Raw genomic sequence first — 211,379 nt, forward strand, 5'->3', positions numbered from 1 at the left:
ACTCGTCCGGTTCCGAATATGCCGGAAGCAAAAGCCAGCCGCAAATGTGACGCCGCAGAGACCGGACTATCGCTAACCGGCGCGGCGAAGCTGAACAGCGTGATGCCCGGCGCGGGCGGCAACTCCTGCCTTGAACGTTATGAATACGCGAAACACGGCGTCTGCTTTGGTTTTGATCCCGACGCTTACTTCGGCACCATGGTGCGCATGAACCAGGAAGTGAAGCACAGCGCGGCAGGAAAATTTCTGGCGGAAAATTATGGCAAAACCGTCCGCCGCAGCGACTTCGATGCAGCCGTGGCCAAAAGCTGGGGGAAACAGAGCGTAAAAGCGTTCAAGCTTACCTGCCACGGCAATCCGGCTTATCTGACCGAGATGCAGATCTCGCTGAACGCCAGCACCATCAACAACCCGCTCTCTGCCGGCTCCTTTGCGCCACAGCCGCATCCGGGCAACTGCGGCAAACAGTTTGTCATTGATAAAGCCGGTTACTGATGCTGCGCCGGGCACCTTTTTGCCCGGTTTTTCATTGATTTCCGTGATATGACGATTAACCTCACACTTCCGCTCACACGCATCATTTTTCCAGCAAAAGCATTATTAATCCGGTAAACATCACTGAAACCTCCCCGCCATAATCATGGCGTTATCTACAGGAGGAATTTCACATGGCTAAAAAACTGATTGCACTGTGCGCCTGCCCGATGGGCCTGGCACATACCTTCATGGCAGCCCAGGCGCTGGAAGACGCAGCGACGGAAGCCGGTTATGAGGTAAAAATTGAAACCCAGGGCGCGGACGGGATCCAGAATCGCCTGACCCCACAGGATATTGCCGACGCTGACATTATTATCCACGCCATCGCGATCACCCCGGAAGACAATGAGCGCTTCGAAACGCGCGACGTGTATGAGATTACGCTTCAGGACGCCATTAAAAACGCGGCAGGCACCCTGAAAGAGATCGAAGAGATGATTGCAGCAGAACAATAATAATCCTCACACCCAGGGGTTTTCGTCATGGCTATTAAAAAACGCAGCGCGGTTCGCCCGGACAGTCACGAGGGTGACACACTTGCCATCAAATCCGCACCGGTTGCCGCCAGTGCGTCTTTCTGGAAAGAGCTTCCACAGCACATTATGTCGGGGATATCCCGCATGGTGCCAACGCTTATCATGGGCGGGGTTATCCTCGCCATTTCACAGCTCATCGCCTACGTCTGGCTGGAGATCCCGCCTGACACCGGTATTCTCGACGCGCTTAACTCAGGCAAATTCACCGGTTTCAATCTCTCGGTATTGAAATTTGGCTATCTGACCGAATCGTTCGGCGGGCTGCTGTTCAGCTTCGCCATCCCGATGTTTGCCGCCTTTGTTGCCAACTCTATCGGCGGAAAGCTGGCCTTCCCGGCCGGGTTTATCGGTGGCCTTGTCGCCACGCAGCCGACGCTGGTGCTGAACTTTGATGCGGAAAAACTGACCTGGCTTGCCACCAAACCCGTGCCCTCCACGTTTATTGGCGCGCTGATTATCGCCATAGCCGCAGGCTATCTGGTCAAATGGCTGAATAGCCGTATTAACGTACCGCAGTATCTGCTGGCCTTTAAAAGCACCTTTCTGATCCCAATCCTCTCGGCGCTGTTTGTGATGCTGGCGATGTATTACATCATCACGCCGATTGGCGGCTGGCTGAATGCAGGTATGCGGACCGTACTGCTGGCGGCGGGTCAGGCGGGCTCCATGATGTACGCCATCGGGATGGCGGCGGCCACGGCGATCGATCTCGGCGGCCCCATTAACAAAGCGGCGGGATTTGTTGGCCTGGGGCTGACAACCGATCATGTCCTGCCCATCACCTCCCGCGCCGTGGCGATTGTTATTCCGCCCATTGGTCTGGGGCTGGCCACGCTGATTGACCATCGTCTGACCGGCAAACGCCTGTTTAGTCCGCAGCTTTATCCGCAAGGCAAAACGGCCATGTTCCTCGCCTTTATGGGCATCAGTGAAGGGGCCATCCCGTTCCTGCTGGAAAATCCGCTTGCGACGCTGCCGGCGTATATGGCGGGTGCGATCGCGGGTGCGATGACCGCCACCGCGCTCGGTGCCGTGCAGTGGTTCCCTGAATCGGCGATCTGGGCGTGGCCGCTGGTCACCAATCTGGGGGCGTACATGCTCAGTATTGTGGTCGGGGCGGCGATCACCGCGCTGTTGGTCGTGATTATTCGTAACAGTCTGCACAAGCGCGGAAAACTCGCTATCGACACGCTGTAACGGGGTGAACCATGGAATTACTGAGAAGGCTTCATGCCTGGCTGGCTGCGGAAAAACTGGACGGCGTGCTCATCTCTTCGCGCCAGAATAAACAGCCGCACCTGGGCATTTCAACCGGTTCGGGATATGTGCTGGTGACACAAACCGCGGCACATATCCTGGTGGATTTCCGTTACTACAGCGATATCGCTTCACGAGCGGCGGGCTATGAGATGCACCTGCTTAACACGGAGAACCCGTTTGCGCAGGCGGTGAACCAGATTATTGCGAAGGAAGATCTTACCCGTCTTGGCTTTGAGGGTGAATACGTGAGCTGGCAAACAGGCGTGCTGTGGCGCGATACGCTGAATACTACCCTTTGCAGCACCTCGCTCGACGCGCTGCGGCAGATAAAAAGCGCTGACGAAATCGACCGTATCCGTGCAGCATGCGGCATTGCCGACCGCGCCGCACGACACATCCGGCGTTTCATTCAGCCCGGTATGCGCGAGCGTGAAGTCGCTGCCGAGCTGGAGTGGTTTATGAAGCAGGAGGGTGCGGACAAGCCCTCTTTCGACACCATTGTCGCCAGCGGGCCGCGCGGTGCGCTGCCCCACGGCAAAGCCTCTGACAAAGTGATTATGCCTGGCGAGATGATCACCCTTGATTTCGGCGCCCAACACCAGGGGTATTGCTCGGATATGACAAGGACCTTTCTTGTCGCCGGGCAAAACACGCCGCCGGAGGAGCACCCTCTCTATGCGGTGTACCAGATCGTTCTGGCGGCACAACAGGCGGCCATTGATGCCATCCGCCCCGGCGTTTCCTGTCATCAGATCGATAGCGCCGCACGTTCCGTGATTGAACGTGCAGGTTACGGCCCGCAGTTCGGGCATAACACCGGCCATGCCATTGGTATTGATGTCCATGAAAATCCACGTTTTTCCCCCACCGATCGCACCCTGTTACAGCCCGGCATGGTGCTGACCGTTGAGCCGGGGATCTACCTTGAACACCTGGGCGGGGTACGAATTGAAGATGTGGTGCTGGTGACGGAAACGGGCGCCGAGGTGCTTTATACCCTCGACAAACGGCTATTGCTGACGGGAGAACAAGAGTGGACAGAGATTTACTGCGCGCCCTGAGCGAAGCAGACGCCATTGCGGCCTCAGAGCAAGAGGTACGCGACATCCTGCTCAGTGAGGCGCAAAAATACCATAAAGAGGTTCAGTTTGATGGGCTGGGTTCCGTGCTTATCCGCGTCAACCAAAGCCGGGGCCCGAAGGTGATGGTCTGCGCCCATATGGATGAAGTCGGTTTTATGGTGCGTAGCGTCTCGCGCGAAGGGGCCATTGATGTCCTGCCCATCGGCAACGTGCGCATGATGGCCCGTACCCTTCAGCCGGTGCGCATCACCACGCGTAACGGGGAAAAAATACCGGGCCTGCTGGATGGAGATCTGAAAGGAGAAAACGTTGACAATTTGCGTGTCGACATTGGCGCGACGTCGGCGAAGGAGGTGTTCGCCGCCGGTATCGACGCAGGCGACCGCGTGACGTTCGATACACCCTTTCAGACCCTTCCCCACAATCGGGTGATGGGTAAAGCCTTCGACGATCGTCTCGGCTGTTACCTGCTGATTGCGCTGCTGCGCGAGCTGCACCAGACGCCGCTCGACTGCGAGCTTTGGCTGGTGGCCAGCTCAAGTGAAGAGGTCGGCCTGCGCGGCGGCCAGACCGCCACGCGCGCCATTCATCCTGATATCGCGCTGGTGCTGGATACCGCCTGCTGGTCAAAAAATTTCGATTATGGCAGCGCCAACCATCGCCAGATCGGTGCGGGCCCGATGCTGGTGCTGTACGACAAAACGCTCATCGCCCCAGCCAAACTGATTGCGCTGGCTGAGACGATCGCGCGCTCGCAAGGGATCCCGCTGCAAAAAGACATGTTCAGCAACGGCGGAACGGACGGCGGGGCGATCCATCTCTCCGGCACTGGCGTGCCGACTCTTGTGCTTGGTCCCCCGACCCGACACGGGCACTGCGCGGCATCCATTGCCGACGAAAAAGACATTCATCACACCCAACAACTGCTTGTCGCGCTTGTGGCATGCATGAACCGTGAGACCGTGGATCATCTGACGGACTTCAGATGCTGATCTCACGCGGCCAGGAGGAAGTATGCTTTCAATTGAATTTTTCTGCCCACTGCCCAACGGCCTGCATGCGCGTCCGGCCTGGGCGTTAAAAGAGCAGTGCAGCGCATGGCGCAGCGACATCCGTTTTATCAACAGACGGCTTAACACTCACGCGGATGCCAAAAGCTCGCTGGCGCTGATCAGTACCGGTACGCTGTTTAATGACAGCTGCGTGCTGGAAATTAACGGCAGCGACGAGGAGCAGGCCCGACGCGTGCTGGAGGCGTATCTCACCGGCGCGTTTATCGACAGCGACAGTATTCCCTCCGGCGACGCGCCGCACGTTGCGCATCCCCTGCCCCGTTCGCTTGTAAGGCTTGCTCCCCACCTTCAGCACGGCATTACGCTCGCCAGTGGCATCGGGGCTGGCACTCTGCGAGGCTGGCAGAGCGATAACCTCAAACGTTATTGTCAGATCCCCGCCTCGCCGGAAGATATTACCCGCCTGGAACACAGCCTGGCGACGCTGGCTGAACAGCTCAACCACCGTCTGCGCGGGCTGGACGGCGAGAGTAAAACCATTCTCAGCGCGCATCTTTCGCTGATCCAGGATGAGGAGTTTGGCGGCACCATACGCCGACTGATCGCCGAGGAGCGGCTAAGCCTTGCGGAGGCGATCATTCGTAATATGGAGCTGATCTGCGACAAGCTGTCGCTCTCCGCCAGCGACTACCTGCGTGAACGCGTCAGCGATATTCGAGACATCAGCGAGCAGCTTCTTAACATTACCTGGCCGGAGTTGCAGCAAACCTCCGCATTCACCCTCAGCGCCCCCACTATTCTGGTGGCGGAAGATCTGACGCCCAGCCAGTTTCTCAGCCTCGACACGCAGTACCTGAAAGGCATGGTGCTTGAAAAAACAGGCCGGACGTCGCATACGCTGATCCTGGCACGCGCGGCCTCCGTGCCTGTGCTGAGTGGTTTAACGGTCGCCTCGCTGGCGCCGTTGATGGGAAAAGAGGTCATTCTGGACGGCATCTGTAGCGTGCTGGTCGTTGAACCCAACGACGCGGTGAATGATTACTATAGCGTGGCGCAGCGCCTTGCCGACCGACGCCACCAGCAGCAGATCAAAGATGCGGGTCTTCCAGCACTCACCCGCGACAACGTACCGGTAGAGATTGCCGCCAACATCGGCAGCGCGCTGGAAGCGCCCGGGGCGTTTACCTGCGGCGCGCAGGGTATCGGGCTGTTTCGCACTGAAATGCTGTATATGGACAGAGACTCCGCGCCGGACGAGCAGGAGCAATTCGAAGCCTATCAGCAGGTGCTGCTCTCCGCGCAGGGCAAGCCGGTCATCTTTCGCACAATGGACATCGGCGGCGATAAGCAGATCCCTTACCTGAACATTCCCCAGGAAGAAAACCCGTTCCTCGGCTATCGCGCCGTTCGCATTTATCCCGAATTTGCCGATCTCTTCCGCACCCAACTGCGCGCGATCTTACGCGCAGGCGCGAGCGGCAATGCGCTGTTGATGATCCCGATGGTGCACAGTCTCGATCAGATTTTATGGATCAAACAGGAGCTGCAAAACGTTCGTGACGCCCTGGCCTCACAGGGGTTACGTCACACCGCGCACCTGCCGCTGGGGATCATGGTTGAAGTGCCTTCAGTCTGCTTTATCATCGATCACTTCTGCGAAGAGGTGGATTTCTTCAGTATCGGCTCGAACGATATGACTCAGTATCTCTACGCTGTCGATCGCAACAACCCGCGCGTTTCGGCGCTGTATAACCCCATCACACCATCTTTTTTACGCATGGTTCGCCAGATAGTCACCGCAGCGCATCGTCACGGGAAATGGGTCGGCATTTGCGGGGAACTTGGCGGAGAGCAGCGCTACCTCCCTCTTCTGCTTGGTCTGGGCTTAGATGAGTTCAGCATGAGCGGGCCGCGCATCCCTGCGGTAAAAACCCAGCTGCGTCAGCTGGACATGGCGGCCTGCCGGGCGCTGGCAGATAAGGCCTGCGACAGCCGCAGCGCAGAGGAAATTGAAGCCCTGCTGGCGGATTTCACACCGGAAGCGCCGCCGCGTCCCTTGCTGGCGCTGGAGACTATCGTGGTCAATGAGCCGCTGACCTCAAAAGAGCAGGTGCTTCAGTTCTTATGCGGAAATCTTGCGATTCATGGCAGGACCGAAAACCCGCTCGAACTTGAAGAAGATCTCTGGCAGCGCGAAGAGATTGTCACCACCGCCGTCGGGTTTGGCGTGGCGATCCCTCACACCAAATCGCAATGGATACGCCACTCCAGCATCAGCATTGCACGCCTGGACAGGGCGATTGACTGGGAGTCGGATTTGGGCGACGTCGAGCTGGTGATCATGCTGACGCTCGGCGCTCAGGAAGGGATTAATCACGTGAAGGTCTTTTCCCAGCTGGCGCGGAAGCTGGTCAATAAAACGTTTCGCGAGTCGCTGTTTGCAGCAACGACGCCGCAAAGTATCCTGGATCTGCTGAACGCTGAAATCACGTTCTGACTGTCACTGAAAGCGTGCGCGATACTCCCCCGGCGTCAGGCCAAACTGGCGCCGGAACAGACGGCTAAAATAGTCGCTATCGGCATAGCCGCAGCGCTTCGCCACTTCCCCCACCGGCAGGTGGTATTTTTGCAGGATGGTTCTCGCCTTCGCCATACGCACCCAACGAACGTAATCCACAAAACTCATCGTCCCCTGTTGGGAGAACAGGCGTGACAGATGGTTAGCCGAAATATTAAACAGCGCGGCGACGCTGTCCCGCGACAGGGATTCAGCATAGTTTTCCTGCACCCAGTTACAAATGCTCTGATAGAGGAAATCCCCGCGCGACAGTCCCGGTTCAGGCAGCGACGACACCACTTTCCGGCACCAATGCAGCAGGCTCAGCACCAGCGGTTGAATAATGGCCTGATCCTGCGGGGAAGCGCTCAGGTGCGTCAGGGCCATCAGCATCGCAGCACATTCGCCTCGTTCAGGATGAGGAAGCTCAACGTGTCGCTGCGCAGGCACGGAGCGCCCATGACGGGTATCATGAAACACCAGCCCCAGCCACGACGGCGCAAAAAGAATGCTCAGCAGCATGACCGGTCGTTCAAACACCGGGACGCTGGCGGCCTGGGCGGGAAGAAACAGCATTTCCCCCTGGCAGAGGGTCTGGTGCCCGGTAACCAGTCTGTTGCCATATTCCCCGCGAAGAACGACATCAAGCCGTGGCCAGTCGCGGCTCACGCTTCCGACAGCGTCAGACGCGCCACGTTGAGCAAACCAGACTCGCCCCAGCTGCTGTGGGTTGAGCACCAGGCCGCTCAACAGATCGGCAAAAAACTGCTGATCGGCGGGCAACAGGGTTGCGTGCATATCACCCCCTGCGCGCATCCGGGCGTACCAGATCGAAGCGATGGCTGTCACTGATGGCGTAGTAGGCCGTCGGTCCACCCGCACGCAGAATGGGCTGCGCTTTCGCGGTCTGGTAAATCCCCTCTTCCAGCAAACTCTCGGCGATATGGACGCCCACGACTTCGCCGAGCACCAGCCAGGTATCAATCGGTGTCCCATCCGCGCCGGTAAGCTGAATGCACTGTGACAATCGACACTCGAAATTCACCGGGCTTTCCGCCACGCGCGGCGAGCTCACAAGCTGGCTGGCTACGGGCGTCAGGCCTGCAAAGGTAAATTCATCCTCGCCATGAGGGAGCGTGGCGGAGGTTTCATTCATCGCCTCGGCCAGATCGCGCGTTGCGAGGTTCCAGACAAACTCCCCCGTTTCGGTAATATTCCGCACGCTATCCTTCCAGCCGTTGCTGGAAAAACCAATGATCGGTGGGCGATAGTTAAAGCAGTTAAAGAAGCTGTACGGGGCAAGGTTCAGTTGACCGGCCTTATCACAGGATGAGATCCAGCCAATCGGACGTGGACCGATAATGGCGTTCAGCGGGTCGTGCGGCAGGCCGTGCCCCTGAGACGGTTGGTAAAAGTACATATCGCTCTCTCTACGCTGGGGCTGCAACGCGCATTGCCCGGGTTCAGTCTTTCCAGCGTAACGAAATTTCCGTTCAGCGTGAATCGGGACGCCGGGTTTATTGCCAAAAATTCATATGGCGCATGATTGTGACCTTCATCACTTCAAACTTACGGTTTCAGACAGTATCATCAGATAAGTTAAACCCTCGCTGCCAGACGGCGAGGGTTTTCTTTTGGATTGGTTTCTGCGTTACACGCAGCATTAACGACATGGAGTAAAAATGTCCAGACCTACGATTATCATCAATGAACTCGACGCAGAACGTATTGACCGACTGTTGGAGAAACCAGAATTCGCCTCGCTGCCGGTAGCCGATGCGCTGAACGAAGAGCTCGACCGGGCGCAGATGTGTACGCCTGAGACCATGCCGCATGATGTGGTCACCATGAACAGCCAGGTGAAGTTCCGCAACCTGACCACCGGAGAGGAGCTCACTCGTACGCTGGTCTATCCGGCGCAGATGACCGACAGCAGCACGCAACTGTCGGTGCTGGCACCCGTGGGCGCAGCGCTGCTTGGACTGCGCACGGGCGATACCATCCACTGGGAACTCCCGGGCGGCGCCTCAGCTCACCTGGAAGTGCTTGAGCTGCTCTACCAGCCCGAAGCCGCTGGCGATTACCTGCGTTAATCCCTTCTGAACAAGCGACCCCGCTTTGCACAGAGGATGCACCCGCATCCTCTTTCCGCAAATTCACCCTATTGTGCTATACCGGACAAAAACCGCTTAATCCACGCTTAGTCTGTTGTAGTGCCGTGGGGACGGTCATGGGTGAGATACTTGTTATCACACTGGTTTTTCTCATCATCCTGGCGATCCTCGTCGTGGCGGTGCTGTATCTTGAGCGCCACTGGTGAGTGAGGAGCCTCACACAACGCCGCCGGGGAAGGCATTCACCAGTCCCTTCACTTTCTGCTGCGCTGCCTCCGGGGTGTCTGCGCCAGGCACCAGGATCACCTTGCGGCACTCCTCCTCCCGTTTTTCGAAGATCTTATAGGCGCGTTCCGCATCAGCCAGCGGAAGATAGTGGGTCACAATATCTTCTGGGGTAAGCAGCCCCTTTTCGATGAGCGGCAGCAGCTCTCCCAGCCAGGCATGGACGTGGGTCTGCCCCATCTTAAAGCTCAGCCCTTTATCGAAGGCATCGCCAAACAGGAAGCCGTGAATAAAACCGGCGTACACGCCCGGCACGCTGACCACGCCGCCGCGTCGCACCGCAGCAATGCACTGGCGCAGGGCTTTGCCGCTGCTGCCTTCAATTTTCAGGTTACTGAGGATCGTTTCCGTGGTGCTGCCTTTGGCCTCAAACCCGACGGCATCAATCACCGCATCCACTCCGCGCTGTCCGGCCGTTTGCTCAATGATTTTCTCCGCCGCGTCGTTATCGTCATCAAAGTTAATCGGGATCGCGCCGTAGCGCTCCTGGGCAAACCGCAGTCGATAGGGATGATGGTCAACCACGAAAATCTGCTCTGCGCCGAGAAGCCGCGCGCAGGCAATGGTCAGTAACCCCACCGGCCCGGCCCCGAATACGGCGACGCTGGAGCCTTTCTGGATCTGCGCATTTTTTACCGCCTGCCAGGCGGTAGGCAGAATATCTGACAGGAAAAGCGCTTTGTCGTCAGACAGCAGCTGGGGCACTTTAAACGGCCCCACGTTGCCTTTCGGGACGCGCACATACTCCGCCTGTCCGCCCGGCACGCCGCCGTAAAGATGGCTGTAGCCAAACAGCGCGGCAGGGGCGGGAATTTGCTTTTTGTTCAGCGCCGCGCCCTGCCCGCGATTCGTGTTTTCGCAGGCCGCGTACTGTTGCATCTGGCAAAAGAAGCAGTCACCGCAGGCAATCACAAACGGGATCACCACCCGGTCACCTTTCTGCACGTTTTTCACTTCGCTCCCGCACTCCACCACCTCGCCCATAAATTCATGACCAAAGATATCGCCGTGCTGGACCTTGGGAATTTTTCCGCGATAAAGATGCAAATCAGAACCACAGATCGCCGTGGCCGTTACGCGCAGGATGATATCGTCAGGCTGTTCGATGCCCGGATCGGGGACATTATCGACCCGAACATGATGTGGACCGTGATAGGTGAGAGCTTTCATGCAACCTCCGAAAGGGTGTGGGTAAGCTTATAAAAGGGTAGCTACCTCTCGGGATCTGCCCCGGAATCCGGCTGTTTTGAGATTTATCCTGGCGAGATAAAAAAGTGCTGTCGGGATTACAGAAACCTTTTATATTTTGTGGTTGAATGATTTCAGCGTTTATAAACAAGGAGAAACGGTTATGTATCAAACAATCATTATGCCGGTTGATGTTTTCGAAATGGAACTGAGTGATAAGGCTGTACGTCACGCGGAATTTCTCGCGCAGCAGGACGGAGTTATTCATCTTCTGCATGTTTTACCGGGCTCTGCCAGCCTGAGCCTGCATCGTTTCGCTGCTGATGTGCGTCGTTTTGAAGAGCATTTACAGCATGAAGCCGAGACACGCCTGCAAACCATGGTCGGGCACTTCAGCATCGATCCTTCCCGCATCAAAACCCACGTCCGGTTCGGTAGCGTGCGCGACGCCGTTAATGAGCTGGCGGGGGAATTAAATGCCGACGTGGTAGTGATTGGTTCACGTAACCCTTCCATCACCACTCACCTGCTGGGGTCGAACGCCTCCAGCGTGATCCGCCACACCCACATTCCGGTGATGGTCGTGAGATAAAAAAAGAGGCCACCTTTTGGTGGCCTCTGGCATTGCAGGTGTCGTCTTGCTTTCTTTTATTATGCGGTTTTGGTGCGGATCAGATAATCAAACGAGCTCAGCGACGCTTTCGCACCTTCGCCAGTGGCGATGATGATCTGTTTGTACGGCACGGTGGTGCAGTCGCCCGCCGCAAATACGCCCTTCACGCTGGTTTCGCATTTCGCATCAATGATGATCTCGCCCATGCGGTTGCGCTCAATCGCGCCTTCCAGCCAGGTGGTGTTTGGCAGCAGGCCAATCTGAACAAAGATCCCTGCCAGCGCCACGCTGTGGATATCGCCACTCACGCGGTCACGGTATTCCAGACCGGTCACTTTGCTGCCGTCGCCTTTCACTTCTGTCGTCTGGGCATTGAGCACAATATCGACGTTATTCAGGCTACGTACTTTATCCTGCAACACCTGGTCCGCTTTCATCTCAGGGGCGAACTCCAGCAGGGTAACGTGTTCAACAATTCCCGCCAGATCGATAGCCGCTTCCACGCCGGAGTTACCGCCGCCGATCACCGCGACGCGTTTACCTTTGAACAGCGGGCCGTCACAGTGCGGGCAATAGGTCACGCCTTTGGTGCGATACTGATCTTCGCCCGGGACGTTCATGTTGCGCCATTTCGCGCCGGTGGCAATGATCACGCTGCGCGCCTTCAGCACCGCGCCGGACGCTGTTTCAATCTGGTGCAAACCACCCTCGACCGCCGCCGGAACCAGTTTGCTGGCGCTCTGGCTGTCAATGACATCCACGTCGTAGTCGCTGACGTGCGCTTTCAACGCCCCGGCCAGCTTCTGGCCTTCGGTTTTCGGCACGGAAATGTAGTTTTCAATGTCAACGGTATCCAGAACCTGACCACCGAAACGCTCCCCCATCAGACCGGTACGGATCCCTTTACGTGCGGAGTAGACCGCTGCCGCCGCGCCCGCCGGGCCGGAGCCAACAATCAGTACGTCGTACGCATCGCGTTGGTTCAACTCTTCCGCCGCACGTTTTTCTGCGCCGGTATCCACTTTGGCGACGATTTCGGTCAAGGTCATACGCCCCTGGCCGAACTCCTGACCATTCAGGTAAACCGCCGGAACGCCCATCACGTTGCGCTCGGTGATTTCGTTCTGGAACGTACCGCCGTCAATCGCCGTGTGCTTAATGCGTGGGTTGAGGACTGACATCAGGTTCAGCGCCTGCACCACGTCCGGACAGTTATGGCAGGAGAGTGAGTAATAGGTTTCAAACTCAAAATCACCGTCGATATCGCGGATCTGCTCCAGCAGCGCCTGCGCTTCTTTTGACGGATGACCACCGGTCCACAGCAGCGCCAGCACCAGCGAGGTAAATTCATGCCCCAGCGGAGAGCCCGCGAAACGCGGCCCCTGGTCAGACCCTGGGTTAGCGATCAGGAAAGAAGGCTTACGGACTGCCAGCGTGTTGTCTTCTTTGAAGGTCACTTTCGGCGACAGCTCAGCAATCTCTGTCAGCAGCGCTTTGATTTCTGCCGATTTCGCGCTGTCGTCCAGCGTGGCAATCAGCTCAACAGGTTTGGTCAGTTTCTCAAGGTAGGCCTTGAGCTGGGTTTTCATGTTAGCGTCGAGCATTATTCTTCCCTCTCTTAAAACGTCATCATGCAAGACGCCTTATACGGGCTGCCTGAATGCAACTTGCATCATGGTGCTGGAATGAAATGGGCGCGGGGAGCGCCCATTGATTGCCGGGTGGCACTTCGTTTACCCGGCCTACGATACTGTAGGCCTGTGCAAGAGTAGCGCCGCCAGGCTTTACAGACTTAGATCTTGCCGACCAGGTCCAGAGATGGAGCCAGCGTCGCTTCGCCTTCTTTCCATTTCGCCGGGCACACTTCGCCTGGGTGAGAAGCAACGTACTGAGCCGCTTTCACTTTGCGCAGCAGGTCAGATGCATCACGGCCGATACCTTCAGCGGTAACTTCGATAGCCTGGATAATGCCCTGCGGGTCAACAACGAAGGTCGCGCGGTCAGCCAGGCCTTCATCTTCACGCATGTTGTCGAAGTTACGGGTCAGGGCGCCAGTCGGGTCGCCGATCATCGCGTATTTGATTTTCGCGATAGTTTCAGAGCTGCTGTGCCACGCTTTGTGGGTGAAGTGGGTATCGGTAGAAACAGAGTAAACGTCTACGCCCAGCTTTTGCAGTTCTTCGTAGTGGTCTGCCACGTCACCCAGTTCGGTCGGGCAAACGAAGGTGAAGTCAGCCGGATAGAAGAAGAACACGCTCCAGCGGCCCTCGGTATCTTTCTCAGTAACTTCGATGAACTCACCGTTTTTGAACGCCTGGTTTTTGAAAGGTTTAATTTTGGTGTTAATCAAGGACATCTGTACTTCCTCCGTGTTTTCGTTGAGATGTAAGGTAACCAACTTTGTTCATCGGGGCTAATGCGTATGCTTTATCAAATCAATCAGCCAAACCTTACAACAGCAACAAGACAGCAAGGTGAACCTTTTACAGGAAAGCCTGAAAGTAAAAAGGCCGCCTCAACGGGCGGCCCTGATACCTGAATTCCCCGCAGGTACATTCAGTGCCAGCCGAAGCTGGCGTTGCGTTGCGCTCTACATACCTTGTATCAAGGCCGTAACAGCGGTTTGATTACAGCATCCGTGCGCGCATTGAGCAATGCATAAGAGGGATAGTCCTGCCTATGGTTGTGATAGGCAGAATCGAACAGGCCTCAGAAACGTTATAAATTTAATTTCATTATAAATTTCGCGCTATATATAAATGCCAGTTGTCATTCAAATAATTCAATCACACTTTAAAGATAAAATTATCTTAATAAATCTTGAAGTTGTGTTTCAATAATCCAAAGCCGTGATATATTAAGATCACTTAATTTTTAAATTAAGCGAGTTACCCCCACGGATTGTTAAAGGTAACTTCCCTCTGTCGTACTCCATGATGTGATAACGACAGCAAACACAGCACACTCAGGACGAAACATGGCCAACCTCTACGACCTAAAAAAATTCGATCTCAATCTGTTAGTCATCTTCGAATGCATTTACCAACATCTCAGTATCAGTAAGGCTGCCGAGACACTTTATATCACGCCATCCGCCGTGAGCCAGTCGCTGCAACGTCTGCGTGGCCAGCTCAATGACCCCCTGTTCATCCGCTCAGGTAAGGGAATTACGCCGACCACGGTGGGCACCAACCTGCATCATCATCTTGAACAGAATCTCAACCAAATTGAGCAGACGATCAACATGATGCATCACTCGGACATCAAGAAAAAGTTCGTTATCTATTGCTCTCAAATGATGTCGCCCGGCTATATGCTCGAACCAATGAAGCTGCTAATGTCAGAGGAAAATTACGAGATAGAACAACGAGATATGCTTATCTCTCCGGAATCCGCAGAGGACCTGCTCGCCTACCGTAAAGCCGACCTGATCTTTACTATTGCCCCAATTAAGAATCGCTCTGTGGTGTGTTCTCACTTTGCCACGGTGCCAATAGCGTTAATCTGCCGAGAAAACCACCCAAGACTCGCCGATACGGTCAGTCTTGAAGCGTTATACCGGGAAAAATTCACCTTTTACCAGAGTGCGCACCCGGGCGTTAAAGAGTTCCAGAATCGCGCCAATGACCTTTTCCCGGAAAGAGATATTGCTTTTCGCACGGACTCCATCAGCTCGCTTATCTCCATGGTCAGTTCATCTGATCTGTTAGGCTTTATACCCGTATCAATCTATGAAGCCTATAAAGAGACGTTAAAAATAAAACGGATCGCCGCCCCATTTGAATTGCCCGAAATACATGTCTATATGCTTTACAGCCGTTCATCGCTGAACAGCAGCGTTTTTTCAACGTTCATTGAGAAAATGCATAAACTCTGTCTTTCCGCTCCATCTGCGTAAAATCATTTATATGATGAATATAAAAATCGCAAACTGAAAAAATGATCCCGTGAAAATAATGAAAAATGATTTCATAATATCGTCTTAATTTTTTCCAGACATTTAACACGCAGGATGCGATTAACCATGTCTATCTATAAAATCCCTTTACAGGAAAATGTTTTAGACGCTTCAGCGGAACGCATAGACTGGACGCTAAACAATTTCTCCAGGGTATGCGTTTCCTTTTCCGGTGGAAAAGATTCTACCGTGATGCTGCATCTCGTTGCCCAGCAAGCACGGCAATTAAAGCGAAAAATAGATGTCATCTTTCTGGACTGGGAAGCGCAATTCTCCTCAACCATTCAGCATGTTGACACGATGAGAACGCTGTATCGGGATGTTATCCATCAGTTCTGGTGGGTAGCGCTTCCGCTCACGACCCAGAACGCCCTGTCACAGTTTCAACCTGAATGGCAGTGCTGGGAACCCGGGACAAACTGGGTTCGCCAGCCACCGGAAGATGCCATTACCGATTATCACTATTTCGATTTTTATCAGCAGGGAATGACGTTTGAAGTCTTCGTGCGAGAGTTTGCCGAATGGTATGCGCAAAAACGTCCTGCCGCCGTCATGGTGGGGATCCGCGCCGATGAATCCTACAACCGCTTTCTGGCTATCGCGTCGGCACGTAAGCAGCGCTTTTCTGACGATAAACCCTGGACGACCGTCGCACCGGGCGGGCACACCTGGTATATCTACCCTCTGTACGACTGGAAAACCGCCGACATCTGGACGTGGTTCGCGAAATCGAAATGTTGCTATAACCCGTTATACGACCTGATGTACAAGGCGGGGGTGCCGCCGCGTTATATGCGCATCTGCGAACCGTTTGGCCCGGAACAGCGTCAGGGCTTGTGGCTCTATCATGTCATTGAACCCGAACGCTGGGCGGCGATGTGTGAGCGTGCCTGCGGGGTGCGCAGCGGCGGTATTTATGCCGGGCACGATAACCATTTTTATGGCCACCGGAAGATCCTGAAACCAGACCATCTTGGCTGGCGCGAATACGCCATGCTGCTACTCGACAGCATGCCGCAAAATACGGCGGAACATTACCGCAATAAAATCGCGGTTTATCTCCACTGGTATCAAAAGCGAGGCATGAACGATATTCCCGATACGCAGGAGGGTGACATTGGTGCAAAAGATATCCCCTCCTGGCGACGCATTTGTAAGGTTTTACTCAACAATGACTATTGGTGCCGGGCACTTTCGTTTAGCCCAAATAAGCCCAAACACTATCAGCGCTACAGCGACAGAGTGAAAGCAAAACGCAAGGAATGGGGGATTTTATGCAACAACGAATAATCACCGAAATGGAAACGTACCTTCAGGCACTTTCTGAGGAAGAGCGAATAGCCGCTATTAATGCGTTTCGTCAGGCATTACATGAAATCAGCCCTTTTCGCGATCAGCCCGTCGATTGCGTATTGTGGATAAAAAAGACAAACATCAGCGCTAACGATTACAACCCAAATAACGTCGCGCCACCGGAAAAGCGGCTGCTCAGCAAGTCACTGGAGCTGGATGGATTCACACAGCCTATCGTGGTGACGGAAAATGCGCCACAGCACTACGAAATTGTCGATGGTTTTCACCGCCATGATATCGGCAGTAACCGGGCGCCCCTGAAGCGCCAGCTTAAGGGTTACCTTCCTGTCACCTGCCTGCGTAAAGCGCGGCAGGAAAAGTTCGACCGCATGGCTGCGACCATTCGCCACAACCGCGCGCGCGGACGCCACCAGATCAACGCCATGTCAGAAATCGTGCGCGAGCTGGTGCTTATGGGCTGGAGTGAGCAGAAAATTGGCCAGGAGTTGGGTATGGATAGCGACGAAGTGCTGCGCCTCAAACAAATCAACGGTCTGCTCGAACTCTTCGCAGACCGTCGTTTTTCTGAAGCCTGGACGGTGAAATAGTCAGAGCGCGTTTAACCGCGCAGCCGCTGCCAGCAGCGTCGATTCCTGCTTCGCAAAGCAAAGCCGGATCAGCTTATGCGGGAAGGGATCGGCGCAGAACACCGACAGCGGGATGGCCGCCACACCCACCTCTTTCGTCAGCCACTGGCAGAAACTCACGTCGTCCAGATCGGAAATCGCGCTGTAGTCGGCCAGCAGGAAGTAAGTACCTTCACAGGGTAAAATCTCCAGCCGACTCTGGCTCAACGCAGCCACAAACCGATCCCGACGCGCACGGTAAAAATCCGGCAGCTCGCGGTAGTGTCCGGGTTCGCTGCGCAACATGTCCGCCAGCGCCAGCTGAGCGGGTGTGTTCACCGCAAACGTCAGATACTGGTGCACTTTACGCAGCTCAGCGCTGATGGCGGCGGGCGCCACGCAGTACCCGACCTTCCAGCCGGTCATATGGTAGGTTTTGCCAAATGACGATACCGCGATTGCACGCTCACGAAGCTGCGGATGCGCCAGCACGCTGGCATGCCCCTCTTCGGCGAAGCAGATATGCTCATACACCTCGTCGCTCAGAACATAGATTTCACGTTCGGCGATGGCCTGCCACAGGGCGGCAAAATCGCTCTTCTGCCACACCGTCGCCGATGGGTTGTGCGGCGTATTCAGGATCACCAGCCGGGTTTTATCGCTCAGCAGCGCGGCAAACGCCTGCCAGTCCGGACGAAAATGCGGCGGCTGGAGCGCCACGCGTTTCACTACGCCGCCGGCCAGTTCAATCGCCGGGGCGTAGCTATCGTAGCTTGGGTCAAAACAAATAACCTCATCGCCCGTACGCACCAGGGCGGTTATCGCCGCATACAGCGCTTCGGTCGCCCCTGCGGTTACCGTGATATCGCTGTTCGCATCAGGTTTATAGCCATACAGCTCAGCCGTTTTATCCGCAATGGCTTCACGCAACGCCTGCACGCCGGTCATCGGCGCGTACTGGTTTGCCCCCTGCGCCACGTGGTACGCCAGACGCTCCTGCAAATAGCGCGGGCCGTCAAAATCCGGGAACCCCTGCGAGAGGTTAATGGCGTTATGCTGCTGCGCCAGAGCGCTCATCCGGGTAAAAATTGTCGTGCCGAGATTTGGAAGTTTACTATGCGGGATCAACGGGTTATTGCTCATTGTAGTGTGCCTGCCTGTAATACTTATGTTGCTGACACTATAACACGATGTTAGTCTTTGGCAATCAAGACGCTTAGACGTCTAAACGATATAAATATTCCTGACCGAGAGGGTAAAAGGAAATGACAGACAACCTGCAACTCACACACCTGGTCGAGGCCTGCCGCTGGATTGGCGCAAAAGGCTGGGCGCCCGCTACCGGCGGCAATATGTCCGTGCGTCAGGATGAACACCTGTGCTGGCTGAGCGAATCCGGAAAAGACAAAGGCAGCCTGACCACCGCCGATTTTCTACAGGTTGAAATCGCCACCAACCGTGCGCCGTCTGGCCGTAAACCGTCGGCAGAGACCGGGCTGCATACCCTCATCTATCGCCTGTTTCCCGAGGCTAACGCCGTCCTGCACGTTCACACTGTCAATGCCACGGTGCTGTCGCGTCTGGTCAACGAGGCCGAGCTGAAGATCACCGGTTTCGAGATGCAAAAATCCCTTACCGGGCAGACCACGCACCAGGATACGGTGGCCATCCCGGTGTTTGATAACGACCAGGACATCGACGCCCTCGCCTCGCGCATCGCCCATTACGCGCAGGAACGCCCGCTTAATTATGGTTTTCTTCTGCGCGGTCATGGCTTAACCTGCTGGGGACGCGACGTGGCCGAAGCCCGCCGTCATCTGGAAGGGTTAGAATTCTTATTTGAATGCGAAATGCGTTTACGACAATGGGAGAGAGTATGATTCGCGCGATTGTGACGGATATTGAAGGGACCACCAGCGATATCCGTTTTGTCCATGATGTTTTGTTCCCCTACGCGCGTGAGCGGCTGGCGGCCTTCGTGACCGCGCAGCAGTACGCCGAGCCGGTCAAATCGATTCTGGACAACCTGCGCGATGAAATCAGCGCTCCGCAAGCCAGCGTCAGCGATCTCATCAACGTACTGTTTACCTTTATGGATGAAGACCGCAAATCGACGGCGCTCAAAGCCCTGCAAGGCATCATCTGGCAGGACGGTTACGTCAACGGTGACTTTACCGGACACCTCTATCCTGACGTACTGCCCGCGCTGGAAAAATGGAAGGCGCAAGGGATTGATCTCTATGTTTATTCCTCTGGCTCTGTCGCCGCGCAGAAACTGTTATTTGGCTACAGCGACGAAGGTGATATTACTCATCTGTTCAGCGGCTATTTTGATACCCGCATTGGCGCCAAGCGCGAGGTGCAGTCTTATCAAAATATTGCGGCGCAAACGGGCATTGCCCCGTCGCAGATCCTGTTTCTGTCGGATATTCATCAGGAGCTGGACGCAGCTGAGCAGGCGGGTTTTCGCACCCTGCAACTGATTCGCGGTGAAGATGACGGCGCAAGCCATCATCATCAGATCCACCAGTTTGACGAGATTAATCCGGAGCAAATCCCTTCATGAGCGCATTGACCATTTATTCCGATAAAGACGCCAGTCAGCACCAGTGGCACAGCGCCGACGCCGCCGAGATTGCCCAACAGCTCAACGCCAAAGGCGTGCGGTTTGAACGCTGGGCGGCGGATCGCGATTTAGGGCACGATCCCGCGCCTGAAGCCGTGATCGCGGCCTATCAGCATGCGATCGACAAGCTGGTGGCAGAGAAAGGTTACCAGAGCTGGGATGTGATCAGCCTGCGCGCCGACAATCCGCAGAAAGAGGCGCTGCGCGCGAAGTTTCTGAACGAACACACTCACGGTGAAGACGAAGTGCGCTTTTTCGTGGAAGGGGCGGGATTGTTCTGCCTGCACATCGGCGATGAAGTGTATCAGGTGCTGTGCGAGAAAAACGACCTGATTTCCGTTCCCGCGGGCACGCCGCACTGGTTTGATATGGGCTCAGAGCCGAACTTTACGGCGATTCGTATTTTCGATAACCCGGAGGGTTGGGTGGCGCAGTTTACCGGGGATGCGATTGCGGATGCGTATCCACGCCTGGCATAGTCTGAACAGGCACGGTTAGCCCCCTCTCCCTGTGGGAGAGGGTTGGGGTGAGGGCACCCGCGCGCACTACGCGTTAAGCCCCTTAACATACCCCACCAGATGATCCAGCACCACGCCCCATGCTTCGTGGAAGCCCATCTGCTCATGTTGCTCGCGGATCTCCTTCGTCGGATGACGCGCAATCGCCGAGGTCGCGCGGTGCATCCACCACGCGCTCCAGTTTTAAGTCTGTGTCAGGATCGAGCGTCACGATGTTGTCCTCTCAGGGAACGCCCTTAAAGGATAGCCGGACTCAGGCAAATTTCCCTTTCGCTACCTCGTCCGGTGTGACCACGCCTGTATCCAGCACCCAGCCGCTAATCAGCGAGGCGGGGGTGACGTCAAACGCCGGGTTATAGACCTGCGCCTCTTGCGGCGCCCACTGCACCGCGCCAAAGCTCCCCGCCACGCCCGTCACTTCACTGGCCGCGCGCTGCTCAATCGGGATTGCGTCACCGTTCGGGCAGTCCGGGTCGAGGGTCGTTTGCGGGGCAGCGACGTAGAACGGAATGCCGTGAAACTTCGCCAGCACCGCCAGGGAATAGGTGCCGATTTTGTTCGCCACGTCGCCGTTGGCGGCAATGCGGTCTGCACCCACCCACACGGCGTCCACCTGCCCTTTTGCCATCAGGCTGGCGGCCATGGAGTCGGTAATCAGCTGATACGGTACGCCCAGCTCGCCGAGTTCCCACGCGGTCAGCCTGCCGCCCTGCAATAGCGGACGGGTTTCATCCACCCAGACGTTGCTTACCTTGCCTTCCTGATGCGCGCGGGCAATCACCCCCAGCGCGGTACCGACGCCCGCCGTCGCCAGCCCGCCGGTGTTGCAGTGGGTCAGCAGACGGCTGCCGCGCTTCACCAGCGCGCTGCCCGCACTGGCAATAGCGTCACAGAGCCGTTTGTCTTCGTCAATCAGCCGCAGCGCTTCAGCCACCAGCGCCGGAACATAATCTTCCTGCCACAGCGCATTCTTCATGCGATCGAGGTTATTCATCAGGTTCACCGCCGTCGGGCGGGAGGCGCGCAGGGTTTCCAGCGCCACCGCCAGCTCGTCGCGGCTTTTGCCGCTTTCCGCTAACAGCGCCAGCAACAGGCTTGCAGAGAGACCAATCAGCGGCGCGCCGCGCACCCGCAGGGCGTGGATGTGCCCGACCAGCGCCTCGACCGTCGAGGCATCCAGCCAGCGTTTCTCCTGTGGAAGCGCCTGCTGGTCGAGAATAAAGAGCTGATTATCCGCCACCCGCAGGCTGGTCGTCTGTAATGTCTGCATGTCGTTAATTCCCTGTTGCGTTGTTGTAGCACATTGTGTCAGGATGAAATCCAGATGTATAGACGTCTACATGTCTTAATTAGCAAAACTGAGGAGCAGGCCATGTCGCAATACCGTACCTTTACCGCTCAGGACGCCGTGGAGTATGCCAGGCAGTTTGGCGGACTTGACGATCCTTCATCGCTGGTAGAGGCGCAGGAAATCGGCGACGGCAACCTCAACCTGGTCTTTAAAATTTTCGACCGCGCGGGCGTGAGCCGCATCGTCGTTAAGCAGGCGCTGCCCTATGTACGCTGCGTCGGCGAATCCTGGCCGCTGACGCTGGATCGTGCCCGTCTTGAAGCGCAAACCCTGGTCGAGCATTACCAGCACAGCCCGCAGCACACGGTAAAAATCCACCACTTTGACCCGGAACTGGCGGTGATGGTGATGGAAGATCTCTCCAGTCATCGCATCTGGCGCGGCGAGCAGATTAACAACATTTACTACCCCCAGGCGGCGCGTCAGCTGGGGGAATATCTGGCTCATACCCTGTTTCACACCAGCGATTTTTATCTGCATCCGCACGATAAAAAAGCGCAGGTAGCGAAATTCATCAACCCGGAGATGTGCGAGATCACCGAAGATCTGTTCTTTAACGATCCGTACCAGATCCACGCGCGCAACAGCTACCCGGCCGAGCTGGAAAACGACGTTGCCGCCCTGCGCGACGACGCCCAGCTTAAAATCGCCGTGGCCTCCCTCAAGCACCGCTTTTTCTCGCACGCCGAAGCCCTGCTGCACGGAGACATTCACAGCGGTTCGATTTTTGTGGCCGACGGCAGCCTGAAGGCCATCGACGCTGAGTTCGGCTATTTTGGGCCGATTGGCTTTGACGTTGGCACCGCCATCGGCAACCTGCTGCTGAACTTCTGCGGCCTGCCTGGGCACCTCGGCATTCGCGATGCCGCCGCCGCGCGCGAGCAGCGCCTGACCGATATTCAGGAACTGTGGAACACCTTCGCGGAGCGCTTCCAGGCGCTGGCAAACGAGAAAGCCCGCGACGCCGCACTCAGCGCGCCGGGCTATGCCTCCGCGTTCCTGAAAAAGGTCTGGCATGACGCCATCGGGTTCTGCGGCACCGAGCTGATTCGCCGCAGCGTCGGGCTTTCACACGTGGCGGATATCGACACCATCCAGGATGAAGCCATGCGCCACGAATGCCTCCGCCATGCAATATCCCTCGGTAAAGCGCTGATTGTCATTGCCGACCGCATCGACAGCGCGGAAGAGCTGGTGGCGCGGGTGCGGCAGTACAGTTGAGAACGTTTGCCCGGTGGCACTGCGCTTACCGGGCCTACGGGTGCAAAATGTAGGCCGGGTAAGGCGAAGCCGCCACCCGGCAAAAACTCACCCCAGATACTCAATCACCGACATCCCGCCGTTATAGTCCGTGCTGTAAATAATCCCCTGCGCATCCACAAACACGTCGCACGACTGGATCACCTGCGGGCGGTTGGGCCGCGTATCCATCATCCTCTCCGGCGCCGCGGGCACCAGCGCTCCCGTTTCCACCGGGCGATACGGATTGGAAATATCGTACGCGCGCACGCCCGCGTTCTGATACGTCGCAAAAATTAGCGTTGAGCTGACGAAGCTTCCCGGCCGGTTCTCGTGCAGGTTGTGCGGGCCGAAATGCGCCCCTTTCGCCACGTAGTCAGTTTCATCCGGCTGCGGGAAGGTGGCAATACTTACCGGATTCGACGGCTCGCGGATATCAAACAGCCAGATCAGCTTTTCGCCGTCCTGCTGGTTATCCAGCACCGCCTCGTCCAGTACCACCAGCAGGTCGCGGTCCGGCAGCGGCAGCGCGGTGTGCGTTCCGCCGCCAAACGGCGGGCTCCAGTTGCGATGGCTAATCAGCTTCGGCTGCGCGCGGTCCTTCACGTCCAGCAGCGTCAGGCCGCCGTCGCGCCAGCTGCCGTAGGCGGTGTCGCCGGCAATAATCGCATGGTGCAGGGCGTAACGTTTTCCTTCCGGCCAGTCCGGCTTCTCACCTTCGGCCTGGTTCATCCCGGGCAGCCACCAGCGCCCCGCGACTTCAGGCTTACGCGGGTCCGCCAGATCGATAGTCAGGAAAATGTAATCGGTAAAGCCGTCGATCAGCGCTGAAACGTAGGCCCAGCGGCCACCGACGTACCAGATGCGGTGAATGCCGATGCCGCTCAGCGACAGAAAGCCGATTTCGCGTGGCCTGTCCGGCGTGGAGATATCAAAGACGCGAAGCCCGGCGCTCCAGCCTTTATCCTGCACGTCGCTGACGGTCTCCCCCACCTGGCGGGTGTAGTAGACCTTCTCATCGGCAAAACGCGCATCGGCAAACAGATCCCGGGCGTTAATCACCAGCAGAAAATCGTCGTGCGCCTGGAGGTGTACGTTCCAGGTACCCGGCGGCGCGGGCACGTAACCTGCGGCTTTTGGTTTTTTCGGATCGCGCACGTCGACAATGGAAAAGCCCTGCGACACCATATGACCGATATAGGCGAAACCACGGTGCACCATCAGCTGTACACCGTCCGGACGACCGCCCTGGTCGCTATGGCCAATCAGCCGCATATTGCGGCTGTATTCGGGAGGGGGTAATTGAGACACCTTATGCTCCTTACGCCCGGTGGCGCTACGCTTACCGGGCCTACGGGTGCGAAATGTAGGCCGGGTAAGGCGCAGCCGCCACCCGGCTTGGTTTACTTGTTTTTAGCGGCAAGCGTCGCAAACCACGGCGCGATAAAATCTTCCGTCTGGCCCCAGCCCGGAATGATTTTCCCCAGAGACGCCACGTTCACCGCGCCCGGCTGGGCGGTCAGCAGCGCCTGCGGAATAGCCGCCGCCTTGAAATCGTAGGTGGCAGGCGTCGCTTCTCCGGCAATCTTATTGGCGATCAGGCGTACGTTGGTCGCGCCAATCAGCTTCGGATCTACCGCCACGCTCACCTTCCACGGGCTACCCGGCTCGCGCATCAGCTGGAGATCCTGGTTGGAGATGTCGATGCTGTAGAGCTTGATCTCGGTGCGGCCGTTCTCTTTCAGCGCCTTATACGCGCCCTGACTGAAGGCATCCCAGGTCCCCCAGATGGCGTCGATTTTACCTTTCGGGTATTTCGCGAGGATCGCCCCCACCTTGTTGGCGGTGTCGCCCTGCACGTCAGAGGAGACCGCGCCGATGGACTCCAGCTCTTTAATCTCCGGATACTGCTTTTGCAGTTCTTTATACGCCGCCTGACGGCGCTCCATCGGCGGGAAGCCCGCGACCCACAGCTTGACGATATTGGCCTTGCCGTTGAAATCTTTCGCCAGTTGACCAAAAGAGAGGTTGGTCAGGGAGGCATCGTCCTGCTGGGTAACGGTTACGCCCGGGATCTCGCCGTTCACGGCGGTATCAAACACCGAAACTTTAATCCCGGCATCCACCGCCTTCTTTACCAGCGCGGTGGAGTACGGATCGCGCCCCTGAGAGAGAATAATCCCGTCGTATTTCTGGCTGATGGCCTGGTTCACGAAATCCTGGAATCTGGCGTCGTCCCCGTTACTTAAAAACGTGCTGACCTTAAAGCCGAGCTTTTTCCCTTCCTGAATCGCCCCGGCAACAAACTGCGTGGTGTTGTCGTCCGAGCCCAGGTTGCGGATCACCGCAATGCGAATGGGGCCGTCATGGCTGGCAATGGCGGCCGGAACCGGCGCGGGGGTAGCCGCCAGGCCCGGCAAAGAAGTGAGTAATCCAAGAGCTACCAAAGAGAGCGCAATCTTTTTCATTTATTATCCCGTTGTGTTGTCAGCGTTTTTGTATGTAAGTAATCGCCAGTGCCACCGCGAGCACCAGCCCTTTTATAATGTCCATGGCGTAATACGGCACGGAGAGCATCACCAGCCCGTTCGACAGCACGCCGAGGATCACCGCCCCCACCAGCGTGCCCAGCGCGTTCGGCTTGCCGGACCCGGCCAGCGAGAACCCGATCCACGCCGCCGCCACCGCATCCATCAGGTAGCCGCCCCCCGCATTCACCTGCGATGAACCGATACGCGAAGCCAGCAAAATTCCACCCAGTCCCGCCAGCAGCGAGGCGATCACGTAGGCCGCCACCTTGTAGCGCGTGGTGCGAATACCGGAGAGACGCGCGGCTTCCGGGTTGCCGCCAATGGCGTACATCCGGCGTCCGTGGGTGGTCAGCGACAGGCCAAGCTGCGCCAGAATCGTCACCACCAGCATGACGATCACAATGGTCGGCACCTGCCCCAGCAGGCTGAACGCCGCCGGAATGGTCCCTTCCGCCATGTCGCCGCTCGGCAGCACCATGTTCTCGGTAATCGACCCGCCGTAGCTGTAGGTCATCGCCACGCCCTGGATGACAAACAGGCTGGCAAGGGTCGCGAGCATGTCCGGAATGCGCAGGATGACGATCAGAAAGGCGTTAAACAGGCCGACCAGCGTGCAGAGCGCAAGGGTCAGCAGAATCGACTCGGTGGTGCCGAAGCCGTGCCAGACGAAAAGCGAAATCACCAGCGCGTTCGCCAGCGACGCGGTTGACCCCACCGAGAGATCGAACCCGCCGACGGTCAGCGAAATCGAGACGCCGATGGCAATCACCGTCACGATGGCAATCGAGCGCAGAATGTTGATGATGTTGTTCGGATCGAGGAAGCTGTCCGACGCCAGGCCAAACACCGCCACCAGCGCGACGACGGTCAGCAGCATGCCCCACCTGTAGAGAAAATCGAAAATCTGCTGACGGCCAGACGCCGCCGCATTCACTGAAAGGGCCTTGCTCACGACGCCGTTCCTCCGGTTGAATAATAAAGTAGTGTCTCTTCCCGGGCCTCGGCTCCGGCGATTTCCGCCACGATGCGTCCGTCCCACAGCACGCAGATGCGGTCGCACAGCCCGACCAGCTCGGCGAACTCGCCCGAGGCGTAAATGACACCTTTGCCCTCGCGCGCCAGGCCGTCGATCAGCTGAAACAGATCGGTTTTGGCCTTCACGTCCACGCCTTTGGTCGGCTCGTCGAATATCAGCACGCTGGCGTCATTGCGCAGCCATTTGCCGATGGCGACCTTCTGCTGGTTACCGCCGGATAAGCGTCGCAGCACCTGCCCCGGCCCGCGCGTGCGCACGCCGACGCGGGCAATCACCTCTTCTGCCCAGCGCCACGCCTGACGATGACCAAACAGGCTCCAGCGCGAGAAGCTGTTATCGGCGCACACGGCAAGGTTCATGCTCACCGGCTCGTCGATAAAAATGCCCTCTTTGCGCCGCTCCTCCGGCACCAGCGCCAGACCGCGCAGTACCGAGTCTGCCGGATCGCGCGGTTTCCAGGCCTGATGGTTCAGCTCGCCGCGCGCGACGCGGCTTTTGCTGGCGCCAAACAGCGCCTTGCAGAGTTCCGTTTTCCCCGCCCCCGCCAGCCCGGCAATGCCGAGGATTTCACCTTTGCGCAGGTGCAGGGAGATATCTTTCAGCAGCGCATCGTCGTGCAGCCCTTCCACCCGCAGCAGCGTCTCCTCACCGTGCGGCGGGCGCGGGGGCGGATAGATATCGCTCAGCTCGTGGCCGAGCATCTTCTCAGCAATCGCTTCGCCGCTCAGATCCGCCATCGGGCCGGACTCAATCAGCCTGCCGTCGCGAAGCACCGTCAGGGTGTCGCAGATGGCCTTCAGCTCGTGAATGCGGTGAGAGATAAACACCACGCCGATACCCTGCTGTTGCAGACGTCTTACTACCGCAAACAGACGCTCACTCTCGTGCGCGTCCAGCGGCGCGGTGGGCTCATCAAGAATGAGAAAACGGCAGTGGTGCGAGAGCGCCCGCGCAAGCAAAATCTGCTGTTTTTCAGCCAGCGTGCAACTGTCGATGGAGCGGCGTACGTCGAGCGAAACATCCAGCTGCGCCAGCGCCTGCCGCGCCTGCTGACGAACCGCGCGCCAGCTGTAGCGGTGCCCCGGATGCGCCAACTGGTCGAGCATGATGTTTTCGGCAATGCTTAACCCGGGGATGAGCGCCACATCCACCTCCTGCTGCACAAGGTGGATACCCAGCCGTTTGGCGTCCAGCGGCTCGCGGATACTTACCGGCTGGTTGTTAATGCAGATTTCGCCTTCATAACGATCGTGCGTCCCGCACAGCACCGCCATCAGCGTCGATTTCCCCGCGCCGTTGGCGCCGGTCAGCGCATGCACCGACCCGCCGTTCAGGGTGAAATCCACGCGCGACAGGGCCTGAAAGCCGGAAAAGGCCAGGCTGATACCGCGCATCTCAAGGCGACTGGAAACCATCCGCGTAAATCCTTCATTACTCTTCTGATTTAGCGAATTTTTCACAGCTCTTGTTGACTGACAACGACGTAAAAGGCATAAGTTAAAGCAAAATATTATTAGCCATCCGGATGTCCAGACATAACATCGGGTTAGCGCTTGCTAAAAAAGGACAACTTCATGAGCAACACCGATATCCGCGTCGTGCCCGGCCCGGCGAACTACTTCTCTCATCCGGGAAGCCTTGCCCACCTGGATGATTTCTTTACTCCGGAACAGCTTTCCCGCGCGGTGTGGATCTACGGCGAGCGGGCAATCGAGGGCGCACGCCCTTATCTGCCGCAGAGTTTTAACGCGACGGGGGCAAAACATCTGCTGTTTAAGGGCCATTGCAGCGAGCGTGACGTCACCCATCTGGTGAACGAGTCTGGTAGTGAAACCAGCGTGGTGATTGGCGTGGGCGGCGGTGCGGTAATGGATACCGTCAAGGCCGTGGCGCGTCGTCTGGGCGTGCCGTTCGTAGGCATTCCCACTATCGCCGCCACCTGCGCGGCGTGGACCCCGCTCTCCGTCTGGTACAACGATGCCGGTCAGGCGCTACAGTTTGAGATTTTTGACGACGCCAACTTTCTGGTGCTGGTGGAGCCGCAGATCATCCTTAACGCCCCGGCGGAATATCTGCTGGCGGGCATCGGCGATACGCTGGCGAAGTGGTACGAAGCGGCGGTGCTCGCCCCTCAACCTGATAGTCTGCCGCTGACCGTGCGTCTTGGCCTGAACGGTGCGCTGGCGATCCGTGACGTGCTGCTGGAACGCAGCGAAGAGGCGCTTGCGGATCAGCAGCGCGGCGAACAGACGCAGGCGTTCCGGGACGTGGTGGATGCGATTATTGCCGGAGGCGGAATGGTCGGCGGTCTGGGTGAGCGCTATACCCGCGTGGCGGCGGCGCACGCGGTGCACAACGGCTTAACCGTGCTGCCGCAGACGGAAAAATACCTGCACGGCACCAAGGTGGCCTACGGCATTCTGGTGCAGAGCGCCCTGCTCGGTCAGGACGACGTGCTGGCGCAGCTGGTGGCGGCGTACCAGCGCTTCAATCTGCCGACCACGCTTCGCGAGCTGGACGTCGATATTCACAACCGCGACGAGCTGGATAAGGTCATTGCCCACACCCTGCGCCCGGTGGAGTCGATTCATCTTCTGCCGGTTACGTTAACGCCTGAGGTTCTGCGCGCCGCGTTTGAGAAGGTGGAATCCTTCAGCCGTTAATCGCGCCGACGGACTATACCTAATGATGATTCTCTCCACTCTCGTAACGAGGTCATCATGCAGATCGATTTAACAGGTAAAAAGGCGCTGGTTACCGGCGCCAGTCGTGGGCTGGGTCGGGCGATTGCGCTGTCGCTGGCACGCGCCGGTGCCGATGTGGTTATCACCTACGAAAAATCCGTCGATAAAGCCCAGCAGGTTGTCGATGAGATCAACGCGCTGGGGCGACACGGCGAGGCGATTCAGGCCGACAGCGCCAGCGCGCAGGCGATTCAGGATGCGGTCACGCAGGCGGCGCGCTCCCTCGGCGGGCTGGATATTCTGGTCAATAACGCCGGGATTGCGCGCGGCGGCCCGCTGGAGTCCATGACCCTGGCGGACATCGACGCTCTGATGAACGTCAACATCCGCGGCGTGGTGATCGCCATTCAGGAAGCGCTGGTGCACATGTCTGACGGCGGTCGCATCATCAACATCGGTAGCTGTCTGGCGAACCGCGTGGCACAGCCGGGGATCGCCGTCTACTCGATGACCAAGTCTGCCCTTAATTCCCTCACCCGAGGTCTGGCCCGCGATTTAGGCCCGCGCGGCATTACCGTCAACCTGGTGCACCCCGGCCCGACCAACAGCGATATGAACCCGGAAGACGGCGAACAGGCTGACTCTCAGCGTCAGCTTATTGCCCTGGGCCATTACGGCCAGCCGGAGGATATCGCAGCGGCGGTCACCTTCCTCGCCAGCCCGGCTGCGGGGCAAATTTCCGGCACCGGTCTGGATGTCGACGGCGGTCTGAACGCCTGATCGCAAATTTACTGTATGCCTCTGTCGCCCGGCAGAGGCCTGTTCGAGCCGCCTCGACGATTCGCGTTTTGCCGCTTTCTCGCGGTTTTTCTCCGCTCTACAGTACCCCATAAGAAATTCGGAATTTATCTAATAGTCTTATTATTTCCTTATAATTTGTGTGGGCGTACAGTGGAGGTACGGATGAAGATTGTCTGGTCAAAGAATGCAAAGAAAGAGTTTTCCAAAATCGATGGCCGATATCAGCGAAGAATCAAAGCAAAACTTGCTGAGCTGGACGATCGCTCAGCTCCCCGGCCCGATATCAAAAAAATATCGGCAACAGAAAATCATTTCCGGCTACGCGTTGGCGATTACCGCATTCTGATTACACTTCGGGACGATCCCGATAACCATTGTTATGTTTTGGCCGTCAAGCGCAGAACATCAACGACCTACCTTCACGAGGAGAAAGCCCCCTATGGCTGTTCAGCTAATTAAGGACGATGACGGAAAAGCGCAGTACGTCGTTATTCCCTATGATGAATACTTTCGTATGTGCTTACAGATGGCAGAAATTGACGACGAAACCGATGATGATCTAGAGGATATTGAAGTCGAACACGATTGTTATGATGACGTAGGATTACCTGGTGAAGTATGCGACATCATGCATAACGAGAACGTCAGCCTACAGGCCGCCTGGCGCATTTTACGCGGCATGTCCCAGCAGGAGGTGGCGGAGAAGCTTGGCATCAGCCAGTCCGCCGTGTCACAGCTGGAAGCGCTGGACTCCCGACCGCAAAAGCGCACCCGCGAAAAGCTGGCGGCAATTTACGGCTGTAAACAGGAGCAGATCAGCCTCTATTTACCAAAAGAGGGTTAACAGCACTTCGCCCCGCCCTTGCCGCCGTAGCGGGCGTCCTGACGGTCGCGGAAAAATTCTTCGTAGGTCATGGGCGTCTGGTCCGGGTGGTTGACGCGCATATGCTCGACGTAGTTGTCGTAATCCGGCACGCCAATCATCATTTTAGCGGCCTGGCCCAGGTATTTACCTGCTTTGGAAAGGGTGTCGAACATAGTTCTGATCTCACAGGAAATGTAGGCCGGGTAAGGCGAAGCCGCCACCCGGCACACGGGTTAATGCGCCCCTTTCGCCTGGGTGACAATCTCGTCCAGGTTCTCAGGCATTGGCTCATACGGCGTCTCTTTCGCCGTCGGTGTGTCGACTTTCAGCGCCGCCAGCGCGGTTTTCAGAGAATACAACGCCAGCACCACAACCACCACCATAAAGAAGATGGTCAGCCCGGCGTCCAGACGGTTGTTAAACACCAGCTGCGACAGCTGCGACTCGGTGTACTGCGCCGGGATCTTACCGCTGTCGATCATCGCCTGGAACTTGTTGGCGATCGCCAGGAAGCCCACCTTGTTGTCCGGGCTGAAGGCTTTCTGCCAGCCCGCGGTCAGGGTACAGATCAGCAGCCACGCCGTTGGCACCAGCGCCACCCATGCGTAACGCTGGCGCTTCATCTTGAACAGGACTACGGCACAGAGCATCAGGGCCATGCCCGCCAGCATCTGGTTGGCGATACCGAACAGCGGCCACAGGGTGTTAATCCCGCCGAGCGGATCGACCACGCCCTGATGCAGGAAGTAGCCCCACGCCAGCACGCACAGCGCCGTCGCCAGCAGGTTAGCCGGGAGTGAATCGGTACGCTTCAGGTTCGGGGAGATCACCCCCAGCAGATCCTGCAACATAAAGCGCGCCGCACGCGTACCGGCATCCACCGCCGTCAGAATAAACAGCGCCTCGAACAGAATGGCGAAGTGATACCAGAACGAGACATCCATCAGCCCGCCCAGCGCGCCGTGCAGAATGTAGGCCATGCCCACCGCCAGCGTTGGCGCCCCGCCTGCGCGGGAGATAATTGACTGCTCGCCGACCTCATTAGCGATATGCGTCAACGTTTCAGGGGTAATCGCAAAGCCCCAGCCGCTGACCACCTGCGCGGCAGAGGCAACCACGTCAACGGTGCCGGCCGGGGCCAGTACCGCCATTGGGCTGTTCATCGCAAAGTAAACGCCCGGGTCAATAATACAGGCCGAAACCAGCGCCATAATCGCCACGAAGGATTCCATCAGCATGCCGCCGTAGCCAATCAGGCAGGCCTGATTTTCATTCGCCAGCATCTTCGGCGTGGTTCCGGAGGCGATCAGCGCGTGGAAGCCCGACACCGCGCCGCAGGCGATGGTGATAAACAGGAACGGGAACAGGTTGCCGGTCCAGACCGGGCCGGTGCCGTCAATAAATTTGGTCAGCGCAGGCATGGTCAGGGTCGGGCGCATAATCAGAATGCCGATCGCCAGCCCGACGATGGTGCCGATTTTCAGGAAGGTGGAGAGGTAGTCACGCGGGGCCAGCAGCAGCCATACCGGCAGCACCGCCGCCACGAAGCCATAGCCCACCAGCATCCAGGTCAGTTGCACGCCGGTGAAGTCGAAGAACGGCGCCCAGGTCGGGCTTTCCGCTACCCAGCCGCCGGAGATAATGGCAAACACCAGGAACACCAGGCCAATAACTGAAACTTCACCAATGCGCCCCGGACGCAGATAGCGGATATAGATCCCCATAAACAGCGCCAGCGGAATGGTGAAGGCGACGGTATAGGTTCCCCACGGGCTGTGGGTCAAGGCTTTCACCACGATCATCGCCAGCACCGCGAGGATGATCACCATGATCATAAAGGTCGCCACCAGCGCAATCACCCCGGCGGTTGCGCCCATCTCCTCTTTCACCAGCTCACCCAGCGAACGACCGTCGCGGCGGGTGGAGACGAACAGCACCATGAAGTCCTGCACCGCGCCCGCCAGCACCACCCCCGCGAGGATCCAGATCATCCCTGGCAGGTAGCCCATCTGCGCGGCCAGTACCGGCCCCACCAGCGGGCCTGCCCCGGCAATCGCCGCGAAATGGTGACCGAACAGCACTTTTTTATCGGTCGGCACGTAGTCCAGACCGTCGTTATGACGCACGGCCGGCGTCATGCGCGTGCCGTCTACGCCCAGTACCGTCTTAGCGATATAGCGGCCATAAAAACGGTATGCGATCAGATAAATGCAGACGGAGGCGACGACGATCCACAGCGCGTTGATCTGCTCCCCCCGGTTGAGGGCGATATAGCCCAGGGCAAAGGCTCCCACCACGGAGAGCACCGCCCACGTAAGGTATTTCCCTGAGTTGTTCATAGTTGTTGTCCGTTGTTGTGAAACAGTGAGATGTTACATTTTGTTTCTAGAACAACGGATAAAATTTAACAACTTTGAAACGCAATAATGCGTGGTCAAACCAGAGATTTACACCACAGTGTTAAGCCGATCACTTTCAGCTGAATGACTTACCCCAACACCATCGTACTCAACCGACAGGTACAGCACCGCCGCCCCTGCTCGTCGAACACCACGATCTCCCAGCTCTGGCTGGAACGGCCCAGATGCAGCGGCTGACACACGCCGCGTACCTTACCGTGAGAGACCGCGCGGTGGTGCGTGGCATTCAGTTCCGTGCCCACCACGTTCTGCCCGTCACGGGTCATCAGAAAACCGGCCATTGAGCCCAGCGTTTCCGCCAGCGCCGCCGAGGCGCCGCCATGCAGCAGGCCAAACGGCTGGTGGGTGCGGGCATCCACCGGCATCTCCGCTTCCAGCGTATCGTCCCCGAGGCGGGTATAGACGATGCCAAGGTGCCCCACCATCGTATTCAGGCTGGTGGCGTTCAGCTCCTCGAGCGTTAAATGACGTTTCCAGATCATTACGCCCCCAGCGTGGAGCCGCCGTCCACCACGATATCCTGCAAGGTGATATGGCTGGCGGCATCGGATGCCAGGAACAGCACGGTCGCAGCAATCTCCTGTGGACGGGCAATTTTACCGAGCGGAATGCCGAGCTTGAACTGCTCGCCAAAGCCGCGAATGCGCCGCTGTTCCGCATCATCGCTGGTCCACAGGGTGCGCTGCATGTCGGTATCCGTTGAACCCGGCGACACCAGGTTACAGCGTACGCCGCTGCCCGCCAGTTCCAGCCCGACGGTCAGCGCCAGGCTTTTCAGCGCCGCTTTCGACGCGCCGTAGGCGCTCATGCCGATGCGCGGCGTGTGCGCCGCGTCAGAGGCCACCGTCACAATCGCCCCCCCCTGCTGATGACGGAACTGGCCCATCGTCTGCTGGAACAGGTTGAACGCGCCGCCGACGTTGACCGCAAAGGTCTGCTGCCAGTCCTCCTGCGAGAGCTGATCCGTCGCGCCCATACGCAGAATGCCCGCCGCGTTAACCAGCACATCGAGCCGCTCAAGGCTGCTGAGCAAACGCCCGCAGACGTCACTCGCCTGCGCCGCATCCGCCACGTCCAGCGTTTCGGTGGCAAACGGATATTCGCCGTGAGGGAAAGCCAGATCGAACCCGGTCACCTGCGCCCCGGCCTCCACAAATGCCAGCGCGGTCGCATAACCAATGCCCTTACCCGCGCCCGTCACCCAGACCGTTTTACCGGTGAAATCAAAAGCCATCACTTCACCTCGCGGGAGAGCAGCGCCCACCAGGCATCGAGGGTCGGATTTTTTGCCAGCATCACGAAATCAATGTCGCCGTGCACTTTGCGCCAGCGGGCGGCCAGCGCCATCATCCTCACTGAATCCAGACCGTAGTCGATCAGGTTTTCGTCATCCATCGGCTCGTCGGACTCGTCCAGCAGCGGCAGGATCAGCTCACGCAGAGCGGCTTTCGTTGTCGGAACGGACGGCAGCAGTTCGTCGGTCATCACCACGCGGCCCGAACGTCCTGCCACGTATTTCAGCGACATCAGGTGCTCGTCGCGGGTGAAATCCGCCAGCGCGTCGGCGATAAAGAACGGTTTGATGTCGCGCATAAAGGCGTCGGTGGCGGTGGTCATGCAGCCGATGTGGGCGTACACGCCGGTGATCAAAAGCTGGTTGCGCCCGGTCTCTTTAAGCATCTGCTCCAGCGGCGAGCGGTGAAACGCGCTGTAGCGCCACTTCACCAGCACGGTGTCCGCTTCGTCCGGGGTCAGCTCAGCGACGATGCGCTGCTGCTCCGGCGAGCGAGTCAGGCCCGGCCCCCACATATCGTTCAGCAGGGCGCGGTCTTCGTCGCTCTGATCTTTCGGCTGCGCGGTGTAGTACACCGGAATATTGTGCTCTTTGCAGTACGCGCGCAGTTTAGCGATGTTCGCCACTACCTGCTGCATCATGTCGCTATTTTCGCCCCAGAAGTTCAGGAAGTACTCCTGCATATCGTGGATCAGCAGCGCGGCGCGCTCCGGTTCAAACGCCCAGTTCACTTTACTGGTCGGCAGTTCGGCGGCGGTTGGCAGCGCGTATGCGGTTAATTTTGGAATGGCCATTCTCTGTTCCTCAGCCCCGGGCGCGTTCAGCAAGCCACAGGCGCAACTGTTTCTTATCAACTTTGCCGACCGGCGTGAGCGGAAGCGCATCCACGCTCTCCACGCGGTCCGGCAGCTTAAATTCGGCGACGCCCTGCTCGCGCAGGAAGCGGCGCACCTCCACCGCGCGCAGGGGCTGTTTCACCACCAGGTACGCGCAGCTTTTTTCGCCCAGCAGGCTGTCCTCCATGCTCACCAGCGCGGCGTGGATCACCGCGTCGTGGCGCAGCAGCAGGTTTTCGATCTCTTCGGCGGCGATCTTCTCGCCACCGCGGTTGATCTGATCTTTCTCGCGCCCCTGCACGGTGATGTAACCTTGCTCATCGATGGCGATCAGATCGCCCGAGCAGTAGAAACCGTTGGCATCAAAGGCGCTGGCGTTGTGTTCCGGGCTATTGAAATAGCCGCGGAAGGTGTAAGGGCCGCGCGTCATCAGACGCCCGACTTCCCCGCGCGGCAGCGGGTTGCCGTCCTCGTCCGCCACCCACACTTCATCGTCCGGGCACATCGGGCGGCCCTGGGTATTGATGATGCGCTCCGGCGCATCGTCGAGGGCGGTGTAGTTCACCAGCCCTTCCGCCATGCCAAACACCTGCTGAAGCTGGCAGCCAATTTCCGCCGGAATACGTGCCGCAAGCGTGGCGGAGAGACGTGCGCCGCCTACCTGGAGCAGTTCGAGGGATTTCAGCTGGGCGTTCCCCGCGCCGTCGGCAATCGCCTGCAACCACAGGCTGACCGCGGGCGGCACCAGTGAGGTGACGTTTATCTGATGCTGCTCAATCAGCGGGAAGCAGAGCGTGGCGCTCGGATCGTTAGCCAGCACCACGCAGCCGCCCGCCGTGAAAACGCCTAACGATCCCGGCGAGCTCATGGCGTAGTTATGCGCCGCAGGAAGCGCGTTCAGATAGCGGGTGTGCGCAGTGATACCGCAGATTTCGTTGCTGCGGCGAATGCTGTAGTCGTAGTCGTTGTGCGTACGCGGGATCAGCTTCGGCGTGCCGGTGCTGCCGCCGGAGAGCTGGAAGAACGCCACTTCGTCGGCGGGCGTCGGGTTCGGGATGAAATTGTCCGCCGGGCGTGCAATCGCCGCCTCCAGCGCGTGTTCGCCCTTATCGCCGCGTAGCAGCACAACGCGTACCGAGCGATGCGCATCCACAAAGGTATTGAGAAAATCATCACCCGCGAACAGCGTGTGGTCGCGGTCGGCAATCAGCACGGCGGGTTTGATCTGCTCCGCGTAGGCGTTGAGTTCGCTGCGCTGATGGCTAAAGAGCGCGTTGACCGGTGCGACGCCGATTTGCAGCAGCGCGAAGAAGGTGATGTAGAACTCGGCCACGTTGCCGAGCTGCACCAGCGCTGTCTCGCCGCGATGCAGCCCCTGCGCCTGAAGGACAGACGCCAGATTCGTCACCGCCTGATTAAACGCGCGGTAGGTGATGCGGCGATCGCCGTCAATTATCGCGACCGCATCGTTGTCCGCATGGTCCGTCAGGATGTGGGTCAGCGGCAGATCCTGCCAGTAGCCTTTTTCACGGTAGCGGCGGGCAAAATCCTCAGGCCAGCGGGTAAAAGGGATGGTCATGAGTATTCCTTAGTGCAAACCAAACACGTTGAGCATGGTGGAGAGCTTCACGCCCGTCTCGCGCCACTCGCCCACCGGGGAGGAAGCAGGCACAATGCCCGCGCCGGCAAACAGGCGAACGGTATTTTGATGCAGCCGCGCGCAGCGGATAGTTACCACCCACTCGCCGTTACCTTCGCTGTCGCACCAGCCGACGATGCCGCCGAACAGCTCACGATCGAACGGCTCCAGCTCGGCAATCAGCTCTTTTGCCGCCTGATGCGGGAAGCCGCTTAGCGCTGGCGTCGGGTGCAGCAGACAGGCCAGCGTCAGGGCGTTCTCGTTTTCACGCGCGTCACCTTCTACCGGCGTCGCCAGATGCCACAGCGTCGGGGTGGTGATGAGCTACGGGGAAGCCGGCATGGTCAGATGATGGCTGCGCGGTTCCAGAATGGTTTTCATCGCCTGCGTTACCAGGTCGTGCTCGTGACGGTCTTTTTCGGAGGCCAGCAGCTTAGTGCCCGCTTCGCGATCCAGCACATCGTCCGGCTGACGGCGCGCAGAGCCCGCCAGCGGCAGCGAGCTAAAGTGCGCGCCCTCTTTACGCAGCAGCAGTTCCGGGCTGGCGCCCAGCAGCACGCCGCCGTCTTCCAGCGGTACGTGGAAGTTAAAGCTCGCCGGGTTCTGGGCGATAAGACGCTCCATCAGCGCGCTGCTATCAATCTGTTTGTCGGTGGCGATATCAATCAGGCGCGACAGTACCACCTTATTCACCTGCGGCGTGGCGGTGAGCGACGCGGCGCGGGCGACCATCTCCTCGAAAACCGGCTGCGGCGGGATCTCGGTGCGTTGTTGCACGTTCAGCGTCTGCGCGCCGGAGGCGTAGCGTGCGGACTGCTGACGCGCCGGGCGGGAGAAGGTTTGCCAGCGTTGCGGAATAAACAGCGATGACAGTTTGCGGGTATCGAAGGGGATCGCCCCTACCATCACCGGATGGGCAATGCCGCTATTTTTCGCATTCTGGAAAGCCTGAGCTAATTTCTGCTGAAAGGGGCCCGCCGGATCGTCACCGCCGACGGCGGGTTCAGAAAAACGGGCAAAACAGCCTGACGTGGTAAAACTGCGATAGGGCGACATAAAGAAAAAGCTGTCTGATTGCAGCGTGGTCGCGGTGTGCTGAAGGTCCTCAGCCAATGACGTATCCATATCATCCTCCTAAAATGATAAAAGCAGTAATAATGATTATCATTTATATTTTCGTCGGCTAACCTAATCCCACATCGCCCTGGTGTCAACCGCAGAGCAAACAACTTGTGCGACTAACGCTTGCATCCCTTCCCCGCAATCATGAAAATGAGAAGCATTAACTTCAACAAAAACAGGATGCCGCTCTGTGAAACTCCCTGCCGTTTGCCGTAATGCCTTTCTTTTAACAGGACTTTTTGTTTTAGGACTAACCTCAGCGACGGCCGCCGACTGGCCGCGTCAGGTCACAGACAGCCGCGGCGTTCATACGCTTGAGAGCAAACCGACGCGCATTGTCTCCACCAGCGTGACCCTAACCGGCTCCCTGCTGGCCATTGACGCCCCGGTTATTGCCAGCGGAGCCACCACGCCAAACAACCGCGTGGCGGATGCACAGGGCTTTTTACGTCAGTGGGGCGATATCGCGAAACAGCGTAAGGTTGCCCGGCTGTACATCGGCGAGCCGAGCGCCGAAGCGGTCGCGGCCCAGATGCCGGACCTGATTTTGATCAGCGCCACCGGCGGGGATTCCGCGCTGGCACTCTACGATCAGCTTTCCGCCATAGCCCCGACGCTTATCATTAACTACGACGACAAAAGCTGGCAGGAACTGCTGACCCAGCTGGGGACGATCACCGGGCAGGAAACACAGGCCGCAGAGCGCATCGCTGCCTTCGATGAACAGCTCGCCCAGGTGAAGCAGCAGATGAAGCTGCCGCCGCAGCCGGTGAACGCCATCGTCTACACCGCCGCGGCGCACACGGCGAACCTGTGGACGACAGACTCGGCTCAGGGCAAGCTGCTGCACCAGCTGGGCTTCACGCTGGCAGCGTTACCTGATGGATTGCACACCTCGCAAAGCCAGGGCAAGCGTCACGACATTATTCAGCTGGGCGGGGAAAACCTGGCGACGGGGCTGAACGGCGAAGGGCTGTTCGTGTTTGCCGGCGACCAGAAAGACGTGGACGCGATTTACGCCAATCCGCTGCTGGCGCATCTGCCGTCGGTCAAGAACAAGCGTGTCTGGGCGCTGGGAACGGAGACGTTCCGCCTGGATTATTACAGCGCGTTGTTGGTGTTGCAGCGTTTGAATTCAATTTTTAAATAAGTGGCACGTTTCCCTTAGGCCCGGTAAGCGCAGCGCCACCGGGCGTTTTGTCGGGTGGCGGCTACGCCTTACCCGACCTACAGGTTCTGCCTGAACCGACGCAACTCCACCAAAACCGCCAATAAAATTACGCCAACCACGGCTAACACAAACCCGCTGCTGCTCGCCGACGCCACCGGGGTCATTATCGCCCCCAGCCCGCCGAGGATCGCTGCGCCAATCGCATCGCCCGTGACGTTCTGCGCCGTCCACAGGCCGTTAATGCGCCCGAGCATCCCTTCCGGCGTCTGGGTCTGGATCAGGGTGTACTGTAAAAGAGAGCTGACCGCGCTCAGCCAGCCAAAAATCACCAGACACATCACCCCCAGCGCCCACACCGGCATCAGGCTGAAGAAACCAATCGCGATAAACGAGGCCAGCGTCGCCACCAGCATGATTAACCCCGGTCTCGCGCTCTGCGCCAGGTTTCCGCTGGTCAGCGCCCCGCACGCGGCGCCGAGCGGAATGGCGGCGTACAGCACGCCAATCTCTGAGGCGCTCATCTGCCACTCGCCCGCCAGCGCCGGGTACAACACGCGTACGGCGCTCGCCATCGTCAGCAGGCCGCCGAGCAGCGCAATGCCGCCAATCAGCGGGTTGCTGAACAGAAAACGAATCGCGGCCATCAGGGACTTCAGCGGATGCTCGCGCGGCTGCGGCGGCGGTGGCAGGAGCGGCAGACGCAGCAGCGTCAGTGTGGTGATAAAGGTTCCCGCCGCGGCAAGGCCGTAGTTCCACGCCACGTTGCCGGTCGCCAGCAGCAGGCCGCCGACCATCGGCGAAATCACCGATCCCAGACGCACGGTGAGCATGGTGATCGCCCCCGCCTGCATCAGGTTCTCGCGCCCGACCAGCGCGGGCGTGGCCGCCAGCAGCGCCGTCACGCCTAACGAGGCAAAAAAGCCGTCCCACAGGCCCAGGGCATAAATCGCCATCAGCGACGGCTCCGGCAGCATTGCGTTCAGACACAGCCCGACAAAGCCCACCCCGCAGGTGCCGCGCGCCAGCAGGATCAGTTTTTTACGCTCGTAGCGGTCCGCCAGCACGCCGCCCACCATCAGGCCGATAAACATCGCCCCGCCGGTTAAGGTGACGGATAACCCCACCAGCCAGCTGGAGTGGGTCATGGTCTGGATCTGTACCGGCACGGCGACCCCGAGCAGGCCGAGGGATAAAATGGAGATAAAGCGGGCGATAAAAACCGCTCGAAACGCCGGGTGCGTTTTCAGCAGGCTGAGGTTGAGCAGCCAGGATTTTTGATTCATGACAAGGCCTTGAGGTATCGGTCTACCATTTCCATGGGCGCACATGCTAACATAGCCAAATAAGATAGATAACGATAATTACTATCATTATCACATCATGGACGTTGCTATGTCGTTTTCCTCTTCCGCGGTGCGCGCCGTAGCCGTGCCCGTTTTATTGCTGCTGTTGATCCTTGCGATTGCACTCAGTTTGCTGGTTGGCGCGAAGCCGCTGCCCGCGTCCGTTATTGTCGATGCGCTCTCCGGTACCTGCCAGAGCGCCGACTGCATTATCGTGCTCGACGCCCGCCTGCCCCGCACCCTTGCCGGCCTGCTGGCCGGTGGCGCACTCGGGCTTGCCGGTGCCCTGATGCAAACCCTCACCCGCAACCCGCTGGCGGACCCTGGCATTCTCGGCGTGAACTCTGGTGCCAGTTTCGCCATTGTGCTCGGCGCGGCGCTGTTTGGTTTCACCTCTCCGTCTGAACAGCTGGTGATGGCCTTCTGCGGCGCGCTGGCCGCCTCGCTGGTGGTGGCCTTTACCGGCAGCCAGGGCGGCGGACAGCTCAGCCCGGTACGTCTGACACTGGCGGGCGTGGCGCTCGCGGCGGTGCTGGAAGGCTTATCGAACGGCATCGCCCTGCTCAACCCGGACGTGTATGACCAGCTGCGCTTCTGGCAGGCCGGTTCGCTGGATATCCGTACCCTTGATACCCTGAAAGTGGTGGCATTCCCGGTGTTTATCTCTGCCGCCGTAGCGCTGTGTTTAAGCCGGGCGCTCAACAGCCTGAGCCTCGGCAGCGACACCGCGACCGCCCTCGGCAACCGCGTGGCGCGCACGCAGCTGACGGGCCTGCTTGTCATCACCGTGCTGTGCGGCAGCGCGACCGCCGTCGTCGGGCCGATTGCCTTCATCGGCCTGATGATGCCGCACATGGCGCGCTGGCTGGTGGGGGCGGATCACCGCTGGTCGCTGCCGGTCACGCTGCTGGCGACCCCTGCCCTGCTGCTGTTTGCCGACGTACTGGGCCGCCTGCTGGTGCCGGGTGAATTGCGCGTCTCGGTGGTCAGCGCCTTTATCGGCGCGCCGGTGCTGATCTTCCTGGTACGACGCAGACGCGGGGGTGGCGCATGATGGCCCCGTCCCGTAGATTACTCACCAGCGTCGTCCTGCTGGTCGTCGCCAGTCTGCTGCTGGCGGTCTGGAGCCTGCAAAGCGGTGCCGTAACGCTTGATTTCGCGCAGGTCTTTCACGCTCTCACCGGCAGCGCGCCGCGTAACATCACCATGGTGGTCACCGAATGGCGACTTCCGCGCGTGGCGATGGCGATCCTGGTTGGCGCGGCGCTTGGCGTCAGCGGCGCAATATTCCAGTCGCTGATGCGTAACCCCCTCGGCAGCCCGGACGTGATGGGCCTGAATACCGGCGCGTGGAGCGGCGTGCTGGTGGCGATGGTGCTGTTCGGGCAGCATCTCATGGCCATTACCTTTACGGCGATGGCGGGCGGCATTCTCACCTCCCTGCTTATCTGGGCCCTGGCCTGGCGCAACGGCATCGACACCTTCCGCCTGATCATCATCGGGATCGGCATCCGCGCGATGCTGATGGCGTTTAACACCTGGCTTCTGCTACAGGCGTCGCTGGAAACCGCACTCTCCGCCGGGCTGTGGTACGCCGGTTCCCTCAACGGTCTGACGTGGGGAAAAACCTGGCCCGCCGCGCCGCTGATTATCCTGATGTTTATTGGCGCGTTGCTGCTGGTCAGGCGCATGCGCCTGCTGGAGATGGGCGACGACAGCGCCTGCGCGCTGGGCGTGAGAGTAGAGCGCTCGCGCCTGATGCTGATGCTGGTGGCGGTCTTGCTGACCGCAGCGTCTACCGCCATCGCCGGGCCGATCTCGTTTATTGCCCTTGTCGCGCCGCATATCGCGCGGCGACTTAGCGGCACCGCGCGCTGGGGATTAACCCAGGCAGCGCTGTGCGGCGCAGTATTACTGCTGGCCGCCGATCTCTGCGCTCAGCGGCTGTTTACGCCTTATCAACTGCCGGTGGGCGTGGTGACCGTCAGCCTCGGCGGGATTTACCTCATCGTCTTGCTCGTTCAGGAGTCACGCAAGAAATGACAGATTCAACACCCCGCTTGCGCGGCGAAAACTTGACCCTCGGCTACGGTAAAAAAATCATTGCCCGGGACTTATCCGTTGCCATTCCGGACGGCCACTTCACCGCCATTATCGGGCCAAACGGCTGCGGCAAATCGACATTGCTGCGCACGCTGAGCCGCCTGATGTCGCCGGTTGAGGGTAGCGTGTTCCTCGACGGGGAGCAGATCCAGCGCTTCGCCAGCAAAGAGGTGGCGCGCCGAATTGGGCTGCTGGCGCAAAACGCCACCACGCCGGGGGATATTACCGTGCAGGAGCTGGTCTCCCGCGGGCGCTATCCGCACCAGCCGCTGTTTACCCGCTGGCGTAAAGAGGATGACGAGGCGGTGAACCGAGCGATGCAGGCGACGGGTATTACCGATCTGGCCCAGCAGAGCGTGGACACCCTTTCCGGCGGACAGCGCCAGCGCGCGTGGATTGCGATGGTGCTGGCGCAGGAGACCTCCATCATGCTGCTGGACGAGCCGACGACCTGGCTCGACATCAGCCATCAGATTGACCTGCTGGAGCTGCTGAGCGAACTGAACCGTACGCAGGGGTACACCCTGGCGGCAGTGCTGCACGACTTAAACCAGGCGTGCCGCTACGCGACGCATCTGATTGCGCTGCGCGACGGCGAGATTGTGGCGCAGGGCGCGCCGAAAGAGATTGTGACGCCGGATCTGATCGCGCGGATCTACGGCATGCGCTGCATGATTATTGAGGATCCGGTGGCGGGTACGCCGTTGGTGGTGCCGTTGGGCAAGCGTGCGGTCTGATGCCCTCACCCCGGCCCTCTCCCACAGGGAGAGGGAGCAAACCATCCCCTCTCCCCGTGGGAGAGGGTTAGGGTGAGGGGCTTTAAACGTTACCCCAAAATTTCCTTCAGTACCGGCCCAATCTTTTCAAACGCCTGCGGTGAAATGATATCCACGTGGGCGCAGTCCTGGCTGTACACCTCCTGCTCACCCACCCACGGTGCCCACGCGGCCTGCGGATCCAGGGTTCGCGTTCGCTCGGCGACAAACAGCGTCGCTTTACCGTCAAACCGCGCGCTGTGCGCCGTGGTGAGCAGCCGCACCGCGTCCGCATAGTTGCCTTCAATGGCGTTAAACAACTCGCTGGAGCCCTGCCCCTGCTGGGCAGCGATAAACGCCTGGCGTTCGCGCTCAATTTCCGCCAGCACCTCCGGATCGAGGCCGTTGGCCTCTTTCTCCGCCCAGTTCTGGGTTTCCGGCGGCCAGGTATCCAGCAGGCCGAGGAACGCTACGTCTTCACCCTGCTCGCGCAGACGCGCCGCAATGCCCTGCGCCAGCGTGCCGCCGAGGGAATAGCCGAACAGATAATACGGCCCCTGCGGCTGTTGCTTACGCAACGTGTTCAGATGATGTTCGATCACCGCATCAAGATCCGCACACTGCTGCATCGGCCCCTCAGGCCGGGGAGACTGAATGCCGACGATTGACCAGCGCGGGCTGAGGTAGCGCGCCAGGACGCTAAACTGCCATGCAAAGCCGGACGCCGGATGGAAGCAGAACAGCGTGGGGCCGTTGCTTTCACGCAGCGGGAGAACGGTTTCATACCCCAGACGCTGCGCCTGCTCGTCGCTCATCTGCGAGTCCAGCAGGGCGCTAAGCTTGCTCACCGTCGAGGCGACCATAATCTGCCCCGGCGTGACCTTGCGGCTGAACGCACGGCTGAGCTGAGCCGCAAGGCGCATCGCCAGCAGCGAGTGGCCGCCGAGGGCAAAGAAATCGGCCTCGATATCGTTCACCGCGCAGCCCAGCAGGGCAGAAAACGCCTGCGCCACGGTGACTTCAGTTTGCGTCTCGGGCGCGCGACCGGAAGTTTTGCTGGTCAGCTCCGGCAGCGGCAGCGCCTTGCGATCCAGTTTGCCGTTGGCGCTTAACGGCAGCGCGCTGATTTGCAGCAGCACCACCGGCACCATATGCGGCGGCAGCTGGGCTTTGAGTGATGCAAGCAGCGCGTCGCGATCCAGCGGTAAGCCGGATTCAGAGACAACGTATCCCACCAGCTGGCGGGCATCGCCGCCCGTAGCAGCCGCCTGGTTGAACACGCAGGCGTGCGCCACCGCCTGGGCCACATCCGGCAGCGCGAGCATCGCCCGGTCGATTTCGCCCAGCTCGATGCGCTGGCCGCGGATTTTCAGCTGATCGTCGCTGCGGCCCAGATATTCCACCGCGCCGTTGTCCAGCCAGCGGGCAACGTCCCCGGTGCGGTACATTCGCTCGCCGGGGGCAAACGGATCGGCGATAAAGCGGCTGGCGGTAAGGTCGGGGCGTCCCAGATACCCCTGCGCCAGCTGGATGCCGGTGAGATAGAGATCCCCCGCCACGCCGAACGGCACCGGGCGCATCATCGCGTCCAGAATGCGCAGCCCCGTATTCCACACCGGGAAGCCAATTGGCACGCTGTTGCCCTCCACCGCCGCCAGCTCGGGGCCAAACGCCGGATACCAGCTGACGTCCACCGCCGCTTCGGTCGGGCCATAGAGGTTGTGCAGCGGCGCATGGGTGAGCTGTTCCCACTCGCGACACAGCGCAGTCGGCAACGCCTCGCCGCTACAGAACACCTGCTTCAGCGTCCTGCAACAGTCGACGTTTTCCGGCGTCAGCGAGGCGACGAACGCCGCCAGCATCGACGGCACGAAGTGGGTGGTGGTCACGCCGTACTGCGCGAAGAAACTCTGCATTGCCTGCGGATCGCGGTGCGCGTCCGGCTCGGCCATCACCAGCTTCGCCCCGGCGATAAACGGCCACCAGAACTCCCACACCGACACGTCAAAGCTGCACGGCGTTTTCTGCGCCACCACGTCATGCGCCGCCAGTGGATAATGATCCTGCATCCACTTCAGGCGGTTAACGATGGCGGTATGGCCGACCATCACCCCTTTTGGACGCCCCGTCGAACCGGAGGTAAATATGATGTACGCGGTCTGCTCCGGCTTCGCCAGTCGCAGAGGTTCAGCATCGGTGGCCGGTAATAGTGTGTTGTAACTAAAGGTGGCGATCGGCAGATCGTTAAAGCGCGGAAGCTGCTCGTCGGTGGTAATGAGCAGCGACGGCTTCGCGTCCTCCAGCATCATCCGCAGACGGTCATCCGGGTAACCGGTATCCAGCGGCAGCCAGGCGGCGCCTGCTTCAACAATCCCGTGCAGCGCCAGGGTCAGGAACACCGAGCGCGGGAGCGCCACCGCCACGCTGTCGCCCGGCTTCACGCCGCGCGCGCGCAGCAGGTTTGCCAGCGCGACCACCTGCTCGCGCAGCTGGCGGTAGTTCAGTTCAGTATGGGCATCCGCCAGCGCGGGGGCGTCCGGCGTTTTGCTCGCCTGCTCCGCCACAAGATCCGCCAGCGTGGTGGACGGCAGCGCCAGCCCGGTATCGTTGATGCGCGCCAGCCGGGCGTATTCCTGCTCTGATACAGTTTCCACGTCGCCACAGCGCAGGTCCGGATTGGCGGCAAACTGCGTCAGCATTGCGTTCAGGCGCGCCGCGTGCCCCTTCAGCGTCGCCTCGTCGTAACGCTGCCCGTTGGCGAGGATCTCAATGCTCAGTCCGCCCTGCTCGTCCGGGAACAGCGCCAGCTCCAGATCGTTCACCGGGCCGGTTGCCAGCGTGTGGGTAATGGCCTCCACGCCGTTGATATTCAGCTGATAATCGAACACCTTGACGTTCAGCACCGGACCAAAAAGGGCTTCGTCGCCTGCGGCACGTCCGCTGTCGCGCACGATCTGCTCGGCGTCGTAACGCTGATGGCGGCGCATCTTTTTCAGCTGGTTCGCCAGGCGCAGCGCCAGTTCCGGCAGGCTCTCCTGCGGGCGAATATTCACCGCCAGCGGCAGGACGTTGAGCACCGGTCCGGTCGCGGTCAGCGCGGCGGAGCCCATGCGGCGCATAAAGATAAACCCGGCGGCGTAGTCCAGCCGTCCGGTCAGGCGGCCCAGCCACAGCGCCACCAGCGCAAGGGCCAGATCGGTACGCTGCGCCTGGCCTGCCTTCTGTGCAAGCTGGCTGAACGCACGGCCGTCCATCGCAATTTTCAGGCGCAGGATATCGGTGGTGGCGGCGCGTCCCGGCAGCGGCGCGGAAGAGAGCGAGACCGGAGAAGGAAGCTGTTTGCGTTGTTCGGCCCAGAAAGCACCGTCGCGCTGATACGCCTCGCTGTCGCGATAGCGCTGATACTCCTCCACCACCTCGGCGAACGGGGTGAACGGCGAGGCCGGCGTGGATTCACCTTTCTGCCACGCAGCGTAAATGGCGGCGATCTGACGGGTAATAGCAGGGAAGCTGAAGCCATCTACCACCAGATGATGATACCGCTGATACCAGTACCAGTGGCTTTCTCCCACCTGGATCAGCTGGTGAAACGCCAGCGGCTGACCGCTGTCGACGCGCAGGTTCTGGTTGAGATCGGCCTCCATCAGCGCCACGGCGGCGTCGTGGGAGTCAACGCGCACGATGGACGGCTCCGGCAGGAGCATGGCCTCATCGATCCACTGCCACACCTCACCGTTATCTTCGGCAAAACGCATCCGCAGGGTGTCGGCCTGCATCATGCCTTCAGCGATGGCTTTTGCCAGCAATGGCGCATCGATAGCGCCTTTCAGCTCGGTGTAGTGCGCGACGCTCCAGGCGTTTGGCAGGGAGGAAAGCTGCTCTGCCATCCAGATCCCCGGCTGGGCGGCGACAAGAGGGAGACGGTTCATGCGCGCTCCCCCGCAAAACATGACGGCTCAAGCGTCTGCCACTGTTCCACCAGCCACTGCTGGCACGCCTCCTGAGATTGCGGTTCGCAGACCACGCGCCAGCCCGCGGGCAACTCGCACTGCTGCGGCCACAGGCTGTACTGCCCCTGGTCATTTTGCAAAATGGCGAACTGTCCCTGCGGATTATCGAAAGGATTGCTGAATTCCATACAGACTCCGTTATTGAATAAGCGGCTGCCAGAGGGTCATCAGCCCCTGCGTCAGCCCACCGCGCCAGCAAAGCGCATCGTGTCCGCCGTCAACCTGACGCCAGAAAACCGGTTGCTGAGTGTGTAGTTCGGCGAGGATCGCCTGGTTTGCGCGCAAAATAAGCGGCTCGTTGCGCCCGGCCTCAAGGACGATGCGCAGCCCGCGAGCGGTTTTGTCACCCGCTTTGAGTTGTTCGATGAGCAGCCCGTCCTGCTGCGCGCCGCGGTGCGGCCACCAGTAGGATCCGGACTGGCTGAGGATGCAGCCAAAACGCTGCGGCCAGTTGAGGCCCGCATAGAGGGAAGAGAGCCCGCCGAAGCTCTGACCCGCCACCACGGTATGGTCGGCGCGGTCGCTGAACGGGGCCATGCTTTTCACCTGCGGGAGAAGTTCGTCCTGCACCGCCAGCCAGAAATCAGGGTTACACGGCAGCTCGCGGCTGCGGTGTGCGGTGTCAATCACGTCGATTAAGACATAGACCGCAGGCGGCAGTTTGCCTTCAAGGGTGAGCGACGCCAGCGCAGGCCAGACGGGCATGCTTTCGGCCCAGAACTGCCCGTCGAGCAGCACCGCCAGCGGGCGCTCGGGGCTTTCATCCCCGGTGGTAAAAATCCACACGCGGCGACGGTTCTTCAGACGCGCGCTGTGCCACTCAATGCAGACAGGCTTTTTGTAAGGGGTATCGGGATGGTTCCAGCCGGGCTGTACGGGCGCCTCCGGCATCTCCAGCGCCGAGACTGCGTGCCCGCGCCCGCCGCGCCAGCTCTGGGCGTTCAGCGGGTCGGACACCGCGTGCGGCAACAGTTTGCGCCAGCCTTCGCGCAGCGCCATGCGGTCCGGCTGATCGCCTTCAAACACTGCGCTGGCAAAATCGTTTTCATTGTCGGAGGGGATAAAACAGTAGCTGCCGCGCCATTCGGGGCTGAACTCGCCCTGCCACTGCCAGACGTCGGTATCCGGGATACGTTCAAGGGACTGCGGACGGGCATTTTGATGGTGATCGGTCACACCGGTGACGTAGAGCCAGACGCGTTTAACCGTCGACGTTTTCTGCGTTCCCGCCGGGTCCCGCCACCAGAATGTCACGCGATAGTTTTCCTGATGACGTTCCCGTTCCGGCCCGTCTTTCGCCTGCCACCACGCTTCACTTCCGGTTGTTAACGCCGTCACCCTTATAACCCCATGTTTAACAGTCTTCTTTGTTTCAGAGCAAATTTTATTGATAATATTATTGATAACTATTTGCATTTGCAATAGCGTAATGCCCGCGCTGTGGGAAGCGCGCTCATTAAATAACCATAAAAGCGGGACGTACAATGAATAAGAAGATTCACTCTCTGGCCTTGCTGGTCAATTTAGGGATTTATGGTGTCGCGCTGCCCGTCATGGCAGACGACAACACCGCCTCCGCGCAGCATGAAGACACCATGGTGATCACCGCCGCCGAGCAGAATTTGCAGGCGCCGGGCGTGTCGACCATCACCGCCGACGAGATCCGCAAAAACCCGCCCGCGCGCGACGTGGCGGAAATCATCCGCACCATGCCGGGCGTTAACCTGACCGGCAACTCCACCAGCGGCCAGCGCGGGAACAACCGTCAGATTGACATTCGCGGCATGGGCCCGGAAAACACCCTGATCCTGATCGACGGCAAGCCGGTCACCAGCCGCAACTCCATCCGTCTGGGCTGGCGCGGCGAGCGTGATACCCGCGGCGATACCGGCTGGGTCCCGCCGGAGATGATCGAGCGCATCGAAGTGATCCGTGGCCCGGCTGCTGCCCGCTACGGTAACGGTGCGGCGGGCGGCGTGGTGAACATCATCACCAAAAAATTTGACGACCAGTGGCACGGCTCCTGGAACACCTACCTGAATGCGCCAGAGCATAAAGACGAAGGTTCCACCAAACGCACTAACTTCAGCCTGAGCGGCCCGCTGGGCGGGGATTTCAGCTTCCGCATGTACGGTAACCTGGATAAAACCCAGGCCGACGCCTGGGACATTAACCAGGGCCATCAGTCTGACCGTACCGGCGCATATGCCGACACGCTGCCGGCAGGCCGTGAAGGGGTCGAGAATAAAGACATCAACGGCGTGGTGCGCTGGGACTTTGCGCCTATGCAGTCCCTGGAGTTTGAGGCGGGATACAGCCGCCAGAACAACCTTTACGCGGGCGATACCCAGAATACCAACAACGACAACAGCTCCAGCGGGCTGGTGAAGAAGAACTACGGTAAAGAGACTAACCGTATCTATCGTCAGAACTTCGCCGTGACCTGGAACGGCGGCTGGGATAACGGCATTACCACCAGCAACTGGGCGCAGTACGAGCACACCCGCAACTCACGTCTGGGCGAAGGCCTGGCGGGCGGTCTGGAAGGCCTGTTCAACAGCAATAAATTCACCGATACCGACCTGGCCGACGTGATGCTGCACAGCGAAATCAACCTGCCGATTGATTTCATTGTGAACCAGAACCTGACGCTCGGCACCGAGTGGAACCAGCAGCGCATGAAGGACTCGACCTCCTTCACGCAAACCCAGCAGGGCGGCACCATTCCGGGCATGAGCGAAGACCGTAGCCCGTACACTTCAGCGGAGATCTTCTCCCTGTTTGCCGAAAACAACATGGAGCTGACCGACAGCACCATGCTGACCCCTGCCCTGCGCTTCGACCACCACACCATTGTGGGTAATAACTGGAGCCCGTCCCTGAACCTGTCGCAGGGTCTGGGGGATGACTTCACCCTGAAGATGGGCATCGCGCGCGCCTATAAAGCGCCAAGCCTGTACCAGACCAACCCGAACTACCTGCTGTACAGTAAAGGCCAGGGCTGCTACGCCAGTTCCGACGGCGTGGGCTGCTACATGATGGGTAACGACGATCTGAAAGCGGAGACCAGCATCAACAAAGAGATTGGTCTGGAGTGGAAACGCGATGGCTGGCTGGCGGGTGTGACCTGGTTCCGCAACGACTACCGCAACAAGATTGAAGCGGGCTACGCGCCGATTGGCCAGACGTCCACCGGCAAAGTCACCACCGATATCTACCAGTGGGAAAACGTGCCGAAGGCGGTAGTAGAAGGTCTGGAAGGCTCCCTGAACGTGCCGGTCAGCGACACCATCAACTGGACCAACAACATCACCTACATGCTGCAAAGCAAGAACAAGGAGACCGGCGATCGTCTGTCGATCATCCCGGAGTATACGCTGAACTCTACCCTGAGCTGGCAGGTACGTCAGGATGTCTCATTGCAGTCGACCTTCACCTGGTATGGCAAGCAGCAGCCGAAGAAGTACAACTACAAAGGTCAGCCGGTGACCGGGTCTGAGAAAGACGAAGTCAGCCCGTACAGCATCGTTGGCCTGAGTGCGACCTGGGACGTGACCAAAAACGTCAGCCTGACCGGCGGCGTGGACAACGTCTTCGACAAGCGCCAGTGGCGTGCGGGTAACGCCCAGACCACGGGTAATACCACCACCGGCGCGTATATGTACGGTGCGGGCGCGTATACGTATAATGAACCGGGCCGTACCTGGTATATGAGCGTGAATACGCGTTTTTAAGGCACTGAAGTCAATCCTTCCCTCTCCCCTCTGGGGAGAGGGTCAGGGTGAGGGGAAAAACCATGCACACCACCCACAGCACATTTTCTCTCGCCGGCCACACCCTCCACCGCATCACTTTCGACCCCGCCACCTTTACCGACGCCGATCTCCTCTGGCTCCCCCATCACGCGCAGCTTGCTGACGCCGGACGCAAACGCAAGGCCGACCACCTGGCAGGCCGCATCGCCGCCGCGCACGCCTTACCTGACCACACCATGCCCGCCATTGGCCCCAGCGGGGAACCGCTCTGGCCGCAAGGTATTTCCGGCAGCATCACCCACAGCGGCACGCAGGCGATAGCCGTCGTCACGCAATACCCGGCGCTTATCGGCATCGATTGTGAAACGATCCTCTTCGAAAACGAAGCCAGGGAAATCAAAGACGGCATTATTGATACGCAGGAAGAACCTGTGCTTTTCCGCCTGGGATACCCGTTCGCCCTCGCCCTGACGCTGGCGTTCAGCGCCAAAGAGAGCCTGTTCAAGGCCCTCTTTCCACAGGTGCAGGCTTACATGGGTTTTGACAGCGCCCGCGTAACGGTGCTCGACGCACAGACGATTACGCTGGCATTGACCCGTCAACTGGCAGGCTTTGAAGAAGGCACCGCCTTCCGCCTGCACTGGCAGCAGCACGGCGAACAGGTCATCACCCTGCTGTCACACGCTCCTGGCGACGAGCCTTCACGCTGGTCACCACAAACGTCACGATAAACACCATCGCGAACAGGACCACAATGGTCGGCGCAGGCGCGCTGTCGAGATAAAACGAGGCATAAACGCCGCTTACCGACACCAGCGCTGAAACGGCGACCGCCACCAGCAGTGCCATGTGAAAGCGTCGGGTAATCAGCACCGCCACGGCGCCGGGCGCAATCAGCAGGGAAATCGACAGAATGATCCCCACCGCTTTCAGCGTCGCAACGATGGTCAGCGAAACCATGCACAGTAAGCCGTAGTGCAGCCAGCGGGTGCGCAGGCCACTCGCCTGCGCCTGCTGATAGTCAAAGCAGAACAGCAGAAAATCGCGCCACTTCAGGCCAATCACCAGCGCAATCAGCCCCGCGACGAGACCGCTTTGCAGAATGTCCATCCCGTTAATACCCAGCATATCGCCGAACAGAATGTGGTCGAGATGCACCTCAGGTTTGACGGCGATATAGAGGATCAGCCCGGCGCCGAACATGCCGGAAAAGACGATCCCCATGACCGTATCCTGTTTGATGCGGCTGTTATCCTTCAGATATCCGGTGGCGACCGCGCAGAAAAGACCGGCTACGAACGCGCCCAGCGCCAGCGGCAGGCCCATCATCCAGGCCAGCACGACGCCGGGAAACACCGCGTGGCTCATGGCGTCGCCCATCAGCGCCCAGCCTTTCAGCACCAGAAAAACCGACAGCAGCGCGCAGGGCACGGCCACCATGAGTGAAATCAGCAGCGCGTTGTTCATAAACGCAAACTGGAACGGTTCGAGAAGCAGCGTCAACATGGGTGTGCCTCCCGCGCCCGACGGCGGCTGGCAAGCAGTCCGTGCTTCGGCGCAAAGACGAACGCCATCAGGAACAGCAGCGTCTGGGCGACCACGATAATGCCGCCGGTGGCGCCGTCCAGGTAATAGCTGGCCCACGCGCCGAGGAAGCTGGTGATGCTGCCAATGGCGACCGCAATCATCAGCAGGCGCGGGAAGCGGTCGGTCAGCAGCCACGCGGTCGCGCCGGGCGTGACCACCAGACAGATCACCAGAAATGCGCCGACGGTTTGCAGCGCCGCCACGGTAGAGACCGCCAGCAGCGTGAAGAAGAGAATTTTCAGGCGTTCAGGACGCAGGCCGATGGCGCGGGCGTGGTTCTCATCAAAAAAGGTCACCATCAGATCTTTCCATTTGAACAGCAGGATAACTATCGACACCACGCCGATAATCGCCAGCTGGACGATATCTTCCGGGGCGATAGCCAGAATATTGCCGAGGACGATGGTCTGAATGTTCACCGAGGTCGGGTTGAGCGAGACCATAAACAGCCCCAGCCCGAAAAACGAGGAGAAGATCAGCCCGATAATGGCGTCCTCCTTCAGGCGGCTGCGCTGGTTGAGAAACAGCATGCTGCCCGCCGCCAGCCCGCCCGATAAAAACGCCCCCAGCGAGAACGGCAGCCCGAGCATGTAGGCCCCCGCTACGCCCGGCACGATGGAGTGCGACAGCGCATCGCCGATCAGCGACCAGCCTTTGAGCATCAGATAGCAGGAGAGAAACGCGCACAGCCCGCCCACCATCGCCGAGACCCACATCGCGTTGAGCATGTACTCGTAGCCGAAGGGTTCGAGAAGCACGTTCATTTGGCCTCCTGACGGTGCGTGACGAAGGGGCGTTCGTCGTCGGTAATAATGCGATCTTCCGAGCCGCTGAGCACCACGTGGCGCAGCACGCCGCTAAAGGCGCGCTCGAGATTCTCGGCGGTAAAGGTGGTTTCCGTCGGGCCGCTCGCCAGCACGGTGCCTTTGACCATCACCGTGTAATCGCAGAATTCCGTGACCGAGCCCAGGTTATGGGTCGAGACCAGCATCGTTTTGCCCTCGTCGCGCAGCTCCCGCAGCAGGCTGATGATCCTGGCTTCGGTTTTGACGTCCACGCCGGTAAACGGCTCGTCGAGCAGGATCACCTCGCCCTGCTGGGCAATCGCCCGCGCCAGAAACACGCGCTTCTTCTGCCCGCCGGACAGCTCGCCAATCTGCCGATGGCGCAGCTCGAGCATATCTACACGCTTCAGGGCGTCGGTGACGATCTGCTTATCGCATTCTTTGGGACGACGCAGAAACCCCATATGCCCGTAGCGGCCCATCATCACCACGTCCTCGACGAGCACCGGAAACGACCAGTCGACCTCTTCCGACTGCGGCACGTAGGCGACCAGGTTCTGACGCAGCGCCCGGTGAGGCGGCAACCCCAGAATGGAGATAGTGCCGCTCGCCGCCCGCACAAAGCCCATCACCGCCTTGAACAGCGTGGATTTGCCGGAACCGTTTACGCCAACCAGGGCGGCAATCGATCCGCCCGGCACGCTGAACGACGCGTCGCGCAGCGCCGTGTGGCCGTTGCGGTAGGTCACGGTGACGTCTGAGACAACAATCCCATCGTGCATGGTTACTCCTTCATGCCGTCACGGATGCCCTGCACCAACGTGCGGGTGGTGACGTTCAGCAGATCGATATAGGTCGGCACCGGGCCGTTTTCCGCGCTCAGGGAGTCGACGTACAGCACGCCGCCGTAGTGGGTGTCGGTTTCCCGCGCCACCTGACGCGCGGGCTTATCGGAGACCGTACTTTCGCTAAACACCGCCGGAATGTGATGTTTTTTCACCATGTCGATAACCTTGCGCACCTGCTGGGGCGTGCCCTGCTGATCGGCGTTGATTGGCCACAGGTAAAGCTCCTTCAGGCCCAAATCCCGCGCCAGATAGGAGAACGCCCCTTCGCTGGTTACCATCCAGCGTTTGTCTTCAGGTATCTCCGCGACCTGCTTGCGCAGCGGTTCGAGAGTGGCGGTGATCTTATGCTTGTAGGCTTCCGCATTGCGCTGATAGGTCTGTGCGTTGGCCGGATCGTACTTCACCAGCGCGTCGCGGATGTTATCGACGTAAATCAGGGCGTTGTCCGGCGACATCCACGCGTGCGGATTGGGCTTGCCGTTATAGGGCCCTTCGCTGATGCCCATCGGGGTGATGCCTTTGGTGACAATCACCTCCGGCACGCCGTTCAGATGCTGATAAAAGCGCTGGAACCACAGCTCCAGATTCATGCCGTTCGCCAGGATCAGCTGTGCCTTCTGCGCGCGTTTGATATCGCCCGGGGTGGGCTGGTATTCGTGAATTTCCGCGCCCGGTTTGGTGATGGAGGTGACCTCTGCGGCATCCCCCGCCACGTTTTTCGCCATATCAGCGATAACGGTAAAAGTGGTGATGACCTGGAACTTTTCAGCCGCCAGCGCGCCGGTCGTGGTCGCAGTCATGAGCAGCGCGCCGAGCAACAGACGCTTCAATCCTTGCCGTGGATGCATCGCAGAAGTCTCCTGAGGTGATTAAATTCAAAGCAAAATTAGCCTGTGCTATAAGGTATAGCACAGGCTATGTTTAAATGAAAATAATTATCATTAAAGTTGTGTCAACCTGGACTGTCAGGCGGAATTTTTAGGAAAAGTGCGTTCTTTTTCCTCTGCCGTTCAGGCGTATGATTGAAGACCAATATCCACATAAAAAACATGGAATTGTTATGCCTGTTAATGAAAGGATCCACCCCACTTCGGGAACCCCAATTAATCCAGGCGGGGTCCGACAGCTCACGATCGGTGAAATCGCCCTTGCTAAGACGCTTTACGGTTACAGCATCCGTTATCATCTGGTGTGGATACACAGGGAAAGTTATCTTCCTTTTAATTTACAACCTGTAAATGTTGCTATGACTCCCAACGGGGAAATGTGGTTTAGAGAAGACACATATTCTCCGGATTTTTCATTAGAAAAATTGTTAGATAAAAAACACCTATTCATGCATGAAATGATGCATGTCTGGCAAGCCCAAAAAGGGATGTTTGTCAGAACAAGGGGATTATTCTCTGGTATTGCTGACTACACCTATAGCTTTGATAAAGCAGATCTGTTGCATTACGGATTAGAACAGCAAGCATCGATCATAAGTGACTACTGGTTATTACAGTTTTATGGGTTTGAAAAATATACATTCCTGCCAAAATATCGAGATATTAATTCGAATGAACCCGTTTATTCTCTGCTGCAAAAATATAAAAATATTCTGAAAGGATTCCCAGGATGAAAACTATAACGCTCATCTCACCATTATGTATTCTCCTGACGGGGTGCCCTGGTTGCCCGCCGTTGTCTCATCCCAGAGCTACTTTTATTGAGGGTAACCATGTTTGCTTTAGTATTAATAAAAAAGATGTCGTGAACTATTACACCATTGATTCCAGCAAAGGCCCCGACATTACTACCATCACAAGTTCGGGAAGGAATAAAATCAGTTGGTCTTATCCTAACAGTTGCATAGATGTTAATTGGGAGTATGGCTATACATATGTTATTAGCTATGGTTTAAATAATAAAAATTATCATCACGAATTCTTTATTGATAATGACGGACAGCTTACTAATTTAGGAGAATTATAATGTCATTACCCGCTTACCTATTTCTCTACGATGAGAACGGAATGCAGGTTCAGGGCGACTGTATGATGCCAGGCCGGAAAGGTGCTATCGAAATTATGAACAGCAGTTACGGCATAAAACAGGCAGTGGACAGCCATACCGGGAATATGACCGGAACACGGCAGCATGGCCCTGTTACTCTGCATAAGCAATTGGATAAAGTGAGCCCTTATCTTGCCGTTGCCGCCTGCGAGGGCAGACGGCTGCAAAAAGCCATTATCAAATATTATGAAATTGTTGAAGCGGGAGCAGAAAGGGAGATCTACACCATGACGCTTGATAGCGTGGTGATCGCATCTCTGGATTTCACGCATGTTTATTACCCGGGCAGTTCAGCCCCGAATATGCATGAAGTGGTGGGACTTCGATTCCGCGGCATTCAGTGGAATTATGTGAAAGGTAATATTATTTATGGCGATGCATGGATGAAACCAGCTCAGAAAGAAAAGAGTAACGCATAATTTACCTGGCTCATAAAGATCAATGCATGCTGCCGCTCAGAAACGGCGATCCTGGCATTCCCTGGATCGCCTCGTTAATTTTTACCGCTACTATTTTCTACTTTCGTTCACGGGCAAATCCCCCGTATCAATTAACGCTCCCGGAAACGTCTCCAGCCACTTCATCATCTTCAGTTTGTTGGTATACGTTGCACTGACGCCTTCCAGACAGCCCCACAGCTCACGGGAATTTTGCGGCGTGATCACAATACAATCCGGCATCACGCGGATCTTCACGGCTATTCCTGCTTTAAACCCTGCGCGGGTTAACCACGTGCCGGTTAACGGCAGATAGTTGCGCTCCATTCGAGTATAAAGTTCCACACAGGCGGAACCCGCCTCTCCTCTTTCATGCAGATACGCAGAGTGAACCGGCTCGTCATGCAACGCCCGGATGCGTTTTTTGCGTAGCTTCTCGCGATTTTCTTGCTGAATCTCTAAATCTGCATTTTCTGTTTGGGCAATAGCCCGCTCTGGCATAGAATTCTTCGCAGCCATAATCAACTCCGTGTTAGTTGTTTGTGGTTAGCGGTATGGGGGTGGTCGCACACCTTTGTACCGCGATTCCTTTTCTTACCTTTTTACCTATTCTTTCAAGATCTCAGTGCTGGCTTAACTGCCGCTATTATACTGCCATGGATAAATGTACAGGGGTCGAATATTAGGGAAATGCGAGGCGGCTCGAGTAAATGAAGAAAAATAAAATGGTGAATATAAAGAAAGGAAATATTGCCCTTCAGATCCAATGCTCATTAAACGCCTGATGGCGCTTCGCTTATCAGGCCTACGATAAACCGGTTTTGTAGGCCGGGTAAGGCATCGCCGCCACCCGGCATGGGGGCAGCGGCGCTGCCTTTGTAGGTTCTTCAGATCAAGCCTCAAACATCCGGGAACATCACGCTATTCCCCGGCGCTTCCCTGTGCAGATGGATAAAGTTCAGGTGCCGTTCATACTGATCCAGAATGTCCGTAATCACCTGCTCCTTGCTGTAATCCATCAAATCATTCCCCTGGCTGCCTTCCAGCAGGAAGGTCTCCAGCCGGTAGTAGGTCGACTTCCCGCTGCGCGCCCGGTAGGTGAACCCGGGCACCGAATACTGCTGCGGCCAGATCTGATAGACAAAGTTCTGCTCGTCGCCCATGTGCACCAGCAGATCCAGGTGCCCCAGATTTTCGCCCTCTTCCGGGGGCAGGTTTTTCAGCTCCACGTAGGCGCCACGCAGCTTCAGCTCCTGGGCCACCTCTTCCATCGCCGGGAAGCAGACCGTCTCCATCATCTGGCTGGTGTAGCGCGTGCCGGGGTAGTTCATCAGGCGCGAGAGGCGTTTTTTCCAGCTCAGCCTGTCCTGCGCGCCCAGCGGACGCGGGGCGGTGTCGCGGCTGGCGCTGACGCGGCGGTAGTCTTCCACCTTAAGCGATTTATACAGCCCGGCCATCACGAAGAAGATCACGAAGCTGAACGGCAGGCCCATGATCACCGTGGTGTTCTGCAACGCCGAGATACCGTTGGTCATCAGCATGCCGAGCGTCAGCAGGCCGATGGCGACGGACCAGAAGATGCGCAGCCAGTTCGGCGCGTCGCTGTTAATGTCCTTGAGCTTCGAGGTGAAGTTCCCCAGCACCAGCGCGCCGGAGTCCGCCGAGGTGACGTAGAACAGCAGGCCGGTAATGGTCGCTACGGACGCGCTAAAGGTAAACGCCGGATACTGCGCCAGCAGGCTGTAGAAGCCGCGCTCCGGGTGCGCCATCGCTTCCTGGGCAAAAGTCGCATTGCCGTGGATGATCTCGTGCAGCGCGCTGTTGCCGAAAATCGACAGCCACAGCAGGGTAAAGGTGAATGGGATGATCAGCGTGCCCATCACGAACTGACGGATGGTGCGCCCACGCGAAATACGCGCCAGGAACAGGCCGACAAACGGCGACCACGCCACCCACCACGCCCAGAAGAAGAGCGTCCAGTTGTTCATCCACTCTGTCGGACGGTCAAAGGCGAAGCTGTTCAGCGTCATGCCCATAAAGCGGTTCACGTAATCACCCACGTTCAGCACTAAGGCATTGAGCAGGAACGAGGTGTCGCCCATAAACAGCACGAACAGGATCAGCCCCAGCGCCAGCGCGACGTTCAGCTCGGAGAGCACGCGAATCCCTTTATCCACGCCGGAGGTCACCGAGATGGTGGCGATAATCACCGACAGCGCAATCAGCGCCGCCTTCGCCGCCATCGAATCCGGGATGTCAAACAGCACGCTCAGCCCGTAGTTAAGCTGCACTACGCCAATTCCGAGCGTTGTCGCGATACCAAAGATGGTGCCGATCACCGCCGCAATGTCGACGCTGTGGCCTATCGGGCCGTTAATCTTTTTACCGAAAATCGGGTACAGCGCGGAGCGGATGGTAAGGGGCAAATTATAACGATAGCTAAAGTATCCGAGCGCCATGCCCATCAGGGCGTACATCGACCAGCCGGTCAGACCGTAGTGGAAGAGCGTCCAGACCATCGCCTGGCGCGCGGCCTCCATCGTCTGCCCTGCCGCTTCCGGCGGCTGCATATACTGCGTGACCGGTTCCGCCACGGAGAAGAACATCAGGTCGATGCCGATGCCCGCGGCAAACAGCATCGCGGCCCAGCTCAGCAGGCTGAACTCGGGCTTAGACTGCTCTGGCCCGAGCTTCACCGAACCGAAGCGCGAGCAGGCAATGCAGACCACGAAGACAATATAGAGCGTCGCCGCCAGCAGATAGTACCAGCCGAAGGTCTTCGACACCCAGTTCAGGGTGCGCCCAATCCACTCGGCAGAAAAATCACGAAAGAAAATGGTCGTCAGGGAAAACAACAAAATCAGCCCGGCGGACGTATAAAAAACGACCGGGTTGATTTTGTCTTTTTCTCTGTCCTGTGAAAGGTCTGTCATCCAGTATCCCCACTGTTTTTGTAACTATTGAAATCCAAATCCGCAACAATTAAGACACATTTTATATTGAACGTCCAATCAAAAACCGCTTTAATAGTTAACCAACGCTGATGAATGGAGTGGCAAAAATGCCCAAAGTGGGGATGCAGCCGATCCGGCGCAGGCAGCTAATCGATGCCACGCTGGAAGCAATTAATGAAGTGGGAATGCATGACGCAACCATCGCACAGATCGCCCGTCGGGCGGGCGTATCCACGGGGATCATCAGCCACTATTTCAAAGATAAAAACGGTCTGCTGGAAGCGACCATGCGTGACATCACCGGTCAGCTGCGCGACGCGGTATTAAGCCGTTTACGCGCCCTGCCGGACGGCAGCGCAGAGCAGCGATTGCAGGCGATTGTCGGCGGCAATTTTGATGAAACCCAGATCAGCGGCGCGGCGATGAAGGCCTGGCTGGCCTTCTGGGCCAGCAGCATGCATCAGCCGATGCTCTACCGTTTGCAGCAGGTCAGCAGCCGCCGGTTGCTCTCTAACCTGGTGTACGAGTTCCGCCGCGAGCTGCCGCGTGAACTGGCTGAAGAGGCGGGCTACGGGCTCGCCGCACTGATTGACGGGCTGTGGCTGCGCGCTGCGCTCAGCGGCAAACCGCTGGATAAAACCCTGGCCCAGTCGCTCACCAGCCACTTTATCAGCCAGCATTTACCGACCGATTAACCGAGGAGAATTTATGTCCCGAATGGCAGAACAGCAGCTTTATATCAATGGTGGTTACACATCGGCCACCAGCGGTCGCACCTTCGAGACCATCAACCCGGCGAACGGTGAAGTTCTGGCAACCGTGCAGGCCGCCGGGCGCGAAGACGTGGACCGCGCCGTGGAAAGCGCACAGCGCGGGCAGAAGATCTGGGCGGCGATGACCGCCATGGAGCGCTCGCGCATCCTGCGCCGCGCCGTCGATATCCTGCGCGAGCGCAACGACGAGCTGGCAACGCTGGAAACCCTCGACACCGGTAAAGCGTATTCCGAAACCTCGACCGTCGACATCGTTACCGGCGCGGACGTGCTGGAGTACTACGCGGGGCTGATCCCGGCGCTGGAAGGCAGCCAGATCCCGCTGCGCGACACCTCGTTCGTCTACACCCGCCGCGAGCCGCTGGGCGTGGTGGCGGGCATCGGCGCGTGGAACTACCCGATCCAGATCGCCCTGTGGAAATCCGCCCCGGCGCTGGCGGCGGGCAACGCGATGATCTTCAAGCCGAGCGAAGTAACTCCGCTTACCGCCCTGAAACTGGCGGAGATCTACACCGAAGCGGGCGTTCCGGACGGCGTGTTTAACGTCCTGCCAGGCGTGGGCGCGGAGACCGGCCAGTTCCTGACCGAGCATCCGGGCATCGCCAAAGTCTCCTTCACCGGTGGCGTGGCCAGCGGCAAAAAGGTGATGGCGAACTCGGCGGCCTCGTCCCTGAAAGAGGTGACGATGGAGCTGGGCGGTAAATCTCCGCTGATAGTGTTTGACGACGCGGATCTGGATCTCGCGGCAGATATCGCCATGATGGCGAACTTCTTCAGCTCCGGTCAGGTGTGCACCAACGGCACCCGCGTGTTCGTGCCCGCGAAGGTCAAAGCCGCGTTTGAGCAAAAAATCGTTGAGCGCGTGGGCCGCATCCGCGCGGGCGACCTGTTCGATGAAAACACCAACTTTGGCCCGATGGTCAGCTTCCCGCACCGCGACAGCGTGCTGCGCTACATCGCCAGAGGCAAAGAGGAAGGCGCGCGCGTGCTGTGCGGCGGCGACGTGCTGAAGGGTGACGGCTTTGACAACGGCGCGTGGGTGGCCCCGACCGTGTTCACCGACTGCACCGACGAAATGACCATCGTGCGCGAAGAGATCTTCGGCCCGGTGATGTCCATTCTTACCTATGACACTGACGAAGAGGCCATTCGCCGCGCCAATGATACCGACTACGGTCTGGCGGCGGGCATCGTCACCGCCGATCTGAACCGCGCCCACGGCGCTATTCATCAGCTCGAAGCGGGCATCTGCTGGATCAACACCTGGGGTGAATCCGCCGCAGAGATGCCGGTCGGCGGCTACAAACACTCCGGCATTGGCCGTGAGAACGGCGTCATGACGCTTCAGAGTTACACCCAGGTGAAGTCCATCCAGGTTGAGATGGGTAAATTCCAGTCCATATTTTAACCGGGAGGTTTATTTGCAATTTGACTACATCATTATCGGAGCCGGCTCTGCCGGCAACGTACTGGCAACACGACTGACTGAAGATCCGAACACCACCGTCCTGCTGCTTGAGGCGGGCGGGCCGGACTACCGCTTTGACTTCCGCACCCAGATGCCTGCCGCGCTGGCCTTCCCGTTGCAGGGCAAGCGCTACAACTGGGCGTATGAAACCGAGCCTGAGCCTTTCATGAACAATCGCCGCATGGAATGCGGACGAGGTAAAGGGCTGGGCGGCTCGTCGCTGATCAACGGCATGTGCTACGTGCGCGGTAACGCGATGGATCTGGACAACTGGGCGAAACAATCGGGTCTGGAGCACTGGAGCTACCTCAACTGCCTGCCCTATTACCGCAAGGCAGAGACCCGCGACGTGGGGCCGAACGACTACCACGGCGGCGACGGTCCGGTGAGCGTCACCACCTCTAAGCCGGGCGTGAACCCGCTGTTTGAAGCGATGGTAGAGGCGGGCGTGCAGGCGGGCTACCCGCGCACCGACGACCTTAACGGCTATCAGCAGGAAGGCTTTGGCCCGATGGACCGTACGGTCACGCCGCAGGGCCGACGCGCCAGCACCGCGCGCGGCTATCTGGACCAGGCCAAACCGCGCCCGAATCTGACCATCCGCACCCACGCCATGACCGATCACATTATCTTTGACGGCAAGCGCGCGGTGGGCGTCGAGTGGCTGGAAGGCGAAAGCACCATTCCGTCAAAAGCGACAGCGAAGAAAGAGGTGCTGCTGTGCGCGGGCGCCATCGCGTCTCCGCAGATCCTCCAGCGCTCCGGCGTGGGCAACGCTGAACTGCTGAAACAGTTTGATATCCCGCTGGTGCATGATTTACCCGGGGTGGGTGAAAACTTGCAGGATCACCTGGAGATGTACCTTCAGTATGAATGTAAGGAGCCGGTCTCCCTCTACCCTGCCCTGCAATGGTGGAACCAGCCGAAGATTGGCGCGGAGTGGCTGTTTGGCGGCACAGGCGTGGGCGCTAGCAACCACTTCGAAGCGGGCGGATTTATCCGCAGCCGCGAGGAGTTCGAGTGGCCAAACATTCAGTATCACTTCCTGCCGGTGGCGATTAACTACAACGGCTCGAACGCGGTGAAAGAACATGGCTTCCAGTGCCACGTTGGTTCCATGCGCTCGCCGAGCCGCGGCCACGTGCGCATCAAGTCGCGCGATCCGCACCAGCATCCGGCGATCCTGTTCAACTACATGTCCCACGAGCAGGACTGGCAGGAGTTCCGCGACGCGATCCGCATCACCCGCGAGATCATGCACCAGCCTGCGCTGGACAAGTATCGCGGTCGTGAAATCAGCCCGGGCGTCGAATGCCAGACCGACGAACAGCTGGACGAGTTCGTGCGCAACCACGCCGAAACCGCCTTCCACCCGTGCGGCACTTGCAAAATGGGCTACGACGAAATGGCGGTGGTTGACGGCGAAGGCCGGGTTCACGGGCTGGAAGGGTTACGCGTAGTGGATGCGTCGATTATGCCGCAGATTATCACCGGCAACCTGAACGCCACCACCATCATGATTGGCGAAAAGATTGCCGACGCCATTCGCGGGCGCGAGCCGCTGGCGAAGAGCACGGCGGCGTATTATGTGGCGGATGGGGCGCCGGTTCGCCGCTGAGTGCGAACTTCTCCCCTCACCCCGGCCCTCTCCCAAAGGGTGTACAGTCCGGGGACATGGTAGACAGGTGTTCGGGGACATGGTGAACACTTTTTAACATCCTTTACCCATGATGATCGACTTTTTCTTCAGGTCGATCATCCCCACTTTCGTGCTGTACCACCATACTTCATAGCAGCCGTCCTCCTGTGTCTCCCTCAGCCCCACACGCTCTCCCCTGAAGGCCTTCCCTGCGTTCAGACTGATACCCTGTATGCTCAGCTTCCCGCTGATATCCACCTTCCTGACCACCACGCCTTCATCGTACTCCGGTGGGGGTGTGCCGGCGCGGTACTACCGCGCAGACGGCTGGTATCTCGAGGCCGGTACTGCCATGTCCAGCGCTTCATGTGGCCGTTCAAGGTTGTACACCGTCCGCCAGTGGTCGAAAGCGCGCTGCAACTCACCGCTGTCCGCGAACCATCTCTCCTGTAGCACTTCCGCCTTCAGGCTGCGGTGAAAACGCTCCAGCTTGCCCTGCGTCTGCGGATGGTAAGGCCGGGAATGGCCCACCCGGATACCGTGGCGCATCAGCCACAGCTCCAGCGCCGTCCAGGTGCCGGTGGTGTCACCCCACGGCGAGCCGTTGTCCATCGTCATCCGGTCCGGCAGGCCGTAACGCTCAAACACGCTGACCAGTTGCTGCTGCACGGTCTCGCGCCGTTCATCGGTACAGTGCGCCAGGCACAGGGAAAAACGGGAGTGGTCATCCAGCAGGGTGAGCGGATGGCAGCGGCCACCGCCAAAGGGAAAGTGGCCCTTAAAATCCATCTGCCAGAGCCTGTTCGGCGCATCGTGTTCGAAGCGGCCCGTAGCCGGAATACCGGGCGCCGTTCCCGGCAGCAGGCCATGGCGGGCCATCAGGTTATGGACGGTGCTGAAGGCAGGCATGGTGTGTCCCTGGTCTTCGAGCCAGCGCTTAATCTTGCGGGCTCCCCAGCGTTCATGACGGGCATGTGCCATGCGCAGCAGGGCAGTGATGTCGTCTGACGAGCGGTTCGGGGAATGGTGCGGTATGCGCGGGCGGTCCTGAAGGCCGGCGGCGCCTTCCTGAACCCAGCGCTGAAGCCACTTGTAGCCGGTGGCAGGGGAAATGCCGTAGTGACGGCAGAGGGAACGGATGTTCGCCCCGTCCTGCGAGGCGAACAAAACAAACTCGGTACGTAATGACATGGTATCTCTCGCATCCCAGGGCATAAGCGACTCCATAAACGGGTTCTTATGCCTTAGTTGTAAGTGTCTACCATGTCCCCGAACAAGTGTTCACTATGTCCCCGGACCGTACAAGGGAGAGGGTTAGGGTGAGGGGAAATTATTGCCGAAATGCTTCAAGCCGCTTAACCTGCCGTCCTTCCCCGTCAAAATTCTCCGCCGCCAGCCAGGCGCGCAGCTCTGCATCGCGCTGCGGCCATTCGCCGTCAATAATCGAAAGCATATCGCTGTCGCGGTTGCGTCCTTTACGCACCAGCTTCTGGCGCAGGCGCCCTTCCCAGACAAACCCCAGCCGCTCCGCCGCGTTGCGTGAGGCGATGTTCATCGAATCGCACTTCCACTCCAGCCGGCGATATTGATGCTCAAAGGCATTTTTCAGCAGCATCCACACCGCTTCGGTACCCACGCGGGTGCCCTTCATTCTGCGCGACCAGGTGACGTGGCCGATCTCAACCGAGCCCTGAAAGCGTTCTATCGCCATATAGCTGACCAGCCCTACCGCCTTTTCGGTGCGCAGATCGATAACGGCAAAGGGCACCAGGTCGTCATCCAGCACCTTTCCCAGCACCCAGTGCGCAGTGGCCTCAACGCTCACAGGCTGGGTGCTGGCAAGCCACGTCCAGTCGCTGTCGTCACCCAGCGCATAGGCTTCAAACAAATCAGCCGAATGGCGGTCGGCATCCAGCGGCTCCAGGCGGCAATACTGCCCGGTGAGCAGGGTACGGGTTAACGCGCGGGCGCATTTCCAGTCCGGGACAATATCGTTAACGGTTTGACCATGTTGATTGATTTCGGGCACGGCGGTGACTCCCTGAAAGGTAAGGAGTTTGTTATAGCAGGTTAAAAAGCGAACGAAAAGAGAGGTGACTCATAACCAGACCGAATGCGTTATTCCCGGAGGGCATAAGCAAAGCAGAATTTCGACTTTGAGGAAATCCTCAGCCAGCCTACCGTAACGGTGCATAAAACAATCACAATATATTTTCTTCAGGGATCGCTATGAATAAAAAACTGCTGCCGTTACTGGTGCTGGCTGCGCTCTCAAGCGCTGCTCACGCCGCTACCCCGCCCAACACGCTGGTTGTCGCCCAGGGTCTGGATGATATCGTGAGCCTTGACCCGGCCGAAGCCAACGAACTTTCCAGCATCCAGACCGTACCGAGTTTGTATCAGCGTCTGGTACAGCCGGACCGCGATAACCCGGAAAAAATCACCCCGGTTCTGGCCGAAAGCTGGGAAGCGGACGCGGCAGCAAAAACCCTGACCATCAAACTTAAGCCCGATGCAAAATTTGCCTCCGGCAACCCGCTGCGCCCGGAAGATGTGATCTTCTCATATACCCGCGCCGTGACGCTGAACAAATCCCCGGCGTTTATCCTCAACGTACTGGGCTGGGACGCCAGCAACATCGCCAGCCAGCTGAAGAAAGTGGACGACCATACCCTCACGCTTCGCTGGACGGCGGACGTCAGCCCGTCGGTAGCGCTGAATATACTCTCCACGCCGATTGCCTCCATCGTCGATGAAAAGCAGGTTGCGGCGAACGTGAAGGATAACGACTTCGGCAACGCGTGGTTAAAAATGCACTCTGCGGGCAGCGGCGCGTTCAAAATGCGCGTTTACCAGCCGCATCAGGCCATCGTGCTGGAAGCCAACGAATCCGCGTCCGGCGGCGCGCCGAAGCTTAAAAGCATCATCATTAAAAACGTCCCCGATCCCGCTTCCCGCCGCCTGCTGATCCAGCAGGGTGATGCGGACGTGGCGCGCGATCTGGGTGCAGACCAGATAATCGCCCTCAGCGGCAAGCCGGGTGTGAAGGTGCTTAGCATCCCTTCTGCCGAGCAAAACTATCTGGTGTTTAACACCGGCAACAGCGCTAACCCGCTGCTGAATAATCCAGCGTTCTGGGAAGCCTCGCGCTGGCTGGTGGATTATGAAGGCATCACCAAGGACCTGCTGAAAGGCCAGTATTTTGTTCATCAGAGCTTCCTGCCGGTCGGCCTGCCGGGCGCGCTGGAGGACAATCCGTTCACGTTTGACCCGGCAAAAGCAAAAGCGATCCTCGCCAGGGCGGGCATCAAAGACGCGCATTTCACGCTGGACGTAGAGAATAAACCGCCGTTCATCACCATCGCGCAATCCATGCAGGCGAGCTTCGCTCAGGGCGGCGTGAAGGTGGATCTGCTGCCCGCGGCGGGTAGCCAGGTGTACGCCCGCGTGCGTGCGAAACAGCATCAGGCGGCCATACGTCTGTGGATCCCGGACTACTTCGATGCACACTCCAACGCCAGCGCCTTCGCATGGAATGACGGGAAATCCAGCACCGTGGCCGGGCTTAACGGCTGGAAAATTCCGGAGCTGAACAACGCTACGCTGGCGGCGGTTGCCGAGCCGGATCCGGCAAAACGTCTGGATCTGTATAAGAAGATGCAGGAACAGTTACAGCATAACTCGCCGTATGTGTTCGTTGACCAGGGCAAAACCCAGATCGTGGTGCGCGATAACGTGAAGGGGTATCAGCAGGGGCTGAACGCGGATATGGTCTGGTACGATCGCGTTACGAAGTAGCCCTTGTTGCCGGGTGGCGCTGCGCTTACCCGGCCTACGTTCCTGGTTTTTGTAGGCCGGGTAAGGCGAAGCCGCCACCCGGCATAAAGAGATTTCCCATGCCACATCTTTCCACCCGCGTGCTTCAGGGTCTGCTGACTCTCCTGCTCACGCTGTTCGGGCTACTGCTGGTCACGTTTGCGCTCTCTGCCTTTTCCCCGGTCGATCGCGTATTGCAGATCGTCGGCGATCACGCCAGCCAGTCCACTTACGATCAGGTTCGCCACCAGCTTGGGCTGGATCGGCCCCTGCCGGTGCAGTTCTTGCACTACCTGCAAAACCTCGCTCACGGGGATTTAGGCACCGCCAGCGCTACCGGTCAGCCGGTATTGCAGGACCTGCTGCACGCCTTTCCCGCCACGCTGGAACTGGCAACGCTGGCGCTAATTATCGGCACGGTACTCGGCGTGATTGCGGGTGTACTGTGCGCCCGCTACGCCGGTTCGCCACTGGACTTAGCGATCAGAACGCTCACCCTGCTCGGCAATTCGGTGCCAATATTCTGGCTCGGACTGCTGATGCTGGCTCTGTTCTACGCGAAACTACAGTGGAGCGCTGGCCCCGGCAGGCTGGACGACATCTGGCAATTCACCGTCGAGCCACGAACCGGATTTGCGCTGGTTGATACCTGGCTTTCCGGCGACCGCGAGGCGTTCCGCAACGCCATCAGCCACCTGGTGCTGCCGGTACTGCTGCTGGCCTACTACTCGCTGGCAAGTATCACCCGACTGACGCGCTCCGCCTGTCTGAGCGAGATGAACAAAGAGTACATATTGCTCGCCCGCGCCAAAGGCGCCGGAGAGATGACCATCCTGCTGCGTCACGTGCTGCCGAACATTCGCAGCACCCTATTGACGGTGATTGCCCTGGCCTACACCAGCATGCTGGAGGGCGCGGTATTAACCGAAACCGTCTTCTCGTGGCCGGGCATCGGGCGCTACCTCACCACCGCCCTGTTCGCCGGTGACACCACCGCGGTGATGGGCGGCACGCTGCTGATTGGCGTCTGCTTTGTTCTGATCAATAACCTTACCGACCTGCTTGTGCGGGCGACCGATCCCAGGGTGCGCTAATGCCGTTTTATCTCTTCTTACGCCGCCTGCGCCGCTCCCCTGCTGCGTTTTGCGGGCTGATCGCCATCGCGCTGCTGGTGCTTATTGCCCTGTTCGCGCCGTGGCTTGCACCGCATGATCCCAACTGGCAGGACGCCGCCGCGCGTTTGCAACCGCCCAACGCGCAGCACTGGCTGGGTACCGACAGCTATGGGCGGGATCTGCTCTCCCGATTAATCTACGGCACCCGTCCGGCACTGGGGCTGGTGGCCTTAGTCACCGTTATTACCCTCCCCGCCGGTCTGCTGGTGGGGATTTTGTCAGGCTACTACGGCGGCTGGATGGAGCGCATCCTGATGCGCTTTACCGACGTGGTGATGTCGATGCCGCGCCTGATCCTCGCCTTCGCGTTTGTCGCGATGCTCGGCCCCGGTCTGGTGAACGGCGCGCTGGCGCTGGCCTTAACGACCTGGCCTGCCTATGCGCGCCAGGCGCGCAGTGAAATCCAGCGTCTGCGCCACAGCGATTATCTGGCCGCCGCGGAGATGATGGGCATTCGCGGCCCGCGCCTGCTGGTCGGCCATATTCTGCCCCTGTGCCTGCCCTCCGCGATTGTACGGCTGGCGCTGGATCTGGCCGGGATCATTCTGGCCGCCGCCGGGCTGGGCTTCCTTGGCCTGGGCGCACGTCCACCGATGGCGGAATGGGGCGCGATGATAGCCGACGGCATGCAGGTCATTTTTGACCAGTGGTGGATTGCCGCCATTCCAGGCGGGGCGATTCTGTTTGCCAGCCTGGCCTTTAACCTGCTGGGCGATGGCCTGCGCGACGTACTGGAGCCACAGCATGACTGAACACCGCGTCATCGTCGATGCGCTGAATATCGACTACCCCGCCGCGCGCGTGGTCAACAACCTGAGCTTTACGTTAGGCAACGAGCGGCTGGCGCTGGTGGGAGAATCCGGCTCCGGCAAGTCCATGTCTGCCCGCGCCCTGCTGGGGCTGGTGCGCAAGCCCGGCATCGTGAGCGCTAAGCGGCTTAACGTGCTTGGCAACGACCTGCTGACCCTGAACAGCCGCCGCTGGCAGGCGCTGCGCGGCAACGGCATTGCGATGGTTCTACAGGACCCGCGCTACGCGCTAAACCCGGTGAAAACCGTCGCCGCCCAGCTTGATGAAGCGCTGACCCTCCATCAGCGCCTGCCCCGCGCCGAACGCCTGGCGCGCATTCACGATATCATCCGCGCCGTGGGGCTGAACGAGCACGTGCTCCAGCGCTATCCCGGCGAACTCTCCGGCGGCATGGGCCAGCGCGTGATGATCGCCATTGCGCTCATCAACAACCCGCAGGTGCTGATCGCCGACGAACCGACTTCCGCGCTGGACGCACGCCTGCGCAACCAGATCCTGGAGCTGCTGGTACAGCAGTGCGAGGCGCGGCAGATGGCGATGCTGTTAATCAGCCACGATTTGCCGCTCGTCGCGGAACACTGTGACCGCGTGCTGGTGATGTATCAGGGTGAGAAAGTTGATGAAATGGCGGCGAGCCAGTTGCCGCAGGCAACCCATCCTTACACGCGCACGCTCTGGACCTGCCGCCCGAACGCCGGGACGTTTGGCCAGATGCTGCCGACGCTCGACCGTTCGCAACCGTGGAAGGAGGCCGACAATGGCACTCGTTGAGGTTAACCAGCTCCGGGTGAGTTTTGGTGGAAAAACGGCGGTTTCCGCCGCCAGTTTTGCGATCGAAAAAGGCGAAACCTTCAGCCTGATCGGTGAATCCGGCTGCGGCAAATCGACTCTTCTGCGCGTGCTGGCGGGGCTGCTGCGCGAGTGGAATGGCCACATTTCCGTCCTCGGGGAAAATTTACGGCCAGGACGACGTTTTGAAGGCGCGCTTCGCCGTAACGTGCAGATGGTGTTCCAGGATCCGTGGGCGTCTTTGCACCCGAACCACACCATTGCCCGCACCCTGTCGGAGCCGTTAAACATCCACGGCGAAACCCAGGTTGCCGAAAAGGTGGCGGATGTGCTGCAACAGGTGGGTCTGGCTGCCGACGCCAGCAGGCGTTACCCGCATCAGCTTTCCGGCGGACAGCGTCAGCGCGTGGCCATTGCCCGCGCGCTGCTGCTGCGCCCGCAGCTTCTGCTGCTGGATGAACCGACCTCGGCGCTGGATATGTCGGTACAGGCGGAGATCCTGAACCTGCTCAACCGCCTGAAGGCGCAGCACGGCATGACCTACCTGCTGGTGAGCCACGATGCGGACGTGATTGCGCATATGTCCGACCGGGCGGCATTTATGGCGCACGGGGAGATCCAGCGGGTATTTGACCGTGAAGCAATGTTGCGGGGCGAGCACAGGATGGGGTAAACCGTGCGGCGGCGAGTGCCGCACGCATTTCGTAGGCCGGGTAAGGCGTAGCCGCCACCCGGCAAAAAATCACTTCAGCAGCTTCACCGTGGCATCAATGTCGATCTCATCTTCAGTGAAGATCATCGTCGTGTTCTGGAAGGTGGTGATCGCCAGCTTCTTCACCGTGCGCATTTCGCCCGGCTTTTTCTCGGTTTTTGGTTTGATGCTGTTCATCAGCAGCCCCACCGACAGCACCGCATTCTCTTTGTCGATTTTGGTCTCAACGGGCTCTTCCTCGCTGAACACCACGAAGGATTTAATTGAGGTGAGCTTCACGCGCTCGCCCGCAATATAAAGATGCTTACTCTCCGGGATCACCTTCACCGCATACGCGGAAAGGCCTTTGCTGTTGGTGGTTGGCTCGAAGGTCACCGCCGCATCTTTCTTAATCAGATCAGGGTTGGCGACCTTAATCACATGAAAATAGCGGTTGTCGCCGTTTTCATCTTTGATAAATCCAAAGCCTTTATCTTTAAACCACGTTGTGATTGTACCGTTCATCGCTGTTACCGCCTGTCAGATCTCAAGACTAAAGTTTTGCAGCGCGCAGTGTAATGCACAATGGCTGACGAGACAAAAAAAAGCCCCTGCACGGGAGCAGGGGAAAGTTCATGTCAGAGCTTATTAGAATTTAGTTGAACACCATCCCACCATCAATCAGCAGCGACTGACCGGTCATGTAGTCGGAATCCGGCCCGGCCAGGTAAGAGACGCAGGCGGCCACATCTTCCGGCTCGGACAGACGGCCAAGCGTAATGCGTTTGGCAAAGGTTTCTGTCCCGTAGCCGAGCGGTTTACCCGCCGCCTCGGAGACCTGACGGTCAATTTCCGCCCACATCGGCGTTTTGACGATCCCCGGGCAGTAGGCGTTAACGGTGATCCCCAGCGGCGCGAGATCCCGCGCGGCGGTCTGGGTTAAGCCGCGCACCGCGAATTTACTGGAACTGTAGACGGCCAGCTCCGGGTTACCGGTGTGGCCCGCCTGGGAGCAGGCGTTGATGATCTTGCCGCCGTGCCCCTCTTTACGAAACGCGTCAATTGCGGCCTGAATGCCCCAGATCACCCCTTTCACGTTGATGTTGTAGACCTTGTCGACAATCTCCGGCGTGATGGATTCGATGGGCGTGGACGGCGCCACCCCGGCGTTATTGACGATGACGTTAAAACCGCCCAGCGCGGTGCGGGCTTTTTCCACCGCCGCGAACACCTGCTCGCGGTCAGAGACGTCCACCTTCACGGCGACGGCCTTCCCGCCGTTACGGGTGATCTCATCCGCGACCGCTTTCGCCGTCTCTTCGTTGTAATCCGCAATAGCAACGGCAAAACCATCCTTCACCAGGCGAAGCGCGATCGCTTTGCCAATCCCCTGGCCGGAGCCGGTTACGAGAGCCACTTTTTGCATTTCTCTGTCCTTATATTGATTCACAAAATCTGGCTGAGATGGAGCTGGCCCATCAGCAGCGGGTTATCGCTGTAGTCGACGGGAATGGCCACCACGGCCGGGCCATCGACATCCATTGCCGCACGCAGCGTAGGTTCGAGCGCATCCGCGCTCTCGACGGCAAAGCCTTTCGCACCGAACGCGTCGGCATAGACTTTGAAATCGACCGGGCCGAACTCGACGCCGGAAAGCCTCTGGTATTTTTTCTCTTCCTGGATGGCCACCATGTTGTAGGCGTTATCCACCCAGATGATGTGCAGCACATTGGCGTTGAGGCGTACGGCGGTTTCCAGCTCCATGCTCGACTGCAAAAAGCCGCCGTCCCCGGAGACCGAGACCACCTTGCGCCCCGGGTTGACCAGCCACGCGCCAATCGCCCACGGCAGCGCCACGCCCATGGTCTGCTGACCGTTGGAGATCATCACCTGACGCGCCCGGAAGCTGTAGAGGTAGCGGGCGATCCAGATGTGGAAGCTGCCCATGTCGACGGTGAGCGTCACGTCGTTGTTCACGATGTCCTGCATGGCGCGCACGATGCGCAGCGGATGCAGAGCAAACTGGTTAAGCGATGCGCCGCGACGGTCGAGGAGGTCCCGCTGATGCTGGCGATCGACAAGAATTTCCGAGGCGCGCTGGCTGAGTTCAAGTTTGTGCTCGATTCGACTGGCAAGCAGATTCAGCGTGGCAGCAATATCCCCGACCAGTTCCAGATCGGGAACATACTTGCGCTCCTCATAGGCGGGCAGCACGTCAATGTGCACCAGCGTGGCGTCGCCGCTGTTCCACATGGACGGCTCGTACTCCACCGGGCTGTAGCCGATGCAGATAATCAGGTCCGCCAGATGCAGCAGCCTGTCGCCCGCCTGGTTGTTAAAGAGGCCGACGCGTCCGGCGAAGCGGGTGAAGTGTTCCTGATTCACCGCCCCGGCGGCCTGATAGGTGCTGGTGACCGGAATACGGCTTCTCTCCAGCAGCTTATGCAGCGCGGCGCTGTTGGCGGGCTGGCTGGCCATCAGGCCGAGCAAAATAACCGGGTTTTTGGCGTTCTCGATAAGCTTCGCCACTTCGTTAATGGCGGATTCCGGCGCCGGGCCCATCAGCGCCGGGCCGCTGGCGGGTAAAATCGCCCCCGTGGTGGGCTGGTCGACAATATCCTGCGGCAGGCTGACAAACGCCCCGCCCGGCCTGCCCTGCTCGGCAGCGCGAAACGCGTTCGACACCACCTCGGCAATCGCGTCCGGTGAATTAACTTCGACGGCGTATTTGGTGACCGGGCTGAACATGGCGACGGTATCCATGCTCTGGTGCACCAGTTTCGCTTTATCTGCCCGCTTCACCGCCCCGCCCAGCGCCACCACCGGGTCACCTTCGCTGTTGGCGGTGGCGATGCCGGTGATCAGGTTGGAGCAGCCCGGCCCGGAGGTGACCAGCGCGACCCCGGCCTTACCGGTTAGCCGCCCTACCGCTGCCGCCATAAACGCCGCGTTCGCCTCGTGACGCACCGGGATAATCTCGATGGAGGAGTCCAGCAGGGAGTCAAAGACCTTGTCGATTTTTGCGCCCGGTATGCCGAACACCTGCTTCACACCCTGCGCTTCCAGCTGGCCGACAACCATATCGGCGCCGTGCGCCCACTGACGTGACTGTTTCTCACTGTTCACGGTAGTTCTCCTGTTAGTTTTCGACGGCGCGGATAGCCGCATCAAGGTTGCTGGGGTGCAGGTTGGCCTGTAAAAACGCGCTGTCGGCGGGCAGGTCAATCATCAGCTTGTGGATTTCGCCGAAGGTAAGCACGCCGTTCTCCAGCTGATAGTCGAGCAGGTGGCCCCCGCCCTGACGGTCGTCGGTGATAAAGTGTTCGTGATAGCCCGCCACGTTAATGCCCTGCATATGCTGCGGGGTGCGGAACCCGACCAGTACGCCCTCGCGCTGGTTAAAGCGGAACACCGGCTGGTCATCCAGCACGTCGGTCATCGCCCGGTACGGCGGTGTCTGGCGCGGTACGGTGCGGGTGTGCGCGTGGCGGAAATTGCCGTCGATGCGCAGCGCACAGAACAGGTTATCGGAGGGGATTTGCTGGTCGATCACGTCGTGGATCTGCTGACGGCTGACCGGCCCGTCGAAGGCTTTGCGGTACTGCGGCTGGAACCAGGTCATCACCGCGAACGGCGTTTTTTGCTCCGGCTTCGCGGCGCGGGCGCTGCCGTCGGCGCGCAGCTGGTACACCTGGCTGCTGAAGGCAATCATTTCACCGTCCAGCTCGTTAAAGGTACCGAGACCAAAATCACCGTGTGCCAGCAGGTCGGCGATGGTCGTCTCCCCTTCGTAGACGCCGCTTAGCAGGGCGCTCATTAGCGATGTCTGATAGATCACGCTGTCAGGATGCTGAGCCGAGAACCCACGCAGGGTCTCGCATAAACTCGCCTCACAGTCGCATGCAGATGAATGCATCATCATGCCCGTCCTCTTCAACTTTATTTATAAAGGTTAAATAAATGTTGACCCGATTCAGCAGAGAGTTCCAATATAGAATCCATGCTGGTTTGAGACGTTTTTGATATGGAACTTCGTTATCTGCGCTATTTTGTCGCGGTAGCACGCGAGCGACACTTCACCAGGGCGGCCAAAGCGCTGGGTATTTCACAGCCTCCTCTGAGTCAGCAGATCAAACGGCTCGAAGAGGAAGTGGGCACGCCGCTGTTCAGGCGCCTGACACGGGGCGTGGAGCTGACCGAAGCGGGAGAGGCCTTCTATGAGGACGCCTGTAAGATCCTGGCGCTGAGCGACGCCGCGCTGGAGAAAGCCCGGGGCATCGCGCGCGGGCTGAACGGCAGCCTGTCGATTGGCATCACCAGTTCAGATGCTTTTCATCCCAAAATCTTCGCCCTGATTCGCCAGTTTCAGGTGCAGAACATGGCTGTGCAGGTTCACCAGGTGGAAGCCAATATGTCGTCGCTGACGACGATGCTGGCGGAGGGTGAGCTGGATATCGCCTTTGTGCGCCTGCCATGCGAAAGCAGCAAGGTGTTCGAATTAAAAATCCTCGATCGGGAGCCGATGGTGGTGGCGCTGCATCGCGATCATCCCCTGGCGGCATGTGGCGATCTGGCGCTGGATGAGCTGCGGGATACGCCGGTGGTGCTGTTCCCCCAGGAGGTAGCACCGGGGCTGTATGACCGCGTTTACGGCAGCTGCGAGCGGGCCGGGATCGATATGCAACACACGCTGCAATCTTCACAACTTTCCTCTTCCCTGAGCATGGTCTCCGCTGGCGGCGGGTTCGCGCTGGTGCCGAAATCGATGGCCGCTATTTCGCCGCCGAATGTCACCTACCATGCGCTGCGCTCGCCGGAGCTTTATACCGATATCGCGCTCTGCTGGCGGCGCTTTGAGCGTTCGCGGACGGTGAAGCGGTTTCTGGCGATGATGAGCGAGGGGTAGCTACGGTGCGGCTGTGCCCGGCGGCGCTGCGCTTGCGCGGGCCTACGCTTCGTGTCGCGGGTTGGTTGGCTTGTTGGCGGTTTTGTAGGCCGGGTAAGGCGCAGCCGCCACCCGGCAATGCCCTTTGGAAGCCGCCTCGCAAACTTTTAAGCAACCTTATGTAATTCAGGGTTATCCCTTTTCATCCCTTCTTCGCGGTCGTAAAGTGCCTGCGTTGCGGCACATCCGTAACCGGGCGTAGGAACCCGTTAGCATAAAGCGATATTTTTTGTCGCGACAGCGCATATCCCGTTAGAATCACGGTGGCGCTGACGGAGCAGTCGAAAGGCTGGCCGTTTTTCTTTATGCACGGTATTCCTACCTCCGTCAGCGCTACCCCCTCTGAGCGTAGGAACTCATCGGGCGGTTAACATTTTTTGCATAAAGAGGATGCCTTATGGCTACTATCCCTGGATTTTCTTACGCGCTTACTGAAGAAAGCGCTCTTCATCACCTTCTTCACCTGCAACTTCCCGATTCTGCGGATCTCTTTGAACTGGCTGACACCTGTGCGGCGTATGTAAGCGTACTGGTGGAAACGGACGATGCGGTGACATTTGCCAGGCTCTGTAAGCAACTGCTGGCTGCGCTAAAACGAATGCGTGAGCGCTGTGACTCGGAACTTCCGCCGTATCTGGTGGAACAGCTAATTGCGGGGGAAAAGATCGCCTCCTGCGTACCGGACTGCTGGCAGGATACGGCGTTGCAGGTGGATTATGCTGTGGCGTTAACGCTGGCGGTAATGGGCGGGACGTTGCCTGTGAGCGTGGCGAAAGAACTCACCGGGCTGCTGCATGATATGGTCTGGCTGCTGGCGGAGTTTGTGAAAGAGCCTTATATAACGGCGCACTGAGGCTGGCGATGGAAGGCCGGGGTTCTGCTGGGTAAAAAGCGGGATTTCGGCCTTTTCCAAAGAAAAAGTTGCTTGATGAATGACTGTTAAGAGCGAGGGGCGGACGTTGCAACTTTGTTGGCGTACTTTTAACACCTATTTTTGAGAGTGGTTAGAAAGCTTTTGGCATAAAGGATCTCCTCTCCGATAGTACTTTTGATCATGAAGGGAACATAACAATCGCCAGAAGAAGTGATGTCAAAGTATTGAGCTCGGCGCTAAGATTAAATAACTTACAGATAAATCCAATATTTTATGGAAGGATAAGATGGCACTTAAGCGCGCATACTACGGTAACGATAGTGACCGAGACTACTTTGAGCGGGTATTTCAGTCAGCTAACATTAACTTTCTCATCGGTTCTGGTGCATCCCTCCCTGCGATTAAAGTACTGGGGACAATCGAAACGGACCTTCAGCAGCTAATTAATGATGAGCAAGAAGAGGAATACTTCAGGATGGGCACTGACTTTTTGTCAGCTGTTTGGCTTCCTCATGAATGCATGTTGCAGCGCGGCCACGGCGCCCCATTCGCACCTCAGGTGATCACCAATTTAGAATGTACCCGTAAGAATTATGATGCATTTATGTCTTCACTGGAAAAGATACTGACTCGACGCCGGACTGGCTTACTTCCGAGGCGTATTAACGTTTTTACAACTAATTACGATTTGTTCATTGAAGACGCTGCCACTCGTAATAATAATATTCTTTTTAATGATGGTTTTAATAGAAGATCAAATATCTGGGGAGATAAGGAATTTGATGCGGGCAGCTTTAACCACTCGGTAAGTGCAACTGGGAACCTGTATAATTATAAAGTTGAACTCCCTACTGTTAACCTTATAAAACTTCATGGATCAATTTCTTGGAAGCATTCTAAAGGAAAGATTATTTATCGTATTGCAGATATTATGCCGCTTAACTTTCCCACCCCTGCCGAAATGAAAGAATGGGTACTTGCTCATACACTTGTTCTTCCACGCAAGGAAAAGTTTAAAGAGACTCTACTACAAAACGTTTATTATGATTTACTGAGAGCCTATTCCAATGAGCTTGATAAAGAAGCAACTCTACTAATTGTCTTTGGATTCTCGTTTGCTGATGAGCACCTTGAAACAATAACTAAAAAAGCCTTGCGCAACGCTACCCTGAAACTACTGATCTTTGCTTACGATGAGGCCAGTGTTAGTGGGTTTATGGAGAGATTTCGAGATTACTCAAACGTTGAGATTATTTATCGTCCGGGAGGAAATGTTGATTTCTCGGTAATGAATAACATTATCACGTGCTATCTGGGAGGCTCGAAATGAGCAGGCATTTTACTGAAGAGGAAGCGGTGCTCCGTATAGGTGAAGTCTGCGAGGTTTCTGGACGTGCAGTGACCATTTTGGTAGATAAAAATAAAAATCTCAGCGATTTATTTTATCATGGAAAAGTTCTAAGAAATGTATCAGTGGGTAGCTTTATTGAAATAAAAAAAGGTTTCATGAGCCTGATCGGCAAGGTTGAAGCGGAACGAGTCATTGAGGAAAAACATCTCGGTGGGAGCGGCAGTGATGCTTGGCGATATCGGCGATACCTGACCTCGACTCTGACGGGTTACATTAATCGTACTGGTTGCTTCATTGGTGGTTCGCGTGAACTACCTCTCATCGGCAATGAAGCCTTTGTGGTGACTGAAGAGATGATACATACGGTGCATCAGATAGCTGATGCAGACGAAACTGTAATGAGGTTTACTCGTACAGATCTTGAAAATATTGAAATTTCATTACCAATCAATGGACTTATTAATTCTCACATTGCAATTTTCGGTAATACTGGTAGCGGAAAATCAAACACCCTAGCCGCGCTATACAAAGCAGGTACAGCCCAAGTTAAACATATTCTCGGCAATCATTTTAGAGAAAGATGTAAATTTATTCTATTCGACTTTAATGGAGAATATACTGCCCCATACTGTATTACTAACGAGAAGACGGTTTATAATCTCAATACGCATCATGCAGGTGGTGACAAACTTCCTCTGCCCAGAGAGGTTCTACTTGAACATGATATGCTCTCCGTTCTAACCGATGCAACAGACAAAACACAGAAACCATTTCTGAAGCGAGTGCTTGAATTTCGCAAGAAGGTGATGACCGCTGACAATCCTCTTGAGTATATGCGTAATGTCCTGAAGAAAAGAGTTAGGCAGAATCTCTTTAGTGGCGATAAGCCCAAATGCGATGCTATAAATCAGTTTTTCAGTCCAATTTTTAACGATGACCCAGAACTTATATCTGATCTTGAGTATCATTCGACTGCATATAAATGGAAATTGAGAGGTGGTATCATTTTCAATGCTGAGGTTGATACTGAACGCTCCTATCTATTCAGTCTCGCAAGCAATTTTTTATTTAAAGCAGACATGATTGAAGATTTATTGGATTTTATGTATTTACAGTTAATTCAGGAATGTTTTTCCAACAAGTCTAACCCTGAACATATTTCACCAGTTATAAATAGAATGAGTGCTAATCGTAAAGATATAGCAAAAATTTTTGACACTTCAGGACGTCTTGATTTTTGGGGTGAATATAACTTCACGGTTTTGAATCTAAACATGGTTAATATAACCATGAAAAAAACGCTTCCTCTTTTAATAGCCAAGTGGGCTTACAATATGAAGAAAATGTCTACAGAGACATCTACACTACACATCATTATAGATGAAGCCCACAATATTTTGTCTAATACTTCTTTTCGAGAAACGGAAAGCTGGAAAGATTATCGTCTGGAAACTTTTGAGGAAATCATAAAGGAGGGGAGGAAATTTGGAGTTTTCATCACAATTTCCAGTCAACGCCCTAATGATATATCGTCGACAATCATATCCCAAGCACACAATTATTTTATCCATCGCCTTATTAATCAGAATGATCTCTACGCAATTGAAAAATCGGTATCATATATAGATAGACTGACTGAAGAGTCGATTCCCACGCTATCTACAGGAACATGTATTTTTAGTGGTGTCGTCTGCCCCATGCCGCTCAAATTAAGAGTAGCTGAACTTCCCAGTGAAGAGAAACCTAAGAGTAATACTATTTCCTTCAACGATTTAATACCTGAGAGGCAGGGAGACGATGACTAGAGCGACTACATAATAACCAGTATCGCTAATTAACAAGGTGCTGAAGCGGTAGCGTCCGCTTCTGGCACATAGCGGACGCATCTTTCACACGCTTCTAAATAACCTGGTTAGCAAAACTATCTCCACGGCACTCCTGCCCAGCAAGCAATTTCTGAATACGCTTCGCAAATCAAACAAATACTTCAGGCCAAGATACTTCTGGCACTTTAATGGCATACCACTCCAATTTAAAGTGCTCGCACTCAATGCAAAGTTCAATTGTCACGATCATGTAGAAACTGCAATTTCATCGAAGTTTCCGCATTGTCAACTCACCAACCACTATCTATAATGTTTCCATCTTGGCAACAAGGGGCAAGGATGCACATAGTCTCAAGAGCGCCTTTCGACACAGCGGCCAGACATTATCCCAATCAAGCACAAGCCCTGGACGATCTTTACCGGGTACTAAAAAAGGAACACTACCCCTCACCAGACGAGATGCGAAAGCGCTTTCCCAGCATGGACCGGATGAAATACCGGGAAAAATGGTGGGTCATTGATGTGGGTGGCGGGCATCTAAGAGTAATGTTTTTTGCTGATTTTGAGCGGGGAAAGTTCTTCATCAAACACATCAGCACGCACGCAGAGTATGACAAGCTCACGGACTACTATCGGAGAACGAAAGAATGAATTATGCAGCAGCCATCAAAGCGGCAAACGCTCTGACAAACGTACTCCCTTTCCTGGGTTCAAGCCCGTCGCGGCAAGACTACGAGGATGCGCTGGCGCTGGTGGAGTATCTTATCGAGCACGACCCGGATAACCCGCTGGTAGAGATGCTTACTGCCAAAATCGATAAGTACGAAAACGAGTCCTCGGAGTTTGCAGAATTTAACGCGCGTATTGCCAGTATTCCGTCAGGCGTTGCGTTACTGCGAACGCTAATGGATCAGTACCAGCTCACTCAGAGCGACTTCGAGAACGAGATTGGTAAGAAGTCTCTGGTAAGTCGGATCCTGAACGGACAGCGCACGTTAACGCTGGATCATATGCGGGCGCTGGCGAAGCGTTTTGGTTTGCCGGTGAGCGCATTTGTGGGGAATTGATGCGAAAGCAGGCTCTATGTACCCAATCCGCGTTCTATTTGATTGATTAGCGATTAAAAATCTTAACAAACCAATCGCCCATATTTGCAAACCACGGTGAAATACTTCGGCTTTCATAATCCGCATCAACAAAAAAGTATCTATTTCATATCCCTATTGCGCCAACATTGACGGCCTTTTTTATAAACGTTAACGTCCCATCTGTTCTTTAACCGACTGTAATAGAAGAATTTATCAGGATTTTCTTAAAAGGAGTTTAAGCAAATGTCTATAACCGTTTATGTATGGTGCAAAAACGATGTCGGCAAGCGGGGACTAGTGCGATGAAATACCCAATCGTCCTGCTGCTTTGTGCGCTCACTGTCCCAGCCATTGCAGCCAGCACTGACTGGCCATCAGCACTTCATGGAATCGCCTCAGGTGACACACACTGGATTGAGCAAGCCCCAACGCTGGCTGCCACGGCTGACGTCAGGCAGGCGCAACTGCTGGAGGATGCTTTGGCCGCAGCGCTCACAACAAACACCAGCGCCACACTGAAAGCGCTCCAGACCATTGACGCGGGAAAGTGGCCGCACATGGTTGGCAGCGATATCGTCTGCACGCCGCCTCTAGAGAAATCCCCCGCCGAAGTCGACGCGTTCTATCAGCGCACCCGCCGGGCGCTGCTGGATACGGTTGAGGGTGCTCAGTGCCTCTGGATCCTGGAAGCAACAATGGAAGAGCTAAACGCTGAGAAAGCCCGTCAGGGTAAGTAAGAGTTACCCGGCGCACAACGGCCGGGTCTTCCTTCTCGCCAGACCCTGGCTCACCCCGGCCCCTCGCTCCCCGCCGCCAGCAGCGGCACCACCACATCGCTGACGGGCACCGCAATCCCGTGCCTGCGGCCGTAGCGCTGGATGACGCCATTACGGATATCCCACTCCATCGGGCGATCCGCCTGACGGTCGGCGAGGATCGACGTGCCCAAATCCACTGGCGCGCGCTGAAAGTTCGCCAGAATCTCCTGCGCCACGTCATCGGCCAGCTTCGCCCCCTCGGCGCGGGCGACGGCCAGCCCCTCGCGCAGGTAGGCCAGCGCCAGTTCGCTGATATCCTCGCGCCTGAACATCCCGGCGCGGCGATTGGCCAGCACCATCAGCCCGGCGACCGCGTTTTGCAGCAGCTTGCGCCAGGCGACGGTGGGGAAATCAGCCGAGAGTTCAACGTCACAGCGCGTGCCGCGAAGCGCCTCCACCACCCGCTGCGCCTGCGGCACGTCCGGCAGCGTAAGGCGCGGTTTGGCGCGCAGCCAGACGGAGGCATCCGGCTCGCGCTGGGCAGGGAACCAGACCACCGAGGGCAGCACCGTTGCGCCATTGACCAAAGGCGCAAGCTGGGCTTTCTGCTCCACGCCGTTTTGCAGCGCGCAGACCACGGTGTTTTCATCGCACAGAGCGCGCAGCCACCCGGCGCTGTCGGCATTTTGCGTCGTTTTGACCGCAAAAAAAACAAGGTCAACGGGGCGCGTAATGACGCTGGGATCGGTGAGTACCGGACCGGGCACCACAATTTCACCCTCATCATGACGCAGGCGCAGTTCCGGATGCGCGGTGCGCCCACACAGCAGCGGCGTGCGGCCCGCTTCATGCAGCACCGCGGCGATGGTGGTCCCAATCGCACCGGGTCCTGTCAGCGCAATGGTTGGATAGTCAGACATGGGTCACTCCCCTTTTGCTAAGCCTGCTATCAGTTATACCACCCTGAGACGAGCGCGCCACGCCCATTGTCTATACTCAACTCATAACAGACAACGGAGTGCGCCATGCCTTTACCCGACTTCAAATCCTCTGAACCTTATACCCTCGGCATTGAGCTCGAACTCCAGGTGGTTAACCCGCCGGGTTACGATCTGAGCCAGGACTCCTCTGCCCTCATCGCCGCCGTCAAAGACGACATCAAAGGGGGGGAAGTCAAACACGACATCACCGAAAGCATGCTCGAAATCGCCACCGGCGTGTGCCAGACCATCGACCAGGCAGCGGCGCAGTTTTCAGTGATGCAGCAGAGTATCCTGCGGGCGGCGGAAGATCAGCATATCCAGATCTGCGGCGGTGGGACGCATCCTTTCCAGAAATGGCAGCGGCAGGAAGTGTGCGACGACGAGCGCTATAACGTCACGCTGGAGCGCTTTGGCTATCTGATTTTGCAGGCGACGGTGTTCGGCCAGCACGTACACGTCGGCTGTCGGACCGGGGACGACGCCATTTACCTGCTGCACGGCTTGTCGCGCTTTGTGCCGCACTTTATCGCCCTGGCCGCCGCATCACCGTATATGCAGGGCACGGACACGAAGTTCGCCTCATCGCGTCTCAACATCTTCTCGGGCTTCCCGGATAACGGTCAGATGCCGTGGGTCAACAGCTGGCAGGAGTTCGAGGGGCTGTTCCGCCGCCTGAGCTCCACCAGCATGATCGACAGCATTAAGGATCTGCACTGGGACATCCGCCCCAGCCCGCACTTCGGCACCGTCGAGGTGCGGGTGATGGATACGCCGCTGACGCTCAGCCACGCCATTAACATCGCCGGGCTTATTCAGGCGACGTCGCACTGGCTGCTGACCGCGCGGCCGTATAAGCATCAGGAACGGGATTTTTTGCTGTATCGCTTTAACCGTTTTCAGGCCTGTCGCTACGGGCTGGAAGGCATTCTGACGGACGTACATACCGGCGAGCACAAAACCGTGGCGGAAGATATCGCCTGGCTGCTCGAGCAGGTTGCGCCGTCGGCCGAGAAGCTCGGCGCGACAAGCGCAATCAATGAGATTGCCCTGCTGTTAAAGCAGGGCAAGAGCGAGGCGCAGCGCATGCGGGACTTTATCGCCGATGGCGGCTCGCTGATTTCTCTGGTGCAGAAGCACTGTGAGCTGTGGGCGACGAGTCCGTAAGGCCGTGGCCCCACTCGCGCAGGCGCTGGAACAGCACGAACAGCGCCGGGATGAACACTATCCCCACCACGGTCGCCACCAGCATGCCGCTGAACACCGTAGTGCCGATGATGCGGCGGCTCTGGGCACCCGCCCCGGTCGCCAGCATCATCGGCAGGACGCCGATAATGAACGACACGGCGGTCATCATTACCGCGCGGAAGCGGCGCGATGCCCCCTCCCGTGCGGCATCGACAATCGCCATTCCATCCATGCGCCGGGCGCGGGCAAACTCCACGATAAGAATTGAGTTCTTGGCGGCGAGGGCTATCAGTAGCACCAGACCAATCTGCACATACACGTCGTTGGCGTAGCCCGCCAGCCACAGCCAGACCAGCGCCCCGCCGATGGCGAACAGCACTGAGAGCATCACGCTCGCCGGCAGCGTCCAGCTCTCGTACTGGGCGACGAGGAACAGCCACGCCATCACCACCGCCGCCAGCACAATCCATATCGCCTGATTGCCGGTCTGCTGCTCCTGATACGACATGCCGCTCCAGGCGTAGTCGTACCCGGCTGGCAGGTTTTCCGCCAGAATCTCGCCCATCGCCGCCATTGCGGTGCTGCTGCTCACCCCTTCCGCTGCCGAGCCGCTCACCGATACCGACGGGAACTGGTTGTACTGCTGAATAAATGGCGCGCCGACGGTCGGCGTGATGGTGATGAGGTTGCTCAGACGCACCCGCTCGTCGCTGTTGCTGCGCACGAACAGCTCGCTGATTTGCTCCGCGCGCCCGCGCCACTGCATCTCGTTCTGCATCACTACGTGGTAGACGCGGTTGTTGACGCTGAAATCCCCGGCGCGCGTGCCGCCAAAGGCGGTTTGCAGGCTGCTGAAGATGCGTGACACCGGCACGTCGAGGCGGGCCGCGCGCTCGCGGTCAACGGTGAGCGTCATCTGCGGCACGTTGCTGCTCCAGGTGGTGAACACGCGGCTCAGCTGCGGGTTCTGGTTGGCTTTCGCCAGCACCTCACGCGTCACGCGCTCCAGCTCCGCCGGACTTTGCCCCGCCTGCGCCTGAATGCGCAGGTCGAAGCCGGAGGCGTTGCCCAGCCCCGGCAGCGTCGGCGGCGCAAAGGTCATGATGGTGGCTTCCGGCAGGGCCAGCAGCTGGCGCTGAAGGATGCCCATCACCTCATCCAGCGGCGGACGCTCGCTCCAGTCTTTGAGCATGATGGAGATAAACCCGCCGTTCGATGCGCTGGTGCCGTTGAGGATGTTAAACCCGGAGACCTGAATCACGTCTTCTACCGCCGGGTTGTTAGCGATCAGCTCGCGCGCGGTGGTCATCACCGCTTCGGTGCGCTCCAGCGAGGCTGCCTCCGGCAACTGGACGCTGGCGAAGAAGTAGCCCTGATCCTCCTGAGGCAGGAAGCCCTTTGGCATCGACATAAAGCTGAATACCACCACCGCCGCCGCGCCTGCGGTGGCCAGCAGCGCCAGCCACGGGCGCAGGTTTAAAACGTTCACGATGCGGGTGTAGAAACCGCGCGTGGCGTCCAGCCCGTGGTTAAAGGCGCGATAGAGTGCCGCAGGTTTCTCCGGTCGCGGGCGCAGCAACAGCGCGCACAGGGCGGGCGTAAGAGTCAACGCCACCAGGCTTGAGAGCGTGACGGCAGTCGAGAGCGTCACCGCGAACTGGCGGTACAGCTCGCCGACAATCCCCGGCAGGAGCGCCACCGGCACAAACACCGCCAGCAGCACCAGCGTGGTGGCAATCACTGGCCCGGCAATCTGGCGCAGCGCCAGCGCGGTCGCCGCCGTCCGGCTCTGCCCTTCCGCCATCAGCGTTTCGACGCTCTCCACCACTACGATGGCGTCATCCACCACCATGGTCAGCGCCAGAATGATGGCGAACAGGCTCAGCGTATTGGCGGAGTAGCCGAGCGTATAGAGCACCGCGAAGGTGCCCACCAGCGACACCGGAATGGCAAGGGCAACAATCAGCGTCGCGCGCCAGCTTTGCAGGAACAGGGACACCACGACCACCACCGCCAGCATCGTCAGCGCCAGCGAGACGCCAATCTCTTTGATGGTGGCGGCCACAAACGAGGTGGTGTCGAATTTGACTTCATAGACCAGATCGTCCGGGAAGCGCGTGGATAACCGTTCCAGCTCCGCGCGCACCGCATCGGCCACGCGCAGGGCGTTAGCGGACGGCGTCGGGTAGATGCCGAGGTAGGCAGAGTCGTGCCCGTTCAGCTGCGCGCCAGAGCTGTAGCTGCGCGAGCCAAGCTCGATGGTGGCGACGTCCTTCAGGCGCACCAGTTGCCCCATATCCCCGGCGCGGATAATGATGTTGGCAAAGTCGTCGGCCTGATTTAAGCGCCCCAGCCCGTTAATGGTCAGGGTCTGCTGCTGGCCGTTAAACACCGGCGGCGTGCCGACCTGGCCTGCCGCCCCCTGCACGTTCTGCTCGCGCAGCGCCTGCGCCACGTCATCGCTGGTCACGTTCAGGGCGTTCATGCGGTCCGGACGCAGCCAGATGCGCATGCTGTAGTCCCGTGCGCCAAACATCTGTACCTGCCCGACGCCCGGCAGACGCGACAGCGCCTCGCGCACCTGGGTGCTGGCGTAGTTGCTGACGAACAGCGGCGCGTGGGTGTTGTTCGGTGAGTAAAGGCTTACCCCCATCATCAGGTTGGTGGCGCGCTTGCGCACCTGCACGCCGTTTTGCTGCGCCTCGGTCGGCAGCTGCGCCACGGCCTGCGCCACGCGGTTCTGCACGTCGATGGCGGCGAGATCCGGGTCGGTGCCTGCCGCAAAGGTAATGTTCAGGCTATAGCTACCCTCGTCCGAACTGGTGGACTCCATATAGAGCATATGATCCACCCCGTTCAGCTGGGTTTCCAGCGGCGTGGCGATGGCCTCCGCCACGTCAGCCGAGCTGGCGCCCGGCCATGACGCTGACACATTCACGACCGGCGGGGTGATCTGCGGGTACTGCTCCACCGGAATAATCCTCAGCGCGATGGCCCCCAGCAGGGTGATGACCAGCGCTATCACCATCGCAAAGCGCGGGCGTTTGATGAAAAACGTCAGCATGATGGCTCCTTAATTCAGTATCTGGACGGCAACGCCTGGCTGCACGCGCTGCGCACCGTCAGTAATCGCTCGCTCACCGGGCTTCAGGCCGGAGGCAATCTGGAACTGCTGGCCGATCTGTCCGGCGACCTTCAGCGGACGCATTTCGGCTTTATCCTCGGCGTTAACCACCCATGCGAAGAATCCGTGGCCATTCTGCTGTACGGCAGCGGCGGGCAGAGTCAGCACTGGTTGCTCACTTGACGGACGCAGGTAGACGTTCACGTTGCCGCCGGGCAGCAGCTGATGGCGCGGGTTGGCGAACTCGGCGCGCAGCATCACGCTGGCGGTGCGCGGGTCGATGCGGTTGTCCACGGAGGTGAGTTCCCCGCTGATGCGCTGGCCGTTGCTGTCAATCAGCGCCTGCCAGGCCTGCTTCATGGCGCTGATATCCGCATGCTGTCCGGCTTTAGTGGCAAACGTGCCCTCTTCCAGCGCAAAGGCGATGCGGATGGGATCGAGCTGCACCACCTCCACCAGCACACCGCTGGCAGGATTCACCAGGCTGCCGACGTGAAAGTTGCTGTGCCCCACGCGCCCGTCAATCGGTGAGGTAATGCGCGTGTAGTTGAGGGTGACGCTGCGGGTGTCGAGCCGGGCTTTCGCCTGCTCCAGCGCGGCGCTCGCTACGTCGCGCTGCATGCGGGCGTTGTCCACGTCGTGGCGGCTGATGGCGTTGCTGCTGCCCAGGCTTTCGAAGCGTGACAGCTGCTGCTGCGCCTGACGCAGCGTGGCTTCGGCGCTTCTCACTTCGGCCTGCGCCAGACGCAGGGCGGCGCGCGGCTCGGCGTCGTCCAGTTCGAACAACACGTCGCCTTTTTTCACGTACTGCCCGTCGCGGAAGTGGATTCTGGTGATGACGCCTTCCGTGCGGGCGCGCAGTTCAACGGTGTGGATAGCTTCAATGCGACCCGGGATCTGACGCTCGGCGGCGTGGGCGGTCTGCTCCACGGTGGCGACACGCACGGGAATGGCCGCGGCGAATGCGGGTGGCAGGGTGCAGGCGAGGAGCGCGAACAGGAGTGGGAATTTCATGGGAGTACCTCGGCGTTGTTTTCCCTCACCCCGGCCCTCTCCCACAGGGAGAGGGAGGTCAGAGTTCCCTCTCCCTGTGGGAGAGGGTTAGGGTGAGGGCAAAAGGTTATGCAGCCTTACGGAACCTGCGGGTCAGTCGCTTCTCGATTTCGACGACGAAGAACATCACGCCCGCCACCGCCAGCGTCACGAACCAGTAGCGCAGCGGCAGCGCTTCGGTGCCGAACAGCATCTGCATAAACGGCAGGTAGATAATCGCCGCCTGGAGCAGGAACAGTACGCCCGTTACCAGCCAGATCCCTTTGTTCGCCAGCAGGCCGCGGTTCAGGGAGAACCCGTCGGTATTGCGGCAGTTAATCATGTATACCCACTGGGCGCAGACCAGCATCTGCAACAGCACGGTGCGGATGAACTCCGCGCTGTGGCCGCGCGGGGCCAGCCAGGCTTCCAGCGCAAAGGCGGCGATGGCAATCATGGTGCCGACGAAGGCCACGCGCCAGACGGCGTAGGCGTCCATCACGTGCTGCCCGGTCTGACGCGGCGGGCGGCGCATAATGTTGCGCTCGGCGGCCTCGAAGGCCAGGCCGAAGGAGAGCGTGGCGGAGGTCGCCATGTTCATCCACAGGATCAGCACTGGCGTCAGCGGAATGATGTTCCCCGCCAGCAGCGCAATCACAATCAATAGCCCCTGCGCCAGGTTGGTCGGCATGATGAACAGAATGGTCTTCTTCAGGTTGTCGTAAACGCGACGTCCCTCTTTCACCGCGCTGGCGATGGTGGCGAAGTTATCGTCCGTCAGGACCATGTCCGCCGCCTCTTTGGTCACTTCCGTGCCTTTGATGCCCATCGCGATACCCACGTCCGCCTGGCGCAGCGCCGGGGCATCGTTCACGCCGTCACCGGTCATGCCGACGATTTCGCCTTTGTCCTGCAACGCTTTCACCAGGCGCAGCTTATGCTCCGGGCTGGTACGGGCGAAGATGTCATACTTCACCGCCGCTTCCGCCAGCTCGGCGTCGTCCATCTTCTCCAGCTGGTAGCCGGTAACCGCCTGCTCGCTGTTGGTGATCCCCAGCATCTGGCCGATGCTCATCGCCGTCTGCGGGTGATCCCCGGTGATCATCTTCACGCGGATCCCCGCCTGCTGGCAGGCGTTAATCGCCTCAATCGCTTCCGGACGCGGCGGATCCATCATCCCGGCAATGCCGAGGAAGATCAGACCGTGGCTCAGGTCGTCGTGAGTTAATGCCTGCTCGCCGTTCGCTGGCTTGAACGCCGCGGCGACCATGCGCAGCCCCTGACGCGCATAGCGCTCCATCTCCGTTTCCCAGTACGCGCGGTCAAAGGCTTGCGCACCGTTACGGGTCTGCTGCTGCTCACACAGGGCGAAAATCACGTCCGGCGCGCCGGTAATCAAAATCTGCTCCTCACTGCCAATCTGGTAGTGGGTGCTCATGTACTTGTACTGAGAGTCGAACGGGATCTTGTTAACCAGCGTGGTCACGACCGGCTCGAGGTGGGCCTTGGCCGCCAGCACCTTCAGCGCGCCCTCGGTTGGCCCGCCGGTGATGCCCCACAGGCCACGCTCGTCCTGAATCAGCTGGCTGTCGTTACACAGGTCGATGGTGCGCAGGTACTGCTCCAGCACGGTGCCCGGCTGGATCTGCACCGGCTCGTCGCTGCCTTCGAGGTAGATGTTGCCCACCGGCTCGTAGCTGTTGCCGTCCACGCGGTAGCAGGTGTCCGCGGTGATGATGGCTTTCACCGTCATCTCGTTCATGGTCAGGGTGCCGGTTTTATCCGAGCAGACCACGGTCATCGCGCCAAGGGTTTCAACCGTCGGCAGCTTGCGGATAATCGCCCGCTTGCGCGCCATCGCCTGCACACCCAGGGAGAGGATAATGGAGATAATCGCTGGCAGACCTTCCGGTACGGAGGCTACCGCCAGGCTAATCAGGGAGAGCAGCAGCTCGCCCATCGGGATCTCGCGGAACACCAGGCTGAAGACAAACAGCGCGGCCATCATCGCCAGAATGATGGCGAAGATCGCTTTGCCCAGCTTGTCCATCTGCACCAGCAGCGGGGTGCGGTGTTTTTCAATGCCCGCCATCATCTGGTTGATGTGGCCGAGTTCGGTCTCCTGGCCCGTGGCAATGACCACGCCAACGCCGCCGCCCGCGCTGACCGTCGTACCGGAAAAGACCAGGTTCGTGCGGTCGCCCAGCGGTAATTCGCCGTTCAGCGGGTTCGTGTGTTTATCCACCACGGTGGATTCACCGGTCAGAATTGCCTCTTCCACGCGTAAATTATGCGCTTCGATTAAGCGCATATCCGCCGGTATACGATCTCCTGCGCGCAACACAATAATATCGCCCGGGACGATTTCCGTCGTCGGGATAGTTTCATGGTTGCCGTTACGAATAACGCGCGCCTCGCTGGAGAGCATATTGCGAATACTCTTCAGGGATTTTTCCGCGTTACTTTCCTGAATGTGGCCAATTAAGGCATTAATTACCGCCACGCCCAGAATAACCAGCGTATCAACCCAGTGTCCCATTACTGCCGTTAATACGGCGGCGGCCAGCAGGACGTAAATCAGGACATCGTTAAAATGCGCGAGAAAACGCAGCCAGCCCGGCTTGCCTTTTTTCTCCGGCAGCGCGTTCGGGCCATGCTTCTGTAAACGCGCCTGCGCCTCGGCACGGTCCAGGCCATTAGCCTGGCTCTGCGCCTGAGCAAGCACCTGCTCTACGGTCTGCTGGTACGCCTGCCCGCCTGCGGGTGGCATATTCTGCGAGAAATTTTTTTTGGTCATGGTATTTTTCCTTCAATATCCGGTGGACGGAAGCCGGAATTCCTTTCTGGCTTTAAATAATTCATTTTTAAGTCTTGCGGGTTAAATTGATCTACCGCAATATATTGACTACCCGGTTATTCAAAACTGATTAAAATTATTTCGACGCGTTGATTTTTACAAAATATTTCTAAACCAACACTAAACGAGGAGGAAGCATGTTTGGTATTTATCGCGGACGGCGTCTGGCGTTATACATTGTCGCAGCCATTGTTATTGCGACGTTAATTGGATATAGCACCTATAGCTTTGTAAAATTATTTTCGTGAGAAAGACGTTTATTTACATAACGCGATATTAATTTAATCGTCCCGAAAATATTATCTATTTTCTGTTATTAATTCGCAGAATAACGGTGGCCTTTTACCCAATTTTGCCAGCGGGGATGATATTGCTTTACGTTTCAGGATGCCGGACAATGACATTTTTAACTGACGATTAACATTACGATGAAACACCCGTTAGAATCGCTGCTCACCGCAGGGGGCATTTTGCTGATGGCCCTGCTCTCCTGCCTGCTGTTACCCGCGCCGTCGCTGGGTCTGGTGCTGGCGCAGAAGCTGGTTCAGACCTTTCATATGGTCGATCTGAATCAGCTGTACACCATTCTGTTCTGTCTGTGGTTTTTGGTGCTCGGCGCCATCGAATTCTTTATCCTGCGTTTCATCTGGCGCCGCTGGTTTTCACTGGCGTCGTAAGCCAGTGAGATCGCGCATCCCGTGGATCAGCGCTTCAGACCAGGCCGCGTAGTCGTGGCCGCTGGATGAGGGGTGGAAGCTGACGCGGTAGCCTTTATTCCTCAGCACCTGTTCAAAATCCTGCGTGGTGCGATAGATGCCGCCGCCCGGTCCCGTGGTTTCAAACTTCCCGGCCTGTAACCAGAAGCGCACCGGATACGGTGGAGACTGTTGGTACTGACGCGTCAGCCAGCCGGGAGCGTCACCTTCTGGTGCCCACCAGTAAGAACCGGAAAGGCTCAGCACGTTGCCAAACAGGCGCGGATAGCGCAGCGCCACCCATGAAGAGGCAATTCCCCCGTAGCTTGATCCTGCCAGTACGGTTTTCTGCCGCTGCATGCCGATGCCCTTCCCCCGCAGCCACGGCAGCAGCTCGTGCGCCATAAAGTCAGCAAAATCCGGGTTCGGCGGCAGCTCGTTGCCGCGACGGGCGTGATCGAGGCTGTCGATAAACACCACGTTAATCGGAGGCAGGTGATGTCGGGCAATCAGACCGTCCAGCACGTTGGCAAAATGGTATTCGTCCTGATAAACCTGTCCGTCGAAAAGGATGAGCGTCCAGCGTGCAGGCTGTGCGCCGCGCGGTTGGTAGATCATCACGTCGCGGGCATTGCCGAGGATGTTGCTGCTCAGCCTCTGGCGGCTCAACGTCCCGTGTAACAGCGGCTGTGCCGTAGCCCGAACGGAGCAGTAGCGCGCCGGGCTGAGATCGAGCAGAGAATAGCGATTCCAGCGATCGGTCTTCTGCTCCCCAAAGCTATTCGGGTTAAGCGGATCGGCCTGCGCGCTTACCAGGATGGCGCGGCGTTGATCGCGGGCAGAGCCTTCAACGATCGGCACATCGGGGGCGAGCTTGTACTGCATCACCGTATCAGCGGGGACCACGTAGCTGCGGAACCAGACGTCGCTGTTGCCCAGGCGGAACAGCGGATCGTGATCCCCCGCCGGCGAGCCGAGAATGAAGACGTTATCCCCCGCGCCGCGCCACAGAAAGGTCACCCGCTTATGGCTCGCATCTACCGGCTCCACCATCGGCGTTCCCTGTCGACGCTGCGCCTGCCAGAACGCCTCGGTACTTCCACCGGCAGAAATGACGTTTGCCAGCGCCTTCAGCGTCGGGCTTTCTGGCGCCAGCATCTGCACGCGTGGTAACGGAGAGGTCTCTTTCATCCGCCACTGAAAACGCCACGGCTTGCCGGCTTCGCCGTGTAGCACCAGCGAGGTGTTCTGTTTCACCGGCAGGGCAAACAGCAGCGTGTGTTCCCCGTCCGCAGGACCGTTTTCGATCAGCGTGCGGATGCGGCGGTTTTGCCCATCCAGCAGGCGCGCATCCGTCACGCCATGCAGCGTGGCGGAAACGTAATTTTCATCCAGCTCGGGCAGGGAGAAGCAGACTTCGCCGCTGGCATCAAACTTTCCCTGAACATCGCCCTGCCGGGACGACTGCTCGCACGTTGCCGCCACGGCGGGCAGCGCGCCGATCCCCAACAGCAACCCACTCCATACCCTTTTCATTACCGCTTGTTCCCCAACGAAATTTGTTAACAACGCTAATGCAAATGGTAATAATTTGCAATATCATCAGCGGCGTTTTACCGGTGTTTTTATGGCGATAGCAACCAAGGACGTTCAATAAAAATGTTTAAAAATAATAAGATAATGCAGCTCTGGCTGCTGAGTCTGGCGACGACCAGCGTCGCGGCTCAGGCAGAAACGAAAGAAGAAACGATTACGGTGACGCAGGGCGTGACTGAAGAGCCCACTGCGCCCGTAAAAGGCATTGTGGCGACGAAAACGCTCTCCGCCACCAAGTCCAGCGCGGAGATCGTGAAGACGCCGCAGTCGGTATCGGTGATCACCCGCGATCAGATGAACATGCAGGACGTCACCTCCGTTTCGCAGGCGCTGCGCTACTCGGCGGGCGTGTTTACCGAGTACCGGGGCTCGTCTAACCGTAACGACGAGGTGTTTGTGCGCGGCTTTAGCTACGTGCCGAAATTCCTCGACGGCTTAAGCTTTGGCGCAACGGCTTCCTCACAGACGGGCACAGTTGACCCGTGGCTGCTGGAGCGCGTGGAGCTGGTGCGCGGCCCGGCGTCGGTGCTGTTTGGACAGGTGAATCCGGGCGGGTTAATCAGTATGACCAGCAAGCGCCCGACGGCGGAGGCCATTCACAACGTGCAGTTCCGCACCGGCAATAACGATCTCGCCGAAGGTGCGTTTGATTTCGGCGGCAAGCTGAGCGACGACGGCCGCGTGCTGTATCGCGTGAACGGTATCGCCCGTACGCAGCATAATCAGGTGGACGATTATAAAGAGACGCGGATGGCGATCGCCCCGGCGATCACCTGGTACCCGAACGATCAGACCCGCTTTACGCTGCTGACCAGCTACCAGAAAGATCCGGATGCCGGATACCGCAACTTCCTGCCCGCGTATGGCACGGTGAAAAGTGCCGACGGGAAGTACATCCCGCGCGACTTTAACGTCAGCGATCCGAATTACAATCAATCCTGGCGCGAGCAGACGATGATTGGCTACGAGCTGGAACACCAGTTCGCCGACAACCTCACCTTCCGCCAGAACGCCCGTTACGCCACCATCAAGCAGAAATATCGTTATCTGGTTTACGCCAACAGCGCGGCCAACAGCACGGTGTTGACCCGTCGCGCCCAGCGTGAAGAGCGCACGACCAACGAATTTGGCCTTGATAACCAGCTGGAATATCTGCTGGAGACCGGAAGCGTCAACCACACCCTGCTCGGCGGGTTTGATTACAAGACCAGTAAGGATAAACAGCTGCTGGCGCGCGGGAGCGGCTCACAGTATGACCTCGACTGGACAAACCCGGTTTACGGCGTGAACGTGGATGAAAGTACCTTCAAAACGGCCACCGACGAGCAGCAAAATCTCGACCAGATGGGCCTGTATCTTCAGGATCAGATGAGCTGGAACAACTGGGAGTGGCTGGTTTCCGGGCGCTACGACTGGAGCGAAGTGCGTACCAACGACTTCACCGATAACAGCTTTACGCAGCAGAACGACAACAAATTTACCTGGCGCACTGGCCTGCTGTACGCGTTTGATTCTGGCCTGTCGCCGTACATCAGCTACAGCACCTCGTTTGAACCGAACCTGCAAACCAACCGTGCGCCGGGCGTTGCGCCATTCAGGCCTACTACCGGGGAGCAGACCGAGATTGGCGTGAAATATTAGCCGGTCGACACCACGCTGATGACCCTGGCGCTGTACGATTTGACTCAGGACAACGTCGCGACCTATAACAGCGCTGAAGGCTGGTTCGAAAATGCGGGCAAGGTGCGTTCGAAAGGCGCTGAAGCGGAAATCCACGCCACGCTGATGGATAACATCAACCTGATTGGCTCCTACACTTACACCGATGCAAAAACCGAAAGCACCACGGTGGCGGGAACTGAAGGCAAAACGCCTGCGCGCATTCCAGCGCATATGGCATCGGCGTTCGCCAGCTATACCGTTCCGGGCGGAGCGCTGAAGAGCCTGACCGCTGGCGTGGGGATGCGCTACATCGGCACCAGCTACGGCGATGCGAAGAACACCTTCAAGGTGCCATCGGTGGATCTGTATGACGCGATGCTGCGCTACGATCTGGGCGAGATGAACCGCAGCCTGAAAGGGGCAAGCGTGCAGTTCAACGTCAATAACGTGGCAGACACGAAGTATGTGGCGTCATGCGCAAGCGATACGGCGTGCTTCTACGGGATTGGCCGGACGGTGACGGCGACGGTGAATTACAGCTGGTAAGCATGGTGCGGTCTGATCCCCTCACCCTAACCCTCTCCCTAAAGGGGAGAGGGCCGGGGTGAGGGGATGTTTTTCAGTGCGCCCGACCGTGGTTTTCTTTGCGATACGCCCCGGGCGGCTGGTTGAAGGTGCGGGTAAAGATGCGGGTAAACGTCTGCTGCGAGTCAAACCCGTAGCGCAGGCAGATATCGTACACGCGCTCGTCTGACTCACGCAGATCGCGCGCCGCCATCAGCAGCTTGCGTTCGCGGATGTAGCGCCCCAGACTTTCGCCTTTGTACTGCATAAACAGCCGCTGTAAATGCCATTTTGAGTAACCCGCATGGCGGGCAATCTCTTCGATGCGTAACGGCTGGTGTAGATTGTCATCAATCCATTCGACAATCGTATCAATGACCTGAGCGGAAATCGTCATACTGCTCTCCCCCTCTGCTTCTCGCTTAAACATTATTCCCACCACTCGCGAAATTGTTGCGTGGTATCACTCACCCGCACGGGCTCGCCCAGCTCCGGCGTCAGCAGCCGGTAGTTTTTATCCTTACTGGCTTTCGCCAGCTGGATCAGTGGATCGTTCCAGGTATGTTTCGCCAGCACAAAACGCCCGTTATGTCCCGGTACGACCGCTTTGGCATTGAGATCTGCCGAGGCCTGCGCCGTTTCTGCCGGGTGCATATGGATGTACTTCCAGTCCTGGTCGTACTGGCCGTTTTCCATGATGGCTAAGTCAACTCCGCCAAACTGCTCGCCAATCGCTTTGAAGTGCGAGCCGTAACCGGAGTCTCCGCTGTAGTAGACCTTTCGCTCTGGGGTGACAAACATAAAGCTGCCCCACAGGGTCTGGTTACGCTTAATGCCGCGCCCGGAAAAATGGCGCGCCGGCAGAACGTGTACCGTCAGCGCATCGCTGATATGCACCGACTGGTTCCAGTCCCGCTCGTCGATAATCTCCGGGTTCATCCCCCAGTAGCGCAGATGCGACCCCACGCCCAGCGGGGTGACCACGCGCTTAACCTTCGGCAGCAGCGCCTTGATGGTGGCGTAATCCAGATGGTCATAGTGATCGTGGGAGATAATCAGCAGGTCGATCTCCGGCATGCTCTCCGCACGCCACGGGTACTCCCCCGCAAACGCTTTATTGAGGAAGGAGAACGGTGCGGCGTAGCTACTCAGAACCGGATCGATCAGGATGCGTTTCCCCGCCAGCTGCATATACCAGGAGGAGTGGCCGAGCCACACCAGCGTGTCCTGTTCAGGCGACAGGCTCGCCAGATCGGTTTTCACCAGCGGCAGCGGCTGCGCAGGACGGGCGTTTTCGGTTTTACGGGTAAGGAACTGCCACCACGCCACCAGCATATTTTGTTGCCCGGTAAAGCCCGGCGTAGGGAGCGTGTTATGGAATTGCCCGTCGCGATAGTGCGGAGAGGCTTCCACTTCAGAGAGCTGCGCACCCTGCGGTGGCTGGCCAAATCCGGCATTCAGTACAAACGGTAAACTGGCAGCTGAAGCAATAATCATGACTAACACCACGCAGATGAATAGAGGCTTTTTCATTTCCTGACCCGCCTACGCGCCCCATCCGATGGTTTGCGCGGGTGACACTTGATTATGAGTGAGTAAGCACTCATTATAGATAGGATGATTACGCCGTCAAGAAGGTTTTCGTTCTTTGACATTCCGCGTTGCAGCGTATCAAGGCTCGTGTTTCAATCAGGGCTTTTACAATTGACGGGAGGAAAAATTTAGTGGCACGTCCGAAGAGTGAAGATAAAAAACAGGCCTTACTGGAAGCAGCAACGGCTGCGTTTGCGCAGTCAGGTATTGCCGCCTCAACGGCGTTAATTGCCCGTAATGCGGGCGTCGCTGAAGGGACACTGTTTCGCTACTTTGCTACCAAAGACGATCTGCTGAATGCCCTCTACCTGCATCTGAAGCAGGATCTCTGCCAGACCATGCTGGCGAATCTCGATCGCACCATCACCGAGCCAAAAGAGCATACCCGCAATATCTGGAACAGCTATGTAGACTGGGGCATTCGTAACCCCCTGGCGCATGCGGCTATCCGCCAGATTGGCGTCAGTGAAAAGCTGAACGCCGAAACCGAGCAGGCGGTGAAAGACATGTTCCCGGAACTGCATGAACTGTGTCGTCGTTCGATCCGCCCGGTGTTTATGTCTGACGAGTTTAAGACCTTCGGTGATGCAATGTTCTTATCGCTGGCTGAAACCACCATGGAGTTTGCCGCGCGCGATCCGTCCCGTGCCGTCGATTTTAAAGCGCTGGGCTTTGAAGCCATGTGGCGCGGGCTTGCTGAGGAAGATAACCATGGACAGTAAATCCTTGCAGGAACATGCCAGACGCGTCGCGCTGGAGATGCCTTTTACCGAACATTGCTGGCCGTTTGGCCCGGAGTATGACGTGTTTAAGGTGGGCGGGAAAATTTTTATGCTGATGGCGACCGCACACGGTCGGGCCCACGTCAGCCTGAAATCCGATCCGGAAAAATCGCTGCTCAATCAGCAGATCTACCGTGGCGTGGAGCCCGGTTACCATCTGAATAAAAAACACTGGATCTCACTTTATGGCACGGACGACATCACGCCTGAACTGGTCACCGACCTGATTACGAATTCGTGGAATCTGGTCGTTGATAAACTGCCGAAAAAAGATCAGAAGTGGATTCGGCCAGCCTGATTGTTCGTCTGAGACGAACAGAATAAGCGCTCGAATCGCACTTATCTTTTCCCGCTTCGCGCGGTAATCTGCTTTCCTTTCACGCCCGCCCGCGGGCGAATTTCATCACCAGGAGTTGTTATGGATATTATTTCTGTCGCCCTGAAACGCCACTCTACCAAGGCGTTCGACCCAGCCAAAAAAACTGACCGCAGAAGAAGCGGAAAAAATCAAAACGCTGCTGCAATACAGCCCGTCCAGCACCAACTCCCAGCCGTGGCACTTTATTGTTGCCAGCACTGACGAGGGTAAAGCGCGCGTGGCAAAATCCGCGGCGGGCACCTATGTGTTTAACGAACGCAAAATGCTGGATGCCTCTCACGTGGTGGTGTTCTGCGCGAAAACCGCGATGGACGATGCCTGGCTTGAGCGCGTTGTCGATCAGGAAGAGGCTGACGGCCGTTTCGCCACGCCAGAAGCAAAAGCCGCGAACCATAAAGGCCGCTGCTATTTTGCCGACATGCACCGCGTGGATCTGAAAGATGACGACCAGTGGATGGCGAAGCAGGTTTACCTGAACGTCGGCAACTTCCTGCTGGGCGTGGCCGCGATGGGCCTCGATGCGGTCCCCATCGAAGGGTTTGACGCCGCGATCCTCGACGAAGAGTTTGGCCTGAAAGAGAAAGGCTTCACCAGCCTGGTGGTGGTCCCGGTCGGGCATCACAGCGTGGAAGATTTCAACGCCACGCTGCCGAAATCTCGCCTGCCGCTGAGCACGATTGTGACTGAATGCTAATGAAAATGGGCCGCTGCATGCGGCCCGTTACGCTTTACTGATGACAAGCCTGCGATGCGGATGGACCTCACGATCGTTTCCCCAGGCAAAAGCAATCCAGCGCTCTTCCAGCTCAGCGTAGGAATTTACGGGCGTTAACGTCCACTCTTCTCCCACCGTACCGTCCGCCACGCTAATGCGATAGTTCATGGTAAACGCCCAGTCGATCATGCGCAGCCAGAACCGTTGCCCGTCTCCTGTTTGTTCGCTGTCAGAGACAACGATGTCGTATTCGCTTAGCACCCACTGAAAAAAGAGTTGTGGCAACCCGCTTATTACGCGTTGATGAACGGCACGCGGTGTACGCCACACCATCACCTGCGTGGCGGCACCGTGGGGAAAGGTAATTTCTTTATGAAATTTAAGCTTTACGGCATACGCCGTATAAGGTTTGCCGTCATCGGTGGTCACGAGACGATATTCATCACCATAACGCGATTTCAGGAGCCGGTATCCCACAGGCAGCAAAAACCCCGGCAGATGAAAATCCGCCGTACCTCGTGCCAGGAACGCTTCGGTGTGTTCGACGTTTCGGGAGATAAGGCCGAGTTTTTGGCTGAAGTCTGCGGAATCAATCATCAGTGGCGACATTTGTTGTTTCTCATGGCGTGAGTATAGTCGACTTAATCCCTCATCGAAATGATGTCGATTCAGTCGGTTGGTTTAAGTTAAACGCCACCTTATACCTGTCTCATCCGCTTATCAGAGCCAGCTCTTATTCCCTGAAAGCCCCTCGCAAAAAACTTATTTCCCCTGCTCCGCCAGCCACGCCATCGCCCTCTCCCCTGCCTCATCCACGGGTAAATAGACCAGCAGCCGCGATCCGTTTCGCGGGGCGGAGTACCAGTACATCTGCTGGAGATGAAAATCCCCCAGCTCGGGATGGGTGAACAGCTTGAGCTGGTTCTCCACACCGCGCACGTCGTTACGCTGGTGCCACAGGGTTTTGAACTCTTCGGACACCGCAAAAAAACGCGCCAGCTTCGCTTCCCAGAGCGGGTCGCCACGGTGCTCAGCCATGGCCGCGCGGAAGTAGGAGACGAAAATCGGCAGCACGTCGTCACGTTTGCCGAGCCGCGCGCGCCACGCCGGATGGGTGAGGAACAGGTAAATACAGTTGCGATCTTCCGGCGGGATGGCGTTGAAATCGACGCCCATCAGGTGTCCGAAGCTGTCGTTCCAGGCCACGATATCGAAATTCGGTTTCTGAATACTGGCTGGTTTCGGCATCAGGGTATCCAGCAGGCGACGCGTGCCTTCGCTGATCCCCTCGCAACACACCGCCTGCGGGGCTTCGCCCGGCGGCAAACCGGCGAGCACAAAAAGATGTCGGGCTTCGGTCGGGGTGCATTGCAGCGCTTTTGCGATGGCGGCCATCACCGCGCTGGACGGATTGACGTCCCGGCCCTGTTCCAGCCAGGTGTACCAGGTCACCCCCACGTCGGCGAGCATCGCCACCTCCTCTCGCCGCAGGCCCGGCGTGCGGCGGCGGCCGCTGCGCGGTAAGCCGAGCCGCTGCGGATCAAGGCTTTCGCGCCGGGCACGCAAAAACGCGCCCAGCTGCTTGCGGGTGTCATCCTGAAGAGAGGTGACAGGTTCAGACATCAGCGCCATAACATCTCCTGCATGGTAGTGCCAGTACCAGTATAAGCAAGAACTGGTACCCGTTTATCAGATGGTTGATGCTACGACTCTACGCTGTTTGACGCAATGGAGTCACCATGAATACGTCAGTTGTTTCACCGGGTCGTGCGGGCCTGATATTGCTGTTAACCGGCCAGATGCTGCCGCTGATTGATACCTCAATCACCAACGTGGCGCTGGATTCCATCACCCATTCGTTACACGCCACCGCCACCGAACTGGAGCTGATCGTCGCCCTCTACGGCGTGGCCTTTGCCGTCTGCCTGGCCCCCGGCAGCAAGCTGGGCGATAACCTTGGCCGCCGTCGCCTGTTTATGTGGGGCGTGGCGTGTTTTGGCCTGGCCTCGCTGCTGTGCGGCATGGCGGGCAATATCGAACAGTTGCTTGGCGCGCGCATTCTTCAGGGCGCGGGCGCCGCGCTGATCATGCCGCAAATTCTCGCGACGTTGCATGTGACGTTAAAAGGAACGGCACACGCCAGAGCGATCAGCCTGTTCGGGGGTATCGGCGGAATTGCGTTTATCGTCGGCCAGATGGGTGGCGGCTGGCTGGTGTCGGCGGACATCGCCGGGCTGGGCTGGCGCAACGCCTTCTTTATCAACGTGCCGATTTGTCTGGTGGTGCTGGCGCTGAGCCGTCGCTACGTGCCGGAAACCCGCCGCGACACGCCATCGCGCATTGACTGGACCGGGACTGTCCTGCTGACGGCAATACTGTGCTGTCTGCTGTTCCCGATGGCGCTCGGCCCACAGTGGCACTGGTCGTGGCCGCTGAAGGCCGCACTGCTGGCGATTGTGCCGCTGGCCTGTTTGATGGTGCTGAACGCGCGCAAAAAAGAGCGTGAGAATGCCCACCCGCTCATCGCGCCGCGCCTGTTGCAGCTGCGCAGCATCCGCTTTGGCGTGCTGATTGGGATACTCTTTTTCAGCGTCTGGTCCGGGTTCATGTTCTGTATGGCGCTGACCATGCAAAGCGGTCTGGGGATGGAGCCGTGGCAGTCAGGGAACAGCTTTATCGCGCTTGGCGTCACCTATTTTATTTCTGCCTGGTTCGCCCCACGCCTGATTGCCCGCTACAGCACCAGCGCCATCCTGCTGACCGGGCTTGCGATTCAGCTTGTCGGCCTGGTGGCGCTGATCGCCACGTTCCGTCACTGGGGAATGCAGAATACCGCGCTGACGCTGGCCCCGGCCACCGGGCTGGTGGGTTACGGGCAGGCGCTGATTGTAAACAGCTTCTACCGTATCGGGATGCGCGATATTCAGCCTGACGACGCGGGGGCCGCGAGCGCGATTTTAAGCACGCTGCAACAGGCTGCGCTGGGGCTTGGCCCGGCCATTTTCGGCGCGATTTTGCTGCACGGGCTGCAAAATCATCACGGAGATTATACCCAGGCGGTCAACGTCTTCCTGATGGTGGAAACGGCCATGATGGTGGTGCTGGCGCTGGTCACGCTGCGTATGCGTCATCGTCTGTGTTTACCGGTCGTCAAGGCCTGTCCGGCGACAAAATAAAACTGCCTGAATTTGCATAATAGATCCGCAGCCGCCATTATGGGGCTGCATCAATACAGGAGACGTTATGCAGGAATTAATTGCTCAGGTTGAAGAGTTAGGGATTGAAATTAATCACACCACCTCTTTAGTGATTATCTTTGGTATTATTTTTCTTACGGCCATTATCGTTCATTTTATTCTGCACAAAGTGGTGCTGCGCGCATTCGAGAAACGCGCCCAGGCCAGCAGTCATTTATGGTTGCAGATCATTACGCAGAACAAATTATTTCACCGTCTGGCGTTTACCCTCCAGGGGATAATCGTCAACGTTCAGGCGGTTCTGTGGCTGCAAAAAGGCAGCGAAGCGGCGGAATTACTCACCACCTGCGCGAAATTGTGGGTGATGATTTATGCCCTGCTCTCCTTCTTCTCGTTGCTGGACGTGATTTTCAATCTGTCGCAGAAAATGGCCACCGCCTCGCAGCTGCCGCTGAAGGGGATATTCCAGGGCGTTAAGCTGGTGAGTGCCATTCTGGTGGGGATACTGATTATCTCCCTGCTGATCGGTCAGTCACCCGCCATTCTGATAAGCGGCCTGGGTGCGATGGCTGCCGTTCTGATGCTGGTCTTTAAAGACCCGATACTGGGCTTAGTGGCGGGCATTCAGCTCTCCGCCAACGACATGCTCAAGCTCGGCGACTGGCTGGAGATGCCGAAATACGGCGCCAACGGCACGGTGACCGACATCGGCCTGACCACCGTTAAAGTGCGCAACTTCGATAACACCATCACCACCATCCCGACCTGGGCGCTGGTGTCCGATGCGTTCATCAACTGGAGCGGCATGTCCGCCTCCGGTGGTCGCCGCATCAAGCGTAGCCTGAATATCGATACCACCAGCATTCATTTCCTCGACGAGCAGGAGCAGCAGAAACTGATTCAGGCGAAACTGCTGAAGCCGTATCTGGCGGCGCGTCATGAGGAAATTAACCTGTGGAATCAGCAGAACGGCGAAGGGGAATCGGTATTAAACCTGCGCAAGATGACCAATATCGGCACCTTCCGTGCCTACCTGAATGAATATCTGCGTAACCACCCGCGCATTCGCAAAGATATGACGCTGATGGTGCGCCAGCTCGCGCCGGATGCCAACGGGCTGCCGATTGAAATATATGCCTTTACCAACACGGTGATCTGGGCGGAATACGAAGATATTCAGGCCGACATCTTCGATCATATTTTCGCGGTGGTAGATGAATTTGGCCTGCGTATTCACCAGTCGCCAACCGGAAACGATATTCGCTCGCTGGCTGGCGTCATCGCCAGATAATCAGGAGCTGGCGCGGGAAATAAAGCGCCAGTCCATCATGACCCTTTCCGTGGGCGCATCCGGGTTGTCGATCTTATTTAACAGCAGATTGACCGCCTTGCGCCCGATATCCCGCGACGGCTGTTCAATAGTGGTGAGTGAAATCATCTCCGCCAGCTCGGTGCCGTCAAAGCCGACCACCGCGATATCTTCTGGCACCCGCAGCCCTGCCTGCTGAATGGCGCGCAGCGCCCCCGCCGCCAGCGTATCGGAAACGGCAAACACCGCATCCGGCGGGTTTGCTTTTAACAGATTTTGCATCGCCGCCATGCCCGCACCAGAGCTGAGCTCACTGGCGTACTCCACCGCCTGATAATCCAGATCCCGCAGGTGTATGACGCTCTTATAGCCGCGCTCGCGCAGACGGGCATATTTGTAGCTGAGGTCGTGGTTGATGAGCGCAATGCGTTTGCGTCCCCCGTCGGCAAGCTGGCTGACAACGTGCTGGGAGGCATCAACATCATTAATCCCCACGCAGGAGACCGCGCCCGCATCGGCGTATTCAGCGCACTGCACCCACGGCGCGTTGCCAATCAGCGCGGCCAGCTCCGGCAGTTTCGAGAACGCATCCATGGTGATAATGCCGTCGACGATTTTGCCGGAGAGCAGGCTTAAGCCCGAGCGGGAGCGCTCAATATCCGAGCCGGAGTTGCACAGCAGAATGCGATAGCCGTTCTTTTCTGCCTCGGCTTCAATGCCCTTCACCACTTCGGCGCAGAACGGGTTGGCGATGTTCGAGACCATCACCAGGATCATATAGCTGCGGGCAGTGCGCAGCTGACGCGCCAGCAGATTGGGCTGATAGTTACTCTCCTGGATCGCCTGCAAAACGCGCTCGCGGTTTTTCGCCTTCACGGTATCGCTGTTATTCAGTACGCGGGAGACCGTTGCCACGGATACCCCGGCCAGTTGAGCGATTTTCTGAATTGACATAGCGACGATACATCCTGCGGTTAGCGTTTTGTGCAGGCTACCATAAATTGATTGCCCGGCGAACCGGGCAATGCGTCAGTATTCCACGCGCACCCAGCGCTGCTGATGATGACTTTTCATAATCGCATCAATGATATACATCACACAGGCGCCATCGTGGAAGGTGGCAAACTGCGGATTATCCGGCATCGCGCCCGCCTGCACGGCACGGTAAAACTGCGCCATCATATTTTTAAAGGCATCCGGCCAGCCTTCAATGTGCCCGCCGGGGAAGTGGGCGCTGTCGGCCACGTCACGGTTCATCAGGCCCGGATCGTCGCTGAGAATCTGGTTTGCCCTGGCGCGATGGCCGACCCACAGCTGCTGCGGGATTTCCTGATCCCACGCCACCGACTGCTCGCTGCCGTTAATTTCAAAGGTCAGGCGATTTTTTCGCCCCGCGCTCACCTGCGAGACGCTAAAGCTGCCCTTGCTGCCGTCTTCAAAGCGGAACAGCACCGAGCCAAAGTCTTCGGTGGTGACCGGTTTGTCTTCATACTCCGCCTGCTCGTCATGGGAGAAGGTCTGATGACCGCCCGCGCTGGCCTTGCGCGTCGGCCAGACGGTGGATAAATCAGCCATCACCCCGGTAATACGCCTGCCGGTCACATACTGTACCGTATCGCACCAGTGGGAGCCGATATCCGCCACCGCCCGCGACGCGCCACCGAGCGCGGCATCCACCCGCCAGTTGTAGTCGGTTTCCAGCAGCATCCAGTCCTGTAAATAGCTGCCGTGCGAAGCAAACAGCCGCCCGAGGCTGCCCGCACGCATCATGCTCGCCGCCTGGCGCACCATCGCAAACTGGCGATAGACAAAACTCACGCCATGCACCACGCCTGCCTGCTCCGCCAGCGCCACCAGCTCGCGCGCCTCGTCCGGCGTCATGCACAGCGGCTTTTCGGAAAACACGTGCTTGCCCGCACGCAGGATCTGGCAGTTAATCTCCGCGTGCAGGTGGTTCGGCGTGCAGTTGTGCACCGCGTGCAGATTAGGGAGCGCGAGCAGTTCCTCCACGCTGGCACAGGCGTGCGGCACATTGAGCTGGTGCGCCTTTTCCTGCGCCTTAACGAGCGAGCCGTCACAGAGCGCGACCACCTGCACAAACCCGAGACGCCTGAGCGCCTCGATATGTGCCGGGCCAATAAACCCGCTGCCGATAATCCCGACGTTAATCATGGCTGCCCCCTGCGGCGAAATCATCAAACGCCCGTCCGGAAACCGGGATGATATGACGGCGGATAAATTCACTGCCCTCACTCGCGCCGGTATCGCCATCCTTCAGGCAGCATTCCCACTCCAGCACCGCCCAGCCGTCGTAGTCGTACTGGGTCAGCTTGCTGAAAATGCCCTTAAAGTCGATCTGTCCGTCGCCGGGCGAGCGGAAGCGTCCGGCGCGGTTGATCCACGGTTGGTAGCCGCCGTAGACGCCGCTGCGCCCGCTGGGGCGGAACTCGGCGTCCTTCACGTGGAACGCTTTAATGCGCGCATGGTAGATATCAATAAAGGTCAGATAGTCCATCTGCTGGAGCAGCATATGGCTTGGATCGTAGAGAATATTACAGCGCGGATGGTTATCGACCAGCGCCAGAAAACGCTCGAAGGTGACGCCGTCGTGCAGATCTTCCCCCGGATGCAGCTCAAAGCAGACGTCCACGCCCTGCTCGTCGAAGGTATCCAGAATCGGCCGCCAGCGGGCTGCCAGCTCCCCGAATGCATCCTGAAAACGCTGCTCGTTGTGCGGCGGCCACGGGTAGAAAAACGGCCAGGCCAGCGATCCGGAGAAGGTGGCGTGTGCTTTGAGGCCTAATCGGGCCGAGGCAACCGCCGCCTGCTTCAGCTTCTCCGTCGCCCACGCCCGTCGCGCCGCATCGTTACCGCGCACGGAAGCAGGGGCGAAGTGGTCAAACGCCTCGCTGTAAACCGGGTTTACCGCAACAAGCTGCCCTTCCAGATGGGTCGACAGCTCGCTGATGACCAGCCCATGCGCGGCCAGCCTGGCGGTGATGTCGTCGCAGTAGGCCTGACTCTCTGCGGCTTTCTCCACATCAAAGATATGCGGATGGTTGCAGGGGATCTGCACCGCTTTGTAACCCTTCCCCGCCGCCCATCCTGCCAGCCCGTCGAGCGTGTTGAAGGGCGCTTCCCCGCCAATAAACTGCGACAGAAAAATGCCCGGTCCTTTCATTGTCCTCATACCACCTCCTGAACGTTACGCCTTGTCATCGTCATACTTAAACGTGAGAAGGAAAATTAGCGCGATCGCCGCGGCAGCCACCGCCGGGATCCACCAGAATGTGACCCACGCCTGCGGCACGGTCTGTCCTGCCACCAGGCGGTTGTAGAGCGCGCCGGAAATCTGAGAGCCGAGCAGCATGCCGATACCGTAGGTGAACATCACGATCATGCTCTGCGCCTGGCCTTTGACCTTTTCGCCCGCCACGCGGTCGGTGTAGATAAAGCCGACGACAAAGAAGAAATCGTAGCAGACGCCGTGGAGCAGAATGCCGAGATACAGCAGAATGCGCCCCTCCTCGCTGACGCCCAGCGCGAACATGGCATAACGTACAAACCACGCCAGCATGCCGATCAGCAGCATATATTTCACGCCCAGGCGGCGGAACAGCAGAGGAATAACCAGCATGAAGACGATCTCAGACATCTGCCCGAAGGACATGGCGGTGCTGACGTCGGCAATGCCGGCATCCGCCAGATACGAGGCGGTGTAGGCGTAATAGGTGCCGAGCGGGACGGAGATCAGCATCGCGCAGACGGAGAAGACGAAGAAGTGGCGGGTTTTGAGCAGCGCGAAGGCGTCCGCGCAGAAGAGATCCCGCACCTTTACCGGCAGGCCTTTCGCCGGGGCGGGCGTGTGCGGCAGCGTCAGGCTGTAGAGCGCCAGCAGCACGGAGCTTATCGCCGCCACCTGGAAGATGGTGACGCTGGACGCCACGCCGGTGACGCCGATGAAAATGCCCGCCGCGATCCAGCCGATGGTGCCGAACACACGCACTACCGGGAAGGTTTTATCCACGTTCGCCAGGCTGTGAAACGCAATGTTGTTGGTCAGCGCCAGCGTCGGCATATAGCAGAGTGTGTAGCCAAACAGCAGGCCAATCAGCAGCGCGCCGTTCTCAGCAATCAACGCCCCCGGCACGAACCAGAGGATCGCCGCGCCTGCGAGGTGCATCACCGCCATCACCTTCTGCGAGGCAAAGAAGCGGTCCACCAGCATCCCGAGCACGAACGGCGAAAGAATGGAAGCGATGGGTCCGGCAGAGAACGCGTCGCCAATCAGCAAAGACATGTTGTGCCGGGTCATCACCAGGCCAAGCGTGACCGACCAGCTACCCCAGATAAAAAATTGCAGAAACATCATCAGCGACAGACGCGGCACCAGCAGCCGGTGCTGCGTTATCGCCTTTTCACTACTCTCAGTTGACACCATGATAAGCCTCACCCGGAAAAAGTAATCGATTACAAATGCGTTCAAATGAAAAGTAATCGATTACAAAACAAAGATCCTCTGGATCAAAACAGAATTGGGAGGGGAGTCACGATAACGGTGAAGGGGAGGTGCCGGGTGACGGCTGCGCCTTACCCGGCCTACTAAATAACGTCCCCGAACATGTAGGCCCGGTAAGCGCAGCGCCACCGGGCGTGAAGGCGGGTGCGGTCTGGTTTGGTGCGGTCTGGTGCCCTCACCCCGGCCCTCTCCCACAGGGAGAGGGAGAAAACCGCGCTACTTTTTGCGTGAAAGCTTAAACGCGATAAACAGGAACACCACCCACACCGGCAGCAGCATCGCTGACAGGCGCATCTCATCCATGGTGCACATCAGCACCAGAATCAGGCCGAGGAAGGCGATACAGAGGTAGTTCCCCGCCGGATAGAGCAGCGCTTTAAACTGCGTCTCGCGCCCCTTGCGTCGCATCGCCGCGCGGAAGCGAAGGTGCGCCAGGCAGATCATGATCCAGTTCAGCAGCAGCGTGGCGACAACCAGCGCCATCAGCAGGCCAAACGCCTCTTTCGGCAGCAGATAGTTAATCAGCACCACCAGCGAGGTGATAGCGCCAGAAAGGAACAGCGAATTGATCGGCACGCCGCGACGGCTGACGCGGGTGAGGAACTTCGGCGCGTTGCCCTGTACGGAGAGGCCAAACAGCATGCGGCTGTTGGAGTAAACCCCGCTGTTGTAAACCGACAATGACGCCACGAGAATGACGAAGTTGAGCGCCGAAGCCACCACGTTGCTGTTCAAATCGTGGAAGATCATCACGAACGGGCTACTGTCAGATTTCACTTCTACCCACGGATAGAGCGCCAGCAGCACCACCAGCGAGCCGATATAGAACAGCAGGATACGGTACACCACCTGGTTGACCGCTTTCGGAATGCTTTTGTGCGGATCGCGCGCTTCAGCCGCGGTGATGCCAATCAGCTCCAGCCCGCCGAAGGAGAACATAATGACCGCCAGCGACAGGATCAGCCCTTTCCAGCCGGTCGCCAGAAAGCCGCCGTGCTGCCACAGGTTGTCGATGCTTGCACGCTCGCCGCCGTGACCGGAGAACAGCAGCCACAGGCCAAAGCCGATCATGCCAATAATCGCCAGCACCTTGATCAGCGCAAACCAGAACTCGGTCTCGCCATACAGGCGCACGTTCACAAGGTTAACGGCGTTAATGATGATGAAGAAGGCCGCGGCCCAAATCCACGTCGGCACGTCCGGGAGCCAGTACTGCATATAGATGCCGGCGGCGGTCAGCTCTGCCATGCCCACCAGCACGAACATCACCCAGTAGTTCCAGCCGGAGAGGAAGCCTGCGAACGGCCCCCAGTATTTATAGGCAAAGTGTGCGAAGGAGCCGGACACCGGCTCTTCAACGACCATCTCGCCGAGCTGGCGCATGATCAGGAAGGCGATAATCCCGGCGATAGCGTAACCCAGCAGAACCGCCGGGCCAGCCATTTGAATGGCGGGGCCGATGCCGAGAAACAGCCCGGTACCGATCGCGCCGCCAAGGGCAATTAACTGAATATGTCGATTTTGCAAACCACGTTGCAGCGTCGGACTCTGATCCGACGAAGCTTCAGCGCTACCATGGCCTGAAGCGGATGACGCGTCTTTCACGCCCTACCCCTGTCTCTTTTTTAGAAGGGGCACGTTTTAACACTTCATGCTGGTGGTAGCAAGCTTAACGCCGGGCCAGCGCATGCGCCCGGCGGATAAACGTCACGACCCGATGATCCCGCCGTCCGCTTTGGTAATCACCACCGTTGACGATCGCGGACGCCCGTTCGGGCTGGCGTCTGGCCAGTTGGAAACAGCGCGCGGATTGGCCGGGTCGGTAATATCATCCCCGCCCTCCCCCGGATGCTGAATGTTGATAAACAGCGTGCGGTTGTCCGGCGTAAACGCAATGCCGGTGATTTCACATCCGCGCGGCCCGGTCAGAAAACGGCGATACTCGTTGGTGCCCGGAATGGTGGCGACCATCTGGTTATTGCCCATCCCCTCGTACGCTTTCTTATTGATGGTGCTGGAGGAGACGTCGGTCTGGATCCACAGGACGCCCTGGTGATCGAACGACAACCCATCCGGGCTGCCGAATGCCGCGCCCTGCATGGAGCCTTTGGCCTTCGGATCGTCGCCGTCGGTACGCCCGGCCATAACCAGAATATCCCACTTAAAGCGTGCGGCGGCAGGATCGGCACCCTCTTCGTGCCAGTGCATGATGTGACCAAATACGTTGTTGGCGCGCGGGTTAGCGGCATTGACCGGTGCCTTCCCCTCTTTACCGCGATCGCTGTTGTTGGTGAGCGTACAGTAGACGCTGCCGCTGGCGTGCGGATCGACGGCAATCCACTCGGGACGATCCATTTTCGTTGCCCCCACCGCGTCGGCCGCCAGGCGGGTTTTGATCAGCAGATCGCCCTGGCTTTCAAACCCGTTGCTTTTATCCAGGCCATTTTGCCCGAAGATCAGCGGCAGCCAGTCGCCGCTTCCGTCCTGGTTGAACCTGGCGACGTACAGCGTGCCGGACGTCAGCAGCTGCATATTGGCTTCCCGGTTCGCGGGATCGTATTTTTTGTCGGAGACAAACTTATAGATGTACTCAAACTTCTGGTCGTCGCCCATGTAGACCACCACGCGATTATCGGCGGCGAGCGTGACGGCGGCCCCCTCATGCTTGAAGCGGCCCAGCGCGGTGTGCTTGCGCGGGGTGGAGGTCGGGTTGTAGGGATCGATCTCCACCACCCAGCCGAAACGGTTGGGTTCGTTAGGGGTTTTATCGACGCTGAACCGCTCATCCACCTCGTTCCAGCGGTAGGACTCATCGCTGTCGCTGATGCCGTAGCGTTTTTCCAGCGGATTGAGATCGGCTTTTTTCACAAAAATGTCCGACCAGTTCTCCTCGCAGGTGAGATAGGTGCCCCAAGGCGTGTGGCCGTTGGCGCAGTTCTGCATGGTGCCCAGAACGCGTTCCCCCTGCGGATCGGCGGCGGTTTTCATTAAATCCTGATGCCGCGCCGGGCCGGTAAGCTGCATTGGCGTATTGACGGTAATACGCCGGGCGAAGGATGACGGACGCACCACCTCCCAGCCGCTGCCCGTTTTTTTCACTTCCACCACCGACACGCCCATCGCGTTCTGCCCCTTGCGGGCTTTGTCGAGGCTCCAGTTCGCCGTACCGTCGGTAAACAGCATCCCGTTATCGATGTATTCATGGTTCAGCGCCAGCAGGCCATGCTCCGGGTTTTGCGCCCCCTGCGGCAGGCTAAACCACGCCATGCCGTCGTGGTGCATGCCCGCCTGCACAGCCTGTTCGTCTGTGGTATTGCTGGCGTCCGGCTTAAATGCCGGCATGTTGTCTTTGATTCCCGTCGGATCACCCCAGCGATAGAACGGGCGGGCAATATAGCCTTCTGGCACCCTGACCGTGTCTTCCGTGGAGACGTCGATGCTGGTAAAGCCCAGGGAAACCGCTTTTGCCAGCGCGGAAGGCTTCGATACCGCGGCAATGGCATTTTCGGGTGTGATCAGATACGGGAATGATACGGCGGCCCCCGCTACGGCCCCCATCTGGAGAAAACGGCGGCGGGAGAGGAACACCTCTGCAACCTCGGAGAATACCGGGTTAGCGCTGCGGTTACTGATATCGTCGCGATGTTCTTTTTTAAATACGGATTTGAGGGGTCTGCCCATAGCGGCTTCCTGTCATTGGCCAAGAGGTAAGGATGTGGCGACCAGTGTAAGAAGCTTTTATTACAATTTTATAACACGACAACGAAGGGATTGGGGCGTCCCTGCCCCGGATAACGAGGTGGAACGCTTAGAACTCGTAGCCAACCGAGACCTTAAAGGTACGCGGCTCGCCCTGAGTGATGTAAGTACCGGAATCATCCACGCTTGACCAGTAGTTCTCGTTGGTCACGTTGTCGATGCCTGCCCGCACGGTCATCTGGTTTTCATTGTGGTTCACCGCGAAGCGATAGCGCATGCCCAGATCCAGCGTGGTGTAGCTGTCCAGCTTTTTGGTGTTCGCAAGATCGGCATACTGCGTGCCGGAGTGGTTAACGCGCGCGGTCGCCGTCAGGCCTTCAATCGGCTTGATATCGTACTCTGCTCCCAGCACGGCGTAGAAGCTCGGAATACCGATCGCATCGTTGCCCTGATTGACGCCGTTTTTGGTTTTGGTCAGCTCGGCCTGCAACCAGGTGGCGCTGGCGTTCAGGCGCATCCCAAGCATTGGCTCGCCGAAGACGTTCAGCTCCACGCCGCGGTTACGCTGTTCTGCATCCAGGCCGTAGTGACCGCTGTCGTCAAGGATCGCCGACGGCATTTTGATCTCAAACAGCGCCAGGGAGCCGCCCACGCGGCTAAAGTCCGCCTTTACGCCCACTTCGTTCTGCTTAGAGTGCACGATACCGGTGCTCTGGCCGTAGTTAGTAGCAGTGTTCGGCGCAGTTTCACCGGGCTGTAACGCCTCGGTGTGGTTGGCGTAGAGGGAAATTTCCTCCCACGGTTTATAGACTACGCCGTAGGTTGGCATCCAGCGGCTGCCGTCGAAACCGTCCGCGTCGTTTTCCGCGCCGGTGATTTTGTTGTACCCGCGGATGACAACTTTCTGATGACGTGCGCCTGCGGTGAACAGCAGCTTGTCATCCAGCACGCCCAGGGTATCACTCAGCAGCCAGCCCTGCGTGCGGGTGCGCCCGCTGGTCAGCGGATCGCTGTATTTGCCGCCAGAGCCGCTGAAGTTGCTGCTGTCCGGCATAGCCACGCCGGTGTTGTGGTAGATGTTGGTGGTCGGATTATCCGCCGCGGCCGACATTTTCCACGCGATTTTTTCGTTTTTGGTCATCGCCGAATACCCGACGTTCACCTTGTGCGAGACGAAGCCGGTAGTGAAGTTACCGCGAATGCCCGCCATGCCGCTGACGGAATCGCTGATGCGGTTGGTATCAAGGCGGCTGACCGTCGCATTACCGCTCTTATCGAGGAGCTTCGGCGCGCTGTAGATCCCTTCTTCGTGCGCGTGCTGCGCGCCGAGACCGGTATATGCCGTCCAGCTATCGGTGATGTCATACTCGCTGCGCCACATCCCGAACTCGTTTTCGATATCGCTGTAGGCCCACTTCTGCGAGAAGTTGCGATCGTTCTTCGGCGGCTCAGGCACAAAGTCCACCGCCGAGATGTTGACGCTGGTTGGGCTGCCGTGGAAGGTTTTTTTCTGGTAGCCCAGGTCCAGCGAGGTGCGGAAGCGGTCGCCTTTGTAATCCAGGCCGGTGGAGAGCAGCGTGGTGCGGCGGCGGTCGTTCGGCACGCCGGTTTCCCCTTCGCGATGCACGAGGTTCACGCGCGCGCCAAACTGGTCGTTATCGCCAAAGCGACGACCCGCATCCAGCGTGGTGCCAATCTGGGAATCCGAGGTGTAGTCAACGCCCACTTTCGCCTGCGGGGTGTCGCCCGCGTGTTTAGGCTCAAGGTTGATCATCCCGCCCACGCCGGAGCTTGCGGCGCCGTTCATCAGGGAGTTGGCCCCTTTGAAGATCTCGATACGGTCGACCATCTGGGCATCCACCACCTGACGCGGCAACACCCCGGACAATCCGCCAAAGGTCATATCGTCGCCGTCAAACTTCAGGCCGCGAATGCGGAAGGTTTCCGCGCTGTTGCCGTAACCCTGAACAAATTGTACGCCCGCGTCGTTGGCAACCACGTCAGCAATGGTTTTTGCCTGCTGATCTTCAACCAGCTTCGAGGTGTAGCTGATGATGTTGAACGGCACGTCCATGGCGTTCTGCTGACCGAGCATACCCATGCGCCCGCCGTTCGCCACCTGGCCGTCGAGGAAGGCTGGAAGCAGCTGGTCACCACCGGGTTTGAAATCACTCCCCGCCGTGGACTGGACCACGATGGTGTCCTCTTTTTTCTCATCCGCCGCAAAAGCGGAGTGTGTAACCGCGCCGATGGCAATCGCCAGCAGCGTTTTGTGCATTGTGGTGTTGTTCATAATGAGCTCTTAACGTGCGCGCAAAAATGACCCGTTGTCGGGCCTTAAAAGTTATTAAAAGAAATGCAAATGAGAACTATACGCATTATGAATGCGTAATCAAGTGTCAACGGGCATCTCTGAGCGAGAAGAGACAAGAAACAAGGCTGGCGGGAGGTATGGCGCGCAACCACCCCGAAACAGGGGTGGTTGCTAAAGTATTATTTTTTCTTGAAAATATCGGCGGTACCGTGAATTTTGTTGTTGGTATTACCGGAAGTCAGCACCAGCACATCAGCACCTTCTTTATCGGCTTTCTCGATCAGCTCTTTTTTCGCGTCGTCTACCGAGACTTCATTGGAAGTGCTAACCGTACCGATTTTTTCATACTGTGATTCCACTTTCTCAAACTCGTTTTTCGTCAGCAGTTCAGCCGCAAAGGTATTGGTGGTAAACAGAAATGCAGCGCCCATCAAAATAGCAGTCGTTTTTTTCATAACCTTTTTCCTTGAGATTAATCAGCAACTACGAAAAGCCCCACGAGTAAGAGTGAGGTGATATGAGCATGGTAGAGGAATAGCAAAATTGCCATAGGGTAAGAAAAATACTGTTATAACAGTCAATTGTGCTGTGAAAAATGTGCGTTAACGCTACTTTCGCGAGGGGTGTTTCATGGAGAAAATCAGCAGGACATCGCGCAGGCGGCAATCTGTGAAATTTAATGGCACGCCCTGTAGGATTCGAACCTACGACCTACGGCTTAGAAGAACGTAGAGTACTATTTAACGCACTGTAATATCATTGGTTTTTCCGCGCTCGCTACGCATTTGTGTCATTACGTGTCGTTACCTGCTTTCTCGTTTTCTTCTGATACATCCATGTATGACACATCTATGACACAGAGAATGCATAGCCATGCCACCAGACATCGCTATGTAATTTCCCGATCCCCCAACTTTGCGTAGCTCCTTCCAGTTTCGTAACACGCAGCTTTACGCCCTCCCATACCATCAGCATAATCCCCACCGATCCGATTGTAAGACTTAACTAGCGCGCGCTACTTTTTCTCCCTGCCCTATACTTTCAGTCTGACTGACTGGAGGTTTCTATGTGTGGACGTTTTGCACAAGCCCAAACCCGTGAAGAATATCTGGCTTGCCTGGCCGACGAAGGCGAACGCGGCATCGCATATGACCCGGAACCGATTGGCCGCTACAACGTTGCGCCCGGTACCAAAGTGCTGCTGTTAAGCGAACGCGACGAACAACTGCACCTCGATCCGGTATTCTGGGGCTACGCGCCTGGATGGTGGGACAAAGCGCCACTGATTAACGCGCGTGTAGAAACCGCGGCCACCAGCAGAATGTTTAAATCTCTGTGGCAGCATGGCCGGGCGATCTGCTTTGCCGATGGATGGTTCGAATGGAAAAAGGAAGGCGAAAAGAAACAACCCTACTTCATTCACCGGGCCGACGGGCAGCCGATATTCATGGCGGCGATCGGCAGCACGCCATTTGAACGAGGCGATGAAGCAGAGGGCTTTCTAATCGTGACATCTGCTGCTGGCAAAGGCCTGGTCGATATTCATGACCGTCGGCCACTGGTTCTGTCGCCGGAAGCTGCAAGGGAATGGATGCGTCAGGATGTAGGTGGGAAAGAAGCTGAGGAGATAATAGCCGACGGGGCAGTGCCCGCCGACAAGTTTATCTGGCATGCCGTTACGCGCGCCGTGGGTAATGTGAAGAATCAGGGACCAGAACTTATAGAGCCCGTCACTTAACCACAGGAAGATCTGAAAACCGGGTGGTGTAGCGTGGAGAAAGCATTTCACGCTTCATCTGCCATTGCTGCTGTATACCCTGCCCGGCAAAATAGAGCGTGCCCTTTCCGTCCTTTGCATTCAGGTGATCCAGTACTTCCATTAACTTCTCACTACCAGCTCGGGGAGCACTGTCATCGAAAAGGTTTAGCTGGGCGACGCCCTGGCTGAAGAAATCTCCCAGCATGACTCCCGCTTTCTGGTAGCGATGGCCATCCTTCCAGATTTTGTCCAGACACTTTACCGCGGCGTTGATGATGTCTCTGCTGTCCTGAGTTGGCGTGAGCAGCCGAACGGATGCGCTGTTGCCGTAATAGGGTTCCTTCAGCGCAAACGGAGAGGTCTTAACGAAGGCGGATATAAAACGGCAATACTGGTGCTCACCACGTAGCTTTTCAGCTCCACGGGCCGCATAGCTGCAAATCGCCTGTCGCATTTGCTCATAGTCAGTAATGCGTTCGCCAAACGATCGGCTGCATACGATTTCCTGCTTCACTGGCGCGAACTCCTCCAGGTCGAGGCAAGGCTCACCACGCAGTTCCCGGACGGTTCGCTCCAGCACGACATTGAAGTGCTTGCGGATAATCCACGTGCTTTGTTCTGAGAGGTCCAGTGCCGTTTTGATGCCCATAGCGTTCAGCTTCTTGCTGATGCGCCGGCCAACGCCCCAGACATCCTCTACCGGCACCAGTGCCATTAACCTGCGCTGCCGGTCGACGTTTGAGAGGTCAACCACCCCGCCAGTCTGCCGTTGCCATTTTTTCGCAGCATGGTTAGCCAGCTTCGCCAGCGTCTTGGTCTGGGCTATGCCGACTCCGACTGTGAGATGTGTCCGCTGTAAAATAGTCGCGCGGATCTCTTTCCCGAACTCAGTCAGGTCCCGGCAGTTTCTTACGCCGGTCAGATCGCAGAATGCTTCGTCTATGCTGTAAATTTCCACGCGTGGGCTCATTTCTTCCAGCGTAGTCATTACCCGGCTGGACATGTCTGCATAGAGCTCGTAGTTGCTGCTGAAGCAAACAACACCAGCGCGCCGGAATAGGTCCTTTTGCTTGAAGAACGGCTCACCCATCGCTATCCCGGCTGCCTTTGCCTCGGCGCTACGTGCTATTACGCAGCCGTCATTATTCGACAGAACGACAACAGGCCGCCCACGCAGGTCTGGTCTGAATACCGTCTCGCAACTGGCATAAAATGAGTTCACATCGACAAGGGCAAACATCACATCACCGGATTGTCGTCTGTGAACGCCGCAGCGCCATTGATAAAAAAGGTTACAACTCCCATGACTTCGACTTCATCTAAAGCATCTCCCTCTATGCTTTCACCGTCTTCGGTGATGAGCGCACCGCCCATAACGACCGCGAACTGTAGCTGGCCGAACGCATGCACCAGCACGCGCGTTCCGTTGTCGGGCACAAGATCAGGCTGAAAAAGCGCATAACCACCTGATGTTTCAACCAGGCATGAGTAGCGGTTAACGCTACATAACTGTTCAAGTTTGTATCGCTGAGCTTTTGCCTCCATGGCCCCTCCAAAAACAACTGTATTTATGTACAGTATCGTCAAATATGAGAGTCGATCAAGTTGGACAGTGATGCTAAACTTCAGACCTTTCCGAATTTGCTGATTTTTATAATGTTAAAGCTCTTTGCTAAGTACACATCGATCGGCGTCATAAACACGCTCATTCACTGGGTTGTGTTCGCTATTTGCATATACGCGTTTCACACAGGTCAGGCTCTTGGCAACTTCGCCGGGTTCGTCGTGGCGGTGTCATTCAGCTTCTTTGCAAACGCCAGGTTCACGTTTAAGTCTTCGACAACCACGATGCGCTACATGCTGTATGTAGGGTTTATGGGATCCTTGAGCGCAGCTGTTGGTTGGGCTGCCGATAAGTCCGGTATGGCTCCAATTGTGACTCTCATTCTCTTCTCCGCTATCAGTCTGGTGTGCGGCTTTATCTATTCAAAGTTCATTGTCTTTAGGGATGCGAAATGAAAATTTCTCTGGTCGTTCCGGTATTTAATGAAGAAGATGCTATTCCAATCTTCTACAAAACCGTGCGGGAGTTTGAAGAGCTACAACAGCATGAAGTAGAGATAGTCTTTATCAACGACGGCAGTAAAGATGCGACAGAATCAATAATAAATGCGCTCGCTGTGGCCGATCCGCTTGTCATTCCTCTTTCCTTTACCCGCAATTTCGGTAAAGAACCTGCGCTGTTTGCAGGACTGGACCATGCAAGCGGCGAAGCTATTATCCCGATAGATGTTGATTTGCAGGACCCAATTGAGGTTATACCGCACCTGATAGAGAAATGGCAGGCCGGGGCGGATATGGTGCTGGCTAAACGCTCTGACCGGTCCACCGATGGGCGACTCAAGCGTAAGACCGCAGAGTGGTTCTATAAGCTGCACAACAAAATCAGCAATCCGCAGATCGAGGAAAACGTTGGCGACTTCCGCCTGATGTCTCGAGATGTGGTTGAAAACATCAAGCTAATGCCAGAACGCAACCTTTTCATGAAAGGCGTTTTGAGTTGGGTTGGCGGCCGCACTGATGTTGTTGAATATGCCCGCGCAGAACGTGTTGCCGGGGATTCTAAGTTTAATGGCTGGAAACTGTGGAACCTAGCGTTAGAGGGTATCACCAGTTTCTCAACTTTCCCACTGCGCATGTGGACGTATATCGGCTTGTTCGTTGCTGGCCTGGCCTTCATCTATGGCGCATGGATGATCGTCGACACGTTAGCGTTCGGCAACCCGGTTCGCGGCTATCCATCAATGCTGGTTTCAATACTTTTCTTGGGCGGGATTCAGTTGATAGGCATAGGTGTGCTTGGGGAATATATCGGCAGAATTTATGTTGAAGTTAAAGGAAGGCCTCGATACATCATCAAAAAAGATTTCAATGATATTCGGAAGGACGAGAAATGATTAGTCAGACTTTGGGAAAAGAGATTCAAATAAAGTGGGTGTTGTTCACATTTGTATTCGCAGTTGTGGCTGTGTTTTTTACGGTTATTCATCCGGTAACTATTACTTCTGGCGATGAGTGGATCAACCTTTCTTCCGGTAGGCAAGCATATCCGCAATGGGGCGGTTTTAACCCTATCAAGGTAGTTCCTGAGGTATCTTTCCCACTATTTGGTAACATTGCCTCATCTGTCGTTATGCCTCTTGGGTTTACATTCCTTGAAGCTATTGCTTATTTGACAGCGGTTTTAGTTGCAGTTCTTGTTGTGTTATTCCTTTATCAATTCTATCTTTTGATGAGGAAGACCGCAGGGTTATCAACTTACACAAGTTCAGTTTTAGTGATCTTCTACTTACTGTGCCTGTTCGGCCTATTCAGAACTCTAAATAATAATAACAGTCCATACCTGTTGTGGGAGCAAAATCTTACCTGTTATTATCACTATATTGTTCCAGCCCTAATAAACGGCACGCTGGCACTTTACGTTTTAAGAATGTCGTCAACCTTAAAGCCATTCTTTTACGAAAGAGCGATCTTTTCTGGCGTTCTGATATTTTCCATTTACCTATGTGTATTTTCGAACATTTTTGCCAGTGTTTTGCTTGCAGTTATGTGCGGTGTGGTACTTCTTCTGAATCTCATTAGCAACAGATTTAAAATTGTTGAGACGATTAAGGATTACCCTTTCCACTGCATCACTCTGGCGATGTGGGCTATTTCTGCTCTCTTTGAAATGAACGGAGGAAGAGCGGACCGAATGGCAAAAGATCATCTGGATATTTCAGGTACAGTCAATGCATTTTACTCACTGCTTAAATTAACAGATCGCACCTTCTTCATTGTGCTGACTGTTGGATTGGTTTGCGGTGCAGTGTTTTTGCTAAGAAGAAATTCAGATGAAAGTACTGAAGGTAAAAGATACGCTTTCTGGGTATCGGTTATCTCTGGTGCCATCACTACATTGGCTCTTATTCTGGTGTGCGCAAAGGCTAGTGCTAACTATGCTACTCGACCTGTGGCAATGTGGGGTTCTTTTATGTACTTGATAGTTGCTGCCAGTTTGGGCTTGGGGTACTTCATTGAGCGCTTTAAGGCTGTTCACTATTTCGCTCCAATAGTTATGCTGTTCTTAATTAACAAGACCACGGACCAGTCTCATTCTTTGCGAGAGTCAAATAGTGGGAACGTTCCTTTTTCAGTTGCTTACGCGATAGGTCAAGATATGATTGAGCAGGTGCAAAACGCAGTTAATGGAAACCAACGCACAATGACCCTACATGTGCCCAAGGGTGATAACAATGACAACTGGCCGTTCCCGGTAACAAGAGGAAAAGCCATTTCAGAAACTCTTAAGTCCAATGGGTTGATACCTCGTAACATTGAGATAAAAATCCAGCCGGACAGAGAAATGAATGCCAAATATGGTATGCCAATCTGAATAGTTGCGCCCCATTAGGGGCGCATTAGTTATGACTTAATATTCAATGATTCTACGTTCCCAGTACCACCGGAAATGCTAACTGCCGTCGCTCCTGAGGTTGAGCGCGCGTGATTGGTATACGCCATGTTATAAGCCCCGCCACCAAGCACCACAGAATAAATCATAGAAGGCCCTACTGCGTAGTTATCAGATGCATTGCAGCGGTTGCAATTGCTTAGATTAATGCCGTTGTACGTGCCGGTTGTGGTAAACCCGGCATCCGCAATGCTATTACCCATAACCCGCAGCCCCTCACAGGATGCTAAGTCAATACCATGGCCCCTGACTCTTCGTACTTGGTTCTGGCTAACACTTCCGTATGTCACAGTATCCATAACAATACCAAGACCCGCGGAGCCGTTCCCGTCAACTATATTACCGTTGACATTTGTCATGAAATTAGCCGAAGTTGTTCCAGTCATAATCACCCAGATAGCTCGTGATGTAGACGTATAGATGACATTATTTGTTATCTGAACATCGGCAAAAGTCTGATTCTGATACTCAGGGGTTGAGTTTGACGGGTTGTAATAACGGATGCCTGTAAAGCAGGCCTCAATATTGTTATTTGAAATGATGATGCGGCCACAAGACCTGTCTCCGATAAACACTCCATCGTTACATTGGTGAATCTGATTTCCGGTTATAATCATGCCGAAGCAGTTCTGGTGGTCAATTGCGTTATTCGGGAAACCGCGCACAATATTATCAGTGGTGCTCAGGTGGATCTGGGCAGATGCTGATATCCCCTGGCAGTCTGCCGTCGTACCTGAAGCGGAAACTACAATGTTGTTACGCATGGTATTAAAGTAACCTTGAGATGTTCCTATGGTATTTCTCATTAGGATTCCCCAAGCGCAATGGGTGCAAATGTTCCCCTCCATAACAGCATGTTCGTTCTCGTTGAACCAGATACTGCAACGGTAGTTGCCTGTTCCTAAAAGACCGCAAGAGTCTGTCTGGTTATTCCTGGCAACAACTCGCGAGGCGGTGCTGTATATCGCGGTTAGCCCAGTATTGGTTACTTTACAGCTCTCAACAATAGTACCTGTTGCGGTAGATTCTACATTAATACCAAGAACTTTAGAGTTGCTCCCCTCAATACGTATTCGTCGTATAGTGTGGTCTGCGTTGCGCACGCGCACAACATTGAAAGATGCAGCGACATCAGTAACGACAAGACCCATATTCTGAAAAATTATGGAGTTGCTGTTGTTGATTGTGCATTCCCCGGTTACATTAAATGTAGCTCCGAGCCCATCAAATATGGCGTTTTGTGACACAGCGGCTGCCGCCGCCGCATTAATGGCTGTATGTGCTGTAGGGGTAGTTGCGTCAACCCTCGGTAGCGCTCCGAACATATACGGTGATATATAACCGACGTTTACCCGCACCCATGCAGCGCCACCGCTAGTTTTGATGATTGTCCCGTTGTTATCAGCGTACGACGATCCTGACATTACGGCCCGGAACTGACCACCACCATAGCCGGTATTTGCGGTGTGCTCCCGTACGGTGATGCGCTGCTTGTCATAGGATGGCTCTATAGTTCGAAGCGTAGCAATGTCTGGACACTCACCAATTAACTTCTCGCCATCCATCGCGGCCAGTGCTGCACGAAGAGATGCATCACCGACACCAACCCATGAACCAGGACCAACGCCACCAGTGCTGGCAGGGGTAGAGTTTTCCGGAACAACTTTCGGGCCGGATGCAAACGTACCAGTCCATTTGTAATATTCGCCGTCGGAGGTGTTCAGAAGCACCTCATTAGGGTTGTTGATAGTCGCGCCGGTGGTGAATGTTTTCCCTGAAAGGATAACGTAACCGAAGGCGTTCATTGCCTGCTGCGCGATGTAATTGATTCCCTCGATTGTGTAGTGCTTCTGACCAAATCGATCGATATAAGTCCACCCCATCGAAGTGACGAACTCGTCAATTTTCCCGGCGTTATACTTCAGATCGCGTGGTGATTCGCTTGGAACAGGCAGGTTGGTAGGTGTAGTAGCCATAATTATTCCATAAAAAACCCGGCACGGTGGCCGGGTTGGGGTTGGTCGGGGACGGTTCTTATTGGTAGATGGCGTCGCTGTATTCCGCGACGGTCAGAGATACCGTGTTATCTGTGTTCGGTTTGATGCTGTTGACTGTCCATAGTTGGCTGTCCAGTTCCTCCACCGTCGCAATGAGGTAGCGCGACGGGAGCTGGACAGTGTCTCCGTTCCAGATATTGAGCTGAATGCCGGGTATTGCCGCGGTGAATCCGTACTTCGTGTCGCTACGGGCGGTGGCCGGATAGCGCGGAGTTGGGTTAGCGCCTTCGCTGATACCGTGTTGTGATGCTATTTCTCGGAGGGACATCACTCCGGCCCGGTACGCCGTCTCGATGGCCTCCCAGTCCGGTTTTGCCATTATTCACTCCAATAAAAAAAGCCACCAGCGAGTGCCAGTGGCTTGAATGTGGTAATCAGAAATGGGTTCGAACCGTTGGGACAAACAATATTAAGCGCTCACCCGCTGGATTAAAGTAGCATCACGCTTCGTCTGGCCGATATGAACTCCTGTATCACTCTACTGACGTATAGAACCAAGCATGCCCCATCCTACTGCTACGCGCCAGTCTCGCTGCTTTCAACCAATTAGAGCATCATAAGCCTCGATAATTTCTTTCCTGCTCACGTATCTGTCGGCTGCCACCAATATGGCTCCACTTTCGCCTTTCAGAAAAGTTGAAAAAAAAATCACCACATCCAAACACCTCACCTCATCATTAGCATACAGATAAAGAATCTTGCTCCGATAACTTCGAATTTTCAGCAACTTAGCAGGCTCATCATCAGCAAAAATCAATAGCTGTGCCATAAAATCTCCTTCTACACATAATTCCTTACAAGAGAAGATTGTTAGTCCCATGAACACTCAATCACATTGACGAATCTTTTGCCTGTGATTTACGTTACCTTTAATAGCCCAAAAGTCTTTTTTAACTCATTCACCTGAATTCAATTCTGAAAGAAGTGAAAATGGCAGCAAACAAATCACCAGGAGTTTAACTTTCTTTAATTAGTTATAGTGCAGAATGCTTAACCCTGTATATAGAGTTCGCTTCTTCGCACTTTTCTTTCAAGTATATGAACCGGGTGGATACTTCACTGTTTGAGCAGTTCGTCACAATGCAGTAACCCTCTACCCATGCCTTTTCATCCTTTTCGGCAAACAAACTTTCGAAAATGGCAGCCCAAGTGCTGTTAGGCATGCGTTCCAGTTCAAAATACTTCATTGTCCCTCCCTCACGAAGGGTTCTGTACTCATCCAATCCTAAGATTTTCATACTGCATCTCACGGTCTTTTTAATGTTATGATTTCTAGCATCATATCCAGGCTTTTCCTACCCCAAAATCCATGGGACTCCGCATTTTATCATCATTAGCAACCAGCAGATGAGCTTTGTAATGGCCGGCTTAGCTAATCAGCAACTCAGGCTGCGTAACCTGCATGATGTGCTCATGCTCGAGCTCCAGAACGCGCTTCTCTTTCTTCCGCTCATTCATCAATCGGCTTCCGATCGTGCCTTTCAGCTTTGAGCGCGTTTCTTTAATGGCGAAGCGGTGCTGCATTTCTTCACCCATCGCCATGCGTCGGTTTAGCTGCTCGGCCATCCAGTTAAAGGCATTGATGTAACACTCCTTTACTGCGGCAGCTGTTTTGCCAGTGAACCCCATCACGAGCATCATGCATCCGTCACGGGTGATGTTATACATAGGCTGAACATCGCCATTTTTATCAATGAAATCAATGGGCGCAAAATTGCGCTGGGTGAAGTCATCGGAGCATTTCAGGTTGCTAATTGCCGTTTGATGAACACCAATGGCATCAGCTGCTTTTACCTGACCAACCTCGTCGACATATTCAGCGAGTGAAATTTTCATTTTTAACGTGACTCCTTACCGTTGATACAAAAACAATACCATAAGTATTAAAACATGCAATACCGGCGGTATTTTTAAATTAATAGCTCAGGTATTACTATCTGAAAATGGAAAAGAAAAAAGACATCACACCGACTCAGGCTGAGGACGCAAAGCGCCTTAAAGCCATCTATGAGGCGAAGAAGAAAGTACTCGGAGTTACCCAGCAGTCGATTGCTGACGAGCTGGATATTACTCAGGGAGCGGTAGGCCATTACCTTAACGGGAGGAATCCACTTAACCTTCCTGTAGCTTCAGTTTTTGCTCGCCTTCTGAAAGTTGGCGTTGAGGAATTCAGTCCGACACTGGCAAAAGAGCTTTCAGAAATGGGGCTAACCAGCGTTAATGAGCCATCAGTTCCGTATGTAATTGGATATACACCAGGTAAACGCTACCCGGTTATTAGCAGCGTTCAGGCCGGATCATGGTGTGAGGCATTGGAGCCATACTCGATTAAGGATGTTGATCAGTGGCTGGAATCAGATGCTCACATTCAGGGAGATGCATTCTGGTTGCGTGTTGAAGGGGATTCAATGACTGCGCCCGCTGGCTTAAGCATACCAGAAGGCACGTTTGTTCTTTTCGATACCGGACGAGAACCAATCAATGGCAGCCTCGTTATCGCTAAACTATCTGATTCAAACGAAGCTACATTTAAGAAACTGATCATTGATGGAGGCCAAAAATACCTTAAGGGCCTTAACCCGCAGTGGCCCCTCGTTCCCATCAATGGTAATTGCAGAATTATCGGTGTTGCTATTGAGACGAAACTAAAGCTCGTTTGATAAGTTTGCGAACAGGGGCGTTTGCGTCCCTCTATTTGCACTGACCGGCGACCCTGCCCACCATTGCCTTCGTTGAATCCATCCCTCCAAAACCAGACAGTGTTTTACTCATCAACACCACGCCATCAGGCTGTACAACCCAAGTCTCCATGGCGTGCTTTCCAGGCTCAGTGGTAAGCCCTACGACAACATTTTTACTCATAGCTCGATATACCATCCCTCCACCATCAAGACCGTCATACAGTACTGTCGCATTATCGCCATCAATTACGATTGTGAATGTTCCAGAAAACGCGTCGTCAATCCGCGAATACCCTTCTCTCTCACTGTAGCTTGACCCTTTAAGATCTTTCACGGTCCAGCACGATGCGTTAGAAACCATTGGTAAAGCTAACACCGCAGCTACAAGTAACCTCATTTTCCCTCTCCAATAAAGTTCGAAACCCCATCAATACTAGCCGCTCTGCTCGCTTACAAAAAATATTTCTTCCTAGTTTTCATGAACATAATACCGCCGCACCAATTATTAATACCGCCAGTATTGATTTATATTAATACCGCTAGTATTGTTTGCACATCGGAACGAAACATCGACAGCTGAGCGAAGTTAGCCAGCGGCGAAGTGGAGATTCGGTCAGTCGAACGGCGCGACAGTAAACCATGCGTCGGACGCCCGGCGGGCTCAGGGAGAGCGGCAATGGTGCGTAACTGGAATGTTTTGGGCTGGCAGACGGTTATCAGCTAGTTGGTGAGGTAATGGCTCACCAAGGCGACGACGGCCTTCCCTGCTGCTTGAAAGTGGGGAGCCAGCACCAAAGCATTTCTCCCGCATCAGCGGGTAACGACAGAGGGTAAGGGTATGGAGATTGTTGTAAGGGTAACAGTTGCTGAGCTTGAAGAGTCGAATTTGTCGACTGGCGAATTGCACAGCGCAATCCTTGAGGATTTAGACTCCGCACGGGACTACCCAGGATTCAACGTGAAAATTGAAATTGTTAGTCAGCAAAAATAACCAGCTCCGGCTGGTTTTTTATCGGCCATACATAGGCAGATTTTCGAGTCTGCCCATTTATGACAACCGGCGGCCATCCACCGCCCATTAGCGCAGAAGTCTTGTTTAACGTTCAGCAGCCCAGCTTACGGGCGGAGTGATTATGCAAAAATTTATCGTTATCCAGCAGCACGCCTGGTCAAACGACCACGGATACGGCATTGGTTATTCCTCAGATTTGGAAATATTTGATAAGCGGGAAGTGGCAATTTCTCACGGATTTGAAGTAAATCCGGAGAACGCGAAGGCGGGCAAGGCTATCGGCGTGGCTCTGAATGATACCGCATGTAGGGTGTTAAGGGATCAGATCGGGAAAAGTTCCAGGTGGGTATTCGTTCACACGAAGCCATCAACGCGCCCGGATAAAACCGTCACTCCGGCTGTCCGCAAAATGCGAGTGGATGACAATGTCGCCTGGCGCATTGGACTGGAAAGAGCGGGTATAGAAGACTTCCGTTTTCATGACCTCCGGCATACCTGGGCGAGCTGGTTAATTCAGTCCGGCGTTCCGTTGTCAGTTCTGCAAGAAATGGGCGGCTGGGAGTCCATCGAAATGGTACGTCGATACGCTCACCTGGCACCGAACCACTTAAGCGAACACGCACGGAAAATTGATGCCATTTTTGGCAATCATGACACAAATACGACACAAGGAGAAAATCAGGCTGGCTTGAAACTGGCGTAAGCAACTGTTTTTAAATGGCACGCCCTGTAGGATTCGAACCTACGACCTACGGCTTAGAAGGCCGTTGCTCTATCCAACTGAGCTAAGGGCGCACGGAGAAGAGTGTACTTCGCGGTGGTGAAACGCCTGGAATTATACGGTCAATGCGTAGTGAGTCAATGCCTTTTCCGCCTTCTCTGGCGATAATGACTAGCTGATTGTAAATACGGCTGTTTTTTCAACATTTATCCCTCTTTTACGGGCTGCGAAAAGGCTTAGCCGCTTTTAAGTAACGCCTGCTGTTTTCCTGTTTACTTCACCTTCACACTGTCCAGCGGTAACCCGGCCGCCTGGAGGCTGGAAGTGAACAGGACGACGGAGTGACAGCGCCAGACCAGACAGGTTTTCCCTCGTGCGTGCAGCACATCTCACACGATATTACAGGCATTAAGCTTGAACCCATTGTCGCCCTCTCATCTTCGCGCACGGTGGGGGCCGAAGTGCTCAGCGTGCTGTCGCCGCATCAGCAAAACGAAAGCTTTTTCCAGGACTGGTCCGCCGCCCGGGCGCTTATGCTGCTGGAAGCACAGATCGCCGCGTTAAAAAACCCCTGCCCCTGTGACAACCTTTTCATAAATTTGCCGATAACCGTTCTGACCATACCGGAAATGTTTCAGCGTTTACTGCAACTTAACAGCCCACCGCTGAACATTGAACTCGTGGAGCCTGCCTCGTTCTTTACACTCTCAGACCCGGCGCGTCTGAGGGTGAGTTGTGCGCTTCAGCAGTTGACCGCGCGAGGACACCGGATCTGGCTGGATGATATTGATGAAGCGTCAGGACAAGCATTTTTATCCTGCCGCCTGCCATTAAGCGGAATAAAAATCGATAAGATCGCTTTCTGGCGTTTACGTGAAACGCCGGCGCTGACACAGCTGGTCACCCTTTGTTCAAAAATCGCTGCGAATGTGCTTATTGAAGGCATTGAAACAGAACGGGACCGTACTTGCGCGCTTCATGCTGGCGCGCGCTTCGGTCAGGGATATTATTGGCCATCCTGGAGATGGCAGGAGGACTGAACGGTCATCGCCAAGAGGGAAGCTATGCGAATGACAGTGCGCCGTTACCGGCGTCGTCGGACAGGAAGTGATTCACTGGGTTCTACGCACTCGCCTTTTGCTCTCCCATTTTTTGATCGTCTCGAATATTTGAGCCAGTCAATCAACCAGACCCGCAAAACCGATGCTCCCTTTATCATTCTGGTCACACAGGATAATTTTTTCCGTTCCGGTTTACTGAGCGGGCAGTCGCCCCTGAGCAATTGCTGCGACTATTCCACGCTGGAAGCCGCCCTCAGTGATTTAAATCACTGGCCTTCATCGCGTCTGGTAATAGACATTGAGAGCCGCGCCTCGCCGCTCATCGACCTGCTGGACCGATTACGCCGCCACAGCCTGTTCGCCCCCTACCTGACACCCTACCTGCTCGTCCGCGCCGATGATTATGATGCTCGCCTGTTTTGTAAAGCGGCTGGCCCTTTTCATGTGCTTGAACGCCAGCTAACGGCGCTGGCTATGCAACAAACCTTGCTGGAAGCACCGTCACCCGCCGGCAACCGCAAAGAGTGGTTTTCACGGGATGAATGGCCGATCTTACAGGCGCTGTCGCAGGGGAGCTCCTTGCGGCAGATCGCGCAGTTACAGAACCGCCCCTACAGCCGCATTATTTACCGTCTCAGCTGCATCCTGGCGAAACTTGGGCTGAATCATCGTCATGAGTTGCTACATCTTCTCAACAACCTCTCAGATTTCACGTATTAACGTATTCAGTAACTTCTTAATTCCTAAAGACCTTTAGGAAATTACTTAGGATGTATGTTAAATTTTTGTGTTTTTTAACAAAACTTTCGATTTTATAACTATTCCTAATTCCAGGTCTTAAACCATGCGAAATGCTGCCGGTACGCTCAACGAGAGTGATTTTATCCATGCGTTAAGGTTCTGGCGCTTCAGTTAACAGGATGATAATGGTGTAAAAACAAGCGATTCACCTGTAAAAGAATGCGATGAGAGGTGAAGAAAACAGCAGATAGTACTGTTCTGTTGTTGGGAACGGCAATTTGCCAGGAGGCGTTTGAAACGGAGAGATGACGCACGAAATGGCGGATTTCAGGGATGGCAGGCAGGCGGGATGCTGGTTGTCACAGCCTGCTCGCTGTTAACATTCATTTAACATACAGTAAAATCGTTTATTTTTTGTTATTACATAAAGATGAAAGTGTGTGGTAAATGCAATATCAGGACATTTTTGCTAATTTTAAAAAGTTAGTGATTCAGATCCAGAACATAATAATCAGCAATATATGGATATTAATTTACAGGCTTTTCGGACAATACTTAAACGGTATAATAAGACGTGTTTGACACGCGAATAAGAAAAATCATTTTGCCATAACCAGCCTTATGAGATAACTGCGCTGAGGCATTGATATCACCACTACGTAAACAAGGATGCTTTCGCTCTTCCCAGGGACATTTACCGTACAAGGATCTGCGCAATTATCCTTCCGGCTTTTCGAGAGTTTTAACAAAACTCAGCATAACGCTTTTAACAATCTGAGGCATAAAAAATGAAACCGGCATCCGTTATCATTATGGACGAACACCCTATCGTCAGAATGTCGATAGAAGTCCTGCTACAGAAAAATAAAAACATCCAGGTCAAACTGAAGTCAGGCGACAGCCACGAGGTGCTTGACTGTATACGCAACCACCCCATTGACCTGGTCATTCTCGATATTGAAATGACGGGCACGGATGGGTTCGTATTACTGAAAAGAATCAGGAACTTAAATAAAGACATTAAGGTTCTTTTCCTCTCTTCGAAATCTGAAGCCTTCTACGCAGGACGCGCCATCCGCGCCGGGGCAAATGGTTTTGTCAGTAAGCGAAAAGATCTGGGGGAAATTTATAACGCGGTGGAAATGATCCTGACGGGCTATTCCTTCTTCCCCTCAGAAACATTGAGTTTTATAAACCATCTGGGCTCGCGGACGGGCGCCGCTGTGGATATGCCATTATCAAATCGTGAAGTGACGGTTCTGCGATATCTGGCGAACGGATTATCTAATAAGGAGATTGCGGATCAATTATTACTTAGCAACAAAACAATTAGCGCCCATAAGTCTAATATCTTTTCCAAGCTGGGCGTGCAAAGTATCGTTGAATTAATTGATTACGCGAAAGCGCACGAATTACTGTAATCCTACCCTCTCCCTGCAACATATAACCGTTACAGGGAGAGTGGATACGATTAATTATAATTAATCATGAAAGTTGCATCGGCGTCAGCCCGTCCCGGCTGCGGGTTATCCGCCGTGGCGATATAATTGGCATAAAACGACAGTTCGGCATTTCCCTGCGCATCTACCGCCACCGTCTGGCTGGCCTGCTGCAACGCGAGGCGCGTTTTATCCCGGTCGAGGATCTCCACGGCCACGTTGCTGGCCGCGCTGGCATCATTCAGCGCCAGCAGGCTATTATCATGCCCGTCCATCTTCCCCGTAAATGTGACCGAAGCCGCCCCCGGCGGACATCCGGTCAGCTTCAGGGTGAACGGTACAGGCTGCGTCCGGCTCCCCGTTGTGCGAAGCTGTTTCGTGGGCCAGGTGCCGAGCGTGACGGTTTTATTGCTGTCGTCCCCCTCCGCCACGCAGGTAAAATCCACGATATTGCCGTAGAGCTGAATGTTAATTTCCCCAAGCGCCGTCTCTGCGTGTGCAGGGGAGCAAAGCGCAAAGAGCGCGACGGCTAAATACCGCATTCCGTTTCGCATACCTGCTCCTTAGTCGTAGTCGACGCGTAAATAGCCGCGAGAGGTAAAACGCCCCTCGGCAGGTTTTTTACCGGTTACGCTGACGGGCCACGCGCGGATCCCCACCTGCGCCTGAGCGCTGTCGTCCAGACGGAACGGGATTTTGCTGGTCAGGTTGTTGGGCGTCAGCGGCACGCCATTACTGTTGGCAATCACAAAACCCACATCCGCGTTATCGGAAACCAGCGTACTGCCTGAAACCTTCTCCGCCTCAACACGCATCGTGAGCATGGCGTTCGCCTCGACGTTGGTGCATTTGATGCCGATGGTTTTGCTTTGCGCTGAGATCCCCTCCGGCTTATTCCCGATGCCCGCTTTACTGAACAGGGAGGCGCCGATATCTCCGAAATCGAACTCCACCACATTCCCGGCATTAATTTCACAGCTCTGAGGCACCTGAATGGTCCCGCTGTAGCTGATGGTATAAACCGGCGTGGTGAGTGGATCCGAGGAGGTCGTGGTGACGTAAACCCGGAACATAGTCGCCCGGGGGATCACCACCATATTGATAAAGCGTCGGGTCACTTTAAGCCGGAAGACGAGGCTGGAATCCTGTACGCCAAACGGTTTGTTTTTAGACACATTCGGGTGGCTCCCCATCTGAATGTAGCTTTTGGGCGGATAAAACGTGCCAGCGTAGCTGTCGGTAATTTTCATCGCCCCGTCCAGATAGTCGTTTAGCTTCAGATATTGGTAGCCATCGCTGGTGCCCGTAACAGGGAAATCGGTAACATAGCTGCGCTTGGTGGTGTTCCCGGACGTTCCCTTAGGGCAGACGGCGTTGACGCCCACCCACTGGGACTTCTCGCTGAGCGTGACAATCTGCCCCACCTGGTTATTGGAGCTGTTAAATTTATCCGTCAGGTCGTAATACACCTCCGTCGGCACGCCATTTTCATTGACGCAGACCGTGGCGAAGGCCTCAGATAGCGGAAAAAACGCCAGCAGGGATAGCCCCAGATAATGGATTTTATTCACAGCGGATCCCCTTAAGTGTGATCGCCTGTTGCAGGCTTTGTTCTGGCAGGCTGTAGGGCGCACGACACTGGGACTGTTTCCCGTCTCCCCACTGAATCAGCAGTTCTCCGCTCAGCGGCAGCCCGCTCAGGTAAATCTGACCGTCATCTCCCACCATGCTGGTTACGCCGCTCTGCGTCTCACGCACCACCGCCCCAAACGGTACAGGCTGGTTATCACGCTTCACGGTGAGCAGCGCACGCACGCCGATGCGGGTGTCAAAACTGGCGCGCACCAGCGCACCGTTCGTCGGCACGACGCTGGAAACGTTATTTTCAATGTCGGTGTTGTTGCTCATGGTGTTGGTGTCGAGCGCCACGCGGTTGTAACGGTACACCGTGGCGTACGGCATCACCGCATAGCCACGCCAGTCTGTTTTGACGCCGGTCTGGTTTTCGACGCTCACGCCTGACGCGCCCGGCGCTTTGATCAAGACGTTGGTATCGCCCAGCGGCTGACTGAATGTGATGCCGTCTGAATGCCCTACCACGCCGCCGGAGAGCTGCCAGTTGAGGTCGTGCTGATCCCGGGCGTAGTTGTAGCCCACGCCCAGCGTGCCGTACGTCGCCTGCCAGTTAGCGCTGGCGCTGCCGCTGGCACCGTTATTGCTGGTGTGACCCTGCGTGACGCTGTAGTTCAGGTTACGATCCTGGAGCAGCGTTCCGCTGATCCCGGTCTGCCAGCTGGTATCACCGTCGCCGTTACGGCTGGCAGAGGCTGTGGCATAGGCCCGGTCGATCGCGTTATCGCGACGGTAGCCGTGACGGGTGAACAGGCTGAACGGGACGGAGACGTTGAACGAGGCGATCCGGTCGGTTCCGTCAATGCCGACGGCCTTGTTCCACGACCAGGATAAGGCGTAGCTGACCCCTTTCACCCCGCCCGCGTAGCCAAGCTGATACCAGACGTTGGATTCGCTGGTGCCCCAGTAACTCTGCTGGCTGCCCGACACGTACACCGAGCCGTAATCGCCGAGAGACTGGGAGATATTGAGCTGGAAACGCCCTTTTTTATTCAGCGTCAGGTTGTGATAGCTCTGCACGTCCGGCACGCCGTCATCGTCCTGATCGTCGCCATACTGGTAGCCTTCCATTGTGCGCCAGGCCACATCGTCGAGGGTGTAGAAGCCTTTGGTCGAGTAGCGATAGCCCAGCAGCTGGAAGTTGGTGCCGAATCCGTTAAGGGATTTTGCGTACAGGAACCGCAGGGACTGCCCTTCATGGCGACTGTCATCGGCAAGCTGGCTGCGGGCATGGGTGAGATCAAGTGAAACCGCCCCCCAGTCACCGAGGTTTTTACCCGCGCCAATAGCGATGGCAGTATAGCGCGAGGCCAGCTGCGTTCCGCCGTACAGCGTGTAGCCGTCGGCAAGACCCGCAATCATCGTACCCTGAGTAAAGAACGGCGTGTCCTGCTCGCTGTTGCCGCTGCGATAGTCCCCTGCCACCAGATCGTATTTCCAGCGCCCTTCACGCTGGAGCAGCGGAACGGTGGAATACGGAACGGTGTAGCGCTGCTGGCTGCCGTCCTTCTCTTCCACCGTCACCTCCAGGTCACCGCTTGAGGAGGTCGGGTTAAGGTCAGTTATCGCAAAAGCCCCCGGCTGCACGTAGCTCTGGTAAATCACGTATCCGTTCTGGCGGATCACCACTTTGGCAGGGGTGCGGGCGATTCCGCGCACGGTAGGCGCGTAACCTTGCAGGCTGTCCGGGTACATACTGTCGGACGAATAGAGGCGACCACCGCGAAAACCAACGCTGTCGAAGACATCGTTACCGGTGTTGCTGTCGCCAAGCACCAGCTCGCTTTTCAGCGGGATGATCGTACGCTGCGCCCAGGTACCAATATTTTGCCAGCTGCTGTGCCGCTGGCCGTTGCTTTCGGTATAACGCCACGCGCCGTTATTGCGTAATCGCCAGGCGCCATAGTTCAACCCGCTTTGCAGGTTCAGATAGTAGCTGTCGTCGTCGCTGCCCCGGTTGCCGGTAAAGCTGTAGTTCAGCAGCGCGGCGGGGATGCCTTCATCCCACTGTTCAGGCGGAATATACCCGCGGGCGCTGTTTTGCATCGCCACCTGAGGCAGGCTGACGTTCAGGCGCAACGAGGCGAAGTTGAACGCCGTTTCGCTGCCCGGAATAGCCGTGGTGAGTGGAACGCAGGTATCGCCCTGCACGTTGCTCAGTTCCGGGAAGGCGGCGATATTGACGCCAAAGCGATCGAGCATCGCGCGCGTAATGCACGGCGACAAACCGCCCGCGACCGGCGGCGTGTTGTCAGCTTGCTCAAACCGCACGTCCTGCGTGCCGATAAACTCATCATTACGCCAGATATCGACGCGATAGACGCCCGGTGCCTGCTGGTGGCCTTTTTCAAAACGCGACAAATCCGCCACGTTCGCCGTGTCATCGGAGAGAAACGCCGGGTTAAAGTAGCTTTCGCCCCAGCCAGCGAGTGGCCAGAGCGTTGCCATCAGTGCCAGCGCAACCGGGCAGTAACGCCATTGAGTGTTCATCGCCCTGTCTCTGCTCACAGGCTGACGCTACGCGCCGGCGTAATGGCGCCATAGTCATTCACACTCTGCCAGGAGAGCGTGCCGCTCGCAGCGGCAGGCAGCACCTGCTGTGCCGAGCTTTTAGGGGCAACCATCAGGTTATCCAGCGTCTGACCGCCGAGCTTCAGATTGACCAGCGTGACGTAATACGGCGAGGCATTGCTCACCTTAAGATGGTTGCCGACGCGCTCAAAGCGCAGCTGTGAGAGCGCCTCTTCCGGCGGCATCGCCAGGTTAGCCGGGCGAACAAACAGCTTGATACGTGACAGAATAGCCAGTTGCAGGACGTTGTTGCCGTCCTGATGTTTTTTGCTGACGGAGGGAATCGCTTTGACGTTCATGTAAAAGAGCGATTCGCGATCGGCAGGCAGCGCCGGGCCTGCGTAGATAATGCGCAGGGTGTTTTCGCTGGCCGGCTCGCTGACAAACAGCGGCGGCGTGACGGCAAAGGTTTTTTCCTTTTGCCCGTTGGCATTTTCTATCCACGCGTTAATTAAATAGCGCTCTTGTTTATTGCTGTTGGTGATCGCCAGCGACGTTTGTTTGGCATCGGCCGGATAAATAACGCGCGTCGCGCCCAGCGCAATCCCGCCGGACGCATTCGCGCTGGCAGAAACCATCATCAAAATAAAAGCTAAAAACAGTCCAGGTTTAATCAGGGTGTTCATCACAACCGTACCTTTAATAATTAGTTCGCAGGCGTCAGGGATAAATCAACGTAAACCAGACATTCGACTGAATAGTGCCTGGTACAAGGTGTTCGGAAATTGCCCGGTAGCGGGCGCTGAAATGAAATACCAGCTCGCGGGTGTCAATGGGTAACCAGCTCACCGCCGTCGCGTTCGGGATGATCTGACGTTGCTGTTCGTCAAACAGCGCCAGCCCGACACCACTGCTGACCGCATTTTCCCCCGGCCGCGATGTCGCCAGGAAAACCTGCGGGTCTTCTGCCGGTGTCACTCCCTGGAACTGGATCCCCACGGTGCGGGAGACGTCCACGCTGCAATCCAGCAGACGTACGGTGAAAGGCACATTAACCGTGGAAAAGCTGCCGACGCCGGAAAAGGCGTTTGTGCGGTATTGCCCCATATCCACGCGCATATTCTGGCTGTCCGGGGCCACGGCGCAGCCGCCGTTAACCAGTTCTCCCCTGAGGTGTACTTTGCCGCCGTCTATGACCACGGTATGTGCGTTTACCGCTGAGGCAATCGCAAGGGCACACAGCAGTATCCCAGTCCTTGTCATCCTTCGCTCCCGGTATAGGCGATCAAAAGACCTCTTCCCTGAGGCCAGCCACATCCCTGTACTCAGGCATTACTCGTATTTCATTACGAATGTTGCGTCCGCGTTTGCCTGGCCTGGCTCGGTGGTCGCCGCCGTGGCTTTATAGCGCGCGGTGAAGTTCAGGGTGTTAGTCCCTTCAATCAGGTTCTGCGCCGCAGAGAAGGTGGCGCCGTCCGGGGTCAGCGTGGAGGATTTGCTGTCGAGGATCTCAATACCTACGCCCTTCGCGGAGTTGTCGTTGTTACCGGAGCTTACCGCCAGCAGCGTTTTGTCGGTGGCGTCGATCTGGCCGGTAAACGCGACAGCAGCGGTTTTCGCTACCGCAGGATCGCAGTCGTTCAGTTCGATGGTGAACGGAATATTGGAGGTGGTGTCACCCACTTTAGTGAATTTCGCGGTACGGTACTGGCCAAGATTAACCGTCTGCTCTGAAGAGTCAGTATTCACTGAACACGCGGCATTCACTAATTCACCTTTAAAATGCACCGTACCACCGTTTACAGATACAGGCGCTACCGGATCTTCTGCGTGAGCGGCACCCGCGACCAGGGCCAGAGTTGCAATAACAGTAGAAGCAATGTTGCTGAGTTTCATGTCTATTCCTTTAAAATGTAAATAACCCTTCCCGCGCATATTCGGGAATAAGAAATACGTTCAATTAAAAAATTGAAGGCTTATTTCGGAGAGGACAAAGTAGCTCAGGAATCTATTTCGTAATATGTCAAAACGCTGCCATTTTGCCAGGTCACATCCTAATCGCCTCTAAGAAATTGACCATGCCCTGAGAAGGGGTTTTGCGGGCCATCGATGAAATCTCGTAAAGGGTGACTGACAGCGGCGCTCGCTTCTGACAAAATACAGGCAATCCCCCCTTTCTAACGTTACAGACGGAATCTTCTCTCTGATGGCAGCAAAGATTATTGACGGTAAAACGATTGCGCAGCAGGTGCGCTCTGAGGTTGCGGAAAAAGTGAAGGCGCGTAAAGCCGCCGGATTTCGCGCCCCCGGGCTGGCCGTTGTGCTGGTTGGCAGCAACCCGGCTTCGCAAATTTATGTCGGCAGCAAACGCAAAGCGTGTGAAGAGGTGGGGTTCGTCTCCCGCTCTTACGATCTGCCGGAAACCACCAGCGAAGCGGAACTGCTGGAACTGATCGACACCCTGAATGCCGATAAAGAGATCGACGGTATCCTGGTTCAGCTGCCGCTGCCTGCGGGCATCGACAACGTGAAGGTGCTGGAGCGCATCGCGCCGGACAAAGACGTTGACGGTTTCCATCCGTATAACGTGGGCCGCCTGTGCCAGCGCGCGCCGCGCCTGCGTCCGTGTACCCCGCGCGGCATCGTGACGCTGCTGGAGCGTTATAACATCGATACCTACGGCCTCAACGCCGTGGTAATTGGCGCCTCCAACATCGTGGGCCGTCCGATGAGCATGGAGCTGCTGCTGGCGGGCTGCACCACCACCGTCACCCACCGCTTCACCAAAAACCTGCGTCACCACGTCGAAAACGCCGATCTGCTGATCGTTGCGGTCGGCAAGCCGGGCTTTATTCCGGGCGAGTGGATCAAAGAGGGCGCAATCGTCGTGGACGTGGGTATTAACCGTCTGGAAAACGGCAAAGTGGTCGGCGACGTGGTGTATGAAGATGCCGCAGCGCGCGCATCCTATATTACTCCGGTCCCGGGCGGCGTAGGCCCGATGACGGTAGCAACACTGATTCAGAATACCTTGCAGGCGTGCGAGGAGTATCACGACGTAGAGGACGCGTAATCATGGCAACTTTTTCTTTAGGTAAACACCCGCACGTTGAGCTGTGCGATCTGCTGAAGCTGGAAGGCTGGAGCGAAAGCGGCGCGCAGGCAAAGATCGTCATCGCCGACGGGCAGGTAAAAGTAGACGGCTCGGTGGAAACCCGCAAGCGCTGCAAAATTGTCGCGGGTCAGACCGTGAGCTTCGCAGGACAAAGCGTGACCGTGACGGCCTGAGCTGTCTGATGCCCGGTGGCGCTGCGCTTACCGGGCCTGCGTACTGTCTCCGTTTGTAGGCCGGGTAAGGCGAAGCTGCCACCCGGCAATTTCTCTCACAATCCCCTCACACCCATCACGGTTAATTATCGATCAACTTCAAATAATCACTATTCCCTCTGGCGAAATGTGAAAATTAAGTTGCGCGATTTTCAGACTTTCCCCACGATAAGTAGAACGTTCTACTAAAACGTTCTACTTAAAAATAACAGCGCGAAAAAGCGCTACTCGGGGGAAATCAGCATGAGCCTGATATCAGGGTTTGTTAAATCGCTGTCTAAGTTATCGATGATTGGTCGCGCCTTAATGCTGCCAATTTCACTGCTTCCCGCTGCGGGCCTGCTGCTGGCCTTCGGCGATAAGTTCCATCTGCCGCTGATGATGAACGCCGGCGGGGTTATCTTTGATAACCTGCCGATGCTGTTCGCCATCGGCTCTGCCGTCGGACTGGCTTCGGAATCCGGCATTGCCGCACTCTCTGCGGCGGTCTCCGTGTTTGTCACCAACATCACCATCAGCACCGTGCTGAACATCACGCCGGAAATGGCCTCTCAGGGCGGCAAATACGCCATGGTCGTTGGCATTCCGACGTTGCAGATGGGCGTCTTTGGCGGCCTGATCTGCGGTATTCTTGCGGCCTGGTGTTACAACCGCTTCCACACCATGCAGCTGCCGGAGTTCCTCGGCTTCTTCTCCGGCAAGCGCTTTGTGGCGATTGCGACGGCGTTTCTGTCGTTCCTGCTCGGCCTGCTGCTGCCGTACGTCTGGCAGCATATTCAATCCGGGATCGACGCCCTGTCCGTGGTGGTAAACGGCGATAACCAGGCGGCCTCGACCTTTATCTTCGGGCTGGTGGAGCGCGCGTTGATCCCGCTCGGCCTGCACCATATCTGGTATCCATCCTTCTGGTATTCCTTCGGGGATTACACTACCCAGGCGGGTCAGGTGATCCACGGTGACCAGACCATCTGGTTCAAGATGCTGGAAGAGGGAGTGAAATCCTTCAGCAGCGACACCTACCAGAACGCCGGGAAATTCATGCAGGGCGAGTTCCCGCTGATGCTGTTCGCACTGCCCGCGGCGTGTCTGGCGATGTACCACGAAGCGCACACGAAGAATAAGAAAATCGCGGCCGGTATTCTGTTCTCTGCGGCCCTCACCTGCTTCCTGACGGGCATCACCGAGCCGGTAGAGTTCACCTTTATCTTCGTGGCGCCGATCCTTTACGTCTTCAACGCCATCATGGCGGGCCTGGCGTACATGACCATGTACCTGCTGCATGCGCACATCGCCAAGTCGTTCTCGGCGGGCTTTATCGACTACCTGTCGTTCGGGATCCTGCCGTCGTTTAACGGCTATCAGACCAACTTCCTGAGCGCCATTATCATCGGCATTCCAATGGCATTGATCTACTACTTCACCTTCCGCTTCGTGATCCGTCGCTTCGACGTGAAGACGCCGGGCCGCACCGAAGTGACCGCCAGCGCGAATGACAAGTCCGATTCCGAACTTGCCACCGAAATCATCGGCCTGCTGGGCGGTGCGCAGAACATTGATTCCGTTGGCTCCTGCATCACGCGTCTGCGTCTGGAAGTGGCGAAGAGCGAAGCGGTGGACCGGGACGGGCTGAACGGGCTTGGCGCGCGCGGCGTGGTGTTCGTTGGCGATAACGGAATACAGGTGATTTTCGGGGCCAGAGCACAGTTTATCGCCCAGACCATGTCCACGATGATTGGCAAATAATAAGATGCCTGAAGGAGGCGTCTCCTGTACGCTGGGGGACGCCTCTTATCTGGCTGATAATCGGGAAATTTCAGGGAGCGGTTTTGAAGAAAGTCAGCATCATTGATGTCGCAAAGCATGCGGGCGTGTCGGTTTCTACCGTTTCGCTGGTGCTGCGCCAGAAAGGGAAGATCTCAGAGGCGACGATCGGGAAGGTCAATGCCGCCATCACAACGCTGGGCTATGTTCATAACGTCGCCGCTGCCAATCTTCGCGCCAACACCTCCAACTTAATCGGCCTGATCCTGCGCGACTTCAGCGACAGCTTTTCCATCAAGGTGATGGCGAGCATCGTTCAGGAGCTGGAGAAACAGGGTTATATGGTATTTCTCGGTCAGCCGCTGAACGACGGCGAACATCTTGAGCGTACCCTGCTCTCATTTAAGCAGCAGGGCGTGGCGGGCGTCATCTACCTGGCGTCGGACACCCGCGCCGCCTCTCTTCCGGAACACATTCGTCACTGCCCGCTGCCGCTTGTGGCGGTTTCGCAGTCGTTGCTGGAAGAGAAATGCAACCTGGTGATGCGCGATAACCGCCAGGCGGCGAACCTGGCCGCGCGTTATCTTATCGAGCGCGGGCACCGTAACATCGCCTACATTGGCGGGCGCGACGGGTGCCGTATCCGCGAGCAGCGCCTGCTTGGTTTTCGCAGCGCGATGACGCAGAGCGGCCTGGTCTGGCGTGAGGAATATTCTCCCGCCTGCACCGATGACACGCAGGCGGCGGCCATGGCGACTCGTCAGCTGCTGGAGAAGAACAACACGATTACCGCCCTGCTCTGCCATTCACCGGACGCGATGATCGGTTCAATCTCAGGTATTCACCAGGTGGGGCGCACGGTGGGTAAAGACGTGTTTTTAACCCAGCAGGTGGCGCTGATTGGTTTTGAAGATATGCTCCACGTTAATCTCACGTCGCCGTCACTGACTTACGTTTCGTCTGCCAGCGAAGAGACCGGCCGCCAGGCGGCAGGGCTGATGATCCGCAGGCTGAAAGAGCCGGATCTGCAAACGCAGCGCATTACCCTCTCCGGGCAGCTTATCGCGCGGGAATCGGCGTAAAATCAGAATTTAGCACAGGTTTGCTGCGGCGGATCTGCTGCTATATTCCCATGATTTGCCATGGATAAATGCAATGCCTACCATTATCACCCACGCTGCCGTACCTCTGTGTCTGGGCTTAGGGCTCGGAACCAAAGTCATCCCACCCCGCCTGCTGTTTGCCGGGATCGTCCTCGCCATGCTGCCCGATGCCGACGTACTGGCGTTTAAATTCGGTGTCGCCTACGGGAATATTTTCGGCCACCGCGGTTTCACTCATTCGCTACTGTTTGCCCTGGTGGTGCCGATACTCTGCGTGCTGGCAGGCCGACGTTGGTTCAGGGCCAGCCTGACGCGCTGCTGGCTGTTTTTAACCGTGTCATTGCTGTCGCACAGCCTGCTGGATTCAATAACGACAGGCGGGAAAGGCGTCGGCTGGCTGTGGCCATGGTCTGATGAACGCTTCTTTGCGCCGTGGCAGGTGATCAAGGTCGCGCCGTTTGCGCTGTCACGCTACACCACGCCGTACGGGCATCAGGTAATCATTTCAGAACTGCTGTGGGTGTGGCTGCCGGGGATGGTGCTGATGGGGTTGCTGTGGTGGAGGCGGAGGTAAAAGAAAAGCCGGGTGGCGGCTACGCCTTACCCGGCCTACGGTCGTGATTTTGTAGGCCCGGTAAGCGTTAGCGCCACCGGGCGTTACGGACCTACTTACGACGCCAGGTGGTTCCCTGCGGGCCGTCTTCCAGAATAATGCCCATCTCGGTCAGACGGTTACGCGCCGCATCCGCCGCCGCCCAGTCTTTCGCCTGACGCGCTTCGAGACGCGCTTTGATCAGTGCTTCAATTTCCGCCACTTCACCGTCGTCCGCCTGCGCGCCGCTTTGCAGGAACAGGTCCGGCTCCTGCTCCAGCAGGCCGAGCACGGAAGAGAGCTTACGCAGATGAGACGCCAGCGCATTGGCAGCCGCCATATCTTCTGACTTCAGGCGGTTCACCTCACGCGCCATGTCGAACAGCACGGAGTAGGCTTCCGGGGTGTTGAAGTCGTCGTTCATGACCTCAACGAAGCGGGCCTCGAACGCCTCACCGCCTGCGGCCGGAACAGATTTATCGGTGCCGCGCAAGGCGGTATACAGACGCTCCAGCGCAGCGCGAGCCTGCTTCAGGTTCTCTTCGCTGTAGTTCAGCTGGCTGCGATAGTGGCCAGACATCAGGAAGTAGCGCACGGTTTCCGCGTCGTAATACTTCAGCACGTCGCGCACGGTGAAGAAGTTACCCAGCGATTTCGACATCTTCTCGCGGTCAACCATCACCATCCCGGAGTGCATCCAGTAGTTCACGTACTCGCCGCCGTGTGCACAGGTGGACTGCGCGATTTCGTTTTCATGGTGCGGGAACATCAGATCCGAACCGCCGCCATGGATGTCGAAATGGTTGCCCAGCTGTTTGCAGTTCATCGCGGAACATTCAATGTGCCAGCCCGGACGCCCTTCGCCCCACGGGGATGGCCAGCTCGGTTCGCCCGCTTTGGACATCTTCCACAGCACGAAGTCCATCGGATTACGCTTCACGTCCACCACGTCCACGCGCGCACCGGCCTGGAGCTGGTCCAGATCCTGGCGGGAAAGCGCACCGTAGGTTGGGTCCGTCGGCACCGAGAACATCACGTCGCCGTTGTCCGCCACATAGGCGTGACCGCGCTCGATCAGCTTTTGGGTGATATCAATGATTTCATGGATATGGTGGGTCGCACGCGGCTCGCTGTCCGGGCGCAGAATATTTAAGGCATCAAAATCCTTGTGCATTTCGGCGATCATGCGATCCACCAGCGCGACAAAGCTTTCGCCATTTTCATTAGCACGTTTAATGATTTTGTCGTCGATATCGGTAATGTTGCGCACGTACTTCAGGTTATAGCCCAGGAAGCGCAGGTAGCGTGACACCACGTCGAACGCGACAAAGGTACGGCCATGGCCGATATGACAGAGATCGTAAACCGTAATACCACACACGTACATGCCGACTTCCCCGGCATGGATAGGTTTAAATTCCTCTTTTTGGCGCGTCATTGTATTAAAGATTTTTAACATCGAAGATTCCATGTAAACACGTGTGTGGATTGTTTGTTCCTTATAATACCCATAATTCGGAGTACGGTCAGCACACAATGCAAGGTGATCGTGTCCTGTGGTTATGCTATAACAAGCCCCTATATGTGACCCGAGCACGGGTCGACGCACCACAATAACGGAACAGGATGCAAAAATGGTTACTTTCCACACTAATCATGGCGATATCGTAATCAAAACCTTTGATGACAAAGCGCCTGAAACAGTTAAAAACTTCCTGGACTACTGCCGCGAAGGTTTCTACAACAACACTATTTTCCACCGTGTGATCAACGGCTTTATGATCCAGGGCGGCGGTTTCGAGCCTGGCATGCGCCAGAAAGAGACGAAAGAAGCGATCAAAAACGAAGCGAACAACGGCCTGAAAAACACCCGTGGTACGCTGGCAATGGCCCGTACTCAGGCGCCACACTCTGCGACCGCACAGTTCTTCATCAACGTAGCAGACAACGACTTCCTGAACTTCTCTGGCGAAAGTCTGCAAGGCTGGGGCTACTGCGTATTCGCAGAAGTGGTTGAAGGAATGGACGTGGTCGACAAGATCAAAGCCGTTTCTACTGGCCGCAGCGGTATGCACCAGGACGTTCCTAAAGAAGACGTTGTGATCACAAGCGTGACCGTCAGCGAGTAATTCGTGGCGACACTCTTTATTGCGGATCTGCATCTGCAAACAGAAGAACCGGCGATAACCGCCGGTTTTCTGCGTTTTTTACGCGGTGAAGCGAAAAGCGCCGACGCGCTGTACATTCTGGGCGACCTGTTTGAGGCCTGGATAGGCGACGACGATCCGAACCCGCTGCACCGTGAGATAGCTGCGGCCATTAAAGTGCTGGTGGATTCCGGCGTCCCCTGCTATTTCATTCACGGCAACCGTGATTTCCTGATCGGCCAGCGCTACGCCCGCGAGAGCGGTATGACGCTGCTGCCGGAAGAGCAGGTGCTCAACCTCTATGGCCGCAATATTCTGATCATGCACGGCGACACGCTCTGCACTGACGATACCGGCTACCTGGCGTTTCGCGCCAAAGTTCACACCCCGTGGATCCAGAAAGTGTTCCTCGCCCTGCCGCTGTTTATCCGCAACCGCATCGCCGCCAGAATGCGCGCGGGCAGCAAGGCCGCCAACAGCAGCAAAACGATGACCATCATGGACGTCAATCCGCAGGCGGTGGTGAAGGTGATGGAGAAGCATCGCGTTCAGTGGTTGATCCACGGCCATACCCATCGTCCCGATGTGCATTCCCTTATCGCCAACGGCGAGCCCGCCCATCGCGTGGTTTTAGGCGCCTGGCACAGCGAAGGATCGATGGTCAAAGTTACGCCGGAAGGTGTCGAACTGATCGCCTTCCCGTTTTAACGCCTCCCCGTCTTTTCGCTCATTTCCCGACCACGCAACCGTTTTCCTTGCCGGTATTACATGCTATTCTCTGTGCCCTCGAAAGCAGTGTGTTCCGCACCACAGGAGTTTTAAGACGCATGTCTTCCCGCAATAATCCGGCGCGTGTCGCCATCGTGATGGGGTCCAAAAGCGACTGGGCTACCATGCAGTTCGCCGCCGAAATCTTTGAAATCCTGAATGTTCCGCACCACGTCGAAGTGGTTTCCGCGCACCGTACGCCGGATAAACTGTTCAGCTTCGCCGAAAGCGCCGAAGAGAACGGTTACGAGGTGATCATTGCCGGTGCGGGCGGCGCAGCACATCTGCCGGGCATGATTGCCGCCAAAACGCTGGTGCCGGTACTGGGTGTTCCCGTGCAAAGCGCCGCGTTAAGCGGGGTGGATAGCCTTTACTCTATCGTCCAGATGCCGCGCGGTATTCCTGTCGGTACCCTGGCGATTGGTAAAGCAGGTGCGGCAAATGCCGCCCTGCTGGCCGCGCAGATCCTGGCGACGCATGATAAAGATTTGCACCAGCGTCTGGCGGAGTGGCGTAAAGCCCAGACCGATGAGGTGCTGGATAACCCGGATCCGCGGGGTGCAGCATGAAGCAGGTTTGCGTTCTTGGTAATGGTCAGCTTGGCCGGATGCTACGTCAGGCCGGTGAGCCGCTGGGTATTGCCGTCTGGCCCGTCGGACTGGATGCCGAGCCGGAAGCCGTGCCGTTCCATCAGAGCGTGATCACCGCCGAAATTGAACGCTGGCCGGAAACCGCCCTGACCCGCGAGCTGGCGCGCCATAACGCCTTTGTGAACCGCGACGTCTTCCCGATCATTGCCGACCGTCTCACGCAAAATCAGCTTTTCGACAAGCTCGGCCTCGCGACCGCGCCGTGGCAGCTGCTTTCCGATAAGCGCGAGTGGGATGACGTGTTTGCGATGCTGGGAGACCTGGCGATTGTGAAGCGTCGCGTCGGCGGCTACGACGGCCGCGGGCAGTGGCGCCTGCGCGCGAACGACACCGCCGAGCTGCCGGACGACTGCTACGGCGAGTGCATTGTTGAGCAGGGCATTAACTTTAGCGGTGAAGTGTCGCTGGTTGGCGCGCGCGGGCATGACGGGCACACCGTTTTTTACCCGCTAACGCATAACCTGCATCAGGACGGGATTCTGCGCACCAGCGTCGCCTTCCCGCAGGCCAATGCTGACCAGCAGGCGCAGGCGGAAGAGATGCTCTCTGCTATTATGCATGAGCTGGGCTATGTGGGCGTGATGGCGATGGAGTGTTTCGTCACGCCGTCGGGTCTGCTGATCAACGAACTTGCGCCGCGCGTGCACAACAGCGGCCACTGGACGCAAAACGGCGCCTCCATCAGCCAGTTCGAGCTGCACCTGCGCGCCATCACCGATCTGCCGCTGCCGCAGCCGGTGGTGACCAGCCCGTCGGTGATGATCAACCTGATCGGTACCGATCTGAACTACAACTGGCTGAAGCTGCCGCTGGTGCACCTGCACTGGTACGACAAAGAGGTGCGTCCGGGGCGTAAGGTCGGCCATCTGAACCTGAACGATACCGACACGGACCGCCTGAGCGCCACGCTGGAAGCGATTGTTCCCCTGCTGCCGCCAGAATATGCGAGCGGTATTGTCTGGGCGCAGTCAAAACTGAAGTAAGTATCCCTCGCCGGGGAGTTGACCTTCCCCTTCCCCGGCGTACAATCCCCGCCCATTGCTGCTCAGTTTTCTTCTGGAACCACCATGAACGATGGAACGGACTATCGCGCGATCCTCGCGTCCGATACCCCTTTAATCGACGTTCGCGCGCCGATCGAATTTGCCCAGGGTGCGATGCCCGCCGCACTCAACCTGCCCTTAATGAACGACGACGAGCGTGCCGCCGTCGGCACCTGCTATAAACGCCAGGGTCCGGACGCCGCGCTGGCGCTCGGCCATAGCCTGGTCAACGGCGAGACGCGCGAGGCGCGCATCAGCGCCTGGCGGGAAGCCAGCCTTGCCCATCCTGAGGGCTACCTTTGCTGCGCGCGCGGTGGCCAGCGCTCACACATCTCCCAGGCCTGGCTGAAAGAGGCGGGCATCGACTACCCGCTGATCCGCGGCGGCTATAAGGCCCTGCGTCAGACGGCGATTCAGGTGACCATTGAGCAGTCACAAAAGCCGATGGTGCTTATCGGCGGCTGTACCGGTAACGGTAAAACGCTGCTGGTGAAGCAGCATGCACAGGGCATCGATCTGGAAGGGCTGGCGCACCATCGCGGCTCGTCGTTTGGTCGCACGCTCACCCCGCAGCTTTCTCAGGCGAGCTTCGAGAATCACCTTGCGGTTGAGCTATTGAAAAAAGACGCCGCGCGCTGGGTGCTTGAAGACGAGGGCCGGATGATTGGCTCCAACCACCTGCCGGAGTGTCTGCGCGACCGCATGGCTGAAGCGCCTGTCGTGGTGGTCGAGGATCCGTTTGAGATCCGTCTTGAGCGCCTGCGCGAAGAGTATTTCGTCCACATGTGGGCCGACTTTTCTGCCGCCTGCGGTGAAGAGGCGGGCTGGAAAGCGTACAGCGAATATCTGCATCACGGCCTGTACGCCATTCGTCGCCGTCTGGGGCTGCAACGCTTTGCGGAATTTACCGCCCTGCTGGATGCCGCGCTTGTCGAGCAACAGCGTACTGGCAGCACTGACGCGCACTTCAGCTGGCTTGTGCCGTTGCTGAAGGACTATTACGACCCGATGTACGGCTATCAGCTGGAGAAAAAGGCGGAGAAGATTGTGTATCGCGGGACGTACGAAGAAATTGCTGAGTGGCTCGATCGCTGAAAAAAGCCGGGTGGCGAGGTAAAAGCAAAACGGCAACCTGGGTTGCCGTTTTTAATGTTTTTTCCCTCTCCCCGTGGGAGAGGGTCAGGGTGAGGGCATCAGGCCGCACCCTACATGACAACTTAGAAGTCGTAACGCAGACGCACCAGGTTCATGTCGCCCAGGTTGTCGGTGCTGGAGGTGAACACGTGTTCGTAATCCACGCGGAAACCGTAATCCAGCTGGAAGCTGATACCCACGCCGTTGTCGATGCGCTGGTAGTTACGGCCATTCACGTACTCGATACGGTCGCCCATGAAGTACGGCTGGATGGATTTCACCGCATACTGACCAACCGGGAACTTGTAACCCGCAAAGTATTCAATACCCCATGCATCACCGGCGAAGTAGTCGTTAACGGACACTTTTTTGGTGGTCAGGAAGTTCTGATACCAGCCGCCGCCTGCGGAGAAGGTCCAGTTATCCGGCGTCCAGCTCAGGGCGGTACCAAGGATGTTCTGGTCGTAGGATTTGCTGTCGCCGTTGTCCGGGTTACGCATGTCCGCGCGGGTGTAGTTCCACGCTGCGCCCCAGGTCAGATCGGTAGTCAGGTGATAATCGATACCCAGTGAACCGCCGCCTTTACGTTTGTAACGCAGGCCGTTGCCCGGCAGGTATTCGCTGTCTTCAAACAGGTAAGAGGCGTAGATGTCAGCATCGCCCACAGTTTTCTTGTACTTCAGCATCTGGCGTGAACGGTAAGAGCCGTCATAGTCGCCGTTGATCCCGTTACCTGGCGCCTGACCAATCATGTCGTAGTCCCAGATATCGGTTTTTGCGCCCACTACGTCATAGTACACGCTGTTCTGCTGACCGAAGGTCAGCGTACCCCAGGTGTCGCTCTTCAGACCGGTGTAGAGCATACGACGAGAGGTGTCGTGCGCGCCGTCGGCGTAGTGATGATCCCAGTTGAACTGCGCCGGAATGTTCACACCCAGCTCGTAGTAGCTGATCCAGCTGATGTCATCGAACAGGTAGTAATCCGCAGCGAAACGGAAGCGGGTGCCGCCGTCAAAGCCGTTGCGCTTGTAGCTGTTTTTGCCGTCATCACCGGTCATATTCTGGAACTGAGGACGAATACTGCCGCCAACGGTGAAGTTCAGGCGGCTCAGCGGGTTACCCGCCTGCGGATCCTGTTTCAGAAGGGTGATTTCCGCCTGAGATGCGAAAGAAGCCAATGCCACTGCTGCGCCGATCGTTGTCGCCAGCGCTGTTTTTCTTATAGTCATTCTTTTTCCTTGATAGACACGCTGCTAAATATTTAGCTGGTGAATATTAACCGGAAAAATTCGGGCTGTGTGGGCGGGTTTTTAATGTTTTGTGCTACTAAATGCAGGGGCATTAACAATTTGTGCCGTTAAGCGATGACGCACCAGCAGAAATGCCGGTGCGTCATCATCACGTCAGTAAACTAGCTGACAAACTGGCGGAATAGCGCTTTACCTTTCAACAGCCGGGTTCCGAGCCAGCCGCCGCACAGGGACAGCAGCACGGCGCCGCAGACGGGCAGCGTGAGCCACAGCCGCCAGTCGGGCTCCCACGGGAAGTCGAAGACTTTGCTCTGGAGTACCGCCAGCGCGGTTTCCGCCCCGATGGCCGCCACCAGGCCCGCCACCAGACCGAGCAGAGCAAATTCGCTCCACAGCGTGGCGCGCAGCAGCCGTTTACTGGCTCCCAGCGTGCGGTAGACCACCAGCTCTTGATGACGCTGACGCATGCCCACCTGCACCTGCGCCAGCAGCAACAGCACGCCGCAGACGGTCACCAGCACTACCATCACCTCCAGCGCGCGGCTCACCTGCTCCAGCACCTGCCCGACCTGTTTGAGGATCGCGCCGATATCCAGCAGGCTCACCGTCGGAAATTCCCGGTTAAGCTGCGTCAGCATGCCGTTGCCGTTTTCCCAGCGGAAGCTGGTGAGCCAGCTCTGCGGCTGTCCGTCCAGCGCACCCGGCGGGAAGATGAAGAAGAAGTTTGGTCGCAGGCTTTCCCAGTCCACTTTGCGCAGGCTGGTGACTTTGGCGGTGAAATCCTGGGTATCGCCGGTGAAGGTCACGCTGTCTCCGAGCTTCACGTTCAGGCGTGTCGCCAGCCCCTCTTCCATCGACACTTCCCCCGCTTTCGGCGGCCAGGTGCCGGCAACGATCGGGTTATGGTCCGGACGTTTCGCCTGCCAGGTCAGGTTGAGTTCGCGATTGAGCGATTCATCCTTATTTCCCTCCGTCGACTGGCCGTTGATCTGCGTCAGGCGGGCGCGCACGATCGGATAGAACGATTCCGGAATAATGTGATGCTCAGACAGGAAACCCTTCAGCGGCGTCACCTGTTCGGGAGCAATGTTGATCAGGAAATAGTTCGGGCTTTCCGGCGGAAGCTGTTGCTGCCAGCGATCCAGCAGATCCCCGCGCAGCACCAGCAGAAGCGCCAGCAGCATAAACGACAGCGAAAATGCCGAGAGCTGGCTGAGGGTAGACCACGGCTGGTGCAGCAGTCGGTTAACCGCTAACCGTATGGGGAGTGATTTAACTGTCAGCTTTCTCAGGACATTAAGCAGTATCCAGCCCACTACGCCGCACAGCAGCGCCAGCACCACCGCGCCCGCCAGCACCGCCCACAGCAACGTACTGCCGCCCATCAGCCAGGCCAACAGCCCGACCGCCACCGCAATAATCACCGGCAGGTAGAACTTCAGCGGCCAGACGCTGGCCACCACATCGCGGCGCAGCACGCGCAGCGGCTGGGTGGCGAGCAGCAGCCGGTACGGGCGTAACCCTACCAGCAGGGAGATCGTCGTCATCGCGCCGATGGCCCACAGCCACGGCCAGAGGCTGGCAGGCGGTAATGCGGCGGGGAGTACCGGTTTGAGCAGCACCATCAGCAGCTTTTCAAACAGCAGCCCTATCGCCCCGCCGGTCAGAGCCGACAACGCCAGCACCATCAGCCACTGGCCGACAATCAGCTTGCGCAGCTGCGCGCGGCCCGCGCCGAGGGTTTTGAGGATCGCCGCCAGATCGTAACGGCTGCGGCAGTAGTGCCCCATCGCCACGGCAACCGCCGCAATGGCAAGCAGCAGAGTTAACAGCGCCGACAGCAGCAGGAACTGCTGGGAACGTTCGAGGGATTTGCCGAGCGCCCCGTCATCCTGCTCCAGCCCGTACCAGCGGTGTTCCGGCTTGAGCTGCGGCAGGAGCCATTTTTCGTACGCCTCCAGCTGCGCAGGCGTCCCGCCAAACTTATACCGCCAGGTGACACGGCTTCCCGGCTGGACGGCGTTGGTTTTCGCCACATCAGCGCTGTTCATCAGCAGGCGCGGCGCAAGCTGGAACGGATTAAATCCAGAGTCGGGCTCCTGCACCACTTCCCCGGCAATTTTGAGTGTCGCGTCGCCGACGTCGATACTGTCGCCGGGTTTCAGGTTCAGCAGCGCCATCAGTCGCGATGCCAGCAGGACCGTACCGGCCGTCGGTTTTAGCCCCGGCGGGCTGGTTTGTAAGTCACCGTACATCGGGTAGATGTCATCCACGGCTTTTACGCTTGCAAGCTGCGGCGTGTCGCCCGCAAAGGTCATAGTCTGAAAGGTGATCTGCTCCCCTACCTTCAGCCCCTCTTTGCGCGCTTCCTCAATCCAGCCCGGCGGCACGGGGCGAGAACTTTGCAGAGCCCGGTCCCCGGCCATAAATTCCCGACTCTGCTGGCTAAGCCCTTTCTCCATACGATCGCTGACGCTACCGAGCGCCAGCACGCAGGCCACCGCCAGGCTCAACGCCAGCCAGACAATCAGCAGCGAGGGCGAGCGCCACTCGCGCCAGAACCAGCGGGCAATCATGCTTCCTCCTGAAGAATACCGTTCACCAGCCGCAGGCGGCGGTCGCAGCGGGCGGCCAGCTGCGGATCGTGGGTAACCAGAATCAGCGTGGTGCCGTGCTCGCGGTTGAGGGAAAACAGCAGATCGGCAATCTTGTCTCCGGTTTTACGGTCAAGGTTACCAGTGGGTTCATCGGCAAACAGCACTTCCGGGCGCCCGTTAAACGCCCGGGCCAGCGCCACGCGCTGCTGCTCACCGCCGGAAAGCTGTGCCGGAAGATGGTCGAGACGTTTGCCCAGCCCCAGCTGTTCCAGCAACGCCTTCGCGTGATCGCGGCTTTCACGGGTATTTTCACCGCGCAGCAGGCCGGGCAGCTCAACGTTTTCCAGCGCGTTCAGCGTCGGGATCAGCATGAATGACTGAAAGACAAACCCGATATGCCGGGCTCGCAGCGCGGCGCGGGCCTCTTCATCAAGCGCGTGGAGGGGCTGGCCGACCAGGTTCACTTCCCCACTGCTGCCATCGTCCAGACCGGCGAGAATGGCCAGCAGCGTGGATTTACCGGAACCGGATTCGCCAATCAGGGCGATGGTTTCGGCACGTTTGACAACGAGTTCAACTCCGGTGAGGATGGAAAGCTCGTGTTCTCCCTGACCGACGGACTTCTTAAGACGATGAACTTCAACAATGTTTTCCGCTGGCATTTGCCCTTCCTGTTTTTGATGCTGATGACCTTCCGCGCGGCGGCTGCGGACACGTTATTGATTCTGGGCGACAGCCTGAGCGCGGGCTATCGTATGGCCGCCAGTGCGGCCTGGCCCGCCCTGCTCAATGATAAATGGCAGTCCCGGGCGTCTGTCGTGAACGGCAGCATCAGCGGTGATACGTCGCAGCAAGGCTTATCGCGCCTGCCTGCCCTGCTTAAGCAGCATCAACCGCGTTGGGTGCTGGTTGAACTGGGCGGTAATGATGGTTTGCGCGGCTTCCAGCCTCAGCAAACGGAGCAAACGCTGCGGACCATTTTGCAGACCATTAAGGCCGCCAATGCCCAGCCGCTGCTGATGCAAATTCGCCTGCCCGCCAACTACGGCCGTCGGTATAATGAGGCGTTTAGTGCGATCTATCCTAAGCTTGCCAAAGAGTTTGATATTCCGCTGCTGCCATTTTTCATGGAAGAGGTCTATCTGAAACCCCAGTGGATGCAGGATGATGGCATTCACCCCAATCGCGATGCCCAGCCGTTTATTGCCGACTGGATGGCAACCCGGCTGGCTCCTTTAGTAAAACATGACTCGTCAAACAGCTGAGAACCTGACAGGTAAAGTTATGCAAAAATCGGTCTTAATAACAGGATGTTCCAGCGGAATTGGCCTTGAAAGCGCCCTTGAACTGAAACGTCAGGGGTTTTGGGTACTGGCAGCCTGCCGCAAACCCGAGGATGTCGAACGCATGCGAGGGCTGGGATTTACCGGCATTCTGCTGGATCTCGATTCGCCAGAGAGCGTGGAGCAGGCCGCCGATGAGGTTATCGCCCTGACCAACAACCGTCTTTACGGTCTGTTCAACAATGCGGGCTATGGCGTGTACGGCCCGCTACAGACGCTCTCACGGGAACAGCTGGAGCAGCAGTTCTCCGCAAACTTTTTCGGGGCGCATCAGCTTACCATGCGCCTTCTCCCCGCCATGCTGCCGCACGGCGAAGGGCGCATCGTGATGACCTCCTCGGTTATGGGCCTGATCTCCACGCCGGGCCGCGGGGCTTACGCCGCCAGCAAATATGCGCTTGAAGCCTGGTCCGATGCGTTGCGCATGGAGCTGCGCCACAGCGGTATTAAGGTCAGCCTGATTGAACCGGGCCCGATCCGCACCCGCTTTACGGAAAACGTTAACCAGACGCAGGCGGACAAACCGGTCGAAAACCCCGGTATCGCGGCGCGTTTTACGCTTGGGCCAGAAGCCGTGGTTGCCAAAGTGCGCCACGCGTTTGAGAGCGATACCCCTAAAATGCGCTATCCGGTCACGCTGGTAACCCATGCCGTCGGCTGGTTGAAACGCCTGCTGCCGGGGCGGATGATGGACAAAATTTTGCAGGGTTGAGTTGAAGCGACGACGCTTACCCCCATGTAAAGAGTAAACCGATAAAAGAGAATGCCGCATGTCCGTACAGAATATCGTCAACATAACTGAAGCTAACCTGCAACAGACGCTCGAACAGTCAATGACTAAACCGGTGCTGTTCTACTTCTGGTCTGAACGCAGCCAACACTGCCTGCAACTGACGCCGGTCCTGGAAAGCCTTGCCGCGCAGTACAACGGTCAGTTCATTCTGGCGAAGCTGGATTGTGACGCCGAACCGATGGTGGCTTCCCAGTTTGGCCTGCGCGCGATCCCAACCGTCTACCTGTTCCAGAACGGTCAGCCGGTGGATGGCTTCCAGGGGCCGCAGCCGGAAGAGGCGATCCGCGCCCTGCTGGATAAAGTTCTGCCGCGCGAAGAAGAGCTGAAAGCGCAGGAAGCCATGGCGCTGATGCAGGAAGGCAAGTACGACGAGGCGCTGCCGCTGTTAAAAGACGCGTGGCAACTGTCGAACCAGAACAGCCAGATTGGTCTGCTGCTGGCAGAAACCCAGATTGCGCTGCACCGCCCTGAAGACGCGGAAGCCGTGCTGAAAACGGTGCCGATGCAGGATCAGGATACCCGTTATCAGGGTCTGGTGGCGCAGATTGACCTGCTGAAACAGGCGGCCGATACCCCTGAAATTCAGCAGCTTCAGCAGCAGGTTGCGGACAACCCGGAAGATGCCGCGCTGGCAAGCCAGCTGGCGCTTCAGCTTCACCAGGTGGGGCGTAACGAAGAGGCGCTGGAGCTGCTGTTTAGCCATCTTCAGAAGGACCTGGGCGCCGCAGACGGACAGGCGCGGAAGATGTTCCAGGAGATCCTGGCCGCGCTGGGTACCGGTGACGCGCTGGCGTCGAAATATCGTCGTCAGCTGTACGCGTTGCTCTACTAGCAAAAAAATGCCCGGTGGCGCTAACGCTTACCGGGCCTACAAAAGCCGATATTACCCCGTCTTTTTCAACGGCGTCACCACCAGCTGGTGGCGTGCGTTGTAAAACTTCCGATAGGTCAGGTAGCAGGCAATGATGGTGGACAGGCTCGCCGTAGAGAGCAGCATAAACGTCACCATAATCTGGTATTTAATGGCTTTTACCGGATCGATACCGGCAAAAATCAGCCCCGACATCATGCCCGGCAGGCTCACCAGACCCACGGTTTTAGCGGAATCCACCGTTGGGATCAGCGAAGAGCGAATGCTGTCGCGGATCAACCTCGCCGAGGCCACCTTCGGCGTCGCGCCCAGGCTTAGCTTCTCCTGAAGCTGCTGCTGTTCACTGCTGAACCGTTGCCCCAGATTGTTGTAGCACAACCCGACCGCCACCATCGCATTGCCCGCAATCATCCCGGAAATAGGGATCACCTGCATCGGCGTAAATTCTATCGAGCCGGAAAGCACCAGCACCGCCAGCGTTAATGCGGTCCCGGTAGTGATGGCGATAAACGACGAGATGAACGCTTTATCGATGTATTTACTGCGTTTCTGCGCGTTCCATGCCGCGTTAAAGCAGATAAACAGCACCATCAACAGGGTCAGCACGGCATGATTGACGTTGAAGATGTATTTCAGCACATAGCCGACGATGATGAGCTGAATGACCGCGCGGGCGATACTCCAAAGAATATCTTTTTCCAGCCCCAGCTTTTCCCGGTAGCTGACCACAATCGCCACCAGCACCAGGACCATCGACAGCGCCAGCGATTCGTTGGTTATGTTATGTTCACCCACGATGAGCCTCCTCCATTTTCCCGCCCTGCGGCCTGAGCGTGATGACATCATCCGCATGGGTAATTTCATTTGAATCATGCGTCACCCACAGCACGGCAATATTCTGCTCCCGGGCGTAGCGATGGATAATGTCATTGACGTTGCGCTTGTTAGCGTCATCCAGCGCGCTGGTGATTTCGTCCAGCAACAGCGCCTTCGGCAAGAATTGCAGGTTACGGATCAGCGAGACGCGCTGCTTTTCCCCTCCCGACAGTTCGGCGATCGATTTGGTCAGCGTCTCCGGCGAAAGCCCGAACCGGGTCAGATCGTCGGTAAACTTTTTTGGATCAGGCGTTTGGTTGCGGATGTGCCAGGGGAAAACCAGATTGTCGTACACCGTGTCGCCAAACAGGGACGGCGTTTGCACGCAGTATGACACCTGCTGGCGATAGCTTTCCGGTGAAAGCGTGGCGATATCTTTTCCTGCAAACAGGATGGTTCCCTCCGTTGGGCTCAGTAGCGAAGCCACGATTTTCAGGAGGGTGCTTTTGCCGCAGCCGGAGGGGCCAGTTATCAGTTTAAATTCGCCCGGAGAGAGACAAAAATCGACGTGCTGAAGGATGGTGTTATCACCCACACGAAAGCCAACATCCCTGATATCCAGAAGATTTTTTTTATTATTCATTCCGATTCCATTAACCGCTGTAATAAGAACAGCCTTTAGCATAATCCTTTCCGCTACGCAGCGCGAATAGCCTTAACCTATAGCAAGTGTTAAACTTTTTGCTCGCTAATTGTCACCTCTATAACTACAGGAAGTCAGCAACATGACACATATCTTTTATGAGTTCTCTTCCCTGAAGCCTGGTGTTCCTGATGTGGAAACATTAATGGAAGTCATCAATTCTTCTGAACTCACGCGTTTTGTCATGGGTGCAGAGGTGGTCGATTTTGTTAAGAAGGCGCTCATCGTTAACACCACAATCGGTAGCTTTAAAAACTGCTATTTTGCTTTCGATGATGGAGCTTACTTTCTCGAGTTTGACGGCAAGGGTAAATCCAGACGCTTTACTGAGGTGCCGGACTGGTTCGTTTCCCCTGCGGAATTTGCCCGCTCGCAATGGCTGATTAACCATGATCTGGCCGATGTGAAGGCGACGGCGTTTATTGACGTGCTGATGTCCTATCCGCTTAAAGAGCGCCGGGCGCACTGCAATCTGCTGTTTGGTCTGGATCTGCATAAGGTCAATGTGGTTCCGGCGCCTACAGCCCCTGCCGGAAAAATGGGCAATAAAAACGGAAAAACCACCAAGCCTCGCGTCACGGATCTCGGCTCTTTTGAGCTTTTTACCGCGTTCTTTGCGCGTATGAAAACCGCCGTCAATGCTAATGAATTCCCTACCCTACAGGTGCTGACCGGCCAGGAGGATCTTACAAAAGCGCCGCACAGCTTAAAGCAAGGGATCAGAACCTGGTTTAAGGCGATTACCGGCGATCTGCCGCCGAACAACAAACGTGTCGGGGCGGGCAATGCGGTATTGTTCTGCGCTCCCGTTCGCGAGCAGATCCAGCAGATAGAGGCCATCGGCCTGGAAAAATACTATCAGGGCTTATCAAAAGCCATCGCTGACGCCGGGGATGGGTTTATCACCGACTTCAGCTATACCTGGTCTGAAAAGTAACGTTTTGCGCCCCGCATTCCGAACGGGGCGTTTTATTTCTGCCAGTCCGGTTCCCACCTCTTTACAGGGGCGAAATCCTCTTCGTTAGCCGATATACTTACGTTCAACAAATACGCAGTTTTTCTCGTTACGGCATGCAAAACAGGAGGTTTTTATGCTCATCGTTGTTCCTGTCCTTATATTCGTTGCGCTGGTTATCGTGGGCGCAGGCGTCAAAATTGTCCCGCAGGGTTACCAGTGGACCGTCGAACGCTTCGGTCGCTACACCAATACTCTTCAGCCGGGTTTAAGCCTGATCGTCCCGTTCATGGACAGAATTGGGCGTAAGATCAATATGATGGAGCAGGTGCTGGATATCCCTTCCCAGGAAGTCATCTCCAAGGATAACGCCAACGTCACCATCGATGCGGTTTGCTTTATTCAGGTGATTGATGCGCCGAAAGCGGCCTATGAGGTGAGCAACCTGGAGCTGGCGATCGTCAACCTGACCATGACCAACATCCGTACCGTGCTTGGCTCAATGGAGCTGGACGAAATGCTCTCCCAGCGCGACAGCATAAATACCCGCCTGCTGCACATTGTGGATGAAGCCACCAATCCGTGGGGGATCAAAGTGACCCGCATTGAGATCCGCGACGTGCGCCCACCGGCAGAGCTGATTGCTTCCATGAACGCGCAGATGAAGGCCGAGCGTACCAAGCGTGCCTATATTCTTGAAGCCGAAGGGGTGCGTCAGGCTGAAATCCTGAAAGCGGAAGGGGAAAAACAGTCGCAGATCCTGAAAGCCGAGGGCGACCGTCAGTCTGCCTTCCTCCAGGCGGAAGCGCGTGAACGTTCGGCAGAAGCGGAAGCCCGCGCGACGCAAATGGTCTCCGAGGCGATTGCCGCCGGGGATATCCAGGCCGTGAACTACTTCGTCGCGCAAAAATATACCGATGCGCTGAAGGAGATCGGCTCCGCGAACAACAGCAAGGTGGTAATGATGCCGCTGGATGCCAGCAGTCTGATGGGATCTATCGCCGGAATTGCCGAGTTGATCAAAGACGGCGGAAACGAGCGTAAAAAATGATAGAGCTCATCGTTGCACATCCTCATGCGTTCTGGCTAAGCCTTGGCGGCTTACTGCTGGCCGCCGAGATGCTTGGCGGCAACGGTTATCTGCTGTGGAGCGGGGTTGCCGCGGTGATTACCGGGCTGGTCGTCTGGCTGCTGCCTGTCGGCTGGGAGTGGCAGGGCGCGCTGTTTGCCGTGCTGACGCTGCTGGCCGCCTGGCTGTGGTGGCGCTGGCTGAACAAACGGGTGAAGGCGCAGAAGCCGGTCGACGCGCACCTCAACCAGCGTGGGCAGCAGATCGTGGGTAGACGCTTTACGCTTGATAACGCGCTGATCAACGGACGCGGTCATATGCGCGTGGGGGACAGTTCGTGGCCGGTGGTGGCCGACGATGACCTCAGCGCCGGCACGCGGGTTGAGGTCATTGCGGTGGAAGGCATTACTCTGCGGGTTAAAGCCTGTTAGGCGTGGGTTTTACGGTGGCAGCAGCCGGAAAGATTGTCGATAATCGGGCACTCGGCGCTGTCATCTCCCGGGCAGGATTCTGCCAGCTGTAACAGTTGCTCACGCATCGCCTGTAATTCGATGATATGGCGTTCGATCTCCGCCACTTTTTCCAGCGTACGTTTTTTCACGTCGGCACTGTGGCGTTTCGGATCGTTAAACAGGTTAACCAGCTCGCCGCACTCTTCAAGGTTAAATCCTACCTGTCTTGCCTGGCGGAGTAACGTCAGTTCATCAAGATGCAGCTGCGTATAGCTGCGGTAGCCGTTCTCACTGCGCAACGGTGGCGTCACCAGCCCTTTTTCCTCATAAAAGCGAATCGCTTTGCTGGTTAAGCCGGTTTTTTTCGCAACATCGCTGATATTCACATTTCCCCCTTGACCTTCCCCTTGATGGTGGGATTCTGACAGGCGCAGCCCCTTAAGGTACTGCGCCGAATCAGTATTTTACAGACTTAACTAACCCGCAAATCCCCCGCTTTGCCTCCAGAGTGTGGACACAATGTGGACATTCCGCTGAGAGGATTATAGCTCACAGCGTCCAGTAAATAATCTGGAGCGAAGTGTGCGTAAACCATCGTTTGCGAAATATCCGCATGACCCAAGATTCTCTGTAAGGCAATGATGTTGCCCCCCTTCATCATGAAGTGCGTCGCGAACGTGTGCCGCAAAGCATGGGCCGCCTGTCCATCTGGCAAATTGGGTTTTGCTTCTTTCATCCTCAAGCGGAACGTCTTGTAACTCACCCGGAAAAGTCGCCCTGATTCCCTGTGTTTAATTATCCTGGCGATATCATCAGATATCGGAACAACGCGCCTTTCACCGTTTTTTGTCAGGGTAAACATGACTCTGTTACCGACAATATTTTCCGCTTTCAGATTGTATGCCTCCCCCCACCTTGCACCTGTAGCCAGCAGCAATATCGCTATGCGGTAGTAATCACCGGAACATAGCGACAAGAGCCGATCAACCTCGGTCTGTGTCAGGTATGACATCTCGGTTTTGGGCTCTTTCAACGCGGAAACCGATGTCACGGGATTTTCCCCGTGGAACTCGTCGATCTCCGCCATTGACTTGAAAATTCCACTCAAGGCGAAAAGGTCATGATTTATCGTTGAAGCCTTAATCCCCTGCTCCAGCCGGTATGCTCGGTAATCAATAATGCAACGTGCATCAAGCTGGTAAAGCATAGGGTCGCCCATATCCTGGCAGATGCAATTAACCGCGCTTAGTCTGCGGTTCGCATAGTTTTTGTTTCGTCCAATCAACTGCCACCAAAGCGCAATAAACTCGCTTAGCTTTCGTTTATCAGCCGGTTTATTCAGATAATCATGATTCTGAAATTTGGCAATGATACTGCGCTCAAATGCGTGCGCTTCTGCCTTTCTATCAAACTTCCGCCGAATGCGTTTTCCATCGCGCCCGCGCGGCCTTACATCCACTTCATAGCGACCATCTTCGAGTTTCTTAACGGACATAAGAAGACCCTCCGATTGTCAGTTCACTATCCTGGTAACAAATAGTGAAAATGTAATGTTTATATAAAGTTAACCAGTCTGTTTCCCGGAGTGGTCTGATTGCGTTGTCTCTTGCCCAAAGTGTGCGAGAGCCGGTGCGATCTGGCCCCGGCTTGGGTCGATCCGGTCATACATAAACCAGTCTTGATACTTATGAAAACGAGGGTGTCCAAAAATACTCACTGCTGCTTCGAGCGTCATTTTCGTCTTATCACGCTCATACCCCCCATAACTTGAATAATTTAACCCTGTTAATTCAGACATTTGCCTTTTAGTTAAACGTTCAGAGTCGCGAATAAGCGCCAGTTTTTCGCCTTGCGTCATTGACATAATGATAGGATCTCATCACAATCATAAAAATTAAGCACACAGGCAACATTTGCCCACAGTGCCACCAGAAGCCGATTAGTGCTCATTAAGCCTCAAATGACCTCAACGTATGGAGTCTAACAAATGACACAATTACGAGAAATTGATTTAACGGCGGGATCTCAACATTTACGCCAATTCCCGTTAGACAACGCTCGCGTTGCTCGCACGTGCAAAATGACAACCGCGCAGGCTGAAAGCATCCGGGATATGAATACCGAAGAACTACAAAAACAGATTTTCGTTACGCCGGTCGAGTTTGCTTATCTGACTGGCCGCACGTTAAAGAGCGTTCGCAACCTGATGGACCGCGCACAATTGCCAGTTCATCGCGAAGGAATGCCCGGTTCGAAACGTCCTAAACGTTTCATCATGCTGCAAGAATATTGGGATGCAGTGGCGCATTGCCGCGCCCTGATTACCCCAGAAGAAAAGCACTTCATTGATCGGTTGATGCGAGATAAGAAAACATATCGCCGTGTAACTGGTAACCAGCATTCAACACACAAGCGCAACAGTCACAGCCAGCAAAGCCGCATTGCATGACAACAGCGGGTATACAGGTACAGGGATTGAAAATGCTTATCCAGATCAACAGCAAAACAGCAATCTATCGCGGCTTCACCATCGTGAAGCTGCCACGCAAAAAACCGTATTCGCGCCAGCGTTATCAAATCACCAAAGATGGTAATTATCTGGGTTTGGACTTCGGATTGTCTCAAGCTCGACAGACTATCGATCAGCTACATCGGGGGCATTAATGACAACTTCAACAGCAGCAGTTATTGAAGCGCGAAACCGTTTAAATGCTAACAGGCAAGATGGTGCGCGCACTTTATCGCGTGGCGGCTACGGCCCCGATCATCAATACAGCAGATCGCGTAATGTTGCTCAGGGTATGGCTCTTTCCGATATTGCGCGAAATGGTTTTGAGGTGCGTTGTAAAGAAACAGGCATTCAATTTTCAATTCTTCCAGGGGGCTCAATTTGCGAATTATTCACCGCAGAATTAGAAGCGTACTGGAATAGCGGCGCGCGCTGATTTAATAACGGCACTATGAAATGATTTATATACGGCATTTTTTTACCGGGGCTTCGCTTTATCTTTTTTCAGGGGATTGAACATGACAATTCAAAAAAATGACCGCGCGCACCTGCTTGGGTTGTTGCGTATCAAATTAAACCTGATGAAGAAAGAAAAGCTTTCCACTAATGAAATTTACCGCAGCCTGGAAGATTGGATCGCCAACAGAGAACAGGTTGCAGTAAACAAGGAGCATAAAAATGGTTAACTCCCCTCTTATCTGGGCGGGCGGCAAGTCTCGCGCTATGTCGCATGTGCTTGATGCTTTGCCCCACGGTGATTGCCTGGTTGAGCCTTTCGTGGGCAGTGGTAGTGTTTTCCTGAATACTGACTATAAGACTTATATTCTGTGCGATAGCAATGCCGCGCTTATTAATTTTTATTCGATTCTGAAAAGTAACACTGAAGGTTTGTTGAATGCCGCCGCTGAACTTTTTGAAGACGGAAATAATAAAGAATCATATTATCAGTATCGAAATGAATTTAATGTATTCAATCGTGATTTTTGTTCATGCACTGATAATAAAGGGCACGATGACAGGCTGTATTATCCTGAAGAGTTTATAAGATTCGCCGCCCTATTCCTTTATCTGAATCGTCACTGCTATAACGGTTTGTATCGTGTAAATGCAAAGAATGAATTCAATGTACCTTTTGGACATCGCCGCAAGCCAATTTTCCCTGTGGCGGAGATTCAGCACTTTTCTAAAAGGGCATATGAGAAAGGCGCTCAGTTTCTTTGTGCGGATTTCCGCTACACCATTCCTGTTGCCAGCCGTGTATTTGAAAACACAGTAATTTACTGTGATCCGCCATACCTGCCAGCCAGCGCAACGGCTGATTTCACAGCTTATGGAAAGCCCTTCACGGCAACTGATCACCGTGACCTGGTTGGGGCATTAATCGCCGCTCATAACAATGAAGGTTGTGTGTCCGTTTTTTCAGGTAGTGACACCGCGGACACGCGCCAAATTTATTACCCGTTCACCCTTAAGCCTTTTGAAGTTCGGCGCTCAGTTGGGGCTAAAACTCGTAATATGGCTGGCGAGGTGATTGGCACTCTGCGTGTCTGTGATTGCTGCGGGCGCGTAGGCGGTGGCTGTCCTGATTGTGGTGCTGTAATGGGCGATACGACTTATTCAGAAATGGTGGCTTCTGGTGCTTTTGAAGATCAGGAGGTGTTCTGATGAATACAGTTGAGGCGGTAGTAACTAAGGTTCTGGACGTGCGTCCATACCGTAATTTCTGGATCACGCGCGTTGAGGTTCTTAGTGAGGGTGGTTACAGCAGCACCGAGATAATCAGTTATTCCGAACGTGACGCGCGGGAAGTAAAGCCCGGCGACACTGTGGCAATCTAGGGTGAGCCGGTGACTCAGGCGCGTCGTGTTCACTCTATGACTACGGATAAACCGGGCAGCTTTAACGAGGCGACCCGGTACGCCTATCCGTGGAATGAACCCAAACAGGCCATCGCTGTCGATAAGACTCCCGCTGTTGATCTATATGAACTGGGTCAAGAGCAGGAGTTTTTCGCGTGGGTTGAAGATACCCTCAAACCACTACCTACATTTATCCGCCGCCGCGTTTCCTCCCGCATAAATGCCGTACACGCTGACAAAGGGCGTCACATCGCAAAGTTAACCCTTCGCAATATCGTGGCACGCGACCTTCCCCACGTGCGAGCAGTTACAGAGCAATACGCCGTGCCTGTTGGCAGCGACTGGATCATTTCTTCCGAATTAAACCCACTGTTTCATACGTTTGAAAACCTTCGTGAGCTAACGCGCCGGTTCAATCAGTTGGCTGACAGCACGGACGAAGATATTGATTTACTTGCTCAGGATATCGCTATTTATGCAAATGCAGCCTTAGCTGAAGTGAGTGAAGCCTGTGCTGTACTTAGCCCTGTGGATTACAGCAAACGAATGCTTCGTGAAGGCTCAAGGCTAATTGCTTACTTCGGGCTAATCGCGCCCTGGGCTTCACGGCGCAAAATGCCACTTGATGAAATGGCCGCTTCAATTCGAAAAATTCTTGATGATCGTTTTTGGTCACGCCTGCTGCGAAAGTACACGCGCCGCTGGCGTGAACATCTGCATATTGCCTTTGGTGATGTGCGCCGCGATGTTTCCCCCTATTGCAGCAAAAATCACGTTAAACAGTGGGATGCCCGCCGCAAACGTAGCAGGGAAATCATGAGCCGCCTGGAACTTGAAGATCAGGTTACTGGTGAGCGCATGTCGCTGATAGAGCAGATTGATAAAAGCGTATCGAACCCTGAAAAACGCCGTGTAGAACTTATGACGCGTATTGGTGGTTTTGAGAAGGTGGCAACGGAAAGCGGTTATGCCGGAAGTTTCTTCACGCTCACGGCCCCATCTAAATATCATGCCTATACCGCGTTTGGACATCGTAACCACAAGTGGAACGGAGCAAGCCCACGCCGTTCACAGCGGTATCTCAATCAAATTTGGCAACAGATTCGCGCTGAACTCGCACGCCGCGAAATTCCTGTTTTCGGTCTTCGCGTAGCTGAATCCCATCATGACGGTACTCCGCACTGGCATGGCCTGCTGTTTACAGCCCCAGAGCACACTGCGGAGTTGAAAGAGGTTATGGAAGACTACGCAACGCGTGAGGATGCGGAAGAGCTAACTGGCAAGTCTGGTAAGCAGCCCCGCTTTGAACTTAAGCCGATTGATCCGGCTTTGGGTAGCGCTACGGGTTATGTCGTCAAATACATCTCAAAAAACATTGATGGTTATGCCCTAGACGGCGAGAGCGATCACGAAAGTGGACGCCCACTGAAGGAAACCGCTAAGCACGCAACAGCCTGGGCGTCATGCTGGGGTATACGGCAATTTCAGTTTGTAGGGGGAGCGCCAGTGTCAGTCTGGCGTGAGCTGCGTCGCCTGAGAAATCAGGAGTTAGCTGACAAAGTTAGCCCTGTCTTTGGAGAGCTGCATCGCGCGGCTCATGCGGGAGATTGGCAGGGTTACATCACTTTGCAGGGTGGCCCTTTTGTTTCCCGCTCCAGGCTTGTCCTCCGCGCCTGGTATCAATACAAAAACGAGCCGACCAGCTATGGCGAATATCAGAAATCTATTAAGGGTTTGGTTATGCCTACTTCCAGCATTCCGCCCGTAGAAACGCGCCTCCATTCTTATCGAATTGTGAAGATGAAACCTAAATCTTCAGACCACGCCGATCCGGATTTTGACCTTAAGGGCGCGTCTGCGCCCTCTTGGACTCGTGTCAATAACTGTACCGAGTACAAAAAACATACAGCTCCACCCCCTTTAAATCCACCAGATCTGACTGTGCCAACAGGCGAAGTGCAGCCAGAGCAATTTGAAATCGGTCAATTGAGCCGAGATCAGAGAAAACAGATTGCGGAAGACATCAGAAACCACAAATCAAATCAGCGTGTTTCACCTGCTGATCAGTTTGAGGCGCTCGCTTTAAGCATTACTGCCGGTGATTGCACCGACTATGACCGGGCTAGGGCTGAAAGCTATCTCAAAGCTGCACACGCTATACGCCAAGAAGAAAATGCAGCAAGCGAGGATGTTACAGTACTGTCAGATGAGATCATCAGTTGGGCAAAATTAAGAAAAATCCAAATCAACTCGGTGCAGGCGATGAAGCTAGCACAAGGGAGAGAAGTTACCGTACTCGATACAACTTATAGGGCCAATCTAATAACCGGGGAACTGGTTACGACCGGTGCGGACACGCACTGGCGTAAGACGCTCGCTCGGCACAAGGCGGACTTACTGCTCAACCGTTGGCGGCAGGCGTCCAGGTAAGTGTGATTCATAAAACATACTGTAATTTCATATAGCATTCCCCTTTCCTGTTCTGAGAATAAGTGCAATACTATAAAAGTAGTCCAATGATGTTTTTGTATTTTTTATTTAAAATTAAGAGGTTAGAATTACAATGGGCGAATTAAGTGGTATTCAGTCAGATTTAGCCCAACTAGTCAGGCTGGTTATAGCCGAACAATATGATGATGTTCGGTTGTATGTCGCTCGCTTAGTGCGTAAGTATCGTGACTCATCACCTGACTTAGCGGCTCAGCTTGATCAATACTTGCGTTCGAAACCTGCGGGTAGCCATAACAGTTTGCGTAAGGCACCCAGCCCTGCACCTGCAATTTCTCAACAGCCTTTGCCTGTTGATGATGAGTCGCGCCTAAGTTTGCTAAAAACGCCGGTTTTGAAAGATGAACTTGAGAAACCAGTGCTTTCGGAAAAAAATGAATTGGTATTAGACAGGCTCATACTTGAGCGTAAAAACATCCAACGGTTAAACGATTTGGGATTGTCACCAACACGATCTGCAATTTTTGTAGGCCCCCCAGGAGTAGGGAAAACCTTAACTGCGGCTTGGTTGGCAAAAAAACTTAATGTACCTTTTTATATACTTGATTTAACTGCTGTTATGAGTAGTTATCTTGGAAAAAGCGGTAACAACCTGCGAGCTGCACTGGATTATGCGAAGAAAAAACCATGCATCTTATTACTTGATGAAATTGATTCAATAGCCAAAAAACGCAGTGATGACTCTGATATTGGAGAACTCAAAAGGTTGGTAACAGTCATCTTGCAGGAAGTTGATGAATGGCCGACAGATTCTCTGTTGTTGGCGGCCACAAATCACGAAGAGTTAATTGATCCTGCATTATGGCGTCGCTTCGACATGATTGTTAACTTTGACAGGCCGGATGCCGAAAATATTGCTGATGCAATAAGAAGATTTTCAGGGCCTGATTTTGCGATGTTTTCACGTTGGGTTGATATCTTGACTTTAACGTTTAAAAATGAATCGTTTAGTAATATTGAAAAAGAAATAAATAAATTCCGTAGAGCTGTTGCATTAGGGATTGCATCTGATCAGGAACTGATTGAAGAGTTTATAAAAAGTAGGATTTCTATATTGGAAAGGCCTGAGAAGCTGGAGGTGGCCTTAAGTCTCAGTAAAAAGACAAAGCTCTCGCAGCATTCTATCTCAGATATTACCGGGGTTAGTCGAGATACTATCCGTAAACGTCGTGCCTCTGAGGGCACAATTGCATAAAAGGAATTGTAATGGCTACTAACTTTCTAATAGGTCGTGGGGAGTTGCTGGCGAGTGCTGTTTCAGGCCCTCGCCGTGGCATGGATAAATCAGAGGTTTATACATTTGCTGAAGCAAAGCAAAGGCTAATACCTCAAGTTCAACAAGCAACATCTGATTTGGATGATTTACCCGCTAGTGCCTGCCCAAACGATTATGCTGTTGCTAGTTTAACACTTAATCCTAGTTATATTGCGCGTTCTTTTTTTCCTGACACTTTACTCAGAGAAAACAACCTGCAATCAATAGGAAGTAAAACCGTTAAAATTAAGCCTGACGGCTGGAAGCGCAAAGTCGAAGTGACTGAGTTTCCAACTACCCAGATTTTTGTGGCGGGTAAGCGTTCTTCTTTTAAAAATATACTGCCCTGGGTACAGTCTCTAGACGCTGGCAGTGATCAAGCGATAGACTTTGCGCGAATTGAAGCGTTTTCTGCTTATAAGCCAGAAGAAAGAATCGTACCCTTTAGCAAGAAGGAGGCTGGTGACTTCTACGAGGTAGGTGTACATCTTTTACCTAGTGACAATAGTGACCTTGTCCAGTCTGCTTTTATGCGTTATGCCGAAGCTAACGATATTACACCTTACTCAGAGCTTTCTTTTACTGCGGGTAACCTTTGGTTTGTCCCTGTACAGTGTGGGAAAGAAAAAATTGAGATTTTATCCTTATTCACTTTCGTTAGGGTAATCCGACCCGTACCTCCTTTGCGCGGTATTCGTCCAATACAAAGAGCCGCTGGAGCTCAAGTTCAAACGCTATTACCAAGTGATCCGCCAGTAAGTGATTTAAGAGCAGCTATTTTAGATGGTGGCCTGCCTAAACAACACTCAATACAGAAATGGCTCAATTCATATCGAGTTATGGATGATGGTGCAGCAGATGATAGCGATGCGTTGCAGCATGGCCTTGCAGTAACTTCTGCTTTTCTTTTTGGCCCATTAAAAGCTAGAAATATGGCTCCACGCCCATACTCTTATGTTGATCACTTGAGAGTTTTAGATGCTGATATCTGTAATGAACACCCGCTTGAGCTTTATAGAACACTAGGGTTGATTGAAGAGGTGCTTCTTTCTAGACAGTATCAATTTATTAACTTGAGTTTAGGGCCCAATTTGCCTATTGAGGATTCAGAAGTTCATGCATGGACTTCTGTGATCGATGATCTGCTCAGTGATGGTGAAACGCTCATGACAATCGCTGTAGGAAACAATGGTGAGATGGATCAAGAGTCCGGCAATGCCAGGATTCAAGTTCCTTCTGACTCAGTGAATGGTCTTTCGATAGGAGCGGCTAATTCTACAGATCCTAATAAATGGGCGCGTTCCTCGTATAGTGCTATGGGGCCAGGCAGAAGCCCTGGTGTTATTAAGCCTGACTTAGTTGCTTTTGGGGGCGAAGAAAGCGAATATTTTCATGTACTAACTGAAGATGTAAATCCAGTAATAGCACCTCTAATGGGTACAAGCTTTGCTGCGCCATATGCATTACGGACTGCGGTTGGAATCAAGGCCCTTTTGGGTGGAAATCTAACAACGTTAGCGATTAAAGCGCTGATGATTCATTCATGTTCTCAAAAAAATTATTCCCATGCCGAAGTTGGTTGGGGAAAACTACCTGAAGATGTTAATGATATAATTATAAGCCCTGATGGAGTCGCCAGAATAGTGTATCAAGGAGAGTTGAAGCCTGGCAAATATCTCAGAGCAGCACTACCAATACCTGATGGCGGTCTTAATGGTATGGTGAACCTAACAGCAACCTTTTGTTATTCAACATCTGTCGACCCTCAGGATTCAGCCTCTTACACAAAGGCAGGCCTCGAAATTTCGTTCCGACCGGATGAGAATAAGAAAAAGCAAGGCGCTCAGAACGCTGATACTAAAGGTTTTTTTGAGCTTAAAAAATATGCTAATGAACAAGAGCGTCGTTCTGATATGGGGAAATGGGAGACAGTACTACATGCATCAAAAAGTATGCGTGGCACGTCTCTAAATAAACCTGTTTTCGACATTCATTATAATGCAAGGCAAGGAGGAGGCGCGATACAAAGTAACAAAGCTGACAAAATTAAATATGCTTTGATACTTACGATAACCGCAAATAAACATCCGGATTTGTATAACGATATATTACGAAGTTATAACCAAATTTTGGCACCTATTCAGCCTCAAGCTACTGTCCCTGTCAGAACTTAGTTACCTATCTAAAAGCCTCATTTTTGAGGCTTTTTTTATCGCTGCAAGAATATGAGCGAATTTTCACAATTTTTTTGATGTTATTAATCCCCTTCCGCGCCAGTTCTGTTACGGTTCCGGCTGTATTTCAAAAGTGCACAAAAAGAGGCACGTTTGGCGCGCAGGCGAGGCCAGGGAATGAGCGCGCTGAGGGGTGGGATATATGAATGAATCACGCCTGACACCTTCCTGTCTACGTCGCTAGATTTGGCGGCATTCCTTTCTTCTTGGCCTCTTTTCTCTGTCGCACAATAGTGCACAAACTTGCACAATTTTTTTGACGCTATTTATGCCCTTTCCGCCCTGTGGCAGTGTGGTCTGGCCACGGTTCGGCAAATGCACAAAAAACGAAGCAAATGTCGCGCGCAGGTGACGGGGGAACAGCCCACGCGACGGAGGGACGTGAGGGGATGCCTTTAATTGCCATTCCTCGGCCTTTTCCGCCTTCTCCGCGCGTTTTCTCGCTTCCGGCTGTGTGCAGGGTAAATTGCAGAAAGCGCCTGCCAGAATGGCGCTCATTCGCTCTGAGTGAGGGGGGTAAATGCTGCGCTGAGTGGTGTTCAGGTGGTGGCCGGTCATGCGAGGATTGAAAATTACTGAAGGAGAACCGCCGCAGGATGTGCGGCGGGTGGAACGGGTCACTCGTCTTTGAGCAGAGCGTAGGGATTAAAGCGGATCACTTCCTGACCGAGCCAGTCATTGACGCCTTTCATTGCTTCCATCACAGGCAACATTTCGTTGATGGCAAAGACGCGCGCCGCTTTCTCAACATCACCGAGCGATCCGTTGCCTTCCGGCATTGCGCCCATCAGTTGCGGCGGGATGCGGTGAGCGTCGCGCAGATCGTTGCGCGTTGCTGATTTGATGTTAAGAAACTCATCCTTTGCCGATATCTGGCTGAAGGGCAACAGTTGCACGCCGTCTTTGCCGCCGCCCGGCGCGTGGATCAGCACGTTTTTGAAGGACCCTTTCCCTCTGGCCTGCGACAGCGTCTTTTGCACCACCTTTATGCTTTCCTGATCCACCTTCTCCGACCCGACATAGAGAATGCATCCGGCATGGGATCCGTTGTCGTAATAGAGTTTGCGGAACCTGTCGGCAGAATGGGACAGGCTGGCGGACAGCAGCGCTCCCATGTATTCAGGCATACCGTAGATTTCCTGATGGATATCCGGGTTCATGATGTGGCAGACCTGCCCTGTTTTAAATTCGTATTCATCTTTCCACTGCCGGATAAACCAGTAAGTATCAAGGTCACTCCCCCGCCGTGTGTTCAGGGCCGGAACATGCTGGAGTTTGAGCGGGTCTCCCAGGCGATTAGACCGACGCTCAAGATAGGCATTGCCGAAGACAAACCAGTCCAGCGCAAACGCAGAGAACGCCTGACGTGACAGCAAGGGGTGAGGGATATAGCACCCGGTCAGCACATTGCGTTTGAAGTAAAGAGCCGACTGATGCAGCGGGGATTGTGCGAACGCACGGGTTAACCCTTTCCAGTCTATTGGCGTTTCGTAGTACCGGCCGTTATCGACGCAGCACATGCTGTCCAGCAGATCATAGCCGTCCGTTACCGAATAGGGCCCGTCAAACGTGAAAGCGCTGAGCGCCGGATCGCTTCTGAGTGCGTCAGAGATATCTGGCTGTCCGGCACTGCCACTACTGGCGGTGTGTTTGTTTTTGTAGGTGCGCTTCTTCATCAGAACTCCATAGCAAACCCGCCGCTGCCACTCTCCTGGCCCAGCGGTTCGTTAATAATGGCGAGCATATTCGCCCAGGCTAAATCACCGTGGCTGACGCCGCGGGAGCGGTCAGTGTCATAGGTGATGAATCCGCCAGGCGTCTTTACCTTGCGAACAGAGTTAAAGGCATTGATCAGCGCGCGCTCGCTGCGGTCATACTCCCATCGTCCGGCGCGGATCAGCTGTAGCATTTTCAGCACCAGGGCGCGTTTTGACGTCATTGACATGGTGTAAGGCATCGCCATCGGGAAAAACTTCTTCACTATCTGGTAAACAGCTTCACCATTACCGCCCGTCACGTCGATGCCGACATGCTGAACGTTGTATTTAAAGGTGAAGTTTTCGATAACTTTTGCCTGTTCTTCAAACTCAAGGCCGCGTACCTGTTCCGTTTCCACCGTGCGGAATTTGCCGCCCGGCACCAGTGGCGGCACCACAACACAAATCGCGCCGCTGTCACCATTGCCGCTGCTGCCGTTGGCGTCATAGCCTATCCAGACCGGGCGATTACCCATCGGCCTGGACGCGAAAGGCTTCCAGTCCGGCCATTCGTCATAACCATCTGCCCCGCAGCCAATCAGGGCGTTAAGGTTGAAGGCTGACTCGCCGTCGCGAACGAACTCGCACATGTACAGGTTGCGGAATTCATCCTCGCTGTTCTCATCCTGAATCTCTTCAAGGTCGGTATACTCCCAGCCGTGGTCTATCACATCCTTCAGGGTGACAATCTGACGCCAGGTTTTATCCGGGCATAACAGCCCGCTGTTCAGCGTTTTCCAGCCCACATCAAACGCTTTGCGCTGTGCCTTCGGGCGTTTCTCATTCCAGCGATCTCCCGTCCAGAACGGGTAGGCCTCATGGGTCTCGCCTGATGGCGTGGAAAAGTAGGTACGCGTCAGCCCCTTCAGCGTTGCCATCGCACCTGCAACCTTTCGCAGGTTGGTGAAGTTGCTGACCCAGAAGAATTCGTCAAACTTCAGGTTGCCCGTATATGACTGCGCTGTTGCAGCGGACGTGCCGAGGAAATGCAGCTCTGCGCCGTTACTCAGTACGATTTTGTCACCGCCCTTAAGCTCAACGTCCACCTCTTCCGCCACCTTCTGAATGAATCCCCTGAACTGGTGCGCCTGACGGCGGGATGCAGACAGAAATATCTGGTTGCGCTGGTACGGGTATTTCACATCATCGCGCAGCGCATCAAGCAACGCCTCGCGGGCAAAGTACCAGGTTGCGCCAATCTGGCGGGACTTCAGTATCATGCGGTTTCGGTGATGGCGTTGCTCATACCAGCCGCGTTGATGCCACGAAAGCGAATCAAGAATTTTCTCCCGCAGCGCGACGATCTGTTCTTCGGTGAAGTGATTTTTCAGCTTGCGCCTGCGCGGCTTTTTGCCCGTGCCAGCCCCTGCCGGTTGTCCGTCAGACAGTTTTTTCAGTTGCCGGGTCAGCAGATCAATCTCCTTGAAGTCTCCCCCGGTCTTGTCTTTCTTGTCCGTAAGCTGGATGAGGCGGGCATCCATAGACTGGCTGACGCGCTGGACGGGCGGCGTTTCATCCCATTCATCGCGTTTCTTCCAGGCATAAATTGTGTTCTGATTAATCCCCATCAGGCGCGCGATCTCCGCTGGCGGGTAGCCCTGCCAGTAAAGTTGTTTTGCCCTCTGACGTACAAAAGCGTCCTGTATCATCTGCCCTCCAACGTTTATGGAGTGAAGATTACCCCGCGCGCGATCCCACTATCGCCCCCTTTATGGTCTGGCCTTCCTCCGACAACAAAACCTCGTTGAGACAGCAAGTTACGCTCTGCCATCATGGCCGTACAGAAACCACTCAACAGGATTATCGACATGGCCAGCGCAGCTAAACCAGCCCGTAAAAAATTCCGCGTTGCTGTCTCCGGTGCCACCGTTGACGGGCGTGAAATTCGCCCTGAGCACCTTCGTGATGCAGCAGCAAACTACAGCCCGGACGTGTACGGCGCACGCGTTAACGTGGAGCACTACCTTTCGCCGTTCCCCGGCAGTGATTTCGGCGCAATGGGGGATGTGACAGCACTGAGTGCTGAAGATATCAGTGAAGGCCCGCTCGCCGGACGCACCGCGCTTTACGCCGAGATTGAACCTTCTGAGCGCATGAAGAAGCTGACGGAAGAAGGCAAGAAAATTTACTCCAGCATTGAGCTGCACCCGCAGTTTGCGCTTAACGGCAAGGCTTATGTCATGGGGCTGGCAATGACCGATACCCCGGCGAGCCTCGGCACCGAGCGCCTGAAGTTTGCCGCGCAGCAGCGTCAGCAGGTTATGTCCTTCAACAATCAGCAGGGTGAAGCCCCGCTGTTCACCGATGCCATTGAGGCCGAAATCATCGAACTAGCTGAGCAGCGCAGCGATGAGGGTAAACAGTGGTTCGGGCGTGTCATGGGGATTATCGGCAAAGGCCGTAAGTCTGACGGTGAGCAGTTCAGCCAGGTGCGTGACGCCGTTGAGAATGTCGCTCAGTCCCATGCCGAACTGCTGGACAACTTCAACGACCTGAGCCGCGCCCGCGAGCAGGACCGCCAGGCCATCCAGAAGCTGACCACCGATCTTGCCGCGCTGACCAGCAAACTGGGCAGCACAGACGCCAATTTCAGCCAGCGTGCACCCGCGAGCGGTGGCGCTAACGCGCAACTGGCTGATTACTGATATTCACAAAGAGAGCAGAGAGCATGGATAACAATACCCGCCAGTTATTTGATCAGTACATCGCCCGGCAGGCACAGCTCAACGGCGTATCAACCGCCGCCGTTGCTGCAAAATTTGCCGTAGATCCGACGCGTCAGCAGCGCCTTGAGCAGGCCGCACAGCAGGATGATTCTTTCCTGAGCAAAATTAACGTGTTTGGCGTCAATCAGCAGATCGGTCAGAAAGTCCTGATCGGCAGCAAAGGCCCGATGGCTGGCGTAAACAACAGTGTTACCAGTCGTCGCAACCCTGGCTCAAATCATTCAATGGAGCCGTTCGATTACATGTGCCGCAAGGTCAACTATGACTACGGCATCAGTTATGAACAGCTTGATGCGTGGGCGCACATGCCGGAGTTCCAGCCGCTGATCAGTAAGGCGATGGCTCGCCAGATGTCGCTTGACCGCATCATGATTGGCTTTAACGGCGTGAAGTACAGCGACCCGTCTGACCGTGCCGCTAACCCGCTATTGCAGGACTGTGGCATTGGCTGGCTGGAAAAAATCCGCCAGGAAGCGCCGCACCGCGTCATTTCCAATGTGACGATCACCTCACGCGATGAAGATAACAAGATTGTCGCAAAAGGCACCTACGGCAACCTTGGCGCTGCGGTGTACGACGCCAAAAACAGCCTGATGGATGAGTGGCACAAACGTAACCCGGATAACGTGGTGATTCTTGCGGGCGATCTGCTGACGAGCAGTAATTTCTCGGCCATCAACGCGTTAAGCCAGACCAACCCGAATACCGAAATGCTGGCCGGTCAGCTGATTGTCGCGCAGGAGCGCGTAGGCAATATGCCGACCTTTATCGCGCCTTACTTCCCGGTGAATGGCGTGCTGATCACGCCGTTCAAAAACCTGTCGGTGTACTACCAGCGCGGCGGTCTGCGCCGGACGATCAAAGAAGAGCCGGAATACAACCGTGTCGCAACGTATCAGTCTTCAAACGATGACTTCGTCATTGAAGACTACGGCAATGTTGCGTTCATTGACGGCATTCAGTTCGCCCAGGCCGAAGCGGCAGGCGAGTGACAGAAGCGGCGGGGCATTGCCCCGCCATGACGGGGAGAAGTGACGATGTTAACACCGGCACAACGACATTTTCAGAGGGTCATGGCAGAACGCCGGGGCCAGGCGGATGAAGAATCCGATATCCAGCGTACCGCGCATGAGCAAATTCTGCATCGGCTGCGTATGGACTTGTCCCGCCTCAGCGGCGTGCAGTCCGAAGAAACCAAAGCCGAAATGAAAAAATCCATGCTGCCTGAATATGACGGGTGGATTGAAGGCACGCTCGACGGCGACAGTGGGCGGCAGGATGAAGTCATTACCAGGCTGATGGTCTGGGCGATTGACTGCCGTGACTATGCGCTTGTGTTGAGGCTGGGGCGCTATGTGGTGCGCCATGGATTGACGCTGCCGGATAACTTCAACCGTACGGCAGCTACCTTCCTGACCGAAGAAATGAGCAAACCGGTGCTGACGCTTGCCGCAGCTGATGCTGACGCTGATTTATCGGCCAGTAGCGCAGTGCTTGATGAAGTGGCGGACATTGTCGCCGACAGTGATATGCCGGATGTGGTACGCGCCAAATTGTGCAAAGCCCGCGCGCTTGCCCGCCGTGGTGCGACTGATATCACGACCAAAGCTGAGGCGCTGGCGCTGTTCCGTGAGGCGCTGACGCGAAACCCTAATGCCGGGGTGAAAAAAGAGATCGCCACGCTTGCCCGTGAAGTTAAGAAGCTGTCTGCGGATGGCGGCACGGGTGAAGGCGACGCGGCCAGCACCGGCAAAACTGACGGTACTTGAGCCTGTTCCTGAAAAGACCGCCACAGCCAGCACAGCAGGTAAATCGACGGCGCGTAAGACCACGACTAAGACGGCAACAGGCAAAGCGACAAAGCGCAAGCCTGCCAGCCAGAAAAAGAATTAACGACTTCGGCCCCGTCCGACAGGCGGCGCGGGTGGATACCTGCCCGTATACGGTCTTTTAACCACCCGCCCACCGCCTGATTTATGGGAGATAAGTGCATGAGCAGCCTTGTGGCAAATAAGCGTGTGTTGCCTGCCGACAGTGATACCCCCGATGTTGATGATGGCGATACCACCGTCAGCGCAGGGGATTTCTGGCCAGTGATTAAACTGGCCGATCTCCGTCTGGCCGCGCGCATCACTGGCGGTATCACCACGTCCAGACTGATGCACGTCACCACGGAAGCGGTAGCCCATATCACCGCGCAGTTGCTGGACTGGCGCGCCGCGCAGGTCAGCGCAGGCTTTCACACGCTGGAAGATGTGCCTTCAGCCCTGCCGTCAGGTGAGCCGGAAAAGCTGGTTATCAATGGTGAAAACGTGAAGGTGTACCGCTTCCGCCGCGCAGTCTATTCGATTGCCAGGGCGCTGGTACTTGAAGGCTATCGCGACGTTGATACCACGGCGAAAGGCGATAAAGACGCCGCCGCGCTTGACCTGCAACGGGATGATCTCTGGCGGGATGCCCGCTGGAGTATCGCTGACATTCGCGACACCCCGCGCCTCTATGCGGAGCTTTGCTGATGAAAGTGAAGGCATTGCAGGGGGATACGGTGGATTTGCTTTGCTGGCGTCACTACGGCACCACGCAGGGCGTGACCGAAAAAGTGTTGTCTGCCAATCCCGGACTGAGCCAACAGGTTTTTCTTGATGCCGGTCAGGAGATTGAAGTGCCGGAAATCGCGCGTAAAGCGACACAGGAGATGGTGCAGCTATGGGATTAAGTTTTTTTCAGCGCCTGAATGACTGGCTGACATTCACGATGTCAGCGATGGTCACGAGTATCGGCGTCATGACACTAAGCGAAAAGATTGCGCTGGCCGGTCTTCTCGTCGGGATGGTTTTTGGTGCCCGTGGATGGCTCTATCGCGCCCGCATCGAACGGGGGCAGAAGCGTCGAAACGAACTGATTAACCAGATCCTTGAGCAGGCAGAACACAGACAGATGAGTGAGTCAGATCGCCGGGCGCTTGACCTTCTGCAACAGAATGAGCCGGAAGATGAAACAGCTTATTAAAAAATGCTCCATTGCGGCCATTGTTGCGCTGGGTATAACGCTGAGTCCTGGCGCGTTGCGAACCACGCCTGAAGGCCAGCAAAAGATTGCTGGCTGGGAAGACTGCCGGAATACGCCCTACTACTGCACTGCTGGCGTGCTGACGGTTGGAATTGGTTCGACGGGACGTGTTGAAAAACGTGAGTACAGCGACAGTGAGATCGCCGGTCGCTGGATTAACGATATGCGGCACGCTGAAAACTGCATTAACCAGAATTTTGAAGGCGCGCATATGCCGCAGTCTGCCTTTGAGGCCATGACGGATGCCGGTCTTAATGTGGGGTGTACTGGACTGATGTGGTTCACGGACGGCCAGAAGCGAAAGCAGCGCACGACCATCTGGAAGAAGGCGCAGGCGCATGAATGGCAGGCGATGTGTAATCGGCTGACGGACTTTGTAAACAGCGGCGGTAAACGCAGCCAGGGGCTGGTTAACCGGAGAACGGATTTTAAGGCATGGTGCCTGCGTGACGTGGAGTCTGGAAAGTGAAGATTACAGCCATCTTATGTGCGTTGCTGGCGCTGACCTCTGGTGGCCTGCTCTGGCAGACACATCAACGCGGTAAAGACTCCGTCCGTAACGAGGAGCTTTCCCGCGAGGTGAAGAGCAATGGTGAGGTGCTGGGCGAGCTGCGTGCGCTGACTGCTGACGCCCGCGAAGTTCTTGCACAGCTGCGGGCAACCGAACAGCAAAGAAACGCCGAGGGAGAAAAGCGACGTGAATACATGCGCGATGCCATCAAAGACGATACGTGTGCCAGTACTATTGTGCCTGCTTCTGTCAGTAACAGCCTGCAACACCGTACCGCCGCAGCCGCAAATGAAAATCGTGCACGAACCGGTGCCGGAAAGCCTGACGGCAGCAACGCCAGCGCCGGAACTGACCGCCCCGGTAACGTGGGGCGCGATAGCCATCTGGAGTGACCGCCTGCGCGATGCGCTGGATACCTGCAACGCCGATAAGGCGGCGATAGCCGATCTCGATCTGCGTCGCCTGAAAAGACTGACTGACCACGCGAGGGCAACACCATGACTTTATTCGACTACCTGAGCGCTCACCCTTACTGGACGCTTATTTATCTGCTGATCATTGCGGGCGCGATTGAACGTTTCGGGCGTTAAGAAGGTATCACCATGCTGAAAGCTGACTCACTACGCGAGACCCTGACCCGCGCTAACAAATGGTGCAGAGCCAATCCTGAAGCCTTCACCGTTTTTGTGGAAGAAGGGAATATCGAGACGACCGGCGAAACGCCATCGTTTATGTACCGCTATACCCTGGTGCTGTTTGTAATGAACTTTGCCGGTGATATTGATGATTTCACGCTGCCGTTAATGGCATGGCTCTGGCACAACCAGCCCGATCTGCTGCTGAACCCGGAGAAGAACCGGAACGTTAAATTTACGACCCTTATCAACAACGACGATACCGCCGACATTCTTTTTGAAATGCCGCTGCACGAGCGCGTAAAGGTCACTCTGGACGCAAAAGGCATCCCCAGGGCGGAGCATTTACCGGAACCTAAACCGCGCATACCGTCAGCGGACGGCGACTGGAGCACCATCTTTGAAGATGTAACGTGGGAGGCTGACGCGCATGAGTAACGATCTCTTCCGTGAGCTGGATCAGGTATTCAGTGACATACTCGCGGGCACCTCTCAGGCCGGACGTGTTCGCACCGCCCGCGCGGTTGGCCAGGCACTGCGAAAGAGCCAGCAACAGCGCATCAAAGCACAGCAAAACCCCGAAGGTTCGCCGTATCCTGCCCGACGCCGCAGGGTGCTGCGTTCTCAGCAGGGTATTATGTTTGTCTGGCAGGGTGAGATCCGCCGCCTGAAAAACTGGCATGGAGGCCGGGGGAAATACGGGCGCACCATTACCGGCTTTGACGAAGAGCGCAACGATATTCGCACCTTTTACCGCAGTGATATTGAGCGTTACATCGAGATCAATACGCGCTCAGTGCGCCGCAGCACTGCGAAGAAGGTGCCGATGTTTCAGCGACTGCGCAGTTATCGCTTTCTCAAAATGCGCGCTGATGCAGGGGGCACATCCGTGGGTTATGACGGCGTGGCGGCACGCATTGCGCGTGTGCACCAGTACGGCCAGCGCGATCAGGTTGGGCCGGGTGCCTTTGCTAAATATCCTGTGCGTGAGCTGCTGGGCTTTACCGCTGGCGATGAGCAGATGATTACGGAAAAGGTGCTTAACAGCCTGGGGAGTGGCGCGCGATGAGTGCTGAACTTATCCGCCTGCTGGAAAATATCCTCCGCGTCGGCGTCGTTATTGCCGTTGATGAAGAGAGCTGGCGCGTGCGCGTGCAAAGCGGCGAGCTTCAGACCGACTGGCTGCGCTGGAACACCACGCGTGCCGGGGCATTCAGTATATGGGTGCCGCCTTCCGTGGGTGAACAGGTCTGGCTGGGCTGTATCGGTGGCAACCCTGAAACGGCGGTCATTATCGGCAGTCTCTACAGCAGTGACAACCCTGCGCCGGGCAGCAGCCTGAAAGAGATTGTGCTGACAGCGCCAGACGGTGCCTCTTTCCGCTATGACGCAGAAGCCAGCGCGCTGGAAGCGCAGGGCATGAAGACAGCACATATCAAAGCCTCTGCCAGCGTGACGCTTGAAACACCGATTGTAGAATGCACCGACCATCTGAAAGCGCGGACGTTCGAACTGTCGGAGGGCGGCACGATGAAGGGCAATGTTACCCATTCTGGCGGATCGCTTTCGTCTAACGGGGTGACGGTTCATTCGCACGTGCATGGCGGTGTGCAGGGTGGCAGCAGCAACACAGGGGGGCCGAAATGACAGTCCGCTATATCGGCATGAATCCGGACGGCACGGGCCAGCTTACCGATACCGATCAGCTTTGGAATTCAGTACGCGACATACTGACCACGCCGCTGGCAAGTCGGGTGATGCGACGGGATTACGGCAGCATGATCCCAGATCTGCTGGATGAACCACAGAACGAAGTGACACGCCTGCAATGCATGAGTGCGGCGGTAATCGCCCTGACGATGTGGGAGCCGCGTATTGTCCTGAACGGCATCAATATCAGTTATTCAAAGGATGGCGCTGTCACCGCTGAACTGGTCGGCATTATCACCGAAACCATGCAGACGGCTGGCAGTTCGTTGACGCTCAGGAGTGGCAGCAATGGCAACAGTTGATTTATCGCAGCTACCGCAGCCGCAAATTATCGAAGTCCTGGACTTTGAAGTCATACTCAGCGAGGTCAAAGCCGTCATGCTTGCGGCATTCCCGCAGGAACAGCAACCATCTGTTGCCGCCGCGCTGGAGCTGGAATCCGAACCGCTGAACGTGATCGCTCAGGTGATTGCCTACCGTGAAATGACGCTTCGCCAGCGCATCAATGAGGGCGCCGCGGCATGTATGCTGAGCCATGCCGTCTCAACCGATCTTGATAACCTTGCGGCCAACCTGAATACCGAGCGTCTGATCATCACCCCGGAAACGACAACTGCTGACGCGGAAACGGAAAGTGATACCGCGCTGCGCCTGCGTGCTCAGTCTGCATTTGAAGGCCTGAGCGTGGCCGGGCCCACCGGGGCATATGAATATTTTGCAAAGAGCGTCAGCGGAAAAGTGGCGGACGCGAGAGCAACCAGCCCGTCGCCCGCTGTCGTGATCGTTTCTGTGCTTTCCACAGAAGGTGACGGTACGGCATCGGCAGAATTACTGAGCAGTGTCAGAAATGCCCTCAATGACGAAAACATACGGCCAGTTGGCGACAGGCTCACGGTGCAAAGTGCTGCAATTATTGATTATCAAATCAGGGCGCAGCTTTATTTTTATCCAGGCCCTGAGTCTGAGCCGATCCTTACCGCTGCGCAAAATGCCCTTCAGTCATGGCTCACTCAGCAGGGCAAAATTGGTCGCGATGTCGCCCGTTCGGCCATCATGGCTGCCTTGCATGTTCAGGGTGTGCAGCGGGTGGAATTGCAGGAGCCTGCCAGCGATCTTGTGATTGATGATACGCAGTCGGCGCGATGCACGTCTTTCGCTATCAGCAAAGGGGGAACCGATGAGTAATAGCCTGCTGCCTCCATCGGCAAGTGATTTCATGCGAAACGCGGAGAAGGTGGCGGAGATGATTACTGATATTCCGGTAATGCTTCGCACCTTATGGAACGCAGATACCTGCCCGGTGAGTCTTCTGCCCTATCTGGCTTGGGCGCTTTCAGTAGACAGGTGGGATAAGGACTGGCCGGAGCAGACCAAACGGCAATCTATCCGTGACGCCTGGCTGATTCACCGGCACAAAGGCACCATCGGCGCATTACGCCGTGTTGTTGAGCCACTCGGATACATCATCAATGTTACAGAGTGGTGGGAAACCAACGATCCCCCAGGCACATTTCGCCTTGATATCGGTGTATTAGAGTCTGGTATCACCGAGGAAATGTATTACGAAATGGAGCGGCTCATTGCCGATGCCAAGCCCGCAAGCCGCCATCTTATCGGGCTAAATATTATTCAGGACATACCCGGCTACCTCTACACCGGTGCCCTTACCTATGACGGCGACATCATCACGGTTTACCCCGGATAAGTGAGAACACAATGGCAGTGAAATTTAAAACAGTTATCACCAAAGCCGGTGCGGAAAAACTCGCGGCAGCAACCATTCCGAACGGGAAAAAGGTGAACTTTACGGCGATGGCCGTGGGCGACGGTGGCGGCACGTTGCCGACGCCTGACCCGAATCAGACAAAGCTCGTTAAAGAGGTCTGGCGTCACGCGCTGAACAAAATCAGCCAGGACAAAAAGAATAAGAATTATGTCGTGGCGGAGCTGGTTATCCCGCCTGAGACCGGTGGTTTCTGGATGCGCGAAATGGGGCTTTATGATGATACCGGCACACTGATTGCGGTCGGCAATATGGCTGAAAGCTACAAGCCAGAACTGGCGGAAGGGTCAGGACGTGCGCAGACCGTGCGTATGGTAATCATGGTGAGTGATATCGAGTCGGTCGAGCTGGCCATTGATACCACACTGGTGATGGCCACGCAGGACTATGTCGACGATAAGCTCGCGGAGCATGAGCAGTCACGCCGACACCCCGACGCCTCGCTCACCGCAAAAGGTTTCACTCAGCTAAGCAGTGCGACCGACAGCACGTCTGAGACACTCGCAGCGACGCCGAAAGCAGTTAAGGCGGCGTATGACCTTGCAAAAGCGAAATACACGGCTCAGGACGCTACCACATCGCAGAAAGGCATTATTCAGCTCAGTAGCGCAACCGACAGCACGTCCGAGGTGCTCGCAGCGACACCGAAAGCGGTGAAGGTAGCAAACGATAATGCAAAAGCGGCCAATGAAAATGCGAATACCCGTTTACCGATAGCGGGCGGCTGGCTGACAGGCGGGTTTGGAATTAAAACCGCGATCGGCAGCGTGTCATTCGGGGTGGGTAACTCAGATGTGTATATCGCTAACGGTGCGTCGAATAAGTTTCTGCAACTGAAGCATACGGGCGAGCTGAAGTATGACGACAAGGCTGTTTACCATGAGGGATATAAGCCAACGGCTGACGATGTGGGGGCGCTGCCAGTAAAGGGCACTGCCGAAGCGGCTAAGAAACTCGCCACCGCGCGAAAAATTGCAGGTGTGGATTTTGACGGCACCAAAGATATCAGCCTGAAAACCACGAATCTGGATGATGCGGGTACAGCTGCCACAAAAGATGTGACCACCTCCAGCACCGATACCACTGGCGGGCGGGTCTTGAAGGTGGGTGATTTTGGTGTGGGTGCGGTGGCAGGAGTCGGCCTGACTGATGCTAATAATATCAATTTTAATGGTTTTTTCAGAATGAGCGCCGAGGGTGTTCATGGCCCTGTCGCGAATCAGGCTTCTGAGCTGATTCATTGCCAGTATGATCAGAATACTGGTCGCCAGATTGGCTGGCGTGCTGGTCGCCCCGATGAACCATTACGCCACCGCACAAAAATGAACGGCGAGTGGCAGGGCTGGATTAAGCTCTACGATTCAAATAACCCACCCTCGGCTGATGAAGTCGATGCCGTTTCAGCGTCAAAGGGGGGCACCTACCAGAAAGAGGTCACTTTCTCTGAAGGCGTGAAAATCAGGAACGCAACGGGGATTTATCAGGGCGAGGATGCCGCAGGTTTTTCCAGTAATAACCTGATGCTGAAATCATGGAACGGTATCGGATTTTATTGCACCCTTACCGGCAGTGAGGGCGTCACGGTCTTTGTCGATACCCGTGGCGGGAATGTGGAGGCGAGAGGCCAGATTAAGCCGGGCAGCTATGAGAATTTCGATAACCGGTTTTATACCAAGACGCTGGCTAACAGCACTTTCCAGAAGGTCAATACCGCATCAAAAGGGTCACGCGGATGGTTTAAAGATTCAAACACGGGAATGATATTTCAGTGGGGGATTGAGAGCGTTAGCGGTGCAACCACGCGGACATTCAGTTTCCCGGTTTCGTTTCCGACTGGTTGCGCATCGCTGACGGTATCAAACAACATAGAGCGAACGGCTGGCGAAAACTCAATGACGGGATTTATTAAATCGGCATCACAATATTCCCTGTCAAATACTGCCGCAACAGATCGCCAGTTATGTTGGTTTGCAATTGGTTATTAGGAAGATAAACGATGAATTATTATTTTTCGAAATCAGAGCTGGGATTCTATTGCGATGAAGTGAATGAAGCCATTCCGACTGATGCAGTGGAGATCAGTGAGGATGTATATTTATCTCTTCTGGAAGGTCAATCCAAAGGGAAATTCATCTCCGCAGATAGCGCTGGAACACCGGTTCTGACTGATCCGCCTGAACCTACCCAGGTGGAATTAGTGGCGCAGGCAGAAGACAAGCGCACAGCATTAATGGAGGAGGCAAATGCCAGTATCACCCCGCTACAGGATGCCGCTGATCTTGATATTGCAACTGATGAAGAAATGGAATCTCTCAGGGCGTGGAAGAGGTATCGTGTTTTGCTGAACCGTGTTGATACCAGTAAAGTCCCTGATATTGAATGGCCTGATAAGCCGGAGTAAGTCCATGTTCCGGCACTTGCCGCCAGGAGATGAAGCGGGCAAATGCCCGCTTTAGTTTTATGTGGATGCCGTCAGTACAAGCCCGACAGTGTACTACTGGCAGAGTTGTAGGCGGACGTAGCTTTATCCTTCAGGCCTGAAAGCAGATCGCCAACGGACGACGCTTGCAGGCGTTCTCGTAGGTCTTCATCACAGCGCTGAAAACTGATCGAGAATTCTATTTTTTTCGCCTTTCCGTAGCGGTCAAATTCTGTATGCGTGGCCTGAAGCCCGGTCAGCACATACATGCCGTAAATCTGCCCCGCGCCGCTGATTAAAGGCCAGGGGCGCCCGGTATATGCCTGCGTTGCCAGAACGGTAAGAGACACGTCGCCGCCCGTAATTTCAGGGTAAAGCACCCCATCAAGGTTGATCTGTGTTTCCCCCGCACCGATGTACTGCCATTTTGCCGATCTGTTGATGCGGTCATTTTTTACGTGTCGCCAGTTAAGCGAATGGCGTAGCTGCTGGTAAGGCAGCGTTTTCAGTTCAAAAACGAACATCCCGTATATCATCATCATAATGTTGCGTCCCCTTAATCTCTGTCTTTGAAGCTGCCACGGTTGAGCCGTTCACGGCGGGCGAATTCGGCACTTACGGCGTCGGCGGCAATCCTGCCAATTTCGCGCGCGTCCTGCCGGTCAACGCCGTGCAGGTGTACATGGATTTCCCCCGTAAAGCCGCCAGCGGCAAGCGGTATATTGCTGGCGCTGCGGCTGACTGGCTGAAGTTCCGCCTGTTTAACTGGAAGCGATGCCGCCACCACTGCGGGACGTTCACTTAACCGGCCTGCCGTAGTGGTGCTGGCAAGCTGCGACTCCTTCCATTCCCCACGAACGGCCAGCGCACGCGGCAGGTTTTTAAACACGATATCGCCGGGGCCGATCTTCTTCGTGTTGTCGGCTGTCGCTTTGGTGTTGCTGTCGATACTCTGCAACCGGCGCATAGTGCCGTTATCGCCGGTCAGCGGTGATGAGGGTTGCGGTGTGCCAGGCGGAACGTTTTTCACCTCAACTTTTTTCGGTGCAACTTTAGCGATATCGCCCTGAAGAAGGGCTACTTTGTCCTGAAGAACGGCCATGCGTTGCGCGTCCTCGATCTTCTTCCTGGCTTTTTCAGCTTCATCAGGCAGAACGCCGAGCTTTTCAAGGATCCATGCCAGTGTATCCAGCAGCATTTTTGCAGGCGCCAGAACAAGCTGGAGAGCACCACCAAGAACGTTACCGAATACCTCACCAGCGCTGGCGCACTTATCCAGTGTTTCCTTGCTGGACTCCATCGGGGAAAGCAAAGATTTGAACCAGTTAAAGACCTGGCTGACAGTGCTGCCTATCGCGTCAAAGATGGGGCTGAATTGCGCGAAGGTCTCGCGTAATGGGGAAAGTCTTTCCATGATGCCGGTGAACACGCCAGCAAAAAATGCTTTAAGAGGTTCCCAATACCGCCAGATAAGCACGCCTGCTGCAATAAACGCTGCCACTATCAGGCCAATCGGGCTAAACAGCAGTGACAGTGCTGTACCCAGCATAGACACCGCAGCAGTGATCATGCTCCATATGGCCGGTAAGCCCGTCAGGCGAAGAGCGAGCATTCCGAGGTTTTTAGTTAATGCTCCCAGCGCGGCACCGGGCGCGAGAAATGCCCCTATAAGTGCACCACGCATAGCGGGGATGATGGCTGAAACGCCTCGCATTTTCCCTGCTAACGAGCCGAGAACTGGCCCCCACCCGTGCACGCTAGCCATCGCCGGGCCGGAAGCCGTGCCGAGTGTTCTGAGAGCGGCAATCGTTCCGGTTATACCTCTGCCCCCTGTCAGCAGGGTAAAGCCTAACTGGAGTTTAGCCAGCGGCCCCATAAGCAGGCCAATCGCCAGCGATGTGCCGCCAATCGCGGCGGTCAGTGTCAGAACGCTACCGCCGACAACCAGCAGGGACTGGGCAAGCTTCGGATTTTCTTTCGCCCATTGCGTCATATTTCCCACAACTTCACTCAGTCCCTGAGTAAGGGCACGCAACTGATTGTTGACGAGATCGTTAATCTGGATGCGGAAGCCTTCCCAGGCGCTGTCCAGATTCTTGAGATCACCATCAAGGTTATCCGCCATTATTTTGGCGGCTTTCTGCGCCTCACCTTTGGCGTTTTTCAGTTCACCCAGCAGCTTCTGAAGTTCGCCACTCCCGGCTGACATAACCAGCGCCTGGAATGACTTTGACGCCTCTTCACCGGCAATATCTTTGAAGAATGAGAGCTTGTCGGTATCCCCGTATTTGCTGATCTTTTTGTAGAGATCGGTTAGAACCACTTCAGCAGGGCGCATTTTCCCCGTTGCGTCAGCAACTTCTACACCCAGTTCTTTAAGCGCGGTTTTTGCCCTGCCTGTTGGCGCGGCAAGGCGTGAAAATGTGGCCTGCAAACCTGTACCGGCGATACTCCCGCGCAAACCTACGTTCGCCATCACACCGATCATGGCCGTGGTCTGTTCGACGCTGACGCCAAGGTTGGACATACCTGTCCCGGCGTACTTCATTGCCTCGCCGATATTTTGCAGATCGGTGTTGGTGCGGGTGAACGCGCCAGTTAATACGTCACTGACGCGATCCATTTCTTTGGGATCGAGGCGGAACTGAGACAGGATGTTTGAGCTGATATCGGCACTTTCGCCTAAATCCATACCACCGGCCAGCGCCATATTGAGTACGCCGGGCAGCGCGGCCTGAATGGCCTGCGGAGTGAAACCGGCCATAGCGAGAAACGCCTGCCCGCTGGCAGCGTCAGTCGTTGTGAACTGCGTTTCAGCACCCAGCTTTTTGGCCTGATCGCGGAGTGCGGAAAAGTCTGCTGAGCTTTTATCTATGCGGGTTAGCGCCTGCACACGGGACATTTCACGGTCAAACCCAACGGCGGGGGATAAAAAGCGCCCCGCTACGTAACCGGCAGCAGTGGCCCCGGCAACGGCCATCGTGCCCCCGCCGCGAAGTTTACCAGCCGTTTGCTGCATCTGGTCATAGCGCGCACGTGCCTGCGTGACCGCAGAAAGCTGTCGCCGTTCCCGCTCAAGGGTCTGGTTGTACTGTTCAGTACGACGAATGGCACTCTGAATGGTGCGGTCACTGCCGACCAGTGAAACGCCGTGGCTGCGCAGTGCCTGTGAGGCGGCGCGCAGCTTAACCATTTCCTGCTTGCGCGCAGAATTAAGGCGCTCCAGCTTTACGGCCAGCGCTGCCATATGTGCTTTTTGCTTGTCTGTAAGTTGTGTACCTTCCCGCTGTGCCTGATTCAGCCCTTCAAGCGCCCGGCTGGCGTCGTCAATTTTGCGGGAGGTCTTTTGCACGCTGTCGCGCAGACGGTTGAACGTGCGGGACTGACTGTCCAGATCTTTAATACTGGACTGCGTTTTTTTGAGGGATTCAGACAAACCGCCCGCACTCTGGCGGGCGGCATTGACCGGGCGGGTAAGTTTATCGATCGCGCTGAACGCGACGCGAATATTAAGGCTTTTCACTGTCACTGGCTCCACTTCGGACAGCCGCCCGTTCACGCCAGGCTATGACTTCGCCCAGTTCCATCGTGAAGACTTCAGAGGGCGGCCAGTTGAAAACAACCGCGATATCAGCAACCAGATCGTCGATCAGGTCGAACCGCAGGAGGGTTACTGATTCTCCGTCTCCGCCTCGCTCGACGCTCCAGACCCCGCAGGTGTCAAAAAAGGGACGAGCGCTTCAGACAGACTGACAAAATCGCGGGTATCCATTTCGTTGATTTCGGTCTGTTTGAGTCGCGGTGATGTGACGCGGGTTAGCAATACCGCCACCGAATCCACATCCATATTCATCACATTAACCAGCTTCAGCCCGCGCAGAGAGCCAGCCTGTTTGATCTCATCCGTGATCGTTACCTGGGTAATTTTCTCATCGCCGCGAACAACGGGTTTTGCCAGCGTAATGGCGTTATCGGTTTTCTTGCTCATTCTTGAATACTCCGGGCGGCACGGATGTGCCGCCACTTATCAGGTTAATCAGTTACCCATTCCCAGCGCAGACGTTATGCGGTCAGGGTAGATATTTTTGCCATCTTTCTTGTAGATGAAGTTCAGCAGATCAAACTCAAACAGCGGCTTGTCGTCGATAGTGAGCCTGTAATAGGTGTTCTTCATTGTGTAGCTGACGGAGGTGTCTTCTCCCTGCTTGCTTTCACCGCCGTCCATTTCGGTGATACGGCCGCGCAGTTCAACCTCAACAAGCAGGCTTTCTCCATCGGTGTAATATTCACCGGCGAAGCGGAAGCGGGTTTCGTCGATATCGCCGCAGTAGTTCAGCAGTAAAGACTGAACCAGACCGCCAACCACCATTGTGGTATCCAGCGCGCCACTGTCCAGACCGAGATCCACCGCAGCGGAGCCAATCATCCCGCCGCCCTGAAAGTCTTCAGTTTTACGGGTCAGTTTTGGCAGCGTCACGGAAGATACTTTGCCGATGCAGTTGCTGCCGTTCACAAAGCAGGTGAACAGGCGCAGTTTGTGAGGAACCGCCATTTATGCACCTCCCAGGGAAGAAAACGCCGATTCGAAATACTCGTCCGTGAAGGTCTGGTAGAGCGTCAAATCTTCCATTGGCGGAACCGGTGTATATTTATAGCGAATGCGTACCTGACCCTGGCGGAGACCGGTTGTCGGGTTATCCAGGATATCAAACCAGCATTCAGCACCAATTAGCCGCCCCTGCGTCACCAGCGAATTGAGTTTGCCGCTGATGCCGCTGACCACATCCTTGACGTTGGCCGGGGTTAGCGGTTCGTCCACTGATTCAAATTGCGCCTCAGCGATACTGTCAGCCAGAATCTGTGCAGTTCGGGTATAAACCTCAAAGATATAATCTTTGGTGTCGGTAACGCGGTTGCCCCAGAACCGGAAACCGTTACGCTTGATGAGCGTCGTGATCTCCTTGTTGTTCAGTTCGTTCGCGTCGCTGTCTTCGGCCTGAAGCGACCAGAAAACATCCTGCGAAATACCCAGCACGTTCTTGACCGCCACGTTGGAAAGCGATTTATGCCAGCCCTGATTGTTGTCAATCAGCGCGCGAAGCCCGCAGGCATAGGCGGGGGCCGGGAAGATTTCATCTTCTCCGGTCTGAGGGTTGTATGCGATGAAGTCAGGCCAGATAAGCATTAGCTCACGATAGGCAAAGGTAGCGCGGTAGGCGATAGCTTCTGCCATCGTCGTGCAGCCGTAACAACTGGCATAAACAAACGCACGCAGATTCTGCGCAATGACGCACAGCGCAGAGGTCACTTCTTCCGTGTCGTAGTCTGGCGCGGCCAGAATGCGCGGACGATAGCCCACCTTCTGTTCAGCCGTCAGAAATGCGTACATGCCGGTATAGCTACCGTCTTCTGCCGTGCCACCCATGATGAGCTGCGACTGCGTTTTACCGCCTTCCTCTTCCGTGGCTGCTGCCACGCGCACAACGATGACCTTCGGGCTGGTCTGGTCAGCGATGGCTTTAAGCGTTTTGTACAGGGAGCCGGTTTTACCCGCCTTACCCAGCACGTTGTTAACCCGCGTCAGTAACACGGGGGTATTCAGGGGAAAGGTATCAGCGTCGGCATCATCCGCCACGGCAACGACCCCAATGACACTTGATTCAATGTCATTGATGGCTGTCACCAGGTCGGTATTCTCCCGGACGCGTACACCGTGGAAACGTGTCTCTGACATGTTAGCCACCATTACGTTATTGAGTTCGCAGTGATAATCCCTCATGTCTGAACACCACTCACGCTATTGCGGGTCTGGCCGGACTGCGACAACAAAAACCGATTTAGTCTCTCCCGCGCGCGTGGGATCCTTCGCCGAAAGAAGGGGGAAAGCATGGCACTTACAGACCTGACAAAATCACTTAACGACGCCATCAGCAGTTATAACGATTCACTTACCGAGGCGGTAAAAAGTCCGGGATTCAGCATAACGATGGGCGGTAAGGTACGGACGCAGCTTGACGAGCGGATCATGTCGTTGTCACTGACGGACAACCGGGGTTTTGATGCCGATCAGCTTTCCATTTCTATTGATGACAGTGACGGTATGGTTGCTCTGCCTCCGCGTGGCGCTGAGCTTGCGGTATCAATTGGCTGGCTGGGTGAGTCGCTGATTTACAAGGGACTGTACACGGTTGATGAGGTATCCCATGAAGGGCCGGGTGATATCATTGGTATTACTGCCCGCAGCGCTGATTTTCGTGAAGAGTTCAACATAAAGCGCGAAGTCTCATGGCATGACGTGACCGTCGAGCGCGTCGTGTCGACCATAGCGCACCGTTACGGACTTAAGGCACAAATCAGTGAAATGCTCATGGATATTGAGATTGATCACGCCGACCAGACGCAGGAAAGCGATATGTCTTTCCTTACCCGCATGGCGGAAATGCTGGGTGCAATTGCCACCGTAAAGAACGGCAGTCTGCTGTTTATCCTGCCGGGTGGCGGTGTAACCGCTGACGGGAAGGCAATACCCTCTGCCAGCATTGACCGCACGAGTGGCGACCGTCACCGCTTTCGTATTGCCGATCGGGATGCGTATACCGGCGTCAGGGCTTACTGGCTGGATCTCAATTTCGGCAAAAAGAAAAAGGTCAGCGTAAAGCGCCGTAAGCCAGCAAAGCCCAAAAAAGAGAAGAGCAGCAGCCGTGAGGGCGATTACATGGAGGGCGCAGACGGTAACGTCTATGTACTGCGCAAAACTTACCAGAATGAAGAGGCGGCGAAACGTGCGGCAGCGGCAAAGTGGCAACAGCTTCAGCGTGGCGCGGCAGAGTTTTCGATCACCCTGGCGCGTGGCCGCGCTGAGTTATACCCCGAAATGCACATCACGGTTAGCGGTTTTAAGGATGAAATTGATAATCAGGACTGGATCATTGCGCTTGCTGAGCACGTCATCGACGACAGCGGCTTTACCACCCGACTGGAGCTGGAAGCGAAAATACCTGACTGGATAGCGGAAACTGAATAAAATGAAATGGAGTTCAACTCCCACAGGGGAGCCATCATTATGTTCAGATGTCCATTTTGCGGCGCTATGGCCCGCACTCGTACCAGCCGTAAAATAACCGATATGACAATCCGGCAATATCACCAGTGTCAGAATCTGGAATGTAGCCGGTCATTCACCACGCTTAACAGCGTGGAAAGGGAGGTAACAAAGCGTGCAGGTACTGCGCCGTTACCGCCAGACTTCATCCCCCGCGATGCCTTTCCCGCCTCGCACTACGGAAATAATCAACTTAGCCTGATTATTTAAACAAAAGCCCCGTTTGTGTAACGGGGCTTTTCGCTTGTCAATGCGTCCAAATCCGATAAAATCCCAATGATTTGTAACAAAAAGATAAGATTTTCATTTAAGGAGATTTGTTTATGGCATTGGTTAGCTGTCCAGAGTGTCTTAAGGATGTAAGTGATACAGCATTACGCTGCCCGTCATGTGGGAAGCAACTTAAAAAGCCACGGCGTTCACTTTTTGGAAAAGTCATCAAGTGGGCTTTTATACTGTTCAACTTATTTATGATCTACTGCCTCTTCGCAGGATTAGGTGGTAGTGGTGAAGTAATAAATCACGCAACTTCCGATGCAGAAAGAGCTGGGGCTGCAATTGGTACCGGTCTAGGTTTAATGGCAATCGCTAGTGTCTGGGTTATAGGCGACATAATCATCGGTATCCTTGTATTCCTCACAAGACCAAAGGGATGATTAAATGAAAAAGCTGTTTTTAAATGCAATAGCATCATTTATGGCACTCAATGCAGCGTCTGTATACGCAGGAAGTGAACATAAAAACTTCAATGCAGTCCTTGAATGTCGGGCTATGGAAAATAATGCTGAACGACTTTCTTGTTACGACAAATCAATACCGCCATCACGAACACAAAATGCTGATAAATTCGAGAGTAGAGATCAATGCCCTGAGGAGAAAGATAACGATAAACGACTATCTTGTTACGATCGCTTCTTCTCACCAACGTTTAAAGCTACAACAAGCACGATAAACACGTCAGCAAAAACTGATTATCAGCAACCTGACCGAGCTAAGTTGTTAGAGTGCCAAAGTGAAATTAATGGCACTAAAAGGCTGGCATGTTTCGACAAGTTATTCCCGCAAACTACATCCGCAGAAACTGAAGCTGTAGAAAATTCTGTTTCTAACCCTGGCAAGTGGCAAACATCAATTAGCACCTCGCCGGTAGACGACTCAAAAAACATAATCCTCTCACTTAACAGTAATGATTACATTCGAACACCTTTTGGAGAAAGTGTGATTCCAACAATGTATGTAGCCTGCCGCGAAAAGAAAACGGAGGTATTCATTAACTGGGATGTGTACCTAGGCCTTGAGCAAACGAGCATGCTCTACCGCTTGGATAAGCAGAAAGCAGTTGAAAAAGAATGGTCTATCTCAACTGATACCAAAGCGGTTTTTTACAAGGGTAGTGACATTGACTTCATTAAATCTCTAGCCAAAGCAGACAAAATGTTCACCAGAATCACCCCATACAATGAAGCCCCTGTGAGTGCAACCTTCGATCTGAAGGGCCTTTCAGATGCAATGAAACCGCTTCAAAAAGCTTGTGGTTGGAAGTAAACGAAGTTTATGTCATTAAACAGAGCTACCTTCAGACGATGAAGAGTAACTTGTTATGAAAAAAGCCCCGCTCATTAAGCGGGGCTTTGTCATTGTAATGTGGACACTTTTGTCGAAGTGTGGACGCTATGTGGACGCTGATTTTAAAAATCCCTTTCAATCAGCAATTTAAATTCTTGACCTTCCCCTTGATGGAAGGTTTAACCTTCATAACAGTTAGCGAAAAGCAGAGTGAAGGTCAACAATTGACCAGAACATTATACGGGAGTTTTGTTATGTCTCACACTATTGACCTGACACTGGACGGCCTCTCCTGCGGCCACTGTGTCAAACGCGTTAAAGAAAGCCTGGAGCAGCGTCCTGACGTGGAAAGCGCTGAGGTGAGTATCGATCATGCCGCCGTGACCGGCAGCGCCAGCGCCGACGCGCTGATTGATACCATTAAACAGGCCGGTTACGGGGCGGAGTTAAGCCACCCAAAGGCTAAACCGCTGGCAGAGTCATCATCCCCGTCGGAAGCACTGACAGCGGCCACTCCTGAGCTTCCGGTAGCTGATGATATTGATGACAGCCAACAGCTGCTGATCAACGGCATGAGCTGCGCCAGCTGCGTCTCCCGGGTACAAAACGCCTTACAGGCGGTACCGGGCGTCGCACAGGCACGGGTAAACCTGGCGGAGCGTACTGCGCTGGTGATGGGCAGCGCCTCCGCCGCAGAGTTAGTGCAGGCCGTGGAGAAAGCGGGCTACGGGGCGGAGGCCATCGAAGATGATGCCGAGCGCCGCGAGCGCCAGCAGGAAACGGCTGTCGCCACTATGAAGCGTTTCCGCTGGCAGGCGATTGTCGCCCTGCTGGTCGGTATTCCGGTGATGGTGTGGGGCATGATGGGTGACAACATGATGGTCACCGCTGACAACCGCACCCTGTGGCTGGTGATTGGTCTGATTACCCTTGCGGTGATGGTGTTTGCTGGCGGACATTTCTATACCAGCGCCTGGAAGAGCCTGAAAAACCGCACCGCGACGATGGACACGCTGGTCGCGCTCGGTACCGGCGCGGCGTGGCTGTATTCGATGAGCGTGAACGTCTGGCCGCAGTGGTTCCCGATGGAGGCGCGCCATCTCTATTATGAAGCGAGTGCGATGATTATCGGTCTGATTAACTTAGGCCATATGCTCGAAGCCCGCGCGCGTCAGCGCTCGTCGAAAGCGCTGGAAAGATTACTCGATTTAACCCCGCCGACGGCCCGCGTGGTCACGGACGACGGGGAAAAAAGCGTTCCGCTCTCAGAGGTACAGCCGGGAATGACGCTGCGCCTGACCACCGGCGACCGCGTGCCCGTCGACGGTGAAATCACCCAGGGCGATGCCTGGCTGGATGAAGCGATGCTGACCGGCGAGCCGATACCCCAGCAGAAATCTCAGGGCGATGCGGTGCATGCGGGTACGGTGGTACAGGACGGCAGCGTACTGTTCCGCGCCAGCGCGGTCGGGAGCCATACCACGCTGTCACGCATCATTCGCATGGTCCGCCAGGCGCAGAGCAGTAAGCCGGAGATTGGTCAGCTTGCCGATAAAATCTCCGCCATTTTTGTGCCGGTGGTCGTCGGTATTGCCCTGCTGAGCGCGGCGATCTGGTATTTCTTCGGCCCGGCGCCGCAGATTGTCTACACCCTGGTGATCGCCACCACGGTGCTGATCATCGCCTGCCCTTGTGCCCTTGGCCTGGCCACGCCGATGTCGATTATCTCTGGCGTCGGACGCGCCGCCGAATTTGGCGTACTGGTCCGTGATGCTGACGCCCTGCAACGGGCAAGCACGCTGGACACCCTTGTCTTTGATAAAACCGGCACGCTCACCGAGGGCAAACCGCAGGTGGTGGCCGTCAGTACCGTTGGCTGTACGGAGACGGACGCCCTGCGCCTTGCCGCCGCGCTGGAACAAGGTTCCAGCCACCCGCTGGCGCGCGCCATCCTGGAGAAAGCCGGTGATGGCCGTCTGCCGCAGGTCAGCAACTTCCGCACCCTGCGCGGTTTAGGGGTCAGCGGTGAAGCCGAAGGCCATACGCTGCTGCTGGGCAACCAGGCACTGCTGACTGAACACGGCGTTGATACGTCCGCGCTGGACGCAGAGCTAAACGCGCAGGCCTCTCAGGGCGCGACGCCGGTTCTGCTGGCGAGGGATGGTCAGGTGGCGGCGCTGCTGGCCGTGCGCGATCCGTTACGCCAGGACAGCGTAGATGCCTTACAGCGCCTGCACCGCGCGGGCTATCGTCTGGTGATGCTGACCGGGGACAACCCGACCACCGCCAACGCCATTGCGAAAGAAGCCGGTATTGATGAGGTGATCGCGGGCGTGCTGCCGGACGGCAAAGCGGACGCCATCAAGAACCTGCAAAGTCAGGGTCGCCAGGTGGCGATGGTGGGCGACGGCATCAACGACGCCCCGGCGCTGGCGCAGGCTGACGTAGGCATTGCGATGGGCGGCGGGAGCGATGTCGCCATTGAAACCGCGGCGATCACCCTGATGCGCCACAGCCTGATGGGGGTGGCGGATGCGCTGGCGATTTCGCAAGCCACGTTGCGCAACATGAAGCAGAACCTGCTGGGGGCCTTCGTCTATAACTCGCTCGGCATTCCGATTGCCGCCGGGATTTTGTGGCCGCTGACCGGTACCCTGCTGAACCCGGTTGTTGCGGGTGCGGCGATGGCGCTCTCGTCAATTACCGTGGTGAGCAACGCTAACCGTCTGCTGCGGTTTAAACCGAAGGATTGAACCTTGTACCCGTACGCGCTAGCATGAACCTTTCCGATCATGGAGCGCGTATGGGTCTGTTTAATCGTCTAAAAACATCGTTTCGCGCCCTTTTTCCCCGCCGTTATGCCTGGCCCGGTATGGATATTTCGCTTCCGGGCGGGCAGCATCTGCACCTGGTGGGAAGCATTCATATGGGCACGCAGGACATGTCCCCCCTGCCCTCCGGCCTGATTAAACTGCTGAAGCGCGCCGACGCGCTGATCGTCGAAGCCGACATCTCCGGCCATGAATCGCCGTTTGCCGGGCTGGAAAGCGATCGCCCCCTGGCGGAACGTCTTAACGGGACGCAGCTGGCTGAGCTTACCCGTCTTGCGGATGAGACCGGCGTCTCGCTCTCAATGCTCGACACTCTGCCCCTGTGGCAAATTGCCATGGTGTTACAGGCCACCCAGGCGCAGCGCCTGGGGCTGCGCGGCGATTACGGTATCGATTATCAACTGCTGAATGCGGCAAGGGCGCGCAACCTGTCCGTCATTGAACTGGAAGGCACGGACAGCCAGATTGCGCTTCTTCGCCAGCTTCCCGATGACGGCCTGATGCTGCTGGATGATACCCTGACCCACTGGCACACCAACGCGCGTCTGCTGCAAACGATGATTGGCTGGTGGCTGGATGCGCCGCCCGCAGACGGTAAGCTGGCGTTACCGTCGACGTTCAGTGAATCGTTGTATGATGTGCTGATGAACGCGCGCAACCAGGCGTGGCGGGAGATACTATATGCCCTGCCTGCCGGTCGTTATGTTGTCGCGGTTGGCGCGTTGCATTTGTACGGAGAAGGGAATTTGCCGTCGCTGCTGAAATAAAAAAATGGCCAATATCTCTATTGGCCCGTCAAAGAGGAATTTCATCGTTTTTATTATACCGAAGTGACCTTCGGCTACGCCGATTGTCGCTCAAAGTAACCATCACTGCCAATACTATTGCGCAAGATGGTGCTATTTTTTAGACAAACGTCAGGCGTATGCTGCTGGTATGAATCGTCTGTCGTAAGAAGGATAGCCATGACTCCCGCCGTTAAATTACTCGAAAAAAACAAAATTTCTTTCCGGATCCACACATACGATCACGATCCGAACGAAACCAACTTTGGTGATGAAGTGGTGCGCAAGCTGGGGCTGAACGCGGACCAGGTCTACAAAACGCTGCTGGTCGCGGTGAACGGCGATATGAAGCACCTCGCCGTGGCAGTGACGCCCGTCGCCGGACAGCTTGATCTGAAGAAAGTGGCCAAAGCGCTGGGAGCGAAAAAGGTCGATATGGCTGACCCGATGGTTGCGCAACGCACAACGGGTTATCTGGTCGGCGGGATCAGCCCGCTCGGCCAGAAAAAGCGTCTGCCGACGCTGATCGATGCGCCTTCGCAGGAATTTGAGACGATCTATATTTCTGGCGGCAAACGCGGGCTGGATATCGAACTGGCCGCAGGCGATCTGGCGAAAATGCTGGACGCTAAATTTGCGGATATTGCGCGCCGGGATTGAGAAAATTGCCCGGTGGCGCTGCGCTTACCGGGCCTACGATTCAAATGTAGGCCGGGTAAGGCGAAGCCGCCACCCGGCAAAAAAACGCACTACTGCCAGCTCACCTCGCCTTTCGGCTCATACATGTTCACGTCAATCGGTGAATTTTGCTGGATAAACTGCTTCAACACTTCCGCATCAATAAACCCGGTATTTACATAGCCCGGTTTGTTATCGATATGCGGATAGCCGTCGCCGCCGGTGGCGTTAAAGCTTAACGTTGCCAGGCGGTAGGTTTTCGCCGGATCAACCGGTTCGCCTTTGATTTTGAGATCGTTAAGCTTGCCGTCCTTCGCGACGAAGCTGACGTTAGCAAACTGCGGATACGCCCCGGAATCCGGCTTCATCTGCGCCACGGCGGTCAGGTAGTCAATCACCTCCTTCCCGCTCATGTCCGCATAGACCACCACGTTGCCAAACGGCTGCACTTTGAGCACGTCTTTATAGGTGATGTCTCCGCCTTCAATGGAATCACGAATACCGCCGCCGCTCATCACGCCGAAATCCGCATTCGTGCGCGCCATCTGCGCGGCCAGCACCAGACGCCCCATGTTGGTCTGTACAAAGCGGACTTTGCTGCGGTCCCCTTCCAGTCGTCCGTTAAGCGTGCCAATCTTCACGTCCAGCTGCGCTTTCCCTTTGCTCTGGAACGGCGTCAGCAGCGAGAGCATCTGCTGGTTTTCAGCGATCTCTGGCGTGTAGAGTACCCGCTCGCTTTTGCCGTCCGGGTAGGTCACTTTCTTCTTCAGGTTGACCGGGATGAGCTGATAGTGCACCAGCTTCATCTCGCCGTTACGGAATTCGAAATCCGCGCGGCCAACGTATTTACCCCACTCGTGGGCCTGTACAATCCAGATCCCGTTCTGACGATCAGGCGCGCACGGCGTGCCGGGCACATAATCTGCCTGCTTTTTATTCTCAGAAGCCATGCAGACCGGATCCTGTGAGTGACCGCCCACAATCATCGCCAGCGAGCCCGCAGGAAGGCTGCGCGCCATCTCCACGTCGCCCGGCGCGTTAGAGCCGTGCTGACCGTTATCGTAATGCCCCATGTGGGTGGTCGCGATAATCACATCCGGTTTTTCATTCTGCTGCAACTCCTGGATCACCAGCTTCGCTTCGTCCGCCGGTTTACGAAATTCGATGTCGGTGAAAAATTCAGGGTTGCCAATTTTGGCCGTATCGTCGGTGGTTAAGCCGATGACCGCGATCTTCAGATCCTGACGCTTAAACAGCGCCCACGGTTTAAACAGGCGCTCGCCGGTGCTTTTCTGATAAATATTGGCGGAAAGGAACGGGAATTTGGACCACTTCTCCTGCTGGCGCAACACGCTCAGCGGATTATCAAACTCGTGGTTTCCGACCGCCATCGCGTCGTAACCAATTAAATTCATGCCGCGGAAATCAGGCTCGGCATCCTGTAAATCAGATTCCGGCACCCCGGTATTAATATCCCCGCCCGACAGCAGCAGGACGCTGCCGCCCTGGGCCGCGACCTCTTTACGAATGCCGTCCACCAGCGTTTTTTGCGCCGCCAGGCCATATTCACCGTATTCGCTGCGCCAGAAATGGCCGTGATGATCGTTAGTATGCAGAATGGTAATTTTATAGGTTTTATCTTTTTCATACGCCTGCGCGGGCAGGCTTGTCAGCCCCCATGCGGCGATGAGCGCCAGCGCGACGCCACGCTTCATTAACTTCATCTTCTCTCTCCCTGACACATAGACAAACGCAAAAATTACAGTGACTCACAAGAATAGACAAATAAGTTTTCAGAATTGCGACTTTCTTCAAATGTCACGGACGGGTATGTTAGTCGGATAATAATTACTCCCTGCATCTCTAATAACAAATCGACGTGGTATTTATGGCAATCAGTGAATCAACCCAGCCCGTCCAGGGCGCTCCGGCGTCGCCGCCGAAATCGCGCACTTCCTTTAAAGTATTAGGCGCAATCAGTCTCTCTCATCTGCTCAACGACATGATCCAGTCGCTGATTCTGGCGATCTACCCGCTGTTGCAATCTGAGTTCTCATTAACCTTCGTGCAGATCGGGATGATCACCCTGACCTTCCAGCTGGCCTCTTCGCTGCTACAGCCGGTGGTGGGCTACTGGACGGACAAATACCCGATGCCATGGTCGCTGCCCATTGGGATGTGCTTTACCCTGAGCGGGCTGGTGCTGCTGGCCATGGCGGGCAGCTTTGAGGCGGTACTGGTTGCCGCGGCGCTGGTGGGAACCGGTTCATCGGTGTTCCATCCGGAATCGTCCCGCGTGGCACGTATGGCCTCCGGCGGACGTCACGGGCTGGCGCAGTCTCTGTTCCAGGTGGGGGGTAACTTTGGTAGCTCCCTCGGTCCTCTGCTGGCGGCGGTAATTATCGCGCCTTACGGCAAAGGCAACGTGGCGTGGTTTGTGCTGGCCGCGCTGCTGGCGATTGTCGTCCTGGCGCAAATCAGCCGCTGGTATGCCGCGCAGCATCGCGTAAATAAGGGAAAACCTGCCGCGAAGATAACCAATCCCCTTCCGCGCAATAAGGTGATCCTTGCCGTCAGCGTGCTGCTGGTGCTGATTTTCTCGAAATATTTCTATATGGCGAGCATCAGCAGCTATTACACCTTCTATCTGATGCAAAAATTCGGATTATCAGTACAAAACGCCCAGTTCCACCTCTTTGCCTTCCTGTTTGCGGTGGCGGCAGGCACGGTGATAGGCGGCCCTGTAGGGGATAAAATTGGACGTAAATATGTGATTTGGGGCTCTATCCTCGGCGTCGCGCCGTTTACGCTTGTTTTACCGTACGCAACGCTGGAATGGACCGGAATATTGACGGTGATTATTGGTTTTATTCTCGCATCGGCATTTTCAGCCATCCTGGTCTACGCGCAGGAGCTGCTGCCGGGACGTATCGGTATGGTTTCCGGCCTCTTTTTCGGTTTTGCCTTTGGCATGGGCGGCCTTGGCGCAGCCGTGTTGGGGATGGTTGCAGACCACACCAGCATCTTCCTGGTCTATAAAATCTGCGCTTTCCTGCCACTTCTGGGGATGTTGACCATATTCCTGCCTGACAATCGTCATAAAGCGTGACTTCACGGCTGCCAAAGTTAAACTTTGGCAGCCGGATAACCTGATGCCATAAGGCTTTCCTCTCCCTCCCCTCAGCAAATTTATCAAAATCTGCCTTTTTTCATGCTTATTGCCTTTTTATTGTGATTTCAACAATTATTCATAAACATAAGCGTAAAAATTGTCATAAACTATTAATCGGCTTTTTGGTATTTGCACCAAAAATGGATCACCCATCGCGAAAGGAGACGGAATGCACCACGCCACACCGCTTATCACCACCATTGTTGGTGGACTTGTGCTCGCTTTTATTCTCGGCATGATTGCCAATAAACTGCGTATTTCGCCCCTTGTAGGCTATTTGCTGGCGGGCGTGCTGGCAGGGCCCTTTACGCCGGGTTTTGTCGCAGATACCAAACTGGCGCCTGAGCTGGCGGAATTGGGCGTGATCCTGCTGATGTTTGGCGTCGGACTGCATTTTTCCCTGAAGGATCTGATGGCGGTAAAGTCGATCGCCATACCGGGAGCGATCGCCCAGATAGGGGTGGCGACGCTGCTGGGCATGGCGCTTTCGGCGGTGCTGGGCTGGTCAATCATGACCGGTATCGTATTTGGGCTGTGTCTTTCAACCGCCAGTACCGTGGTGCTGCTGCGCGCGCTTGAAGAGAGACAGCTGATAGACAGCCAGCGCGGACAAATCGCGATAGGCTGGCTGATTGTTGAAGATCTGGTAATGGTGTTGACGCTGGTTCTGCTGCCTGCCGTTGCCGGGATGATGGAAAAAGAGAATATCGGCTTCGCCTCGCTGGCGCTGGATATGAGCATTACCATCGGTAAAGTCGTGGCGTTTATCGCCATCATGATGCTGGTGGGCCGCCGTCTGGTGCCGTGGATCATGTCCCGCAGCGCCGCCACGGGCTCGCGTGAACTGTTCACGCTTTCGGTCCTTGCGCTGGCGCTGGGCATTGCCTTTGGCGCCGTCGAGCTGTTTGACGTCTCCTTTGCGCTGGGCGCGTTCTTCGCCGGGATGGTGCTGAACGAGTCCGAGCTGAGCCACCGTGCCGCGCACGATACCCTGCCGCTACGTGATGCATTCGCGGTGCTGTTCTTTGTCTCCGTCGGGATGCTGTTCGACCCGCTGATCCTCATTCAGCAGCCGCTGGCCGTGCTGGGTACGCTGGCAATCATCATCTTTGGTAAGTCCGTTGCCGCCTTCTTCCTGGTACGGATGTTCGGTCACTCGCCGCGCACGGCGCTGACCATCGCCGCCAGCCTGGCGCAGATTGGCGAGTTCGCCTTTATTCTTGCCGGTCTGGGGATGGCCCTGAACCTGCTGCCACAGGCGGGGCAAAATCTGGTGCTGGCGGGGGCGATCCTCTCCATCATGCTAAACCCGGTATTGTTTGCCCTGCTGGAGAAATATCTCGAGAAGACCGAAACCCTCGAAGAGCAAACCCTGGAAGAAGCGATTGAGGAGGAGAAACAGATCCCCGTAGATATCTGCAACCACGCGCTGCTGGTCGGTTTTGGCCGCGTCGGCAGCCTGCTCGGTGAGAAGCTGATGGCCCAGGGGATCCCCCTGGTAGTGATTGAAACCTCCCGCACTCGCGTCGACGAGCTTCGCGAGCGCGGCATCCGCGCGGTGCTGGGCAACGCGGCTAACGAAGAGATTATGAATCTGGCCCATCTGGACTGCGCTCGCTGGCTGCTGCTCACTATCCCGAACGGTTACGAGGCTGGCGAGATTGTCGCCACAGCCCGTGAAAAATGCCCACATATCGAAATCATTGCCCGCGCCCATTATGATGACGAAGTGGAGTACATCACCGAGCGCGGCGCGAATCAGGTGGTGATGGGTGAGCGTGAGATTGCGAATACAATGCTGACAATGCTGACGAAACCGCCAGTTGAAGAGGCGGTGACGGGTTAAGTTTTGTGCGGCCTGATGCCCTCACCCTGGCCCTCTCCCACAGGGAGAGGGAACAAACACTAAAAACGGCAACCACGGGTTGCCGTTTTGCTTTTACCTGTCCCAATACGCCTCTTCGAGGCTGTCTTCCCGTTCCGGCAGCCCCCGCGTTAAGCGCGGTGAATGCTGGTTCAGCACCTGATAACTCACGCGGTTCGCGTACTTGCACACCTGCGCCAGCGAGGAGTAGGTCAGCCAGTTGAAGGTATGTTTGCTGGAATTCGGCACATTGGTTTTGTGGTAGGCGTTGGCGGTGATGTCGTGCAGCAGCGCGGCCAGCGCGCCGTCGCCCGCGCCGTTGGTGTTCATGATCTTCTCGGGGCCACCCATATACGGTGCGATGTGGGAGAAGATACGCAGCGGGTTGATGCAGTCTTTATGACGCATGGCGCGGCTGAACTCGTACTGGTTAAATTCGGCGATTGCGCCCGGCAGCAGCGGGTGCTGGGTTTTCCGCTTGCTCTCTTCTTCCGTAAAGCCCGCCATGTACAGCCCGACCGGCCCGGCGGTGCAGAGCACCAGATCCACCCAGTCCAGCGCCTTATCAGACGCCAGCAGCGGATCGCTTTCGCCGGTCAGCGCTTCGGCTTCTTCTTCATTCATCGCCAGAATCGAGACGTGTTCTTTCAGGAAGGCCTGCCACCACTCCGGGTTGTCGGCAATGACGAATTTGGTGCCCAGCGTCAGAACCACAGGCACGTTGTATTTCTTCGCGTACTCAATTGCCTTCATAGTTGCGTCCGGCATTGGTTCGCCCGGCTTGCAGCGCACCAGATAGGAGGTCAATACCAGCGCAGACGCGCCCGCGATCACCGCTTCCGGGATACTTTCAGCGCGCAGCTTGTTCATATGGCCGGGGCTGATGGCAAAGGTACGCTCGCCGGAATCGCTTATCAGCGTAAAGCAGCGGCCAATCGGCCCGTCAACGCCCTGTAAATAGTTCAGATCGGTGCGGCTGGAGGTATTGCACAGGTAGCGGTAGGCGTAGCCACCGATTTCGATATTGCTGCACATCACGCCAAGCAGCACCGAGCGGTCGTCTGCCAGGACGGAGTAGTTGTGCATGGTGTTGCCGATGGTGCCGCCGGCAAACTGGTGGGTGATAAGATTTTCGCGCACCAGCTCCTGATACAGCGCTTCAGCAACGTCATCCTCAATCACCAGCGAGTGCCCGGCGCTCAGACCGTAACGTGCGACAAACGCATCATCCACTTTGGCTTCAATGTCCACCAGCGTCTGATCGATACCGACCACCCAGGCAGCGCTGGTTTCGCTTTCCTGCTGAATTTGCTGTAACAGCGGATCGCGGGCATCGACGGGGAAATAGTGTTTGGACTTACGTTTACCGGGAAATTTCATGGTCTGAACTGTGCAAAGAATACGGGCCGGGAATGGTAGCACAAACCCGGCCCGTAACGCGATCAGCGGCGGGTGGTGACCAGTGAGACCATCATGTCGATGTGTTCAGGGGAGTCGTTAAGCGCAGGAATGTATTCGTATTTCGTTCCGCCCGCCTCCATAAAGAACTCTTTGTTCTGGACAGCAATCTCTTCCAGCGTTTCCAGACAGTCCGCCGAGAAGCCCGGCGACATCACCTGAATGTGCTTCACGCCCTTCTCGCCCAGCATTTTAAGCGTTTCATCAGTATACGGGGTGAGCCACGGTTCACGGCCGAAGCGCGACTGGAAGGTCATCATCACCTTCTCAGGCGGCAGGCCGAGGGCGGAGACCAGCTCGCGGGTGGTATCGCGGCAACGCTGGGGGTAATCATCCCCTTCGTTCGCGAAACGCTGCGGAATACCGTGATAGGAGAGCAGCAGCAGATCCGGCTCGCCGTGTTTTTCAAACGACGCGCGCGCGCTGCTGGCAAGCGCCTGAATGTACAGCTCGTTATCGGCGTAGTCGCGGATAAAGGTGATACCCGGTACACGGCGGCGGGTCGCCAAAATGCGCGCCAGTTCGTCCCAGACGGCAGCCACCGTGGAGCACGAATACTGCGGATAAAGGGCCAGCACCACAATGTGTTCAACGCCCTGCGCCAGCAGAGAGTCGACGGCGCTTTCCAGGGACGGCTTACCGTAGCTCATGCCGAGCGCAACGGGCATGTCCGGCAGGCGGGCGGCCAGCGCCTTCTCCTGACGACGGCTGTATACCATCAGCGGCGAGCCCTCTTCCATCCACACGGACTGATAGAGCTTTGCCACACGCGGGGAACGAATCGGCAGAATGACGCCACGCAGCAGTGGCCACCACAGCAGTCTTGGGGTATCCACGACGCGCGTGTCGCTTAAAAATTGTCGCAGGTAGCGTTTGACCGCCGCTGGAGTAGGTGCTTCTGGGGTGCCCAGATTGGCAAGCAGGATGCCGGTTTTCGCCTGACTCATTCACGCCTCTTAACCATTTGATAGGCTGTCAATTGTAGCGGAAATGCGTTTAAACGAAACCCATTGCTGTAATAGGTAAGATGAGAATTTTTCTCACCCGGGGCTCCGGGTGAGAGCGGTGTGCTTAGCCGAGGATTTTTTCCAGCTCTGCACGTACGTCAGCCACGGCTTTTGTGCCGTCCACTTTCGCGTATTTGGTGTTACCCGCCTGCGCTTCTTTGGTGTAGTAGCCGATCAGCGGTGCGGTCATCTGATGGTATTCCACCAGGCGTTTACGCACGGTTTCTTCCTGATCGTCTTTACGGGTGGTCAGCTCTTCGCCGGTCACGTCGTCTTTGCCTTCAACCTTAGGTGGATTGAATTTGATGTGGTAAACGCGGCCAGAGGCAGCGTGCACGCGACGACCAACGATACGGTCAACGATCAGCTCGTCCGGTACGTCGAACTCCAGCACGTAATCCACGTTGATGCCCGCTTCTTTCATGGCGTCAGCCTGAGGAATGGTGCGCGGGAAGCCGTCCAGCAGGAAACCGTTACGGCAGTCTTCCTGAGCAATGCGCTCTTTAACCAGCGCGATAACCAGTTCGTCGGTCACCAGTTTGCCTGCGTCCATGATGTCTTTCGCTTGTTTACCCAGCTCGGAGCCAGATTTAACAGCGGCGCGCAGCATGTCACCGGTGGAGATTTGCGGAATACCGTATTTCTCCATGATGAACTGAGCCTGAGTTCCTTTACCCGCGCCCGGAGCGCCAAGCAGAATAATACGCATTGCGAAAATCCCCTCAAAAGTCGATTCAATTTTTCAAAAAGCGCTAAACAATACCACCAGAACGGGTATGGCTCAAGGAAGGCGGGAGGGCTGAAACGGTTAACGGGGGGAGATAATTTGGCTTCGTGCGGTCTGGTGCCCTCACCCTAACCCTCTCCCACAGGGAGAGGGAACTCTTTCACCCTCTCCCTGTGGGAGAGGGCCGGGGTGAGGGAAGATTACGCCAGCAGCAGCGCATTCACACGTTTAATGAACAGGTTAGGATCTTCCAGCGTACCGCGCTCGGCCAGCAGGGACTGATCCAGCAGCAGTTCAACCCACTCCGCAAAGCGGGCGTCGTCCTGGGTATCCGCCGCGCGTTTCACCAGCGGGTGATCCGGATTAAGCTCAAAGATATATTTCACATCCGGCACGGCCTGGCCCGCCGCAGCGAACAGTTTCGCCATCTGGGTGCTCATTTCGTCCGCATCGGTGGTGACAATGGCTGGCGTATCGGTCAGACGGTGCGTGAAGCGCACCTCTTTCACGCGGTCGCCCAGCAGCGTTTTAACGCGCTCAACGAACGGCTCCAGCGCCTTCTCGGCTTCTTTCGCGCTGTCGTCCACTTCATCCGCCAGCTTATCGATAGACTCGTCGGCTTTGGCAACGGACTGGAAGGATTTACCGTCGAACTCGGTCAGGTAGTTCATCATCCACTCGTCGATGCGGTCAGACAGCAGCAGCACTTCGATGCCTTTCTTACGCAGCAGTTCCAGATGCGGGCTGCTCTTCGCTGCCGCATAGCTGTCGGCGGTGATGTAGTAGATCTTCTCCTGCCCTTCTTTCATGCGGGAGACGTACTCTTCCAGCGACACGGTCTGGGCGGAGGAGTCGTTGTGCGTAGAGGCGAAGCGCAGCAGTTTAGCGATAGCTTCCACGTTCGCAGTATCTTCCGCCGGACCTTCTTTCAGCACCAGGCCAAACTGTTTCCAGAAGGTCTGGTATTTTTCCGCATCGTCCTTCGCCAGTTTTTCCAGCATCTGCAACGCACGTTTGGTCAGGGCGTTGCGCAGGTTACGGGTGACGGTGCTGTCCTGAAGAATTTCACGGGAGACGTTCAGCGGCAGATCGTTGGAGTCTATCAGGCCACGCACAAAGCGCAGGTAGTTCGGCATGAACTGCTCGGCGTCGTCCATGATGAAGACGCGCTGCACGTACAGCTTCAGGCCGTGCTTGTGATCGCGGTTCCACATGTCCCACGGCGCCTGCGCCGGAATGTACAGCAGGCTGGTGTACTCCTGTTTCCCTTCCACACGGTTGTGGCTCCAGGTCAGCGGATCGGTGAAGTCGTGGGCGATGTGCTTGTAAAACTCGTTGTACTCGTCGTCTTTAATTTCAGCTTTATTACGCGTCCACAGCGCCTGCGCCTTGTTGATTTTCTCCCAAGAAACCACGGTTTCGCCGTCTTTCTCTTCCTGTTTTTCAATCTCTACCGGCAGCGCGATATGGTCGGAATATTTGCTGATGATGGAGCGTACGCGCCAGTCGTTCAGGAAATCGTCTTCGCCTTCACGCAGGTGCAGGGTGATTTCGGTGCCGCGATCCGCTTTGGTGATGTCATCAACGGTGTACTCGCCTTCACCTTTAGACTCCCACAGCACGCCGTTCTCGGCGCTGTCGCCCGCGGCGCGGGTGCGCACGGTGACTTTGTCCGCCACGATGAACGCCGAGTAGAAGCCTACGCCGAACTGACCGATCAGCTGGCTGTCTTTCGCCTGGTCAGAGCCCATGGACTCAAGGAACGCTTTGGTGCCGGATTTGGCGATGGTTCCGAGGTGGTCAATCACCTCGTCGCGGTTCATCCCGATGCCGTTATCGGCGATGGTCAGGGTGCGGTTCTCTTTATTAAACGAGACGCGCACGCGCAGCTCGCCGTCGCCTTCATACAGATCCGGGTTAGACAGCGCGCGGAAGCGCAGCTTGTCCGCCGCATCAGAGGCGTTGGAAATCAGCTCACGCAGGAAGATTTCTTTATTGGAATACAGGGAATGGATCATCAGGTGCAGAAGCTGTTTTACTTCTGACTGGAAACCACGGGTTTCTTGTCCTTTCATCTAAGTCGACCTCAACAATGCCATTTAATGGGGTTGTAAAACGTTGAGTGAGAGATGGGGATAAGGGGAGGAATTTTCAAGCGGAGGCCGCGCGCGCAGCCTCCGTTTGGTCAGAAAATAATCTTGTGACGTCCGGCCAGCGAGTGTGACAGCGTGGTGCCGTCGACCATCTCCAGCTCACCGCCGACCGGCACGCCGTGGGCGATGCGGCTGGCGTCAACGCCGTACTGCGCGCACAGCTCGGCGATGTAGTTGGCGGTTGCCTCCCCTTCCACCGTCGGGTTGGTGGCGAGGATCACCTCTTTGATGGTTTCCGACTCCAGGCGCTGCTCCAGGCGATCGAGACCGATATCGTCCGGGCCGATGCCATCCAGCGGGGAGAGATGCCCCATCAGCACGAAATAGCGGCCGGAAAACTGCCCGGTTTGTTCGATGGCGTAGATGTCCGCCGGACTCTCCACCACGCAAATCTGACCGTTTTCCTGACGACGCGGGTTCGTGCAGATGTTACATACGTCCTGCTCGGTAAAGGTCCGGCAATCCGCACAGTGGCCAATTTCTGACATGGCGCGGGTCAGAGCCTGCGCCAGGCGCATCCCGCCGCTGCGGTCGCGCTGCAATAGCGTAAACGCCATACGCTGCGCCGACTTCGGGCCAACGCCCGGCAGGCAGCGCAGTGCTTCCATTAACTGCGTGAGCAGCGGACTGGTTTGCATCAGAATGGCATCTTAAAGCCCGGCGGCAGTTGCATACCGCTGGAAACAGAGGCCATTTTCTCTTTCTGGGTTTCGTCGATACGGCGAGCGGCATCGTTAAACGCGGCTGCAACCAGATCTTCCAGCATCTCTTTGTCGTCTTCGAGCAGGCTCGGGTCGATTTCAACGCGACGGCAGTTATGCGCACCGTTGATGGTCACCTTGACCAGACCGGCACCGGATTCACCCGTGACTTCCAGCTGAGCGATCTCTTCCTGCATCTTCTGCATTTTTTCCTGCATCTGCTGAGCCTGCTTCATCAGGCCACCCAGACCGCCTTTTCCACCAAACATAGGCTTCTCTCTTCTTTCACGTTAAGGATTACAACCGTAAGTCAGACTCACGATCAAATGGGGCGAATACTCTCTTCATCCAGATCGGCGTCGAAGAACCGGCGCAGGGTCTGGATGTTGTTATCCGCAATTATCGCCTCGCGCGCCTGCGCGAGCTTCTCTTCATAAATGGCCTGACGCCACTCGAGCGGCGTTTTCACCGCCGGATTATCATCTTCAATGATAGTCAATTCAACCGGTACACCCTGTAATGCGGTAAGCGCCTCGGCCAGCGCCTTTTGCGCGCCAGGGGAGTTGAGGTGCCGCTGGCCAGGGCGCAGGTGCAGACGCACCTGATTACCGTCCTGCTCTTTCCAGGCGTTCAGCGCGACCTGCTCCACCAGCTTCGGCAGTTGCAGTTTGCTGACCTCGGCGGCCCAGGCGTCGCGCTCGATGGACTCTTCCGCGAGCTTCGCGGATAGCTCCGGCGTTTTTTCATGCTCCAGCGCCTTTTTCAGCGCTTTTGGCGTGGCGACCACTTCCTTGACCGTTTCAACAACGGTGGTCGCCTTCCAGCGGTATGCCTCTTCTTTCGCCGGGGCTTTTTGCTCGAGCGCGGACGGTGCCGGACGCGACTGCACGCGCTCCGTTACCGAGGCCAGTCGTTCAAGCGCGGCGTTGTTCACCGGCCGCGCTCTTGCAGGCGCTGCCGGTTCACTCTTTTTTGGTTTGGTTGCTCCCTGCGCACGTTGCAACTGGCTTCGTGCGGCAAGCACCGAACTGGTGGCATCCGACAGCGGCACGTTTTGCGGCGGCGGCGATGCCGGTTGCGGTGGCACCTGCTGCGGTGACATTACCGCGGTCGGCGCAACCGGCGCAAAGGACTGCCGGGGCGTTTCCGGCTCCGGCAATGGCTTGCGCGGATGGAAGGCCAGCGCGCGCAGCAGCGTCATTTCAACGCCCATCCGGCGATCCGGTGCAAACGGCAGCTCTTTGCGGCCAATCAGCAGCGTCTGATAATAAAGCTGAACGTCAGCCGGCGGCACGGTGCGCGCAAGTTCACGCATCCGCTGTTCAATGGTCGCCATGTCCGCGCCAATGGCCGACGGAGACAGTTGCAGCATCGCCACGCGGTGCAGCAGGCTGAGCATCTCGACCAGCAGCGCTTCCCACTCAATGCCACGGGCAGCGGCGTCGTTGACGAGGGTCATTACCCGCTCACCGTTGGCGGCAATCATCGCTTCAATAAGCGACAGCGCCTGATCGTCATCCAGCGTGCCGAGCATAGTACTGACCGCGTCGGTGGAGAGTTTACCGTCACCGCTGGCAATCGCCTGATCGGTCAGGCTCAACGCATCGCGCAGGCTGCCGTCCGCGGCACGGGCCAGCAGTTGCAGCGCACGCGGCTCGTGGACAATGTTCTCTTCATCGAGGATATGCTCAAGCTGAGCGCGGATCTGCTCAACGTCGAGCGCCTTCAGATGGAATTGCAGGCAGCGCGAGAGGATCGTGACCGGCAGCTTTTGCGGATCGGTGGTCGCCAGCAGGAATTTGACATGCGCAGGCGGCTCTTCCAGCGTTTTCAGCAGGGCGTTGAAGCTGTGGCGCGACAGCATGTGCACTTCATCGATCAGATAGACCTTGAAGCGGCCGCGCGCCGGGGCGTACTGCACGTTGTCGAGCAGATCGCGGGTGTCTTCCACTTTGGTGCGCGAGGCGGCGTCGATCTCAATCAGATCGACAAAACGCCCCTGCTCGATCTCACGACAGTTGTCGCACACGCCGCACGGGGTGGCGGTGATCCCGGTTTCGCAGTTCAGACCTTTTGCCAGCAGACGGGCAATAGAGGTTTTACCGACGCCGCGGGTGCCGGAAAAAAGATAGGCGTGATGGATGCGACCTAGCGACAAGCCGTTCGCCAGGGCCGTCAGCACATGTTCCTGACCGACAACGTCAGCAAAGGTTTGTGGTCGCCATTTACGGGCTAACACCTGATAACTCATGGGCAGGCTCTGCAACGCTGGAAGGTGAATTAATGGAGGGGAATGCTATCACAACCTCACCCATTGAGCGAGGTTGTGAGATACGGGATTAATGTCCCGGGAATGGCACCAGGCTGTAGCTGGTAATACCCTGTTTTTCCAGGCGCTGCTCTCCGCCGAGATCGAACAGGTTGATGATGAATGCCGCGTCGGTCACTTCCCCGCCCAGACGACGGATCAGCTTCACGGTCGCTTCGATGGTGCCGCCGGTTGCCAGCAGATCGTCCACCACCAGCACTTTGTCGCCTGGCTTGATGGCATCAACGTGAATTTCCAGCTGATCGGTGCCGTATTCCAGCTCATAGCTCTCAGCAATGGTTTCACGCGGCAGTTTGCGCGGCTTACGCACCGGCACAAAACCCACGCCCATCGCCAGCGCAACCGGTGCGCCAAACAGGAAGCCACGGGCTTCAGTACCTACTACTTTGGTGATCCCGGCGTTTTTATAACGCTCAACCAGCAGTTCAATGCTGAGGGCGTACGCTTTCGGGTCTTCCAGCAAGCTGGTGACATCGCGGAAAAGAATGCCAGGTTTTGGATAGTCCTGGATACTTTTGATGCTATTTTTCAGATATTCAAGCTGCTGTGCAGTTGCGGTCATCGGTTTGTGCCTAAATGAAACAGTGTTACTCACGGCGCGCGACGAGTCGGTCAAAGTAACAGTTGTTTAACCTTTGACCAGGCGCACCTGTGCTCGAAAACGGTCGAATTTACTGGCTGTGCGCCATAATTGCAACCGCCATGATGAGGCTTCAGTGCTTTTGTTGCTTTTCATCAACCACGGGGATCCGCCACATAAAGATCAGCAGGCAAACCAGGATCGCCAGCAGCAGAATGCGCACCCACATCATTTTCACCAGCCATAACGAGACGGCGAAGGTGATCAGGATGAAGGCAATGGCGCGCGGCTTAGCCCCGGGCGGCATGGCCCGGTGTTTTTGCCAGTGCCGCAGGTAGCCGCCAAACCACGAGCGGTACAGAAGCCAGTGGTGAAAACGCGGCGACGAGCGGGCGAAGCACCAGGCGGCCAACAGGATAAACGGGGTGGTCGGCAGCAAGGGTAAAACCACACCCAGCGTGCCCAGCACTACCGCGAGCCAGCCAATGATGATTAAAATAGTACGCTGCATAATGCGAATCGTTATCAAACTGAACGGCTACTTTACCACTGGAGAGCGCCTTGAAAACAGCACTGCTTCTTGAGAGGCTGCAAAATCAGCTGATCGCGCTGCGGGCGCAGGCCACGCCGTTGATGGGCCACGCCACGCTGAAACCGCGCTTTGACCGACAGCTCTTCCGCACCCGCAGCACCGTCATTGAGGATTATCTTGCTGAAGCGCAGACCAATCTCGACGAGCTTCGTCACGCGGTTGAGAGTGAACAGCAGGAACAGGTCGCGTGGCTTGCGGAGCATCTTACCGAGCAGATCACCGCCCTGCACCGGGAAATCGCCGCCTGGCCGTTACGGGCGTGGGACAGCGCCTCGCCGGGACTCGGAAAATGGCAGCGCAAGCGGCTGGAGAACCAGGAGTTTGAGCGCCGTCTGTTTGAGATGAAGCGCGAGCGCGAAGCCCGCCTGAACACCAGCGAAACGCTGGAAGAGCAGCAGTTATTAATGCGTGAAATCAGCGCGCTGGAAGGCCGCATCGTCCGCTGCCGTCAGGCGCTGGATGAGATTGAACGCGTCATCGAACGCCTGACCCGTTAACAGGAGCCACTGATGTCACTGGAAAATGCCCCCGACGAGGTCAAGCTGGCCGTCGATTTAATTATGCTGCTGGAGAATCACGAGATCCCGGCGGAGACGGTGCTGAAAGCGCTGGAGATTGTGCGACGAGATTTTGAGGGGAAACTTCCCCCTCACCCTACCCTCTCCCCTGTACAGTCCGGGGACATGGTAGACAGGTGTTCGGGGACATGGTGAACACTTTTTAACATCCTTTACCCATGATGATCGACTTTTTCTTCAGGTCGATCATCCCCACTTTCGTGCTGTACCACCATACTTCATAGCAGCCGTCCTCCTGTGTCTCCCTCAGCCCCACACGCTCTCCCCTGAAGGCCTTCCCTGCGTTCAGACTGATACCCTGTATGCTCAGCTTCCCGCTGATATCCACCTTCCTGACCACCACGCCTTCATCGTACTCCGGTGGGGGTGTGCCGGCGCGGTACTGCCGCGCAGACGGCTGGTATCTCGAGGCCGGTACTGCCATGTCCAGCGCTTCATGTGGCCGTTCAAGGTTGTACACCGTCCGCCAGTGGTCGAAAGCGCGCTGCAACTCACCGCTGTCCGCGAACCATCTCTCCTGTAGCACTTCCGCCTTCAGGCTGCGGTGAAAACGCTCCAGCTTGCCCTGCGTCTGCGGATGGTAAGGCCGGGAATGGCCCACCCGGATACCGTGGCGCATCAGCCACAGCTCCAGCGCCGTCCAGGTGCCGGTGGTGTCACCCCACGGCGAGCCGTTGTCCATCGTCATCCGGTCCGGCAGGCCGTAACGCTCAAACACGCTGACCAGTTGCTGCTGCACGGTCTC

The 211,379-nt window shown here is 56.3% G+C and carries 201 protein-coding genes, 1 tRNA gene, 6 pseudogenes and 1 other annotated feature (1 of these 209 running past the window's edge); of the genes and pseudogenes, 114 read left to right on the forward strand and 94 right to left on the reverse strand.

Annotation, left to right across the window (positions count from 1 at the left end; all coding sequences use genetic code 11):
* The 6 genes from rna to ptsP all read left to right on the forward strand — a co-directional run.
* Positions 1–495: the 3' portion of a ribonuclease I gene (gene rna, locus SK62_RS14870; protein WP_003858741.1), read on the forward strand. The gene continues 315 nt to the left of window position 1, outside the view; only the last 495 of its 810 coding nucleotides appear in the window; its start codon lies off the left edge, out of view; its stop codon occupies positions 493–495.
* 173 nt (positions 496–668) lie between these two features.
* Positions 669–992 (forward strand): PTS fructose transporter subunit IIB, encoded by a 324-nt coding sequence (locus SK62_RS14875; RefSeq protein WP_017382483.1) that lies wholly within the window; start codon positions 669–671, stop codon positions 990–992.
* A gap of 27 nt (positions 993–1,019) precedes the next feature.
* Positions 1,020–2,270, forward strand: coding sequence for a PTS fructose transporter subunit IIC (locus SK62_RS14880; RefSeq protein WP_017694322.1), 1,251 nt, complete (start codon positions 1,020–1,022; stop codon positions 2,268–2,270).
* An 11-nt stretch (positions 2,271–2,281) separates the two neighbouring features.
* Positions 2,282–3,394: an aminopeptidase gene (ypdF, locus tag SK62_RS14885; RefSeq protein WP_045348557.1), complete on the forward strand. Its 1,113-nt coding sequence runs from the start codon at positions 2,282–2,284 to the stop codon at positions 3,392–3,394.
* A complete protein-coding gene (gene ypdE / locus SK62_RS14890; protein WP_045348558.1) occupies positions 3,367–4,407 on the forward strand; it encodes an aminopeptidase in 1,041 nt (346 codons plus the stop codon). Before ypdF ends, ypdE begins: the two co-directional genes overlap by 28 nt.
* 22 nt (positions 4,408–4,429) lie before the next feature.
* A complete protein-coding gene (gene ptsP, locus SK62_RS14895; RefSeq protein WP_032620084.1) occupies positions 4,430–6,925 on the forward strand; it encodes a phosphoenolpyruvate--protein phosphotransferase in 2,496 nt (831 codons plus the stop codon).
* A gap of 3 nt (positions 6,926–6,928) precedes the next feature.
* Here the strand turns inward: ptsP and SK62_RS14900 are convergent, their stop codons facing one another.
* Together SK62_RS14900 and SK62_RS14905 are read right to left on the reverse strand one after the other, a co-directional pair.
* Complete coding sequence (locus SK62_RS14900; RefSeq protein ID WP_032647671.1) at positions 6,929–7,783, reverse strand: helix-turn-helix domain-containing protein; 855 nt, start codon at positions 7,781–7,783, stop codon at positions 6,929–6,931.
* Between the two features lies 1 nt (position 7,784).
* Positions 7,785–8,405 (reverse strand): flavin reductase family protein, encoded by a 621-nt coding sequence (locus SK62_RS14905; RefSeq protein ID WP_003858756.1) that lies wholly within the window; start codon positions 8,403–8,405, stop codon positions 7,785–7,787.
* 262 nt (positions 8,406–8,667) lie between these two features.
* On the opposite strand from SK62_RS14905, the gene rnk reads away from it, so the two are divergent.
* Both rnk and yldA read left to right on the forward strand, forming a co-directional pair.
* Complete coding sequence (rnk, locus tag SK62_RS14910; protein ID WP_006809650.1) at positions 8,668–9,078, forward strand: nucleoside diphosphate kinase regulator; 411 nt, start codon at positions 8,668–8,670, stop codon at positions 9,076–9,078.
* Positions 9,079–9,215: 137 nt separating this feature from the next.
* Positions 9,216–9,305, forward strand: a complete 90-nt coding sequence (gene yldA, locus SK62_RS23235; protein ID WP_015571155.1) for a small membrane protein YldA — start codon at positions 9,216–9,218, stop codon at positions 9,303–9,305.
* 10 nt (positions 9,306–9,315) lie between these two features.
* Here yldA and SK62_RS14915 read toward each other — a convergent pair whose 3' ends face one another.
* Positions 9,316–10,554, reverse strand: a complete 1,239-nt coding sequence (locus SK62_RS14915) for a zinc-dependent alcohol dehydrogenase (RefSeq protein WP_023303283.1) — start codon at positions 10,552–10,554, stop codon at positions 9,316–9,318.
* Between the two features lie 181 nt (positions 10,555–10,735).
* Here SK62_RS14915 and uspG point away from each other — a divergent pair, with 181 nt between their 5' ends.
* The gene (gene uspG, locus SK62_RS14920) at positions 10,736–11,164 is read left to right on the forward strand and encodes a universal stress protein UspG (protein WP_006809652.1); all 429 of its coding nucleotides are present in this window, start codon (positions 10,736–10,738) and stop codon (positions 11,162–11,164) included.
* A gap of 59 nt (positions 11,165–11,223) precedes the next feature.
* Here the strand turns inward: uspG and ahpF are convergent, their stop codons facing one another.
* Together ahpF and ahpC are read right to left on the reverse strand one after the other, a co-directional pair.
* Positions 11,224–12,789, reverse strand: coding sequence for an alkyl hydroperoxide reductase subunit F (gene ahpF, locus SK62_RS14925; protein WP_017382489.1), 1,566 nt, complete (start codon positions 12,787–12,789; stop codon positions 11,224–11,226).
* 188 nt (positions 12,790–12,977) lie between these two features.
* On the reverse strand, positions 12,978–13,541 hold the full coding sequence (gene ahpC / locus SK62_RS14930) for an alkyl hydroperoxide reductase subunit C (RefSeq protein WP_014882974.1): 564 nt from the start codon (positions 13,539–13,541) through the stop codon (positions 12,978–12,980).
* 621 nt (positions 13,542–14,162) lie between these two features.
* Here ahpC and SK62_RS14935 point away from each other — a divergent pair.
* The 3 genes from SK62_RS14935 to SK62_RS14945 all read left to right on the forward strand — a co-directional run bounded on the left by SK62_RS14935 (position 14,163) and on the right by SK62_RS14945 (position 17,044).
* The gene (locus tag SK62_RS14935) at positions 14,163–15,083 is read left to right on the forward strand and encodes a DNA-binding transcriptional repressor CitR (RefSeq protein WP_045348560.1); all 921 of its coding nucleotides are present in this window, start codon (positions 14,163–14,165) and stop codon (positions 15,081–15,083) included.
* A 126-nt stretch (positions 15,084–15,209) separates the two neighbouring features.
* Positions 15,210–16,433, forward strand: a complete 1,224-nt coding sequence (locus SK62_RS14940) for a phosphoadenosine phosphosulfate reductase (RefSeq protein ID WP_017382491.1) — start codon at positions 15,210–15,212, stop codon at positions 16,431–16,433.
* Positions 16,418–17,044 (forward strand): IbrB-like domain-containing protein, encoded by a 627-nt coding sequence (locus SK62_RS14945; protein WP_017382492.1) that lies wholly within the window; start codon positions 16,418–16,420, stop codon positions 17,042–17,044. The genes SK62_RS14940 and SK62_RS14945 overlap by 16 nt, the downstream gene beginning before the upstream one ends.
* Here the strand turns inward: SK62_RS14945 and SK62_RS14950 are convergent, their stop codons facing one another.
* Positions 17,045–18,205: a pyridoxal phosphate-dependent aminotransferase gene (locus SK62_RS14950; protein WP_045348561.1), complete on the reverse strand. Its 1,161-nt coding sequence runs from the start codon at positions 18,203–18,205 to the stop codon at positions 17,045–17,047.
* Positions 18,206–18,327: 122 nt separating this feature from the next.
* Between SK62_RS14950 and SK62_RS14955 the strand changes: the two genes are divergently transcribed.
* The 3 genes from SK62_RS14955 to SK62_RS14965 are packed head-to-tail and all read left to right on the forward strand — an operon-like array spanning position 18,328 to position 20,167.
* Positions 18,328–18,942: a methylthioribulose 1-phosphate dehydratase gene (locus SK62_RS14955; protein WP_017382494.1), complete on the forward strand. Its 615-nt coding sequence runs from the start codon at positions 18,328–18,330 to the stop codon at positions 18,940–18,942.
* Positions 18,939–19,628 (forward strand): acireductone synthase, encoded by a 690-nt coding sequence (gene mtnC / locus SK62_RS14960; RefSeq protein WP_045348562.1) that lies wholly within the window; start codon positions 18,939–18,941, stop codon positions 19,626–19,628. The genes SK62_RS14955 and mtnC overlap by 4 nt, the downstream gene beginning before the upstream one ends.
* Positions 19,625–20,167 carry a 1,2-dihydroxy-3-keto-5-methylthiopentene dioxygenase gene (locus SK62_RS14965; protein WP_023296108.1) on the forward strand — a complete coding sequence of 181 codons (543 nt, stop codon included), beginning with the start codon at positions 19,625–19,627 and terminating at the stop codon, positions 20,165–20,167. The genes mtnC and SK62_RS14965 overlap by 4 nt, the downstream gene beginning before the upstream one ends.
* A 66-nt stretch (positions 20,168–20,233) precedes the next feature.
* On the opposite strand, the gene SK62_RS22955 is transcribed toward SK62_RS14965, so the two are convergent.
* Positions 20,234–20,371, reverse strand: a complete 138-nt coding sequence (locus tag SK62_RS22955) for an SRPBCC family protein (protein ID WP_017694329.1) — start codon at positions 20,369–20,371, stop codon at positions 20,234–20,236.
* A gap of 88 nt (positions 20,372–20,459) precedes the next feature.
* A complete protein-coding gene (mtnA, locus tag SK62_RS14970; protein WP_040117363.1) occupies positions 20,460–21,476 on the reverse strand; it encodes an S-methyl-5-thioribose-1-phosphate isomerase in 1,017 nt (338 codons plus the stop codon).
* 102 nt (positions 21,477–21,578) lie between these two features.
* On the opposite strand from mtnA, the gene mtnK reads away from it, so the two are divergent.
* On the forward strand, positions 21,579–22,778 hold the full coding sequence (gene mtnK, locus SK62_RS14975; RefSeq protein ID WP_045348563.1) for an S-methyl-5-thioribose kinase: 1,200 nt from the start codon (positions 21,579–21,581) through the stop codon (positions 22,776–22,778).
* Between the two features lie 87 nt (positions 22,779–22,865).
* Here the strand turns inward: mtnK and SK62_RS14980 are convergent, their stop codons facing one another.
* From SK62_RS14980 to SK62_RS14995, 4 genes are all read right to left on the reverse strand, one after another.
* A complete protein-coding gene (locus SK62_RS14980) occupies positions 22,866–24,107 on the reverse strand; it encodes an LVIVD repeat-containing protein (protein WP_047718636.1) in 1,242 nt (413 codons plus the stop codon).
* Between the two features lie 92 nt (positions 24,108–24,199).
* Positions 24,200–25,264 carry a sugar ABC transporter substrate-binding protein gene (locus SK62_RS14985; protein WP_015571167.1) on the reverse strand — a complete coding sequence of 355 codons (1,065 nt, stop codon included), beginning with the start codon at positions 25,262–25,264 and terminating at the stop codon, positions 24,200–24,202.
* Between the two features lie 19 nt (positions 25,265–25,283).
* Positions 25,284–26,279: an ABC transporter permease gene (locus SK62_RS14990; RefSeq protein WP_045348565.1), complete on the reverse strand. Its 996-nt coding sequence runs from the start codon at positions 26,277–26,279 to the stop codon at positions 25,284–25,286.
* A complete protein-coding gene (locus tag SK62_RS14995; RefSeq protein ID WP_048249660.1) occupies positions 26,276–27,778 on the reverse strand; it encodes a sugar ABC transporter ATP-binding protein in 1,503 nt (500 codons plus the stop codon). The genes SK62_RS14990 and SK62_RS14995 overlap by 4 nt, the downstream gene beginning before the upstream one ends.
* 159 nt (positions 27,779–27,937) lie before the next feature.
* On the opposite strand from SK62_RS14995, the gene SK62_RS15000 reads away from it, so the two are divergent.
* From SK62_RS15000 to SK62_RS15015, 4 genes are all read left to right on the forward strand, one after another.
* Positions 27,938–29,026, forward strand: coding sequence for an oxidoreductase (locus SK62_RS15000; RefSeq protein ID WP_045348566.1), 1,089 nt, complete (start codon positions 27,938–27,940; stop codon positions 29,024–29,026).
* A 57-nt stretch (positions 29,027–29,083) separates the two neighbouring features.
* Complete coding sequence (locus SK62_RS15005; protein WP_023303273.1) at positions 29,084–29,827, forward strand: SDR family NAD(P)-dependent oxidoreductase; 744 nt, start codon at positions 29,084–29,086, stop codon at positions 29,825–29,827.
* A 183-nt stretch (positions 29,828–30,010) separates the two neighbouring features.
* Positions 30,011–30,307 (forward strand): type II toxin-antitoxin system RelE family toxin, encoded by a 297-nt coding sequence (locus SK62_RS15010; protein ID WP_023303272.1) that lies wholly within the window; start codon positions 30,011–30,013, stop codon positions 30,305–30,307.
* Positions 30,288–30,692: a helix-turn-helix domain-containing protein gene (locus SK62_RS15015; protein ID WP_045348567.1), complete on the forward strand. Its 405-nt coding sequence runs from the start codon at positions 30,288–30,290 to the stop codon at positions 30,690–30,692. Before SK62_RS15010 ends, SK62_RS15015 begins: the two co-directional genes overlap by 20 nt.
* Here SK62_RS15015 and SK62_RS15020 read toward each other — a convergent pair.
* The 7 genes and pseudogenes from SK62_RS15020 to entC form a co-directional block, all read right to left on the reverse strand.
* Positions 30,689–30,886, reverse strand: coding sequence for a YbdD/YjiX family protein (locus tag SK62_RS15020; protein ID WP_006809671.1), 198 nt, complete (start codon positions 30,884–30,886; stop codon positions 30,689–30,691). The genes SK62_RS15015 and SK62_RS15020 overlap by 4 nt on opposite strands.
* 60 nt (positions 30,887–30,946) lie before the next feature.
* Positions 30,947–33,052, reverse strand: a complete 2,106-nt coding sequence (gene cstA, locus SK62_RS15025) for a pyruvate/proton symporter CstA (protein WP_017694336.1) — start codon at positions 33,050–33,052, stop codon at positions 30,947–30,949.
* A 149-nt stretch (positions 33,053–33,201) separates the two neighbouring features.
* Positions 33,202–33,615 (reverse strand): proofreading thioesterase EntH, encoded by a 414-nt coding sequence (gene entH / locus SK62_RS15030; protein ID WP_015571173.1) that lies wholly within the window; start codon positions 33,613–33,615, stop codon positions 33,202–33,204.
* Positions 33,615–34,367, reverse strand: coding sequence for a 2,3-dihydro-2,3-dihydroxybenzoate dehydrogenase EntA (gene entA / locus SK62_RS15035; protein WP_015571174.1), 753 nt, complete (start codon positions 34,365–34,367; stop codon positions 33,615–33,617). The genes entH and entA overlap by 1 nt, the downstream gene beginning before the upstream one ends.
* Positions 34,367–35,221 carry an isochorismatase gene (locus SK62_RS15040; RefSeq protein WP_015571175.1) on the reverse strand — a complete coding sequence of 285 codons (855 nt, stop codon included), beginning with the start codon at positions 35,219–35,221 and terminating at the stop codon, positions 34,367–34,369. The genes entA and SK62_RS15040 overlap by 1 nt, the downstream gene beginning before the upstream one ends.
* A gap of 10 nt (positions 35,222–35,231) precedes the next feature.
* Positions 35,232–36,842 carry a (2,3-dihydroxybenzoyl)adenylate synthase EntE gene (gene entE / locus SK62_RS15045; RefSeq protein ID WP_017382511.1) on the reverse strand — a complete coding sequence of 537 codons (1,611 nt, stop codon included), beginning with the start codon at positions 36,840–36,842 and terminating at the stop codon, positions 35,232–35,234.
* A 9-nt stretch (positions 36,843–36,851) separates the two neighbouring features.
* Positions 36,852–38,027, reverse strand: a pseudogene (gene entC / locus SK62_RS15050) (isochorismate synthase EntC).
* Between the two features lie 187 nt (positions 38,028–38,214).
* Here entC and fepB point away from each other — a divergent pair.
* Positions 38,215–39,174 (forward strand): Fe2+-enterobactin ABC transporter substrate-binding protein, encoded by a 960-nt coding sequence (gene fepB / locus SK62_RS15055; protein ID WP_047718639.1) that lies wholly within the window; start codon positions 38,215–38,217, stop codon positions 39,172–39,174.
* A gap of 77 nt (positions 39,175–39,251) precedes the next feature.
* Here fepB and entS read toward each other — a convergent pair whose 3' ends face one another.
* Positions 39,252–40,478, reverse strand: a complete 1,227-nt coding sequence (gene entS / locus SK62_RS15060; protein WP_017382514.1) for an enterobactin transporter EntS — start codon at positions 40,476–40,478, stop codon at positions 39,252–39,254.
* A gap of 109 nt (positions 40,479–40,587) precedes the next feature.
* Here entS and fepD point away from each other — a divergent pair, with 109 nt between their 5' ends.
* The 3 genes from fepD to fepC are packed head-to-tail and all read left to right on the forward strand — an operon-like array spanning position 40,588 to position 43,378.
* Positions 40,588–41,592: a Fe(3+)-siderophore ABC transporter permease gene (gene fepD, locus SK62_RS15065; protein WP_017382515.1), complete on the forward strand. Its 1,005-nt coding sequence runs from the start codon at positions 40,588–40,590 to the stop codon at positions 41,590–41,592.
* A complete protein-coding gene (fepG, locus tag SK62_RS15070) occupies positions 41,592–42,581 on the forward strand; it encodes an iron-enterobactin ABC transporter permease (RefSeq protein WP_072250017.1) in 990 nt (329 codons plus the stop codon). The genes fepD and fepG overlap by 1 nt, the downstream gene beginning before the upstream one ends.
* Complete coding sequence (gene fepC / locus SK62_RS15075; RefSeq protein ID WP_047718643.1) at positions 42,578–43,378, forward strand: iron-enterobactin ABC transporter ATP-binding protein; 801 nt, start codon at positions 42,578–42,580, stop codon at positions 43,376–43,378. Before fepG ends, fepC begins: the two co-directional genes overlap by 4 nt.
* Positions 43,379–43,467: 89 nt before the next feature.
* On the opposite strand, the gene entF is transcribed toward fepC, so the two are convergent.
* Genes entF through fes form a run of 3 tightly spaced genes read right to left on the reverse strand, consistent with a single transcriptional unit; the run spans position 43,468 to position 48,744 of the window.
* Positions 43,468–47,325 carry an enterobactin non-ribosomal peptide synthetase EntF gene (entF, locus tag SK62_RS15080; RefSeq protein ID WP_047718644.1) on the reverse strand — a complete coding sequence of 1,286 codons (3,858 nt, stop codon included), beginning with the start codon at positions 47,323–47,325 and terminating at the stop codon, positions 43,468–43,470.
* Entirely contained in the window at positions 47,322–47,534 is a 213-nt protein-coding gene (locus SK62_RS15085) for an MbtH family protein (RefSeq protein WP_047637526.1), read from the reverse strand. The genes entF and SK62_RS15085 overlap by 4 nt, the downstream gene beginning before the upstream one ends.
* A 10-nt stretch (positions 47,535–47,544) precedes the next feature.
* Complete coding sequence (gene fes / locus SK62_RS15090; RefSeq protein WP_017694342.1) at positions 47,545–48,744, reverse strand: enterochelin esterase; 1,200 nt, start codon at positions 48,742–48,744, stop codon at positions 47,545–47,547.
* Positions 48,745–48,890: 146 nt separating this feature from the next.
* On the opposite strand from fes, the gene SK62_RS15095 reads away from it, so the two are divergent.
* Complete coding sequence (locus SK62_RS15095; protein ID WP_015571183.1) at positions 48,891–51,140, forward strand: TonB-dependent siderophore receptor; 2,250 nt, start codon at positions 48,891–48,893, stop codon at positions 51,138–51,140.
* A 62-nt stretch (positions 51,141–51,202) separates the two neighbouring features.
* Positions 51,203–51,892 carry an enterobactin synthase subunit EntD gene (entD, locus tag SK62_RS15100; RefSeq protein WP_047718646.1) on the forward strand — a complete coding sequence of 230 codons (690 nt, stop codon included), beginning with the start codon at positions 51,203–51,205 and terminating at the stop codon, positions 51,890–51,892.
* Here entD and SK62_RS15105 read toward each other — a convergent pair.
* Genes SK62_RS15105 through SK62_RS15120 form a run of 4 tightly spaced genes read right to left on the reverse strand, consistent with a single transcriptional unit; the run spans position 51,828 to position 55,229 of the window.
* Positions 51,828–52,667, reverse strand: a complete 840-nt coding sequence (locus SK62_RS15105; RefSeq protein ID WP_023303259.1) for a metal ABC transporter permease — start codon at positions 52,665–52,667, stop codon at positions 51,828–51,830. The genes entD and SK62_RS15105 overlap by 65 nt on opposite strands.
* Entirely contained in the window at positions 52,661–53,512 is an 852-nt protein-coding gene (sitC, locus tag SK62_RS15110; protein WP_023296090.1) for an iron/manganese ABC transporter permease subunit SitC, read from the reverse strand. Before sitC ends, SK62_RS15105 begins: the two co-directional genes overlap by 7 nt.
* The gene (sitB, locus tag SK62_RS15115; protein WP_017694346.1) at positions 53,509–54,315 is read right to left on the reverse strand and encodes an iron/manganese ABC transporter ATP-binding protein SitB; all 807 of its coding nucleotides are present in this window, start codon (positions 54,313–54,315) and stop codon (positions 53,509–53,511) included. The genes sitC and sitB overlap by 4 nt, the downstream gene beginning before the upstream one ends.
* Positions 54,316–54,317: 2 nt before the next feature.
* On the reverse strand, positions 54,318–55,229 hold the full coding sequence (locus tag SK62_RS15120) for a metal ABC transporter substrate-binding protein (RefSeq protein ID WP_047718647.1): 912 nt from the start codon (positions 55,227–55,229) through the stop codon (positions 54,318–54,320).
* Between the two features lie 212 nt (positions 55,230–55,441).
* Here SK62_RS15120 and SK62_RS15125 point away from each other — a divergent pair, with 212 nt between their 5' ends.
* Genes SK62_RS15125 through SK62_RS15130 form a run of 3 tightly spaced genes read left to right on the forward strand, consistent with a single transcriptional unit; the run spans position 55,442 to position 56,855 of the window.
* Entirely contained in the window at positions 55,442–56,002 is a 561-nt protein-coding gene (locus tag SK62_RS15125) for a hypothetical protein (RefSeq protein ID WP_047718649.1), read from the forward strand.
* Complete coding sequence (locus SK62_RS22405) at positions 55,999–56,355, forward strand: putative T6SS immunity periplasmic lipoprotein (RefSeq protein WP_023296086.1); 357 nt, start codon at positions 55,999–56,001, stop codon at positions 56,353–56,355. The genes SK62_RS15125 and SK62_RS22405 overlap by 4 nt, the downstream gene beginning before the upstream one ends.
* Positions 56,355–56,855: an Hcp family type VI secretion system effector gene (locus tag SK62_RS15130; RefSeq protein WP_047718650.1), complete on the forward strand. Its 501-nt coding sequence runs from the start codon at positions 56,355–56,357 to the stop codon at positions 56,853–56,855. The genes SK62_RS22405 and SK62_RS15130 overlap by 1 nt, the downstream gene beginning before the upstream one ends.
* A gap of 90 nt (positions 56,856–56,945) precedes the next feature.
* On the opposite strand, the gene SK62_RS22410 is transcribed toward SK62_RS15130, so the two are convergent.
* Positions 56,946–57,392, reverse strand: coding sequence for a SymE family type I addiction module toxin (locus SK62_RS22410; protein ID WP_072250125.1), 447 nt, complete (start codon positions 57,390–57,392; stop codon positions 56,946–56,948).
* Positions 57,393–57,772: 380 nt separating this feature from the next.
* Complete coding sequence (gene betT / locus SK62_RS15140; RefSeq protein ID WP_047718653.1) at positions 57,773–59,806, reverse strand: choline BCCT transporter BetT; 2,034 nt, start codon at positions 59,804–59,806, stop codon at positions 57,773–57,775.
* A gap of 128 nt (positions 59,807–59,934) precedes the next feature.
* On the opposite strand from betT, the gene betI reads away from it, so the two are divergent.
* From betI to betA, 3 genes are read left to right on the forward strand one after another with little or no spacing between them, the layout of a single operon-like run.
* Positions 59,935–60,522 (forward strand): transcriptional regulator BetI, encoded by a 588-nt coding sequence (gene betI, locus SK62_RS15145; RefSeq protein ID WP_047718655.1) that lies wholly within the window; start codon positions 59,935–59,937, stop codon positions 60,520–60,522.
* 13 nt (positions 60,523–60,535) lie between these two features.
* Positions 60,536–62,008 carry a betaine-aldehyde dehydrogenase gene (gene betB, locus SK62_RS15150; RefSeq protein WP_047718658.1) on the forward strand — a complete coding sequence of 491 codons (1,473 nt, stop codon included), beginning with the start codon at positions 60,536–60,538 and terminating at the stop codon, positions 62,006–62,008.
* Between the two features lie 13 nt (positions 62,009–62,021).
* The gene (betA, locus tag SK62_RS15155; protein WP_023296081.1) at positions 62,022–63,686 is read left to right on the forward strand and encodes a choline dehydrogenase; all 1,665 of its coding nucleotides are present in this window, start codon (positions 62,022–62,024) and stop codon (positions 63,684–63,686) included.
* 93 nt (positions 63,687–63,779) lie between these two features.
* On the opposite strand, the pseudogene SK62_RS15160 reads toward betA, so the two are convergent.
* Together SK62_RS15160 and SK62_RS15165 are read right to left on the reverse strand one after the other, a co-directional pair.
* Positions 63,780–64,934, reverse strand: a pseudogene (locus tag SK62_RS15160) (IS481 family transposase).
* 103 nt (positions 64,935–65,037) lie between these two features.
* Positions 65,038–65,736, reverse strand: coding sequence for a GNAT family N-acetyltransferase (locus tag SK62_RS15165; RefSeq protein WP_047719008.1), 699 nt, complete (start codon positions 65,734–65,736; stop codon positions 65,038–65,040).
* Between the two features lie 200 nt (positions 65,737–65,936).
* Here SK62_RS15165 and SK62_RS15170 point away from each other — a divergent pair, with 200 nt between their 5' ends.
* The 5 genes from SK62_RS15170 to SK62_RS15190 all read left to right on the forward strand — a co-directional run bounded on the left by SK62_RS15170 (position 65,937) and on the right by SK62_RS15190 (position 70,970).
* Positions 65,937–67,505, forward strand: a complete 1,569-nt coding sequence (locus SK62_RS15170) for an ABC transporter substrate-binding protein (protein ID WP_047719007.1) — start codon at positions 65,937–65,939, stop codon at positions 67,503–67,505.
* A gap of 98 nt (positions 67,506–67,603) precedes the next feature.
* Complete coding sequence (locus tag SK62_RS15175; protein ID WP_032652907.1) at positions 67,604–68,617, forward strand: ABC transporter permease; 1,014 nt, start codon at positions 67,604–67,606, stop codon at positions 68,615–68,617.
* The gene (locus tag SK62_RS15180) at positions 68,617–69,450 is read left to right on the forward strand and encodes an ABC transporter permease (protein ID WP_015571190.1); all 834 of its coding nucleotides are present in this window, start codon (positions 68,617–68,619) and stop codon (positions 69,448–69,450) included. The genes SK62_RS15175 and SK62_RS15180 overlap by 1 nt, the downstream gene beginning before the upstream one ends.
* The gene (locus SK62_RS15185; protein WP_045334409.1) at positions 69,443–70,279 is read left to right on the forward strand and encodes an ABC transporter ATP-binding protein; all 837 of its coding nucleotides are present in this window, start codon (positions 69,443–69,445) and stop codon (positions 70,277–70,279) included. The genes SK62_RS15180 and SK62_RS15185 overlap by 8 nt, the downstream gene beginning before the upstream one ends.
* Entirely contained in the window at positions 70,266–70,970 is a 705-nt protein-coding gene (locus tag SK62_RS15190; RefSeq protein ID WP_048249665.1) for an ABC transporter ATP-binding protein, read from the forward strand. Before SK62_RS15185 ends, SK62_RS15190 begins: the two co-directional genes overlap by 14 nt.
* A gap of 69 nt (positions 70,971–71,039) precedes the next feature.
* On the opposite strand, the gene SK62_RS15195 is transcribed toward SK62_RS15190, so the two are convergent.
* The 4 genes from SK62_RS15195 to budA all read right to left on the reverse strand — a co-directional run bounded on the left by SK62_RS15195 (position 71,040) and on the right by budA (position 74,907).
* Entirely contained in the window at positions 71,040–71,513 is a 474-nt protein-coding gene (locus SK62_RS15195; protein WP_017382537.1) for a cold-shock protein, read from the reverse strand.
* A 130-nt stretch (positions 71,514–71,643) separates the two neighbouring features.
* Positions 71,644–72,414 carry a (S)-acetoin forming diacetyl reductase gene (locus tag SK62_RS15200; RefSeq protein WP_003858846.1) on the reverse strand — a complete coding sequence of 257 codons (771 nt, stop codon included), beginning with the start codon at positions 72,412–72,414 and terminating at the stop codon, positions 71,644–71,646.
* Between the two features lie 20 nt (positions 72,415–72,434).
* A complete protein-coding gene (alsS, locus tag SK62_RS15205) occupies positions 72,435–74,114 on the reverse strand; it encodes an acetolactate synthase AlsS (protein WP_047719004.1) in 1,680 nt (559 codons plus the stop codon).
* 13 nt (positions 74,115–74,127) lie between these two features.
* A complete protein-coding gene (gene budA / locus SK62_RS15210) occupies positions 74,128–74,907 on the reverse strand; it encodes an acetolactate decarboxylase (protein WP_026080550.1) in 780 nt (259 codons plus the stop codon).
* A gap of 105 nt (positions 74,908–75,012) precedes the next feature.
* On the opposite strand from budA, the gene SK62_RS15215 reads away from it, so the two are divergent.
* The 8 genes from SK62_RS15215 (at position 75,013) to SK62_RS15245 (ending at position 81,809) form a co-directional block, all read left to right on the forward strand.
* Positions 75,013–75,894: a LysR family transcriptional regulator gene (locus tag SK62_RS15215; protein WP_003858850.1), complete on the forward strand. Its 882-nt coding sequence runs from the start codon at positions 75,013–75,015 to the stop codon at positions 75,892–75,894.
* 302 nt (positions 75,895–76,196) lie between these two features.
* A complete protein-coding gene (locus tag SK62_RS23265; RefSeq protein ID WP_157843337.1) occupies positions 76,197–76,304 on the forward strand; it encodes an ash family protein in 108 nt (35 codons plus the stop codon).
* A gap of 26 nt (positions 76,305–76,330) precedes the next feature.
* Positions 76,331–76,786, forward strand: a complete 456-nt coding sequence (locus SK62_RS22735) for a hypothetical protein (protein WP_047719002.1) — start codon at positions 76,331–76,333, stop codon at positions 76,784–76,786.
* A gap of 307 nt (positions 76,787–77,093) precedes the next feature.
* The gene (locus tag SK62_RS15225) at positions 77,094–78,137 is read left to right on the forward strand and encodes an SIR2 family protein (RefSeq protein ID WP_047719000.1); all 1,044 of its coding nucleotides are present in this window, start codon (positions 77,094–77,096) and stop codon (positions 78,135–78,137) included.
* Positions 78,134–79,963, forward strand: coding sequence for an ATP-binding protein (locus tag SK62_RS15230; RefSeq protein ID WP_047718999.1), 1,830 nt, complete (start codon positions 78,134–78,136; stop codon positions 79,961–79,963). The genes SK62_RS15225 and SK62_RS15230 overlap by 4 nt, the downstream gene beginning before the upstream one ends.
* 360 nt (positions 79,964–80,323) lie before the next feature.
* Positions 80,324–80,635 carry a type II toxin-antitoxin system HigB family toxin gene (locus tag SK62_RS15235; protein ID WP_047718997.1) on the forward strand — a complete coding sequence of 104 codons (312 nt, stop codon included), beginning with the start codon at positions 80,324–80,326 and terminating at the stop codon, positions 80,633–80,635.
* Positions 80,632–81,051: a helix-turn-helix domain-containing protein gene (locus SK62_RS15240; RefSeq protein ID WP_047718995.1), complete on the forward strand. Its 420-nt coding sequence runs from the start codon at positions 80,632–80,634 to the stop codon at positions 81,049–81,051. The genes SK62_RS15235 and SK62_RS15240 overlap by 4 nt, the downstream gene beginning before the upstream one ends.
* A 323-nt stretch (positions 81,052–81,374) precedes the next feature.
* On the forward strand, positions 81,375–81,809 hold the full coding sequence (locus SK62_RS15245) for a hypothetical protein (protein WP_003858863.1): 435 nt from the start codon (positions 81,375–81,377) through the stop codon (positions 81,807–81,809).
* A 50-nt stretch (positions 81,810–81,859) separates the two neighbouring features.
* On the opposite strand, the gene SK62_RS15250 is transcribed toward SK62_RS15245, so the two are convergent.
* On the reverse strand, positions 81,860–82,750 hold the full coding sequence (locus SK62_RS15250; protein WP_017694363.1) for an oxidoreductase: 891 nt from the start codon (positions 82,748–82,750) through the stop codon (positions 81,860–81,862).
* A 105-nt stretch (positions 82,751–82,855) separates the two neighbouring features.
* On the opposite strand from SK62_RS15250, the gene SK62_RS15255 reads away from it, so the two are divergent.
* Complete coding sequence (locus SK62_RS15255; protein WP_015571201.1) at positions 82,856–83,977, forward strand: YbdK family carboxylate-amine ligase; 1,122 nt, start codon at positions 82,856–82,858, stop codon at positions 83,975–83,977.
* On the opposite strand, the gene SK62_RS15260 is transcribed toward SK62_RS15255, so the two are convergent.
* The 3 genes from SK62_RS15260 to SK62_RS15270 all read right to left on the reverse strand — a co-directional run bounded on the left by SK62_RS15260 (position 83,907) and on the right by SK62_RS15270 (position 90,951).
* Positions 83,907–87,062 carry an efflux RND transporter permease subunit gene (locus tag SK62_RS15260; RefSeq protein WP_047718993.1) on the reverse strand — a complete coding sequence of 1,052 codons (3,156 nt, stop codon included), beginning with the start codon at positions 87,060–87,062 and terminating at the stop codon, positions 83,907–83,909. The two genes, SK62_RS15255 and SK62_RS15260, sit on opposite strands and share 71 nt — an antisense overlap.
* Before the next feature lie 9 nt (positions 87,063–87,071).
* On the reverse strand, positions 87,072–88,136 hold the full coding sequence (locus SK62_RS15265) for an efflux RND transporter periplasmic adaptor subunit (RefSeq protein WP_017694366.1): 1,065 nt from the start codon (positions 88,134–88,136) through the stop codon (positions 87,072–87,074).
* A 106-nt stretch (positions 88,137–88,242) separates the two neighbouring features.
* Positions 88,243–90,951: a cation-transporting P-type ATPase gene (locus SK62_RS15270; protein ID WP_017382547.1), complete on the reverse strand. Its 2,709-nt coding sequence runs from the start codon at positions 90,949–90,951 to the stop codon at positions 88,243–88,245.
* 488 nt (positions 90,952–91,439) lie between these two features.
* Between SK62_RS15270 and SK62_RS15275 the strand changes: the two genes are divergently transcribed.
* A complete protein-coding gene (locus SK62_RS15275; protein ID WP_003858875.1) occupies positions 91,440–91,688 on the forward strand; it encodes a DUF1158 domain-containing protein in 249 nt (82 codons plus the stop codon).
* On the opposite strand, the gene SK62_RS15280 is transcribed toward SK62_RS15275, so the two are convergent.
* The gene (locus SK62_RS15280) at positions 91,674–93,242 is read right to left on the reverse strand and encodes an alpha/beta hydrolase-fold protein (protein ID WP_047718992.1); all 1,569 of its coding nucleotides are present in this window, start codon (positions 93,240–93,242) and stop codon (positions 91,674–91,676) included. The two genes, SK62_RS15275 and SK62_RS15280, sit on opposite strands and share 15 nt — an antisense overlap.
* 123 nt (positions 93,243–93,365) lie before the next feature.
* Here SK62_RS15280 and SK62_RS15285 point away from each other — a divergent pair.
* Positions 93,366–95,510, forward strand: a pseudogene (locus SK62_RS15285) (TonB-dependent siderophore receptor).
* Positions 95,511–95,583: 73 nt separating this feature from the next.
* On the opposite strand, the gene SK62_RS15290 reads toward SK62_RS15285, so the two are convergent.
* Both SK62_RS15290 and SK62_RS15295 read right to left on the reverse strand, forming a co-directional pair.
* Complete coding sequence (locus tag SK62_RS15290; RefSeq protein WP_003858880.1) at positions 95,584–95,925, reverse strand: RamA family antibiotic efflux transcriptional regulator; 342 nt, start codon at positions 95,923–95,925, stop codon at positions 95,584–95,586.
* Between the two features lie 32 nt (positions 95,926–95,957).
* Positions 95,958–97,061 carry a RomA family MBL fold metallo-hydrolase gene (locus SK62_RS15295; protein ID WP_047718990.1) on the reverse strand — a complete coding sequence of 368 codons (1,104 nt, stop codon included), beginning with the start codon at positions 97,059–97,061 and terminating at the stop codon, positions 95,958–95,960.
* A 191-nt stretch (positions 97,062–97,252) separates the two neighbouring features.
* Here SK62_RS15295 and SK62_RS15300 point away from each other — a divergent pair, with 191 nt between their 5' ends.
* The 3 genes and pseudogenes from SK62_RS15300 (at position 97,253) to nfsB (ending at position 98,976) form a co-directional block, all read left to right on the forward strand.
* Positions 97,253–97,843 carry a TetR/AcrR family transcriptional regulator gene (locus SK62_RS15300; RefSeq protein WP_003858882.1) on the forward strand — a complete coding sequence of 197 codons (591 nt, stop codon included), beginning with the start codon at positions 97,253–97,255 and terminating at the stop codon, positions 97,841–97,843.
* Positions 97,833–98,201, forward strand: a complete 369-nt coding sequence (locus SK62_RS15305) for an MmcQ/YjbR family DNA-binding protein (RefSeq protein WP_047718987.1) — start codon at positions 97,833–97,835, stop codon at positions 98,199–98,201. The genes SK62_RS15300 and SK62_RS15305 overlap by 11 nt, the downstream gene beginning before the upstream one ends.
* A 120-nt stretch (positions 98,202–98,321) precedes the next feature.
* Positions 98,322–98,976 (forward strand): annotated as a pseudogene (gene nfsB, locus SK62_RS15310) (oxygen-insensitive NAD(P)H nitroreductase).
* A 27-nt stretch (positions 98,977–99,003) separates the two neighbouring features.
* Here nfsB and SK62_RS15315 read toward each other — a convergent pair.
* A complete protein-coding gene (locus SK62_RS15315; RefSeq protein WP_023299508.1) occupies positions 99,004–99,606 on the reverse strand; it encodes a hypothetical protein in 603 nt (200 codons plus the stop codon).
* Positions 99,607–99,759: 153 nt separating this feature from the next.
* Positions 99,760–100,629, reverse strand: coding sequence for a helix-turn-helix transcriptional regulator (locus SK62_RS15320; protein WP_017382554.1), 870 nt, complete (start codon positions 100,627–100,629; stop codon positions 99,760–99,762).
* A gap of 107 nt (positions 100,630–100,736) precedes the next feature.
* Between SK62_RS15320 and SK62_RS15325 the strand changes: the two genes are divergently transcribed.
* On the forward strand, positions 100,737–102,173 hold the full coding sequence (locus tag SK62_RS15325) for an MFS transporter (RefSeq protein ID WP_047718985.1): 1,437 nt from the start codon (positions 100,737–100,739) through the stop codon (positions 102,171–102,173).
* 67 nt (positions 102,174–102,240) lie between these two features.
* Positions 102,241–103,485, forward strand: coding sequence for a mechanosensitive ion channel family protein (locus tag SK62_RS15330; protein WP_047063273.1), 1,245 nt, complete (start codon positions 102,241–102,243; stop codon positions 103,483–103,485).
* Here SK62_RS15330 and SK62_RS15335 read toward each other — a convergent pair whose 3' ends face one another.
* The 8 genes from SK62_RS15335 to yahO all read right to left on the reverse strand — a co-directional run bounded on the left by SK62_RS15335 (position 103,486) and on the right by yahO (position 114,490).
* The gene (locus SK62_RS15335) at positions 103,486–104,457 is read right to left on the reverse strand and encodes a LacI family DNA-binding transcriptional regulator (RefSeq protein WP_015571213.1); all 972 of its coding nucleotides are present in this window, start codon (positions 104,455–104,457) and stop codon (positions 103,486–103,488) included.
* Between the two features lie 75 nt (positions 104,458–104,532).
* The gene (locus SK62_RS15340; RefSeq protein WP_047718984.1) at positions 104,533–105,675 is read right to left on the reverse strand and encodes a Gfo/Idh/MocA family protein; all 1,143 of its coding nucleotides are present in this window, start codon (positions 105,673–105,675) and stop codon (positions 104,533–104,535) included.
* The gene (locus SK62_RS15345; protein WP_023296060.1) at positions 105,668–106,693 is read right to left on the reverse strand and encodes a sugar phosphate isomerase/epimerase family protein; all 1,026 of its coding nucleotides are present in this window, start codon (positions 106,691–106,693) and stop codon (positions 105,668–105,670) included. Before SK62_RS15345 ends, SK62_RS15340 begins: the two co-directional genes overlap by 8 nt.
* Positions 106,694–106,708: 15 nt before the next feature.
* Complete coding sequence (locus SK62_RS15350) at positions 106,709–107,944, reverse strand: MFS transporter (protein ID WP_047718983.1); 1,236 nt, start codon at positions 107,942–107,944, stop codon at positions 106,709–106,711.
* A 294-nt stretch (positions 107,945–108,238) separates the two neighbouring features.
* The gene (gene pheP, locus SK62_RS15355) at positions 108,239–109,627 is read right to left on the reverse strand and encodes a phenylalanine transporter (protein WP_017382559.1); all 1,389 of its coding nucleotides are present in this window, start codon (positions 109,625–109,627) and stop codon (positions 108,239–108,241) included.
* A gap of 102 nt (positions 109,628–109,729) precedes the next feature.
* The gene (locus SK62_RS15360; RefSeq protein ID WP_047718981.1) at positions 109,730–111,703 is read right to left on the reverse strand and encodes a PhoX family protein; all 1,974 of its coding nucleotides are present in this window, start codon (positions 111,701–111,703) and stop codon (positions 109,730–109,732) included.
* Positions 111,704–111,830: 127 nt separating this feature from the next.
* On the reverse strand, positions 111,831–114,014 hold the full coding sequence (locus tag SK62_RS15365; RefSeq protein WP_047718980.1) for a TonB-dependent receptor: 2,184 nt from the start codon (positions 114,012–114,014) through the stop codon (positions 111,831–111,833).
* Positions 114,015–114,214: 200 nt separating this feature from the next.
* Positions 114,215–114,490 carry a DUF1471 family periplasmic protein YahO gene (yahO, locus tag SK62_RS15370; protein WP_015571217.1) on the reverse strand — a complete coding sequence of 92 codons (276 nt, stop codon included), beginning with the start codon at positions 114,488–114,490 and terminating at the stop codon, positions 114,215–114,217.
* Positions 114,491–115,101: 611 nt separating this feature from the next.
* Between yahO and SK62_RS15375 the strand changes: the two genes are divergently transcribed.
* Positions 115,102–115,773: an SOS response-associated peptidase gene (locus SK62_RS15375; RefSeq protein WP_047718979.1), complete on the forward strand. Its 672-nt coding sequence runs from the start codon at positions 115,102–115,104 to the stop codon at positions 115,771–115,773.
* Here SK62_RS15375 and SK62_RS15380 read toward each other — a convergent pair.
* On the reverse strand, positions 115,766–117,034 hold the full coding sequence (locus tag SK62_RS15380) for a Y-family DNA polymerase (RefSeq protein ID WP_047718978.1): 1,269 nt from the start codon (positions 117,032–117,034) through the stop codon (positions 115,766–115,768). The genes SK62_RS15375 and SK62_RS15380 overlap by 8 nt on opposite strands.
* Positions 117,034–117,339 (reverse strand): hypothetical protein, encoded by a 306-nt coding sequence (locus SK62_RS15385; protein WP_047718977.1) that lies wholly within the window; start codon positions 117,337–117,339, stop codon positions 117,034–117,036. Before SK62_RS15385 ends, SK62_RS15380 begins: the two co-directional genes overlap by 1 nt.
* Before the next feature lie 111 nt (positions 117,340–117,450).
* On the opposite strand from SK62_RS15385, the gene SK62_RS15390 reads away from it, so the two are divergent.
* Genes SK62_RS15390 through SK62_RS15400 form a run of 3 tightly spaced genes read left to right on the forward strand, consistent with a single transcriptional unit; the run spans position 117,451 to position 120,229 of the window.
* Positions 117,451–117,813: a GtrA family protein gene (locus SK62_RS15390; RefSeq protein WP_032648602.1), complete on the forward strand. Its 363-nt coding sequence runs from the start codon at positions 117,451–117,453 to the stop codon at positions 117,811–117,813.
* On the forward strand, positions 117,810–118,751 hold the full coding sequence (locus tag SK62_RS15395) for a glycosyltransferase family 2 protein (RefSeq protein WP_032673203.1): 942 nt from the start codon (positions 117,810–117,812) through the stop codon (positions 118,749–118,751). Before SK62_RS15390 ends, SK62_RS15395 begins: the two co-directional genes overlap by 4 nt.
* Complete coding sequence (locus SK62_RS15400) at positions 118,748–120,229, forward strand: hypothetical protein (RefSeq protein ID WP_032104988.1); 1,482 nt, start codon at positions 118,748–118,750, stop codon at positions 120,227–120,229. The genes SK62_RS15395 and SK62_RS15400 overlap by 4 nt, the downstream gene beginning before the upstream one ends.
* 29 nt (positions 120,230–120,258) lie before the next feature.
* Here the strand turns inward: SK62_RS15400 and SK62_RS23095 are convergent, their stop codons facing one another.
* The 4 genes and pseudogenes from SK62_RS23095 to SK62_RS15425 all read right to left on the reverse strand — a co-directional run bounded on the left by SK62_RS23095 (position 120,259) and on the right by SK62_RS15425 (position 124,200).
* A complete protein-coding gene (locus tag SK62_RS23095) occupies positions 120,259–122,283 on the reverse strand; it encodes a tail fiber/spike domain-containing protein (protein WP_052948406.1) in 2,025 nt (674 codons plus the stop codon).
* Positions 122,284–122,341: 58 nt separating this feature from the next.
* A pseudogene (locus tag SK62_RS15410) lies at positions 122,342–122,584 on the reverse strand (hypothetical protein); the annotation flags it as partial.
* A gap of 318 nt (positions 122,585–122,902) precedes the next feature.
* Positions 122,903–123,133, reverse strand: a complete 231-nt coding sequence (locus SK62_RS15415) for a hypothetical protein (protein WP_003859853.1) — start codon at positions 123,131–123,133, stop codon at positions 122,903–122,905.
* Between the two features lie 599 nt (positions 123,134–123,732).
* Positions 123,733–124,200 (reverse strand): Rha family transcriptional regulator, encoded by a 468-nt coding sequence (locus SK62_RS15425; RefSeq protein ID WP_047718956.1) that lies wholly within the window; start codon positions 124,198–124,200, stop codon positions 123,733–123,735.
* A 107-nt stretch (positions 124,201–124,307) separates the two neighbouring features.
* Here SK62_RS15425 and SK62_RS15430 point away from each other — a divergent pair, with 107 nt between their 5' ends.
* Positions 124,308–125,024: a LexA family protein gene (locus SK62_RS15430; protein ID WP_047718958.1), complete on the forward strand. Its 717-nt coding sequence runs from the start codon at positions 124,308–124,310 to the stop codon at positions 125,022–125,024.
* Between the two features lie 31 nt (positions 125,025–125,055).
* Here the strand turns inward: SK62_RS15430 and SK62_RS15435 are convergent, their stop codons facing one another.
* A complete protein-coding gene (locus SK62_RS15435) occupies positions 125,056–125,442 on the reverse strand; it encodes a hypothetical protein (protein ID WP_047718960.1) in 387 nt (128 codons plus the stop codon).
* A 441-nt stretch (positions 125,443–125,883) separates the two neighbouring features.
* Between SK62_RS15435 and SK62_RS22960 the strand changes: the two genes are divergently transcribed.
* Both SK62_RS22960 and SK62_RS15440 read left to right on the forward strand, forming a co-directional pair.
* A complete protein-coding gene (locus tag SK62_RS22960) occupies positions 125,884–126,036 on the forward strand; it encodes a hypothetical protein (RefSeq protein ID WP_154294650.1) in 153 nt (50 codons plus the stop codon).
* 142 nt (positions 126,037–126,178) lie between these two features.
* The gene (locus SK62_RS15440; RefSeq protein WP_255360378.1) at positions 126,179–126,760 is read left to right on the forward strand and encodes a site-specific integrase; all 582 of its coding nucleotides are present in this window, start codon (positions 126,179–126,181) and stop codon (positions 126,758–126,760) included.
* Between the two features lie 15 nt (positions 126,761–126,775).
* Here SK62_RS15440 and SK62_RS15445 read toward each other — a convergent pair.
* Positions 126,776–126,852 (reverse strand) — tRNA-Arg (locus tag SK62_RS15445).
* Positions 126,853–127,155: 303 nt separating this feature from the next.
* On the opposite strand from SK62_RS15445, the gene SK62_RS15450 reads away from it, so the two are divergent.
* The 3 genes from SK62_RS15450 (at position 127,156) to fimZ (ending at position 130,001) form a co-directional block, all read left to right on the forward strand.
* Entirely contained in the window at positions 127,156–127,818 is a 663-nt protein-coding gene (locus tag SK62_RS15450) for an EAL domain-containing protein (RefSeq protein ID WP_032682233.1), read from the forward strand.
* A gap of 24 nt (positions 127,819–127,842) precedes the next feature.
* Positions 127,843–128,559: a helix-turn-helix transcriptional regulator gene (locus SK62_RS15455; RefSeq protein ID WP_017383240.1), complete on the forward strand. Its 717-nt coding sequence runs from the start codon at positions 127,843–127,845 to the stop codon at positions 128,557–128,559.
* 809 nt (positions 128,560–129,368) lie between these two features.
* On the forward strand, positions 129,369–130,001 hold the full coding sequence (gene fimZ / locus SK62_RS15460; protein ID WP_003858901.1) for a fimbria biosynthesis transcriptional regulator FimZ: 633 nt from the start codon (positions 129,369–129,371) through the stop codon (positions 129,999–130,001).
* 50 nt (positions 130,002–130,051) lie between these two features.
* Here the strand turns inward: fimZ and sfmF are convergent, their stop codons facing one another.
* The 6 genes from sfmF to fimA form a co-directional block, all read right to left on the reverse strand.
* Positions 130,052–130,573: a fimbria assembly protein gene (sfmF, locus tag SK62_RS15465; protein ID WP_023296055.1), complete on the reverse strand. Its 522-nt coding sequence runs from the start codon at positions 130,571–130,573 to the stop codon at positions 130,052–130,054.
* A 9-nt stretch (positions 130,574–130,582) separates the two neighbouring features.
* Complete coding sequence (gene fimH / locus SK62_RS15470; RefSeq protein ID WP_023296054.1) at positions 130,583–131,590, reverse strand: type 1 fimbria D-mannose specific adhesin FimH; 1,008 nt, start codon at positions 131,588–131,590, stop codon at positions 130,583–130,585.
* Positions 131,583–134,141, reverse strand: a complete 2,559-nt coding sequence (locus SK62_RS15475; RefSeq protein WP_047718962.1) for a fimbrial biogenesis usher protein — start codon at positions 134,139–134,141, stop codon at positions 131,583–131,585. Before SK62_RS15475 ends, fimH begins: the two co-directional genes overlap by 8 nt.
* Positions 134,142–134,155: 14 nt before the next feature.
* Positions 134,156–134,848 (reverse strand): type 1 fimbria chaperone FimC, encoded by a 693-nt coding sequence (gene fimC, locus SK62_RS15480; RefSeq protein ID WP_015571222.1) that lies wholly within the window; start codon positions 134,846–134,848, stop codon positions 134,156–134,158.
* Between the two features lie 34 nt (positions 134,849–134,882).
* Positions 134,883–135,425, reverse strand: a complete 543-nt coding sequence (gene fimI / locus SK62_RS15485) for a type 1 fimbrial protein subunit FimI (protein WP_017383235.1) — start codon at positions 135,423–135,425, stop codon at positions 134,883–134,885.
* A gap of 69 nt (positions 135,426–135,494) precedes the next feature.
* Positions 135,495–136,058: a type 1 fimbrial major subunit FimA gene (fimA, locus tag SK62_RS15490; protein ID WP_003858911.1), complete on the reverse strand. Its 564-nt coding sequence runs from the start codon at positions 136,056–136,058 to the stop codon at positions 135,495–135,497.
* Positions 136,059–136,368: 310 nt separating this feature from the next.
* On the opposite strand from fimA, the gene folD reads away from it, so the two are divergent.
* The 5 genes from folD to SK62_RS15515 all read left to right on the forward strand — a co-directional run bounded on the left by folD (position 136,369) and on the right by SK62_RS15515 (position 140,927).
* The gene (gene folD, locus SK62_RS15495) at positions 136,369–137,235 is read left to right on the forward strand and encodes a bifunctional methylenetetrahydrofolate dehydrogenase/methenyltetrahydrofolate cyclohydrolase FolD (protein WP_006809817.1); all 867 of its coding nucleotides are present in this window, start codon (positions 136,369–136,371) and stop codon (positions 137,233–137,235) included.
* A 2-nt stretch (positions 137,236–137,237) separates the two neighbouring features.
* Positions 137,238–137,450, forward strand: a complete 213-nt coding sequence (ybcJ, locus tag SK62_RS15500) for a ribosome-associated protein YbcJ (protein ID WP_015571224.1) — start codon at positions 137,238–137,240, stop codon at positions 137,448–137,450.
* Positions 137,451–137,732: 282 nt separating this feature from the next.
* The gene (locus SK62_RS15505) at positions 137,733–139,232 is read left to right on the forward strand and encodes a PTS transporter subunit EIIC (RefSeq protein WP_023303217.1); all 1,500 of its coding nucleotides are present in this window, start codon (positions 137,733–137,735) and stop codon (positions 139,230–139,232) included.
* An 83-nt stretch (positions 139,233–139,315) separates the two neighbouring features.
* A complete protein-coding gene (gene malI / locus SK62_RS15510; protein WP_023303216.1) occupies positions 139,316–140,332 on the forward strand; it encodes a Mal regulon transcriptional regulator MalI in 1,017 nt (338 codons plus the stop codon).
* 73 nt (positions 140,333–140,405) lie between these two features.
* On the forward strand, positions 140,406–140,927 hold the full coding sequence (locus tag SK62_RS15515) for a metal-dependent hydrolase (RefSeq protein ID WP_032647481.1): 522 nt from the start codon (positions 140,406–140,408) through the stop codon (positions 140,925–140,927).
* Positions 140,928–141,018: 91 nt separating this feature from the next.
* Here SK62_RS15515 and cysS read toward each other — a convergent pair whose 3' ends face one another.
* Positions 141,019–142,404 carry a cysteine--tRNA ligase gene (cysS, locus tag SK62_RS15520; protein ID WP_017383232.1) on the reverse strand — a complete coding sequence of 462 codons (1,386 nt, stop codon included), beginning with the start codon at positions 142,402–142,404 and terminating at the stop codon, positions 141,019–141,021.
* A gap of 175 nt (positions 142,405–142,579) precedes the next feature.
* On the opposite strand from cysS, the gene ppiB reads away from it, so the two are divergent.
* The 5 genes from ppiB to mnmH all read left to right on the forward strand — a co-directional run bounded on the left by ppiB (position 142,580) and on the right by mnmH (position 146,648).
* Positions 142,580–143,074, forward strand: a complete 495-nt coding sequence (gene ppiB / locus SK62_RS15525) for a peptidylprolyl isomerase B (RefSeq protein ID WP_000256009.1) — start codon at positions 142,580–142,582, stop codon at positions 143,072–143,074.
* A gap of 3 nt (positions 143,075–143,077) precedes the next feature.
* A complete protein-coding gene (gene lpxH, locus SK62_RS15530; RefSeq protein WP_047718964.1) occupies positions 143,078–143,800 on the forward strand; it encodes a UDP-2,3-diacylglucosamine diphosphatase in 723 nt (240 codons plus the stop codon).
* A gap of 119 nt (positions 143,801–143,919) precedes the next feature.
* On the forward strand, positions 143,920–144,429 hold the full coding sequence (gene purE / locus SK62_RS15535) for a 5-(carboxyamino)imidazole ribonucleotide mutase (protein WP_006809824.1): 510 nt from the start codon (positions 143,920–143,922) through the stop codon (positions 144,427–144,429).
* On the forward strand, positions 144,426–145,493 hold the full coding sequence (gene purK / locus SK62_RS15540) for a 5-(carboxyamino)imidazole ribonucleotide synthase (RefSeq protein ID WP_048249670.1): 1,068 nt from the start codon (positions 144,426–144,428) through the stop codon (positions 145,491–145,493). The genes purE and purK overlap by 4 nt, the downstream gene beginning before the upstream one ends.
* Before the next feature lie 84 nt (positions 145,494–145,577).
* Complete coding sequence (gene mnmH, locus SK62_RS15545; protein WP_015571228.1) at positions 145,578–146,648, forward strand: tRNA 2-selenouridine(34) synthase MnmH; 1,071 nt, start codon at positions 145,578–145,580, stop codon at positions 146,646–146,648.
* 122 nt (positions 146,649–146,770) lie between these two features.
* Here the strand turns inward: mnmH and SK62_RS15550 are convergent, their stop codons facing one another.
* From SK62_RS15550 to ybbA, 3 genes are all read right to left on the reverse strand, one after another.
* Positions 146,771–147,916 (reverse strand): porin, encoded by a 1,146-nt coding sequence (locus SK62_RS15550; protein ID WP_017383228.1) that lies wholly within the window; start codon positions 147,914–147,916, stop codon positions 146,771–146,773.
* 182 nt (positions 147,917–148,098) lie between these two features.
* On the reverse strand, positions 148,099–150,513 hold the full coding sequence (ybbP, locus tag SK62_RS15555) for a putative ABC transporter permease subunit YbbP (protein ID WP_017383227.1): 2,415 nt from the start codon (positions 150,511–150,513) through the stop codon (positions 148,099–148,101).
* The gene (gene ybbA / locus SK62_RS15560; RefSeq protein ID WP_023315548.1) at positions 150,510–151,196 is read right to left on the reverse strand and encodes a putative ABC transporter ATP-binding protein YbbA; all 687 of its coding nucleotides are present in this window, start codon (positions 151,194–151,196) and stop codon (positions 150,510–150,512) included. The genes ybbP and ybbA overlap by 4 nt, the downstream gene beginning before the upstream one ends.
* Here ybbA and tesA point away from each other — a divergent pair.
* From tesA to SK62_RS15575, 3 genes are read left to right on the forward strand one after another with little or no spacing between them, the layout of a single operon-like run.
* Positions 151,167–151,799, forward strand: a complete 633-nt coding sequence (gene tesA / locus SK62_RS15565; protein WP_003858933.1) for a multifunctional acyl-CoA thioesterase I/protease I/lysophospholipase L1 — start codon at positions 151,167–151,169, stop codon at positions 151,797–151,799. The two genes, ybbA and tesA, sit on opposite strands and share 30 nt — an antisense overlap.
* Complete coding sequence (locus SK62_RS15570) at positions 151,780–152,589, forward strand: SDR family oxidoreductase (RefSeq protein ID WP_006809829.1); 810 nt, start codon at positions 151,780–151,782, stop codon at positions 152,587–152,589. Before tesA ends, SK62_RS15570 begins: the two co-directional genes overlap by 20 nt.
* A gap of 58 nt (positions 152,590–152,647) precedes the next feature.
* Complete coding sequence (locus tag SK62_RS15575; protein WP_045327640.1) at positions 152,648–153,502, forward strand: co-chaperone YbbN; 855 nt, start codon at positions 152,648–152,650, stop codon at positions 153,500–153,502.
* Between the two features lie 51 nt (positions 153,503–153,553).
* On the opposite strand, the gene fetB is transcribed toward SK62_RS15575, so the two are convergent.
* Together fetB and fetA are read right to left on the reverse strand one after the other, a co-directional pair.
* On the reverse strand, positions 153,554–154,336 hold the full coding sequence (fetB, locus tag SK62_RS15580; RefSeq protein WP_047051105.1) for an iron efflux ABC transporter permease subunit FetB: 783 nt from the start codon (positions 154,334–154,336) through the stop codon (positions 153,554–153,556).
* Positions 154,329–155,000, reverse strand: coding sequence for an iron efflux ABC transporter ATP-binding subunit FetA (gene fetA, locus SK62_RS15585; RefSeq protein WP_015571235.1), 672 nt, complete (start codon positions 154,998–155,000; stop codon positions 154,329–154,331). Before fetA ends, fetB begins: the two co-directional genes overlap by 8 nt.
* A gap of 142 nt (positions 155,001–155,142) precedes the next feature.
* Here fetA and SK62_RS15590 point away from each other — a divergent pair, with 142 nt between their 5' ends.
* The 3 genes from SK62_RS15590 to SK62_RS15600 all read left to right on the forward strand — a co-directional run bounded on the left by SK62_RS15590 (position 155,143) and on the right by SK62_RS15600 (position 157,515).
* Positions 155,143–155,997, forward strand: coding sequence for a hypothetical protein (locus SK62_RS15590; protein ID WP_015571236.1), 855 nt, complete (start codon positions 155,143–155,145; stop codon positions 155,995–155,997).
* 154 nt (positions 155,998–156,151) lie between these two features.
* The gene (locus tag SK62_RS15595) at positions 156,152–157,066 is read left to right on the forward strand and encodes an SPFH domain-containing protein (RefSeq protein WP_003858941.1); all 915 of its coding nucleotides are present in this window, start codon (positions 156,152–156,154) and stop codon (positions 157,064–157,066) included.
* Entirely contained in the window at positions 157,063–157,515 is a 453-nt protein-coding gene (locus tag SK62_RS15600) for an NfeD family protein (protein WP_015571238.1), read from the forward strand. The genes SK62_RS15595 and SK62_RS15600 overlap by 4 nt, the downstream gene beginning before the upstream one ends.
* Here SK62_RS15600 and cueR read toward each other — a convergent pair.
* The 3 genes from cueR to SK62_RS15615 form a co-directional block, all read right to left on the reverse strand.
* Positions 157,512–157,922: a Cu(I)-responsive transcriptional regulator gene (cueR, locus tag SK62_RS15605; protein ID WP_017383222.1), complete on the reverse strand. Its 411-nt coding sequence runs from the start codon at positions 157,920–157,922 to the stop codon at positions 157,512–157,514. The two genes, SK62_RS15600 and cueR, sit on opposite strands and share 4 nt — an antisense overlap.
* Positions 157,923–158,008: 86 nt before the next feature.
* On the reverse strand, positions 158,009–159,031 hold the full coding sequence (locus SK62_RS15610; RefSeq protein ID WP_048249673.1) for a phage integrase: 1,023 nt from the start codon (positions 159,029–159,031) through the stop codon (positions 158,009–158,011).
* Between the two features lie 69 nt (positions 159,032–159,100).
* Positions 159,101–159,400: a helix-turn-helix domain-containing protein gene (locus SK62_RS15615; RefSeq protein ID WP_048249675.1), complete on the reverse strand. Its 300-nt coding sequence runs from the start codon at positions 159,398–159,400 to the stop codon at positions 159,101–159,103.
* Positions 159,401–159,523: 123 nt separating this feature from the next.
* Here SK62_RS15615 and SK62_RS15620 point away from each other — a divergent pair, with 123 nt between their 5' ends.
* The 8 genes from SK62_RS15620 (at position 159,524) to SK62_RS15650 (ending at position 167,841) form a co-directional block, all read left to right on the forward strand.
* Positions 159,524–159,985, forward strand: coding sequence for a hypothetical protein (locus tag SK62_RS15620; protein WP_226862217.1), 462 nt, complete (start codon positions 159,524–159,526; stop codon positions 159,983–159,985).
* A 32-nt stretch (positions 159,986–160,017) separates the two neighbouring features.
* A complete protein-coding gene (locus tag SK62_RS15625) occupies positions 160,018–160,200 on the forward strand; it encodes a hypothetical protein (protein WP_048249677.1) in 183 nt (60 codons plus the stop codon).
* Positions 160,200–160,481 (forward strand): hypothetical protein, encoded by a 282-nt coding sequence (locus tag SK62_RS15630; protein ID WP_127312821.1) that lies wholly within the window; start codon positions 160,200–160,202, stop codon positions 160,479–160,481. The genes SK62_RS15625 and SK62_RS15630 overlap by 1 nt, the downstream gene beginning before the upstream one ends.
* Positions 160,482–160,563: 82 nt before the next feature.
* Positions 160,564–160,731 (forward strand): hypothetical protein, encoded by a 168-nt coding sequence (locus SK62_RS23065; RefSeq protein WP_170934348.1) that lies wholly within the window; start codon positions 160,564–160,566, stop codon positions 160,729–160,731.
* Complete coding sequence (locus SK62_RS15635; protein WP_048249681.1) at positions 160,724–161,710, forward strand: DNA adenine methylase; 987 nt, start codon at positions 160,724–160,726, stop codon at positions 161,708–161,710. The genes SK62_RS23065 and SK62_RS15635 overlap by 8 nt, the downstream gene beginning before the upstream one ends.
* Positions 161,711–161,919: 209 nt before the next feature.
* Positions 161,920–164,334, forward strand: a complete 2,415-nt coding sequence (locus tag SK62_RS15640; RefSeq protein ID WP_048249683.1) for a replication endonuclease — start codon at positions 161,920–161,922, stop codon at positions 164,332–164,334.
* Between the two features lie 133 nt (positions 164,335–164,467).
* On the forward strand, positions 164,468–165,607 hold the full coding sequence (locus SK62_RS15645) for an AAA family ATPase (RefSeq protein WP_048249685.1): 1,140 nt from the start codon (positions 164,468–164,470) through the stop codon (positions 165,605–165,607).
* An 11-nt stretch (positions 165,608–165,618) separates the two neighbouring features.
* Complete coding sequence (locus SK62_RS15650; RefSeq protein WP_048249687.1) at positions 165,619–167,841, forward strand: S8 family peptidase; 2,223 nt, start codon at positions 165,619–165,621, stop codon at positions 167,839–167,841.
* A 677-nt stretch (positions 167,842–168,518) separates the two neighbouring features.
* Here SK62_RS15650 and SK62_RS15655 read toward each other — a convergent pair.
* Positions 168,519–169,577, reverse strand: a complete 1,059-nt coding sequence (locus tag SK62_RS15655; protein ID WP_048249689.1) for a phage portal protein — start codon at positions 169,575–169,577, stop codon at positions 168,519–168,521.
* Positions 169,577–171,307 (reverse strand): terminase large subunit domain-containing protein, encoded by a 1,731-nt coding sequence (locus tag SK62_RS15660; RefSeq protein ID WP_048249691.1) that lies wholly within the window; start codon positions 171,305–171,307, stop codon positions 169,577–169,579. Before SK62_RS15660 ends, SK62_RS15655 begins: the two co-directional genes overlap by 1 nt.
* A 159-nt stretch (positions 171,308–171,466) precedes the next feature.
* Here SK62_RS15660 and SK62_RS15665 point away from each other — a divergent pair, with 159 nt between their 5' ends.
* The 16 genes and pseudogenes from SK62_RS15665 (at position 171,467) to SK62_RS15740 (ending at position 182,493) form a co-directional block, all read left to right on the forward strand.
* Positions 171,467–172,303, forward strand: coding sequence for a GPO family capsid scaffolding protein (locus SK62_RS15665; RefSeq protein ID WP_047357580.1), 837 nt, complete (start codon positions 171,467–171,469; stop codon positions 172,301–172,303).
* A 23-nt stretch (positions 172,304–172,326) separates the two neighbouring features.
* Entirely contained in the window at positions 172,327–173,376 is a 1,050-nt protein-coding gene (locus tag SK62_RS15670) for a phage major capsid protein, P2 family (RefSeq protein ID WP_045342159.1), read from the forward strand.
* A gap of 45 nt (positions 173,377–173,421) precedes the next feature.
* Positions 173,422–174,277: pseudogene (gpM, locus tag SK62_RS15675) on the forward strand (phage terminase small subunit).
* Positions 174,278–174,375: 98 nt separating this feature from the next.
* Positions 174,376–174,900, forward strand: a complete 525-nt coding sequence (locus SK62_RS15680; protein ID WP_048249694.1) for a head completion/stabilization protein — start codon at positions 174,376–174,378, stop codon at positions 174,898–174,900.
* On the forward strand, positions 174,900–175,100 hold the full coding sequence (locus SK62_RS15685) for a tail protein X (protein WP_048249696.1): 201 nt from the start codon (positions 174,900–174,902) through the stop codon (positions 175,098–175,100). Before SK62_RS15680 ends, SK62_RS15685 begins: the two co-directional genes overlap by 1 nt.
* The gene (locus tag SK62_RS15690) at positions 175,091–175,393 is read left to right on the forward strand and encodes a hypothetical protein (protein ID WP_048249698.1); all 303 of its coding nucleotides are present in this window, start codon (positions 175,091–175,093) and stop codon (positions 175,391–175,393) included. Before SK62_RS15685 ends, SK62_RS15690 begins: the two co-directional genes overlap by 10 nt.
* The gene (locus SK62_RS15695; RefSeq protein WP_045346399.1) at positions 175,377–175,922 is read left to right on the forward strand and encodes a lysozyme; all 546 of its coding nucleotides are present in this window, start codon (positions 175,377–175,379) and stop codon (positions 175,920–175,922) included. The genes SK62_RS15690 and SK62_RS15695 overlap by 17 nt, the downstream gene beginning before the upstream one ends.
* A complete protein-coding gene (locus tag SK62_RS15700) occupies positions 175,919–176,356 on the forward strand; it encodes a DUF2570 domain-containing protein (RefSeq protein WP_048249700.1) in 438 nt (145 codons plus the stop codon). Before SK62_RS15695 ends, SK62_RS15700 begins: the two co-directional genes overlap by 4 nt.
* Before the next feature lie 210 nt (positions 176,357–176,566).
* On the forward strand, positions 176,567–177,037 hold the full coding sequence (locus SK62_RS15705; RefSeq protein ID WP_048249702.1) for a phage tail protein: 471 nt from the start codon (positions 176,567–176,569) through the stop codon (positions 177,035–177,037).
* Complete coding sequence (locus SK62_RS15710; protein WP_048249704.1) at positions 177,030–177,668, forward strand: phage virion morphogenesis protein; 639 nt, start codon at positions 177,030–177,032, stop codon at positions 177,666–177,668. Before SK62_RS15705 ends, SK62_RS15710 begins: the two co-directional genes overlap by 8 nt.
* Entirely contained in the window at positions 177,665–178,246 is a 582-nt protein-coding gene (locus SK62_RS15715; RefSeq protein WP_048249706.1) for a phage baseplate assembly protein V, read from the forward strand. Before SK62_RS15710 ends, SK62_RS15715 begins: the two co-directional genes overlap by 4 nt.
* Positions 178,243–178,611, forward strand: coding sequence for a GPW/gp25 family protein (locus SK62_RS15720; RefSeq protein ID WP_048249707.1), 369 nt, complete (start codon positions 178,243–178,245; stop codon positions 178,609–178,611). The genes SK62_RS15715 and SK62_RS15720 overlap by 4 nt, the downstream gene beginning before the upstream one ends.
* Positions 178,598–179,494 carry a baseplate assembly protein gene (locus tag SK62_RS15725; protein WP_048249709.1) on the forward strand — a complete coding sequence of 299 codons (897 nt, stop codon included), beginning with the start codon at positions 178,598–178,600 and terminating at the stop codon, positions 179,492–179,494. Before SK62_RS15720 ends, SK62_RS15725 begins: the two co-directional genes overlap by 14 nt.
* Positions 179,487–180,014 (forward strand): phage tail protein I, encoded by a 528-nt coding sequence (locus tag SK62_RS15730; RefSeq protein WP_048249712.1) that lies wholly within the window; start codon positions 179,487–179,489, stop codon positions 180,012–180,014. The genes SK62_RS15725 and SK62_RS15730 overlap by 8 nt, the downstream gene beginning before the upstream one ends.
* Positions 180,015–180,025: 11 nt before the next feature.
* Positions 180,026–182,077, forward strand: coding sequence for a phage tail protein (locus SK62_RS15735; protein ID WP_048249714.1), 2,052 nt, complete (start codon positions 180,026–180,028; stop codon positions 182,075–182,077).
* Between the two features lie 11 nt (positions 182,078–182,088).
* Complete coding sequence (locus SK62_RS15740) at positions 182,089–182,493, forward strand: tail fiber assembly protein (RefSeq protein WP_048249716.1); 405 nt, start codon at positions 182,089–182,091, stop codon at positions 182,491–182,493.
* A gap of 71 nt (positions 182,494–182,564) precedes the next feature.
* Here the strand turns inward: SK62_RS15740 and SK62_RS15745 are convergent, their stop codons facing one another.
* The 6 genes from SK62_RS15745 to SK62_RS15765 are packed head-to-tail and all read right to left on the reverse strand — an operon-like array spanning position 182,565 to position 188,245.
* A complete protein-coding gene (locus SK62_RS15745) occupies positions 182,565–183,053 on the reverse strand; it encodes a phage tail protein (RefSeq protein WP_047364082.1) in 489 nt (162 codons plus the stop codon).
* A gap of 14 nt (positions 183,054–183,067) precedes the next feature.
* Positions 183,068–186,034: a phage tail tape measure protein gene (locus tag SK62_RS15750; protein ID WP_048249913.1), complete on the reverse strand. Its 2,967-nt coding sequence runs from the start codon at positions 186,032–186,034 to the stop codon at positions 183,068–183,070.
* Entirely contained in the window at positions 186,021–186,176 is a 156-nt protein-coding gene (locus SK62_RS22445; protein ID WP_032424037.1) for a GpE family phage tail protein, read from the reverse strand. Before SK62_RS22445 ends, SK62_RS15750 begins: the two co-directional genes overlap by 14 nt.
* A gap of 5 nt (positions 186,177–186,181) precedes the next feature.
* The gene (locus tag SK62_RS15755) at positions 186,182–186,499 is read right to left on the reverse strand and encodes a phage tail assembly protein (RefSeq protein WP_045342178.1); all 318 of its coding nucleotides are present in this window, start codon (positions 186,497–186,499) and stop codon (positions 186,182–186,184) included.
* A 48-nt stretch (positions 186,500–186,547) separates the two neighbouring features.
* Positions 186,548–187,063, reverse strand: a complete 516-nt coding sequence (locus SK62_RS15760) for a phage major tail tube protein (RefSeq protein ID WP_047364084.1) — start codon at positions 187,061–187,063, stop codon at positions 186,548–186,550.
* Positions 187,064–188,245 (reverse strand): phage tail sheath subtilisin-like domain-containing protein, encoded by a 1,182-nt coding sequence (locus SK62_RS15765; protein ID WP_048249915.1) that lies wholly within the window; start codon positions 188,243–188,245, stop codon positions 187,064–187,066.
* 153 nt (positions 188,246–188,398) lie between these two features.
* Between SK62_RS15765 and SK62_RS15770 the strand changes: the two genes are divergently transcribed.
* The 7 genes from SK62_RS15770 to ybaK all read left to right on the forward strand — a co-directional run bounded on the left by SK62_RS15770 (position 188,399) and on the right by ybaK (position 195,455).
* A complete protein-coding gene (locus tag SK62_RS15770; RefSeq protein ID WP_048249718.1) occupies positions 188,399–189,535 on the forward strand; it encodes a contractile injection system protein, VgrG/Pvc8 family in 1,137 nt (378 codons plus the stop codon).
* Between the two features lie 39 nt (positions 189,536–189,574).
* Positions 189,575–189,823 (forward strand): ogr/Delta-like zinc finger family protein, encoded by a 249-nt coding sequence (locus SK62_RS22450; protein ID WP_045346406.1) that lies wholly within the window; start codon positions 189,575–189,577, stop codon positions 189,821–189,823.
* 113 nt (positions 189,824–189,936) lie between these two features.
* Positions 189,937–190,269 carry a hypothetical protein gene (locus SK62_RS15775; protein ID WP_010428212.1) on the forward strand — a complete coding sequence of 111 codons (333 nt, stop codon included), beginning with the start codon at positions 189,937–189,939 and terminating at the stop codon, positions 190,267–190,269.
* 4 nt (positions 190,270–190,273) lie between these two features.
* Entirely contained in the window at positions 190,274–191,158 is an 885-nt protein-coding gene (locus SK62_RS15780; protein WP_048249721.1) for a type VI secretion system-associated protein TagO, read from the forward strand.
* A gap of 275 nt (positions 191,159–191,433) precedes the next feature.
* Positions 191,434–193,932 carry a copper-exporting P-type ATPase CopA gene (gene copA, locus SK62_RS15785; RefSeq protein WP_023303209.1) on the forward strand — a complete coding sequence of 833 codons (2,499 nt, stop codon included), beginning with the start codon at positions 191,434–191,436 and terminating at the stop codon, positions 193,930–193,932.
* Between the two features lie 50 nt (positions 193,933–193,982).
* Complete coding sequence (locus tag SK62_RS15790) at positions 193,983–194,777, forward strand: TraB/GumN family protein (RefSeq protein ID WP_023303208.1); 795 nt, start codon at positions 193,983–193,985, stop codon at positions 194,775–194,777.
* A gap of 198 nt (positions 194,778–194,975) precedes the next feature.
* Positions 194,976–195,455 carry a Cys-tRNA(Pro)/Cys-tRNA(Cys) deacylase YbaK gene (gene ybaK / locus SK62_RS15795; RefSeq protein WP_010428207.1) on the forward strand — a complete coding sequence of 160 codons (480 nt, stop codon included), beginning with the start codon at positions 194,976–194,978 and terminating at the stop codon, positions 195,453–195,455.
* Positions 195,456–195,544: 89 nt separating this feature from the next.
* On the opposite strand, the gene ushA is transcribed toward ybaK, so the two are convergent.
* Positions 195,545–197,197, reverse strand: a complete 1,653-nt coding sequence (gene ushA / locus SK62_RS15800) for a bifunctional UDP-sugar hydrolase/5'-nucleotidase UshA (RefSeq protein ID WP_017383219.1) — start codon at positions 197,195–197,197, stop codon at positions 195,545–195,547.
* A gap of 164 nt (positions 197,198–197,361) precedes the next feature.
* Here ushA and SK62_RS15805 point away from each other — a divergent pair, with 164 nt between their 5' ends.
* Positions 197,362–198,582 (forward strand): MFS transporter, encoded by a 1,221-nt coding sequence (locus tag SK62_RS15805; protein WP_015571242.1) that lies wholly within the window; start codon positions 197,362–197,364, stop codon positions 198,580–198,582.
* Between the two features lie 232 nt (positions 198,583–198,814).
* Positions 198,815–200,491, forward strand: a complete 1,677-nt coding sequence (gene ybaL / locus SK62_RS15810) for a YbaL family putative K(+) efflux transporter (protein WP_017383218.1) — start codon at positions 198,815–198,817, stop codon at positions 200,489–200,491.
* 93 nt (positions 200,492–200,584) lie between these two features.
* Here ybaL and SK62_RS15815 read toward each other — a convergent pair whose 3' ends face one another.
* The 9 genes from SK62_RS15815 to SK62_RS15855 form a co-directional block, all read right to left on the reverse strand.
* Positions 200,585–201,889, reverse strand: coding sequence for an inosine/guanosine kinase (locus SK62_RS15815; RefSeq protein WP_017383217.1), 1,305 nt, complete (start codon positions 201,887–201,889; stop codon positions 200,585–200,587).
* A gap of 62 nt (positions 201,890–201,951) precedes the next feature.
* Positions 201,952–202,914, reverse strand: coding sequence for a ferrochelatase (gene hemH, locus SK62_RS15820; RefSeq protein ID WP_047718967.1), 963 nt, complete (start codon positions 202,912–202,914; stop codon positions 201,952–201,954).
* Between the two features lie 124 nt (positions 202,915–203,038).
* Complete coding sequence (gene adk, locus SK62_RS15825) at positions 203,039–203,683, reverse strand: adenylate kinase (protein WP_006809841.1); 645 nt, start codon at positions 203,681–203,683, stop codon at positions 203,039–203,041.
* A 218-nt stretch (positions 203,684–203,901) separates the two neighbouring features.
* A complete protein-coding gene (gene htpG / locus SK62_RS15830; RefSeq protein WP_032670453.1) occupies positions 203,902–205,776 on the reverse strand; it encodes a molecular chaperone HtpG in 1,875 nt (624 codons plus the stop codon).
* Positions 205,777–205,886: 110 nt separating this feature from the next.
* Complete coding sequence (gene recR / locus SK62_RS15835; protein WP_006809843.1) at positions 205,887–206,492, reverse strand: recombination mediator RecR; 606 nt, start codon at positions 206,490–206,492, stop codon at positions 205,887–205,889.
* The gene (locus SK62_RS15840; RefSeq protein ID WP_003858972.1) at positions 206,492–206,824 is read right to left on the reverse strand and encodes a YbaB/EbfC family nucleoid-associated protein; all 333 of its coding nucleotides are present in this window, start codon (positions 206,822–206,824) and stop codon (positions 206,492–206,494) included. Before SK62_RS15840 ends, recR begins: the two co-directional genes overlap by 1 nt.
* Positions 206,825–206,877: 53 nt before the next feature.
* Entirely contained in the window at positions 206,878–208,806 is a 1,929-nt protein-coding gene (gene dnaX / locus SK62_RS15845; protein WP_017383214.1) for a DNA polymerase III subunit gamma/tau, read from the reverse strand.
* Positions 207,484–207,548 (reverse strand) — a sequence feature (DnaX frameshifting element). It overlaps the preceding gene by 65 nt.
* An 88-nt stretch (positions 208,807–208,894) precedes the next feature.
* On the reverse strand, positions 208,895–209,446 hold the full coding sequence (gene apt, locus SK62_RS15850; RefSeq protein ID WP_000127359.1) for an adenine phosphoribosyltransferase: 552 nt from the start codon (positions 209,444–209,446) through the stop codon (positions 208,895–208,897).
* 151 nt (positions 209,447–209,597) lie between these two features.
* Positions 209,598–209,975 carry a DUF454 family protein gene (locus tag SK62_RS15855; protein WP_015571246.1) on the reverse strand — a complete coding sequence of 126 codons (378 nt, stop codon included), beginning with the start codon at positions 209,973–209,975 and terminating at the stop codon, positions 209,598–209,600.
* A 50-nt stretch (positions 209,976–210,025) separates the two neighbouring features.
* On the opposite strand from SK62_RS15855, the gene priC reads away from it, so the two are divergent.
* Positions 210,026–210,553 carry a primosomal replication protein N'' gene (priC, locus tag SK62_RS15860; RefSeq protein ID WP_017383213.1) on the forward strand — a complete coding sequence of 176 codons (528 nt, stop codon included), beginning with the start codon at positions 210,026–210,028 and terminating at the stop codon, positions 210,551–210,553.
* A gap of 12 nt (positions 210,554–210,565) precedes the next feature.
* Positions 210,566–210,769 carry a pleiotropic regulatory protein RsmS gene (gene rsmS / locus SK62_RS15865; protein ID WP_047718970.1) on the forward strand — a complete coding sequence of 68 codons (204 nt, stop codon included), beginning with the start codon at positions 210,566–210,568 and terminating at the stop codon, positions 210,767–210,769.
* A 7-nt stretch (positions 210,770–210,776) separates the two neighbouring features.
* On the opposite strand, the gene SK62_RS15870 is transcribed toward rsmS, so the two are convergent.
* Positions 210,777–211,379, reverse strand: a 603-nt coding sequence (locus SK62_RS15870; protein WP_048249917.1) for an IS481 family transposase, incomplete at its 5' end; no start/stop codon positions are given.

The organism is Enterobacter sp. BIDMC109 (genome assembly GCF_001037885.1).
GTDB classification, from domain to species: Bacteria; Pseudomonadota; Gammaproteobacteria; order Enterobacterales; family Enterobacteriaceae; genus Enterobacter; species Enterobacter hormaechei_C.

What these genes read in the sequence shown, in the direction of transcription:
- SK62_RS14875 (WP_017382483.1), top strand. Translation starts at nt 669, where the DNA reads ATGGCTAAAAAACTGATTGCACTGTGCGCCTGCCCGATGGGCCTGGCA.
- SK62_RS14880 (WP_017694322.1), top strand. Translation starts at nt 1,020, where the DNA reads ATGGCTATTAAAAAACGCAGCGCGGTTCGCCCGGACAGTCACGAGGGT.
- ypdF (WP_045348557.1), top strand. Translation starts at nt 2,282, where the DNA reads ATGGAATTACTGAGAAGGCTTCATGCCTGGCTGGCTGCGGAAAAACTG.
- ptsP (WP_032620084.1), top strand. Translation starts at nt 4,430, where the DNA reads ATGCTTTCAATTGAATTTTTCTGCCCACTGCCCAACGGCCTGCATGCG.
- SK62_RS14900 (WP_032647671.1), bottom strand. Translation starts at nt 7,783, where the DNA reads ATGCACGCAACCCTGTTGCCCGCCGATCAGCAGTTTTTTGCCGATCTG.
- SK62_RS14905 (WP_003858756.1), bottom strand. Translation starts at nt 8,405, where the DNA reads ATGTACTTTTACCAACCGTCTCAGGGGCACGGCCTGCCGCACGACCCG.
- rnk (WP_006809650.1), top strand. Translation starts at nt 8,668, where the DNA reads ATGTCCAGACCTACGATTATCATCAATGAACTCGACGCAGAACGTATT.
- yldA (WP_015571155.1), top strand. Translation starts at nt 9,216, where the DNA reads ATGGGTGAGATACTTGTTATCACACTGGTTTTTCTCATCATCCTGGCG.
- SK62_RS14915 (WP_023303283.1), bottom strand. Translation starts at nt 10,554, where the DNA reads ATGAAAGCTCTCACCTATCACGGTCCACATCATGTTCGGGTCGATAAT.
- uspG (WP_006809652.1), top strand. Translation starts at nt 10,736, where the DNA reads ATGTATCAAACAATCATTATGCCGGTTGATGTTTTCGAAATGGAACTG.
- ahpF (WP_017382489.1), bottom strand. Translation starts at nt 12,789, where the DNA reads ATGCTCGACGCTAACATGAAAACCCAGCTCAAGGCCTACCTTGAGAAA.
- ahpC (WP_014882974.1), bottom strand. Translation starts at nt 13,541, where the DNA reads ATGTCCTTGATTAACACCAAAATTAAACCTTTCAAAAACCAGGCGTTC.
- SK62_RS14935 (WP_045348560.1), top strand. Translation starts at nt 14,163, where the DNA reads ATGGCCAACCTCTACGACCTAAAAAAATTCGATCTCAATCTGTTAGTC.
- SK62_RS14940 (WP_017382491.1), top strand. Translation starts at nt 15,210, where the DNA reads ATGTCTATCTATAAAATCCCTTTACAGGAAAATGTTTTAGACGCTTCA.
- SK62_RS14945 (WP_017382492.1), top strand. Translation starts at nt 16,418, where the DNA reads ATGCAACAACGAATAATCACCGAAATGGAAACGTACCTTCAGGCACTT.
- SK62_RS14950 (WP_045348561.1), bottom strand. Translation starts at nt 18,205, where the DNA reads ATGAGCAATAACCCGTTGATCCCGCATAGTAAACTTCCAAATCTCGGC.
- SK62_RS14955 (WP_017382494.1), top strand. Translation starts at nt 18,328, where the DNA reads ATGACAGACAACCTGCAACTCACACACCTGGTCGAGGCCTGCCGCTGG.
- mtnC (WP_045348562.1), top strand. Translation starts at nt 18,939, where the DNA reads ATGATTCGCGCGATTGTGACGGATATTGAAGGGACCACCAGCGATATC.
- SK62_RS14965 (WP_023296108.1), top strand. Translation starts at nt 19,625, where the DNA reads ATGAGCGCATTGACCATTTATTCCGATAAAGACGCCAGTCAGCACCAG.
- SK62_RS22955 (WP_017694329.1), bottom strand. Translation starts at nt 20,371, where the DNA reads ATGCACCGCGCGACCTCGGCGATTGCGCGTCATCCGACGAAGGAGATC.
- mtnA (WP_040117363.1), bottom strand. Translation starts at nt 21,476, where the DNA reads ATGCAGACATTACAGACGACCAGCCTGCGGGTGGCGGATAATCAGCTC.
- mtnK (WP_045348563.1), top strand. Translation starts at nt 21,579, where the DNA reads ATGTCGCAATACCGTACCTTTACCGCTCAGGACGCCGTGGAGTATGCC.
- SK62_RS14985 (WP_015571167.1), bottom strand. Translation starts at nt 25,264, where the DNA reads ATGAAAAAGATTGCGCTCTCTTTGGTAGCTCTTGGATTACTCACTTCT.
- SK62_RS14995 (WP_048249660.1), bottom strand. Translation starts at nt 27,778, where the DNA reads ATGGTTTCCAGTCGCCTTGAGATGCGCGGTATCAGCCTGGCCTTTTCC.
- SK62_RS15000 (WP_045348566.1), top strand. Translation starts at nt 27,938, where the DNA reads ATGAGCAACACCGATATCCGCGTCGTGCCCGGCCCGGCGAACTACTTC.
- SK62_RS15005 (WP_023303273.1), top strand. Translation starts at nt 29,084, where the DNA reads ATGCAGATCGATTTAACAGGTAAAAAGGCGCTGGTTACCGGCGCCAGT.
- SK62_RS15010 (WP_023303272.1), top strand. Translation starts at nt 30,011, where the DNA reads ATGAAGATTGTCTGGTCAAAGAATGCAAAGAAAGAGTTTTCCAAAATC.
- SK62_RS15015 (WP_045348567.1), top strand. Translation starts at nt 30,288, where the DNA reads ATGGCTGTTCAGCTAATTAAGGACGATGACGGAAAAGCGCAGTACGTC.
- SK62_RS15020 (WP_006809671.1), bottom strand. Translation starts at nt 30,886, where the DNA reads ATGTTCGACACCCTTTCCAAAGCAGGTAAATACCTGGGCCAGGCCGCT.
- cstA (WP_017694336.1), bottom strand. Translation starts at nt 33,052, where the DNA reads ATGAACAACTCAGGGAAATACCTTACGTGGGCGGTGCTCTCCGTGGTG.
- entH (WP_015571173.1), bottom strand. Translation starts at nt 33,615, where the DNA reads ATGATCTGGAAACGTCATTTAACGCTCGAGGAGCTGAACGCCACCAGC.
- entA (WP_015571174.1), bottom strand. Translation starts at nt 34,367, where the DNA reads ATGGCTTTTGATTTCACCGGTAAAACGGTCTGGGTGACGGGCGCGGGT.
- SK62_RS15040 (WP_015571175.1), bottom strand. Translation starts at nt 35,221, where the DNA reads ATGGCCATTCCAAAATTAACCGCATACGCGCTGCCAACCGCCGCCGAA.
- entE (WP_017382511.1), bottom strand. Translation starts at nt 36,842, where the DNA reads ATGACCATCCCTTTTACCCGCTGGCCTGAGGATTTTGCCCGCCGCTAC.
- entS (WP_017382514.1), bottom strand. Translation starts at nt 40,478, where the DNA reads ATGAATCAAAAATCCTGGCTGCTCAACCTCAGCCTGCTGAAAACGCAC.
- fepD (WP_017382515.1), top strand. Translation starts at nt 40,588, where the DNA reads ATGTCGTTTTCCTCTTCCGCGGTGCGCGCCGTAGCCGTGCCCGTTTTA.
- fepG (WP_072250017.1), top strand. Translation starts at nt 41,592, where the DNA reads ATGGCCCCGTCCCGTAGATTACTCACCAGCGTCGTCCTGCTGGTCGTC.
- fepC (WP_047718643.1), top strand. Translation starts at nt 42,578, where the DNA reads ATGACAGATTCAACACCCCGCTTGCGCGGCGAAAACTTGACCCTCGGC.
- entF (WP_047718644.1), bottom strand. Translation starts at nt 47,325, where the DNA reads ATGAACCGTCTCCCTCTTGTCGCCGCCCAGCCGGGGATCTGGATGGCA.
- SK62_RS15085 (WP_047637526.1), bottom strand. Translation starts at nt 47,534, where the DNA reads ATGGAATTCAGCAATCCTTTCGATAATCCGCAGGGACAGTTCGCCATT.
- SK62_RS15095 (WP_015571183.1), top strand. Translation starts at nt 48,891, where the DNA reads ATGAATAAGAAGATTCACTCTCTGGCCTTGCTGGTCAATTTAGGGATT.
- entD (WP_047718646.1), top strand. Translation starts at nt 51,203, where the DNA reads ATGCACACCACCCACAGCACATTTTCTCTCGCCGGCCACACCCTCCAC.
- SK62_RS15105 (WP_023303259.1), bottom strand. Translation starts at nt 52,667, where the DNA reads ATGTTGACGCTGCTTCTCGAACCGTTCCAGTTTGCGTTTATGAACAAC.
- sitC (WP_023296090.1), bottom strand. Translation starts at nt 53,512, where the DNA reads ATGAACGTGCTTCTCGAACCCTTCGGCTACGAGTACATGCTCAACGCG.
- sitB (WP_017694346.1), bottom strand. Translation starts at nt 54,315, where the DNA reads ATGCACGATGGGATTGTTGTCTCAGACGTCACCGTGACCTACCGCAAC.
- SK62_RS15120 (WP_047718647.1), bottom strand. Translation starts at nt 55,229, where the DNA reads ATGCATCCACGGCAAGGATTGAAGCGTCTGTTGCTCGGCGCGCTGCTC.
- SK62_RS15125 (WP_047718649.1), top strand. Translation starts at nt 55,442, where the DNA reads ATGCCTGTTAATGAAAGGATCCACCCCACTTCGGGAACCCCAATTAAT.
- SK62_RS22405 (WP_023296086.1), top strand. Translation starts at nt 55,999, where the DNA reads ATGAAAACTATAACGCTCATCTCACCATTATGTATTCTCCTGACGGGG.
- SK62_RS15130 (WP_047718650.1), top strand. Translation starts at nt 56,355, where the DNA reads ATGTCATTACCCGCTTACCTATTTCTCTACGATGAGAACGGAATGCAG.
- SK62_RS22410 (WP_072250125.1), bottom strand. Translation starts at nt 57,392, where the DNA reads ATGGCTGCGAAGAATTCTATGCCAGAGCGGGCTATTGCCCAAACAGAA.
- betT (WP_047718653.1), bottom strand. Translation starts at nt 59,806, where the DNA reads ATGACAGACCTTTCACAGGACAGAGAAAAAGACAAAATCAACCCGGTC.
- betI (WP_047718655.1), top strand. Translation starts at nt 59,935, where the DNA reads ATGCCCAAAGTGGGGATGCAGCCGATCCGGCGCAGGCAGCTAATCGAT.
- betB (WP_047718658.1), top strand. Translation starts at nt 60,536, where the DNA reads ATGTCCCGAATGGCAGAACAGCAGCTTTATATCAATGGTGGTTACACA.
- SK62_RS15170 (WP_047719007.1), top strand. Translation starts at nt 65,937, where the DNA reads ATGAATAAAAAACTGCTGCCGTTACTGGTGCTGGCTGCGCTCTCAAGC.
- SK62_RS15175 (WP_032652907.1), top strand. Translation starts at nt 67,604, where the DNA reads ATGCCACATCTTTCCACCCGCGTGCTTCAGGGTCTGCTGACTCTCCTG.
- SK62_RS15180 (WP_015571190.1), top strand. Translation starts at nt 68,617, where the DNA reads ATGCCGTTTTATCTCTTCTTACGCCGCCTGCGCCGCTCCCCTGCTGCG.
- SK62_RS15185 (WP_045334409.1), top strand. Translation starts at nt 69,443, where the DNA reads ATGACTGAACACCGCGTCATCGTCGATGCGCTGAATATCGACTACCCC.
- SK62_RS15190 (WP_048249665.1), top strand. Translation starts at nt 70,266, where the DNA reads ATGGCACTCGTTGAGGTTAACCAGCTCCGGGTGAGTTTTGGTGGAAAA.
- SK62_RS15195 (WP_017382537.1), bottom strand. Translation starts at nt 71,513, where the DNA reads ATGAACGGTACAATCACAACGTGGTTTAAAGATAAAGGCTTTGGATTT.
- SK62_RS15200 (WP_003858846.1), bottom strand. Translation starts at nt 72,414, where the DNA reads ATGCAAAAAGTGGCTCTCGTAACCGGCTCCGGCCAGGGGATTGGCAAA.
- budA (WP_026080550.1), bottom strand. Translation starts at nt 74,907, where the DNA reads ATGATGCATTCATCTGCATGCGACTGTGAGGCGAGTTTATGCGAGACC.
- SK62_RS15215 (WP_003858850.1), top strand. Translation starts at nt 75,013, where the DNA reads ATGGAACTTCGTTATCTGCGCTATTTTGTCGCGGTAGCACGCGAGCGA.
- SK62_RS22735 (WP_047719002.1), top strand. Translation starts at nt 76,331, where the DNA reads ATGGCTACTATCCCTGGATTTTCTTACGCGCTTACTGAAGAAAGCGCT.
- SK62_RS15225 (WP_047719000.1), top strand. Translation starts at nt 77,094, where the DNA reads ATGGCACTTAAGCGCGCATACTACGGTAACGATAGTGACCGAGACTAC.
- SK62_RS15230 (WP_047718999.1), top strand. Translation starts at nt 78,134, where the DNA reads ATGAGCAGGCATTTTACTGAAGAGGAAGCGGTGCTCCGTATAGGTGAA.
- SK62_RS15235 (WP_047718997.1), top strand. Translation starts at nt 80,324, where the DNA reads ATGCACATAGTCTCAAGAGCGCCTTTCGACACAGCGGCCAGACATTAT.
- SK62_RS15240 (WP_047718995.1), top strand. Translation starts at nt 80,632, where the DNA reads ATGAATTATGCAGCAGCCATCAAAGCGGCAAACGCTCTGACAAACGTA.
- SK62_RS15245 (WP_003858863.1), top strand. Translation starts at nt 81,375, where the DNA reads ATGAAATACCCAATCGTCCTGCTGCTTTGTGCGCTCACTGTCCCAGCC.
- SK62_RS15250 (WP_017694363.1), bottom strand. Translation starts at nt 82,750, where the DNA reads ATGTCTGACTATCCAACCATTGCGCTGACAGGACCCGGTGCGATTGGG.
- SK62_RS15255 (WP_015571201.1), top strand. Translation starts at nt 82,856, where the DNA reads ATGCCTTTACCCGACTTCAAATCCTCTGAACCTTATACCCTCGGCATT.
- SK62_RS15260 (WP_047718993.1), bottom strand. Translation starts at nt 87,062, where the DNA reads ATGCTGACGTTTTTCATCAAACGCCCGCGCTTTGCGATGGTGATAGCG.
- SK62_RS15265 (WP_017694366.1), bottom strand. Translation starts at nt 88,136, where the DNA reads ATGAAATTCCCACTCCTGTTCGCGCTCCTCGCCTGCACCCTGCCACCC.
- SK62_RS15270 (WP_017382547.1), bottom strand. Translation starts at nt 90,951, where the DNA reads ATGACCAAAAAAAATTTCTCGCAGAATATGCCACCCGCAGGCGGGCAG.
- SK62_RS15275 (WP_003858875.1), top strand. Translation starts at nt 91,440, where the DNA reads ATGAAACACCCGTTAGAATCGCTGCTCACCGCAGGGGGCATTTTGCTG.
- SK62_RS15280 (WP_047718992.1), bottom strand. Translation starts at nt 93,242, where the DNA reads ATGAAAAGGGTATGGAGTGGGTTGCTGTTGGGGATCGGCGCGCTGCCC.
- SK62_RS15290 (WP_003858880.1), bottom strand. Translation starts at nt 95,925, where the DNA reads ATGACGATTTCCGCTCAGGTCATTGATACGATTGTCGAATGGATTGAT.
- SK62_RS15295 (WP_047718990.1), bottom strand. Translation starts at nt 97,061, where the DNA reads ATGAAAAAGCCTCTATTCATCTGCGTGGTGTTAGTCATGATTATTGCT.
- SK62_RS15305 (WP_047718987.1), top strand. Translation starts at nt 97,833, where the DNA reads ATGGACAGTAAATCCTTGCAGGAACATGCCAGACGCGTCGCGCTGGAG.
- SK62_RS15315 (WP_023299508.1), bottom strand. Translation starts at nt 99,606, where the DNA reads ATGTCGCCACTGATGATTGATTCCGCAGACTTCAGCCAAAAACTCGGC.
- SK62_RS15320 (WP_017382554.1), bottom strand. Translation starts at nt 100,629, where the DNA reads ATGGCGCTGATGTCTGAACCTGTCACCTCTCTTCAGGATGACACCCGC.
- SK62_RS15325 (WP_047718985.1), top strand. Translation starts at nt 100,737, where the DNA reads ATGAATACGTCAGTTGTTTCACCGGGTCGTGCGGGCCTGATATTGCTG.
- SK62_RS15330 (WP_047063273.1), top strand. Translation starts at nt 102,241, where the DNA reads ATGCAGGAATTAATTGCTCAGGTTGAAGAGTTAGGGATTGAAATTAAT.
- SK62_RS15335 (WP_015571213.1), bottom strand. Translation starts at nt 104,457, where the DNA reads ATGTCAATTCAGAAAATCGCTCAACTGGCCGGGGTATCCGTGGCAACG.
- SK62_RS15340 (WP_047718984.1), bottom strand. Translation starts at nt 105,675, where the DNA reads ATGATTAACGTCGGGATTATCGGCAGCGGGTTTATTGGCCCGGCACAT.
- SK62_RS15345 (WP_023296060.1), bottom strand. Translation starts at nt 106,693, where the DNA reads ATGAGGACAATGAAAGGACCGGGCATTTTTCTGTCGCAGTTTATTGGC.
- SK62_RS15350 (WP_047718983.1), bottom strand. Translation starts at nt 107,944, where the DNA reads ATGGTGTCAACTGAGAGTAGTGAAAAGGCGATAACGCAGCACCGGCTG.
- SK62_RS15360 (WP_047718981.1), bottom strand. Translation starts at nt 111,703, where the DNA reads ATGGGCAGACCCCTCAAATCCGTATTTAAAAAAGAACATCGCGACGAT.
- SK62_RS15365 (WP_047718980.1), bottom strand. Translation starts at nt 114,014, where the DNA reads ATGAACAACACCACAATGCACAAAACGCTGCTGGCGATTGCCATCGGC.
- yahO (WP_015571217.1), bottom strand. Translation starts at nt 114,490, where the DNA reads ATGAAAAAAACGACTGCTATTTTGATGGGCGCTGCATTTCTGTTTACC.
- SK62_RS15375 (WP_047718979.1), top strand. Translation starts at nt 115,102, where the DNA reads ATGTGTGGACGTTTTGCACAAGCCCAAACCCGTGAAGAATATCTGGCT.
- SK62_RS15380 (WP_047718978.1), bottom strand. Translation starts at nt 117,034, where the DNA reads ATGTTTGCCCTTGTCGATGTGAACTCATTTTATGCCAGTTGCGAGACG.
- SK62_RS15385 (WP_047718977.1), bottom strand. Translation starts at nt 117,339, where the DNA reads ATGGAGGCAAAAGCTCAGCGATACAAACTTGAACAGTTATGTAGCGTT.
- SK62_RS15390 (WP_032648602.1), top strand. Translation starts at nt 117,451, where the DNA reads ATGTTAAAGCTCTTTGCTAAGTACACATCGATCGGCGTCATAAACACG.
- SK62_RS15395 (WP_032673203.1), top strand. Translation starts at nt 117,810, where the DNA reads ATGAAAATTTCTCTGGTCGTTCCGGTATTTAATGAAGAAGATGCTATT.
- SK62_RS15400 (WP_032104988.1), top strand. Translation starts at nt 118,748, where the DNA reads ATGATTAGTCAGACTTTGGGAAAAGAGATTCAAATAAAGTGGGTGTTG.
- SK62_RS23095 (WP_052948406.1), bottom strand. Translation starts at nt 122,283, where the DNA reads ATGGCTACTACACCTACCAACCTGCCTGTTCCAAGCGAATCACCACGC.
- SK62_RS15415 (WP_003859853.1), bottom strand. Translation starts at nt 123,133, where the DNA reads ATGGCACAGCTATTGATTTTTGCTGATGATGAGCCTGCTAAGTTGCTG.
- SK62_RS15425 (WP_047718956.1), bottom strand. Translation starts at nt 124,200, where the DNA reads ATGAAAATTTCACTCGCTGAATATGTCGACGAGGTTGGTCAGGTAAAA.
- SK62_RS15430 (WP_047718958.1), top strand. Translation starts at nt 124,308, where the DNA reads ATGGAAAAGAAAAAAGACATCACACCGACTCAGGCTGAGGACGCAAAG.
- SK62_RS15435 (WP_047718960.1), bottom strand. Translation starts at nt 125,442, where the DNA reads ATGAGGTTACTTGTAGCTGCGGTGTTAGCTTTACCAATGGTTTCTAAC.
- SK62_RS22960 (WP_154294650.1), top strand. Translation starts at nt 125,884, where the DNA reads ATGGAGATTGTTGTAAGGGTAACAGTTGCTGAGCTTGAAGAGTCGAAT.
- SK62_RS15440 (WP_255360378.1), top strand. Translation starts at nt 126,179, where the DNA reads ATGCAAAAATTTATCGTTATCCAGCAGCACGCCTGGTCAAACGACCAC.
- SK62_RS15455 (WP_017383240.1), top strand. Translation starts at nt 127,843, where the DNA reads ATGCGAATGACAGTGCGCCGTTACCGGCGTCGTCGGACAGGAAGTGAT.
- fimZ (WP_003858901.1), top strand. Translation starts at nt 129,369, where the DNA reads ATGAAACCGGCATCCGTTATCATTATGGACGAACACCCTATCGTCAGA.
- sfmF (WP_023296055.1), bottom strand. Translation starts at nt 130,573, where the DNA reads ATGCGAAACGGAATGCGGTATTTAGCCGTCGCGCTCTTTGCGCTTTGC.
- SK62_RS15475 (WP_047718962.1), bottom strand. Translation starts at nt 134,141, where the DNA reads ATGAACACTCAATGGCGTTACTGCCCGGTTGCGCTGGCACTGATGGCA.
- fimC (WP_015571222.1), bottom strand. Translation starts at nt 134,848, where the DNA reads ATGAACACCCTGATTAAACCTGGACTGTTTTTAGCTTTTATTTTGATG.
- fimI (WP_017383235.1), bottom strand. Translation starts at nt 135,425, where the DNA reads ATGACAAGGACTGGGATACTGCTGTGTGCCCTTGCGATTGCCTCAGCG.
- fimA (WP_003858911.1), bottom strand. Translation starts at nt 136,058, where the DNA reads ATGAAACTCAGCAACATTGCTTCTACTGTTATTGCAACTCTGGCCCTG.
- folD (WP_006809817.1), top strand. Translation starts at nt 136,369, where the DNA reads ATGGCAGCAAAGATTATTGACGGTAAAACGATTGCGCAGCAGGTGCGC.
- ybcJ (WP_015571224.1), top strand. Translation starts at nt 137,238, where the DNA reads ATGGCAACTTTTTCTTTAGGTAAACACCCGCACGTTGAGCTGTGCGAT.
- SK62_RS15505 (WP_023303217.1), top strand. Translation starts at nt 137,733, where the DNA reads ATGAGCCTGATATCAGGGTTTGTTAAATCGCTGTCTAAGTTATCGATG.
- SK62_RS15515 (WP_032647481.1), top strand. Translation starts at nt 140,406, where the DNA reads ATGCCTACCATTATCACCCACGCTGCCGTACCTCTGTGTCTGGGCTTA.
- cysS (WP_017383232.1), bottom strand. Translation starts at nt 142,404, where the DNA reads ATGTTAAAAATCTTTAATACAATGACGCGCCAAAAAGAGGAATTTAAA.
- ppiB (WP_000256009.1), top strand. Translation starts at nt 142,580, where the DNA reads ATGGTTACTTTCCACACTAATCATGGCGATATCGTAATCAAAACCTTT.
- purE (WP_006809824.1), top strand. Translation starts at nt 143,920, where the DNA reads ATGTCTTCCCGCAATAATCCGGCGCGTGTCGCCATCGTGATGGGGTCC.
- purK (WP_048249670.1), top strand. Translation starts at nt 144,426, where the DNA reads ATGAAGCAGGTTTGCGTTCTTGGTAATGGTCAGCTTGGCCGGATGCTA.
- mnmH (WP_015571228.1), top strand. Translation starts at nt 145,578, where the DNA reads ATGAACGATGGAACGGACTATCGCGCGATCCTCGCGTCCGATACCCCT.
- SK62_RS15550 (WP_017383228.1), bottom strand. Translation starts at nt 147,916, where the DNA reads ATGACTATAAGAAAAACAGCGCTGGCGACAACGATCGGCGCAGCAGTG.
- ybbP (WP_017383227.1), bottom strand. Translation starts at nt 150,513, where the DNA reads ATGATTGCCCGCTGGTTCTGGCGCGAGTGGCGCTCGCCCTCGCTGCTG.
- tesA (WP_003858933.1), top strand. Translation starts at nt 151,167, where the DNA reads ATGAACTTCAACAATGTTTTCCGCTGGCATTTGCCCTTCCTGTTTTTG.
- ybbA (WP_023315548.1), bottom strand. Translation starts at nt 151,196, where the DNA reads ATGCCAGCGGAAAACATTGTTGAAGTTCATCGTCTTAAGAAGTCCGTC.
- SK62_RS15570 (WP_006809829.1), top strand. Translation starts at nt 151,780, where the DNA reads ATGACTCGTCAAACAGCTGAGAACCTGACAGGTAAAGTTATGCAAAAA.
- SK62_RS15575 (WP_045327640.1), top strand. Translation starts at nt 152,648, where the DNA reads ATGTCCGTACAGAATATCGTCAACATAACTGAAGCTAACCTGCAACAG.
- fetA (WP_015571235.1), bottom strand. Translation starts at nt 155,000, where the DNA reads ATGAATAATAAAAAAAATCTTCTGGATATCAGGGATGTTGGCTTTCGT.
- SK62_RS15590 (WP_015571236.1), top strand. Translation starts at nt 155,143, where the DNA reads ATGACACATATCTTTTATGAGTTCTCTTCCCTGAAGCCTGGTGTTCCT.
- SK62_RS15595 (WP_003858941.1), top strand. Translation starts at nt 156,152, where the DNA reads ATGCTCATCGTTGTTCCTGTCCTTATATTCGTTGCGCTGGTTATCGTG.
- SK62_RS15600 (WP_015571238.1), top strand. Translation starts at nt 157,063, where the DNA reads ATGATAGAGCTCATCGTTGCACATCCTCATGCGTTCTGGCTAAGCCTT.
- SK62_RS15610 (WP_048249673.1), bottom strand. Translation starts at nt 159,031, where the DNA reads ATGTCCGTTAAGAAACTCGAAGATGGTCGCTATGAAGTGGATGTAAGG.
- SK62_RS15615 (WP_048249675.1), bottom strand. Translation starts at nt 159,400, where the DNA reads ATGTCAATGACGCAAGGCGAAAAACTGGCGCTTATTCGCGACTCTGAA.
- SK62_RS15620 (WP_226862217.1), top strand. Translation starts at nt 159,524, where the DNA reads ATGACACAATTACGAGAAATTGATTTAACGGCGGGATCTCAACATTTA.
- SK62_RS15625 (WP_048249677.1), top strand. Translation starts at nt 160,018, where the DNA reads ATGCTTATCCAGATCAACAGCAAAACAGCAATCTATCGCGGCTTCACC.
- SK62_RS15630 (WP_127312821.1), top strand. Translation starts at nt 160,200, where the DNA reads ATGACAACTTCAACAGCAGCAGTTATTGAAGCGCGAAACCGTTTAAAT.
- SK62_RS23065 (WP_170934348.1), top strand. Translation starts at nt 160,564, where the DNA reads ATGACAATTCAAAAAAATGACCGCGCGCACCTGCTTGGGTTGTTGCGT.
- SK62_RS15635 (WP_048249681.1), top strand. Translation starts at nt 160,724, where the DNA reads ATGGTTAACTCCCCTCTTATCTGGGCGGGCGGCAAGTCTCGCGCTATG.
- SK62_RS15640 (WP_048249683.1), top strand. Translation starts at nt 161,920, where the DNA reads ATGACTACGGATAAACCGGGCAGCTTTAACGAGGCGACCCGGTACGCC.
- SK62_RS15645 (WP_048249685.1), top strand. Translation starts at nt 164,468, where the DNA reads ATGGGCGAATTAAGTGGTATTCAGTCAGATTTAGCCCAACTAGTCAGG.
- SK62_RS15650 (WP_048249687.1), top strand. Translation starts at nt 165,619, where the DNA reads ATGGCTACTAACTTTCTAATAGGTCGTGGGGAGTTGCTGGCGAGTGCT.
- SK62_RS15655 (WP_048249689.1), bottom strand. Translation starts at nt 169,577, where the DNA reads ATGAAGAAGCGCACCTACAAAAACAAACACACCGCCAGTAGTGGCAGT.
- SK62_RS15660 (WP_048249691.1), bottom strand. Translation starts at nt 171,307, where the DNA reads ATGATACAGGACGCTTTTGTACGTCAGAGGGCAAAACAACTTTACTGG.
- SK62_RS15665 (WP_047357580.1), top strand. Translation starts at nt 171,467, where the DNA reads ATGGCCAGCGCAGCTAAACCAGCCCGTAAAAAATTCCGCGTTGCTGTC.
- SK62_RS15670 (WP_045342159.1), top strand. Translation starts at nt 172,327, where the DNA reads ATGGATAACAATACCCGCCAGTTATTTGATCAGTACATCGCCCGGCAG.
- SK62_RS15680 (WP_048249694.1), top strand. Translation starts at nt 174,376, where the DNA reads ATGAGCAGCCTTGTGGCAAATAAGCGTGTGTTGCCTGCCGACAGTGAT.
- SK62_RS15685 (WP_048249696.1), top strand. Translation starts at nt 174,900, where the DNA reads ATGAAAGTGAAGGCATTGCAGGGGGATACGGTGGATTTGCTTTGCTGG.
- SK62_RS15690 (WP_048249698.1), top strand. Translation starts at nt 175,091, where the DNA reads ATGGGATTAAGTTTTTTTCAGCGCCTGAATGACTGGCTGACATTCACG.
- SK62_RS15695 (WP_045346399.1), top strand. Translation starts at nt 175,377, where the DNA reads ATGAAACAGCTTATTAAAAAATGCTCCATTGCGGCCATTGTTGCGCTG.
- SK62_RS15705 (WP_048249702.1), top strand. Translation starts at nt 176,567, where the DNA reads ATGCTGAAAGCTGACTCACTACGCGAGACCCTGACCCGCGCTAACAAA.
- SK62_RS15710 (WP_048249704.1), top strand. Translation starts at nt 177,030, where the DNA reads ATGAGTAACGATCTCTTCCGTGAGCTGGATCAGGTATTCAGTGACATA.
- SK62_RS15715 (WP_048249706.1), top strand. Translation starts at nt 177,665, where the DNA reads ATGAGTGCTGAACTTATCCGCCTGCTGGAAAATATCCTCCGCGTCGGC.
- SK62_RS15720 (WP_048249707.1), top strand. Translation starts at nt 178,243, where the DNA reads ATGACAGTCCGCTATATCGGCATGAATCCGGACGGCACGGGCCAGCTT.
- SK62_RS15725 (WP_048249709.1), top strand. Translation starts at nt 178,598, where the DNA reads ATGGCAACAGTTGATTTATCGCAGCTACCGCAGCCGCAAATTATCGAA.
- SK62_RS15730 (WP_048249712.1), top strand. Translation starts at nt 179,487, where the DNA reads ATGAGTAATAGCCTGCTGCCTCCATCGGCAAGTGATTTCATGCGAAAC.
- SK62_RS15735 (WP_048249714.1), top strand. Translation starts at nt 180,026, where the DNA reads ATGGCAGTGAAATTTAAAACAGTTATCACCAAAGCCGGTGCGGAAAAA.
- SK62_RS15740 (WP_048249716.1), top strand. Translation starts at nt 182,089, where the DNA reads ATGAATTATTATTTTTCGAAATCAGAGCTGGGATTCTATTGCGATGAA.
- SK62_RS15745 (WP_047364082.1), bottom strand. Translation starts at nt 183,053, where the DNA reads ATGATGATGATATACGGGATGTTCGTTTTTGAACTGAAAACGCTGCCT.
- SK62_RS15755 (WP_045342178.1), bottom strand. Translation starts at nt 186,499, where the DNA reads ATGAGCAAGAAAACCGATAACGCCATTACGCTGGCAAAACCCGTTGTT.
- SK62_RS15760 (WP_047364084.1), bottom strand. Translation starts at nt 187,063, where the DNA reads ATGGCGGTTCCTCACAAACTGCGCCTGTTCACCTGCTTTGTGAACGGC.
- SK62_RS15765 (WP_048249915.1), bottom strand. Translation starts at nt 188,245, where the DNA reads ATGTCAGAGACACGTTTCCACGGTGTACGCGTCCGGGAGAATACCGAC.
- SK62_RS15770 (WP_048249718.1), top strand. Translation starts at nt 188,399, where the DNA reads ATGGCACTTACAGACCTGACAAAATCACTTAACGACGCCATCAGCAGT.
- SK62_RS22450 (WP_045346406.1), top strand. Translation starts at nt 189,575, where the DNA reads ATGTTCAGATGTCCATTTTGCGGCGCTATGGCCCGCACTCGTACCAGC.
- SK62_RS15775 (WP_010428212.1), top strand. Translation starts at nt 189,937, where the DNA reads ATGGCATTGGTTAGCTGTCCAGAGTGTCTTAAGGATGTAAGTGATACA.
- SK62_RS15780 (WP_048249721.1), top strand. Translation starts at nt 190,274, where the DNA reads ATGAAAAAGCTGTTTTTAAATGCAATAGCATCATTTATGGCACTCAAT.
- copA (WP_023303209.1), top strand. Translation starts at nt 191,434, where the DNA reads ATGTCTCACACTATTGACCTGACACTGGACGGCCTCTCCTGCGGCCAC.
- SK62_RS15790 (WP_023303208.1), top strand. Translation starts at nt 193,983, where the DNA reads ATGGGTCTGTTTAATCGTCTAAAAACATCGTTTCGCGCCCTTTTTCCC.
- ybaK (WP_010428207.1), top strand. Translation starts at nt 194,976, where the DNA reads ATGACTCCCGCCGTTAAATTACTCGAAAAAAACAAAATTTCTTTCCGG.
- ushA (WP_017383219.1), bottom strand. Translation starts at nt 197,197, where the DNA reads ATGAAGTTAATGAAGCGTGGCGTCGCGCTGGCGCTCATCGCCGCATGG.
- SK62_RS15805 (WP_015571242.1), top strand. Translation starts at nt 197,362, where the DNA reads ATGGCAATCAGTGAATCAACCCAGCCCGTCCAGGGCGCTCCGGCGTCG.
- ybaL (WP_017383218.1), top strand. Translation starts at nt 198,815, where the DNA reads ATGCACCACGCCACACCGCTTATCACCACCATTGTTGGTGGACTTGTG.
- SK62_RS15815 (WP_017383217.1), bottom strand. Translation starts at nt 201,889, where the DNA reads ATGAAATTTCCCGGTAAACGTAAGTCCAAACACTATTTCCCCGTCGAT.
- hemH (WP_047718967.1), bottom strand. Translation starts at nt 202,914, where the DNA reads ATGAGTCAGGCGAAAACCGGCATCCTGCTTGCCAATCTGGGCACCCCA.
- adk (WP_006809841.1), bottom strand. Translation starts at nt 203,683, where the DNA reads ATGCGTATTATTCTGCTTGGCGCTCCGGGCGCGGGTAAAGGAACTCAG.
- htpG (WP_032670453.1), bottom strand. Translation starts at nt 205,776, where the DNA reads ATGAAAGGACAAGAAACCCGTGGTTTCCAGTCAGAAGTAAAACAGCTT.
- recR (WP_006809843.1), bottom strand. Translation starts at nt 206,492, where the DNA reads ATGCAAACCAGTCCGCTGCTCACGCAGTTAATGGAAGCACTGCGCTGC.
- SK62_RS15840 (WP_003858972.1), bottom strand. Translation starts at nt 206,824, where the DNA reads ATGTTTGGTGGAAAAGGCGGTCTGGGTGGCCTGATGAAGCAGGCTCAG.
- dnaX (WP_017383214.1), bottom strand. Translation starts at nt 208,806, where the DNA reads ATGAGTTATCAGGTGTTAGCCCGTAAATGGCGACCACAAACCTTTGCT.
- apt (WP_000127359.1), bottom strand. Translation starts at nt 209,446, where the DNA reads ATGACCGCAACTGCACAGCAGCTTGAATATCTGAAAAATAGCATCAAA.
- SK62_RS15855 (WP_015571246.1), bottom strand. Translation starts at nt 209,975, where the DNA reads ATGCAGCGTACTATTTTAATCATCATTGGCTGGCTCGCGGTAGTGCTG.
- rsmS (WP_047718970.1), top strand. Translation starts at nt 210,566, where the DNA reads ATGTCACTGGAAAATGCCCCCGACGAGGTCAAGCTGGCCGTCGATTTA.